This is a genomic window from Halanaerobaculum tunisiense, assembly GCF_054657635.1.
On sequence record NZ_BAAHYI010000001.1, the window covers coordinates 115,343 to 321,716 of the forward strand.

Consider the following 206,374-nt stretch of genomic DNA (forward strand, 5'->3'; position numbering starts at 1 on the left):
AGTAACCTCAGTCTTATCCAATTTTACTTGAGCTGTTTTTAAATTCTTTTTTGCTTGGTTAACTTGAGCCTTTAAAACCTGAATTTTTTCTTCCGTAGCCCCATCTTTAGCTATCTTTAACTTTAATTTAGTTGATTTATAAGTACTCTTAGCACTTATGTATTTACTTTCACTTGCTTCTAATTGTTGCTCAGAAATAACATCCTTTTTAAATAACTTTTGTTGTCGATGATAATCTTTTTTAGCTTGATCATAATTTGCTTTAGCACGTTTTAATTCAGCTTTGATCTGAGAGATCTCATCATCTCTAGTGCCGGCTAAAATTTGATTTAAATTAGCCTTAGCGACTTCCAACCCAGCTTCAGCTTTCTCAAATTGTACTTTAACATCTTCCTGATCAAGCTGTAATAAATCATTGCCTGCTTTTACCTTATCTCCAACTTCAACCCCCACTTTTTCTACTTGAGCTTGCAATTGAGGAGTTACATTAACTGACTTTGCTGGCTTAGCTTCCCCAGTTACAGTAATACTTTTGCTTATTTTTCCTGTATCAGCCTTAGCAACTTCTACTGGAATAGACGGTTTATTGTTTTCCGATTGGTTAGAACTTTGTTGAGAATTTGAAGTAGCTTCGTTTTGAGAACAACCAACAAAGACTCCTAATAATAATCCCAAAACAAGTGTAATAATAACTAACTTTTTATATTTTTTAATCATTGAGTTACCTCCTTACCTAAAATCTTATTTAACTTAGCTAAAGCCATATTATAATCATAAATGGCTTGATAATAATCTGTCTTAATCTGTTCAAGTGTTGTTTCGGCATCTAACATTTGTAAGCTAGTAACCATTCCTTCTTCAAATTTTAATTTGACCTGATCTAAATTTTCTTGCGACTTTTCTAAATTTAATTTATTCAGGTTAATTCTTTCTTTAGCTTCCTGTAAATCTAACACAGTCTGCTTAACTTGAAGTTTAATCTGATCTTTAATCTGTTGCTGATTAGTTTTAAACTTATTTACTTCTTTAGTCAATTCTTTAATTTTAGATTTCTTTTGGCCCCCATCAAATAAATTATAGCTTAACTTTAACATTACATTCCAATCACCATCACTAATAGTAAACTCTTTATCTTGCGCTTCATAATTAGCTGCTAGGTTAAGATTAGGATACTTTTTCTTATTTTCGATTTGTTCTAAATTTAGCTTTAAGTTCTTTTCTTGTAAATCTAATAATTCAAACTGAATTCTATTATCTAAAGCAGTCTTATACGCTTGATCAGTAGTAACTTTTACTGGTTCCCAACTCAACTGATCACTTAATTCTAATCTTACTTCATCTGCTAGATTTAAAGAATTTTTTAAGTCTAGCTTAGCAGTCTCTAGTTTATTCTTAGCCTCTAATAAACTCTGTTGAGCTTGAGTTTGATTTACTTTTGCTTGTAACACATCGGTCTTAGTAGCTACTCCTACCTCTTGGTTAGTCTCAGCTACTTCTAAGTAATGATCAATCCGCTTTAACTGTTGTTGACTAACTTGGATCATCTTCTTCATTTTTAGAACATTATAATATTGTTCTACAACTTGATACTTAACTTCCTGTTTTTTCTCCTGGAACTCCAATTTAGCCACTTGTAACTGATTGCGAGCTTGTTGATAGCCCGACCTTAATTGTCCTCCTAAAAAGATAGGTTGTTGTAGATTTAGCTTAAAAGAAAATTTATCCTTGGATCCATTAGTTTTAGGCGCTTCTCCAAACCTAGTATAATTAGTATTTAAATCTAAGTTAGGATAAAAAGCACTTTCAGCTCCCTCTAATTTAGCTTGAGCTATTTTTATATCTTGACGTAATTTCTGCAATTTCTTACTCTTTTGTAAGCCAAACTCCACTACTTTTTCTTTATCTAAAACTCTTTTTTCTTGCTCTGCTGCATATCCTACTGTTGAGATTGCTACCAAAACCAACACAACTACTACACTCATATATTTCTTCATCTAACCCCTCCTGCATTACTTGACTGAATAGTCAAATGATAGTAAATAAAAAAGTTGACTGTTTAGTCAACAACATTATAACTATTTTTCCTACCTTTGTCAAGTTAACTAACTTTTTAGTTTGATTAATTAGTTCCCCACTCCATTAAGGAATAAATCAACTATCTGTTGAGCCTTCTCACTAACTATAAAATCAGTAGAATGAAAATGGGGATTATGCGTATCAATCATTCCTAACAAAAACTTAGCTGCCTCCTGTTTACTGATCTCTGTAGATAAAACCCCCTCCTGTTGACCTTCAGCAATAACATCAGCAATAAACACTACCATCTCCTGTTTTAATTCCAATAACTGTTCTTTAAACTCCTGATCAATACCTACAGCATTTTCGTAATACATTTTTGATAATTTCTCTCCCTCTTTAAAAAAATCTAAAGATGATTCAGTAATTTTATATAACTTATCTACTGTACTACCTTCTTGAACTATTTGCTTTCTAATTCTTTGATGTAAATTTTTGACCCCCGATAATAAGATGCCAATAAAAAGATGCTTTTTACTATCAAAATACCAATAAACCGTTCCTTTAGCTATATCAGCTTGTTGGGCTATCTGATCTACAGTAGTCTTATGATAGCCTTGCTTAGAGAATAAATCTAAAGCTGCTTCTATTATCTTCTGCTCTTTTTTATTATTAGACATTTCTGCACTCCTTTCTAAAAAGATTAGATTGAGCTGACTTAAAAGTTAAAAGTACCAGAAAGTTTAACATAGTCTTCTGAATCAGCTGCCAAATTGAAATCAACAAAAGGAAGGTTGAAACCAATGCCACCAGTATATACACTATCTTGACTTCCTTGCTGATAAGTCCCCAGTCGTAAAGAAAAACTTCCTATAGTACCTTCAACCCCAAAATGCTTGATATTATCACCAGTTTCCGGTATTTCTAAATCGGCGGCTGCTTTAGCAGAAAAGGCCTCTATAACCGGAAATTTAAAGTTAGCTCCTACTCCTAAAGTAGTAGTTCTATCTAAAAATTTACTAGACATATCTATAGTATTAACTACATTCTTGGTTGTAGCTCCAGCTTTAAGATTGACTATATCAGTATCAGTTAATGTAGCCAAAATACCTATATCAGCTCCAACCCCTTTTTCCTCTTCTTTATCATAATTTGAAACTAACTCATCATCATCATCTAATGTTGTAGTAGCTTCATCTCGCCTAACAGTCACTAACTTTCCAGTAGCTCCTACTGATAAAGCACCTATTATAGGAGGATCAATAAGTTCAGTTCCATAACCTAATACCCCTTGACCTACTAAGGTATTAGTTGCTGTCCCTACTGGCACTTCAACTTCATGGTCACTGCCACTTACTGTTTTATTTTGCCCGGAAAAATTAAATTTATTATTAACAATTCCTCCTATAGCTAATTTACTTAGATTGAAATTAACCATACCACCCAAATCAGCCTTAGCATCAGAAGGTAACTCTATCTCTTTTAAATCTTGTGGTGTAAGTTCTTCCGTATCTTTAACTTTGTCAATAAAATCAGCTACCTTACTGATATCATCATCCACTTGACCTCCTAAACTAGCTTGTGCTCCAGTTAAATTAGTCTGCGTCAAACTAGCTGGATTCCAATAAATTGCACTAGCATCATCAACTACTGCTGTAAAAGCTCCCCCCATACCATGAGCTTTAGCTCCATATTTTTGAGCAGCAAAAACGGGATTAATTATTACTGTTACTAATAAAATAGTAATTAATAGAGAATAAATTAGCTTCATTTTTTTCCACCTTTCTGTAATAAATAAATTGGGTATTTGTTTATAAAACTTCACCAACTTATCACAAATTCCTCTTTTATTTATAATAAATTTTTATGCTTCTCTTTACTGTGTGCTCTAACACATTTATAGCAGTTATTAGCTATCTGTTTTGAGTCATGAGCTATGTGCTAATTCAGAATCTTTAAATTCTAAATCAAAATCCTCATAATTCCTATATTCTAAAGCATTGAATTATATCTATGGTTTGAATTGAAGAATTTGACTTGGCTCACTACAAACAGCTCACGACTGTGTCACCGTAGGTGACACTATGTAATAAACTAAAAACTCCTTTAGTCACAACAGCAACTAAAGGAGTCAATAATTAAACATCAATTATTCCTTTGTTAGTTGGATTAGTTACTAAATATTCAGCCTTAATCCCCTCTTCAGCAAAAGTTGCTACCATCTTCTCGCCTATCTGATCAGCTTGGTCTAAAGTCAAAGCTACTACAGTTGGCCCTGAACCACTTATAACTACTCCTAAAGCAGATTGCTCTAATCTCTTAGTCATCTTAGCAAAACCAGGTAGTAACTCCTGCCGATATGGTTGATGTATCCTATCCTGTAAGGAACGAGCAAGCAATGTATAATCCTTTTTAAGTAACCCAGTAACTAGCAACCCTATTTGACTGATATTAAAAGCAGCATCTTCAAATTGGACTTGATCTGGCAAAACTGCCCGGGAATCAGCTGTTGTTAACTGGTAATCAGGAATACAGACTACAAGTTGTAAATCAGGAGCAAGTATCTTGTCATAAACTACTTGTCCAGCCTCTGAATGAGAGATAACAACTCCTCCCAATAAGGCTGGAGCCACATTATCTGGATGTCCTTCCAATTCAGTAGCTAAATTAATCAATTCAGTATTTACTAGTGGTTCACCTGCTAATAAATTAGCTGCTTTTAAACCAGCTACTATTGCTGCAGCACTGCTACCTAATCCTCTAGCTAGAGGAATTCTATTGGTTAATTTTAAATACAATCCAGTAGGTTGATAATTAACTTCCTGAAACAGTCTAGTCATTGCCTGATAGATTAAATTACTTTTATCAGTTGGTAATTCTTCTGTACCATAACCAACTACTTCAATTTCTAATCCTGTATCTATCTCTTCCACTTCTAAATCATTATATAAACTAAGGGCCAACCCTAGTGTATCAAACCCAGGTCCCAAATTAGCTGTAGTAGCTGGTACCTGTAGTTTAATCATCTTGACCACGTAAATTATCTAAATCAAACTTATCATGAATAACTTGGGTAGCTTCTTCAGCATCTTCCTTACTTAACAAACAAGAAATTTTAATCTCAGAAGTGCTAATCATCTCAATATTAATTTCTCTCTCTGCTAAAGCCTCAAACATCTCAGCTGCTACTCCTGAATTAGTAACCATTCCAGCCCCGACAATAGACACTTTAGCCACATCCTGCTCTATGATCAGTTCTTTATAAACTAAACTCTTTTCTAAATCCTTTAAGATAGTCTTTGTCTGATCTAAATCATCTTCTCCAATAGTAAAAGTAATATCATTTAAATCATCATAACGAAGATTCTGGATAATCATATCTATATTAATTCCTTGGTCACCTAATTCAGTAAATATTTTCGAAGCTACTCCTGGTTCATCAGGGACTCCTACCATTGAAACTTCTACTTCATCCTGATTACAGGTAACCCCACTAACTACATTATTCTTTTCCAATTCAGTTACCTCCTTAATATAAGTTCCAGAACTACAATAAAAACTTGACTTAACCGCTAATTTAACATCATATTCTTTAGCAATTTCTACTGATCTAGGATGCAAGACATCAGCCCCTAAACTAGCAAGCTCTAACATTTCCTCATAAGAAACTTCTGGTAATTTACAAGCCTCAGAAACAATTCTAGGATCAGTAGTATAGACACCATCTACATCAGTATAAATCTCACACAAATCCGCTCCTAAAGCTGTACCTACTGCTACAGCAGTAGTATCTGAACCCCCACGTCCTAACGTAGTAATATCATTATTAACTGTTACGCCTTGGAAGCCAGCTACCACAACAATCTTATCTTCACTGAGTTCCTGTTCTAATCTATCTGATTCAATCTCTAAAATCTGCGCTTTACTATGAAGATTATCAGTAATAATCCCTACCTGAGAACCAGTTAAGGACACAACCTCCTCACCTAATTCATTGATAGCCATAGCTAGCAGAGCCACAGAAACTTGTTCTCCAGTTGATACTAACATATCATACTCTCTTTTCGGAGGCTGGGAAGTGATTTCTTCCGCTAATTCAATTAATTCATCTGTCTCATCTCCCATAGCTGATACTACAGCTACTACTTCATTTCCTGCTTGCTTTCTTTTGACAATTCTGGTTGCTACTCGTTTGATCTTTTCTACATTAGCCACTGAACTTCCACCATATTTCTGGACAACTAATCCCATCTCTCTTTATCCTCCCCGCTATTTAATGAACAATTACATTTATTCCTCTACTCTAATTAAATTAGCTACTTTTCTAACAGCAGTTAGTCCTTTAATCTCCTCTAAAGCATCCTTTAAATCTCCTTCTGTCACTTGATGAGTAACCAAGACTAAAGGTACTGCTTCTTGGGCACTTCTTCCCTTTTGAATCACTGATTCAATACTAACATTATAATCTCCTAATAGACCAGTAATCTTGCCTAAAACTCCTGGTTCATCCCATACATTTAACCGGAGATAAAAACTAGTTTCTACCTCAGATTGTTCTTTAAATTCTTTTTCGGTAAAGCAAGTGCAAGAAATTCTTCCTTGCGCCCCAAAATCAATATTTCGGGCTGCAGTAATAATATCACCTACTACTGCACTACCTGTAGGCATCTGTCCTGCTCCTGGACCATAAAACATTACTTCTCCAATGGCATCCCCTTCTACAAAAACAGCATTAAAGACATCATTAACCGAAGCCAGAGGATGGTCACCAGGAATTAAAGTAGGATGGACTCTTACTTCTACCTCCCCTTCATTCTGTTTACCAATAGCTAATAACTTTATCTTATAGCCTAATTCTTGAGCATAAGAAATATCATCTCTAGTAACTTCTGTAATCCCTTCTATATATACTCGATCCAGATCAACACGTGATTCAAAACCAATAGAAGCTAGGATAGCTAATTTATAAGCAGCATCATAACCTTCTATATCAGAAGTAGGATCTGCTTCAGCATAACCTAATTCTTGAGCTTGATCCAATACTTCACTAAAAGCAGCTTCTTCCTGATCCATTTTAGTTAAAATATAGTTAGTAGTTCCATTTACAATCCCCATTAACTTAGTTATTTGATTACCAGCTAAATCTTCTTTAAGGGGACTAATAATTGGGATTCCGCCCCCTACACTAGCTTCAAAGTAAATATCTACTCCATTCTCCTCAGCTACACCTAATAATTCACTACCATGTTTAGCAATTAACTCCTTATTAGCAGTTACTACACTCCGGCCACTTCGTAAAGACCTTAAAACAAACTCTTTAGCTGGATGAACTCCACCAATCACTTCCACAATAATCTCTAATTCAGAATCATTAATTACTTCCTCAAAATCACTGGTTAATAATTCCTGGTCTACATCTACTGGCTGTTGCTTAGTAGTATCTTTTACTAATACTTTGCCTACTGTTAATTCTGCTCCAGATTTTTGAGCAATACTATTTGCATTCTCCTGTAAAATCTTATAAACTCCAGAACCAACTGTTCCACAACCTAGCAAACCTACTTTAATCTCCTCCATACTAGTCTCCTCCTTTTGTTACACTTATTCTTCTTTAAAAGTCTGGGTAACTATTTCTACTTTTTTTATCCCAGACATAGTTGTTAATTTATTTATTAGTTCTGTAATTGTAATCGCTAAATCATTAACCTCTATAGTTAACGTAATATGAGCAACTTCTGCTAAAGGAATATCTTGATTAATAGTCAAAATATTCCCTTTATACTCGGCTATTTTAGTTAATATCTGAGATAAGATTCCAGCTTTATCAACTACTAATAAAGATAAAGTTATTAGTTCTTGTTTTCTCTCCTCAGTAAAAGAGAAAATAGAATCCCTATATCTATAATAAGCACTACGACTGATTCCTACTTGCTCTACAGCTTCTTTAATCTGCTCTACTTCTCCAGTGGTTAATAATTCCTTCACCTGTACAGTCTTTTTCATAGCTTCTGACAAAGCACTCTCTGCTACAATGTAAAATTGTTCTTCCATATATTTATAACCACCTTTAGCTATCCTGCTCAAATTGAATTTTGTGTGTCGCTATTTAACACATATGTGTTATTAAATTTAACAACTGCTTAAAATTATAACATTATCACCTGTAAGATACAAGAACTTTTTCTACTTATTAGTTACAAAAAAAAGCACAACCATAACTGGCTGCGCTTTAAATAGCTTAATAAATTGGAGTGCCTGTTGTAGTAGCTTCTTGTCTGAATTTATTAATCAATTGTGTTGTATACTCACCTGGCTGACCAGTAGCAATCTCTCTACCATCTATCTCAACTACTGGAATTACCTCAGCAGCAGTACCAGATAAAAAACATTCATCGGCAGTATATAAATCATGACGCGTAAAGACTTCTTCTGCTACTTCTAGATCTAATTCAGGGGCCAACTCCAAGACCACACCACGTTTGATTCCTTTTAAAACTCCTACATGCGTAGGCGGCGTAATCAATTTATCATCTTTAATAATAAAAATATTATCTCCAGTACACTCGGCTACATAACCTTCATTATTAAGCATAATTGCCTCTAAAACTCCAGCTTGATTGGCTTCAATCTTAGCTAAAATATTATTTAAGTAATTTAAAGATTTAATTCTTGGATTTAACGCCTCCGGAATATTCCGCCTAGTAGGTACTGTAACTACCTCTAAACCATTTTCATAAAACTCTTCAGGATACAGAGTAATATCACTAGCAATAATAATTACAGTTGCTTCTTCACATTCTTCCGGATCTAATCCTAAATCTCCTACTCCTCGAGAGACAACTAATCGAATATAAGCATCTTCTAACTCATTAGCCCTAATTGTCTGAAGTACATTCTCCCGCATTTCCTCTTTAGACATAGGAATATCCAACATAATTGCTTTAGCTGATTCATATAACCTATCTAAATGTTCATCTAAACAAAAAACTCGACCATTATAAGCTCGAATCCCTTCAAAAATACCATCACCATATAATAAACCATGATCGAAAACTGATACTTTAGCTTCTGACTTCTCTACTAATTCTCCATTAAAAAATATCTGCTGACTACTCATACTACTCTCCTCCTCCATTTTAATTACTATCTACTATTATAGTCAAAAACTAATTATTTTTCAAATTAATAAAGGCAGGAAGTAGCCCTCCTGCCTCAGAATAGCTCTATTCTATTTAACATTAACTTCTTCTTTAAGTGATTTACCTGCTTTAAAAGCTGGTACAGTACGCGCTGGAATCTCCATTTCTTCACCAGTTTGCGGATTACGACCAGTTCTAGCACTACGATCTCGTACCTCAAAACTGCCAAAACCAATAAATTGGATCTTAGCTCTTTCTTCCGCTGGTTTATTAGCTTCCTCAGTTAAGTTATTAGTAATCGTCTCTAATAGTGCATCAACTGTCTCTTTAGTATCTTTTTTAGTCAATCCTGTCTTATTTGCCACCTGATCTACTAAGTCAGTTTTTGTGATATTATTAGCCATTATTAATTACCTCCTTGATAAAATTATTTAAAACATTGGCCTGTTAATAATTATTATGCCACTGATAGAATTCTTGATATCCTTCCTTTCCCCTTCTTTTTTCAAAAAAAAATAAAAACCGGCCTAATAGACCGGAAATAAATCACAATATAATACAAATCAAACCTCCGCTTCCTTCATTTACAATCTTCTCTAAGGTATCACGTAACTTCTCCTGGGCGTTAACTGGCATCCGGTATAGCTTATTGTTAATACCATCTTTAACTAATTCATGCAGTGAACGGCCTAAAAAGTCTGAATCCCAGACTGCTTGTGGATTCTCATCAAATTCTGTATTAAAGAATTCAATTAACTCTTCACACTGCTTTTCAGTCCCTACCACAGGAGAGACCTCAGTCTCTATATCAGCCCGGACTAAATGGATTGAAGGAGCCGAAGCTCGTAATTTAACACCAAAATGCCCGCCACGATTTATCTTTTCTGGCTCAGCAAAGACCATATCCTCTAAATCAGGGGTTACAATCCCATAGCCTCGCTCTTTAACTTCCTCTAAAGCATCAGCTATCTGGTCATACTCTTCTTTAGCTACACTTAATTCCTTAATCAGACTAAATAATTCTCGATCATCTCCAATCTCTAGACCTGTCGTCTCCTCTAATACTTGATAGAATAAATCACTATCTAATCTGTAATCCAAATCAGCTACTCCACTACCTAAATCAAGATCAGTTACACTTACTTGCTGCGAATGATCAGTTTCCGCTAAAGAATCGGAAAAACCTTCTACATCCCGTAGACTAAAGACATCACTAACTGCTTGGTTAATACTTTCGTCTAGATTTTGGCTTAACCAATGATCACTCTCGAGTTCATCCATCCAGAGAGGTAAATCAATATTAATCTCACGTAATGGGAATTCATATAGTACTTCTTGTAATATATAACTTATATCATCTGCCTTCAAACTAGCACAATCAACTGGAATAACTCGTTTATTATATTTTTCTTCCAACTTAACAGCCAATTCTTTAGTTTCTTTACTCTCAGGATGGGCTGAATTAAGAGTAATAATAAAGGGTTTATCTAATCGTTTCAGTTCTGTTATTACTCTTTCTTCAGCTTCTACATAATTATCTCGTGGTAATTCTGTAATTGAACCATCAGTAGTAACTACCAAACCAATAGTAGAGTGGTCTTTAATCACCTTTGCTGTTCCCACTTCAGCTGCTTTTTCAAAAGGCACTGCTTCTTCATACCAAGGTGTAGTTACCATTCTAGGTCCTTCATCTTCTTCATAGCCTAAAGCTCCATTTACTTTATAACCTACACAATCAACTAATCTAACATTCAAATCAAGGTTATCATCTAACTTAATCTGGATTGCCTGATTAGGTACAAATTTAGGTTCAGTTGTTGTAATCCTTCTTCCTTCACCGCTTTGGGGTAGTTCATCTTGAGTCCTTTCTTGGCTATTTTCATCTTCTATATTAGGTAATACCAACAAGTCCATAAACTTCTTAATAAAAGTCGACTTACCTGTTCTAACTGGTCCTACTACGCCTATATAAATATCACCATTTGTCCTAGTAGCAATATCTTGATAGATATTGAATGATTCCATTTAGTCTCCCTCCCCTATTTCCTAAACTGGTATCACTATATATATATGACCTATAATTTAGAATATTCCTGGAGCAAAGAAATAATAGGGGGCAGACACAAAATAAGATATTTCTGTAAGCAAACTTATCCTCCATAATTTAATGAATATAATCATATCTTAAATTTATATGATCCCAGAGGTGCTTTGCTTCACTAATATTTCATTTGTTACAGCTTTAAAAACAGTACCGTGAATAAAATTTAGATAAAATTGTAAAGTTTCTACACTATTATAATGCTAAAATTCTTAGTTGGATCTATTAAATAAAACATAATTGATATAAAGTGGCACTTTTGTGCCACTTTATATCAGCTATCAGCTGTCTGCAAATGGTTTTTATTACGGAAGGTCTGTTTTCTAGACCTGTAGGGTGTGTCGTGAGCAGATCTTCACGGAGAGTCCAAAGGACTCGTAGGAAGTCAAATTCTTCAATTCAAAACCATAGATATAGTTCAGCCCTTTAGAATATAGGAATTATAAGGGTTAGATTTTGAATTTGAATGTTTTGAATTGGCTGACAGCACACAGCACACGACACGCGACTGTGTCACCTGCGGTGACACAATATATCAATAATAAAAAAAGCTAGGAGGAGGCTAAATAGCCTCCTCCTAGCTTCACTCTTAATTTATAGCTAACTTACCAAGCTTTCATTTTAGCTACATCTTCTATTTCATGCTTTTTCCCCCGTAACATTAAATCATTAACTGCTTGTTTAGCTTCTTTATCATTAAACAAAATCTCATAAACTTGACTTACAATCGGCATCTCAATCTCATGCTCCTGGGCCAACTGGTAAACTCCCTTAGTGGTTTTAACTCCTTCTACTACCATTTCCATCTCTTCTAAAGCTTCCTCTAAACTTTTACCAGCGCCAAGTTTATGACCTAACCTCCGATTTCTACTATGCTGGCTAGTACAAGTAACTACTAAATCTCCTAGTCCTGTCAACCCAGCAAAAGTCATTGCTTTAGCACCTAAGGCTACTCCTAACCGCTTAATCTCTGTAATACCTCTTGTTACTAGAGCAGCTATAGCATTATCTCCATAACCTAATCCAGCAGCTATTCCAGCAGCAATAGCAATGCTATTCTTTACAGTAGCTCCTAACTCAACACCTACTATATCAGGATTAGTATAAACTCTAAAGTTATGGGACATAAATATATCCTGGACCTGTTCTGCTATTGCTCTCTTTTCATGAGCTACTACTACTGTGCTAGGATGATCCTGAATTACTTCTTCAGCGTGAGTTGGCCCGCTTAAAGCTACAATTCGATTAGTAGCTAACTCCTCTCCTAACACTTCAGTCATTCGTAAATTTGTTTCTGGTTCTAATCCTTTACTAGCGCTAATTACAATCGTATCTTCAGCTAGTAAATCCTTTAACCCTTCTGCTACAGAACGCATAACATGAGAGGGGACAACTACTACCACAAATTTAGCATCAGCTATAGCTTCCTGTAAGCTAACAGTAGCTTCTAGAGTGGTAGGCAATTCCACCTCAGGCAGATAAGAATTCTTATGTTGTTGATTGATCTCAGCCACCTTTTGTTGAGCTATATCTTGAATACAGACTTGATAGCCATTATTATGCAATTGCACAGCTAAAGCAGTTCCCCAACTTCCTCCGCCAATTACTGCTACTTTTTCTGTCATTTTTTCTACCTCCTGAATTTATTTATTCATCATCTACTTGTTGATTAAAACCAACTTTATTCTCAGTTCCTGCTAATAGTCTTTGGATATTAGGGCGATGACTATAAATAACAAAAGCAGCCAACAACAGACTAAAAATAACCAAAGTCATACTCTTAGCAAAGAAATACATTAAAATAGGAATCAAAGCTGCTCCTGTAATAGAAGCCAAAGAAACATACCTACTAAGTAATACAATTATTACCCAAACAGTAAAGACAATAACCATCACCATAGGAGCTAAACTACCTAAGACTCCTACTGAAGTAGCTACTCCCCGACCTCCAGAAAATCCTAAAAAGATAGATAAATTATGACCGACTACTGCCATCAAACCAGCTAATAATAAGATTACTATTGCTTCTCCAAATAAACTTTGGGCCAACTTAACTGCTAGCACTCCTTTACCAATATCCAATATAGCTACCACAGCACCTAACTTCAACCCCATAAGCCTAAAAGCATTAGTAGCACCAATATTACCACTACCATAATTTCTAATATCCTTGCCTGTTACTAACTGAGAAACTAAAAGCCCAAAGGGAATAGAACCTAATAAGTAGCCAGCTAACATAACTAAAATTATCTGCAATATCTCTCGCCTCCTTATATTTTCTACTTTCTTCTTGGATTAATCCAAATTGGTGTTCCCTCAAAGCCAAAGGCCTTCCGAATCTGATTTTTAAGATATCGTTCATAGGAAAAATTCAATAATTCAGGGTCATTAACAAATAACGTAAATTTAGGTGGTTTAATTCCTATCTGCTTAACAGAATAAATCTTTAACCGTCTACCTCGGTTATCCGAAGGAGGTTGGACTGTCTCTTGCGCATCATTAACCACTTCAGTTAATACATTTCTTTTAACTCGTTTAGAATTTTTCTCAACTACATAATCAACTAAATCCAGTAATTCCAACACTCGCTGACCTGTTAAAGCTGAAACAAAAGTTATAGGCGCATAGTTTAAAAATTGGACCTGATATCTAATCTCTTCAATATAATGATCCATAGTATTATTATCCTTCTCAACTAAATCCCATTTATTAACTACTAAGACTACAGCCTTACCTTCTTCATGAGCATAACCTGCTATTCGTTTATCCTGATTAGTAATCCCCTCTTGGGCATCAAGAATAACTAATACTACATCTGAGCGATCAACCGCCCGCAAAGAACGAATTACACTATATCTTTCTACTCCTTGATCTACTTTACTCTTTCTTCTCATCCCAGCAGTATCAATCATTACATACTCTTGGCTAGCACTTCTAAATGGAGTATCAATTGCATCTCGAGTAGTTCCAGCTTCATCATCAACAATCACTCTTTCCTCACCTAACATCGTATTAACTAGTGAAGATTTACCTACATTAGGACGACCCACTAAAGAAAACTTAGTTGTTTGTTGATCTTCATCTTGGTCATCTTGGTCAGGAAAATGACTGATTACTGCATCTAATAAATCTCCAGTCCCTTGACCATGCTCCGCCGAAACTAAATAAATATCAGAAAAACCTAATTCATAAAAATCATACTGAGCCATTCTTGCTTCTTCAATATTTTCACTCTTATTTGCTACCATAATTACTGGCTTATCTGCCTGCCGTAAAAAATTAGCTACTTCCCTATCTTCAGCAGTTAATCCTTCTCTAACATCAACTACAAATAAGATCACTTCCGCTTCCTCTATAGCAATCTCGGCCTGATAACGCATCTGTTCTTCAAGCTCTATCTCTTCTTTAAACTCAATACCTCCTGTATCAACCATTAAAAAAGAATTACCTAACCATTCTGTTTCAGAATAAATTCTATCTCTAGTAATACTTGGTTCATCCTCTACAATCGAAATTCTATGTCCTACTAAACGATTAAAAAGAGTCGATTTTCCTACATTAGGTCGACCTACAACTGCTACAACTGGTTTAGCCATTACTGCCACCTCCTATATCTTTTCCTAACACTTGTTTTACTAAATCTTTAGCTTGATTACTAACTGATAGTATCTGACTAGAAATCTGGTCCTTAAAATCAGACCAAGATAGATCATCTAAAAATAAATTATCATCATTAAGTAATACTTCTGGTAACAAAACTAAATCACCTACCTCAACCTTATCTAAAGCAGCTAATATATCTTGACCAGTTAATAAGCCAGTAACAGTTACCTGAGAACCATAATAACTATTCTCCACCTCTATTACTGTCACCTCTAAATTAGTAATCTGATTTAATCTAACCACTAAGGGGCGTAGTGCTTGACTACCTAAAACACTAGTCACAAGAGATACCTGCCTAGATTCCTCTATACTAGCTGGTAGCTGATCCTCTAACTGGTCAAATTGATCCCAGAGCACCTGGACCATTCCTACCCCATTTTCTAACTGGAGAAACTCATCATACTGATTAGCAGGAGGGATTGGTTCCTCAGCTAAAAAATAAAATTCATCTGCTAAATAAACAAAACTAAATCCTGCTTCAGCTCTAAATTTTTCTTGCCAACTCTGGACTTGGCCGACTACCTCTTTGGCTTCCTGACAGGTAAAAGATCTTACCTCGGCCAATCCTGTTCTAAACTTAGTTAAACCTACTGGGACAATAGCTAAGGACTTAATAGCAGGAGCAAATTGGCCTAAATCTCTAATTGTCTCCTCTAGATACTGCCCATCATTAATGCCAGGACAGAGTACTATCTGAGTATTAAGCTTAATCCCAGCTGCTACTAATTCCTCAATCTGCTCTAGTATATTACCGGCTTGGTCGTTATTTAACATCTTACATCTGACCTTCGGATTAGTACTATGAACTGAAATATTAAGCGGACTTAAATGCAACCGCTTAATTCTATCAAATTCAGCAGCAGATAAATTAGTCAAAGTCACATAACTACCTGATAAGAAAGAAAATCGATAGTCATCATCTTTTAAATATAAAGTCTCCCGCACCTGGGGAGGAGATTGATCAATAAAGCAAAAAATACAATTATTAGCACAAGTCTTTAATTGATCAAAAATGATATCAGAAAATTCAATCCCCAATTTTTGATCATATTCCTTTTCTACCTCTAGCACCCAATATTCTTCTTGGTGAGTAATCACTTCTAGTTCGACATAAGTATCCGTTAACAAAAATTTATAATCTATAAAATCCTTGATAGGTTGTCCATTAATTCTAATTAGTTTATCGCCTGGCTTCAAATCCAATTCATCAGCTATACTACCTGTAGTTACTCCTTCAATTTCTAGATAAGAATTTATTTCTTCAACTTCTTGTTGGCCCACTATTAATCACCTCTATAATTAACTCCCAATATATTATTATCCTATATCAGATAAAATTAGTCAAGCTAAAATTTAGTTAGCTATTATTTTGGAGACTATTTAATCTTTCTTTTACCTCTGTTACTAGATCAACATACTGAAAATAAGCCTTTTGTAAGCTATAAATAGTTAATGGTCTACCTAAGCTAACTAATCCATAACGCCGAGATAATAAACCACCTAGTTTAGTTATCCAATTAACATAAGGTAAAGCTGCTACTAGCATTATTTCTTGACTATCTATATCACATAATTCTAAGAAGTTAAATAAAATTCCTTTAATTAATTTTCGTTGGTTACCCATTCCTAAAATATAAATTTGATTATTACCTTCATCTTGACCGTAATAAAAGGGAGTACCTATCTGATAAGATTTAGTCTTATCATAATGAGGTAATTGTTGGATATTATTCTTAGTAGGCACTGTTTCTAATGGTAGCTTTCCTACATGAATCGCAGCTGCTAAAACAGAAGAATGAGCACTACCATAACAATAATAAATCACCTTCATTCTAGTTGTTTAGTCCTTTCTTTGATTGTAGTGGCTACTTTTTCTATTTCAGACATTTTATATTTAATACCTAACTCCACTACTCTCCAACCTAGTTGTCTCCAACCATACTGGGCCAACTTAGCTCCTGTTTTAATCACCGAATCATTAATAGAAGTAGTATCAATCAGCAAGGTTTCTGTATCTGTTCTTCCTATCCGTTGTAGTCCACGCAGTAACCTACTTACTATTGGCACCTGACCTTGACAACCTACAACTAATACCTCATTGCCTGTCCTATCCTCTCCTAAGGATAAAAATTGGCCCGCTTCCTCTTGATTACTAGCTTTAATAAATAACTGCTGTAAATTATTCTGCTGTTGTCTGTTCCATAACCCCAGATAAAATGATGCAGCTAACAAGGGATCTCCTTGCTGATAATAACCTAAACATAATATTTTCATTTTCCTCTCCTAATGTTTGATTAAAATATAAACTCCATTACCTAAATCATGAACCATTGATTTTGTTAAGCGCGAGATTAACATAGCAATATACTCTAGTTCTTCTTCATCTGCAGCATAAAAAATTGGTGCCGAACCACTTTCTACCTTATCCTGTTCTTCCTTAGTAGTAACAATAGCTAAAATAAAATCAGTTATATCCATACTTAGCACTTAACTCCTCTCTTAATCAGATGCTGCTTGGCCAGCTTCTGATTCTAATGGCCTACGACGAGATCCTTCTAGCACAGGAGTATTTTTAACTGCTTGTTCAACACAGGCTTCATCTTTTTCCATAGGAATAATAATAATATAAACCCGACCAGTATTTAAATTTAATCTAGCTAAAGGAGTATAATCTTGGACTCCTTCGTCTAATTTAACCCCTAATTGATTAACTACATCATGGATAATAGCTTGTCTTTGGCCCTTATTAGCTAAAGTAGCCCGGGAATCATCATCTTTAGGAGCAACTACTATCCCTAAACCAGATTTCTTCCAGTTGGCTAGTGATTCCTCTAATCCTACATTCATAATTACTACATCATTAATAGCAATATTATGGTTATTAGGACCTGTAAACTCCAAATCCACTACTTTAACTTCAGCAATATCACCTATAATTTGCTGGCGCATAACCAAATAAAAAACATAGCCAACTCCTCCCCCTAGTAGAACCCCAAATACCATATGCAGTAGCAAGGAAAAAGGAAATAAATTAGCTAGATAATATCCTAAAGTACTAATAAAAGCTGTTACCATAGCTAAATAATTTCTAGCCTCAAAGACCTTAGCAATATTCTCGATATAGGCAGCTCCTCGAGGTACCAGTTCAGTCTCCTCTATCTCGGATAAAAAGTCACGTTCCATCGTTCTAATCCCTCTAAATTGTTGAGCAGCAGCCCCTAAAAAAGTAACTGCTACATAATTAGCTTCTAATAAAGCAGGAACCACTAAACCACCTAAAGCAGCAGCAATAAATCCAAAAGTTAAATGAACTAGATAACCCCGAGGGTAACCAGGATACTGTCTATAGTCAACTTTTAAAGTCAATAAACGAGCCAATGTCCCTAGACTAACCCCTAATAAAATCATAAATCCATATTGCACTCTTTTCCTCCTAATTACTTATAATTTATTTATAAACCAATTTTATCCTTCCGGATCAGAATCAGTCCAGTTTTTCAGCCGTGATACAACACCAGCTAAACTTCCTTCATTAGCTACTAGAAAAAGACCCACCCCTAGAAAAGTAATTACTAAAATAACTAGAATAGAATTAATTGAACTACTATTTTGTTCTTGTCTGGATGTTTCTGGTAAAGACCCTTGCGCACTTCCATATAATAATTCATTAATTGAATCAGCTACTAAATCAACACTATTAACAGCCAGTTTAGCCGGGATAACATGAGTTCCCATCTCTAATAATAGAGAGCGAGGCGATAAATCCTGATTATACTTTCCTTTAGCATAATAAATCCCTTTTACTAAACCAGGATAATGCTGGTCAGTAACTGCTTTAAACTGCTTAGCAAATTGATCAATAACTTTTACCTGGGGGTTCTGCCGACCGACTACAAGCCTAATTTTAGCAACTTCCCGTCCACTAATACTAGCAGTATATTCTTCAGAATTAGGAACTCCATCACGATGGATATCCAATAAAGCATCGGGACGTTGGCGACTCAATTGAGCAGCTGTTCTTCTTGATCGCTCATAGGAACCACCATCATGAGGGTCATGTTTAGCATCGCTATATCTTACTTGAATCCCCTTTTGCTCTAAAGCTTGAGCTAAAGAAGCCGTTACCTCTTGAATATCCCCGTTACCTGGCTTACTATGTGTACCACTCGTTGGAGTATAAGATTCATCACTATGAGTATGATACAAAGCTATTACTTTTTTATCTTGTTGGGCTACTAAACCTTGAGTCAAAGCAACCTGGTCTTCCTTACTTGCAATCAACTCTACTTTTTTTTCAAATTCTGCTTTAGCTTGTTTACCATTGATTGCAACTACTTTATACTTTTTATTCTCTTCGTTAATATAATAATCTCCTACTGTAACCTGCATTGCTGTCTCAAATATAACTTCTCCCTCTTTATTATCAACTACAGTATAATAATCGTCCTGAGATTCACTTCCAGGAGAAAAAAACAGCAGTATAAGAAATAATATCACTAACACATTAGTCTTCCTGTTCATCCTCCTCCCTCCCTTCTGCCCCATTTTCCAACTTACCAAACTCCATATCCTCCACTAACTCTGTATCAAATAAATTTTCTTCTTCAGTTAACCTTTCTCGTGACTCACCAACTAACTCCGCTAACAAAACAGCTAATAAACCACTAATTACTATTGAATCAAAAATGCCTGCTCCTCCAATTCTAATATCTGCCGGAATGCCTGCCATAGTAACCTGTAGTAGATGAAATAAATCATAAACGACAAAGCCTAACGTTCCAGCTATAAAAGCTACTCTCCGAGACCGGCCTACTAAATAAGCTACTACGCCAGCTACTATAGGAAATAAAAAGTTAGTATCAAGTAGAGTATGTCCTTCTTCAAATTGGTATAATTTTGTTAAGGCAAAAATAGCTCCTCCAGTAGCTAACACTGCAAATAATGCTCTAATTAACTGACTTGAGTTATCTACTCTAGTCAACAAGTAACCTGCTAAAATTAACGGAATAATTGCTCCACCTACATTAATTTCAACTCTAGGCGCATCACTAAGAGGAAGATCAATAAAACTTCCTATTATCATAGCTGCTAAAAATAATAATATAGTCTGTCGGTCAATCCCTAAGTGTTTAAGCATCTCTTCAGCAACTCCAAAATAAATTAATAATTCTAATCCAACAAGAATAACAACGCCTATAGGCATTATTTTCACCCCAAATCCTAAACTTTATTAGCTAGTTTTAGAGGAAAACAGAAAAAATATACAATCTACAAAAAATTAAAAGGCAACCTACATCATGTAGGTTGCCTTTTAATCTATAATTTAATTAAAATTATCTTGACTCTACAATCAGTTTAATAGCCGTTCTTTCCTCACCATCAATCTCAATATCAGTGAAAGCTGGAATACAAAATAAATCCTTTCCACTTGGTGCTACATAACCTCTGGCAATTGCTACCGCCTTTACTGCCTGATTTAGGGCTCCAGCTCCTACAGCTTGTAGTTCAGCCCCCTCTCTTTCTCTTAATACACCAGCTAAAGCTCCTGCTACTGACTTAGGACTTGATTTAGATGATACTTTTAGTACTTCCATGTTTAATTAAATACCTCCTTAAATATTTTAAGTATTTTTTATTAAATATCTTATTCCATATATTTACTTCAATATTTACAAAATAATTCCTTCTTTTTTATGTAAAAAATATTATTATTACTAATTTATAACTTATTTACCTGGTAATATTCTTAAACTATTAGTTATTGTACACAATCACAACTAATTTTATTCTTTATTGGGTAATTAAATATAATTAATTTAATTCCTGGTTTTAATTAAAAAATATTAATCTAATGCTAAAGTTAACTAATAGCAAGTTATGAATTAAATATATAAATTCTCTTTTCTTAAAATAGTAAAGAGCCAACCAGTAATACTGGTTGGCTCTAATTTAATCTATTGGGCATAATCAATTGATCTCGTCTCGCGGACTACAGTAACTTTAATCTGGCCTGGATAATCTAAATTATCTTCTATCTCTTGGGAAACATCATAAGAAATCTTACTGGCTTGAGCATCATCAACTTCATCCGGTTTAACTATCACTCTTACTTCTCTACCAGCTTGAATAGCATACGCATTTTCTACCCCTGTAAAGGAATCAGCTATGGTCTCTAATTCTTCTAACCGTTTAATATAGGATTCTAATGTCTCTCGCCTAGCTCCAGGTCTAGCCGCTGAAACAGCATCAGCAGCAGCAACTAAAACAGCTTCTATAGATTCTGCTTCTACATCACCATGATGAGCCTCAATAGCATGAATTACATCCTCTTGTTCCCCGTACTTACGAGCTAAATCAACACCTATCTTCACATGAGGACCTTCTACTTTATGATCAACTGCTTTTCCTAAATCATGCAGTAAACCTGCTCTTTTAGCTACATCAGCATTAACCCCTAATTCAGCAGCCATTATCTCCGAAAGATGAGCAACTTCTATAGAGTGCTGTAGTACATTTTGACCATAACTTGTCCGATACTTCAATCTACCAAGTAATTTAATGATTTCTTTATTCAAACCATGCACTCCAGTATCAAAAGTAGCCTGTTCTCCTACTTCATAAATCCTATCGTCGATTTCTTCTCTAGCCTTTTCCACCATTTCCTCAATTCGAGCTGGATGAATCCGGCCATCATCTACTAATTTCTCTAAAGCTATCCGAGCTATCTCTCTTCTAATCGGATCAAAACCTGATAATATTACAGCTTCAGGAGTATCATCAATAATTAAATCTATTCCTGTTAAACTTTCTAAGGCCCGAATATTACGTCCTTCTCGACCAATAATTCTACCTTTCATTTCATCATTAGGTAGATTAACTACAGAAACAGTAGTTTCAGCTACATGATCAGCAGCACAACGTTGGATAGCCGAAGAAATAATCTCTCTGGCTTTCTTATTAGCTTCTTCTTTCGCTTGGGCTTCCATATCTTTAATCTTCTTAGCTTTTTGATGCTCTATTTTATCCTCCACGCGACTTAACAACAATTCCTTAGCTTCTTCAGTAGTCAAGCCGGATAATCTTTCTAACTTATCTACTCGCTGTTGATATAGTTTAGCAGCTTCTTCTTCCTTCTGCTTAATATTCTTTTGTTTTTGCTTAAGCTCTTCTTCCTCTTGAGCAATTTGATTTGCTTTTCGTTCTAAATTATCTTCCTTTTTGACTAATCTACTCTCAAACTTTTGTAATTCATTTCTCCGCTCTCGACATTCATTCTCTACTTTTTCCTTCATTTTATGGGCTTCTTCTTTGGCTTCTACCAAGGATTCGCGCTTAATTGACTCCGCTTCTCTTTTGGCATTTTCTATAATCTTTTCTGCTTCACTCTCAGCAGAACCGATCTTACTTTCACCAATATATTTTCTAATGGCAAAGCCAATTAGACCGCCAATTACTAAACTAATTGTTAGCAATAAATATCCCAACTACTACACCTCCATTCGTTATTTAATTGTTAACTAAAAACAATTAATAGATAATGTCTATCACAAACTAATATGCGTATGCTGACCTAGTATACTGTTAATATTTTAACTGTTTAGACTCCTTCTGTCAAGCTAGTCACCTGGCTCTGACCTTCTTTCATTGTTACTTTAAACCCTTGGTCAGCTATTTGGCTAAGGTGCTGTTGGTGAGTAACAACTATAATTTGGCGGTCGAAGCGTTGGTTGACTGTCTTTAGAAACTGAGCTACATTAACAATATAAGCCTCACTAACATGTTTTGCTGGTTCATCTAAAACTAATGGGCCAGCAATCTTAGGGCGTTGTAATGTCTCTAATATTGCTACTCGCAATCCTAATGAAACTACATCAACCACTCCTCCACCTCGAGCATCCTGCGGAATATTCTTGATTTGATAATCTCCTGCTTGGGAAAGAACATAAAATCCAGCTACAAAACTACCACGTTTTTTCTCAATCTCGATTTCAAAACTAAAGCCTGTGCCAAATACTGCTTGTAAAGCTTGCGTTACTAATAATTCGATCTGTTGTCTAGCCTGTTCTCTAGCATACTCTGATACTTCCTGTAATAAAATATTAACTTGATCAAGTAACTCTTTTCTTTCTTGACACTGATTTAACTGAGCTAACTTCTGTTGTTTAGTATTTTTTAGCCTCTTTTGCTCTCCTTTACGTCTATGATATTCTTCCTTTTGTTCTTCAATATTAGCCTCTAATTTATTTATTACTTCTGTTAGTTCTTCCATTCTACTTCTTCCTTGTCTGTTCTAGTACTTCATCATCAGGTAATAAATCCTTAGCTTCAGCTAAAGAATCCTGTAGTTTATTTTCTATCTTAGTTATTTCTTCTTCTAAATCTTCTGGTTTAATTCCATACTTCTCAAGCTGATTTAATAAATCTTCCTCTTGCTCCTTTAAATTCTCCAATCTATCTTCAGCCACTGCTTTTTTGCGATTAGCCTGATCTAATTTATCCTTTAATTGATTAATCTCCTTGCGGTAATCTCCCATTATGATTCCTCCTTATAGTTATTAATAATCTGGTTAATTAATCTCTCATCAACCTGACTAAAACAAGTAGGACATTCACCTTGCTCTTTTAATAAATTACTGTAAGCAAGGATTAATTCCTCTCTTTCTTTACTGATTTTTTCTAACTGATCTTCTTTATCGACTAATTGTTGTCTAACCTGGTGCCACTTAGCTGCTAAATCCTTTAGCTTAGCTAATTGTTCTAAGTTAGCAGTTAGATCAGCTAGTAATTTCTCTTGTTGCTTAGTTGTAGGAAATAAAGCAATTAAGTCCCTTTCTTGTTCTATCTGTTGTTGACAGCTAATCAACTCAGCACTTAACTGTTGTAACTTATCTAGTTTTCCAACTAAAGTAGAAGCTGACTCAACTTGTTCTTTAGCCTGAAAAATACCTGCTAGTTTTTGTAATAACTCTGTATGATAGTTAATTGCTGATACTGTTTGTTGGTAATCAACTTGAACTTCTTTCAAGTTAACAAATTTTGTTACTGTACTTTCTAAATCAGCTACCAGCTCAGTTACTTGATTTAAGTTAGTGAACTCAGCTAAGAATTCTTCCCCTGCTTCTATCCTCTGCTGACAAGTAGCCAATTCTGTTTTAATTTTCTGTAAGTCAGTCAATCTATCTGACTCTTGTTGACAATCAACTAGTAACTCTTTTAACTGCTCTAGGTCATTTAATCCTGCTAATAAATTTTCTAGCCTTTTCTCTTCTTGCTTAATAGACTGCCATTTTTGATTAAAATCAGTTAGCTCATCCAATTTGGTTTTGGTTGTTTTGATCTCTTCCAGTAGATTTTCTTTTTCTTCTATCTCTTTAGCCAATGCTGGTAAATCTTGAAACTCCTTTAGTTCTTTTGTTAACTCCTCTACATCTATACTTAATCTTTTTTCCTCCTGTTGGCAGTGACGAATATCCCGATTAGTCCCTCTACTAGCAGAATCAACTAAATGAATATCTAATAGACGCCCTAGGGCTTTGGCCCGCTGACTTCCCTTACTTTGCTGGCCTAATAAAAAAGGCCCTGCTAACTGATAATCTAAATTCAAAGTAAGTTCGTAATCAACATCAAGGTCAACTTTAGGCATCTGATGTAAATTAGTAACTTCTTGAGGCACCGAACGTCCAATTTTTTCTAATACTTGCTGATTACCTGCTGGATCAACTATAATATATCCGTTCTTACTAGGTGTACGTCGTCGAATAATTTCATATCCTGTATCCAATTCAACTTTTACTCGACAATTCCTCTTACCAGTTTGAATATAATTATCACCTAGTGGTTCATTATACAATACCCATCTTAAAGCTCTTACAATAGCTGATTTCCCTTGGTCAGAAGGACCAGTTATTACATTAAACCCATCGTCTAACTCTATCCTAGTATCTGCATGAGACTGAAAATTCTTAATTTCAATTGCTTTTATTAGCTGCATGAATCTGATTCACTCCTTAACTCCTCTTGCGCTCTAGAGATTCTTTCTAAAGCTTCCTCTTTAACCTGGTTATCAACTTGTTCATTACTGGCTACCTCTTCTAATATCTGTTCTACAGAAAAATACTTAAATTCTCCCGCTGCCTTAATAGCCTGGGTAAAATCAGCTAGTTTCTTTTCCCGAAAAGCCGCCTGCTCTATAGCCGTTCTATCCAACACTTCTGTACCTGGTTGGGCGGAAGTCAGCTGCCTAAAATCAACTTTAATCTCCTCCTCTAAACTAATAATCGCCACTTGTGGTTGCCGATTGATTTCCTCTTTATGGGCACTGATTCTCATTAACGCTCCGGGGTTGACAAATTTAGTTTCTTGGTACTCTATCTGATCAAAACCTAAATGATAATGTCCAGAAACAACAATATCAGCTTCAGTTGCTACATCTTCAATCAAAGTATATTCTTGATCAAAAAATGGCTTCTCTAATAACATACCATGGGCCAAATGCAGAGCATAATCAACTTCCTCGCTTTTAATTACCTGGTAGGCGCTAGCATCAGTATCGACATTATAATCAAAATGCTTACCAGATAACTGTAAACTAACTTCTCCCCTCTCAAGTACCATTTGATCAGCAACTATCTCTAACACTCCTGAATTAACTAGCACCCCTAACATAGTCCGAGATAATGTATCAGGATTATGACCATACAAGTCATGATTACCAGCTACTACATAAATAGGTACAGAAAATTTACGAAAAACTTGCAAAAATTCATTAACTACTGAAGGGGCTGGGTTAGGCCGATCAAAAACATCTCCAGCATGTAAAATAAAATCAACTTCTTCTTTTTTAACTATTTCTCTTATTTCTTGTAATTTATTAAATAGTGCCTCTTTAAAATTATCCACTCGCCGACTAGGTGTAGTCCCTCTAATATGAGTATCAGACATAACTAACAGCTTCATCTTATTCCTCCTCTAGTACATCCTTTAAAACTAAATCAATCACTTCAAAAGAAAATCCTTTTCGCTGTAATACCTGCTTAAGTTTTCCTTTTTGCTTCCACAAAGATAGATTATCATATCGGCCCTTCTTTTTAGCAGCCAATTTAGAAGCTAGTTGATACTCCAAATCAAAATTATATTCTTGTTCTATTTCTTCTTCTATAATCTGAGAGGAAACTCCTTTTTCCTGGAGTTGTTTCCGGATTCTATAAGGGCCAAATCCTCTGGTAATCCGATCCTGAATCCAACTAGCAGCAAAGTCTCGATCATCTATATAATCCAACCGATCTAAAACAGTAACCACTTGTTGAATTACAGAGTTAGCAAACCCCTTTTGGGCCAACCTCTCCTTAAACTCCTGTCGACTCCGTTGCCGATAGGATAACAAGCGAAAAGCTGCCTGTTTAGCTGTAGCTAATTCTTCCTCAGCTAAGAGTTGATCTACTAAGTTTTCTGTCATCCTTTGACCTGTACTTAAATCATACTCCGCAATTAACTTAGCATCTATCCCTAACAAAAATTCACCATCGACAAAGAGAGAACAACGCTGAGCATTATTCTGTTGAGCTTCTATTTTAGTAATCTTTCCTTTATCAGCCACTGTAGCTCACTCCTTACTATGTGCTGTGTGTCGTGTGCTATGTGCTGTGTGTCGTGTGCTATCTGCTGTCTGCTATCTGCTCACAACACATGACTCATGACACATAGCTTCCCACTCACACTCACTAAAAAACCCCCTCCAACTAAGAAGGGGGATCAAATTAAGCAGATTCTTTTTCAGCTTCTTCGACTTCCTCAGCTGTCTCTTCTTCTAACTCCTCTTCATCTATAAATCCTAACTCGAGTTTAATCTTTTGCTCAATTTCTTGTCTGATTTCTGGATTTTCTTCTAAGAACTCCTTAGAATTTTGTCGTCCCTGACCTAGAGTAATATCATCACCATAAGAATACCAAGCTCCAGCTCGAGTAATAATATCATATTCTTCTCCTAAATCTAAGATACAGCCAGTTTGGGAGATTCCTGTTCCATACATAATATCAAATTCAGCTGTTCTAAATGGAGAAGCAACCTTATTTTTAACCACCTTAGCTTTAGTATGATTTCCTTTATATTCATCTCCATCTTTAATCGTCTTTCTCCGTCTGATATCCAATCTAACTGAAGAATAAAACTTCAGTGCTCGACCACCTGGCGTAACTTCTGGATTACCAAAAGTAACGCCTACCTTTTCTCGAATCTGATTAATAAAGACACAAGTACACTTAGAGTTATTGAGCACACCGGATAACTTCCGCATTGCCTGAGACATCAAACGAGCCTGTAAGCCTACGTGAGCATCTCCCATTTCCCCTTCAATCTCTGCTTTAGGTACTAGCGCAGCTACTGAGTCAATTACAATTAAATCAATTGCCCCACTACGAGCCAAAGCTTCACAAATCTCCAATGCGTCCTCACCTGCATCTGGTTGAGAAACAAGTAATTCCTCAGTATCAACACCTAAATTTTTAGCATACTTAGGATCTAAAGCATGTTCAGCATCAATAAAGGCAGCCACTCCATCCTCTTCCTGAACAGCAGCAATCATATGTAGAGCTACTGTTGTTTTACCAGAAGATTCCGGGCCAAAAACCTCAATAATTCTACCTTTAGGAATGCCCCCAACTCCTAAAGCTGCATCTAAAGATAAAGCTCCAGTAGAAATAGTTTCTACATCCATTTTTTGTGCATCGCCTAACTTCATAATAGCACCTTGACCAAACTCTTTTTCAATCTGATTTAAAGTCCGTTCTAATGCTTTCTCTTTTTCTTCTTTTACCATATATTCCACTCCCTACGTGAATAGTTTATAATTTACAATCTACAGTTTACAGTTAAAAATAACAATTATAAGTCGTGTATACAATTATAAAGTAACTGCAGCCAAAACTCAATCAGTAAATTCTGTTATTATTTTAGCTCAAATTCAGCTAAGGACTTATAAATTGGCCCCTTAGGAGTTAACGTACTTTTTATTAAACTAATTTGCTCTATTACTTCTTCTATCTTAATCTGAAACGGAAACTCTTTTAACTTTTGACTCATAATATCTAGATTCTTCTCGGCTCGATTAACTCGTCCTAAAGTAATATGCGGAGTATAATCATGCTCATCTTGTTTAAAACCTAAAGTAATTAATTCCTGTTCTATTGTCTGGTGTAACTTCTCGAGTTTTTGTTGTCCTTTATTTACCCCAGCCCAGATTGTCTTCGGATAATCCAGATTAGGAAAAGCCCCTAGACCTTCTATATTCAGTCTAAAGGAGTCTTGCTTAGCTATAACATCAGCTAAAACATCTGTAACTTCCTTTATATCTCTTTGGGTTATAGCCCCTAAGAACTTAAGAGTGATATGTAAGTTATATTTCTCGACCCACTTAACCTCTAATGAACAATCACGCAATACTTGTTTAACCTTATCCAATTTTTCCCGACTGACTTGTCCTAATTGGATACCGATAAAACATCTCACTTTCTCACTCATTTATTGTCCTCCATTCTGTTCTTGATCGGTTTGAGAGTTCCCAATTAATTTTCGTTCTAACATAAAACCACTATGACGACTATAAAATTTGATAATATCAATTATCTTAACTTGTTTAGCATCCTCCGATTGATCATAGTGTAATAAAGCAACTGAATAAGGTATTTTCTTTTGAGTTTCAAACCCCCTAACTCCAGCTGCTCCGGTAGTTCCTGCATCAACTATAGTACTATCTTTTCTCTTATAGACCTTAAAACTATGATCATGGCCGTGCAAAATAACTGGACTAGCTCCTAATAACTCTTTAGCTATAGTGAAATGATGAGTAGCTATAATATCCGGTTTCTTTTCCAGTCCACTAACTAACTTATCCAATTTATCTTTAGATTCCTGCATTTCTTCTTTATTTAATGGCTTAATCTTATTACCACTAGCAGCTGGATCGGCTACCCCAGCAATAGTCAATCCCTCAACCTCTATCAGGTCAGAAGTTAATACTGTCACATTGGAAAAATCATTCATCTTATCTATAATTTCTGGCGAATCATGATTACCAGCTATAAAAATATAAGGTACATTCAACTTATTTACTCGTTCTAACAACTGTCCTTCTACTGGAGTACCATAATCAGTAATATCTCCGGTATCAACTATGAAATCAACCTGAAAGCTATCTACTATCTGGGCTACATAACTTAAAGCTACTGGATTATTATGGATGTCAGAAATATGTAATACATTTAAGTCTCCAGTAACTTGACTTAAAGGACGTAATGTATCGACTTTATTAAATAATTGGGCCATATTAGAAGTGATCAATTCTACTTCAGAACTTAATTGTTCAATATCATTAATCCCTTCTTGAATTAAATTAATCATCCACGGGGCTGCTTCTAACATGCCGACAAAATTAGGATCAGCAAATGCTTGTAGATTATAACTATAATATGTAGTTACTACCACTAAAATAACCACTACAACTCCTACTGCTAAACCTTGCAGCAGACTAGAGTGGTTAGTCTCAATAATTAGTGCCCCTACCATTCCTCCTAAAGCAGCCAACAACAATAATCGCCAGACAAAAAGTTGGAGAATAGTTTCTGCTTTAGATTGTAATAATTCAATTAATTCTTCTTTAGTCTCTATTTCTTCAATAATTGCCGTTAATTTATCCTTATGAATCGCCTCTAGCATCACCTTAAGGTCCACAGGAGTTAAATGAGTAGCAGCTGTTATCCTACCTACAGGAGGAAAGTTAATAGTTGTTGTCGGTTGCACTGATAAATCGAGATCCAGTTGAATATCAAAAGCGCTCAGTTTATAACTCTTAGCTACAACAAAATTGATTACTAGTAATACTCCTAGCAAAGCCACTACTATTTTTATTGCTAACTCCTGCATTAAATCGCCCCTTTTAAACTAAAATTAATCTAATAACCTTAAACGTAATAAATTAAGTAAAGTCTGAGAAGTTAAATATTTGACTCGATATCTACTACCATTAAAGTTAAATTGGTAACTAGTTACTCCTTGACTATCAGCTAGTGCTAGATAAACTAAACCTACTGGCTTCTCTGATGTGCCACCACCTGGACCAGCAATCCCTGTCGTAGCTAGTCCTAAATCAGTTCCTGCTGCTTCTCTAGCTCTAATAGCCATTTCCTTAGCTGTTTGGCTGCTAACAGCCCCAAACTCCTGTAGTGTTTCTTCTCTAACCTGTAATAGATCCTGTTTAGCTTGATTACTATAACTTATTATTCCCTGTTTGAAATAAGCTGAACTACCAGGAACACTAGTTAATCTATGTCCTATTAATCCTCCAGTACAGGACTCAGCTATAGCCACTGTAAGTTCTTGCTCCCAGAGTAAATCAGCTACTACATCTTCTAAAGTATCATCATTATAACCATAAATATACTTCCCTATTCTTTCGGCAAGATCTTTTTCTTCCTGTTTGATTAATTCTTGAGCTTGTTGCTTACTATCTGCCTTAGCAGTCAATCTTAATTTTACTTCTCCTTGACTAGCTAAAGGAGCAATAGTAGGATTAGTCTGTTCCCGGAGGATATCAGCAATCTTCTCTTCTAAAGTTGATTCACCAATCCCACAAGTTTTAATTACCTTAGAATAAATCTCTTCCTGGTCTAGATGATTTTCTTGTAAATAGGGAATTACCTCTTGTTTCATCATCGCCTTCATTTCTAAAGGTACTCCAGGTAAGGCCACTACTATTTTACCTTCTTTCTCAACTAAAATGCCTGGTGCTGTACCTTGGTTATTCGGAAGAATCTTAGCTCCTTGAGGCAGATAAGCCTGCCTTAAGTTATTAGTAGACATATCTTTATTCGCTGCTGTAAAATAACTCTTAACCTGATCTAAAGCAGCTTCTGACTTAACTAAAGCTAAGCCTAAACTATCAGCTATTGCTTCTCTAGTAATATCATCTTGAGTTGGCCCTAAGCCACCAGTAGTAATTAATAAATCCGACCGTTCTAACCCTTGAGATATTGTCTCCAATAACCGCTCTTTATTATCCCCAACTGTTGCTTTATAATACAGATCAATTCCTATTTCTGCTAATCTTTCTGCCAACCACTGCGAATTAGTATCTACAATCTGCCCTAGTAATAATTCAGTTCCAATAGTAATAATTTCTGCTTGCATAGTTTTTCACCATCCTGTTAATAGTTTCCTTATTATAACTTCATGATATCAAACTATAATTAGATAATCAAAATGTGTCACCTATGGTGACACAGTCGTGTGCTGTGTGCTGTCAGCCAATTCAAAACCTTTAAATTTAAAATCTAATCTTTTAATACTACTATGTTTTAAAGAATTAAACTAGGTTTGTGATTTTGAATTTGACTTGGCTCACGCCCCCCCCTACAGGTCTGGAAAACAGACCTGCCGTAATAAAGAAAGCTGATAGCTGTGGCACGAAAGTGCCACCTTATATCAATAATCAAGATTATAGCACCTATTAATTTAATTAACTAATATAAAAAGCCAGACTGCTAAACCAGCCTGGCTTGATCTTTATTTAACTTGACTAGAAGAGGCACCTAAAAATTCTGCTGAACCTACTAGCTCCTCTGAGCTATAATTCTCCTCTAACTGAGATACTAATTCTGATAATTCAGTATCAGTTTCTAATTCTCTAACTAAATCTACAGAACTAGCTCCTTCTTCTGCTAAACCACCAGATAACAGATAAATTTTTTCTAGTTTTTCTTTAACTGTCATCCATTTTTCATCAAGTACATCACTTACTGTATTACGAGGCATTTCTACTGTATTAGACTCTAGTACAGAATAAAATTCTTGGTCAGTCCCTCTAACTCCTAATTCAACCTTATAATTATGTTCAGGAATTAAATTATTAAGATACCAACTATCATGCTCAAAATCAATAGTAATATCTCTGCTATCTCCTGCAGTTAAATTATAAACTTTTAATAATAAATCAGCCTCTTCTACATCTTGATAGCCAGCCTGCATCACAACTTCTGTAATTCTTTCTTCTTTATACTCCCAGTACAAATGAGCTGTTTGTGGGTTTTTGATCTGTAGTACCAACTTATTATCATTATAATCAGCTGGTAAAGAATAAATATTCATAATATCCTCTGGCGATTCCTCTTCTTCTAATTGATTATGAGCCATATTACTACTAGACATACTACTCGCTGTTTCTTCAATCTCTAATTGTTCTAAATTAGCTTCTTGTAACTCATTAGTAATCTGTCCTTTTAGCCCGGAAAATAACTTCTCCCCAATTCCTGTCACCTCTTTTAAATCCTCTAAACTAGAAAATCCTCCTTCTGCTTCTCGATAAGAAATAATCCTATCAGCTAAAGACTCACCAATACCATTTAAAGTTGTTAATTCAGCAATCCCTGCCGTATTAATATTAATTTGATCAGAATCATTAGTAACTTCTAACATTTTTAGCCTCCTTTTTAACCTAAAACTATCCTTATCATAATAATATTATCAACATTAGAAATAAATTACAATATAAATTTCGATAAATCTTCCTGCAACACATAATAGTTTTATTCTCTAGATTGTATTTTATGCTTCAATTCTACTAAAATTTATAAGAAATTTCTAAACTAGCTTGTAAACCAGAAATATTAAGTTCTTTATCTTCTGTAATTGGAACTAATTTTTCCTTATCATAATCATATTCTTGGTGCAACTTAAATATTTCGATGTCTGATTAATAACTCCTGCCCCCAAATAAAAAAACAGACTAGCTTGGTTACTAGTCTGCTTAAGCAATTTCTTCTGTTTTATTTTGTTGGGCCAACCTAGCTCTAAACTCATCTCCAGTAATACTTTCTGTCTCCAATAACTCATCTGCTATCTCTTGAATGAATTCTTGATTAGCCACTATCTTTTCTGTAACCCGCTCTTCTTGTTCGCTAATAATCTCTGATACTGTTTCGTGAAGTTTATTTTGCGGGAGATTATTCTGACTTACTACCCCTAATTTAGACATACCAGAAAAGACAATTTTCTCGGCTAATTGTGTTGCTTTTTTAAAGTCACTACTAGCCCCTGTACTTCGATTCCCTAATAGTTCATCTTCTACTATAGAACCAGCTATTAGTACAGCAATCTGATTTTTAAGATAATCAATAGTCTGCAAATAATGATCATCTTGGGGATTATGGCGTACATAACCTAAAGCCTTACCGCGAGATGTAATCGTAATATTGGATACAGATTGAGGATTAGCTAACTCGCCCATTAAAGCATGTCCAGTTTCATGGCAAGCAATCCGATGTAATTCATCTTCATTCGGTTTTCGATTTAATTTCTCGCCCATCATTATCTTATCAATAGCTTCTTTAAAATGTTGACTAGTGATTTCTTGAGCTTCTTGACGTAAAGCCATAATTGCTGCCTCATTAGTTAAACTCTCTAATTGAGCCCCAGAAAAACGAAAAGTCTCTCGGGCTAACTGAACTAAATCAACCTCGGCAGCTAGCGGTTTATTCTGCGTATGAATCTCTAAGATACTTTTCCTACCTTCTTTATCCGGTAAATTAACCTTAACTACTCGATCAAACCGCCCTGGACGTAACAGAGCTTTATCCAAAATATCAATTCTATTAGTAGCTCCCACTACCAATACATTAACCTGGTCATCAACAGAAATACCATCTAACTCAGTTAATAACTGGTTTAATGTCTGGTCATGCTCCATGTGACTATTATTTTGACCTCGTTTACTACCTAAGACATCTATCTCATCAATAAAGATAATAGCATTATTCTTATCTGCTTTCTTGGCTTTATCTGTAGCTTCTTTAAATAATTTTCTCACTCGCTTAGCCCCTACTCCAGCGTACATCTCAACAAATTCACTACCAGAAGTAGAAATAAAGACTGAATCAATATAATTAGCAGCTGCTTTAGCTAACAAAGTCTTTCCTGTTCCTGGAGGCCCACTTAATAACAAGCCTTTAAGTGGTCTAATACCTAAATCCTTGATTTGTTGTTTACTCTTTACAAAATCCAAAGCCTCTAGCAACTCTTGCTTAGCTGCTTCCTGACCACCAACATCAGCAAAATCAACTTCAGGAATCATTGTTTTATCTTCTTTGCCAATTGAGAATTTATCCCCTAACCCTTGTTTGCTCAAAGCTTGTAACAAATAATAGCCCACTCCTGCTAATAAAACTACCGGAAACAAATTAATCCCCTGAAAAGCTAAAAAGATAATAGAAGCTACTCCAATACCTAAACCTACTTCTTTCACCATTTACTTCACCCCCGATCAATCACTTGATATATTTCTTGATCATTTTTAGTTAGACGTAAATAAATATGATTTTTATCTATCTGAACTTTAACCTCGTCTAAATCATACTTGTTTTTATAATCAGTCATTCTATCTTCTAATGCTACAAACTCTCCTGTTTCGATTGCTTCATATAAGGCTAAATTAGTTCTAGCAGATAATCGATCCAAATCTGAATCCCCTGAAGAAGTAAAAGTAACCTCATACTCTTTCTCAGTTAAAGACTCTTCAATCCTTTGCTTAATCTGAAGAAAAGTATCCTGTAAATCATCCACTTGTGTTAACTCAATCTGTAACTTATATCCTGACTCCAATTCATCTATTGTTACCTCTGTTACACCATTAATTGCTGTTAAATCAGTTTGCAGAGCCCGATTAATCTGGTAACTATTAATTAAAAAATTACCTAGAAAAAAGGCTCCTAGAGTTATTCCTAAAACTAAAACTACTAACTTGAAATTTATTTCCTTCATTTGAGTAGTCTCCTTTCTAATAAATAACTTTTATAAGTCTCAGGACACAGAGTATTATAACATATTAAGCAACAGTAATCTAATGTAAAAAGAATACAATTTATGGAATCAGAAATAATGATTTATTTGAGCAAATAAATATAGCTACTAATAATAAGCTAGTATTGATATAAAGTTGAAACTGAAAGGCCATCTGAATGTTCAACAACCTCTACTTCAGTTAACTTTACATCATTTACATACAATTCTACCTTACTTCCCTCTTGAACTAATTTAAGATGATTCTTCACACTATTTATGTTTTCAGCATCATGTCTCCAATCTATTGTGTTATACCATGAACCATTATACTTTCTTTTTACAGTATAATAGTACGTAACTGGATTAACTTTAAATACATAATGATCATCATTGCTTACATAATTAAATACAAAACCATAACGACCATTTGCCCCTTCATTCCATATCATATCTGCCTGGAGAGTATATTTAGATCCTAATTTATCTATTGGAGCATAAGCCCAATAATTCCAAGAAGCATTAAAACATTACAAAATTAAAATCATTATAAATAAATAGATCTAAGTATATTCTATTAATAGAATATACTTAGATCATCTAATCAAACTTAACCCAATTTTTTTCAGAAATTAATTACTCAACAGTCTAGCTTATCTTATTGCTGAGACATTTTTTTAGACTTTTCCGTACAGGCCTGCGCTGCTTTAACTATTGCCTGCCTAAAGCCTTCCTCTTCTAGAGTAGCTACTGCTTCAATAGTAGTTCCTCCAGGAGAACAGACCATATCCTTTAACTCGCCAGGATGCATATCGGTCTCTAAAACCATTTTTGCTGCTCCAAATACTGTCTGTGCTGCTAATTTATAAGCTTTATCTCTTGCTAAACCATCAAGTACTGCTCCATCCGCTAATGCCTCAATAAAAAGAAATACATATGCTGGAGCAGAACCACTAGTAGAAGTAACTACATCCATTAGCTCTTCGCTTACTAACTCAGTCTTACCAAAACTTGCAAAGAGATCATTTACTTCTTCTAATTCACTCTCAGTAACTAGATCATTAGTTGCTAAAGCCGACATTCCTGCTCCTACCAAAGCTGGAGTATTAGGCATTATTCTCACTACCTTAACTTCTTTATCAAACATCTCTTCTGTTTTACTAATCTCCACTCCCGCAGCAATAGTTACAATCACTGCTGTATCTTTAATACTATCTTTAATTTCATTAATGACTACAGGATATAATTTAGGTTTAACTGCTAAAACTAATATATCAGCTGTTGCTGCAGCCTGTTGATTATTTGTTGTTACTCTAATACCGTATTCTTCTTTAGCTTCAGCTAGACGATCCTCATCTAAATCAGCAACAATTACCTGATTAGCAGATAGAATATCCGCCTCAATTATACCGCCTATCATAGCTTGACCCATATTTCCACAACCTATAAATCCTAATACTTTATCCATTTATTACTCCCCCTTAAAATTAAGCAGAAGTTCAAGGATCTAAAATTACTTCCCTTAAACTTCTACTATTCAAATAATCGCTTTAATGAAACGATTGTTCTGTTCTAGCAATAATTTCATTCTGGAGTGTCTCATCAAGATTGTTAAAGTAATCACTATAACCAGCAACTCGCACAATAAGATTCTGATACTCCTCAGGATTTTCTTGAGCATCTAATAAAGTTTCTTTATCGATCACATTAAACTGAATATGATGACCATTTAATCTAAAATAACTTCTAACTAAGTGAGCTAAATTATTCAATCCCTTCTCTCCTTCTAAGACTGATGGGGTAAACTTTTGATTTAGTAGAGTCCCCCCTGTTTTGAGATGATCCATTTTAGAAGCTGACTTAATTACTCCTGTCGGTCCATTTCTATCTGCTCCTTTTGAGGGCGATATACCATCAGTAAGTGGGTATTCAGCCTTTCTACCATCAGGTGAGGCTCCCATCACTGAACCGAAGTAAATATGGCAGGTAGTCGGCAACATATTAATTCTAAAGTGCCCACCTTTAACATTAGGTCTCCCAGTTACTTCATCATAATAAGCAGTAAAAATTTCCTGCATAATACTGTCAGGATAATCATTATCATTCCCATATTTAGGAGTTCGCTCTTTAACTAAGTGTAGTATATCTTGATGTCCTTCAAAATCATCTTGGATAGCTTCCATCAATTCCGCCATACTTATATTCTCTTCATCAAAAACCTGATACTTAATAGCTGTCAAGCTATCAGTAATCGTCCCAATACCAACTCCCTGTAGATAAGAAGTATTATATCTAGCTCCTCCAGCATTGTAATCTTTCCCTTCTGTAATACAGTCATCAATTATTACTGATAAGAAAGGAACAGGCATTTCTTTAGCATAAAGTCGCTCAATGATTCTGTTGCCCTTCATCTTGATATCTACAAAGTAATCCAATTGCTTTTTGAAAGCAATAAATAATTCTTCATAACTCGTAAACTCAGTTACTTCACCAGTTTCAAGTCCTAACTGATTACCAGTCATCGGATCAACACCATTGTTAAGTGTTAGTTCCAATATCTTAGGTAGATTAAAATAGCCAGTGAGGATATAGGCTTCCTTACCAAATGCACCGGTCTCTACACAACCGCTATTTCCGCCACATCGAGCATCCTCTAAACTCTTCCCAGCACGTAGCATCTCCTGAATAACAGCATCTGTATTGAACATCGATGGTTGGCCCCAGCCCTCTCGCGCTAATTCACAGGCACGCTTAAGAAATTTCTGTGGTGTCTTCTTGCTGATTTGAACATTAGAACTAGGCTGTAACAGTCTCATTTCATCTATTACATCAAGAATTAAATAACTGACCTCATTAACACCATCTGTCCCATCAGGCTTTAAGCCACCGTTATTAATATTAGCAAAATCAGTGTAAGTACTACTTTCTTTCATTGTAATACCTACTTTAGGAGGTGCAGGCTGATTGTTAAACTTAACCCAGAAACACTGCAGTAATTCTTCGGCCTCCTCACGAGTTAATGATCCTTCTTTCACTGCTTGTTGATAAAAAGGATACAGATGCTGGTCTAATCTTCCTGGATTAAAGGCATCCCAAGGATTTAATTCAGAAATAACACCTAAATGAACAAACCAATACATCTGTAGAGCTTCTCGAAAAGTTCTCGGTGCCCTAGCTGGAACACGGCGACATACTTCTGCTATTTCTAATAATTCCTCTTTTCGAGTAGGATCTTCCTCTACAGCCGCTTTTTCTTGAGCTAATTCTGCATAACGCTCACCCAAAATCATTATTGCATCACAAGCAATACTCATCCCCTTAAGCTGTTCCTTTTTATCTAAAGCTTCATCATCATTATGAAAATCAAGATTGGCTATCGATTCTTCAATCTCCTCTTTGAAATCCAAAAAGCCCTTCTGATAAATCTTGCCATCACAAACAGTATGGCCTGGACCTCGCTGTTCCATAAACTCTGTAAAAATGCCAGCTTCATAACATTCCTTCCACTTATCAGTCATATTCTCCAAAATAGTATGTCGCATCGATCTTTTTTCCCAGTAAGGAATTATTTGCTCTTCTTGAAACTTTTTATCTTCTTCACTTACTTTAAACGAAATTTTATCCCTCTGATCCATAATATCTAAATCTTCAACAGTATGACAGCATAGTTCAGGATAGGTAGGAGTTGCGGCTGGTTCTTCGCCTCGTTCACCTACTATTAACTCCCCTTCATTAATACAAAGTTCCTTTTGAGACATTAACTCCTTCAATACTAACCCTCGCAAAACAGGAGTTGAAACAGTACCCTGATACTCCTTATAGACTTCATCAACTATCTTAGCTCGCTCCATTGAAATACGAGGAACAGCATTCAGACTCTGTTCGCGTAATTTTTTAACTCTTTCTGTCTTCATAATTAGTTAACCCCCTATTTCTACTTTGAAATTGGATTTTACAAACCTACTTTTTATTTCAGATATCCGTTGCTCAGACGGCCGCTCTAACTCTCCACTTTTACATTCCATCCCCAATCTTTTATGTTTATCCTGTCCTAATTCATGATACGGCAAGAGATTAACTTGACTGATATTTAAGTCTGCTAAAAATTCTATACTATCTAATATATTCTGCTGATTATCATTCACTCCAGCTATAAGAGGTATTCGAATAAATATATTACTACCTTCAGCAGATAATCTCTCTAAATTCTTAAGGATCAATTCATTAGAAACACCGATATACTTTTTATGCGCCTCATTATCCATCAACTTAAGATCATAAAGAAAGACATCTACTTTATCCAATATTCGTTCTAAATCCTCCCATGGAGCATAGCCACTGGTATCTACTGCCGTATGAAGCCCCCGGCTTTTACAGGCAGTTAATGATTCAACTAAAAAATCAATCTGCATTAAAGGTTCACCACCAGAAAAAGTAACTCCCCCACCGGACTCCTCATAAAAAATTTCATCCTTTAGCACTTCTTCTACTAATTCAGCCACTGTAATCTCCTTGCCCACATACTCTCGAGCTTGATTATAACAAAAATCAGCACATCTGCCACAGAGAGTACATTCCTCTTGATCGACCACTGGACGATCAGCCTTAATCTCAATTGCATTAACAGAGCACCGCTTAACACAGGTACCACAACCTATGCATTTGTCAGCATAGAACATAATTTCAGGTTCTCGGCTTTGACTTTCAGGATTATGACACCACCAGCAGTTTAGTGGACAGCCTTTAAAGAAAAGAGTAGTTCGAATTCCAGTTCCATCATGAATCGAATACTTTTGCAAATTAATAATTCTGCCCTGTTCCACTAAATCACCTCCTTAATTATGACTTTTGCCACCATAGCCTATTTGAATATCGCCCCCTTAACTTAATCATTCTCTTGAAATACATTAGGAGTATTGATAAATAGCAGTTTAGCTACTTTATTGGTACGGTTAGTCCAGTTATGTGTAGTATTAGAACTATAATAGGCACTATCACCAGGATATAAATCATATTCCTTATCATTTACTATTAAGGTCACTATTCCTTCTAGAACATAGATGAATTCTTCACCTTCATGTTGGTAAGTATTAATCTCTTCCTGTTCTTTTTTGGGTAAAATCTTAATTAATCTAGGTAAAATGTCTTTATTCTTAACATTCTTGGTCAAATGATAATGAACAATCTGATTATTATCCACTTGAAATACTTCATTTTCATAATTGCGCATTACAATCTGGTCATCACTTTCTGCTGATTGAGAATCAAAAAAGTAAGTTAAATTTACATTTAATTCTTGAGCTATATTCTCTAAGACATCAATTGCTACTGTAGTTAGACCTCTTTCCAATTGTGACAAAAATCCAACAGATAGGTCAGTCTTAGCACTTAAATCTTGTAAAGTTAGATTATTATTCTTCCTTAGTTTCTTGATCCTTTTACCAACATCATCAATCATAAGCGGCCTCCTATTTTTTCATTATGAACTTAAATTCATTTTTATGAAATTACAACCAAACTCTAACTAAAGATTCTTTAACTCTGATATTGACACTTTTTTAGATCATTAGTGAATTATATAACAATATCTCAATTGTTATCATACTAAATTTCACCGATAAAATCAACCTTTTCTCTAGAAAAATTTAATTTGGTTTCATAAATATAAAATTATTTTTCATTTAAATTATCACCTTGTTGAATAATTAATTTGTAATAGTAAAAGTAATATCTTTTATTCAATAACCTAGCTAACTTTTTAATAAAAAGTTAGCATTATATCAATATTGAAATAAAAAAAGAGTGCAAAAGGAATTCCCTTTACACTCCTGAATTTAATCTCTAATTTCTTGGATGATTTCTTCACATAACTTATGACTTTTTAAAGCATCTCGAGTAGCTTGTGTAGTGTCCTTATCTCTTCTAACCACTTCTAAAAATTCATCTACAATTTGCATAAAACCTCGCTTATATAATACTGGATCCCAAGAATCCCCTTTGCTTATTTTTTCTTCCTCATTTTGATACTCAATTAATTCTACTAAGTCCTTAACTATCAACTTTTGCTTAGCTCCTATAACCTCAGCTACTTCTTCATTCTTACCACTATCTCGATTCATAATCCCTATTGCTGTAGAAGTTGGCCCATCTAACTTAATCATAATTTGGTGCAATAGATTATTTTTGACGACAGCATCTACAGTAAAATCAGTTATATTTTCCCCAGCTAAAAATCTTAAAGTATCTACTATGTGAATAAAATCATCATAAATTTTGCTCCGCACTTTTCCTGGGTCAGCAAATCTATTTTTCTGTAAAGTAATAATTCTCTCTCCATCTACTTCTCGTAACCTTTGATACAGCGGAACTCGTCTCCGATTAAAACCTATCATTAATTTTAAATTTCTTTCTTCCGCTAATTCCACAATTCTTTTAGATTCTTGGTAATGATTAGATATTGGTTTATCTAGATAAACATGAATATCATTCATTAATAATTTTTTTACAATTTCTACGTGGGCTACAGTAGCTACATGGACAAAAACTGCTTTTACATCAATTTTGATTAACTCTTCAATTGACTGTACCGTCTGCTGTACATTATACTTATTAGCAAAATGATTGAGTCGATCCTGATTACGCGTAGCCAAAACTAACTAAAGATCTTCTCTGGTCCCAATAACTGGCAAATATGCTTTCTCAGCTATATTCCCCAGCCCAATAACTCCTACTTTCATCTTATCCCTCCATTACTATCAATAGCTTTCTTACTAGCCTTAGCTTTTCCTGCTACTAATAAAAAAAGAGTACAACATTACTGCTGTACTCTAAACAAAATGAATAATTATTCTTAATAATATATTAGCCACAATCCCAGCTCCAAGATCATCTAACATAATACCTACTCCACCTCGAAACTCCTGTAATTTATTTAGTGGATAGGGCTTATAAATATCAAAGATCCTAAATAAAATAAAAGCTGGGATTAACATATTCATTCCTAAACCATACATTGCTACTACTAATCCTACAATCTCATCAATCACAATTTGAGGTGCATCTTTTTCTCCATAGATAGCTTCAGCTTGATGAGCAATATAAGTTCCAGGAATCACTAAAATAAATACTAAGGGAAAACCAACTGGATCTACTATTCCTAATTGCATAACTAAAGCTAATAAAATTGCACCTACTACAGTTCCTGCTGTTCCCGGAGCTGTAGGGATTAAACCACTTTTAAATCCTGTCGCCAATAATTTAATCCAGTTATTCATTGCTATCCCCCTTAATCACTTCCTTAGAATTAATTAAATAATCTGCTCCTGAAATTACTGTTAACAAAACAGCAATCCATAATAATATTTGGCCCAGGGATAAACCTAAAGTTAAAGCAATGATAGCAAAAATTTGAGCATTTGTTTTATATTTACCTAAATTACTAGCAGCAATTACAATACCTTCTGAAGCTGCTAATACTCTTAAACCAGTCACCGCAAATTCACGTCCAATAATAATTACTACTGGCCAAGCTGAAATAACCCCTAAATCCACAAAAGCAACTAAAGCTGCTGAAATTAATAATTTATCAGCTAAAGGATCCATGAATTTTCCAAAATTAGTAATCAAATCCCGCTTACGAGCTAAATAACCATCAAGTCCATCCGTTGCAGCAGCAATTACAAACACACCTAAAGCAAAATACTGGCTATAAGGCAGACCAAAATCATGTAATAAAAAAACCATATAAACCGGAATTAAGACTATCCGAAATAAAGTAATCTTATTTGGTAAATTAAAATTCATTCTATCTCCACTCCCATTAAATCATATTCATATGCTGTAGTAATCCTTACTTTAATTAAATCTCCTATCTGAGCAGTAGTATCGTTAATATAGATAACCCCATCAACATCTGAAGCTTCTCTCTGACTTCTGCCCACCATAATTCTAGGCTCTTGAGATTGTACTTCTTCTACTAACACTTCTACTTCTTTACCTACTAATTGTTGGTTACGACGTTGGGAAATATCCTGTTGCAGTTGCATTACCCTATCGTATCGCTCTTCCTTTTTAGACTCTGAAATCTGATTAGGTAACTTTGCTGCCTCAGTTCCTTCTTCTTGAGAATAAGTAAAAGCTCCTAAACGATCGAATTCAGCCTGTTTAATAAACTCCAATAAATTAGCAAACTGATCTGGAGTTTCTCCCGGAAAGCCTACAATCACTGACGTTCTTAAAGCAATATCAGGAATCTGCTGTCGTAATTTATTAATCACTGCTAAAATTTCTTCTTTATCACCATTACGATTCATCTTGCGTCTGATTTCTGCATCAGCATGTTGAACTGGTAAATCAAGATAATTACAAATCTTATCCTCTTGCGCAATCAACTCAATTAATTCATCACTGACACGAGTTGGATAAGCATACAACAATCTCAACCAAGTAACTTTTTCAATAGCAACTAATCTCTTAAGCAATTCCACTAATCTAGCTTCTCCATAACGATCAATGCCATATTGAGTAATATCCTGAGCAATAATATTAATCTCTGTTACTCCTTGCTCCACTAAATCCTCTACTTCAGTCACTATGCTTTCTAGTGACCTACTTCTTAACCTTCCTCGCAATTGAGGAATTACACAATAAGAACAAAAATTATTACATCCTTCAGCAATCTTAACATAGGCTGTATGACCAGAAGTTAAAGTGTTCTTAGGTAATTCTTGGTCATAATCAAAGTCCGGATCACCAACTTTAACTTTTTTAGCCCCTGCTAAAGATTCTTCTATCACCTCTACAATTTCATCAAAATCTCCAGTACCTAATAAAGCATCTATTTCTGGTATTTCTGTAGCTAGCTCCTGATTATAACCTTGAACTAAACAACCTGTTGCTATTAACAAATCACAATTTCCTTCTTCTTTATATTCAGCTAATTGTAAAATACTATTAATTGATTCTTCTTTGGCATCAGCAACAAAGCCACAAGTATTAACGATTAATACATCAGCTGCTTTATAATCCTCTGTAATTTGATAACCTGCTTCTGCTATTAAACCCAGCATGATTTCAGAATCAACTTCATTTTTAGCACAACCTAGCGTTAATAATCCAACTTGTAACATTTTTTTCACCCTTCCACTAATAGCTTGCCTTATTTACTAAAAATTAAAATTAATATTTATTCCATCCTATTTCACTTTATAACATCAACTTATCTTTTTCAATATAAATCACTAAAAATCCTTTTTTAACTACAATTATTACTTCTACCACCTAAGACTATTTTTTCTAACATTATTACAACGTTTTTAACTAATGCTATAAATAAGCCTTTCAATTTAATTAAGGAGGGTATAATATGCTAGATTATACAGACCTAAACGGACTAAAAGAAATTGCAGGAGATCTAGAAAAAATTCAGCAGCAGAAATTCAATGATGTACATTATATCAAAGAAGATGAACTAGAGGGTGTTATTAGCCTCCTTAAAGCTATTATTAACACTAAAGAATTTAACCAAAAAATAAGAAGGTAGCCTATATTTCTGGGCTACCTTAATGATAAAAACTTAATAAAGATAGAGCATTAAAAGCATAAGCAAACTCAAGCAATCCTAAAATAAAATTAATCTTTCGTTTCTGATAGTAACTTTGCCGATTAACCTCTTTAAACTGCTCAAAATCCTCCACTGAATTAATCAATAACTTCTGCCCTAATTTAAATATCCCTACAAAAATTAAAATATAACTAATAACATTCAGTAGTGGATAATTATTAAATAAAACTATATTTGCTACATAATATAAAATTAAGAAAAAATAAAATATAAAACTAGTGAACTTCATCATCAAAAAAGGATTGCTCTGTTGCCCAACTGTCTGTAATTGCTGCTTCATTTCCTTAAATTCCTCTTTATGCCGGCGAAAACTCTTCTTTGCATCCTTTAACTTAATAATGCTAACTATTATATAGATTATAGACAAAAAACCAATATACTTTTTCATAACTGCCCTCCTTTACATTATAACCTCTTAATTACATACTAAAATAATAATTAGTAAAAAAGTTTAACAAAAATGGAAACATTATATATAATGTTTAAAAGTAGCTTACTAACCCTAAAGGAGGAATTTAACTATGAGTCACATAGTAGAGCAAACTTATAATTACTTATATCAAAAGCTAAGAGAGATTCAAGAAATCGATAATTGTTTCATTAGGTTTGAAGCTTTACAAAAGCTACAAGCGGAAATTGAATATTCCTGTCCCCCCCCGTAAAATGAAACAAGATTTATTACTTGAAACGGAAAACAAGATTAAACAAGCAGAAACTAATTATCTGAAATACTAATAATCAAGTGGGCCCTGCTCTACATTATATTCATCAGCTGTATCTTCTTCAAGAATAGTAGTTTCTGGATCAGAATCTTCTTCGTTTTCTTCATCCTCTTCAGACTTTAATTCTTTTAATCGTTGTAACAATTGATCATACTTCTTTTTAAGTTCTTGGAGTTCTTGTTGTTGTTTAGCTATTAAACTAGACTGTTCTTCAATTGTTCGGTCATACTCCTCTAAATTGATTTTATTAGTCAACTGCTTAGTATCTTTTTTATCAACTGATTCATTCTGTTGATTAGTTAATTGATAAGCTTTAGTTACTAACCGCATAATATCTTCTTTCCGGCTCGGATTTACTTGATAAGAAAGTTGTGATAGATAATAAAAATAAGCTGGATAATCTAGATACGCATTATCCACTTGGGGAATATATATCTTCTCTCCTGGATAAAGTTCATCAGGATCTGTTAGCTGATCGTTAGCACTTAATATCATATGAAATGGCACATTATATTGTTTAGCTAATTTATACAAGTTATCTCCTTTGTTGGCTCTAATTACAGAAACATTGCCAAAGCCTTTTAAACCTAATGATAGTTGGAGATAACGATTAATCTGTTTAGATAATAGGTCTTCTTCTAACTTCTCTAAATTATCTTGCTTAGGACTAGTACCCTGCTTGATATCAGTTACTTTAGCTGGATTATAATTACCTACCTGCGAAGGATAATCTAAATTCAGTTCTAAAGGAGGTAAATTAGAAACTAAATAATTAGCTAAACCTATTAAAGTATCTACTTTTCTTTCCGCCTGTAACTGATAGTCTTTAGCCTGCATTTTAAATTGCTGTCTCTTTTCCTCTTGCGAAATAGGAATTTGCTCTCTACCTTGTTTAAAAGTTTCATTTAATTTTAAATCTTTATTAATCTCACTAACTAAGATAATACTCTTTAAATAAATAGACTTAGCTAGATAATTAGATGAAGAAAAATCTTTTAAAATAACTTCATCTAAATAACTCTTAGCCTGATCTAAATTTTTATTCTCAAAAGACTGCACTGCTAATTTATAATTCTCAAAGGGTAATCTATTAGCATTAGCAACAGAAATAAAACCTATTAAACAAACAAATAAAGCACTTACTAGAACAATCTGAGGCCAATTTTTCATCCTGCACCTCCTCATTAAATCTCTATCCTTAATTCCTAACTTTATTTAACTAATTCATTTTGTTTCATTAGTTGAATAGCTTGTTCCGAATCATCAGTTACTACAAATACTTCCTGGACTGAAGAACTATTTTTAGCTAAAATCTTAATTCCGCTAGGAGTATCATACTTTAATTTAAGGTGAGCAGGCATCCCACTACCACCTCGTTGATTGATTCTACCGGGAATAATACTCTGTATTATAGATAATTGAGATAATTTTTGTAATAAAGGTAACACATCTTCAATTATGGTGTGTTCTTGTTTAATTTTATTAGTTCTATACTTATTATCCTTAGCCATAATTTATCTCCTTTCTAATATTAATTTCTCATATTATATTATATAACAAACTACTGAATTATCCAAATCAATCATTGATACACTGGTAATTTATCCTTAATTTAAATTCAATAATAAAAAAAGAACTACAGAATTAAATTCTGTAGTCCACTTCTTAATTTATATTTTCTTGTTCTTGCTTGATCACTTTACAGACTTCTTCTTTAGCTGGACCACCAATTATATCTCGCGCATCAACACAATTTTCAATATCAATTGCTTGGTAAATATCCTCATTAAACACTTCTGAAAATTCCTGCCATTCTTCTAAACTTAAATCCGACAATTTCTGGTCTTGCTCCAGACAGTAATAAACTATCTGTCCTACTATCTCATGGGCTTGTCTAAAGGGAATCTCCTGCTCAACTAAATAATCAGCTACATCAGTAGCATTCACAAATCCTTTTTCTGTTGCTTCTTTCATCTTATCTTTCTTAAATTCAGTATTGGCTAACATCCTACTCATCACTTCTAAACTTAGCTTAAGTGTATCTACTGTATCAAATAGTCCTTCTTTATCCTCTTGCATATCCTTATTATAAGCTAAAGGAAGCCCCTTCATAGTAGTTAATAGCTGAATTAAATTACCATAAACTCGTCCTGTCTTACCGCGAACTAACTCAGGAATATCAGGATTCTTCTTCTGAGGCATAATACTACTTCCGGTACAGAAAGCATCAGCTATCTCAACAAATTCAAACTCTGCTGAAGCCCAGAGGATAAGTTCTTCACTAAAGCGGCTTAAGTGCATCATAGTTGTCGAAGCTGCTGCTAAAAACTCAAGCACAAAATCACGATCACTAACTGCATCTAAACTATTATGACTTACTTGAGAAAAATCTAATTCCTGAGCTACAAATTCGCGATCAATAGCAAATTTAGTCCCTGCTAATGCTCCAGCACCTAATGGTAGAACATCAACTCGTTTATAACAGTCTTCTAACCGCTGTTGGTCACGTTTTAACTTTTGTTGATAAGCTAATAAGTGATGGCTTAATCTAATTGGCTGGGCTCGTTGTAAATGAGTATAACCAGGCATAATTAAATCTATATTTTCTTGGGCTACCTCTAATAAAACTTCTTGGAACTGCATAATTAATTCTTGAATCTGCTCGAGTTGATCTTTGAGATATAATCTAACATCTAACGCTACTTGGTCATTTCTACTCCGGGCTGTATGTAACTTGCCTCCTACTTCTCCTATCTTTTCTGTTAAACGATGTTCAATATTCATATGAATATCTTCTAGTTCAACCTTAAACTCAAACTCGCCCTGTTTTATCTCTTCTGAAATTTCCTGTAACCCAGCTATTATTGTATCCTTCTCTTCTTCGGTTATAATCCCACATTTAGCTAACATTTTTGCATGAGCAATACTACCTTGGATATCATACTGGGCTAATTTATAGTCAAAACCAATTGAGGCATTAAATTCTTCTAATAGTTTATCAGTTTCAGCTGCAAATCGACCATCCCATAACTTCATGTTATCACCCTAACCTTTATAGTTTACAGTTTATAATTGAGAATTGATAGTTTAAAAATCAAATCCAACTCTCAATTCTCCACTCTCTACTCTCAACCCTCAATTCCTTCTTTAATTTTGCTCGTGTATAATCATCATCTTCTCTGATTTTAACTATCTGATAATCTAAACTTTGATAAAACTTAAGCAATTCTTTCTTTCTATAAGCAGAATACAGTATTACCTCTTGGCCACCTTTATCTTTTACTCGCTGCTCCACTGCTTTAATTAACTTGTGGCCTACTTGATGACCTTGGTAGCTATCTAAAACCCCTAGGCGACTTAAACAGTACTCGCCATCATTGATAGGATAAAACCGGACTGAACCAGCAGGTTGGCCCTCTACATAAGCAAGTAATACTTCCTTGCTCTTAATATCCTCTACTACATCCTCTCTACTCTCTTCTAAAGCAGGAACTAGAGAAGAAAAAGCAGGACCCAAATAATCTTGGAAAGCCTGCTTAGTTAAATCAAAAACTAGTTTACTATCTTCTAGCCCTGCCTTTTTAATTTTACATTTCATATTTTTTACCTCGCAGTTATTATTTATTATGCACCTTGCTATTAACTTTAAGAGGTAAACCAAATAACTCAATAAATCCTTCGGCAGACTGATGACTAAAAGTATCAGATTTCTCATAAGTAGCTAAGTTCTCCTGGTATAAAGAATCCTTAGACTCTCTTCCTACTACTGTACAATTTCCTTTATATAATTTAACTTTAACTGTTCCATTGACATACTGTTGTGTCTGGTTAACAAAAGCATCTAGAGCCTTTTTAAGGGGCGAAAACCACTGGCCATAATAAACAATTTCAGAATATTTATCAGCTATTGCTTGTTTATAATGAGCTGTTTCTCTATCTAATGTTAAATCTTCTAATTCACTATGAGCTTGTAATAAAACTGTATAAGCTGGAACTTCATAAATTTCTCGCGACTTAATTCCTACTAATCTGTTTTCCACCATATCAATTCTGCCTACTCCATGCTTAGTTGCTAGTTCATTTAATTGATTTACTAGACTAACTGGATCTAATTCTTCTCCATTTAAAGCAACAGGCTCTCCTTCTTTAAAGGAAAGTTCTACATATTCTGGATCATCTGGAGCCTCTTCTGGAGCTGTAGTAATTTGATAGACTTCTGCTGGTGGTTCACAAGCCGGGTCTTCTAAAACACCACATTCAATACTAACTCCTAACATATTTCTATCTATACTATAAGGACTTTCTTTAGTTGCTCCTACTGGAATTCCTTTTTCCTGGGCATATTCAATCTGCTCAGCTCGAGAATCAAATTCCCATTCTCTTAAAGGAGCTACAATTTCAATCCCTGGGCTTAAAGCCTGAAAAGAGACATCAAATCGTACTTGATCATTTCCTTTTCCTGTACAACCGTGAGCTACTGCATCAGCTCCTTCTTTCTTAGCTACTTCAATCATTTTCTTAGCGATTAATGGTCGTGAATAAGCAGTAGTTAACGGATACTTATCCTCATAAATTGCTCCTGCTTGTAAGCCCTTAAAAGCATACTCAGTTAAAAATTCTTCTTTTAAGTCATCAACATAAGCTGCCACTGCCCCTGTTTCTAAAGCTTTCTCCTTAACTGGAGCTAGAGGTTCATTCTGTCCTACATCAGCTGAATAAGTAACAACCTCTACATCATATTTATCCTGTAACCATTTAATCGCTACTGATGTATCTAAGCCACCCGAATAAGCCATTACTACCTTATTAATATCATCTTTCATTTTTAATTCCCCCTAATATATAATTAACTGAAGCTTCATTTCATCTTTGTTAGTATCATTATACATACCAGTGAATAAAAATACAACATAATTATAAAAGTAACAATTTTCTGAAAATTATAATTACTCCTAATCAGGTTATATTAGATAATAGGAAGTGAAAAAATGGATAAAATAATAATCGGAATCCAAACCATTGGACACCAAAATTATAGTATTCTATATGAGATAATTGTTATTACCGCTTTGTGGTTAAGTTATACGGTTATAGAAATTAAATCAAATCTCCAGCTAGATGATTATACTAAAACAATGGTGTTTTTAACTCTAATAATCCATATTTTAGTAGGCCAATATCTTGATTTTTACAATAAATTTTCAGTTTTTGATATTCTACTACATATCTTGGGTACTTATGCTTTTACTCTTTTCACTTATTTATTATTAAATCAAATAATCAACAAACCAATACTTTCCCAAACTTATAAATTTATATTTATAATATTATTAGGAATTAGTTTAGGAACCAGTTTTGAATTAATAGAATTTTTAATTGATCTAGGATTCAATTTAAATCCTCCTATGCAAAACGGATTAATTGATACAAATTTGGATTTAGTTGCTGATATAATAGGAGGACTAATTGCCGCCTGTCATTTAACTATTACTAACTTTATAAAGAAAGGATGAAATAATGAACTTACCCCCTCAGCTATACCACTGGCTTGTGCGCCCTAAATGGTTAACAAACATATATATTAATAATCTTCTAACAAACAACTTTACTTTTCAGGATAAAGAAATACTAGATTTTGGCTGTGGAATTGGAGCAACTTGTCCTATCTTTAATCCAGATCATTATCTAGGAGTAGATCCAGACCAACAAAGAATTAACTATGCTACTAATCTACATCCTAATTATCAATTTCTCGTTTTAACAGAAAACCACTTAAACTTACCGCCTAATTCAATTGACTATGTTCTTCTTATAGCCGTCTTACATCATATGTCTAGAGCAGAAATAAAGGAAATTTTACCGCAACTACAACGGATATTGACTCCAACAGGAAAGATACTAGCTATTGAACCACATTTCGTTTCCAATAGCCAACTTAATAATCAATTTATGGATCTAATTGATAATGGATCATATATTCGAACAACTAATAAATATTTTACAATATTCCAAAATCATAATTATCAAGTTAATCCTATTAAAAAGTATAGTAAATTATTTTTCTACAATGAAGTATTCTTCTCCGCTACCCCAAGTTAGTTTTCTATTTACAACTTAGAGAAAATAAAAAAGGGGCCAACGCCCCCACTTAAAATCAATCTTAAGCTAAAACTTAACCGATTACTTTACACCAGAGATTCATATCCTCTAATCCCCCAGCAATATTACAATTTTTAATTAAAGTTCCTTTATATTGATAACCAGCCTGACTAAAGATCTTATTAACACCATATATCTGGCCCCGAGCAATAGTATATAGTGATCTATAATCTCTATCCTTAAGCTCTTCCTCTAATCTCTGCAATAAATAACTAGCTAATCCTTGTCCCCGAACCTGAGGTAAAGTAGCAAAATCAGTCATCTCAGCATTCTGATAGGCAAGTATAGTCTCTGCTGCTGCAGCAGCTACTAAATTTGATCCTTGATATACCATACCATAAATAACATCCTGATCCATCATCTTTTTTAAATATTCTTCCTGATCAATAGGATAAGGATAAGAGGAGAAAACTTCAGCATATAACTGGGCCAACTCTGGAATATCTGAGTTTTCAGCTACCTTAAACTGATACTCTTTAGGTAATTCTTGGCTATCTTTAGTAGGTAACTGCTGGACTTCTGTTAATAACTCTTCATTTTGAGCTTTATTTTCTCTAGTTCGGCGTTGATCAGATAAATAATAAGCTATTGTAGCTGCATCAGCAGTGGGGTAAAACTGGTCAATTATGGCTTCCGTCTCAAAACCAACTGCTCTAAAATCATCTTGAGCAGCACAAGGTATCTTGGCCCAGATCTTAGTAAAATCATTCTCCTGGGCTAAAGCAACTAATTTTTCTCTCAAACCGGCTAGATTAAATCCTTGATAATTCTTAATTACTATCCGTTGGTTTAAAGGAGATAAATTAACTTGGGCCTGATAATCCTCTCCAGTAACCTCTAATTTAGAATCATTATTCCTCATTATTTCCATAATCCCGCTCACTACTTTGTAAACTAATAGTATCATTCTCTTCAGAGAATAGCTGTTGTAAACCAACTTCTTCTTGCTTAGCTTTTTCATCCTCTAGTGGATTATCACAGATAGTACAGTCTGGAGGACAATTACACTCCTGATCCTCTGGTTCAGTATAGACAGAAATTGTTCCTTCAAAGTTACGCAAAATAGTCTTTCGATTAGAATTAGACAATAAATAATTGGGACTGACTGGAATCTTACCGCCACCTCCAGGAGCATCAACTACATAACGAGGTACAGCAAAACCAGAAGTATGCCCGATTAAATGCTCCATAATCTCTATTCCTTTAGAAATTGGTGTTCTAAAATGTTCAATTCCCCGGGATAAATCACACTGATACATATAATAAGGCCGAACTCTATTTTCGACTAATTTATGCATTAAATTCTTAATAATTTCAGGACAATCATTAACATCCTTTAGCAAAACTGTTTGATTACCTAACGGGACCCCCGCATTAGCTAACTTAGCTAGTGCTTTTTCTGATTCCGGAGTAATCTCTTTTTCATGATTAAAATGGGTATTAATCCAGACAGAGCCAACTTCCCGATTTAATCTCTCTAACATATCTACTAAAGAATCATTAATCCTCTGCGGTAGCACAACTGGTATTCTACTACCAATTCGGACAATATCCACGTGAGGAATTTCGTATAACTCCTGAATGATTTCCTCTAATAGATCTTCATCTAATAGTAAGGGATCGCCTCCAGATAATAGAACATCTCTTACTTGCGGAGTATTTCTAATATAGTCAATTCCCGCTTCTATTTCTTCGCGATTAACTAACCCCTCATCCTCACCTACTTTTCTTTTTCTAGTACAATGTCGACAGAACATAGAACACTTATTAGTAACTAATAACAAGACTCGATCAGGATAGCGATGAGTTAAACCATCTACAGGAGAATCTTCATCCTCGTGAAGTGGATCCTCCATTTCATAATTAGATTTTTTTAACTCAAATTTATGGGGGACAGCTTGTTGCTTAATAGGACATAACGGATCAGCAAAATCAATCAATGAAGCATAATAAGGAGTAATTGACATCGGAAAAATATCAGCTGCTTCTTTAATCTGACTAGCTTCTGTATCTGAAATAGCAAATTTAGTCTGTAACTCTTCTACTGTAGTAATGCTATTTTCCAGTTGCCACTGCCAATCATTCCATTCTTCTCCAGTACAATCCCAGGTTTGACTGATCTCTGTAAAATCCACTTTAATATCTCCTCCTAATCAGATAATAAAAAAATCTGAACCACTACTTTTCAGCTTAGCGATTCAGATTAATTTACTTCCCTCTGCTTTTATCTTATTTTCCATTAAAATACTAACAATTATTTCCTAGAAAGTCAAACACAAAAATCCGATTAGACTATATTAGCTCCCAAATGCTTAAATAAATAATTTCTAATTGCTTTCTTTGTCATCTTCAGCTGTCTCTACAGCTTCAATAGTTGAAGACAAAATTTCACTTTGGGAATGAAAAATATTTTTCTTTCCTATCTTAGATACAATCCCAAAATTATCTAAAGAATTATATACATCACTTCCTAAACCAGATAATAAAACATCTCCATCATTATTTTGGACCTTTACAATAAATTTATCCAATTCCTTAATAGCAGTTAAATCAATTTTTTCAATATCACGCATTCTAATAATAAAAGTCTGTTCTTCTTTATAAATCTCATCTAATTCGTCTTTAAGATTATCAGCTGCATTAAAATGTAGATTTCCTGCTACATTAACAACTAAATAATTATTATCTTGATCCACTTCCTCTAATTCTTTTTCAGCTAATTTATTATCCGCCTGGTCACTATAATCCATTGGATACAGGTTAACTTTACTACTTTCTCTTAAAACAATTAACAAGGAGATAGAAACTCCTAAATAAATTGCATATTCTAAACTAGGTAACGTAATAACAGCTAAACAAGTAACTACAAAAATTACAGCATCAGATCTAGTAGTATGAAAAACTCTAATTATTTCTTGAATATCAAACATTTGATAGGCAGCTAACATTATTAAACCAGCCAGACTAGCAATTGGTACATAAAATACTACTTTATCAAATACAAACATAAATAACATAATAGCTAAAGCAGTAAAAAATTCTGCCAATCTGCTTTTAGCTCCTACCTGATAATTAACAAAAGAATTAGTAAAAGAACCTGCACTTGCAAAGCAATTAAAAAAGGAAGATATAAAATTAATAATTCCTTGTCCTATAAATTCTTGGTTAACATCTACTTCTTCCTCAGATCTATCCTCTAGCGATTTAACAATAGCTAGCGTTTGGATTAATCCAATAATAGCAACTGATAATGCTTTACTCCATAAATCAAGCCCTAATTCCATATTAAGATCAAATAAATTAAAAGTAGGAATAGCAGATGGTAAACTACCTACAATCTCAACTTGACTCTCTAAATTAAGGAAATAAACAACTATAGTAGGAATAATAATCCCTAGTAGATAAGACGGCAATTTATCATTTATTCTTTTAAATAACAAAATACTAATTATAGTCGTAATTCCTAAAACCAAAGCCCATAAATTAGCAGTTTCTAATTGATTAATAATAGAATAAAATTTTAAAAATAAATTAATTCCTCTAACTTCTGCTAACTCTAATAAATTTTCCACTTGCCCCACAGCAATAATTAAAGCAGTACCAGAAGTTAAACCTACTATTACTGAATGAGAAATGTAATTAACTAAATTGCCTAATCTCAACATCCCAAATAGAAACTGGAAGATTCCTACCAAGCATGTTAACAATAGTATAGCTGATAAATAGTTTTCCTCCGCAACAAAACTTAAATTACTAGCAATAGCCATAGCCATTAAGTTAGTAGGTCCTACAATCATATAATTAGAAGCTCCTACTATACTACCTATTAACATCGAAACTATAGAAGTATACAGCCCATAAATTGGACTAATCCCTATAATTAAAGCATAAGCCATATTTTGGGGTAAAGCAAGAGCTGCTACCGATAACCCAGCCCTTAAATCATCCTTTACATCTTGTAAATTAATATTTGCTAACTTTTCGCTTAATTGACTAATTGTTATCACCTTCTTTACCTTCTACTTCTTCATTTTCAGCCGATTCAACAGCATCAATAGTGGAAGACAAAAATTCATCTTGAGTATAGAAAACATTTTCTTCTCCTACTTGAGAAATAATTCCTAATTCATTTAATATTTCATATTTATCTTCCCCTACTCCAGATAATAATACCTGTTGCTTATCGGCTTGGACTTTAGAAATAAATTTCTCTAATTCTTTAACTGATGTCAAATCAATCCGGTCGATATTTTTAACTCTAATTACAAATCCTTTAGCCTCTAAAGAATTTAATTCTTTTTTTAAATTATCAGCTGCACTAAAATTTAAGTCACCTGCTATATCAAGTACTACATATTCATCTTTAGTTACCTCTTCGGGCTCTTTATAGGATAATTTAGTATCAGAATCTTCATCATAGCTCATCTGTTCCATTTTAACTTTACTACTTTCTTTAACTACTACTACTAAAGAAATTAAAACTCCTAAATAAATTGCATACTCTAAACGAGGTAATAAAATTGTAGCAAATAAGGTAACAATAAAGATTAATGAATCAGCTTTATCAGCCTTTAAATTTAGGATTATTTCTTCTCGATCAATCATCTTAACTGCTACTATCATTATTAAAGCTGCTAAACCAGTAATTGGAATATAGCGGACTACTGGATTAAAGAGAATTAAAAATAAAGCAATAGTAATAGCTGCTACTAACTCAGCTAGTCTAGTTTTAGCTCCGGCTTGATAATTAACAAAAGAATTAGTAAAGGAACCTGCACTCGCAAAACCACTATAAAAAGGAGTACCTAGATTAATTAACCCCTGCCCAATAAACTCTTTATTGATCTCTATTTCCTGTTCAGTTTTACTTTCCAATGACTTAACTACTGCTAAAGTTTGAATCAATCCTACTATTGCAACTGCTAAGGCTTTAGTAGATAATTTAGTTAGCAACTTAAAATTAAATTCTAACATCTGAAATTTAGGTAAAGAAGCTGGGAGGTGACCTACAACTTGCAGACTATCCCCTAAATTAAAAATATATACTACTAAGGTAGCAATACTAATAGCAAACAAATAAGAAGGAAACTTTTCTCCAATCTGCTCCCCAATTAAAATTATAGCTATAGTTAGTAATCCTAAAGATAAAGCCACTAAATCAACCTGACCTAGATTACTAATAATCACTTTTAAAGTATAAAATAAATTAGGAGTCTTACCTACAGTTACTTCTAATAAATTAGGTAATTGGCCTACTCCAATAATAAAGGCAGTTCCCGTAATTAAACCTACTATCACAGAATGAGAAATATAATTTACTAAATTACCAAGCTTAAAAATCCCTAATAATAACTGAAATACTCCTACTAAAAAAGTTAATACTAAGACTGCTTCTAAATAACTTCCTTGTTGGACAAAATTTAAGTTACTGGCAATAGCCATAGCCATTAAGTTAGTCGGGCCAACAATCATATGATTAGAAACTCCAACCACAGTAGCTATGATTTTAGATACTATAGAAGTATACAGACCATAAACAGGATTGACTCCTGCAATTAAAGCATAAGCCATATTCTGTGGCAGAGATAAGGCTGCTACTGAAAGCCCAGCTAATAAATCCGAAGCCAAAAATTTAAATTTATAATTTCTAATGTTCATTCTTTATTGCCCCCTGCTTTCTGTTGGCAAGTAGGACACAAACCATAAAATTTCATTCTATGCTCTGTGATCCTATAACTAGTTTTACTTTTTAACTCCGCTTTATATTCTTCCAAAGGACAGTCTAGAGGAATAATTTCATTACAGTCAACACAGACTAAATGATGATGATGCTTCTCAGTGATTAACTCAAATCTACTTGCCTGAGTAGTAAATTTCAATTTCCGAACAATGTCTTCTCCGACAAAATAATTTAGATTACGATAGATAGTTGATAACCTTAGTTGAGGCTGCTTCTTCTTTATTTGAGTAAATATCTCTTCGGCTGACTTAGGAACATCGCTTTCTACTAGCACTTTTAAGATAGCACAACGTTGTTTAGTACATTTAATGCCCTTAGTCTTTAGTTTTTCTTCCCAAACAGCTAGTTGGCCCATAATTTTCTCCTTTCCCTACCTACTTATATTACAAATCACACCAAATATCAAGACCAAATTTTAAATGGAAGCTGTTGATAAATAAAAACTACTAGTAACCAGGCTACACTAGCTAAGATAATAGTTCCTCCAGGTGCTAAGTCCTGATAAAAAGAAACTACTAGCCCACAATTAACAGCTACCACTCCAGACAATATACTATAGATGATTGTACTCTTAAAACTAGTAGCTAATTGTAAACCAGCAGCTACTGGTAAAGTAAATAACGAGGCTACTAATAAACCACCAATAATCCGCATCGAAATAGAAACAGTAACTGCCACCAGAATAATAAACAAAGTATTTAGCATAGTCGCTGGTACTCCAGCTAACTTAGCTTCTGCTTCACTAAAAGTTAAAAAGAAAAATCCATAGTAAAAATAAATTACTACGCCTATAATTAGCAGTGCTAATGGAATTATAGTCGCCAAATCAATCCAAGAGACTACAGAAATACTACCAAATAGATAACTAAAGATACCTGAACTATTATTGGAGAGACTAATTAATACAGTAGCTGTTCCTAGTCCAGTTGCTAAAACAATTGATAGTGATAGTTCAGCATAATCCTTATAATTCTGGCGTAATTGTTCAATCCCTAGAGCGGCTAAAATAGAGATTAGCAACGCCATATAAACTGGATAAATTCCTAAAATCATTCCTAAAGCTACTCCAGCTAAGGCTACATGGGATAAAGTATTACCAATCAAAGACAATCTTTTCAGCACTAAAAAGACACCCACTAACGGACAGATGATAGCTACAATATTACCTACTATAAAAGCACGCTGCATAAATGAATAAGTAAATATATCCCACATTATTTATTCTTCACCACCTGATGGTCATGTTCAGGTACTAACATCCTACTAGTTCCTTTGAGTTCTTCTAAATAAGTATTATAGTCAAAATCGGTTGTCTGATGAGTAAACACTTGACCATCGCCAAAGCAGACAACTTTATTAGCTTGATTGCTAACTATATGTATATCATGGGAGATCATAAGGATGGTAATCCCTAACTTCTGATTCAAATAGCCCATTAACTGATAAAAATCTTCTTGTACTTTAGCATCCACTCCTACTAATGGTTCATCTAATAAAATAACCTCCGGGTTAGTAATTAATGTCCGAGCAATAAAAGCTCTTTGTTGTTGACCGCCTGATAATTTGCCTAGCTGTTTGTCCTTATGATCTAACATATCTACTAACTCTAAAGTTTCTGCAATTTTATTCTCCAATTTAGCAGTTAGTAACTTGACAAAGCCCATTTCCTGGTATAAGCTAGCTCCCACAACTTCTTTTACAGTAGCGGGGAAACTGCTATTAAAAGATCTTACTTCTTGCGAAATATAGCCTATTTGATCCCAAGCACTAAAGTCAGTTATTGGCTGACCAAATAATTTTATTTCTCCTGTTATAGGCTGTAACTCATTAATGATTAATTTCAATAAAGTACTCTTGCCTGATCCATTAGGGCCAATTAAAGCTACAAAATCTTCCTCTGCAATTTCTAAATCAATATCCTCTAAAATAATATCTTCTTGGTACCCAAAAGATAAATTATTGATCTCAATTATTTTAGTCATTTTTCTCCCCCACTGCCTGCTCTAAATTCTCCAGATTATCCTCTAACAGAGAAAAATAATCTGCTCCATCTTCTTGTTCTTCCTTAGTCAAACCAGCAATTGGATTTAACGTTAGCACCTTTAATCCTGCTTCTTCAGCTAAAACATTAACTAGTTTAGGATTAGCTAATTTTTCTTTAAAAACATAATCTAACTTATATTCTTTAACCTTTTCAATTAAGTCAGCTAAAGTTCCTGGTGAAGGCTCTTGATGCGGAGCCACTCCAGTTATAGATAACTGTTTAAATTCATATCGATCAGCTAAATAACCAAAAGCAGAATGAGAAACTAAAATATAATTCTGACTGGAGTTAGCTAGGGTATCTTTATATTCCTGATCTAATTGTTCAATTTGCTCTTTGAATTGTTGATAATTTGTCTCATAAACTTGCTTATTAGCCGGATCTAAATCACTAAATTTATCTTTCATTAGCTGAGCAATTTGGTTCATATTCATTGGATTTAGCCAAAGATGAGGATCATATTGCTGAGTATTTTCATCTTCGTGCTCATGTTCATGCTCACTATGGTCTGATTTGAATTTGCGTAATTTAGCATATTCACTAAGTTTAATTGTACTAACTGAATTTTCTTTTAAATTAGTAACTACTTTGTTGGCCCAGGGCTCTAACCCTAATCCATTATAGAATAAAATATCTGCTTGTTCTAATTTAGCTATTTGTTGGGGGGAAGGCCGGTAACTATGTATCTCTGCTCCATTAGGAGTTACTAATCTAAGATCTATCTTATCTCCAGCAATCTTAGTTGCTACATCATATAACGGATAAATACTAGTATAAACTACAGGTTGTTTGGTAGATTTCACCTGTTGGTCTATCGTCTGATTAATTACTAAATTACCAGTGAAAACTGTTAAACCAATTATAATAATTATGACTCCAATTAATAATCCCTTCTTTTTATCTAACATTTTACCACTCCCTAATTTATTATACTTGCAAATAATTTGCATTTAGCGGTTAAATAATACTAGAAATCATTACTGAAGTCAAATCATTTTTACGCAATTATTATTTCCAGACCAACTAGTTATATAAGTAACGATTAATAAATACTCGCTGGGCCAATTTAAATTTATTCTGTCTTAACAAAGAGCTAGTCAGGTCACCATAAATCTTCCAGGCTCCCTTACCTGTCTGTTCTAGATCCACTTCCCCTATAAAACCTAATACATCCTGCAAAGGATAACCCAAAAAGATACCAATTTCATGGGGGAACTCTTCCTTTTGTAATCTATTAGTTAGATGATATAAATAACCAGCTAAAGTATAATTTCTGGGATAACCTAGTTGCTGTAAAAAATCCAAATTCTGTTGCTCAGTAAGTTGTTGATTTAAAGCTAATGGGTGATAAAAAAGTACCTGTAATTTATTCTGTAACCTCCTTAATTCCAATACTCTAATCTGACTATAAGTTGAAATATCTTCTTTGCATTCTTGCCATTTATTATCTTGATCCTCAAAAAAGAGAACATTCCTTAATTCAGCTGGTTTAACCCCTAAAATAGTAGATCCAATCTTCTTAAACAAATTAAATTGGTTAAACAATCTATCCCTCCTATTTTTCTTATTAAGTATTATTTAAAATTTACAACTTACTTAAAAATAATAGGGGCAAATAAAAAAAGAGTGGAATTATTCCACTCTTCTAACTTAATCTAAATATTTCATTGGGTTTACTGGTTTACCATTAACCATCATTCTAAAGTCAAGGTGAGGTCCAGTGCTTCGTCCCGTATTACCAGACTTAGCAATAGTTTCACCTTGTTGAACATACTGACCTGGTCTAACTAACAATTCGGAATTGTGAGCATATAGAGTAACTACTCCATTACCATGGTCTACAGTTACTGTTCTACCAAAACCTTTTACCCAACCACTCTTGAGTACTTCACCTGCTTTGGTAGCTTTAACTGAAGTTCCTCTATCTACAGCTACATCTATTCCTTCGTGAAAATCTTTTTTATGTAAAATAGGATGATTTCTCCATCCAAAATCAGAACTGATTCGTCCTTTAACAGGCCACACAAAGTCTTTATCCACTTCTCTAGTATTTTTAGAAGCACCTGATAAATCAATTACTAACTTAGGCATTTTCATCTTTTGCCCGACTCTAATCTGCGGATTATTCATATCATTGACTTTCTTTATTGTTCGTACTGTAGTATGAAATCTTTCAGCAAGATTATCTAAAGTGTCACCCCGTTTAACTTTATAAGAGGTCATCTTGTAGATATCGGTAACTACAGCTCCACCTAAAGCACTTCTGGGAATTACTAACTTTTGGCCTGGCTGGAGCAAGTTCGAATCTAAATTATTAGCTTTTTTAATCACTTTAACTGGAACACCATAATCTTGGGATAAGTCATATAGGGTATCACCTGGCCTTACTTTATACTTATCATAACGAACTGCTTCTAATAATTTAGTCCAAGTTGTGTCTCCTACTACCCCATCGGCTGGTAGATTACTTTTCTTTTGAAACTGCTTAACAGCTTTTTCTGTGGATGGACCAAAAATGCCATCAATAACTATCTTCTCACCTAACATCACTAAATCTTCTTGTAATTCTCGCACATCTCGCCCATCCATCCCGCGTTCTAGTACTCTAGATTTCGCTTCAACTTGTTGGACAGTTAAAGAAAAAACTAACATAGCTAATAAAAACACTACTGCTAATTGATTGCGCTTCACTATTCATGCCTCCCTACTTTAAATAATTACCTCATCCAGGTATAACCCCCTTATGAAGCTTGTACACACCTATAATTATACCAGATATAACACTAATTTAAAATGGTAATATTACCCTCTATTGTCAATAATTTTTATAATTTCTGTTGTTTATAACTCTCAAAATCTATTACTTTAGCTCCATCTGTTTCTTCTTGCTCTGAGGTAACTTCTGATGTAGAAGAAGGTTTCTCTGCTTCTGCATCCAATAACTCCCCAAATAAATTTTCTAACTCAATTTCCTCTAATTCCTCTTGGCTTTCCATTTTCACTATCTCCGGTTCTTGACTAATTTTACGATAGAGCTCAGCCTCCTGGTCAGACAGAGACTGTCTAAACAGTTCCTCCCGCTCTTTCTTTTTAACTAAAATTTGTTCAAATAATGATCTTTGCGCAGGATCTAGTTGTTCTTTAATCTGATCATTAAAAATCTCATTTAAAATAAATTTAGTCTCTACTAATTGGTTTAAACTCCAATCTCCAATGAATAACTGCTCTACTCCTTCTACAGTATCATTATTCCGCAACGAAGCAATTAACTTATCACACTGAATTGTTTCTCCGTTAGGAAATGTGATTTTTACTTTATTAGACACTACTATTCCCCCTTAGGAAAATTATTATCTGAGTTATTTAGGCTTACACTACATTAATTATAATATACACAAGTATAGCTATTTTGATTATAATAATTCTAAAAAATATCTACTTCCTGTATACTATTTCAACAAATCAATCCCAGTTCCTTGTTTCTAATTATAAAAGTTGAGTCATAATTCCTTTTTGGAGGTGTAATCTATTTTCCGCCTGATCAAATACAACTGATTTATTACTATCAATTATTTTAGCAGTTACTTCTTCGCCTCGATGAGCTGGTAAACAATGCATAAAAATAGCTTTAGGAGTAGCCAACTCCATTAATTCCTGGTTCACCTGATAATTTTTAAAAATAACTTTTCTTTCTTCTGCTTCAGCTTCATCTCCCATGCTAGCCCAGACATCAGTATAAACTACATCAGCTTCTATAATTGCTTCCTTAGGATCTGTTAAAATTTCAACTAGGCTCCCACTCTCACTAGCAAATTCTTCAGCCTTAGCAATCACATCTTCTTGTAATCCATAATCCTGGGGAGTAGCTACCGAAATATCCATTCCTACTTTAGTCGCTGCTAATAGTAAAGAATGAGCCATATTATTTCCATCTCCAACATAAGTCATCTTTAATTTATCTAATACTCCTTGTTTTTCCTGGATAGTAAATAAATCTGCTAGCGCCTGACAAGGATGATATTTATCAGTCAATCCATTAATTACTGGAATAGAACTATGCTTAGCTAATTCTTCCACCTCACTATGAGCATAAGTTCTAATCATAATCCCATCTAGATATCCACTTAATACTTTAGCTGTATCAGCCATTGTTTCTCCTCGACCTAACTGAATATCTCTAGAACTTAAAAAGATACCTTGACCTCCTAATTGATAAATCCCTGTTTCAAATGAAACTCTAGTCCGCGTTGAAGACTTAGCAAAAATCATCCCTAGACTCTTCCCGGCTAAATAGTCTTTTCTCTGTCCTTGCTTCTCTTCTGCTTTTAACTTCTCAGTGACAGTCAATAATTCTTGTATATCAGATAACTTCAAATCAGCAATTGTTAATAGATTCTCCATTCTATCTCCTCCTTATAAATAATTATACATAATAGAGAATAATTATTCAATAGTTTTTATTAATCCTCCTGTTAATATGAAACAATATTGATATAAAGTGGCACTTTTGTGCCACTTTATATCAGCTATCAGCTGTCTGCAAATGGTTTTTATTACGGAAGGTCTGTTTTCTAGACCTGTAGGGTGTGTCGTGAGCAGATCTTCACGGAGAGTCCAAAGGACTCGTAGGAAGTCAAATTCTTCAATTCAAAACCATAGATATAGTTCAGCCCTTTAGAATATAGGAATTATAAGGGTTAGATTTTGAATTTGAATGTTTTGAATTGGCTGACAGCACACAGCACACGACACACGACTGTGTCACCTGCGGTGACACAATATATCAATAAACAAGAAAATCAAAAGAACTATATAACAATAAAATAAAAAGGAGGCAATAAATATGGATTGTTGTAATAGGCAGGAAACAGAAACTAACTATCATCCCCATGGTTGTAAAGAAGATAAGTGCGTTTACTTTGGAAATTAAGCATCAGAAAAAAACTTAATCAATTCAAATAAAAAACCCCCGGAGTAAATTAACCGGGGATAAACTCTTAAACTGCATCTCTACCTCGTTCACCAGTTCTAATTCTGACTGTTTCTTCAATATGGTAAATAAATATTTTCCCATCACCAACTTCATCAGTCCGAGTAGCTTCTATGATTACATCAACTAAGTTATCCACCTTACTTTCTTCTACTACTAACTCTATTTTAATCTTCTCTTTCAACTTAACCTCATACTCTACCCCACGATAAACATCTTTTTTTCCTTTTTGCTTGCCGTAACCAGCAATTTGAGTGATATTTAAACCATTAATCCCTAACTCTTCTGCCGCTGTTATTAATTCTTCTAACTTAGTCGGCCGAATAATACACTCTACTTTCTTCATCTTTATCTCCTCCTCAGTAATTAATTCACAATCTTATAAATGATTAATCTTCTCAACTGTACACAGTTGTGAGTCATGTGTCGTGAGCTGTGGGCTAAATCAAAATCTTCAAACTCAAAATCAAAACCAATCTAATTCCTAGATTTTAGGGGGGGGATTAGATTTATAATTTTGAATTGGCTCATAACTCATAGCTCACGACTATTTTTATTTACTTCTGTTCCATTCTCAACTTTAACCCTCTTCCAGTGTAAAGGAACAAAGTCTGGATAAGATACAGAACCATGTTCTGTCCGATCTAATCCTTCTAACTCTTCTTCTCTAGATACTCGTAAACCTATTGTAGCCTTAATTGTTCTAAATAAGATATAAGCTGTGCCAAAAGTCCAAACCGCTACAGCAACTACACCTGTAAGTTGCGTTAGTAATAAAGATGCTCCACTGCCATACAACAAGCCACCATCAGTAGCAAAGAAACCAACTAATATTGTCCCAAAAGCTCCACAAACTCCATGAACTGCTACAGCACCAACTGGATCATCAATGTGTAACTGATCTATAAATTCAACTGCATATACAATCAATACTCCAGATAAAGCTCCAATAGCTACTGCTCCATAGTTGTTTACTGCAGCACAACCAGCTGTAATTCCTACCAAGCCAGCTAAAGCACCATTTAACGTCATACTTACATCTGCTTTACCATATTTAAGCCAACTTGTAATCATTGCTAAGGTAGCGCCTGCTGCTGCAGCTAGATTAGTAGTTACTGCAATAGCCCCAATACTTAAGTTAGTGCCGGCTACTGTACTACCAGGGTTAAATCCAAACCAACCAAACCATAAAATAAAAACACCTAAAGCAGCCATTAATAAGTTATGACCAGGCATTGCGTTAATAGAACCGTCTTCATTATACTTCCCAATCCTTGGCCCTAAAACTATTGCTCCGGCTAAAGCAGCCCAACCACCTACAGAGTGGACAACTGTTGATCCCGCAAAATCAACCATACCTGACAACCAGCCACCACCCCAAATCCAATGCCCTACTACAGGATAAATAATCCCAGTAATTACTACACTATAAGCAATATAGCCACTATATTTAGTCCGTTCAGCCATTGCTCCTGATACAATAGTTGCTGCTGTAGCAGCAAAAACTGCTTGGAAAAGCCAATAAGCTGGTAGTGGAATACTTAAACCTAAATGAGCAAAATCACCACTTAAAAAGAATCCATCAGTTCCTATAAATGAATTACCTGCTCCATACATGAAAGCAAAACCACAGAACCAATAAAGTAAAGACCCTAAAGAAAAGTCCATTAAATTCTTCATAATAATATTTCCTGCGTTCTTGGCCCGAGTAAATCCAGCTTCTACCATTGCAAATCCAGCCTGCATAAAGAAAACTAAAAATGCTGCTAAAAGAGTCCACATTGTATCAATTGCTACTGCATTACTCTCTGCTACTGATTCAGCTGCCCATCCTACTGACGACAAACATAAGACCATTACCATTGTTAAAATAACTACTCTACTTCTCATTTTTATTCCCCTTTCTTATAATAAAATTATATTGTTAATGCTCTGTCGTAAACCAATTTTCAATACTTTCTGAAACAATTCTAGAGGCATCAATTACTTTTACTTCAGGAGTTTCAACTCTGGCTGGATTGACAAATATTTGTCCATTCTTAATACCAACATCACCTTTTTGACTTCCTTTGTTTGTAGTGACATTCCCATTCTTAATAATTAAACACATCATTATCACCCCTGAAAAATTATAATAAACTTATTTTCTTATCCCAACCCCTCTTGTCAATGTCATCTTTATGTTAATTATATGTTAAGTATAAATGAATCGTTACAAAAAGTCAAATTATATTCTCTTTCTTCAGTTTAAAATTCATTTATTTTCCAATAAGTTAACATCATATTTTACATCAGCTACTAATTTAATTAATATTCTCAGCAATTAAAAATAATAGATACAGCTAAAAGAAGTATATTAATAACTAATAATCATTACAATAGATAGTGAAAAAATCAAAGGAGAGGCTAGTTATGAAAATTAATGATTCTATAGCTCTAGGAGTTTATAGTGGCATAGTAGCTAGTATTATCCAAATGATATTAAATGTTATTCTAAAAGAACTAGGGTTAGTTGCTTATTACTTACCACAAATTTCCGGAAGTGTATTTTTACTTGAAAAATTTACTGATGATCCTCTAGGATTTGCTTTAGGACCAGTTGTGTGGCTTTTAACTGGCGGTAGCTTAGGAATTATAATAGTTTATCTTTTTAAAATAACTGGTACAGATCACTGGTGGCTTAAAGGAATTTTAGTTTCTAATGTGTTAATGTATATTGGAATATATGGCATTCTGTTTAACTTAGGTGGCGCTGAAATAGTACCTTACGACATTACAACCAACTTACATGTTTTTATCCAAGATCTCCTATTTGGTTTAACAACAGCTTATTTAATTATTCGCTGGGGAAATAAAGTTCTAGAGAAATAATAAAAATATTAACAAGTATTACTAGCCAATTCCCTTAAGGATGAAAGATTGGAGGCATTTCTAATTTATGTCGGTTTTTCTCTGCTAACTCATTAACTACTTCCTTAACCTCTTTACCCCCTTGACCAGTTAAGATATACTTATCTATTTCTTCGTAACTTACTCCTAATTCAGCTTCATCTGTTTGCCCTTTCCATAAACCTGCAGATGGAGCTTTAGTAATAATTTTATCTGGTACTCCTAATACATTAGCTATTTCTCTAACTTCAGTTTTAACCAGACCGCCTAAGGGCGCTAAATCAATTCCTCCATCACCATACTTAGTAAAATAGCCTAATTTTAATTCACTACGATTATCTGTCCCAATTACTAAACTATTTCTTAAATTAGCATAATAATAAAGAGTAGTCATTCTTAATCTAGGCTTTATATTAGCTACTGCTAAATTATCCCTTGCAGCATCCAATCTAGCAAGTAAATTATTAAAGGTATCAGTTAAATCAATCACCTGATAATCAATACCAAACTTTTCTGCTACTAACTTAGCATCTTCAGCATCCTGAGAATTACTTTCACAAGGCATAATCAAACCCAACACATTATCAGGAAAAGCTTGCTTAGATAAAACAGCAGTCACTGAAGAGTCAATCCCTCCTGATAAACCTACAACTGCTCCTTCACACCCTGCTTCTAGAACTTGCTTTTCAATCCACTTTACTAATTTATCAGTAACCGCCTGATAATCTTTAGTTAACATTATATACTCACCCCTATTAGGTTTAATAAAATATTAATTTAATCACCACTACTCAATTTAGATCTTTCTAAAGGCCGATTTTCTAAAAGATAATATAAATACTAAATCCTGCTATATTATTTTTCAATTCCTCTACCATATTAGCCAATCTTTCTGCTGAAATCATAAGATTTGGCGACATATTTCTAATATCCCCAGTACCTTCCTTTACATTTTCACTTTTAACAGATAAGTTCTGAGCATCAGCAGATGTTTGATCAATATTAACAGAAGTTTCTCCAATATACTGCTCCACTTCACTGAAGGACTTTACTGCCTTCTTAATTACTCTTTTACCTGTTTCCGCTTCAAGAATAGATTTCAAACTAGCTTCAGATTTATTATTTAATTGGTTAATTAAACTAACACTATGTTCAATGGAATTATTAATACCCTCTATTCGATCAATGGCTTCTTCTAAATTATTGCTGCTACTTTCTGTCTGTACCGTAGCCTGATTAGATAAAGCATTGGCTTCCTGGCTACTAGCAGAAATCTGTTGAATACTATCTATCACCCTCAAGAGCTGTCTCAGTAATAGAATCCCCCTCTTGCGCTGAAGCAAATAACTGCTGACTATAACTAGATAAATTTTCAAGCAGTTCAGATAAATCAGAAATTAAAGAACTAATTTGCTCATTAGTCTGGTTGAAAGTTTTAAGTAAACCTCCACCATAAAAGTAGCCTTTTTGAGTTGCAAATAAACCAACTAATAAAGTACCTACAGAGCCTACCCCAAATCCAATGACCTATTACAGAATAAATAAAACCACTAATTATTAAACTATAAATTAAATATCCACTAAACTTAGTTCTACCTGCCATAGCACCAGATACTATTGTAGCTGCTGTACCTGCAAAAACAGCCTAAAAAATCCATTAATTTTTTCATAATAATATTTTCTAAATTTTTAGCTTGGGTAAAACCAGCCTCCACCATTGCAAAACCTGCCTGCATAAAAAAACTAAAAAAGATGCTAAAAGAGTCCACATCGTACAAATTGCTATTGCTTCCTCAGTTCTAGTTCCAGCAGCTTGACTTATTGGAGATAGAGAAAGAAAAACTACTAAAATTAATAATATAACCATGCTCATTTTTGACACCTCTTGCTTTGAATAATCTAATACAATCTTTTATTATTTCTCTTTTTCTTGGGGGATTTTTTAAAATGGCAACACTGATCAGTTAAATAAACATGACAACCTAACTTATTACAGAAAAACCTACTATAAACAAAATAGGCACAATTCATACAGTTCATATTGACCCCTCCTAACTTAATAAAAGTCTAACCAAAGTAGAAACTAACAAGCTTATAACATCTAAAAAAGGAAACTATTAATAGCATAGATATTTAATATGTTAACTTTATGTAAATTATATGTGGTTTAAATAGTTATGTCAAGAATATACTTTAATTTCTTACACTAACTTAACACAAAAAGAGATAAAAATAATTGCTGTCCCCTGATAAATATTTTTAAATAAATTCTCCATCTTCTCTTTATCTACAGAACAGTGGATTAGTTAAAGTGCAACTATCCTGCAATGCTCGCTCAACTATCAAATCAAATTGATCTGTAAATTCTTCTTTAGAAATATCAAGCTTTTTAATACTTAATCGAAGCTGTAAATTTAGGCTCTAAAATAGCTAAATCAAAAATAGCATCCTCTGATCTGATTCCTTAATATTGCATTTCAGGCATTAAAAAAGGCTAAGAGCATTGGCCCTTAGCCTTAACTTATTATTTATCTCTTTCTAAAATCAAACACGAAGTTTATATCAATAGTACGAGTTTAGTCTATTAGTCGCTCTATCTAAATTTAATTTCTAAATTATATTTAGATCATTTCAAAAACTAACCTTCTTTAAACAACACCTTGGGCCAACATTACATTAGCCACCTTTAAGAAACCAGCTATATTAGCACCGGCAACCAAATCTCCTTCTTTACCATACTCTTTAGCTGTATCTCGAGAAGTTCTATAAATATCAACCATAATCTCTTGTAAGGTAGCATCAACCTTTTCAAGGCTCCAAGAATCCCACATGGCATTTTGAGTCATTTCAATAGCAGAAGTAGCCACTCCGCCAGCATTAGCAGCTTTACCTGGAATAAAGAATATATCACTATCTGAAAATACTTCTACTGCTTCTGGAGTAGAAGGCATATTAGCCCCCTCTCCTACAACAATTACATCATTCTCTACAAGAATTTTAGCAGCCTCTTCATCTAATTCATTTTGAGTAGCACAAGGCAGAACTATATCAGCTTCAACTTCCCAAATAGCAGAACTATCTTCTACAAATTGGGCAGAACAATGTTCTTCAGCATAATCTTTAACTCGTTTTCTTTCCACTTCTTTTAGCCTCTTACATGATTTTTTTAGTATATTTACTCACTTAACTTCTCCCCTTTATGTACATTATTAAAAATCAATCTTCTTCCCTTCATAAATATATTCAAATAATTTCTTCATCTCTTCTTCATTAATAGAGCGTGGATTAGTTGAAGTACAACCATCTCCTAAAGCTCGTTCAATTATAATATCTAATTCTGCTTTAAATTCATCTTCAGAAATATCCACTTCTTTAATACTAGCTGGAATCTCCAATTCTTTATTCAACTCTTTGACTGCTACAGCCAAATCATCAACATCTAACTTCTTAGCTAATAGATCATATTTTTCCTTTGCTTCTTCTACTCGATTATTATACTGAACTACATAAGGTAAAATTAATGCATTAGCTAACCCATGCGGTACTCCAAAAATTCCACCCAATTGATGAGCCATACTATGTACTATACCTAAACTAACATTAGAAAAAGCCATTCCAGCTATATTCTGATAGTTAAGCATCTTTTCTCGATATTCTAAATTATCAGGATTAGCAAAAGCTAATGGTAAAAACTCAAAGATCCCCTCTAAAGCACCTGACGCTAAAACATCACTAAAGTCATTAGCTTTTAAAGAAACATATGCTTCTAGAGCATGAGTAAAAGCATCCATTCCAGTAGCCGCTGTCAACCAAGCAGGCATCGAAGCTGTAAATTTAGGCTCTAAAATAGCTAAATCAGGAATAGCATCCTCTGATCTGATTCCTTTCTTTATCTTTTTCTCTTTATCCTTAATAACCATCGCTTTTGTAACTTCACTAGCTGTTCCACTAGTAGTAGGAATAGCTACAAATTTAGCCTTATTTCTAAGTGGCGGAATATCAACCAAATCTAATGTATTAGCAAAATCTAAATCTGGATGTTCATAAAAGATCCACATAGCTTTAGCAGCATCAATTGGTGAGCCCCCTCCAATAGCTACTATATAGTCAGGGGCAAATTCCTCCATAGCAGAAGTACCCTTTCTAACTGTTTCAATACTAGGATCAGGCTCTACCTCCTCAAAAGAAGCAACTTCTAATCCACCAGCTTCTAACTTACTGATGACCTGATCTAAATATCCCATTTTTTTAATTGTTGATCCACCTGTTACAATAAAAGCTTTTTCTCCATCTAAATTAGTTAATACTTCAATGCTTTCTTGACCAAATATTACTTTTTCTCCATGCAATTTAATACTATTCATTAATCACAACTCCCTTAGATAAGATTTTATCAATATAAATTTCATTAATTATTTATTTCTTCTTTCTTATCAAAAATCTCATTAACTTCATCAAATTCTACTAAAACTTCTTCATTCTCCTGTCCTACTACAACATTTACAGCAAAGATAGTAACTGAATTAGCAATAAATCCAGGTACAATTTCATACATTAAACTACCATATCCTAATTCTTTCCATACTATCAAAATAATAGTTCCGGTAATCATTCCTGCCAAAGCAGATTTCCAAGTTGTATTTCGGGAAAATAAAGAAAATAATACCACTGGCCCAAAAGCAGCGCCAAATCCTCCCCAAGCATAAGCGACTAAACCTAAAACTGTACTTGAAGGATTCATAGCTAAGAAAAAAGCAACAATAGAAATCAATAAGACACAGGCCCTTCCAACCCACATCAACTCATTCTCTGAAGCATCTTTTTTAATCACTTTACTATAAAAATCTTCTGTTAAAATAGATGACGATACTAATAATTGAGAATCAATAGTAGACATAACAGCTGAAAGAACAGCTGCTAATAACATTCCTCCTATCCATGGGTTAAATAATTGTCTAATCATTTCAATAAATACTCGTTCACTATCACCTATTTCTGGAAACATAGGAATTGAAATTAATCCTACTATTACTGATCCAATTAAAGAAATGAATACCCAACCAATAGCTATCTTTTGAGCTTTAGAAATATTCTTAACCGAATCAATCCCCATAAATCTAGCTAAAATATGTGGTTGCCCAAAGTAACCTAGTCCCCAAGCCATTGTTGAAATAATCGCCACTAATGAAAAATCTTGTGGAATTAAATTCACTGATATTTCCTTAACTGCCATTGCATCAGAAATTCCAGCTACACCACCAACATTACTATAAGCTAAAAATGGCACAATAGTAATAGCTAAAAACATCAAAATCCCTTGAAATAAATCTGTCCAACAAACTGCCATAAAGCCACCTAAAAAAGTGTATAATACAATTACCAATCCACCAAAACTAACTGCCAACGTATAATCAACATTAAATAAAGTTTCAAATAACTTCCCAGCTGCTACTAACCCCGAAGCTGAATAAATAGTAAAGAAAAACAAAGTAATTACTGCTGCTAAAGTTCGCATTATACCTGTTGGATCTTTAAATCTATCCTCAAAATAAGATGGTAAAGTCATAGAATCAGTTTTTTCTGTATAAGCTCTTAGTCTTCCTGATACAAACTTCCAATTTAAAAATGTTCCAATAAAGAGACCAATTGCAATCTAAGCCTGACTCATTATTACTCTTTTTTAGGCTATTATTTCATTTTAAAGTCTTATATCTATCTAGAATGTGGCTTAATTGATATAAAGTGGCACTTTCGTGCCACTTTATATCAGCTATCAGCTGTCTGCAAATGGTTTTTATTACGGAAGGTCTGTTTTCTAGACCTGTAGGGTGTGTCGTGAGCAGATCTTCACGGAGAGTCCAAAGGACTCGTAGGAAGTCAAATTCTTCAATTCAAAACCATAGATATAGTTCAGCCCTTTAGAATATAGGAATTATAAGGGTTAGGTTTTGAATTTGAATGTTTTGAATTGGCTGACAGCTCATAGCAGATAGCTGACAACTGTGTCACCTGTGGTGACACAATATATCAATATTGTTTCACTTTAAAATCGGATATTTATACTACCCTACCATTTCTTGCGTACTATTTTCCTCTTTTGAACTACCAAATAATAAATACTCACGTTGAATTTCACTAATAGATTTTCTGTTATCATTTGCTAACCAATAAAATCCTGCTCCTAGTAAAATCCAAGCTCCAACTAGTAACCATTCAGAAGGCCAAGCTATTGCACCTGGACTACCAGGAATAACTAATACAGAAGTAAAAATTAAAGAAGTAAAGCAACCAATTAAAGCCATTGTTCTACCACCAAACATCTTATATGGTCGATTCATATCAGGAGCTTCATCTCTTAATTTAACTGCTGCTAAACAGACAGAAAACCAAACTGTCATAAATGCTAATGAGCCTACATTAACTAATGGTAAAATAAGAGCCGAACCAATAAACGGGCCAATAATAGTTAACGCTCCTACAAAAGCTATAGCTACAGCAGGTGTTTCATGCTTAGGATGTACTTTAGCAAATACTTCGGGAATTAATCTAGCCCGACCTAAAGCAAATAAAACTCTAGTCGCTGCCATAAAGAAAGAATTAAAGGTAGTTATAATTCCTGCAATTGCTGAGATTAAAACTACATTAGCTATAAGGTCATACTCTAATACAATTCTAAAAGCATCAGCAGCTGGAAATTCTAAATCAACTAATTGTTGCCATGGAGTTGCCATACTTACAGCAGTAATAGTTAGAATATAAAAAATACCTCCAGCTAAGATGGCTATAGCAATTACTTTACCTAAACTACCGTAATTAATTCCTTCTTCCCCTTCTTCTGCTCCTTGTGGAATTGTCCCAAAACCAGCAAAGAAGAAAGGTGCTATTGCTAACACAGAAATAATTCCAGCTAAACCACCAAAACCTTGCCCCTTCATAGTAAGTAATGGCTTTAAATTAGCACTATCACCTGTAAATAGACCAGTAGCTATAAATGCTAAAGCACAAACCATTAAAAATCTAGTTAAATAACTCTGAAATTTAGCAGCCTTACTAAGCCCAAAATAATTTACAGTAATTATCAACCCTGAAGTTAATAAACTAATTAATAATAAAGGACCATAAATAGTAAATCCATTAACAGTGTATAATGGCATTGACTTTAAAGGAGGAACTAAATCCCCCATTAACTTCCCAATTGCCACTGCCTCCCAAGGGGATAAAATAGTATACGCTAAGGCCATAGCCCAACCAGTAAAAAATGACGGCAAAGTTCCAAAAGACTTATAACTAAATGCCATCTCTCCTCCTGCTACTGGCATAGCAGATGTTAGTTCGCCATATGCTAAACCAATTGGAATCAACATTAAAGCTGCAGCTAAGAAAGCCAAAATTGCTCCTAAAGGACCTCCTGCTGTATCAATCCAACTACCTATTACAATCACCCAACCAACTCCAACCATTGCTCCAAAACCTAAAGTAAAATAATCAAAAATACTCATAACCTTACCTAACTGATTTCTTTCTACCTGCTCAGCCTCTTCTTGTAATAGATCTGTACTCATCTCTTCTCTCCTCCTCTATTAATCTAATTTAAAATAAAACTTTATATCAATTAAATTGTATTCTAATATCTGAAATGAAATATTATAAATTATAGAGAAACTTCAGCAATAGCTTTTTCTAATATATTTAACCCCTCTTCTAATTCTTCTTCACTAATTACTAAGGGGGCTAAAAATCGAATTACATTATTATATATCCCAGCACCAACAACAATCAAACCCTGCTGATAACATTCTTCTATGATTTTATTCCTCTCCTCCGCAGCTGGTTCTTTAGTTTCTCTATCTTGTACTAGTTCAATACCTAACATAAAACCTTTGCCTCTTACATCACCAATAATAGAATAATTATCTTTTAACTCTTCTAATCTATTTCTCATAATTTTTCCCAACTTCTTAGAACGCTCAACTAGATTTTCTTGCTCAATTATTTCTAATACTTTCAATCCAGCTACACAACTTAGCGGATTCCCTCCATAAGTCCCTCCAATCTCACCTTGACCAGGAGCATCCATAATCTCTTGTTTACCTATCACTACACTAAGTGGCATCCCTCCAGCTATAGACTTAGCAGTAGCAATTAAATCTGGTTCAATTTCATAATCTTCTGTAGCAAATAGCTCTCCTGTTCTAGCAAATCCAGTCTGTACTTCATCAGCAATAAGTAAGATATCATTTTCTTCACATATTTTTTTAATACCCTGTATAAATTCCTGAGGTGGAGCAATAAATCCACCTTCTCCTTGAACAGGCTCCATTACAACTGCTGCAATTTCATCAGCTGGAATCTCTTGCTTAAATAGATTTTTAAAATTTGTTATACATTTCATATTACACTCTGGATACTCTAATCCATGAGAACAGCGATAACAATAAGCATAAGGAACCTTATATGTTTCTGGAGCAAAAGGGCCAAAACCATACTTATAAGGCTTTACTTTACTAGTTAGAGACATAGTCATTAAGGTCCGTCCATGAAATCCACAATCAAAAGAAACAACAGCAGATTTTCCTGTATACTTTTTAGCTATCTTAACAGCATTCTCAACAGCTTCTGCTCCACTATTAGCAAACATAGTCTTTTTAGAACTAGAACCTGGAGCAAGTTGTGATAATTTCTTAGCCAACTCAATATAAGATTCATATGGTGCTACATGAAAACAAGTATGAATTAATTCCTCAGCCTGTTCCTTAATCCCCTCAACCACCTGAGGAGCATTATGTCCTACATTAAGAACTCCAATCCCCCCTGCAAAATCTATAAATTGATTACCATCTACATCTTCTAAAGTAACTCCTTTAGCTTTTTGGGCAAAAGTAGATGTTACATTATAAGCTCCCTGAGGAACATACTTATTTCTCTTTTCCATTAATTCTTTCGATTTTGGCCCTGGCAATTCTGTCTTTAAATTAATCATTTTAATCCCTCCTAAAATTTAATTGCATTTATAAAATTTGTGATAAAAATTCATTAGTTCGCTTTTGTTCTGGAGAATTAAAAAATTTCAATGATTTTTCACTTTTACTATCATCTGATCCAAAAAACCAGCACTAGTTACTAATGAAAAAATAACCAAAAGAATCTCACCACAAAAGTTTTTGATTTGAAAATTTTAACTTACTCCTTATAAAATTATCTCATGTGAGCTTATTGTTAAGTTCATGTTAATTATAACCTTATTATCTCTATTTGTCAACTCTTCTGCTGTATTTATTGGGGTTGATTATTACTCAATTAACATATAACTTACATAGATTTATATTAAATAATACTGGATATTAAAAAAAGTCCCCTGAAAAGGGAACTTTTTTAATCAATCTTGACATTATATTCTTGTAACCAAGTATTAATCTGTATTAAATAAGCAAATAATTGAGGTAATCTCATTAACTGGCCAAACCAAGGAATATCAAAATCCTGATCTGCTGCAGTAAATTGACGTACTGTATCCTCATCAATTAAATCATGTAATGGAGCATTAGGATTACTTAAAATATCTAACAACCAATTTTTCGTAGCTTCAAAATAAGCCGGATCAAAGGTCTTAGGATAAGGATTTTTAGGTCTGGTTCTAACACTCTCAGGTAACAGCCCCTTAAGAGCAGCTCGTAAAATACCTTTTCTCATCCCACCATAATTCTTTAGCTCCCAAGGAATATTCCAGACATATTCAACTAAGCGATGGTCACAGAAAGGTACCCTGACTTCCAAACTAGTATACATACTCATTCTATCTTTGCGATCCAATAAAACTGGCATCCACCGAGTTAAATTAAGATACATCATCTCCCGCATCTGAGCATTCTTAGCATCTTCACCTGGTAACCGAGGAACTTCAGCTAATGCTTCTTGATATCTTTGGTCTAAATATTCACCTGGTTTAACTTCTTTTAGAACATCAGAGTCAAAAATCTGTAACCTATCATCTATTCTTCTCGACCACGGAAAAGTATTAGCCTGTAAGGCTTCTTCTCTATAATACCACGGATAACCGCCAAATATTTCATCAGCACACTCACCTGAGACTGCTACTGTAAAATCCTGCTCAATTTCTTGACAGAAGAGATATAAAGAAACATCTATATCAGCCATTCCTGGTAGATCGCGCGCATAAACTCCTTTTTTTAAGCCCTCTACTAATTTAGAATTAGGAAGTATTACATCATGATGTTTGGTAGTAGCATAATCAGACATCAATCCAATCCATTTACTATCAGGGTCTGGTTGGAAATCATTAGCTTCAAAATGTTCTTCATTACCTTCATAATCTACAGAATAGGTATGTAGTTGGCCCTTATCAGCTTCTTGTAAAGCATTACTAGCTACAGATGTAATAGCACTAGAATCAAGTCCGCCAGATAATAAAGCACAAATTGGAACATCAGATACTAATTGCCTTTGGACAGTATCAACAAATAACTCTCTAACTTTACTAATTGTCTCTTCTACATTATCTTCATGAGGCTTGCTTTCTAATTTCCAATATTGCCTTTTACGTAATCCGTCCTGATCATACACTAAATAATAACCTGGCTTTAACTCCTTAATTCCTTTAAAAACACCATGCCCTGGTGTTCTGCCGGGGCCAATAGCCAAAATTTCAGCTAATCCTTCTCGACCAATCTTGGCTTCTATATCAGGATGAGCTAATAAAGACTTCAATTCAGAACCAAAAACAAGACTAGATCCAAATCTAGAATAAAATAAAGGTTTAACTCCAATTCTATCTCGAGCCATATATAATCTTTCTCTTCCCACATCCCAGATGGCAAAAGCATAAATTCCATTTAAATACTGGGCACATTCTAGCCCCCATTCAATATAAGAAGTTAATAATACTTCTGTATCAGAATGACCAGTAAAGGTATAACCACGTTGTTGTAATTTGTTACGTAAATCAGATGTATTATACAATTCTCCATTATAAACCATCACATACTTATTGCCATTTTTACTTTTAACCATTGGCTGCTTGCCACCAGTCGGATCAATTACAATCAATCGCCTATGAACTAAACCCACATTTTGACTAATCCAGTCTCCACTTTCATCTGGCCCTCGTAACTGAAGTGTATCCTCCATCTTCTGTAATACGTTATGTCGATTAGTCAAATCTTGCTCCCAATCTATCCAGCCAGCAATCCCACACATAATAGTCCCCTCCTTTTAATAACTAATCATACTACTCTTATGTTAAAAATATTAAAAACTTAACATAACATTAACGTGTTTAACCATCAGAATGAAACATAATTGATATAAAGTGGCACTTTCGTGCCACAGCTATCAGCTGTCTGCTATGTGTCGTGTGCTAATTCAAATTCAAAACCACAGATCCAGTTCAATTCCTTAAAACATAGTAATCTTAAGGGTTAGATTTTGAATTTAAAGGTTTTGAATTGGCTGATAGCACACAGCACACGACACACGACTGTGTCACCTCTGGTGACACAATATGTCAATATTATTCCACTTTGAATTTATTTGTTATATCTTATGCATGAAAATGATATTTGTTATCAATACATCTAAAAAATAAAAAAGACGCCTGTTAGGCGCCTTTCAAAGAATATTTAGCTTAATCTAAGTAACCTCTCCTATCAGCCCAATCTTTAATCCTATTAGTTACTTGTTGACGTCTGTCATCAATAGCAGAAAAATCCATAGCTTCAACATAGTATCCCTCTAATTCATCATGTAACTTTTTAGCTTTTCGTAACTCCTGCGATGCCTTATTTATTACCTGTTTATAATGCTGTTGAGTATTATCAATCTGTTCCTGATTTAAATCTATCACTTGCGAATCCACACATTCTACCATATCAACCACTTTATCCCTATCTCCAGCTGGATCAATTACATGAGGAGCCGTACCATCAAGTATAGCTACACTTAACTGAGGAATTATAATTGCATCCACACTTTCCGGATCAAAAGAACAATGCAGATATTCTACAGCAAAGCCTCTTTCGCGAGCTGCTTGGGCTACTTTTTTATTCATAGTTGATTTGCCAGTTCCTGGCCGACCTTTAATAATATATCTAGTCTCTAAATCAGAAGTTAGGCTATCAAAATAATTGATCACTCCACTAGGGGTAAACGCACTAGCAAAAAGATGTCTTTCTTGCCCTAAACTAGATGTTAACTCTTTATCACCTACAATCTCCTTAATCAACTGTTGTGTTTTTAAATTAGCCTGTTGAAAGTCCATACCTTCTAAATAATATTCTTCCCACCGATCATGAATCAACTTTGCCTCTTTCAAGTAAGCATAACTTTTCTCAAATACCTTCCAAATTACATCATTAAGAGTTACGATTTGATCTTTATAGCCCTCTAAAATAATTCTATCCCAGTACCGCCCTAAATTAATAATTTCTTCTACTGCTCCAGGGTACTCTGGATCAATTAAATGTGGGGCCGTACCATCCAACATAGCTACTTTCAAACTAGGAATGACTAAACCATCTAGAGATTCACTATCTGAGGAACACCAGTGGAATTCAATATCATATCCCTCAGCTACAAACTCCCGACCTATCTGTTTCATAAAGGTAGACTTGCCTGTTCCTGGCCCACCTTTAATTACAAAAATTAATTCTGCTCCTTGAGGTAAGTACTCATAGAAAGAATAAAAACCTTGGCAAGTATTACCTCCTGGGAAATAATTTTTAATCTGTCCTTCAGACATTGTAGTTCCCTCCCTTTGAATTCTACTATAATGATTATGCTACCAATTCATCTCTTATAACGTAATTGATATAAGGCTTCACTTTTTAATAAAAAGTAATTAACAAAAAATTACCAAAAATTTCATTTGAACAAAAATCTGTTGCTATCTTATTAGTTTTATTCAATCTAGGTATCCAGGATATTCATGTTAGCCCTAGTATCCCTGAGTTTTTATCAAAAAAATTGGAAACTCACAAGAAGATTTAGAAAAAATGTTAAGCTAATCCCTTAATTTAATATGAAAAAAGCCTCCTGCTAAAAGTTCAGGAGGCTTTTTTCATGCAATATAGATTTCCACTTTTGTATCAGATTGCTGGTCATAATAGTCGACTAATCTTTTATTCTCTATATTATCTTTCATAGAACTAATAATTTCTCTTAAATCTATATCATAATCTCTTCTTAGTTGGGCAATTATATCTTCGGCTAATAAGCTACTACTTAACTTAGCTAAATCAAGCGGTATGTTAAAATTAAATCTTAGTTCTTCTGAGTCCCAAATTTTAATCCAAAGATGATTCGTTTTATTTACATGTGTCTCTTCTACTTTCTGGGGCTGAGAAACCTCTTCTATATTGCTTAATAACTTCATTGCTTCTTCAGCAGTCAGCTGATCTTGCTCTAACATTTTAAGTATTTTCTTTTTTTCCTGCTCCACTTTATCCCTCCTTAATTATCTTTTTCAGATACTATATCGCTAGCAAAACATCCACTATTAAAATAATAAACCAGAGGGGATTCCCCCCTGGAACTATATCTTAATAGTCACCGCCTAATAGCAATAAGATTAAAATCAGGAATACAATAAATACATAGTTGTCATCATATCCCATGATTTCCCTCCTCTCTTATTAGGTTCAATATATAATATGAAATCCGCTTAGAAATGTGCGAAATTTATACCCCAAAAATAAAAAGAAGCTGGTATAAACCCAGCTTCTTAAAACTAAAACTACAATGCTTTTTCTACTATTTTCATGGCACAGAAAGATCCACACATTGTACAGGCATCTTCCTCCTGCAAATTTTGATTATGGTCTTTTCTTGCTTCCTTAGCTGTATCAGAATCAATAGCTAATTCAATCTGTTGCTCCCAATCTAAATTTTTTCTTGCTTGAGCCATTTTTAAATCTCTGTCTTTAGCCTGTGGTAATCCTTTAGCCACATCGGCTGCATGAGCAGCAATTTTAGTAGCAACAACTCCCTCTTTGACATCTTCAATACTTGGTAAACCAATATGTTCAGCTGGCGTTACATAACATAAAAAATCAGCTCCACAACTAGCAGCTAGTGTACCTCCAATCGCAGCATTAATATGGTCATAACCTACCGCAATATCTGTAACTAAAGGGCCTAGCACATAAAAAGGAGCATCTTTACATAATTCTTTTTGCAGCTGTATATTAGTCTCTATCTGATCATAAGGTACGTGTCCTGGCCCTTCTACCATTACCTGTACTTCGGCTTCTCTAGCTCGATCAACTAATTCCCCTAGAATCAATAGCTCATGAATCTGAGATCGATCAGTAGCATCAGCTAAAGAACCTGGGCGCAACCCATCTCCTAAGCTTAAGGTCACATCATACTCATAAGCTATCTCTAGTAATCGATCATAATACTCATAAAGTGGATTTTCTTCTTCATTATGTAGCATCCAACCAGCCATAAAGGATCCCCCACGACTGACTATATCAGTCACTCGTCCTTCTTCTCTTAAATGACGTAATGTTTCTAACGTTAAACCACAATGGACAGTAATAAAGTCAACTCCTTGCTCAGCCTGATCTTCAATTACAGCAAATATATCCTCTACTGTTAGATCAACAATAGCTTGATCATCTCTTAAAACTTCTACAGTAGCTTGATATAAAGGAACTGTACCCAAAGGAACTTCACTCATAGCCAAGATTTCTTGGCGAGTCTGCTTAATATCACCACCAGTTGATAAATCCATCACTGCATCAGCTCCTGATTTAACAGCTACTTTTAGTTTTTGCAATTCTTTATCCAGATTAGGGTAATCTTCTGAAGTCCCAAAATTAGCATTAACTTTAGTTGTAAGCCCTTTTCCAAAGCCATTAGGATCTAAATGTTGATGATTCTTATTAGCTGGAATAACAATAGTTCCCTCCGCTACACTCTGTCTTACAAACTCTACTTCTACTTCTTCTTTAGCTGCTACTTGTTTCATTTCTGGAGTAATTTCTCCTGCTCTTGCCTTAGTAACTTGAGTCATTATTAATCCCTCCTAATTTATTTAATTTACAATTAACAATTGATATAATGCTTCACTTTTTAATAAAAAGTTAGCAATAAAGATTCAACAGCTAGTTCGGAAAAGCTTCAAGGTAGCTTTTTTCCGAGTAACTTTTATTGAACTATAAAAGTTACCAAAAGATTTCCAGGGTAGAACAATCAATGCTTCCTACGGTTAAAAAGTTACTTAAGTTATTAAAAAATAGTAGTTCATATATTACTTGTTTATTTTAATCACAAGTCGCAGATTGTTCTACTTAAATTAAACCAAAGCAACTTTTTGCAGAATATTAAATTAGGTTAGCCTTATTTTTAAGCAGCGAGCTGTAGATGAGTTTGAAAAAATTCCGGAAGTGAGAAAACTCTTGCCTAGTAAACCACATTTTATATCAATTAAGCTCTACTATTTTCTGATTAGCTTCTAAGTCCTGATCACTCATCTCGCTAACATTATCTAATAAAGCTACCTTATAACTCGCTGGCCGACTAACTTCTTGACTAGCTTTTTCTCCGGCAATCCCATAAGCTGCTACAGCCTGTAAGGAAGCTTCTAAATAATCATCACCACCTCCACAAAAGACGCCTAAAGTGCTTCCCAACATGCAACCTGTTCCCACAACTTGGCCCATTAAAGAGTGACCATTTTTTACTTTATAGACTTGTTGGCCCTTAGTTACAATGTCCTCAGTACCTGAGACTACTACTACTGTATCTTGCGCTTGAGCCAACTCTCGAGCACTATCTACAATTCCATCATAAGCTCCTACAGATTCTACTCCTTTAACTTCAGCTTGGCCCCCAGCTAACACAGTAATCTCTCCTTTATTCCCTTTAATTGCTGCAAATTCAATCTTTTCTAATAAATCTAAAGCTACATTAGTTCTCAGTTCAGTAGCCCCCACTCCTACAGGATCAAAAATTACTGGAATCCCTAATTTATTTGCTTTCTTTCCAGCTCTCAACATAGCAGTCACTTGATCATCATCTAGCACACCGATATTCAATACCACAGCAGCTGCTGCTTTTGCCATTTCTGCTACTTCTTTTTTGTAGTGAGCCATTACTGGTAACCCACCCCAATAAAGAGTAATATTAGCCGAATCATTAGTAGTTACATAGTTAGTAATGTGGTGAATAAGTGGTTTTTCTTCTTTAATCTTAGCAATAATATTTTTCATCTTCGCTTCCTCCTTGTTTCTATTGATCTAAAGTAATACATATTTATCAGCATAAACATAATCAAATTTCCTTCTATAATTAAAAATCTCTAACAAATATATTCTTCAAATTACTAACTCGCTCTTTAATATCTTCAGCCTGAGTTATAGCACTAATCATGGCTATTGTATCTGCTCCTGCTTGGACTACCTCAATAATATTTTCTTGCTTAATCCCTCCAATAGCTACCAGGGGAACATCAACCTGACTACTTACTTGTTTTAATCTCTCTAATCCAATTCTTCGACGATTCTCTTTTAATTTTTTAGAAGCTGTACTATAAATAGCACCAAAACCTATATAATCCACTCCAGCTTTTTCAGCTGCTAAAACCTCTTCTAAATTGGAAGTTGATAATCCAATTATCTTTTCCGGTCCTAATAAATCTCTAGCTACTTTAACTGGCAGATCATCAGCATACCCCCTCCTTTTAATTACCAAGTGCTACAAAATGGTCAATAGGATTATTACCTTCTCCTACCTGACAACCTGACTTAATAGCTTTAGTAATATATTCTTTACTTCTTCTAACTGCCTTTTCTACACTATACCCTAAAGCTAAATTGCTAACTATAGCTGAAGATAAAGTACATCCTGTACCATGAGTATCTGTAGTATCAACTCTATCAGCTGTAACTTCAATAAATTTTGTTCCACCATATAATAAATCTCGAGCTACATCTCCTTCTTGATGACCTCCTTTAATTAATATATAATCTGCTCCTAATTGAAATAATTCAGTAGCTAACTCTTCTAAACTAACATTCTCTCTAAGATTTCTATTTGTTAATACTTTAGCTTCATTTAAATTAGGAGTGATTACGCTAGCTAACGGAATTAACTTTTTCTTTAAAACACTTACTGCTTCATCAGCCAATAATAAATCACCACTAGTCGCTACCATAACTGGATCAACCACCAGATTACTAACTTGATACTCTTTTATCTTAGCAGTAATAGATTCAATAATCTCACTAGTAGCCAACATACCAGTTTTAACAGCAGCAAAATCTAAATCACTGCATACTGAATCTAATTGTTCTCCTACAAAATCACCACTTAAGGCCTGAAAATTCTGAACCCCTAACGTATTTTGAGCAGTCACAGCTGTAATTACTGAAGCTCCATAAACACCAAAAGCAGTCATTGTCTTTAAGTCAGCCTGGATCCCTGCCCCACCTCCAGAATCAGAACCAGCAATTGTTAATACTTGCTTCATATTAATACCTCCTTCTTATTTTGCTAACTATCTCATTTGTTTCTAAAACCTGTATAATTAAATAACCAAGCAAACTACCTCCTACTGTACTGACTAAAAAAGGAACCACAAAGAAGAATACTGCAACTTCCTGCCCCATTAAAAATCTAGCAATAGGATAAGCTAGAGTTCCTCCTAGGATACCTGTCCCAAATACTTCACCACCTAAAGCATAAATCTTATTTTTAGTTAAATTATATAAAATACCAGCTAACAAAGCACCTAGCATACTACCCGGAAAAGCTAATAAAGATCCCACCCCTAAAATATTTCTCAATACTGAAATAGCAAAAGCATTTAACAAGGCAGTTCCCGGGCCAAATATAATTGCCGACAAAATATTAATAGCATGTTGAACAGGAAAACACTTAGCAATTCCTACAGGGATATAAATCAAATGTCCTGTAATAGTTCCAATTGCCACTAACAAGGCAGATAAAGCAAGTTTTTTTGTCTGCAAAAAATCCCCCTTCCCAAAAACAAAAAAGGCACAGCTCCGTAAGGAACTGTGCCTTTGATTTAATAATTAAAATACTACATCAGTAGTATACTCCAACCAAAAGCCCACTTCCCTACGCTAGTATTATCTAGGTCAGGTTCAAGGGACTAGAATTTAACCTCTATCTCAGCCCAATATGAGCGCCCCTAGTGGTCAATCAATATTTAATTGTTGTATGTTAATAGTATAATACATTCAAATCATTTTGACAATCAATTAATCAAATTTTTATTCTAGCGAAAAATTCCTGCCTAATTAATAAAAATTATTATTAAATCAGAAAATAAAATTATTATCCAAACTTAATTTGGATATTATAATAATTAAGAATAATTGATATATTGTGTCACCGCAGGTGACACAGTCGTCAGCTGTGTGTCGTGTGCTATCAGCTAATTCAAAACACTTAAATTCTAAATCTAAACCCTTATAATTCCTATATTCTAAAGGTTTGAACTATATCTATGGTTTTGAATTGAAGAATTTGACTTCCTACGAGTCCTTTGGACTCTCCGTGAAGATCTGCTCACGACACACCCTACAGGTCTGGAAAACAGACCTTTCGTAATAAAAACCATTTGCAGACAGCTGATAGCTGATATAAAGTGTATTGGAGGAACCTATCTTGAACCCAACTAAAAAAACTTTTATATGCTCACTATTTCTATTTATTATTTTATTCAATCTAAACGCCTGTCAAAATAAGCCCAATAAAAATGAAACTCCGAATCCAAAACCGAAAACAACTCAAGATATCATCAAACCAAAATCCAATTATACTTATAGTAACCTACAAAAACAAATAAATAAATTACAAAAAAACTATGACCAACTAACAATATCTACAATTGGCCAATCTATAGCTGGAAGACAACTTCACCTATTAAAACTAGGCACTGGTGAACAAAAAATTGCAGTAGTTGGTGGAGTCCATGGAAGAGAAAATATGACTTCCTTACTTCTTCTTAAATTAATAGAAGATTATGTTCAACAAACAAAGAAAAATAACAAAATCAAAAACTATGACCTGAATAAAATATTAGACCACGTTACCTTTTATTTTATTCCTATGTTAAATCCAGATGGTATAGAGATAGCTATCAATGGTCTCACTAATCTAGAAAATAAAGTAAACTCACAAAAATTCTATCAAAGAGCAAATGAAAGAAATACTGACTTTAAACACTGGAAAGCAAATGCTAGAGGAGTTGATTTAAATAAACAATTTCCAGCTGACTGGAAAAAAATAGAATCAGAAGATAAAGCTCATTTTGCTCATTATAAAGGGCCAACTCCTGAGAGTGAGCCAGAAAGTAAAGCTCTAGCTGACTTAACAAGACAAGAGGATTTTGCTACTATAATAGCCTTTCATAGCAGCGGCCAGGTTATCTACTGGTACTATAACCAAACTGGTCAACAGTACAAACGAGATCAACAACTAGCTAATAAACTAAGTACGCAAAATAACTATCAACTTGTTTCGCCAGAAGAAAGCGACATTCCAGCAGCTGGTTACAAAGATTGGTTTATTACTAAGTTTAACCGACCAGGTTTTACTATTGAAATTGGAGAGAAAGATAAAGATAAGCCCTTGCCAGCCCATAATCTAGATGATTACTTTAACAAGAATAGAACAGTTCTATTAGAGTTGGCCCGGAATCTCTAATAATATAGACAAGACTGATTAAGAATAACAACGTGAGGTGAAAAAATGGAAGAAACAATTGTAGTAATTACTAGAGGAATTATCAGCTTCTTTACTCTATTAATCTTTACTCGAATCTTAGGTAAACACCAGATTAGTCAACTTACTTATTTTGATTATATAGCAGGTATTACCATTGGCTCTATTGCTGGTTCGCTAACTACCCAACTAAATACTAATGCTTGGCCTCACTGGGTAGGATTAGCAACTTGGACAGGACTTAGTCTAATTGTGGAATATATTTCCATCAAGTGGCGACAAGCCTCTAAATATCTCAATGGCGAACCTACCATAGTAATTATGAATGGAAAAATAATGGAAGAAGCTATGAAAAAAATGAGATACAGAGTTACTGACCTTATGAGTCAACTGCGTACAAAAGGAGTGTTTAATCTTTCTCAAGTTGAATTTGCCATTTTAGAAACAAATGGTAAACTATCAGTACTAAAAAAATCCCAACACCAGACTCTAACTCCTAAAGATATGAATCTAACTACCGATTATAGCGGGTTAAGTATTGAATTAATCCATGACGGCGTTATAATGGAACAAAATCTCAAACAAGTTAACCTTGATAGACCTTGGTTACAAGCCCAACTAAGAAAACTGAATATTACTGATATTTCAGAGGTTGTTTTAGCTACCTTAAATACTACAGGCAGTCTATATGTTGATACTAAAAAGGATCAAACTGAAATACCAATTGACATCAGTGATTATCCCGGGGCCAATTAAAGGAGGCAAGTAATGAATAAGTTCACTAGTTATTTAATTCCTATTATTACATTAATAATTTTTGTAGTGGTTTTAAATCTCGGAACCTTATTAACCAAAGAAACACAACAAGTAAAAAAAGAGATCACTACTATCGAACAAAATATTTCTCAACAAAAGTGGCACCAAGCTAAGAGAAACACAAAGAAATTAAAACAATCTTGGCAGCAAGTGCAGGCCAAAATCCAGTTGGGAGTAGGAAAAAATAAACTCAATCAATTAAATAACAAATTAACCCAGTTAAAAGGAGCTATTAAAGCTACAGATAAATCTCAATCTCTAATCTTAATAACTGAAATTTCTGATCTATGGAGTGAATTAGGGGAGTGACTACTAATTCTTAGCTTAAAAAAACCCGGGCCAACTTTATAAGGCCCGAGCAATTCAAAATTATTATTTTAGTATTGATCTAAACTAAGAGCTTTAAAGTCATCAATATCCTGATCTAAAATCTGTAATAAAGCTTCCATCGTTCCTAAGGAAGTTAGACACGGAATATTATACTCTACCGTCTTTCTTCTTAACTGAAAGCCAAAACGCCCTGGTATCTTACCTCGAGTTGGAGTATTAAGCACTAGATCAATTTCTCCACTAGTGATCACATCTAAAGTAGCCTCGTTAGCAACTGCGGAAACTTCTATTCCCTCCTGTTGTAAATAATCAGCCGTATTAGCAGTAGCTACTAAATTAAATCCTAATTCTGTTAGTCTATTAGCTATATCTACTGCCTCAGATTTATCTCTATCTGCAATTGATAATAGCACAGTCCCTGCTTTAGGAATCTCAAAACCAGCTGCTAACATAGACTTATAAAGAGCTTGGGGATAAGTTTCAGCAGTACCCATTACCTCTCCTGTTGATTTCATCTCTGGCCCTAAGAAAATATCGACATCAGGTAGCTTAGAAAAGGAGAAAACAGGAGATTTAACAGTTACTAAGTCCGATTCAGGAACGACTCCTGTCTGATAACCTAACTTAGATAAATCCTCGCCTAACATAGCCTTAGTAGCTAATTTAACCATTGGTACTTTAGTAACCTTGCTTAAAATTGGAATCGTTCTACTAGCTCGAGGATTAACCTCTAACACATAAGGAGTTCCTGTTTCATCAATTACATACTGAATATTGACTAGTCCTTGCGCCTCTAAAGCTCTAGCCAACTTAACAGAATAGTCTGCAATCTTTTCTTTTGTTTTTTCTGCTAAGTTTTGGGCTGGATAAACTGCCATACTATCTCCTGAATGAACTCCTGCCTTTTCTATATGTTCCATTAGCCCAGGAATCACAACTGTCTCGCCATCAGCTATAGCATCAACTTCTGCTTCAGTACCGACAATATATTTATCAATTAAGACAGGATGGTCTGGAGAGACCTTAACAGCTCGTTCCATATACTCTACTAACTCATCTTGGTTATAAACAACCTCCATTGCTTGACCACCTAACACATAAGATGGTCTAACTAAGACTGGATACTCTAATTTATTAGCTACGGCAATAGCTTCTTGTTCTGTAGTAGCACTAGCCCCCGGCGGAGAAGAAATTCCTAACTCTGCTAATAAATTTAAGAATTTATCTCTATCTTCAGCTAAATCCATACTAGCCTGGGAAGTTCCTAAAATAGAGACTCCCTCCTGAGCCAATCTATCAGCTAAATTAATAGAAGTCTGCCCTCCAAACTGCAAAATTACTCCATCTACCTCTTCATTCTTAACTATATTCAATATATGTTCTTCATTAATAGGCTCAAAATAAAGTTTATCAGAAGTATCAAAATCAGTACTTACAGTCTCGGGATTATTATTAGCAATAATAGCTTCTACTCCTGCTTCCTGGAGTGCTTGGACACAATGAACACTACAGTAATCAAATTCAATCCCCTGGCCAATTCTAATTGGCCCTGCCCCCACTACTAATACTTTTTGCTCATCAGTAATCAGACTCTCATCCTCTAATTCATAAGTCGAATAATAATAAGGAGTTTCTGCCTCAAATTCTGCTGCACAGGTATCAACCATCTTATAAGCTGGAGCTAAATCTAATGTTTTCCGCATCATAGCAATCCGTTGGGGACTACTATCTACTAAATTAGCTAAATAACTATCACTCAGCCCCATCTTTTTAGCTTCTTCTAATAAATCAACACTTAAACTACCTGCTTCCTCTATCCTATGTTTAAGATCGATTATTTTAGCTAATTTATGCAAGAAAAAGATATCAATGCCAGTTAGTTCAGTTAATTTCTGAATAGTAATTCCTCTATCTAAAGCCTCCACAAGTAAAAATAATCTTTCATCTGTTTGTTCTTTTATCTGCTCTAACAATTCTTCATCAGATAGATAGCTAAAATCAGCACTTGTTAAGTCAATATCACTATCTAAAGAATCTATTGCTTTTAGTAATGATTCTTCAAAATTACGTCCGATAGCCATTACTTCTCCTGTAGCCTTCATCTGAGTAGTTAAATTTCTATCAGCTTTAGTAAATTTATCAAAAGGCCACCGCGGAATCTTACTGACTACATAATCAAGAGCTGGTTCAAAGCAAGCTGTCGTTTCTCCAGTAATTGCATTCTCAATCTGGTCTAAGGTCTGTCTAATAGCAATCTTAGCTGCCACCTTAGCAATTGGATAACCTGTTGCTTTAGAAGCTAAAGCACTAGAGCGACTAACCCGAGGATTAACTTCAATTACAGAATATTCCATACTATCTGGATTGAGCGCAAACTGAATATTACAGCCCCCTTCAATCCCTAAAGCACGAATGATCTTCAAAGAAGCTGACCTTAGCATCTGATATTCTTTATCCCGTAAAGTCTGACTCGGAGCTACTACAATACTATCACCAGTATGAATACCTACTGGATCAAAATTCTCCATATTACAGACTATGATGCAATTATTATTGCTATCTCGAATAACTTCATACTCGATTTCTTTCCAACCAGCAATACTTCGCTCTAGTAATACTTGACTGACAGGACTATTTTTTAGCCCTCTACTCACAACTGCTTCTAGCTCTTCTTGGTTAGTAACAATTCCGCCACCTTCACCCCCCATAGTATAAGCCGGACGAATAATTAACGGATATCCTTTCCGCCCAGCAAATTCAGAAGCTGTATCAATATCTTCAACAATATTACTTTCATTAATTGGTTCGTCAATCTCCTTCATTAATTGTTTAAACTGCTCTCTATCTTCCCCTTGTTGGATAACCTCTAAAGGAGTTCCTAAAAATTCAACCTCTCTATCGGCCAAAAAGCCATCTTCCGCTAACTCAACTGCTAAATTAAGTCCTGTCTGCCCACCTAAGGTAGGTAGAATGCCATCGGGGTCTTCTTGTTCAATTACTTTTTTAACAAACTCCAAAGTTAAGGGTTCAACATATACTTGATCGGCAATATTTTGATCAGTCATAATTGTTGCTGGATTACTATTAATTAAGACTACTTCTTTTCCTTCTTCTTGGAGTGCTTTACAGGCTTGCGTACCTGAATAATCAAATTCTGCTGCTTGACCAATTATAATTGGCCCGGAACCAATAACTAATACTTTACTTATATTCTTATTCTCCATACTCGACTCCTCCCACAATATTAATTTACAATTTACAATTGATAATTGACAATTAAAAACCATAAAAATCAAAACAAAACTAAGTCTAAGTTTTAGTTTGAGTCTAAGCAGTCATTTTTCAGCAACCTCATATTAATATTATTTATTCTTTTATTTTGAACTTGATTTTAACTGTAAATTGTCCATTGTTAATTGTTAATTACTTTTTACGCTGCTTCTTCCTGATTCATCACTTCTAAGAATTCAGCAAAAATATATTCAGAATCCGTTGGCCCTGGTGCTGCCTCAGGGTGATACTGAACTGAAAAGATAGGCAGATTTTGATGCTTAAGTCCTTCTACTGTATCATCATTTAAATTTCTATGGGTAACTATAATATCTTGTGGTAAACTATCCTCTTCAAGAGCAAATCCGTGATTTTGCGAAGTAATATAGACTCGCTCCGTCTGTAAGTCTTTAACAGGTTGATTACTACCCCGATGACCAAATTTTAACTTATAAGTAGCTCCACCTAAAGCTAATCCCAATACCTGATGTCCTAGGCAAATACCACAGATTGGTAATGAACCTATTAAATCTCCTACTGTCTCTACTATTTGTGGTATATCTTGGGGATCTCCTGGCCCATTAGAGAGTAAGACTCCATCTGGTTGGAAAGCTTTGATCATATCAGCTCTACTAGTAGCCGGTAAGACTGTTACTTTACACCCTTCACTTACTAACGACTCTAAAATGCTTTCCTTAACCCCTAAATCCAATACAACTAAATGATACTTAGGCTGAGCTGGATCCAGAGTATAAGCTTTAGTGGTTGTTACTTGTTCAACTAAATTAGTAGACATACTACTTTCTTTAGCCTTCTGAACCAGACTATCAGGATTACAATCTACAGTAGAAATTACTCCTTGCATAGCTCCTTTTGTTCTAATATGTTTAGTCACCGCTCGCGTATCAATATCTTTAATCCCAATAATATTTTGCTCTTGTAAATACTCTTCACTTTCCCCTTTCATCTTCCAATTATTAGGTTGTTGACATCCTTCACGCACAATAAATCCCGATACTTGTACTTCTTCTGCTTCCTCATCAGCATCATTAACTCCATAATTACCAATCAACGGATAAGTCATTGTCACTAACTGTTCTTTATAAGAAGGATCTGTCATTACCTCCTGGTAGCCTGTCATACTAGTATTAAAGACAACTTCACCAGTTACTTCCCCAGTAGCTCCAAAAGATTCACCAACAAAATAGCGACCATCTTCTAAAGCTAAAATAGCCTTCATCTATATCTACCTCCTGGATTTCCTTGTTGTTTTATAATTATACATAATAATGCATCTTTATTCAAGGGTTGATTCTCTTTTTCCAATATTCAGTAAACTGTAATATTTTATAACTACTAACATAAGACTCTAGAAAAAGGAGGAATGAAAGTGAACTATAGAATATCCCGAGAACGATTAAATCTTGCCTTCTGGATGGAAACATTTAAAGAGCATACCATCTTTATTCAACAGGGATTAGCTTGTGGTCAAAAAGAATTAATCAATAAAGCTCAAGAGTTTAAAGAAGAATTTACTATACTCCAAAATGAAGCAGAAGCAACTATTCGTAATCCATTTGAAACAGATAGTAATTTATTAGAAGACAGTAGGCAAGCTAGTAGAGATTTACTAGATTTTAAAAGAAAATTACTAAGAAAAGTAATCCAGTGTAATCAAATTATCAGTCTTTATCCTTTAACACTCGACCACACTGTCAGAGAAGTGGAGGAGTTTTTATGTTTAACTACTATCTATAAAGAAAATAATCTCCGGTTCACTCAAGCAATTCTAGCTGAAGAAACTTTTTGGCTTAGAATAATGAAAGAACACACTCAATTTTTACGCCACTTTTTAGATCCTTCTGAACAAACTTTCATCTCTAAAACACATAAATTTACTCAAAAATTTAGTCAACTTCATCAGCAAGCTTCAGATTTAGAATCAATGCTCCAAGCCAATCCTAAAGATTTTCCTACAGTAAAACGCTTTACTAAAAAAGTAGTAGCTCAAACTAAAAAGCTTCAGCAATTTAAAGAAGAAAGCAAAGAATTACTAGCAGAGTGTAAACTATTAGCTATTACTACTCCTTTATTTGCTGAACACTTAGCCCATGAAGCTGAACATTTTTTAAAGGTCATTAAACAGATCAAACGATATTTTGATCATAATTGATATATTGTGTCACCGCAGGTGACACAGTCGTGTGTCGTGTGCTGTGTGCTATCAGCTAATTCAAAACCTTTAAATTCAAAATCTAAACCCTTATAATTCCTATATTCTAAAGGGTTGAACTATATCTATGGTTTTGAATTGAAGAATTTGACTTGGCTCACGACACATAGCAGACAGCTGATAGCTGATATAAAGTGGCACTTTCGTGCCACTTTATATCAATATTAAAAATCTAAACTAAAAAAGCAAAAAAGTGCACCTTTCTCTCCGCTAATAACTTCGTAAATCAACTTGTTGATCATTACTAGTCTCATTTTGACTTTCAATTTTAACTGGCATACTAACAATCATTTCATGTAAAATCATCTTATAAAAATCATAAATAAGGACAATTTATATATAAGGAGGGAAAAGATGAAGAAAAAAACTATAATTATTACTATCTTAATGTTATTATTATTTACTACTTCTATTTCTGCCCAACAACCAGGTAAAATTTTAAAACAGAATAATCAACTCTTATATACTATTAAACAAGGAGATACTTTTTATCAATTAAGTAGAAAATTTAAGACATCTGTAGAGGGGTTACAAAAATTAAATCCTAATCAAAATCCTTATCAATTACAAATTGGAGATAGAATCAAAATAAAAGTTAGCTCAGATTTGAAATCATATACTGTTCAGCCAGGAGATACTCTCTGGCAGATTAGTAGAAAAAATTCTATTCCTCTTAACTTATTAACTAAATTTAATCCTTCATCAAACCCTGATTTTATTACACCTGGAGAAATTATCTTAGTTCCTACTAAAGTTAAAAGTAAACTTTATTTTATTCAATTCACTCAACAAGATGCCCATTTAGTAACTGAAAAAAAAGAAATTTCTCTCCAAAATAATGTATATAAAAATACCCTTCAAGAGTTAATTAACGGGCCAACATCCACTCCTAATGCCCAAATGCCAATTTTAAAAGATACAAAAGTATTAGGAGTAACTATTAATAATGGGATTGCCCACATCAATTTTGACGAAAAAATTCTGCAAGCTAACGTTGGTTCAGCTAGTGAACATTTATTATTACTAGCTCTAGCTAATACACTAACTGAATTTAAAAAAATTAAAGCAATTAAAATCTTAGTTAATGGTCAACAAGTAGAAACAATTGGTGGACATGTTGTCTTGAACAAACCAATTTATCGTAGCTTAAATTTAGTTAAATAAAATTTTAGAAATAAAAAAAGCGGAAAGAAAGTCTTCCTTTCTCTCCGCTAATAAGTTCTTAAATCAACTTGTTGGTCGTTGCTATTCTCTTTTTGACTTTCAATTTTAACTGTCAACTTAACTGGCATACTAACAATCATTTCATGAGGTTGACTGATCCAGCCCATTTCAGCATGGATTGGCAAAGGAGAAATATCTTTGCTTAAACGCTCTAATTGGACTTGGCCTTCTTTCATCTGCAAAACCCCTTGGTAGTTATCCCCTTCAGCAGTAAAATTAAATGGTATCTTTTTCAGATCTTGGTTATCAGTCAACTCATAACGAGCAATTTCCTGTTGGTCTAAGGTAACAACAACTTCTTTTTCCCCACTAGTTTCTCCTGCTATAATCCTAGGAGTTAAAAAGATCAATAATATACTAATTAATAGTACTGCTAAAACTAACATTTTATCAGCTAGAGTCATCAATTGATTCAACCTACTTAAAACTAATTTATTCTTCATCTAACCACCACTTTAGTAGATATTAAAATCAGTTTTACTTCCATTACAGTTAATTCTATCAATTATTTTGTAAAAACACAAGTATCCTGTCCTGCAACTTATTCTGTTCGGGGCCAATAGTACAAACATGGCCTGATTCTTCTAACCATAATATTTCTTTTTCCTTACTGGCTACACCTTCATAAATCATTTGTGCGCTAACTGGTTTCACCGTCTGATCTTGATTAGATTGAATTACTAATAAAGGAGATTCTATTTGGTCTAAACTATTATTAGCCAATTTCATTAACTTTAATAAATCCTGAATAGATTTTACAGGCATTCCGGAATATCCGATATCATATTTAGGTTTATCATCAGCTTCTTCTACCTTTTCAAAGCGCTTAAAATACTTCAAAATCGGAGCTAAATAAGCCTTTTTATCCCAGATCTTGATAGGAGCTGCAATAGGAATAATCTTATCTACATCATATTCCTGAGCTAATAACAAAGTCAGTACTCCACCCATTGACAACCCCATAACATAAACTTTATCATATTCTTGAGTTAATTGTTCATACTCTTCTTTAGCTGCCTGCAACCAATCCTGCCAATCAGTCTGCTCCATTTCTTCTAGAGAAGTACCATGTCCTGGTAATAACATTCCTTTTACAGTATAAGCACCTTCCTGATGTAGAAATTCACCTAACTGTCTCATATGAGCTGGAGTACCAGTAAACCCATGAATGATTAAACAAGCTTCCGCACTGTTTTCCCAAAAGAAAGGTTTGGCTAATTCATCTAAATAATCCATCCTTTTTCCTCCTTGTCCCTTCCAGCATTCTATTGAATAATTAAATTATAATATAAATAGTAATATATTTCAAAAACACCACTCACTTGCTACTTACTAGCATCATGTTAATAATATCAGTACTAAAAGATCATATCTATTTTCGGTTATTAGTGCTTCATATCAGAGAATAAGTCATCAAAATAATGTAGATAAATATTAGCTAATAAAAGAGAAGGGACACCTCAAGGAGGTGTCCCTTCTCTAGTCTCTGCCCTTCCTTCTTCGGTCATAAATTCAGCTGTTAGCCACGATCTAATTAAGTCTAATATCCATCCATCACTTATATACTCTGCTATAAAGTCTATTAATAAATTATGATCTATAGTATCAAAATAAGATTTTATATCTGCATCTACTACCCAATTGTAACCTTTGGGTTGACCTGTTAGGTCTGAATCCAAAAGAACATTCACAAAATATTCGTTCTAATTGTTTTTTCATTAACTAGCCCTTTCATTCTTACCTCCTATAAAATTTCTCTTGATAACCATGTCTTTTATATCTTAATTATAATACTATTTTCTTTATTTGTTAAAAATTAATTCCAAAAAATAATAGAGCCCGACTAAATGTCGGACTCTAGTCTCTTACTCATCAATAATATTACTTATTTCCTCTGCTATTTCAGCCACATCTCTATCCATCTGCTCCTCTATTTCCTCTTTATCTCTAGTATAATCTCCCATATTAGCCATAATCTCTTCTGCCATTTCTTCACTATAGTCTACAGCATTAATCGTTTTAGCCACTATATCATCAGCCGGACTATAATCTGCTACTCCTAAATCATCAGCAATCTCAGCCACTATTTCTTCATCACCAGGAACATAACTTCTCCTATCAATAATATCATTTACTCCAGCTGATATTTCTTCATTATTAGCCATATATCTATCTTGGCCAATAATATCTTCTACTTCTTCTTCATCAATTTCTAATAGCCTATCTTCTGGAATATATCTATCTCTAGTCATTTCTATTCTCCCTCCTCAAGACTAGCTTTTACCCTACGATAAAAAAGATGTCTAGACTTTCTTGTTAATCAAACTAGTATTTTTCCATTGTTCAATATTTAGTTAATTAAAACTTATTGATATATTGTGTCACCGCAGGTGACACAGTCGTGTGTCGTGTGCTGTGTGCGGATGCTTTTTATCACGAAAAGTTTCTGTGAAACTTGTAGGATCTGCTAATTCAAAACCTTTAAATTCAAAATCTAAACCCTTATAATTCCTATATTCTAAAGGGTTGAACTATATCTATGGTTTTGAATTGAAGAATTTGACTTCCTACGAGTCCTTTGGACTCTCCGTGAAGATCTGCTCACGACACACCCTACAGGTCTAGAAAACAGACCTTTCATAATAAAAACCATTTGCAGACAGCTGATAGCTGATATAATGTGGCACTTTCGTGCCACATTATATCAATTAATCATCAAAAAAAGAAAAGTCACTTACCTTTTGGAAATAAAATTCCAAAAAGTTAAGTGACTAAATTACTAGTTATTTAGTATCTTGATTATTATAATCTGGATCGATATCATCATCCATCTCTTCTGTTATATCTCTATCAACGACTTCATAACCTGGCACATCAATATCTACATCCATTTTCTCCGCTAGATCAATATCTTTAGCCGCTTTAGCTTCTCTAGTATCATCTTCAGCTATTACGTCATCAAGAGGCATATTATAATCTCCCATATCAACACCAGGTATTACTTCTGAAGCAAATTCATTATTACCTGGAGTATAGTCTCCTCTTCCAGTTCCAGGAACTGGAGAGATATCTTCAGCCAATTCTTCCTCAGTTTTATCCTGTTCATCTACCATTTTAATCCCTCCTCAAGTTTAATTTGTACTGCAAGGGAAATAAAATGTCTAGGATTTTTTGCTAATTTACTTTTTTACCTTCTCTCCTTCAAGCAATACTAGCTCTACTTCTGAACTAATATCTAGCGGATCACCGCTAAAGACTACTAGATCTGCATCTTTACCTACTTTTATACTACCTACTTGATCAGCAATATCTAAAATTTGCGCTGGATTAATAGTCACTGCCTTTAAAGCCTCTTTTCTATCCATACCTGACTTAACAGCTAAAGCAGCCGAGACTAATAAGCTATCAATAGGACTAGCTGGATGGTCACTCATAATAGCTACTGGTATTCCAGCCGCCGAAAGAATGCCTGGCGTAGCAAAAGTCTTATCTTTTAGTTCTACTTTAACTTTTCCGATTAAAGTTGGGCCAACAACTACTGAAGTATCAGTCTCTGCTAACTGATCTACTATTTGATGACCAGCAGTACAATGCTCTAAAGTTATATCAATATCAAATTCCTGAGCTATTCTTAACGCCGTCATAATATCATCAGCTTGATGAGCATGTACTTTAAGTGGTACTTCTCCAGTAATTACCTTAGCTAAATTCTCCAGCTTGAGATCACGCTGCAAGATTTCCTTCTTTTTTTTAGCTTTTTTCTTATGAGCTATATAATCTTCTGTCTCCATTAAAGTTTGGCGTAATAAAGCAGCTACTGCCATTCTAGTACTAGGAGCTTCATCTTGCTTATTATAAACACGTTTCGGATTTTCTCCTAGTGCTGCCTTAAGCCCCGCATTTTGTTTAACTAACATTTCCTCTACTGTAGCACCTATTGTCTTCACAACTGCACATTCTCCACCTACTACATTAGCACTTCCAGGCGCTACCATAGCAGTAGTAATCCCACTTTGGACTGCATCAACAAATCCTTGATCAGCAGGATTAATCCCATCAAGTGCTCGCAGTTGAGAAGTAACAGGATCTGTCATTTCATTATAATCTTGGCCTTCCGAACCAACACCTTCTTCTGCTACTCCTAAATGTGTATGTGCATCAATCATTCCCGGCATAACTACTTGTCCTGCTAAATCAATTGTTTCTGCTTGTTCAGGAATAGTTATATCAGTTCCTACAGCTTGAATTTTACCTTCAGCAATTAATATATGACCTGGCTCAATCACTTCTTCTTCCATAGTTAATATCTTACCATTCAATAAGGCTAACATGTAATTACCTCCTTAATTATCTAGCAAAATTATATCATTAATCTAGTAGCAAATAAAATAAACTCCTTGCTTCAAAGCAAGGAGCAGGAAAATAAATTTATTCTTAGATGTTATCTCTGATATCTGCTTTAACAGAATTATTCCAGAGAGTATAAGTTAACACAACAAAAGTTACTAAGCCAACTATATTAGCTAAACCACCTAACCAACTAGATCCTATTTGAATCATTTCATGCCAGCCTTGCAGAGCCAAACCAGCTAATAAGATACCTATTAAAGCATCTCCAGCTACTAAACCAGAAGCAAATAAAATTCCACTTTCATCTTTATCTTTTTTGATTTCTAGAGAAACAATTTCTTTCTTTTCTAATGCTAACTTAATTAAGCCACCAAGCATAATTGGAGTACTTAAATGAATTGGTAAATACAACCCCACAGCAAATGGCAATGAACCAATACCAAACATCTCAATCACTAAAGAAGAAAAGACGCCAGTTAATACAAAAGCCCAAGGTAGATTTCCTTTCATCACACCTTTAACTACCATTGACATTAGATTAGCTTGAGGAGCAGGTAATTGTTTAGAAGCAATACCATAAGCCTCATGTAACATTAATACTATCCCACCTACAAAGATAGATGATACTAATATACCAATTAGCTCACCTAATTGTTGTTTTTTAGGAGTAGCACCAACTAAAAATCCAGTCTTTAAGTCCTGAGAAGTATCACCTGCTACTGCAATAGCAATACAAACAATAGCCCCTACACTTAAAGCAGCTATCATTCCACTTTGGTCAGTCCAGCCTAGATGCTTCATAATTAGACTAGTAGCTAATAAGGTAGCAATCGTCATTCCTGAAGCCGGATTAGAAGAACTACCAACAATCCCAACTATTCGCGAAGAAACTGTTACGAAAAAGAAGCCAAAGATAGTTACAAATATTGCTCCTAAAATCCCTACTGGCAACTGAGGCAAAAACGCAATAGCTAAAATAACTATCAGTGACCCAATAATTACAAACTTCAATGGTAAATCTAAATTAGTTCTAACTTGTTTTAGATCCTTCTTAACTCCTGTAGTTAACTCTCTAAGCGCTGCTTTAAAAGATTGAATGATTGTAGGTAATGCCTTAAGTAAGCTGATAATTCCACCCATAGCTACTCCGCCAGCACCTACATAACGAATATAATTATCCCAAACCCCCCAATAACCTAATTCAGCAATCGTCTTACTAGCTGGAAATAAAGGTTGGGATAATCCAGCCCCTATATTAGTAATTAAAGGCATTAATACAAGCCAACCTAATGTCCCACCAGCCAACATCCGAGCAGCAATCTGCGGGCCAATAATATAACCAACACCTAATAAAGATGGATATAAATTAAGACCAATAGCTGCCCCAGAATAACCAGGAATAGCCCACTCTACAGTCTCCGGCCAAATCTTCATCCCACCAGATAAAAATTTATAAACTGCCCCAATACCTAAGCCAGTAAATACATCTTTAGATTTAGCTCCTCCTTCTTCACCAGCTATCAAAACCTCTGCACAAGCTGTTCCTTCTGGGTAAGGGAGATTAGCATGTTCCTCTACAATTAAGTACTTTCTTAGCGGAATCATAAATAAAACACCTAAAGTACCACCTAACAGAGAAATTAAGAACATCTTAATTAAGCTAGGATCAATCCCCCATAATATTAGAGCTGGAATAGTAAAGATTACTCCAGCCGCCAAAGAAGTCCCCGCTGAAGTAATAGTCTGCACAGTATTATTCTCTAAAATAGTCCCTCGATCCAGAACTCCTCTTAAAATCCCCATTGAGATAACTGCTCCCGGGATAGAAGCACTAACTGTCATACCTACTTTCAATCCTAAATAAGCATTCGCAGCAGCAAAGACAACAGTCATAAGAGTACCTAAAATTATAGGTAACAACGTAAACTCAGGCATCTTTTGCTCAGCCGCTACATAAGGCTCTACCTCTGCTCCCTGCTCAGCTTCTTCTGACATAATATACCTCCTATTCTAAATAATTCTACTATTATACTTATGAAACTAACAGTTCTTTATTACTCCTAGGAGGTATTTATTGATTTTATCCTTACCCTCGACCTCAACCTTGTCCTTGTCACTCGTCACTTGTCACTAAATACTCCCTACCAACTCTACTAAGCTCCACCTTAACTTCTGTCGGTGGAATCTCTGCTCTTATCTCCTCTAGCTGATAACTAGAACCCAAATGAGTTAAGAGCAATTTTTGTACTTGAGCTTGCTCTCCTAACTTTACTGCTTCTTTAACTGTCATATGCCCGGCTTGTCTTTTATCTTTGTCCTGGTCTAATAAACTTGCCTCTGCTAACAACAAATCACTATCACTAAAAAAGGAAGTTAAATCCTCTTGCCAAGCAGTATCTGCTGTATAACCTACTACTTTATCTCTCTGACTAACTTTAATTCCATAACATTCTTTAGCATGATCTGTCTGCTTAAAATCAAATTGTAGATCACCTAATTGTAAACTAGTACTAGCTTTAATCTGTTGTAAGTGATATTCCTTTCCTACTTTATTTCTAATATAACTTAACTCTTGTCCTGCTGTAAAAGGTAAATAAACTGCTAAAGCTTCTTGTCTCCTTCCAGATTGTTGGCCTAACATTAAAGCGTAGTGTAAAGGCAATAAATCTATAAAATGGTCCTCATGTAGGTGAGAAATAATAATAGCATCTAACTCCTGATAATCAATTATCTTATTTAACTCAGGCAAAACTCCAGAACCAATATCCAGTAAAATAGTTTGCTTATCTGTCTGTAATAAATAACCTGAACAGCCCGCCTGAGCAACTGGATAAGGAGAACGATTTCCTAGTACAGTTAACTTCATCTTATCACTCCCTATAAACATTAACTTATAGTTGACTTAATTTAAATTGACTCTCTTCTTCACCTACTAATCCAGCTAATAAATATAATCCTGTTTTAGGATCAAATTCTAAATCTTTTAATCTAAAACCTGTTATTTGGCCCGTACTATCAACATGAATCCTAGGACCTGTACAAGTATAAATACTATCTCCTACTTTAATATGTTGTTCATCATGAGACTTAACTATAACATCTTGAGCAATATAATCCTGTACTTTCTTTTCTACTTGGGAAATATCAACCTCTAACTTATTTTTAAAATGTAGCACAAAACCACTTTTTATATCACTATGATAATCGGGCTCAGGATTTTCTACATTCATCTCCTGGAGTACATGTGTAGTTAAATCCTCAGCAGTATGAGCCATCCACCGATTCACAATAGAATTAAAAACAATTTTAGCTATTTCTTCTGGTTGCGGGCCAAATATCCCCGGCCTTGTAACTAATATTTCCTCTCCAATTCCAAGCAATAAGTCCGCCTTAAGCTCTAAATGATCAGCTAATAACTCAAAATGTTCAATTACTACTCTACATCCTTGTTCAATTGCCTCAATAATAGCTTCAGCTAACTTCCATGGTTGAGTAAAAGCAGACTCAAAGCGAGCATCAACATGATAAGTATGACTGACAAACTCTCCCTCTTCCGCCTGATCTAAAATTGGTAAGGGGCGAATATTAATTCCTGTATCATCATTAGTCAAAGTAAGTCCCGGAAACATCCCCCGAATCAATAGTGATTTCCCAGCTCCAGCATCCCCAATTACTCCAATCAAACTATCCTCAGGCACTAAATATCTCTGCGAGATTCGATCACCTAATCTTGTCAATCGTTTCTTACCTCGCGGAGCAAAATAAACTGCTTGGGCAAAACTAGAAATTATAATTCCTCCTCTCCAGTTAGTCATGAGTTATCAGCTATGTGTTGTATGCAAGTTCAAATTCAAAATCTTTAAACAAAATCTAAAATATTTAAAAACCTATATTCAATATATTATATCATACTATCTAACTCATAATTACAATTTTTTATGTTATTTTAAATAATATCAACAAAAAAATTAATAGCCCCGGAATTGGCCCGGGGTTAAAAAATTTATTATTAAACTGAATCTGCTTCTAGATCATCAACTAAATCTAAAGCAGCATTAATTTCAGCAGACTGAATATCTAACTCTTCTGTTTCTAATAAATCAAAAACATCTTCTTGTTTATTATCCACTATCATTTTTAATACATAAATAGACATAAAGTTTCCCCCTTTTGAACGATAAATTCCCAACTAATTATTTACATCATTTTTACTATCTTAGCTCGATTATAACTTCTACATGTCATACTTTCAAGCATTAATTAATATTCTTAATATTTAGTCTCCGATTAAATGATAAAAGAGCAATACCTAACAGGCATTGCTCTAAAAAATTATCCAGATAATTTTTTATTAATAACACTAGCTACTCCATTTAAATCTGTAATTAAATTAGAAAAATCTTTAAAAGTTAACGATTGTTGTCCATCACATAAAGCCTCCTCAGGATTTGGATGCATTTCAACCATAATTCCGTCGGCTCCAGCACTAATTCCTGCTCTAGCCAACGGATTAACTAAACTTCTTTTACCAGTACCGTGACTTGGATCAATTATAATCGGTAAATTTGCTTGTTCTTTAATTAAGGCAATAGCATTTAAATCTAAGGTATATCTTGTAGCAGTTTCAAATGTTCTAATTCCTCTCTCACACAAAATAACATTAGGATTGCCATGACTAATAACATATTCAGCTGCTAATAACCATTCTTTAATTGTAGCAGCATAACCTCTCTTTAACATTACTGGAGTATCTAGCTCTCCTAACTTCTTTAACAAACTATAATTTTGCATATTCCGCGAACCAATCTGTAAAATATCAGCATACTTATCCACTAATTCTAAATCTTCAGGGTCCATCAGCTCAGTAACAATCTGTAATCCAGTTTCAGCTTTAGCTTCTGCTAATAATTTTAACCCTTTTTCTCCTAAACCTTGAAAACTATGTGGTGACGTTCTAGGCTTAAAAGCTCCTCCGCGTAAAACTTGACCTCCTTGTTTCTTTACTTCTCGTGCTGCTGTTAATAACTGCTCTCTACTCTCTACTGCGCAAGGACCAGCCATTACTGTCAATTGATCACTCCCAACTTTAACATCTCCTACTTCAATAATCTCTTTATGCTCGGTCAATTCTAAATCATCTAACATACTACTCCCTCCTCAATAATACTTATTAATTTACAATTAAAATCAACTTTTATAGTTCAAAAAACTAAAAAACCCACTTTTTCCGTCGCTTAGGACGAAACAAAGTAGGTTAGTTCCGTGGTACCACCCTAAATAGATTATAAATCCCTGCTAAACAGATTTATAATCCACTAGTTAGAAATAACGGTTCCACTGCCGGTATGATTTACTTCTCTTTCCATCATACAGCTCCAGAGCGAAACTTCAAGTAAAGATCTTTAGAGATGCTTACAGCCGATGACATCTCCTCTCTACAAAGAACAACTTTACTCTACTCAACTCCTTCTTTGCTTTTTTCCCTTATGCAGATGTTAAACATATTGTAACAGACAAAATAATTATTGTCAATAACTAAACTAGTATAAATAAGCTATTATTTTACATACTAAATAATAACCAATTAAGAGACTACTAGAGGTGATCTAAAATGTCTTATCTAGAACACATCACAGAAAAAGAAACAACAGGCTATTCCTTTCAAATTAAACACAAAAATCTAGAACTACCTCGAGATTTATACCTTAATAACCTTGACCACTATGAAGATCCCTTTTCTGAAGAAGCAGCCCAACATTTAATCGAAGAGTATCTCGATTGGATAGATGAACAAGGACTATTAGGAATGGTTCGGCTCCAAGATAATCCTGAAGAAAATAAAGTAGAATTAGATGCTGCAATCAGATATCTTATTCCAGAAGATTAAAAGATTTCAGGTAATTTTCTCTCTAGTTTTTGCATTGTTTCATAACTCTGCCATTGATTAAAAGAAGGATGGGGAATATCAGTAATTATTTCTGTCTCCTCTATAAGATTAACTTGCTCCTTAACCAGGTCCAAATAACTAGCAGCAAATCTACCGCAAGGAACTAAGTATTTCAATTGTTGAGTTGCTTCTAAAGCAGAAACTAAACGAGTCTTAAAATTAGCTAGAATAATTTGTTTTACCAAATTCCAACTTTCCTTGCGATGCTTCTTAGCTTGATAATTAACCCGTAATTTTTCTAAAACTTCTACTACTTCCTGATCTAATCTAGTTAACTCTTGATCTGCCAAAGCTTGCTGTTGCATCGGAGCTGGGCTGACATTTAACAAACCAAACTTTTCTATACTATTATAGCTAGCTTGATATTTATCTTTATTAGCTACTAATTTCCCAAAAGCATCATCACGGTCTGCTCCATAAATAAATTTAGTCATTTCTACTCCTGAACTACCTGCTACAGGATAACCATGCTTTATCTCCTGCGTATGAGGTGATTCCAAAATAAATAGTAACTCTGTTGCTTCATAATATACATCATCTACATTATATGTCTGCAAATAATCATTAACTGCTAAAGATAAATCCTCCATTATGTCACTCCTAATCCTCTAGTAATTTATCCAATTCTTTTCTAAAAGTTTGAATATCTTTAAATTGCCGATAAACAGAAGCAAATCGCACATAAGCCACTTCATCTATCTTACGCAAAAAGTCTATTACTAATTCCCCAATCACTGTACTAGGTACTTCATTCTCCATTTGATTTTTAACCTTTTGTTCTACAGAATTAACTACTCCTTCTAATTGTTCTCTAGAAATTGGCCGTTTCTCACATGATCTTAATAGACCATTAAGAATTTTATTACGATCAAATCGTTCTCGACTACCATCTCTTTTAATCACCATCACTGGTAAGTCATCAATCCGCTCATAAGTTGTAAATCGTTCCCCACATTCTAAACACTCACGCCTTCTGCGAATAGTTGTATTATCCTCTGTAGCTCGAGAGTCAATCACTTTACTTGCTTCATTAGTACAGTATGGACACTTCATAATTAGTTAGCTATCTGTGCAGATAACTAATTTTCCCTCCCTAGCAAATTATTTTGATTATTGTTTTTAATTATAATACACTAGTTAATTTTATTCAATCTTAATTCTAAAAGACTTCTTATTTATTCTGGAATTTCTGCACTTAACTCTTCATTGGGTTGGATTAAGATAACATCATCTCCTATTTTATGTATTTCAGACCACGAAATATAGATCTCCTCACCAGCCCCAAAAAAACTAAACATCTTATTCTCCTTAGGAACTACTAAGCCCTTAATCTGTCCTCCAGATAAGTTCACATCAACATCCATCACCACTCCTAACCGTTGGCCTGTATTAATGTTGATTATTTCCTTAGCTTCTAATTCTGAAGTGCGCATTCTAACTCCCCCTCTCAAAAGTAGTAGCTTTATAATAAGTATATGTATCAAACATAAGTTTGTTACAAAAGAAACTAAAAAGAGTCCAGAAGATTATACTGGACTCTTATTTAGCCTTGGAATTCGATTCATTAGAAAATATTATTTTACTCAAGCCAGGAAAAGAAGTCTCTAAAATATGGGCCAACTTCAACTTGGACTTTACAAACTCCGGATTATTTTCGATCACTTCCACTAATTTAAACTTAAACTCCACTGGTAATTCTTCTTTATCTTCAATAGCTAATTGATTAACCTCCTCCTCTGAAACTTGATCAATTGAGTCAACAAAACAAAGTGGAGGGAAGAGAACACACCACCAATTTTCTCCTTGACCTGACCCTAACACAACTCGTAAAGCTTGATACTTGCCAGCAGGTAAAGTCAAACCACTATAACTGCGAGTAGGGAATTGGTACCGACCTAATTTAAGTTCAACTCCATAATCAATCTCCTGCTCTCTTAATTCAGCTTTAATAATCTCCTTTAACTGAGGGAAATGTTCCTTGATTATCTTTTGTGGAGTAGACTCTCCTTCTGGGGAAGTATTATATAACTTAGTTGTCTCTTGGATTATTCTATCTCTAATATCTCTTTTAATTCGCTGATCCTGTAAAGAATTACTATTAGCTATTACATGTAAGCGGACTAAACTCTCAGCATTAGTTACCTTATTAACTTGTTCTGCTTTTAAAGCCAGACCACTTCTTAATCCTACTATAAGTAATAAACTAATTACCACAACCGTGGTAATTATAATTACAATTCTCCTACTAGCACTCATTATCATTCCTTCTCCTTAACATACTTCTTTAGATCCTGTAAAGCAGATTTTTCTAAGCGAGAAACCTGGGCTTGAGAGATTCCTATCTTACCAGCTACCTCCATTTGAGTTTTACCTTCATAAAAACGTAAGGTTAAGATCATTTTTTCTCTATCCTCAAGTTGGCGCAAGGCTTGTCTAACAGCAATTGCTTCTAACCAATCCTCGTCATCTGTACTATCATCACAGACTTGGTCCATGACATAAATAGGATCTCCCCCATCATGATATACAGGTTCAAAAAGAGATATTGGATCTTGAATAGCATCAAGGGCGTGGACTATTTCCGCCCGCGGAATACCTAGTTCCTGAGCTACCTCAGTTAAATTAGGCTCTTCTGATTTCTTATTCTCTAAATTCTCCTTCATCTGTAAAGCCTTATAGGCTGTATCTCGCAGAGAACGACTAACTCTAATAGGATTATTATCTCTTAAGTGGCGCTTGATCTCACCAATAATCATCGGTACAGCATAAGTAGAAAATTTTACATTCTTGCTTAAATCAAAGTTATCTATTGCTTTAATCAATCCCATACAGCCAACCTGAAATAGATCATCAATAGGTTCTCCCCGGTTATTGAATCTCTGGAGCACACTCAAAACTAACCGGAGATTTCCTCCAATAATTCTATTCCGGGCTGCTACATCTCCTTCATGCATTCTTTTAAATAGATCTCTCATCTCTTCATTAGATAAAACAGGTAACTCAGAAGTATTGACACCAGAAATTTCTACTTTTTTTCCCATAGACTCCCCCCTAATCCTATCAAATTAGGATACAGCGAACTTATCATATCTCTAACTAGATACACTTTTATTATCATTAACAGTATTAGTTGTAATCAAGTTAGATATACATTTAATTCTTTTTTTATCTGCTGTAACAAATCAGTGATCAACTACATAATCTATATTAGCAACTACTAAAAGGAGGCTAACAATGACTAATAGTCTAGAATTAGCTAATAAATTATTACAGCAAGAAAAAGAAAATCAACCTCTGTATAGTCAACTAAAGACCGAACTGGATGATCCTCGCTATGAAAGAATAACTCAAGCCTTACGCAATCTTCAAGCACGACAAATCAATATCTTAAATACCATCATTGAAGAACTCGAAAAAGAACCGCCTACGCCCCCTAGCAGACGCTACTATATCCAGCATATCCTGCAACCTGGCGAATCGCTACAGACGTTGGCCCGAGAATATAACACAACTGTTTCCCAAATCAGAGAGGTTAATCCTAACCTCTCAGACGAACCCCAATCCAGTCAACTAATTAACTTACCAATTGAAATTCCTGAACCACCTACCGACCATATTAAGTATTATGTACGAAGCAAAGATACCTTATACAATATTGCTCGCCGCTATAATATAGATATAGACACTTTAGTCAGACTAAATAATATTGCTGATCCAAATGTACTATTCCCAGGTAGAATCTTAATTATTCCAGGCGACTAATAGTAAGTTCGATATCAACTAATATTACTTAGCAAAAAAATAAAACCCGCTGGGAATATTCCCAGCGGGTTCACTAGTTAATCTAAATGAGCTGTACAATTAAACGATTCTAAAATTACCTCTTCCTCATAAAACTGAATTCGACTGATTGCTGTATTAGACTGTGCTAAACGCCAACATTTACTCAGTGGCATCTCTAAAAAAGTAGCCACTAAGACTCTAATCACTCCCCCATGAGCCACTACTAAAATTCTATCTTGCTCTTGAGAATTTAAAATATCTTTAATTCGAGTCACTACCCTTGTTTGAACTTCTCCTAAATTTTCCCCCTTAGGAGGCCCATTGTCAACTGGATTCTCCTTCCAAGCTGCAAAAGCAGCCTGATAATCTTCTTCCAGATCAACAAAAGTTAAACCTTCCCAGTCTCCAAAATCTATTTCTTGGAAAGCTGTTTTTTTCTCTATAGCTAGTCCTTGTTTTTTAGCTATAATTTCTGCTGTCCGAGAAGCACGACTTAAGTCACTAGTATATATAGTATCAAAAGTAGTCCCCTCTAATCTTTGAGCTAACTTCCTTGCCTGAGCTAAACCTGTATCATTTAAAGGAATATCCTTATTGCCTTGAAACTTACCAGCTTGATTCCAGTCTGTTTCGCCATGACGCACCAATATTACTTCAGTTCCCATATAGCTCCTCCTATCTATAGATTGAATAATTCACTACTGAAAATAATTAATTAGTTCCTTACTATTTATTAGTTCTCTTAAGAAACAACAATTCCTGGTAATAGAAATCAGTAATACTATTATAAGAGGCCAACTCTTAATTGAATAAGAACTGGCCTTACTACAAATTTATCCTCTTCTATTCGGTAGTTCTTTACAACAGAAATACCAATCTACACAGTTCTCTCCTCCAGCTCTCTGCTCTGCTTCCTTAGTAGTTTTAGGAGGAGACAAGATAGCTTTATCTCCTGGTTCCCAATTAGCAGGAGTAGCCACATTATATTTATCTCCTGTCTGTAAGGCATCAATCAACCGCAAGATTTCATCTACGTTGCGTCCTACCTGTGGGGGATAATATAAGATAGACCTTACAATTTGATCGGGGTCAATAATAAAGACAGCTCTTACTGTACTAGTATCACTAACCCCTGGTTGAATCATTCCGTATTTATTAGCTACTTCCATTCCTAAATCAGCTATAATAGGAAAAGGAATCTCCACATCAAAATTTTCTTCAATATTTCTAATCCACCCGATATGAGCATAGACACTATCAATACTTAAGCCTAATAACTTAACATTTCTTATTTTAAATTTATCATAATTTTGGGCAAAAGAGATAAATTCAGTCGTACAGACAGGGGTGAAATCAGAAGGATGAGAAAATAACATCAGCCACTTACCCCGATAATCAGAGAGACTAACTTCTCCTGCAGTAGTCACAGCAGTAAACTCCGGAGCAGGATCTCCTATTATTGGTAAACTAACTTCTTTACTAGAACTCATCTAGCTATCAGCTCCTTTAGTAGTTCTAGTAAATACTATTCAATAATAGAGAAAATATGTATACTATGTTTTAGAATTCGTTTCTATCCTTCAACCCCTCAGGTTTGCTTGCCATACAGACTGTTCTGACCTTTACTATTATAGTGTTTACTTCTTAATAATTCCTGTAATTTATTAAGCAACTGCCGATTATCCTCTCTACTCTTAACCGCTAACCGAATAAAATCTTCTCCTAAACCAGAATAAGTATTACAATTACGAATCAAAATACCTTGTTGGCCCAACTTCTCCTCCAACCTAGTTGCAGTCCACTCATTGTCAGCTAGATTGACAAAAATATAATTAGCATAAGGGTAATACACCTTAAGCTGAGAAAAATCAGCTAATCGCTGATACAAAAATTTCTTCTCCCGAGAAATAGCCTCTCTAGTCTGAGCAATATATTCTTTATCCCTTAAAGCCTCTCTTCCTGCTAACTGGGCCAAATAGTTCACATTCCAGGGATCTTTACCAGCTCTTAACTGCTTAATCAACTCTTGATTAGTTACTCCATAACCTAATCTTAAGCCAGGAATAGCAAAAAATTTAGTTAAAGAACGTAATACAAATAAATTATCATAATCATTAACTACATCAATTACTGATATATCTTCTTCTAAAAAATCTACAAATGCTTCATCCACTACCACAAAAGTACCTTGACTGGCAGCATAATTGATTATCTTAATTACCTCTTCTCTCGTTAAAAACTTTCCAGTAGGATTATTAGGATTACATAAAAAGAAGATATCAACTCCAGCTAATCTAGGTAATAAATCATCTACATTAAGAGTAAATTCTTCTTCTCGCTGTAGTTGGAATTCTTCTACAGTTCCTCCTGTACTCTCTACTGCTGATCTATACTCTGAAAAAGTAGGAGCCAATACCAAAGCATCTGTAGGCTGTAATACTTTAGTCAATAAATAAATTAACTCTACTGCCCCATTACCGATTATTAAATTATCCTTTTCTATATATACTTGATCAGCTATTACTGACTTTAGTTGACTATATTCTAGATCAGGATAGTTCTTTATCCCTATTAAATTATTCTTAATTACTTTAGTTACTGATCTAGGAGGCCCTAAAAAATTTATATTAGCACTAAAATCAATTATCTCGGCTGGATCTAAACCATACTCTCGAGCTGCTACCCTAATATTTCCTCCATGATCTTGTTGCAAGCTATCACTCCTTTATCTGATAACCACCATTAATCAATCTAGTCTCAGTAATATATTCTAAACTAGGCAATTTATTTCTGATTTTAGCCAAAACAGACTCTGATTTTTCTTGTGAAGCTAAAATAACACCTACTAAAGTTCCACTATGTGCTATATTAACTCCTAAAATATCTTCTTCATACCTAGCTAACTTAATTAATCCTTCTAATTGAGGCTTATATAACAGAGACTGATTCGCTAAACTACTTATAGTAGCCCCTTGTCCAACTAATCTCATATCTCCTGTTTTAAGTCCTCTACTAATTAATTGATAAGCCTGTCTGACCTTCTTTTCTTTCTGTAACTTTAATTTAGTTAGATCCTCTCTAGCATTAAACTCAAGTGTATCCACCTCACCCCCAATATCAAAGATTAAAAGAGGAAGAGGCTTTATCTGACCTAAATTAGATAGATGCTGAGCCTGCAAATGATTAAAAGCTACTATTCCTGATAAAAAACAACTATCAGTTGGTTCTATAGATATAGCTATCTCTTTAACTAACTCAATATCTACTTCTTGGCCTAAAATTATCATCGTAGCAATAATACTAGCTGTAATATCTGCAGTGCTACTAGCCATTCCTTTACCTAATAATAAGTCAGACTGCAAGTTGACTTGCAAACCAATATGTTGATGATTAAAATATTCTAGTGTCTTCTCAATAGCAAGCACTGTCTTTTCAGCTTGTTGATTAATTCTAATATCAGATAAGGAATTATCTTTCATAACTGTTACGTAACTATATAAATCAACTGGACAACTAATCAGCAGATTAACTCCAGCAATTATTCCCTGCATCAACTCCCCACAAGTTCCCGGAACTTTAACTGTTACTTTTTTTGTCATCTTCAGGACTCCTCAAAATTACATTATAATTGACAATTAAGACAATCTTTAGACTATTGTTAAAGTGAAGTAATATTGATATATTGTGTCACCGCAGGTGACACAGTCGTCAGCTGTGTGTCGTGTGCTATCAGCTAATTCAAAACACTTAAATTCTAAATCTAAACCCTTATAATTCCTATATTCTAAAGGTTTGAACTATATCTATGGTTTTGAATTGAAGAATTTGACTTGGCTCACGACACATAGCAGACAGCTGATAGCTGATATAATGTGGCACGAAAGTGCCACATTATATCAATTTATTCTCTATAGAATAATAATTAGAACTAATAATGAAACTACCTCAATTAATTCATTAACAGCACCATAATTATCCCCTGTTAATCCATCAATTTTGCCCATAATTATTTTAGCCAATATTACTGTAACTAGCCAGTTAGCTAGTAAAATTAATATCCCTTGTATTCCAAATAAGAAAAATCCCCCCAACAATGTCCAACCAGTAGCTAACAAAAAATGTTTCAACTCTAAATGTTCCTGGTACGCTTTTCCCAGTCCTTCTTGGCGAGGGTAGGGATAAAAAAAGGCTACATAAACCATAGCCCACCGACTAATAGTAAGAGAATAGACTAAAATTAATCCTTTATACTGCATTGGAATCTCTACTAACAAACTAAACTTTAATAACAATAATAACACTAGCCCAATTACTCCAAAGGCTCCTACTCTGCTATCCCTCATTATATCTAATATTCTTTCTTTACCTCGACCACTAAAGATACCATCACAAGTATCCATCAATCCATCTAAATGAAGCCCCCCAGTTAAGACTACCATCCCAATTATTAATAAGGCATCGGTCACTAATGGAGGAAAATATACTACTCCCAACTGATTAACTAAACTTAAAATTGCTCCTAACAAAGTTCCAATCACAGGATAATAGACCATTGAAGTACCAATTGATCTATCATCATAGTTTAAATCTAAATTAATCGGAATTCGAGTAATAAACTGTAAAGCTAATAAAAACTTATTCATTAATATTCTATCCCTCGTCTACTTTTAATCCCTTGTTCCTGAAAAGGATGTTTAACTGCCTTCATCTCTGTTACTAAGTCAGCTTTCTCCAAAATCTCTTCTGGCATCCCCCGCCCAGTTAAGATCAGTTCTGTCTCTTCCTTTTTTAAATCAATTAAATCTAATACCTCAGTAACTGTTAATAGATCATATCGTAAAGCATTATTAATCTCATCTAAAATAACAACATCTGTAGTAGCATCTTGCAGTACTTGAGTTGTATACTCATAAGCCCAGTCAACAAACTGTTGGTGAATCTCTTGGTCTTCATCTTGACTAACAAAACAATCTCCACAACCTTGACAATCCAGCAATCCTTCTTTAATTCCTGCTGCATAAGAACAACTCTTGCCAAATTGCTTAATATTAAAATTAGGTAATCTTTCCGTAGAAAATAGTTCTCCTGTATAACTACTTCCTTTCAAATACTGAATCATCTCTACTTTAAATCCATGTCCTACAGCTCTTAATCCTAAACCTAAAGCAGCAGTAGTCTTGCCCTTCCCCTTACCAGTATAAACTTGAACTAAGCCTTGCTTTAATTCTGTATCCATCTTAATCCCTCCCTTTATATTCTTGACAATTCTCTAAAAATCTATCTATTAATCTAGGTTGACTCCCAAAATGTAAATGCACATAACTAGCCAATAAATTATCACTTATAACTCCTTCAGATCTACCATCCTTACCTTTTCCCCCATACAAATAATAACTATAGTTATTATTATCTGCTAAATTAATTAATTTAGAATAGTGAAATTCATGCCCTCTAACTTCTGCCCCTTGTTGCAATAAAATATTATCTGTAATTGCTTTAGCTTCTACATAACCCATTGCCTGTAAATTATCTGTCATCTTAATTTGAGCAGGAACTACTCCTACCATAGGAAAGCTTTTATCTTCATTATCTATAATTTCTTTAGTTAAATACATTAAACCTCCACATTCAGCATAAGTAGGTAAGCCATCTTTAATCTGTTGGTAAATATCTTGTTTCATACTTTGGTTGCTAGCTAGTTGCTGTAAAAAACTCTCTGGAAAGCCTCCTCCAATATAGAGTCCATCAACCTCAGGCAGTTTATTATCTTCTAAAGGGCTAAAATATTTTAGTTTAACTCCTCTACTAGTTAATAAATCAAGATTATCTTGATAATAAAAATTAAAAGCCTGATCATAAGCTACACCTAAAGTCAGATTATAATCTTTAGTAGCTCCAAACATCTTCTTTTCTTTAACTTCAAGAACTGACCCATCTTGAGAGATAGAAACTAACTGCTCTAAATCAATATATTCTGTTATTAATTCTACTAATTGGCCCACAAAATCATCTAACTCTTTAGTTTCAGCTGTCGGAACTAACCCCAGATGTCGCTCAGGCAATTCTAAATCTTTTTGATAAGGTAAATATCCTAGTACTTCAACTCCAACTTCCTCTTCTAATGGTTTCTTTATCATCTCATAATGTCCTTTACTCCCTACATTATTAAGAATCACTCCTGCTATATTTAAATCAGGATCAAAATTCTGATAACCATAAGCTAAAGCCCCAGCACTTCTAGCCATTTTCTTAACATCCATAACTAAAATTACTGGTGCTTGTAAAATCTTAGCTATATGAGCTGTACTTCCTGCTTCATCTGTTCCCTTTTTCCCATCAAATAAGCCCATAACTCCTTCAATGATTGAAATATCACTTTGATCTGCAGCATTTAGAAAAGACTCTTTAACTCCTTCTGCCCCTAAGAAAAAACTATCTAAATTCCGTGATTGATTCCCTGTTACTAAAGTATGAAAACCTGGATCTATATAATCAGGGCCAACTTTATAAGGCTGTACATCATAGCCTTGCTTATCTAAAGCAGCCATCAAACCAATCGTCAAAGTAGTCTTTCCTACTCCACTCTGGGTTCCAGCAATTACTACGCGAGGATTCACTTTATTCCCTCCTAACATTTTATACGAATATTTTACTTTTAAATGATACAGTATTGATATAAAGTGGAACTTAAGTTCCACTTTATATCAGTTGTTAGCTATGAGCTGTGAGTTGTGAGCTAGTTCAAAATCAAAACAATAAATCTAGTTCAAGTTCTCAAAACATAAGGTTGATAGTAGTTTTGATTTTGAATTTAAAGGTTTTGAATTCCTGTGAGTCCTATGGACTCTTCGTGAAAATCTGCTGATAGCTCATAGCAGATAGCTGACAACTGTGTCACCTGCGGTGACACACTATATCAATTGAACTTAAATTATCATTTGTATAGAATAGTAACATATGATAAAAGCCCCAACATTCCAGTACATCAGTTGTATTGTCTGTCTAATCTGCTGTGGTTGAAATCCAGCCTTAGCATCACCTAAATAAGCTCTAAAACTTTCCCTTCCTTGATAGTAATTAATTCCTCCTAAGCGAACCTCTAAAGCTCCAGCAACAGCCGCTTCAGGGAAGCCAGCATTAGGACTAGGATGTTTACTAGCATCCCTAATCATAATATCTATAACACCTCTCCAGTTATCACCTGTAAATAAAGAAGCAACCATAAATAATAACCCTGTTATCCGTGCCGGAAACCAGTTAACTAGATCATCAATTTGGGCTGCGGCCCAACCAAAATACTGATACTCCTTATTTTTATAACCCAGCATAGAATCAAGAGTGTTAATTGCTTTATAAACCATTGCTACAGGAGCTCCACCAATAATTCCATAAAAGAGAGGAGCAATTATTCCATCACTAGTATTTTCAGCTATTGTTTCTATAGTTCCTCTAGTAACTTCTTCTGTAGTTAATTTGTCAGCATCTCGACCTACAATCCAATCTAATTTTCTTCTAGCTAAATCTAAATTATCATTAATTAATGGTTGATAGATTGATTTCCCAGCCTGGGACAACCCTTTAATTGCTATTGTAGTAGCCAAGATCCAGACTTCACTTACCAATCCTAAGTAATAATTAATATAATAAGCTAAATCAATCAACTTTTGAGTGATTAAATAAGTACTGATAATTATAATTATGGCTAATATAATTCCTGCTATTCTTTCTAATTCTTTATCAAATAACTTCCTTAAAAATTGCTCTAACCATTTAATCCCCCAACCAATAATTACTACTGGGTGAGGATACCACCTAGGATCACCAATTATTAAATCAACTATTATTGCTAGTAATACTATATACTTATCCATCTTCTCACCTTCCATCAAATTCAATTTACAATTGACAATTAAGAATTGACAATTAAAATTATTTTTTATCTTTTATAAACAGTTCTATTGTTTAAATAGCTTTTGAATTTAAATTGGCTCACGACTCATAGCTCATGACTCACAACTCATAATCCGATACAACAACTCCATATCCAAACTATCTCTAACCACATCTGCCAGTTGATTATAAGCTTTTTCTCTATCCTGCTTAACTGAAAAACTATTATTATCTATGGGGGATAATCCTTTTTTTACCCTTAACTGATTAATAAAACTCCTTCTAAATTGATCATTATCAAATAAACCATGGATATATGTTCCCCAGACTAGATTGGACTGGTTATAGGCCCCATCTAAAATCTGGACTTCTTTTCTAGAACGCTCTGTAATTTCAAAAAGTGGATCAGCAGTTGGCCCTAGTTCGGTCTCTCCTACATGTATCTCATAACCTGTTACAACTTCTTGTTGAAATTTAAATATATTATTTTCTTTAACTCTAGCTTCTATCTGGTTAGTAACCTTATCTGTTAATAAAGTAGTCTCTATATCTAACAGACCTAATCCTGCAACTTCTCTGTGGTCTGTTTCTACTCCCGATGGATCATAGATAACATTACCTAACATCTGATACCCACCACAGATCCCTACAATTGGTACTTTTTCTGCTACCTGGTTCATAATTTTTTCTGGGCAACCAGTCTGATATAAGTACTCTAAATCTTCAATTGTATTCTTACTCCCGGGCAAAATAATCAGATCCGGACTTCCTAATTCCTCTTTAGGATCAACATATCTTACTCTAGTCTGCACCTCCTGTGCTAGAGCATCAAAATCAGTAAAGTTAGATATATGAGGTAGTTTAATTACTACAATATCTAATTGATAATCTTCACTACCCTGCTTATAACTGGGGATTGAATCCTCTTCTGGAACTTTGCAATCACTTATATAAGGTACTACCCCTAAGATAGGCACTCCTGTCTCCTCTTCAATATAATCTATACCAAATTCTAACCGTTTTACATCGCCACGAAATTTATTAATAATTATCCCTTTAATTCGATCTCTTTCCTCTTCAGTAAGCAACTCTAAAGTTCCAATAATACTAGCAAAAACTCCCCCTCGATCAATATCAGCTACCAGAATAACAGGAGCTTGAGCCAACTTAGCTATCTTCATATTAACCAAATCATAGTCTCGTAAATTTACTTCAGCTGGACTTCCTGCTCCTTCTAAAACAACTGCCTGATACTCACTCTCTAATCTAGCTAAAGACTCTTTGATTGCTTGTAAACCAATTTGTTGCTTACTAAAATACTCTTTAGAAGTCATATTTCTCCTCGGTTGACCATGAATAATTACTTGTGAAGTAGTATCTTCCTTAGGTTTTAGTAAAATTGGATTCATATCTACTGTTGCTTCTACTTGAGCAGCTTCAGCTTGCACAGCTTGAGCCCGACCAATTTCTCCCCCTTTTTTCGTTACATATGAATTCAAAGCCATATTTTGCGACTTAAAAGGCGCTACATGATAACCATCTTGGGCTAAAATCCGACTTACAGCAGCTGTTAGAATACTTTTACCTACATCTGAACCTGTTCCTTGGATCATAATTTTTTTGGTCATTCAAATTCACCTCCTTTTAATATTTCATAAAATAACTCTAAATCAAGATTATCTCGGACTACTTCAGCTAATCGATCATAATTCTGTATTAACTCTTCTCTACTAGAAGAATAATCTTCATCTAATCTAGCCAATCCTTTTTGCATCCGTAAGCTATTGATAAATTCTCTTCTAAATCGATCATTAGCAAAAATACCATGTAAGTAGGTACCCCAGACTGTTCCTTGTTGATTGCAGGCTCCATCATATAATTCTACCTGCTGATCAGACCGATAATTGATCTTAAAAATAGATTCAGCTTGATCTCCTAGGCTAGTTTGGCCCATATGAATTTCATAACCTGTCACTTGTTGGCCCGCTAAATCAGAAAAGAAGCTTTCCTCACTTTTTACTTCAGCCTTAACTTGATAAGTTGATTTGTCAGGACTAAAAGTAGTTTCTATATCTAATAACCCTAAACCTTTACTAGCCTTTTTATCCCCTTCAGTTAAATCAGAATCTAATAATTTATTACCTAACATCTGATACCCACCACAAATACCAACGATTGACACCTCTGCTTCTGCTAGTTCAATTATCTCTTCAGCTAAACCTGTTTCTTTTAAATATTCCAAATCGGTAGTTGTATTCTTAGTCCCCGGAATAATTATTACATCATAATTAGACAATTGGTTATCTGCACCTAAATACTTAACTTCTACTTTAGGTTCTAAAGCTAAAACATCAAAATCAGTAAAATTAGAAATATGAGGTAACTCAATAACTCCTATTTTAACTTCAGCTTCTTGCTTAGTAAAATTAGATAAAGAAACAGCATCTTCATTAGGCAATCTGAAATCCCTTAAATAAGGTATTACTCCTACTACTGGTTTACCTGTCTTCTCCTCTAACATCTCAATTCCTGGTTTTAGTAAATCAAAGTCACCTCTAAATTTATTTAGTATAATCCCTTGTACTAACTCTCTTTCTTCCGGTTCTAACAACTGCAAAGTACCTACTACTGAAGCTAATGCTCCACCACGATCAATATCAGCAACTAATAATACAGGAGTCTGATTTAATTTAGCTACCTTCATATTAGCTAAATCATGATCTTTAATATTTATTTCTGCTGGACTGCCTGCTCCTTCTAAAACAACTACTTCATACTTTCGGGCCAATTCCTGTAATGAATCATCTATTATCTCTAAAGCCCAATTGATATACTTTGAATTCTTTCTCTCTAATCCAAAATCACCATAAGGTTCTCCTCTAACTATTACTTGTGATTCTCCTTGGCCCTTAGGCTTAACTAGTAATGGTTGCATCTTAACGGTAGAATCAATTCCTGCTGCATCAGCTTGAATTGCTTGAGCCCGGCCAATCTCTCCTCCATTAGGGGTAACAAAAGAGTTTAAAGCCATATTCCAACCTTTAAAGGGAGCTGTTTGATATCCATCTTGAGCTAACATCCGACATAATGCAGTAGCTAAAATACTCTTTCCTACATTAGAAGCTGTCCCCTGAAGCATAATTGATTTAGTCATTTTTAATCACCATTCCCAACCAGTTATAGATAAACTTCATTTTGAAGTTGACTAACCAGAAATTAATTTCCCAACTACATTAATAGGCTTATCAATTTCTTCTAATCCTTCCAAATTATCTTCCGTACAAGTCACTAACAAAACACTAGATGGTCCAGCTGATTTTTTCAAATCTAAATTTCTATCTTCTAATACTAAATTTAAATTATTACTATCAGCTAATACCTTAGCTTCATATAAAATCCCTTTAGAACCAACAGGTAATATCTCATGAATATAATCCATTTCTAAAAGCTGTAACATTAAATCTAGATCAGCTAGCTGATTTTCAGCTTCCAATACCTCATTCCCCACTTTAGGAAATCCTAAGGCTACAACTACATCTTCTAGTTGAGAAGTTGCTAACCTTAAACTATTATCTTCTACCATTCCTATTACAGTTACTCCTAATCCTGTCTGTACAGTAGGAATATTTTCTTCAGTACTTCCATTTAATATTTTCTTTACTCCTATCTTTTCTAACTCCTCTTTAATTCCAGATATAATTTCTTGTCCGGTAGGCTCTAATTCTACTGTTAAAGTATCAATTACTGAAATTGGCTTTGCTCCACTAGCCAAAACTTCCATCAATGCTACTCGTACAATAAACTGACCTAATAGCTTATTAGAAATTTTCACTTTATCCGCTGGTTTACTCCCGATCCCACCTGCCGAATCACAACTAATTACTAAATTCTTTTCCTTATCTAACTTTATAATAGATATATCTCTAACCAATTTACTCTCCATCTTTAATTACTCCTTGCTATAAACTGGTTTACTAAAACTGCTAATAAAATATTAGCCCCAGAAGCTAATAATAGCATAGGCACTAACCCCATAAAAAAGCCCTTCCCCATAACAGGAATCAAAAGTCCTGGAACTAAAATCCCATTACAAATAACAGTTATAATAACAGCTAATATTATATTCTTCTTGGCTAAATACCCAAAGACTAAACCACATCCAGCCATCCCAACAGCAATTATTAGATGCATTATCCCTAAAGGAAAACCTGCTGTTAATGCAGATACCATATGTCCTATTGCTAAAATAATACTTCCTGGTTTGATTCCTAATAATAGTACTCCCACATATCCTGGCAAAGAATCTAAAGCAATACTACCTACCGGACTCGGAAATTTAAGATAAGCTCCTACTCCAGATAAAGCAATAAACAAACCAATCCTTACCAAACTTAATGTCTTATTTTTTTCTAAGATACCTTCCATAAAAGATCCTCCTTTTTATTTGAATCCTTGTTGAAAATTAGCTTTCTTCTCAGTAAAACTTTGTATCTTTAAATTATTAACACATTCCTTATTACTACTAGCAATACTTATTAATTAAATTGTTGTCTTGTTTTTTCTCCTAACTTTTTAATTTCAACAGGCAAACCAGCATAAGTTATATAAACTTGATCAGCTTTATCAGCTACTAATTGGTTAGCTCTACCAACAATATCCCGATAAACTCTACCTGATTTATAAGGAGGCACTAAACCTTGGCCCACTTCATTAGACACTACTACTAAAGTTAAATCCCTTTCGGCTACTTGACTAATTATGTTATCTACCTCTAATAAGATAGACTCTTCTCTTTCTTGTCCATTAAAATCATATTCTTCCTCATCTAATTCTTCATCATCTAGTAATAAATTAGAAATTAATACCGTTAAACAATCTATCAAAACAACTGAATTTCTTTTTATTTTTCCTAAAACACTACTTACTTCCTTATCTTCTTCAATAGTAGTCCACTCTTGAGGACGAGATTTTTGATGCTGTTCTATCCTTTTTTTCATTTCTTTATCTCTAGGTTGAGAAGTAGCAATATAAGTTACATCTAACCCGCCTAAATCAGAAACAATTTCTTCTGCAAAACTGCTCTTACCACTTCTGGCTCCACCTAGTACTAAAATCAACCTACCCATTTTTATCCCTCTTTTCTTTGCCTTCTTAATCAGTGTACAGTTTACGATTGACAATTTATAGTTAAAACCATAAAATCAACACCCTTTAATATAAGGGATTATAAAGAGCTTGAATTTAACTGTCAACTGTACATTGTCAACTATTAAGATAAAGCATATGCTTTATCTTAATATAGATAGCATAATTTCCTCTCAAACCACAAATCATAATAATAAAGTTGGAGGTGGTTACCTTGACTGTTGAAGAATATGATTTTGCCGACTTAACTGCTGAACAAGTAAAAATGATTAAAGAAACTGAAGCTAGAATAAATAAAAATAGACAAAATAATGACATTATGCTCTGGGCTCTTAAAGAAGAGTAAATAATACCTCTGGGATTTAGGTCTTTGACCTTTCCCAGATATTGTTTTTATAGTTGCTCTAGTAATTCAGAATAACTACCAACCATCTGAGGATAAGATAATTCAGGTCTAGTAATTAATAACACTGGTATCTCTAACTCTAAAGCAGCTTCCAATTTAGTATCTAATCCCCCTGTCTTTCCACTTGCTTTCGTTACTAACAAATCAATATTATAATCCTTTAATAAAATCTTATTTAATTCCTTACTAAAGGGACCTTGAATAGCAATTAAATTTTGGGGAGTAAAACCTATCTCTTGTACCTGCTTAATAAACTTACCATTAGGTAATACTCTAGCTACTAATCGCTCCTGCCAATTATCTATTTCCTCAATAAAACAATCTAGGTTTTTACTACCAATAGTCAATAATATTCTCTCAAACTCTCTTGCCTTCTGAGCTGCTTTTTGATATCCAGCTACTTCAATTACTAATTCATCATCTGGTACTTTTATTTCTTTTCGTTCGAATCTAATATATCTTTTATCTAGCTTGCTACTAACCTCTAGTGCATTATAAGAGACTTGCTGAGCAAAAGGATGAGTAGCATCAATAATAATCTCAACTCCATACTCTTTAATCAACTGCTCCATCTCTTTTAAACCTAGCTTCCCCTTAATCACTTTAGCACCTACATCACTTAATAATTGGTGGGCATAATCAGTTACTACTGATGCAATAATTGGATAGTCTATCTGCTGTAATCTTTTAATTATCTCTCGACTATCCTTAGTCCCCGCCAATACTAAAATCATACTTGATAACCTCGCGGAGTAATCATTAAATCTTCAGCTGTAAATGTTTCTGAGTTACCAATAATTACAGTAGTTAACATATCAATTTTATGATTCAACATATCTTCTAAAGTTGTCCTAGTTACTTCTTCGGCCCCACGTTTAGCCTTACGAACAATTCCTACCGGAGTATCAGCAGATCTATGGTCTAAAAATATATCTCTAGCTACCTTAATCTGCTCAACTCGTTGCTTACTTTTAGGATTATACAAGGCTACAATAAAGTCACCTTGAGCAGCTTTAACTAATCTCTCTTTAATTATTTGCCAAGGAGTCAACAAATCACTCAAACTAATCACAGCATAATCATGCATTAAAGGAGCTCCTAAAGAAGACGCAGCTGCATTAGCAGCTGTAATCCCTGGTACTACCTCTACTGAAATATCCAATTTCTCTGTAGCTACTAACTCTAAAATCAAACCTGCCATTCCATAGACTCCTGCGTCACCGCTACTAACCATTGCTACTTTTTGGCCCTGAGCAGCTAACTTAATTGCCTTTTTACTTCGCTCAACCTCTGTTCCCATACCAGTACTAACTGTCTCTTGTTCCTCAGATAGTACTTCACTCAAAAAATTAATATAAGTCTTATAACCAACTACCACATCTACCTCCTGTAGCAGTCGATATGCCTTCAGACTCATCTGTTCAATATCTCCAGGGCCAACTCCTATTACATAAAGTTCTCCTGCATTACTGCTACTGTTACTTGATTCTGGCTTGTCTTTGATAATAATAATTCCCCCCTTTGTACACTTAACTGAGCTGCTGGTTCACACACTCCACCAACTCCTATCTGTTCTTTAACAAATTCTGATCTGGTATAATTTAAATCAGCCTCTTTAATCTCTTCTCTAGTAATAATTTCAACTGGTATATCTAGCTCTTTGGCCGTCTCTATAATACCAGCTTCATCTTCTTTTAAATCTATAGTAGATAATTTCTTAGTACTTGCCTGATGTAAATCTAACTTCTGTAAAGCAAAAAAAATAGCTTCTTTAATTTGACTAGCACTAACCCCTCTACGACATCCAATCCCTACAACTATATTCTGAGGAACTAACTGTAAATAAGGTTCTGTTATCTTAATATTTTGATTAGAAATAACTATTGGAAATCCCTTTACTCTCCCCAACTGTTTTAGAGAATACAAACCAACCTCTTCTGCTAAATTTAAATCTAATTTTAAATCTGTAAAAATATTAACCTGCTCTCCATTAACTAAAGCTGCATTGGCTAACTTTAAATTTTTCCAAGGCACAAGTTCACAATTGAGCTCCTTAGCTAGTAGATCAAAAGCCAATTTTTCTTGACAATCAGTTGCAGTTGTAATTACTGGATTAGCATCAATTAAACTAGCAACCTTATTAGTTAACTCGTTGGCCCCTCCTACATGGCCTGATAAAGTACTAATTACATTGTGAGCTGTTTCATCAATTGTAATTATAGCTGGATCCTGTCTTTTATCTTCAAGATAAGGAGCTATTACTCTAACAACAATTCCTAAAGCCATAATAAAAATAAGTCCATCATATTGAGTAAATAACTTACTAACCAATTTCTTTAGTGAAGAATCAAAGGTGTTTACATCTTCTCTAGGCTTAACCTTAGCTGATAAATATAAATCAACATCTATTAACTTCTCTAATCTATAAGCTAACTCTTTTCCTGCTTCAGTTAAAGCAATCACAGCTAATTTCATTCTTGTTTAGCCTTTCTAAAACCATGGCTAAAGTTCTTATCATATAACTTAGAGTAACTATAATCTGTATCTAAAAAATCCCCTACTAGAATCATAGCTGTTCTATCAATTCCAACAGCTTGAACTTTATCAACTATATTAAATAACTTCCCTTGAACTACCCTTTCATCATTCCAAGATGCTTTTTGCACCACAGCAATTGGAGTATCCGTAGAATATTCTTCTTTTAATTCTTCAACTACTCCATCAATCATATGAATACTCAAGAAAATAGCTAATGAAGTATTATGTTTAGCTAACTTATGTAACCTCTCCTTATCAGGTACAGCAGTTCTGCCCTCTAGTCTAGTAATAATTACAGTTTGTGATACATCAGGTAGTGTAAACTCTCGTTCAACAGCCGCAGCAGCAGCTAAAAAGGAACTAACTCCAGGAATTATTTCATAATCAATTTCAGCTTGTTTTAAATAATCAATCTGTTCTTGTAAAGCCCCATAAATACTTGGATCACCAGTATGTACTCTTGCTACTGTATTGCCTACTTCGTTAGCCTCTTCTATCTTAGTCAAAACTTCTTCTAGTGTCATCTCTGCACTATTATAAATTTCAGCTTGTGGAGCATACTCTAAAATTTCTGGATTAACTAACGAACCAGCATAAATAACTACTTTAGCTTCTTCTAAAGCCTTTTTTCCTTTAATCGTTAATAATTCTGGATCACCAGGTCCTGCTCCAATAAAGTATACTTTCATTGATTAGCCTCCTTGTTTAATTTCAAACTTAATTGACAATTAACAGTTAAAAACCTAAAATCAAAATCTTATAAACCAATAATATATAAGTAAATATAGAGGGTTTGACTTTTTTCTTGACCTTAACTGTCAACTGTAAATTATACACTGTCAACTATCGATATAAAATAATACTTTATATTGATACCTTTACTCACACTGATTCCTCACACTCACTACTAACTTTTGACAATAATCATTGATAAATAATCTATCTTTTCTCCTACTAAAGAATCCAAATCTGAAGTAATAAATTCTATATCTTGACCACAGCGACTAATAAAAGTAGCTTTAGCTTTTAAATCTAGTTTAGTCAGTAACTCAACAATAAATTTATAATTTTTACTCACTTTCATTAGTACTACATTAGAAAATTTGGATAATATACATTCCAGTTCTTCTAAACTAGAAGTAGCAGGAACAATAGCTACCTTTTCTTCACCTTCCGTTAACGGTAAATTAAGCCGCGAACTAGCTGCATTAACTGACGTAATTCCGGGAATTGTTTTTACATCTAACTGAGGATGCTTAGTCTTAATCTTCTTTAAAATATAAATATAAGTACTATACAATAAGGGATCTCCTAGAGTAATAAAAGCTATATCTTTACCCTGCTGCAGTAAGTTAACTATTTCTTGACTAGCTTCTTGCCAAGCAGTTTCTAACTTATCTTGGTCAGAAGTCATAGGAAAATATAATTCATTGACTCGCTCTTGACAATCAACTACCTCTTTTACAATCTCTAATGCTAAACTATCTTTCTGACGCTTAGATTGAGGGGTGCAGATTAGATCAACTTCCTCTAAAATTCGCTTACTCTTTAAAGTTATTAATTCTGGATCCCCTGGGCCAACTCCCAATCCATATAGTTTTCCTGCCATCTTATCACTCCTTAATCCCACTAATAATATATACTGGATTCATTCCTTGTAACATCTGATACTGTCCTACTTCCTTAGTTCTAGTAACTGCTAGATTACAAATCTCTAATTTATAACCTAGTCTTTCTAACTCTTTTCTAGCAGTAGTTAAAGTATCTAAAGTAATAGCATTGATTACTACTCTACCATTACTAGCTAGCTTGTGATCAACTACTTCTAATATCTTATTAAGTTGACCACCACTGCCTCCAATAATTACTCGATCAACTGCTGGTAAATCTTTCAGTGCTTCAGGAGCTTCTTGGGCAATCACCTCTATATTATCTAATCCAAACTTATCCAAATTATCCTTGATCAGCTTAACCCCTGCAACTTCTCTTTCTATGGCATATACTCTCCCATTTTTAGCTTGTAAAGCAGCTTCTACTGTTAAAGACCCTGTTCCGGCTCCTATATCATAAACAATACTATCTTTTTTTAACCTTAGTTTAGAGATAGTAACGGCCCTAACTTCTTCTTTAGTCATTGGCACCTGACCTCTAATAAATTCAGCATCAGGAATTCCTGGAGTTTGGTAGGACCAGTTACTCATTATAGATCACCATTACTGATAATCCGCCAAATTCTTCTTTACTCAACTCAGTTAGACTTCCTTTGATTACTCGCTCTGAAGAATAAGATAAGTTCTCAGCTACTAGTCCCTGTTTAGTAGTCACTCCTTGCTCTAATAAAAACTTGGCAATCTCTTGAGGGGGAAACTGCTGGTCAGTAAAGAAACCAACTTTATCTTCTTCTTCAACTAACTTTACTAACTTATGGCGATTATCACTACCATGTAAACTAGTAATTTTAGCATCTTGCCAAACCATCTTACCTTTAGCAAATCCCAACTGTAAAGCACTAACTCCAGGAATAACTTCTAATTTATCTTCAGCAAAATACCTTTTTAGATAGCTTAACATACTATATAAACCAGGATCTCCAGATACTAAGACAACTATCTGTTGTTGCTTATAATTTTCTGTAATATAATCTTTAATCTGCTCTAGATTAGCAGTAATTTCTATCTTCTCTTTATCATATTCTGCAAACAAATCTAAAGCTCTTTGGCCCCCGATTAAAACATCTGATTCACTAACAATTCTCTTAGTAATTGGTAATAGATAATCTTCAGTTCCCGGGCCAATTCCTGCAATATAGATTTTACTCATAGAGACAAATCCTTTCTATTTCACTTTTAAATTAGGTGTTCATAATTTAACTTAATTGATATATTGTGTCACCATAGGTGACACAGTCGTGAGCTGTGTGTCGTGTGCTATCAGCCAATTCAAAACCTTTAAATTCAAAATCTAACCCTTTAAGATTACTATGTTTAAAGGGATTGAATTGGGCTATAGTCTTGAATTTGAATTAGCACATGGCACATCCTACAGGTCTAGAAAACAGACCTTCCGTAATAAAAACCATTTGCAGATAGCTGATAGCTGTGGCACGAAAGTGCCACTTTATATCACTCAACTGTCTATATCTCAGCCTTTCTAACTATTAACTGTAAACTGTACACTGTCAACTGCACTTTCCAATAATCCCTTCTTCCATTGAAAATAATAGACTATTTACTTCCAGAGCATTATCAATATAACCTTGAGCTCTAATCGTTACTCTTTTAGCTAATAAATCAAAAACTTGCTCTAAACTTGCTTCCTGAATGATGCCTACTGTCTCCTCAGCCGTATTAGCAGCTAAAATTTGCTTGATTAACTCTTGGCTGCCCCCTAAGGAAGCAGTATGAGCAGCTATTGTCTCCAATCTAGCATCTGCTAGTTGACTGTGCGTATTAAAGATACCTGCTGCTACCTTAACTAATTTTCCTATATGACCAATGATAGTTACTTTCTCTACCTGCTGTTTAACACAATGCTCTAGCATAAATCCGACAAAATTACTCATCCTAATAATTGCCTCATCTTTAAAACCTGATTTTTTGGCCCTTCGTTTTCCATAATTACCAAAGACCAAAACTAATTTTTTAATCCCACTAGCTACTGCTTGGTCAACACTTATAGCTAAGGAATCTTTATAAGCTTGTTCAGACATAGGTTCTACAATTCCAGTCGTACCTAAAATAGAGATGCCTCCTGTAATCCCTAATTTAGGGTTTAATGTCTTTTGCGCTGTTTCTACTCCTTTAGGCACCTCAATAGTTATCCTTACGCCCTCATCTATAGGTAAAACTTTATTGATTTCCTGACTTATCATCTGACGGGGAACTGGATTAATAGCAGCCTGACCTTGATCTATCGGTAAACCTGGTTTAGTAACTCTGCCTACTCCTACCCCTCCTCTAAGTTGAATTCCACCCTTAGTTTTTTCTACTTTAGCCCTAATCTCTAAACCATCTGTTACATCAGGGTCATCACCACCATCTTTAATAATAGTTGCTTGAGCATAACCAGATTCTAGTTTAGTATTTACCACCTTTAATTCAAGCTCAACTCCAGCTGGAGTATCGATTCGTATCTGATCAACTTGTTGACTGCTAAATAACATCTTAGTTGCTGCTTTAGCTGCTGAAGTAGCAGCACTACCAGTTGTATAACCTCGTCTTAGTTTCTTACCATTTTTAATAACGTAACTTTCAAAAGCCATTGAATTACTCCTCATTCATGATTTCTGATCAAAAATTATTACGACTAAAAATTAGTCGTTACTAAAACTAATTAACTATCTCCTTAAGTTAGCCTTTTCAATTATCTCTTCTGGAGCATTCCACCTAGTAAAGATTAGTTCTATTGAATAAATTCCTTACCTCTTCTGCTCTACTTCCGTAGTCTATAAAACTACAACTCCTTTCTTCACCCTCATCAGCTCCTTATTTTAATCTATTTTGATTTATGCAAAGCAAAGTTTAAATTATTCACCTGAATCTTTTTGGCAATATCCATTACCTGAATTACCTTCTGAAAAGCTACTTCTTTATCAGCAAAAACTGTTAAGGTTTTAACTGAATCATCATCCACCTTATTCCGCAGTCTCTTCTCTAATTCAGCAAGCTTGACTCTTTCCTTTCCTAGATATACTTCTTCTTCTTCAGTAACTGAAATATTGATTTCAGTCTCATTTTTCTCTTCAACCACTTCTGTATCAGGCAGCTGAATATTAGACTTTACTTCTCTTAAGTTCAGTGTAGAGGCTACTATAAAGAAGATAAGCAAGAGAAAGACTACATCGATCATAGGAGCTAAATTAATTTCTAGATCATCCCGTTTGAAATTATACTTCATCGCTAGCCCCTACCTCTTTAATATAATTAATCAATTCCTTCTCCCGCTTTTCGGTATGTAAAACAATCTGCTGTAGTTTATTTGTAAAGTAATAATAAGCACCTAAAGCTGGAATCGAAATAACTAATCCTGTTGCTGTAGTAGTCAAGGCCTCAGAAATCCCCTGAGCTAACTGTTCCGGTTTACCACTCATAGATAGAACATGGAATGTCTTTATCATCCCCGTTACCGTTCCTAAAAGTCCCAAGGAAGGACTTATCTTACCGATAAAGTTTAAAAATCCTAAATGCTTCTCTAATTTGGGAAACTCCTCTAGCTCAACTTCAGCCATCTGTTCCTCTATCTCCTCAGGTTCTTTATCTAAATGAAGAATCCCCTGCTTTAAGACCTTACCAATAGGTCCTTTAATCTCTTTACAAAGCTTAACTGCTTTATCAACTTTATTAGAACTGATCCTATCTTTAATCTGATTCATTAAGTTATTGGATAATTCCTTAGATATTCTGGAAAATTGGTATAAACGTTCTAAAACTAAGGTTACTACTATTATTGAACAGATTAATAGCGGATAAATAATCATTCCACCTTTAGCTAATAGATACTGCATTTCATGCCACCTCTCTATGCTTCTAATCTAAATCTAATCGGTACTAAGATCCAGCTGCCGATCTTTTGATGCTCCTTGCGAGCAGGATTAAACCGCCACTCTTTAGCTGCTTTCTTGGCTGCTAAGTCAAGCTGCTTATAGCCAGATGACTTTCTAACCTTAATCTCATCTACCTGACCATCATAATCAATCAATACCTTCAACACAACCTTGCCTTCAATCTCCCGCTCCTTCATTCGTTCAGGATATTCCGGCTGTTTATAATCAATCAACGACGGTTCCTTAACTCCAGGCTTACTGCCGTTAGTTAGGTCTACCTGCTTTGTCTCTTGACTGGACTGACCGGATGCTTCATCTTTCGTCTTCTTCTCAGAGCTTGATTTCTGCTCTTTTGGTTCAGATTCTTTATCCTGTTTCTCTTCTTTTTTGGGTTCTTTAGCTTCTTCTTCTGATTCATGCTGCTTTTCAGTCTCTGCTTTCTTTTTAGTTTCTTTCTGCTCTTCAGGTTCTTCTTTATGCTTCTCTTGCGGATCTTCTTTCTTTTCTTCTTCAGATTCCGATTTTTCCTCTTCTTCATCCTCTTTCTGCTCTTTGGGTTCAGGTTCCTTCTTTTCTTCTTCCTTCGGTTCCTTTCTCTCTGTTTCTCTATCTATCTCTTCTTCTTGTTCTTCAGTTTCTTCTGGTTTATCCTTCTCTTTAATCTCTTCTTCTTTCTGTTCAGGCTCCTTCTGCTCCTTGGGTTCCTCTTTCTTTACTTCTTTTTCAGTTTCTTTCTTTTCTTCAAGTACTTCCTCTTTTTCTTCTTTAGGCTCTGATTCTTCTTCAACCTCTTTTTTCTCCTCAACCTTATCCACAGGCTCTTCTTGTTCTTCCTGCTTTTCCTCTTGAGTTTCTTTCTGCTCCTTAACTTCTTTCTCTTCCTGTTTATCAGTAGAAGAAGATGAAGGGTTGGCCTCCGCACTGGCAGCAGCCATCTTGAATCTCACCTTTTGGCTGAAGTTCCCCTGAGAATGGGCCAGATTATCCATTTTAACTATAGATGACCCAAAGTTAAAGAGAGCCAGATGAAGTCCTACTGCTATGATGAAGGCTACTTTAAGCGGAGTTATACTCTTTTTCAGCAGTCTCATTATGCATCCCTCCCTCTTCTTAGTTAGTTAGGGTTAAAATTCTTTGCTTAAGCTTAGCATAACATTACGTCCTGGCATTGGATAATCAGCTCTAACTTCATAATTTCTATCCAATAAATTATTAATTTTCAATGAAACATCAGCATTTTCAGTTAACATCTTACTTAATTTCAAATCTGCTACAAAGTAACTTGGTAAATCTTCTCCATTAGCATATCTTCCACTAACTAACTTTCCATCTAAATTAAGATTAATATCTCCTTGATTATAATTCAAACCTAAATTAGCAGTATGATAAGGCTTGTAATTTAACTGTTCATCAGTTTTTTCATCTTTAGCATCTAAATAAGTATAATTAAAATCTGCAGAAAATTGAGAAGTCAATTCTTTATTTAAAATCAATTCAATCCCTGATATTTTAGCTGAATTAATATTTTTGGGTTTAGTTATCTCTTTATATACTGGATCATCATCTATATATTCAGTTTCCCAATCAATTAAATTATCCATATCTTTTCTAAATAAATTTAATTCCCCTTTTATATCTTGATCTAAATACCTTACACCTACTTCATAAGCTTTAGAAGATTCAGGTTCTAAATTTGGATTCCCTTTCATAATTGCCCAATAATCTTCTGTTACACTAGAATAAAAATCAGAATCAATAAAAGATTTACTATAGGGCCAATATAAATCATTAAATGTAGGAGTTCTATAAGCCTCTCCTGCTGAAAAATGCAAATTTAAATTAGAATCTACTTCATAAACTGTACCTATCCGAGGACTAAATTCCGAACCAAACTTTTCATGGTCGTCATACCGACCACCAAAATTAATCTTTAAAGGATCAATTACTTGCCATTCATCATGAATGAAATATGCTTTATTTAAATAATCATGAATTTCATTTTCGGTACTATCAATTTCATTTTTCTTAACTTCTAAACCATAAGTCATAGTATGAGCTTGATAATAATCAGTTTGATCAAAAGAAATCCCTTTTCTTTCGGTATTATGTTCACTCGGCCCATCATATTTCCGTTCATCAGGGTTATCATAAATATTTTCATGCTGATTATAATAAACATTTAAATTTTGATCTCTATTCCCAATCTGTCTTCCCCATTGTAAATCCAAATTAGTATCTTCATCATCCTGTTCAGCATTAGGCGTCCTCCAACCAGGTTTATCTTTACCTGGAGTTCCTTTTTCAGAATCATTATATTTTAATGATAAACTTAAATCAGAATGATCATTAAGTCTATAATCAAACTTTGTAAAAACTTGCTCCTGGTTTAAATCATCATTGTCAGGATTTTCTCGAAAACCATCAGAATCTTTTTTCAATACAGACACATTATAACCTAATTTATCTGTACTTCCGCGATGAGTCAAAGTATATTCTTGTGTCCTGAAAGAACCAAAAGTGGCTTCTACATTAGTAACCGGCTGTTGACTACCACTTTTAGTAGTAATATTAACCACGCCTCCTAAAGCGTTAGCACCATAAAGACTAGAAGCGGGGCCTTTTAATACCTCAATTTTTTCAATTTGATCAATAGGTAATCGTCCTAAATCCACTTGTCCATTCTGACGGCTATTAATTGGCTGACTATCAATTAAAACTAAAACCTGTGAAGAACTTGAACCGCGAATACTAATTGTCTTTTGTCCAGCAGGACCACCATGATCACCAATATTCACACTAGAGACATCTCGCAACAAATCAGCTACATTGTGTGCACTCTTCTTCTCAATATCCTCTTCATCTATCACTTCCACACTCACCGGGGATTCTGACAACTTCTCTGGATGCTTCGATGCAATTACTACTAACTCATCCAGCGTATAAGTTTCTTCCTCCTCATTCTGCTCTGCCTCCTCAGCCATTACAGCTGGTGCTGCTACTAAACTCACTACTAAAATTAGAACTAATGCAACTGCTAGTTTCTTATTCATATCCCTCGCCCCTTTCATATAACTTATTCCTTTTCTGTAGATGTAACCAATTCATCTAAAACTTCATAATTATCTCCAACCACTGTTACTCTCATATCTAACAGCTTTTCATATAAGTCATTACCTTTTCCTTTGGTATAGTCCCGCTTAGATAGTATCTCTTGATCCATAACTATCACTTCTTTACCCTGCTTTGCTGCCCAAAGAGCAGCCTTTAAATTCAAGAGATTACCAAACCCAAAAGGAATTTCAGTTAAAATCACTGTATCAACATCTTTAATTTTATCTAAATTATCCTTATGACTCTCCTGACTAATCGGAGTAAAAGGCTCTTCGGCTACAATCTCAACATTACAAGATTTAGCTACTTCCCAGTCCGAATCCTGTTCATTCAGTACACCACAACTTACCTGAAAACCCTGCTCTACCAGATTTTCAATCAGCTCTCTGCCGGTTCCACCGCCGCAGATAACATGTACTTGATGATCCAATTGAGTTTCCGGAATATATTGATTATCCAGCATCGTAACATAAGGACGATTGCTAGGATAATGCTTTCTTATGATCACCTTTGAACCATAAACATTTTCTATATTCTCAGCTGTAATTATCTCCTCTGGTGAACCGTGAGCATAAATCTTTCCATCTTGAAGCAGCAATAGCTTGTCACAGTACTCTGAAGCCAGATTCAGATCATGAAGCACTACTATCACCGTCAGCTCATATTCACGGTTAAACTTCTTAAGTAGATTCATAATCTCCAGTTGATAATTGATATCCAGATTAGAAGTCGGCTCATCCAACAACAGCACTTCCGGCTGCTGGGCCAAACTTCTAGCTAAAATCACCCGCTGCCTTTCGCCGCCACTAAGCTGACTGACCGGCCTTTCTGCTAACTCTAAAGTATTAGTCAGCTCCAAAGCCTCTTTTACTATCTCATAATCCTCAATGCTTTCACTTTCAAACCTACCTATATAAGGAGCTCGCCCCATCAGAACAATCTCTTCTACTGTAAAGTCAAAGTTAACATTAGTATTCTGGGGCACAACAGCTAACTTTTTAGCTATCTCCTTCTTGTCCAGATTCTGGAGATCAAAATCATCGAGATAGACCTTACCACCATCAGGATGGAGAATAGAATTCATATTCTTCAACAGCGTTGATTTACCCGATCCATTAGGTCCGATCAAGCCGATGAATCCCCCCTGGGCAACACTGAAGCTAACCTCCTGGAGAACTTCAAAATTGTCGTATTTATAACTTAATTTATCTACTTCAAGCTTTGTACTCATTGGGCATCCTCCTAAAATCCTGTTCCTTTCTTCTTATTTAACAGGTAAATAAAGAACGGTCCGCCGAATAAAGAAGTTATAATTCCTACTGGAATCTCTGTTGGCGCAATCACTGTTCGAGCAAAAGTATCCGTTAGAATCAAGAATATTGCTCCGATTAAAGCAGAACTCGGAATCAAAATTCTATGGTCTGGTCCGACTAATAAACGGACAATATGAGGAATAATCAAGCCTACAAATCCAATAACACCGCTAGCAGCTACAGCAGCCCCGGCCAATAAAGCCCCAGTTATCAATAGAATTTTCTTCATTCGTTCCACTTCTACACCCAGGCTCTGGGCTGAATCTTCTCCAAGCAGCATAATATTTAAATCCTGAGCCAGAAGATGAACAATAACATAACCGACGAGAATATAAATCCAGACCATACTCACATCAGACCAGCTCTTTGAGGCTAGACTCCCCATAATCCAGAAGACTATCTGATGCATATTCTGATCATTAAAAACCATCAGTAAAGATACAACTGCCGATAGAGTAGAACCAACTGCTACCCCAGCCAACAATAAAGTAGTTACTGAAATTCTCTTGCCCACCTTTGCCAGATTATAGACAATAAATGTAGTCAATAAGGCCCCTGCAAAGGCAAACATTGGAATGCTGTTCAGCCCCAATAGATTAACCTGCAGATCATAGATCATGCCCAAGGTTGCTCCCAGAGAAGCGCCAGAAGAGATACCGATTACATAAGGGTCGGCCATAGGATTCTTAAGCAGAGCCTGAAAAACAGTTCCAGAAGTTGCCAAAGCCAATCCTACTAAACCGGCCAGTATCACTCTAGGAAATCTAATCTGTAAGATTATTGTGTCATTAACTCCTGTTTCTTGGCCAAAATCAATCATATCTTTAACAAAAGGAATCTTAACTAATGATACCTTTACTATCTCTTGAAAAGAAATTCTAGTTGCTCCTAAACTTGTTCCCACAACCACTGTTACAGCCAATAAAACCAATAAACCAGCAATAATCCCCCGCCACTTTAATTTATTATTCTTCATCTAATATCAACTCTTTTAGTTAAATAATTCAGGATGAACTGCCTTAGCTATCTTCTCTAAAGCAGTAATAATCCGCGGTGAAGTCCGATTAACAATATCCTGATCTACAATATAGACTCTTTCATTCTTGATAGCTTTAATCTCTTGAAACTTCTTACGCTGTAGAATTGATTCCTTACTCACCTGATGCTTCCAACTGTGCGGGGAAGCAAGATAAACCTCAGGATTCTCAGCCAGCAGAACTTCAAAGCTGTACTGCGGCCACATCCCCTCTGCCTGATGAGCAATATTGATACCGCCGGCTAAGTGAATCAGGTTATCGATAAATGTTTCCGAGCCAGCAGTATACAGCGGCTTTTTCCAGATCTCATAAAAGACCTTAAGACGCTGATCTTCATCTATATTCTTTGCTACAGTTTCAGTAATCTCTTCTACCCTATTTCTCATTTCATCTGTAATTTCATCTGCTTCTTCAACCTGACCGGTTGCTTTACCGATTAACGAGATAGAGTCTATAATTTCAGCTACATCCGTAGGATTTAATCCCACAACATTAATACCTAACTCACTTAATCTAGTTACCACTTCTTTAGGAGTAATCCCGGCTGCCAAAACTAAATCCGGCTGCAGTTGAATTATCTTCTCCACATTAGGTTCTTTAATCGTACCGACCTTATCAATATCCTTAACTGCTTCAGGATAATCAGCATACTCAGTTACCCCTACAGTCCTATCACCAGCTTCCAAAGCAAATAGAGTCTCCGCATGGCTCGGTGCCAGGGAAATTATCCGCTGGGGCTTCTCTTCTATAATAACTTCTCTTCCTAAATCATCAGTAATCTTAACAAAGTAATCCTCAGCATAAATATTCGTTGTCCCTGCTGTACAGCCAATCAAAAGAATAACTGCCAATAGCAGCCCAATAAATAACTGTCTAAACCTCATTCTTCTCCCCTCCCAAATTAAAAAATCCCAATCCTTCGATAAAGGGATTGAGAAGAATTGACCATTAACAAAAAACTCAACCCCGATAGAAAAGATTGAGAATAATTAGCCAACACTAATTACCTACTCTCTTTACCATCGAAGAAATAGCAGGCGAATGGTTAGACAGGTCTCCTGACTCCTAGCTTTAAATGCTAAATTCTACCTTGCCTAAATATTAATATCTCCAAGTAGCATTCTAAGCCTAGCTAACTAGTCACAGTGGCGGGCCCGTTCAGGCTTTGCACCTGATTCCCTATTATCCCTTAGCTATAATCAAGCTAAAGGCACCTAACCATTACATATTTAATTTTTATTTCGCAAAGACCAACTTAGATTAATCTCTTATACATGCACATTCTCTGCTACTAAAAATACTCCTTTATATTTTCCATTTTTTCACTTTTTATCTGCTTCAATTAACTCCTACTCTTTTAAGTTATTCCATATATAATAGTGCATTAACAATAGAAGCCGCTACTGCACTACCACCTTTTCTACCTCGCACAGTAATATAAGAAAGATCTAACTTTTCTAACTCTACTTTAGACTCTTTAGCTCCTACAAAACCAACTGGGGTCCCAACGATCAATGCTGGATTAGCTTCTCCTGCTTTAACCAATTTAATCAACTCAAATAAAGCAGTTGGAGCATTACCAATTACAAAAACTTGATTATCATTATCTTTTATTGCCTGACGCATACACATCATTGATCTAGTAATTCCTGCTTCTTTAGCTTCCTTAGCAATCTTTTGATCACTAATAAAGCATTTAACTTGGCCTCCTAAAGCACTAACTTTACGCTTATTAATACCTGCCCGCAACATATTAACATCTGTTACAATGTTGGCCCCTGCCTCTAAAGCCTGTAAACCTGATTCTATAGCTCCTTGAGATACAATTACTAATTCAGCAAATTCTGGGTCAGCTGTAGCATGAACTACTCTTTTGACTACCTTTTTTTCTTTAGCTGAACAGTCAAGTTCACCCATTTCTTCTTTAATAATTTCCATACTCTTTCGTTCAATTTCTTTAGGATCTTGTATAATTTTCATTCTGCCCCTCCTTTTTTTACCCTACTGCTTTGATTTGATCTACTAAAATTTCTGCAATCTTTTCATCTGGCCCAATATTCTTACCAAATATAAATTCAATTTCCGGATATTCCTCTTCAACTTCTTTAATTAATTCTGGGATATCTTCTTGAATATGTACCCCAGGAAATAAAAACAGAGGAATAATAATTACCTTTTCAACTCCTTGTTTAGCTACTTTAGCCACACTTTGTTCTAAATTTGGCTCTGCTAACTCCATTGATGCCTGTTCAACTACATCATAATCAACCTTATCCCTAATCATCTCTACAATCTGAGTAAAAACTGAATTTGCTTTACTTGCTCTACTACCATGTCCTAAAATAATAACTCCTGTCTTCATATTATCTCCTCCTTTATTTTTCAATCATTCCCAAAAGTTCTTCTTTACTTCTAGGAATAGATTCACCATTTAATAATCCTTTAGTTTCTAATCGGTTATAAACTTCTATTATCCAAGGTTGAATTAAATTAGCTTCTGTTAACAACTGTTGATCTTGAAAAACTTTTTCTGGCTTGCCTTGTCCAACCATCCTTCCTTGCTTCATAATATAAGTGTAGTCAGCCCAAGAATAAGCTAAATTAACATCATGAGTAGCAATAACTACTGTTATTCCTGACTGTTGAAGTTGCCTGAAAAGGGCTATTATTTCTTCTGTAGCTTGGGGATCAAGCCAGACTGTTGGTTCATCAAAAATAATTACTTCTGGCTCCATTACTAATACATCTGCAATTGAAACCTTTTTCTTTTGCCCATAACTTAACTGTTGAACTGGTTTATCCTTCAAATTACTGATGCCCATTGTCTCCATTATCTGATATACCTGTTTTTTTACTTCTTCTTGGGATAAACCTAAATTTAAAGGTCCAAAAGAAATTTCCTGCCTAACATCTGCCGAAAACAACTGTTTATCAGGCTCCTGAAAGACAATACCAACTTTTTTTCTTAACTCTGTCAGCGATTTCTGATCATAATTAACTCTCTCACCTTCAAATAATATCTCACCCTGCTGAGGTTGTAAGATACCATTTAAATGGAGAAATAAAGTAGACTTCCCGGCTCCATTTGGCCCTAAGATAGCTATTCTTTCTCCTTGAGGAATAGTTAAGGATAAATTTTGTAATACTTCAGTACCATCTTGATAGCTAAATTCAACATCTTTAACTTCAATTACTGGTTTAGACAATTAAATCTCCTCCTAATACAGCAACTATAACTAAAATTACTTCTAGTAAAATAATAGCTATTAAGTTTCTACTAGATAGTTTATAATCATAATCTATTACCTTTATCTCTCCCTTATATCCTCTAGCTTCCAGTGCTATCTGTAACTTTCGAGCCCGATAATAAACCTCAATAAACAAATTAGAGAACAACTGACTTACAGAGAATAGAGATTTTTTAAAAGAAGAATATCCTAATCTAGATAATTGAGAAACCCTAATTTGTTCCGCACTTTCTAAAAATATAAATAACAATCGATATATTAAAATCATCAACTCAATTAAAATTTCAGGTAATTTAAATTTTCTTAAAATTGAAATAATTTCTACCATAGGAGTAGTTAAAGATAAAAAATAAAGACAAGATACTGTTGCTAAAGATTTCAAAATCAGATGTGAAGTAAAAATAATATTATTATTACTAATACCTAAGTTAATCCCCCATAAATTTAAATACCATAAAAATTGATTATTCTCCCTACTAATAGAAATTATAATAGGAATTATACTAATAAATAAAAAAGAACTAGATATCATAAACAATCTAATAACTATCTGACTAGAAATCTTAGCTCCTAAAATAATTCCTCCCACCATCAGTAAAATAACAAAGAAAGAAGTAAACATAGAATTCATAACTAAACATATTACCATCGTTAAAATAGAAAATAATAACTTTTCCCCGGGATGAACTGCACGTAATTGATTTGAATAAGCATACTGATCAATATCTAACATCTCTATTCTGCTCCTACTGCTATCTGAGCTTCTGTAAAAGTAGCCATATCACTGATAATCTTAGTTGCAGCTTCTACTAGACTCATACTTAAAACTGCCCCTGTTCCTTCCCCTAGTCTCATATCCAAATCCAATAATGGTTCTAAATCTAATAAATCATAGATTTTAATATGGCCTGGCTCTACTGATTTATGAGACGCAATCATGTAATCTATAACCTGAGGGTTTAATTTCTTAGCAATCAAAGCAGCAGCTCCTGAAATTAAACCATCTACTATAACTGGGACTCGATTAGCAGCGGCTGCTAACATAACTCCAGCCATACCTGCTATCTCTAAACCACCTACTTTAGCCAAAATATCAATTCCATCATCCACTTGAGGTTGATTTGTTGCTAAAGATTGTGTGATTACTTGTTTCTTCTTCTCTAATCCTTTCTTATCAATTCCAGTTCCATAACCAACTATCCTATCTAATGATAAATCAGTAATAGCAGCTAAAATAGCACTACTAGCAGTAGTATTCCCAATTCCCATTTCACCTGTTCCAATTAAATTAGCTCCTTGAGAAATTAGATCTTCTCCAACTTCAATCCCTACTTCTAAAGCCGCCCTAGCTTCTTCGTAAGACATAGCAGGGCCTTGAGCCAAATTAGCAGTACCTCGTCTTACTTTCTTAACAACTAAATCTTTAGCTTCTATTTCATTAGCGACCCCTATATCTACTACTGTCACTTCAGATTCCATCTGTTTAGTTAGAACATTAACAGCAGCTCCGCCATTTAAAAAATTATAAACCATTTGAGTAGTTACTTCTTGCGGAAAAGCACTTACCCCCTCCGCTACTACTCCATGGTCAGCAGCCATTACAAGATGATGCTTCTGATCAACCTTAGGAAATACATTTCCAGTTATTCCAGCTAATTTGACTGCAATCTTTTCTAACTTTCCTAGACTACCTGGGGGTTTAGTTAAATTGTCTAATCTTTCTTGAGCCTGATCCATCTTTTCTTGATTCAACTTGTCAATATTGGCAACTGTCTGTTCTAATAAACCCATTTTTAGCCCTCCTCTATTCTTTAGATTTAAATTCTGCCTGTTTTAAACCAATATAATAACCTATAAGTCCTGCTCCTAAAGCAGCTTGTAAAGCAAAAAGCAGACTTTCAATTTCTCCACTTGGGGGCTCCCAAACAACATCAAACCAAGGTTCATAATTAGGCTTTACTTCTTTGATTATTCCTTGAGCTGCTCCATCAGCTCCTTCAAATTCAGCTTTAGAATTAATTAATAAAGGAAGCATAGTTAAAACAACTATTCCAATTAATAGTACCAAGTTCTTATTAGTTAAACTCATAATCTCCCTCCTGAGAAAGAAATGTAAGTTGTTGCAATTCATTTTTACTATATTTAGTAATCAAATTAAAGACTAACACTGTTACCAACCCTTCAATAATAGCCAAAGGAAGTTGAGTAACTGCAAATACCCCCATGAATTCAGTCAGTGAAACTAAAAAACCTCCGTGCTGAGCAGGAAAAGCGCCAGCTAATTGAGTTGCTGTAGTTACATAGGTCATTAGATTCCCTAAAGTAGCTCCTAAAAATACTGCTACTCCCATAGGTAACTCTAATTTTTTAGTTAATTTATAAGTTCCATAAGCTACGAAAGATCCTATTATTGCCATAGAAAACAAATTAGCTCCTAAAGTGGTTATTCCCCCATGGGCCAACAACACGGCCTGAAAAATAAGTACAATACATCCTAACACAACCATTGGCCAAGGACCAAATAAAATTGCTCCCAATCCTATTCCTGTTGGATGAGAACAGCTACCAGTTAAAGAAGGCAGTTTAAGAGACGATAAAACAAATACAAAAGCTCCTGCTACTGCTAATAACATTTTAACACTTGGTCCTTTTTCCTTAACTAAAATTTTAATCTTTCTAATTCCCAAAACAACAAATGGAAGTGTCACTAACCACCAAAAACTAGCCCATTTAATAGGCAAAAATCCTTCAGGAATATGCATTGCATAAGCTCTTTCAGAAAAATAAAACAGTCCTATGAACAAATAAATTCCTATTAACAAAATACTTTTCTTAGTTTTTTTCATTGATTTAAACCTCCAGTTAAACTTAAAGTAAAATTTTCTTAGTTACCTCTATATTCTCTTAGGAAATTTAATATAAGATCCAACTCCTTCTTTTAAATTCCTTGTTGAATTAAAAAAACCTCAATCTTAGATAACAAGATTGAGGGAAATTAGGTACAGATTTCCTTTATCTTACTTCTCCTGTTACCGAGGATCTAGTAATTAATAATTAGGCAGGTCTCCTGACTTCTAGCTTAACATTAGATTTAAACCTTCCCCAGTTTGAACTGAGTGGTTCTTTAATCTAACTAGCTAGTCACAGTGGCGGACCCGTTCAGGATTTACACCTGATTCCCTATTCTCCTTTAGCCGTAACTAAAGGCACCTAATCATTATCTATTCTTTTGTTAAATCAATTGAATTGCTTTTACATTATTTTCTAAGAAACTTAAAACTCCTTTATATTAAATTATAATGCATTCACTTATTAATTGCAAGTTAAAATGCACGGTTTTTTATACCTGCATATATAAATGTTATCTATACCATTCCTAACTTTTTACCAAAGACTTCAGATAAAGTCTTATAGTCTGTATTTAACAATTCTATCTTCCCATTTTAAGTATTTTCCTTTTCTCATTTTTGTGATATAATTATTTTGACACATATCCAATACCTCCATAATGTTATTTCTGATCATTTAACATTATATATGAGGTATTTGTGCATTTAAGTATGCAATGTTCCTAATGCATTTACTCCAGCTTCAGCAACTTGGATATCTTCTTCTACTGCTCCACCACTTACTCCAACTGCTCCAATAACTTCATCTCCATCATAAAGTGGGATTCCTCCACCAAATGTAACTAAATCATCAACAGAAACCTCAATGCCATATAATTCATTCCCTGGTTGAGCTAACTTTCCTACTTCTTCTGATGTATTTCTCATTACAACTGCAGTGTAAGCTTTTTGCCTTGCTAATCCAATACTAACCTGTAATGCATTATCCATTCTTTCTAATGCTTTTAAGTTCCCTGCATTATCTACAACTGAAATTACCATTGGCACCTCAATATTTTCTGCTTCCTTCTTTGCAGCCTCTATCATTCTTTCAGCATCATTTAAATCAATCTTCATAATTATCTCCTCCTTGATTTTTTGAATTTGATTATTATCTTCTACTTTACCTAACATAAAAAGTAAATCAGATAACCTATTAATATACTGAAGCAAACAATCATTTAACTTATAATCTTCTTCACTAACCTCAATAATTCTTCTTTCTGCTCTTCGAATCACAGTTCTAACAATATCTAAGATACTACCAGTTTCACTACTACCTGAAATACTAAAATTATTACCCAATGATATCTCTTGGTTAAATAAATCTATTTTTTCTTCAAGATAACTAACATCTTCAGCAGTAATCTTATTTCCTGGACTAGTTTTACGAGAAGCCAATTCAGCTCCAACAACAAATAACTTTTGTTGTATTTTGCAAATTATTTCACAAACTTGTTCATCATTCGATTTAGCTCGAGCTAAACCTAACCAAGAGTTAGCTTCATCAATCACCCCATAAGCTTCAACCTGTGTATCATATTTTTTAACTCTTTCTCCACTAAAAAGATCTGTATTACCTTTATCACCATTTCCAGTATAAATGGACATTTAATCACTCCTCAGTAGCAAAACTTTTAAAAGGAAGCCCCTTTACCATTCGCGCTGCATTACTTCCCATCTTTTTAGCTTGGGAGTTTTTATTAATTATCTTATCAAAAACTGGGGAATCTTGCTTTAGTTTTTTCATTTGTAAGATAACTCTCTCGCCCGATCCAACTCCAACGCCAACTCCTAAGGAAGATTTTTGAGCTGCATAATAAGCTAACTTTTCTATATTGTTATCTTGTTGTAAACAAACTCTAAACGGAATTCCTTCTTCTTCTATTCCATAACCTATTTGAGCCACTAATTCACTATCTTTATAACCAGAAGTAGTAAATATACATATGATAGGTTTGTCTGATTTCTCTTTAAGACTAGGCATTTAATTCCACCCCTGCCTATTTAAATAAGAGAGAACTAAACCTGTTGCTACAGCATTTCTTGGCCCCATCGTTCCACGAATATTTCCTCGGCCAGCTACAACACCATAATTAGATAATTCATTTGAAATCAACTCTGGAACTTCAAAATCTAAAGCTGAACCTCCAACCATAACTACAAATCCAATATCACGAATATTTCCAGTTGGGATAGTTCTTTTTAAAGCACGTACTGCATTACGCACAAATACATCCTTTTTAGCATCCCTACGCACCTGGCGAATTTTTTCCATTGAATGATCAGTTGGAATTGATACCAATTCGCCCTCATCTAAACTAACTACTTTAGAAAACAATTTTGGTGGTAAAGGTTCATCATAAAAATCAACTGTTCCCTCCTCATGACGAATATTAAACATACTTTCTACTTTAGCTAAAGGTGTTTTTTTTATTCGTTCTGCTAATTTAAAATCTCCTAAACCCAATTCAGTATCAATCATCATTGAGACCATATTTCCAGCACCAGATAAATGGGCTGTAGAAATATTTCCTTCCTGAGTTAATACTGCAGCATCAGTAGAACCTCCTCCCATATCAAGAATTACCAGTGGCTTATCAGTACCTGGAGTAGTTAAAGCTCCTAAAATAGCCATATTTGCTTCTACGCCAGCAATTTCAACCTCAACTTCTGAGATTTCTTTCATTAAAACATCTGCAATCTGTCGCATAGGCAGTTGACTAGTTTCTACCATAGCAGCTAGACCCACTGCATTCTCTAATGCATGCTCACCTGCTAATCCACCTTTTACTTCTTGAGGTACAAAAGTATCTACAGCTAAAATGTCTTTAATCTTAATGTTACTAAGTTTTTGGCCTGTTACTTTTTTCATCTTACTACGAACTCGCTCTAACATTCCTGAAACATTTGTTCCTGCTTCGCCTTTAATATCATCTATTGGCTGAGCTTTCTCAACAGACTCCATAATCTCCTTAGCACCTTGATCAATAGCAATCTCTTCTTTACTGCGTTCACCAAATACAATTAACTTTCCAGCTGGAATTCGTTTTTCCTCAACATCACCCTGAGGAGTACGAATCACTACAGCAGAATGATTACCAATTAAAGATCTAGCTACAGGAACAATATGCTTTGTTTCATCAGCATCTAGGTCAAAAACAGTAGCAATTCCATAAGGATTAGTTAGTTCTTCAATTGTCCCTCCAGAACTAGCAACTTCAACAGCAGCTTTTCTATTTAAAGGTACTTTATCTATAAATCTAACTTCATCTACAATTGGGATTTGTTTTTCTATTCTATTTGCAATTAAAACTGCATCATCCTTCTGTACAATTGCTCCATTAATTTCAATACCTTCTTTAAGCCCATGATTTATATTTTTAGCTGCAATTGCAAAATCTACTTCCGATGGCACTACTACAATAACCTCATCTCCTAAAGAACAAGAATCCAAGTTATTGATCATGACTGTTTTTCCAACCCCTAAACCAACTCCGCCTGGAGTTGAAGGGTTATGACCTATCATAGTAGACTCTGTAATAACTGTTTCTGTAATAGTTTCCATAGCTACGTCACCAATAACTGGGGTTGCTTCATTAAGTCTAATTAAATCAAGATCGTTAATTTCTAAATCAGTAGAATTAAGAGCTCGTCGTAGAGCTTCCATAATTCCTTCAATATTTTCATCTGTTCCTTTAAGTCCAGTTGTTCTATATTCTCCCTGAGCTATAAAATCGACTTCTTGTTGATCTTTAGTTTTTCCAATTGCAACCTCAGTAGTTGAGTTACCTATATCTACACCTACAATTAATTCCATACTTTCACCTGCCTAGTAACTTTATTCCCTTCTTAGCTTATCTCTTTTTTCATAAACTTCAGCAGCTTCTCGAACTAATTCAGCATTCATTGTGGCATTATATTCTTCTTCTAATTCATCCGCAATTGCTAGCAATTCTTCTTTAGTAGAACGATTTGGTCTTAAAGAATTATAAATTTCAAGAATTTTATCATCAGGAAGATTAGTTAATTCTCCTGCTCGTTGTAGATTTTTACCAAACTGCTCTCTTCCTTTTTGCTTAGCAATTTCAGCTTGATGATCAAGAGTTTCTTCAGTAATACTTAAATCAGCATCTTCAACTTCTCCCTCTAATACTTTTTCTAAAGTAATCTCCTCTAAATCTTTATCTGTTGGTGTTTTCACAAGGTCCGGTCGATTAGTACCTAATGGATAATCTTTATTAGCATCAACTTTGTTAGACATTTAAACCCACCTCCAAGTTTTATAATTATTTCAATTTAACTTCTTCCTCAATACCTGTTCCTATTTCAGAGTCCAAATGTTTTACTTCTTTAATATGCATCACTGCAGCTTTTGCTTGATATTTAGGTCTAGCCATTTGATCATTTCTAGTAGGAACTGGTTTAGGAGTTTCACCTTTAGCATAACGAGCAGCATTTTTTCCAATGGCTCGATATGTTTCTGGATCTAATAATGGTGCTTGGGGAAAAAGCTCTAAATTCTCTAAAGGAGCAAGGTCCTTTTGATGAATAAGGGCCGTTCCTTTTGATTGCAATCCAATTGATATTCCAGAACCACTTAACTGTGCTGCCGCATGTCCTATAAATCCAACATCAGCTGTTTGATACATTCTAACTACTCGTGACTTTAATCCTTCTTCCTCTATACCAGCCATAATTTCTCTTAAAACAGTAGCATGATCAAGATCAATTATAGTCTTCGTCAAGTGTTTACCAAAACCTGGAGCTATTCCAATTACAACCTCATCGCTAGATTTACCTTCTTCACTAACTCCTTTTTCTTTAAATTCTAATTTTTTATCAACATTTATTTCCATACTCACACCTCTTTCTATCTAATAATAAGTTATTCTCCAATATTTCCAGGATCTTTAGCTAATCTAACATTCTTAATCTCTTCCCAACGTTCTTCACTTATTCTATAACCAGTTCCTGGGCCAGCATAGTCATTAGTATCATTTACAGCACTAATACAATTAAAGTCTTCATCGAAAATAGCAGATGTGTGTAGATAATCTCCACAAACTCGTTGTTTAAGAAGATTTAGTAAATTATCTGCTACTCCAGTAAATCCTTTATTAGCTAATGCTTTAACTATATCTAAACCAGTAACTCCTTCATTCATCATTTCTTCAACAGCTTTAAGATCTTGCGTTACATCACGTTCAGGTACATCTTCACTACCATGAGCATAAGTAGCTGCTTCTACTTCTTCATCAGTTATCTCAGGTAAATCTAACTCAGCAAAAACAGCTTGAATAGCTTTAGCCGCTTTATTTCTAACTTCAATAGCTTTTTCTTCTTTTACTGGACGTAAACCACCATCAACCTTTAAATCTCTTTGTAAAATATTATAATCATCATAATCATCGACATCATGTGTTGATCCAGCAAACATATTATCATAATTTGGTACACCACTATACCCAGAGAAAATAAAGTCTGTTCCTGGTAAAAACTGCATTAACATTCTAGCAGTTCTTCTTGTTCGTGAATGAGTAAAGGTCTGGTCATTACCTGAAGCACATTCGAGATCTAATAACATCGCAATTAGATTCTCTGCTAAAACTGATCTAACTCCTGAAGGTACAGAACTTGAAATTCCAATACAACTTACTGCACCATTTTGAATCCCTTGTACTCCAGCTCCCTTAGTAATATATAAACATCGCGTCTCTAAATATAACATTGACTTACCTTCAGCAAATCCCATCTGTGCTTCAGATCCTGAACCAGAAGTGAATCTCATCTTAAGCCCTCGAGAAGCATAAGCCGAAGCTAAAAAAGCTTTAGACCATGGTGTATCATCACCATCAGTAAATACATCTTCAGTACCATATACAGAAACTGTCTCTGCATAAGAAGTTAATCCCCGCATACCTAATTTAAGTTCTACTGCTTCTTCAACTGCACATTGAGTTATAACTCCTCCTCGTCCAGCTTGCGAACCAACTATGAGTCCTAAAGCATTAAAGGGAGCATAACGACCAACTGCTACTGTAGTTTCCTGTTCATCAAAACCTCTTAAAGCAGCTTCTGCAGCATCGGCTGCAATTAAAACTGGGTTATCTTGTAAATTCGTAATATGACATTGATTAGATGGTGTCTTTCGTGGTCTCATTTTTTGAACAGCCATCATCATCTCTACTACATTCATTTGACTAACTACTTCAACAATTTTAGCTGGTGTCATTGCTGTAGTTAGTTCAAGAATTTTTTTCCTAGAAAAGTTAACATCAACAATCTTTTTAGCTAATTCTTTAGAATCCATTTCCATAACTTCTTCTGCTTTATCCACATTCAAGCTATGCTGGCTGATGAAACTATCAACCATATCAAAATCTTCTTTCTTTTTTCCATCTAATTCTACTACTTCTCCATCTTCAATTTTAATACTAGGTTCTGGGTCTTGAGGACCATTCATAGCAACTATTCCTTTTTCAGGCCACTCATTTACTAATCCATCTTTACTGATATCTCTTTCTTCAAGTTTTTCAAATCTTTTAGATCTTTTCACAATTTCCCTCCTTAACTTTATAAAAATCTTCGTGTTTTTTATCTAAGTAACTAGTTCTAGTGGCAAATCCATTCATTATTTGTACCTGATACCCTATTCTCCCTTAGCTGTAATTAAAGGTATCTCAATCACAATAATTTATCATTCTATTGATAAAGGGGATAAATTTCAGTTTTAAGCCGAAATTTGCCCCCCCAGATCACTTACTACACTATATAATGTACCACAGAAATCACTTAGTTATTACATAGCATCTTTAAAAATTTGTTCAACTTGTTCTGCTGTTCCTTTTCTTGGATTAGTTAGCGCATTACCATCTTCTAAGGCTAACTTAGCCATTTGATCAAAGTCTTCTTCCTTAACATCATATTCTGACTCACTTAAAGTAGTTGGAATACCAATATCTTCAGAAAGTTGTTTGATAGCATCTAAAGCAGCTTCAGCAGCTTCTCTTGTAGACATACCATCAGTTTGAACACCAAAGATTTCAGCTATATCTGCAAAACGTTCTTGCTTAGCACCAAGGTTAAATTTCTCAACATATGGAAGTAGAATAGCATTTGCAATTCCGTGTGGCATATCATAAAAACCACCTAATTGGTGAGCCATAGCATGAACATAACCTAAACCTCCATTATTAAAAGCAAAGCCTGCTAATACTGATGCATTAGCCATATTTTCACGTGCTTCAATATCTTCACCATTATATACAGCTTTCCGTAAATTATTAGCTATTAATTTCATTGATTCTAAAGCAGCAGCATCAGTTAATGCATTGGCTCCTGTAGAAACATATGTTTCTAAAGCATGAGTTAAAGCATCCATACCAGTAGCTGCTGTTAAAGCTGGTGGCTTACCTATCATAAGCTCTGGATCGTTAATAGAAACATCAGGTGTATTTCTCCAGCTTACCATAACAAATTTAACATGTGGATCTTGAGAAGTATCAGTAATTACAGCATGTCGTGTAACTTCACTAGCAGTACCAGCAGTAGTATTTACACAAATCAGTGGAGCAGTCTCATTTTCAAGCTGTTCAATCCCTGCATAATCTTCATATAGCTCTCCATCATGAGTAACTGCTACTCCAATTGCTTTACCACAGTCATGAGAACTACCTCCACCTACTGTAATAATCATATCGCAATTTTCTTCTTCATAGATCTCTAATCCATCATAGACATTAGTATCTTTAGGATTAGGCTCTACACCATCATAAATTGCATATTCTAGACCTACTTCTTCAAGATAATCAATTACTTGATCTACAGGACCACTTTCCATATTTCTTAAGAATTCATCAGTAACTATAAGAATCTTTTCTGCTCCTAAAAGTTCACATCTTTCACCAACGACTTCAACACATCCTGCCCCCATAAAATTCACAGTTGGCAACATATAATCATAAAATTCTGACATACAAACATTCCTCCTTTTAATTTTAGTATTGTTTCATAATTAATTATTATGTAAGAACATTGTTGAAAAAATATGAGTTAATATTGCACTTTTATATTTAACATAATTTGATATAAAATTCACTTACATAAATATAAAAAACCCCTATTTAGCTCTAATCAGGTATAGGTATCCCATACCCGATAAAGCTAAATAGGGTTCTCTTTTTTTCCCTAAATCTAACAATTAAAATATTCAATTTTTATAACCTTGTAATATATTTATCAACTGACATTGTAATACTACCACAATTCTTATTATTTTTCAACTAATAGTTTAATTTTTTAAAAAATAGTTTTAAAATTATATAAGTTAGAACTTTTAAATTAAAAAAACTTCAATCATATATTAATTTTATTATTTAATTAAATTATTATAAAAATATAATAAATATTATTTATCATTTGCTAAACTTAACATCTCATCCGATAAACTATTAAGTTCTTGTATACTTGCAGTAATTTCTTGTAGTGTTGCAGATTGTTCCTCTATATTCTCTAACATTTTATTTGCCATCTGACTAGTCTTATTTGTTGAATCTTGAATTTTAGGAACAAGTTCCTTAATTTGTTCTACTCTCTTCTTTGAATCTTGGGATAACTCACGAATCTCTTGGGCTACTACATCAAACCCCCGCCCATGTTTTCCAGCTCTAGCACTTTCTATAGAAGCATTTAAGCCAAGCATATTTGTTTTATCAGCAATTTTTTCTATAAAATCGACAAACTGGTTAATTTCATTTGACAAAGAATTAACATTTTCAATTTTTTCATGTAATAAATTTTGTTTATTATTCATCTCTATAGATGCTGAGGATATTTCATCCATTGCTGAAGCTATTTGCGATAGATTTTCACTAAGAACACCAGCCATTTCTTGTAATTCAATTTCTTGATACCACACTTCACTGATAGTATTTGTTACAATATAAAGCATATTAGCTGCTGATTCAATCTGCATTCTATCTAATGTATATACATCTTCAAGTTTTTTAATAAGTTTATCTGGATCAAGATTTAATTCCTGGGCTATTTTTCTAAATTCATTTTCATTTGGATCTTTAGGCAATACTTGTCCACCTAAAATGCTGCCAATCTGATTACCTTCAATTACAATTGGAACTGCAAAATCACATAATCCTGCATGACATTCATATACAACAGGTTCACCTGATGTATTTGCCTTTTTTCCTCCTTCTCGATCACATTTCTTACAACGTTTTAGTCCTTCTTCACTTGAACGTATATAATTACAAAATTCAGTAAATCCACTAGGAGAGGTAATTGGATCCCCCTTTAAATCTACAGTAATACTAGATATTCCTAAAAATTTAGCAAACTCATCTTGAAATTGTTGAATAAAATCTAAATCTAATAACTTATCTATCTCTATTTCACCATCTTTATTTGATAAATTTACCTCCATTAATTATCCCCTCAATAATTGTAATTAAAAATTTAAAAATATTTCAAAATAATATCAGTTAGATTGTAGCCTTAGAAATAGCTTTTTCCCACTTTCTATATAACTTATTTCGCTCCTCTTCCGTGATTTTAGCTTCAAAACAATAATCGGTTTCCTTATTAGCTAAAATTTCTTCTTTGTCTTTCCAATAACCTACTGCTAAGCCAGCTAAATATCCTACCCCTAAAGCAGCAGTATTAGATGTAGTATATTCTACATTACATCCTAATATATCTGCTTGAAAAGGCATTAAAAATTCCTTACCAAACATACAATCAACTTTTAATTCTTGTAAAGATATTTTTGACTCTTGTTCCATAGCTTCTACTACATCACGAACTCGATAAACTAAACCTTCTAATATTGCTCGAATAATATGATTTTTATTTGTTCCTCTAGTTAATCCTACAACAGTTCCTTTAGCCTCTAAATCCCAGTAAGGTGCTCCTAAACCATCAAAACAAGGAACAAAACAAACTCCATCTGTATCAGTAACTTTAGTTGCAAAATATTCAGCATCAGATATCTCTTCAATTAATTTCATTTCATCTTTTAACCACTTAATTCCTGACTTAGCAGTAAAGATACTTCCTTCTAAAGCATAAGTGATCTCACCATCTACTCCCCAGCCAATAGTTGTTAATAAACCATTTTCTGATTTAATCAATTCAGAACCAGTATTCATTAAAACAAAAGCACCAGTTCCATAACTGCTCTTAGCCATTCCTTTCTCAAAACATCCCTGACCAAACACAGCGGCTTGCCTATCACCTATTATCCCAGCTAATGGAACATTCTTCCCAAAGAAATGTTGTCTTGCAGTTGCTCCATAAACTTCACTACTAGACTTTACTTCTGGTAACATAGCTTTTGGAATATCAAAAATTTCAAGTAATTCATTATCCCAGCACAAATCACGGATATTGTAAATCATACTTCTAGAAGCATTAGTATAATCTGTTATATGTAACTTACCACCACTCAATTTCCAAATCAACCAACTATCTATTGTCCCAAATCTTAATTTTCCTTGTTCAGCTTTTTCTCTAGCACCATCAATATTATCTAAAATCCATTTTATCTTAGGAGCAGAGAAGTAAGTATCAATCATTAATCCAGTTTTTTCTTTAACTTTTCTCTCTAAGTTTTGTTTTTTTAATCGCTTACAAATATCACCAGTTCTTTTATCTTGCCAACTAATAGCGTTATGAATTGGTTTGCCAGTTTCTACATCCCATACTATTGTAGTCTCTCGTTGATTAGTAATTCCTATCCCGGCTACCTGTTCAGGAGAAATATCAACTTTAGCTAAAGCATCAGCTACTACTCCCATAACATTACCCCATAAGTCATCAGGATTACATTCTACCCAATCAGGTTTTCGATTGATAACTTCAACTTTTTTACTAGCACTACTAACTTTTTCTCCAGAATGATTAAATAATATTGCTTTTGAAACACTTGTGCTTTGTTCAATTGCCAAAATAAACTCTTCCATATTTCTTCCCCCCATAATAATAAAAACCATATCTAAGTCCTCAGGAGTAGATAGAACCTCCCCACAGTACTTAAATATGGTTTCTTTATATTCTCTACCAATTTATTTTATTGTGACTGTAGATAGTATAGCATAGCATTAAATTTTATGCAAGATAGCCTCAGTTAAAATAATATTAAATTTATAGTTTGCTGACTTTCTAATTTATCATCCTCTTGAAATTATTTTTTATATTCCTTTACCTCTTGTAAAGCCTTATAATTAGCTTCAATAGTTGCTTCTAAATCATAATCTTGATGAGCCACAGATATAAAATTAGCTTCAAATTGGGATGGGGTCAAATAAATTCCTTCTTCTAACATCCGATTAAAGTAGATAGCAAAAGCATCTGTATCAGCTTTTTTAGCTGTCTGATAATCAACAACTCGCTCCTCAGTAAAGAATAGACTCAACATCGAACCTACTCGAGAGACAGTAGCTGGAATATCTAATTGTTGAATATTTTCTCTAAATCCTTGCTCTAAAAGAGCCCCTTTCTCTTCTAATAAATCATAAACAGATGACTCCTGTAATAACTTCAAGGTCTCGCATCCTGCTCTCATTGCTAGTGGATTCCCCGATAAAGTACCAGCTTGATAGACAGGTCCGGCAGGAGCTACATAATCCATAATTTCTTCTTTACCACCATAGGCCCCAACTGGCAGGCCACCACCGATAATCTTACCTAAAGTAGTCAAGTCAGGTTCGATTTCATATAATTCCTGGGCCCCACCATAAGCTAGTCTGAAGCCAGTCATTACTTCATCAAAGATAAGTAAACTATCATTAGCTGCTGTTAGTTCTCTTAAACTTTCTAAATAACCTGGTTGCGGTTGAATAACTCCCATATTGCCTGTTACTGGCTCCAAAATAACAGCTGCTATTTGCTCCTTATATTCAGTAAATATCTCTTCTACAGCTTCCAGATCATTATAAGGAGCTACAATTGTTTCTGCAGCAATCTCTTCAGGTACTCCTGGACTACCTGAAATACCTAAAGTAGCCATCCCTGATCCGGCTTCTACTAATAGACTATCACCATGCCCATGATAACAACCTTCTAACTTAACGATCTTTTTTCGACCAGTATAGCCCCTAGCCAATCTTAAAGCACTCATTGTTGCTTCTGTTCCTGAGTTAACCATTCTGACTTTATCAATAGTTGGTACAGCATCAATCACTAGTTCAGCCAATTCAGTCTCCACTTCTGTTGGAGCCCCAAAACTAGTCCCCTGCATCAACTGATGCTGTAGCGCTTCTACTACTTGAGGATGATTATAACCTAAAATCATTGGCCCCCAGGAACCAACATAATCAATATATTCTCTACCATCAATATCATAGACTAAAGGACCATCGCCTTCTTCAATAAATAAAGGCTGATTATTTACTGCTGAAAAGGCTCGTGCTGGACTATTGACTCCACCAGGAATAACTTCTTTAGCCTCCTGAAATGCTTCTTCTGATTTAGACATTTTATCCCTCCCGAATACTAATTGACAATTTATAATTTAGAATTTACAGTTAAAAACTATTGATATAAAGTGGCACTTTCGTGCCACTTTATATCAGCTATCAGCTGTCTGCTATGTGTCGTGAGCCAAGTCAAATTCTTCAATTCAAAACCATAGATATAGTTCAGCCCTTTAGAATATAGGAATTATAAGGGTTAGATTTTGAATTTGAATGTTTTGAATTGGCTGACAGCACACAGCACACGACACACGACTGTGTCACCTGCGGTGACACAATATATCAATATAACTTTAATCTTTCATTTGAAACTTATCTCTCAATTCTCAATTGTTAATTATTAATTACTTCTGCTATTTCCTTGGCCCAATAGGTAATAATTATTTCTGCTCCAGCTCGTTTAATACTAACTAATGATTCTAAAGCGGTTTCTTCTTCAGCAAGCCATCCTTTTTCAGCAGCTGCTTTAATCATTGCATACTCACCACTAACGTTATAGGCCGCTAAAGGAGTATTAAACTCATCATTAGCTCGTCTAATAATATCTAAATAAGGTAAAGCCGGTTTAACCATTACAATATCTGCTCCTTCCTCTAAATCCAACTTTATTTCTCGTAAAGCTTCCTCACTATTAGCTGGATCCATCTGATAAGAGCTTCGATCGCCTTCTTGAGGAGCTGAATGGGCTGCATCACGAAAAGGACCATAAAAATTAGAATCATACTTAGCTGAATAGGCCATGATTCCTTTATCTTGGTATCCAGCATCATCAAGTTTATCTCTAATAGCCTTAACCCGACCATCCATCATATCTGAAGGAGCCACCATATCTGCTCCAGCTTCTATATGAGATAAAGCAGTCTTAGCTAAATTCTCTAGAGTAAGATCATTCTGCACATAACCATCTTCTATAACCCCACATTGGCCATGATTTGTATACTGACATAAACAAACATCGGTAATCACTAATAACTCAGGAAACTCTTCTTTGATCTTCTGACAAGCTTGTTGCACAATTTCCTCCTCAGCCCAAGCACCAGAACCTACTTGATCCTTAGTCTCCGGAATCCCAAATAATATAATTCCGCCTAGGCCTAAGTCTGATAATTCTGCAACCTCTTCTAATAATAAATCTAAAGAAAAATGATAATTCCCCGGCATAGAAGGAATCTCTTCTTTAATCTCTGTTCCATGGACTACAAATAAAGGATAAATCAAATCAGAAGCATCTAATTTAGTTTCTCTAACTAAATTTCTGATAGATTCTGATCTTCTCAATCTACGGGGTCTAGTAGTTAAATCCATCTTTAATCCTCCCTTCTTCTTAATGCATTTCTAGCTACCTGACGGTCATCAAAATCCACTACTTGCTTCCCAAATTTCTGCCAAGTTTCGTGCCCGCGACCAGTAATTAAAACAGCATCCTGTGGTTGGGCCAACTCAATAGCCTGCTTAATTGCTTCTCTTCTATCTTTAATGATTTGATAATCTCTACCCTCCACTCCTACTGCAGCAGTGATTCCTGTTTCAATATCAGCAATTATAGCTTCTGATTCTTCACTATGAGGACTATCAGAAGTTATAATCGCTAAATCAGCCAATTCAATGCTTAATTGGCCCATGATAGATCTTTTTTCTTTATCTCTATCGCCTCGTCCGCCAAAAACAATTATTATTTGTCCAGCAGTTAACTCATTAACTGTCTGCAGTAACTTCTCCATACCATCAGGAGTGTGAGCATAATCAACAATCACTCCAAAGTCTTGATTCTCATCTATAAACTCAAATCTCCCTGGAACTCCTGTTACCTGTTCTAATCCAGACTTAACCTCAGTCAAATCAAAGCCTAGACTGAATAAAGTAGCAATTGCTGCCAAGGAATTATAAACATTAAATTTACCAGTTAAATTTAATGCAATAGATAACTGCTCTTGATTGCTAGATAATTTATAATTAGCCCCTCTAAGATTTAGCTTAATATCCTCAGCCTTAAAATCAAGCCCCTCTTGTAACCCATAGCTAATGATTTCCCCTTCGGCCTGCTTTACAATATCTGTTGCATACTGATCATCAAAATTGATAATAGCAGGTTGATCATTCACCTGGAACAATTTGGCTTTAGCTGCTAGATAATCTTCTATGGATTGATGGAAATTAAGATGATCATGAGTTAAGTTAGTAAAAATCTGTCTATCAAAATCAACCCCTAGAACACGATCCAACTTTAAAGCATGAGAGGATACCTCCATTACTACATGGCTGACTCCCTGATTCAACATCTGGGCTAACATCCGCTGTAAATCCAAAGATTCTGGGGTAGTCCGCCTAGCTTTCTTGGTTTCATTACCAAGTTCATTCTCAATAGTCCCAATCAATCCTGTATTAACGCCTATTTTCTTTAAGATTGATCTTATTAAATAGGTAGTTGTAGTCTTTCCGTTAGTACCAGTCACTCCAATTACAGTTAACTCCTCGGCAGGATAACCATAAAATTTAGCACTGACTCGGGCCAACGCTTGTCGAGTATCAGCAACCTTAATAATAGGTATCTTATCTACCACAATATCTTGTTCTACAATAATCGCCTGAGCCCCATTCGCAATTGCTTCAGAAATAAATTGATGTCCATCCTGCTTAAAACCTGAAATAGCTACAAATAAATCACCAGGGCCAACTTCGCGCGAATCATAGGCAAGTCCTGTAATCTCTGTAGTTAAATCTCCGGTAACTGTAACTTGATTTAGATCAGCAATTAATTTCTGGAGCTTAATCATACTTAACCGCCTCTCTATCTAGTCTGTAATAGCTTTATTTTATCTTATTGTTTATTAATTCTAGCTTCAATATCACTTAAATCCTTACCAAATTAAAATAGAGAGTAATTCAAGTGGCACTTTCGTGCCCCAGCTATCAGCTGTCTGCAAATGGTTTTTATTACGGAAGGTCTGTTTTCTAGACCTGTAGGGTGTGTCGTGAGCAGATCTTCACGGAGAGTCCAAAGGACTCGTAGGAAGTCAAATTCTTCAATTCAAAACTATAAACCTAATTCAACCTCTTAAAACATAGTAATTTTAAGGGGTTCGATTTTGAATTTAAAGGTTTTGAATTAGCAGATAGCACACAGCACACCTTTCGGGTCTCACGACCACTTCATGATAAATCTACTGACGACTGTGTCACTTATGGTGACACAATGACACAATTATTTACAGTATTTTTTGATTGCAGCTGTTAATCCTTCAATTGTATATTTATCAGCTATAATATCTACCTCTAAGCCAAACTCTCGAGCAGTACTAGCAGTAATAGGGCCAATACAAGCCAGTTTTACTCCAGCTAATAACTGCTGATAATCCCCCTCTAACAGAGCAACAAAGTTACGTACTGTTGAAGAACTCGTAAAGGTTACTAGATCAACTGTTTCCTTTTTTAATTTCTGGATTAACTCTTCATTTCCTGCTCCTTGGATAGTCCTATAGGCTGTTATATTATCCACCTGAGCCCCTAATTCCTCTAGTCCATCCTGCAAAGCTGGCCGAGCAATGTTGGCCCGCGGTAATAAAAACCTCTGACCAGTTAAATCTTGGTCTGCAAACCCGTCTAGAATTGATTCACTGACATAGTCCTCAGGAATATAATCAACTTTAAGACCATAGGATTCTAATTCAGCTGCTGTTTTAGATCCAATAGCACCTAATTTAATCCCTGCTAAAGCTCGCACGTCTTTACCAAGATCAAATAAGCGCTCTAGCACATATTTAACCCCATTAACACTAGTAAAAATAGCCCAGTCATATTTATTCAACTGCTGTAATTTTTCATCTAGAGGCGCATAATCCTCAGGAGGTACAATTTTAATAGCTGGGGCTTTAACTACCTCGGCTCCTTCTCTAGCTAACTGGTGGCAAAAACCTTGAGCTTGTTTAGCTGGTCTAGTAACTACTATCTGCTGACCAAACAAAGGTTTAGTCTCAAACCAATTTAATTTAGTCCGCAACTCAACTGCGTCACCCACAATAATAATCGCTGGTGGTTTAAACTCGGCTTCTTCGACTTTAGCTACAATATTCTCCAAAGTACCCACTAGTGTTTCTTGGTTTGCTCTAGTCCCCCATCTAATTAAAGCTACTGGAGTCTGCGGGTCACGTCCTGCCGAGATCAACTGCGGTACTATGTTAGGTAAATTGCCTACCCCCATTAGAATTACTAAAGATCCAACTCCTGTAGCCAACTTATTCCAGTTAATAGCATCTTCCTTGTTAGCAGCCTGATGACCTGTAACAAAAGCTACTGAAGAATTAAAATCACGATGAGTTAAGGGGATACCTGCGTAAGCAGGAACTGAAATCGGAGAAGTAATTCCGGGCACAAGCTCAAATTCTACTCCAGATTCAGCCAAAACAGTAGCTTCCTCGCCCCCCCGCCCAAAGACAAAAGGGTCTCCTCCTTTTAATCTAGTAACTATCTTGCCGGCTTGGGCTTTAGAAACTAACAACTGGTTAATCTCCTCTTGACTACAATAGTGACTAGTAGCCTTCTTTCCGACATAAAACAGTTCAGCCTCTTCGCTAGCATAAGCAAGCAACTTATTATTAGCTAATCGGTCATACAAAATCACATCTGCTTCCTTGATTACTCGTTGGCCCTTAACAGTAATTAATTCCTCGTCTCCTGGGCCAGCTCCTACCAAATATACTTTCCCACTCATTATTCTACCCCCTTGACCTGTTCTAAGATCTCTACTGCTCCTTGAGCAGCTAATTTCTTAGCTAACTTGATTCCTAACTGACGGGCTTGACTTCTAGTTCCTGTTAACTCCTCTTGAAGTAACTTAGTCCCTTCTCTATTAGCTACCATACCTTCTAGCACTAATTTCTCCTCCTCAACTTGAGCGTAAGCACCAATAGGGACCTTACAATCTCCATCTAGGTAATCTAGAAAACCTCGCTCAGCTTGGACAGCATCGACACTTGGCTGGTGATTGACTTCAGTTATTAAATCTTTAATTCGCTGATCATCTACTCTAGTCTGTAAAGCCAATGCTCCTTGCCCCGCAGCCGGGATAGAAATCTCTGGTGGTAAATACTGACTGATCTTATCCTCCCAACCCATTCTTTCCAGACCAGCTACTGCTAGAATAATTCCCTCTAAATCTTGGCTGGCTAACTTATCTAACCGAGTATCAATATTACCACGGAGAGGTTCTATCTCTAAATCAGGCCGATAATTCAATAGTTGGGCCTTGCGTCTTAAACTACCTGTACCTAACTTAGCCCCAGCTGGTAACTGGTCGATAGTCCTATCTTGCGAGGTGATTAAGGCATCTAGTGGGTTGGCCCGTTTAGGAATAGCTATAATCTCTAACCCATTATCTTTTTGAGCAGGCATATCTTTAAGACTATGGACTGCTAAATCTATCTCTTCTTGTAATAAAGCCACTTCTATCTCTTTGATAAATAAACCCTTCCCCCCCACTTCTGTCAACTGTTTATCCAAAATTCGATCACCAGTGGTGGTAATCTCCTTTAATTTAAATTCATAATCTGGAAATAACGTAGCTAATTTATCAGCCACTAGCTGAGATTGCAAGATAGCTAATTGACTACTACGCGTTCCAATTATAATTTCTGGCATAATTATCGCTCCTTTATATCAATTTACAGTTTATAGTCGTGAGTCATGTGCTTTGTGTCGTGAGCAAATTCTTTACAGCTCACGACTCATAACTCACAACTAATTTCCTCTCCAACCTGCCGAGGAAGTAATTCTTTAATTCTTGCCAAAGCCTCTGGTTTATCCTCCCCTAACAGACTGATCAATTCCCTATCCGCAAGTTTACGAAAAATCCTCCGTCTTGTTGTTTCCTGCTCTACAATAGCTAAGACTACAGGCCTGATCTGAGCCATTAGATCTAAAAACTCCTGATATTCACTACCAAACTCATTAGCTAATCTGTCTTTTAGTTGTTTAGTCAAAGCAGGTAAGTGGCCTCCAGTAGCTACTGTTAATAATAAATCCCCTTGTCTTACTACCCCTGGCAGAGTAAAGTTAGATAGTTGCGGATTATCAACTATATTAGCCAGAATATCTCTTCTATTAGCTAACTGACCAATCTGGCTATTAACCTGGGGCTTATCTGTAGCAGCAATTACTAAAAGGCAATCAGTTAGATCTTGAGGTTGAAACTTCCGTTGATAATACTCCACCTGATCAATTTCTTCAGTTATTGGAGGAATCACTTGCGGACTAACTAATTTAATCTGGGCTGAAGTAGCTAATAAACGTTGTAACTTCCGATTTGCTACTTGGCCCCCGCCTACTATTAATACTTGCTGCCCACTTAAATTAAGATTAATCGGATAACTAGTCATCTAAATCAAACACCTGCCTGATAACTTCAAGAGCTTGTTCATTGTTTTGGGCCCCTAATTCTTTGATCTTAACTGTTGGAGTATGTAATAATTTATTAGTCAACCGATGGGCCACCTCACCTACCACTTCTTGTTCAGCTGAGGTTAATTTCTTCTTAGCTCGCTTGAGTTCTTCTTGTTTGATTTTTTCCGCCTTCTGCCGCAATTCAGTAATTAGTGGTACACATCGTCGATAACCTAACCACTCTTCAAATTCAGCTATTTCCTGATCTATTATTTCTTCTACTGCTGTAACTTCTTCTTTGCGCTGCGAGATATTCTGATCCACTACTGTCTCTAAATCATCGATATCATAGTGATGAACACCAGGCAAGTGACCGATTTCTGGTTCAATATCTCTAGGAACTGCAATATCAATTAAAAAGAGTGGGCCTCTTCTCTCCGACATTGCTCTCTGGACTAAATCATAATGGAGTACATAGTGGGGAGCAGCTGTAGAAGCAATAATAATATCAACTTCAGTAATCCAGTCTTCTAGCTGATTCCAGCGTATCACTTCTCCTTCAAACTTAGCAGCTAACTTCTTTCCCCGCTGATAGGTTCTATTAGCTACCATAACCCCTTTAACTCCATGATCTACTAGACTTTTAAGCGTCAATTCACTCATCTTCCCTGCTCCTAAGATCAAGACTGTTTCTCCTTCTAAAGTACCAAATATATCTCTAGCTAACTCGACAGCTACATAGCTAATAGAAGCAGCCTTAGCATTTATCTTAGTCTCTCTTCTAGCTCTTTTACCAACTCGAAATGATTCAGTAAATAACTGGTGGAGATAAGTATCTACAACCCCAGCTTCTTGAGCCTGAGCAAAGGCTCTTTTAACCTGACCTAAAATCTGACTCTCACCCACTACTAAAGAATCCAAGCCGCTAACTACTTGATATAAATGGTCTACTACTGCTAACTGAGTCTGATTATAAATATAAGTCTGTAACTCTTGTTGGCCCAAATTAGCTAACCTAGTAAATAGAGCCACTCCAAACTCCTGGGCCAAGCTAGCTTCTTGAGCTACTAAATACAATTCAATCCGATTACAAGTGGATAAAATAACTCCTTCTTCTATCTTAGCAGCTCCAGCAATCTCAGCTAAAACTTGTTGATATTGTTGACTAGTTAAGGACAACTGTTCTCTAACTTCTACTGGAGCAGTCTTATAGCTTAAACCAATAACTGCCAATTCCATCTTTTTCCTCCTAACAAGAATTCAAATAACACTTCTTAGTTACTAATCTATCCACTAACTCCTGTTGATGGGAGACTAGGATATAAGGTTGAGACATTTTTTCTAGAATAGAAATCGTCTGCCTTCTAGCTGTCTTATCTAAACCAGCAAAGGGCTCATCAAACAATAATACCTCTGGCTCCATCGCTAAAACAGCTGCTAGCGCAACTCGTTTCTTTTCTCCTGCTGAAAGTTGATAGGGAACTCTATCTCTATAATCTACTAACCCAACTGTGGCCAACACATCTGTTACAATCTCTTCTACCTCAGCCTTAGTTTTACCTAAATTTAACGGCCCAAAGGCAACTTCATCTGCTACAGTAGGACAGAATAACTGATTATCAGGCTCCTGAAATAAAAAACCTATTCTATCCCTTACTTCCTGAAATTCCTGTTGGTCACTTCTCTCTTTCCCAAAGATAATCACTTCTCCCTGTTGAGGAGTTAATAAGCCCATAATAATCTTGAGAATAGTTGTCTTACCGGAGCCATTAGCTCCTACTAAAGCTAATCTATCACCAGCAGTCAAAGTTAAATCAAAATCAGCTAGCACTTTACTCTCCTGGGGATAACCAAAGGAAACTCCTCTTAACTTTATCATAACCAACACCCTCTATCTATAATAATCAACCAACTGAATAAGACCAAACTAACAATAGCTACTAATAAATCAAAACCAGCAAACTGAAATTCACCTTGAAAATGAAAACGACCTCTAAACCCTCGACATAACATTGCATCATAAACTTCCTGAGCTCGATCATAACTTTTTACCACTAACATTCCAATTAAATAAGCATAACTTTTATACACATGTAACGATAAACTAGGTCTAAAACCACGTAATAGTAAAGAATTATATAACTTATGATATTCTTCCTTGATCACTTGGAGGTAGCGATATAGAAAAAAGAACAGATAAATCAACTTACTAGGTAATCGAAAATATACTAGAGCAGATAACAAAGCTACTATAGAAGTTGTCGATAACAGAGAAATCATAATTAAAAGAATAGAATTAGTCCGCAAAGTAATCCGTAAAGCAGCTATAACTCCTTGCTGCGAAGCTACTAAGGGGCCTAGCCGGAATAACTCAGTTCCAGTAAGACTAAAAGGTAATATAAGCCAAATAGAGAATACAAAAAAGTTAACTATTAGCAATCTCTGCAATAATTCGTTTAAGTTTAAATTGCTACTTACTGCCAAACAGCCAGCTAGCAAAAAAGCTTGTCCTAGCATCACTAATCGGTGCCCACTAGCTAGCAAAAAAGAAGCTAGAACAGCAAGGACTAACTTTAATCTAGGGTCTATCTGCTGCACCCAGCTGTACTTTGTTGTTAGCTCTTTAGTTATCATCTCTTAACCTCTGGTGGGCTTTAAAATATAGAGCAATCCCTGCTAACCCTAAAATATAACCTAAGCCACCTAAAATTTCTGTGACCCCTGGACTTTGCTTTTTAGACTGCAGCTGAGCAATTCTTCTTTTAAGTGGTTTAACTTCTTGGTGAATAATACTCTGTAACTGTTCAGCTGAGATTTGCGTCTGACTAGCAGTCACTTGTTGACTTGTATTTTCTGGGGCCAACTTATAATTGCTGAGTTTATACTCTGCTGTATGTCCTCCATGAGCCACTAAAACTATCCGTACAACAGACCAGTCAGTAAGCTCAAACTTATAATGACCTTGCTCGTCAGTAACTCCTTGCTTAAGTAACTCTCCTTCAGAATCATAAATTTTCACTTCTGCCTCTGCTAAAGGATTGCCGTGAGCTGTAACTCCTTCCACTACTATTTTCCCCTCTAGTTGGTAGGCATAAGTTCTAACTTCATGGTGTCCATGGGCTATAACACTACCTGGTACTGCTATTAGTAGTAATAAAGTTATAAGCACTATTTTCAGCTTCATTTTAATCCTCCTTATAATAATTAACTTGTAGAAATATCTAGCTCTAATAACTCTGGTTTCACCTGCTTAATAAAGCTCATACAAAAACTCGTTATTATTCCTTCTACTAGCAATAACGGAAGCTGGCCTACTACTATCATATTTGCTATAGTAAAAAATTCTTGCCCATTTAAAACTAACGTTAGCGCCATCATAACTGTTGCTAGTAATACTCCTAATGATCCACAAAGGAAAGAAGTCACTCCTAACCAAAATTTACTGTCGCTTAGTTTAAATAGCCCCTTATATAAATAATAACAAATAATAGCAGGTAGGGCCAAATTAATTACATTAACTCCTAAAGTAGTTAACCCTCCAAACTGGAATAAAATACTCTGGAGCAATAAAGCTACCAGAGTTGCTGGAAACACTCGCCAAGACAACAAAATGCCAGCTAATCCATTGAGGAGCAGATGAAGACTAGTTGGCCCGAAGGGAATCCGAATTAAAGAGGCAATAAATAAAGCAGCAGCTACTATAGCAACCTGGGGAATATCCTCTTCTTCCATCTGTCTTAGTCCTATTGTCACTCCTACTCCTGCTAAACCTAGTCCTGTGGTCAAAATAGGAACCGACAGTACACCCTCTGAAATATGCATTAGTACCACCTTCTTAAGTTATTGAAAGATGTGTGTCGTGTGCTGTGAGCTATGAGTCGTGAAGCTAATTTAAATCATTTTCCTCGCCTCTGTTATAAACACGTTTAGTAGGATAAGCTAAATCAATATCAGGCTCCTGAGCAAAACTGACTAAGATTCTTTCGTAGATCCGGTCTTCAACAGTTCTTCTTTGCCGCACCGAAGTTAAATAACGTAAAGTAATCTGGACTCCACTGGATTCAATATCTAAATACGTAATTGGAGTAAAAGCACTATATTTAATCATATAATTCTTACTCATTTCTTTTACTCTCTTTTTGGCCCTATCTTCCACTCCCTCTTCTTTCTCCTGGTTGACTATCTCTAACATTATCTCTCTAGCCTTCTGCCAATCACTTTCAAAGGTAATTAAAATTTCAGTTTCATTCCAAATACAACCAAAACCTCTAGTATAATTAAAGACTGGTTCCTTAAATAAATTGGCATTAGGCATCTGGACCAATCGACCTGTACTCTGTTCAGCAGCAATTCTATTCCCTACTTCTAATAAAGTAGTATAAAACACCCCAATATCAATTACATCCCCTTGGGTTTCGCTCCATTCAATTCTATCACCTAGACTAAAAGGGCGTTTAAAGATAAGTAGTAACCAACCTACAATATTTAATAGAACCTGATGTAATGCTAGTGTTAGGCCAGCCGATAAAAATCCTAAATAAGTTGTTAAAGAAATCTTTTGCTGTAACCAAATGAATAATAAAATTATTATAGTTATCACAGTCATCAGATAATAGGTAGAACGTCGAGCTTGGTGTCTCCGTTTTAAAGTATCAATCTGGCGGTTAATAAACCTGATTATCAATAAAGTTAAAAAATAACTACTAATAATAACTACTAGCGATAAAATTAGTTTATAGCTTAAAAATTCTCTTAGTTTAGCTACTAACTCCACCTTAAACACCTCTAATTCATTTAATAGAATAGAAAATTCCTGACCATTATCTACGCTAGGTCAGGAGTTACTGATATCCTAATTTTAACTTCTCGACTATTAACAAATATCCTGCCTAAGATAGAAATTTAACTAGTCCTTTCTAGAACCTGATCCGCTAACCAGTAGAATAATCTCCGATTATAATCACTAGGTAGAGTATCGATTACTTGCTTAGCCTTAAGCAGATAAGAATTAGAAATATCTAAAGTATAATCTAAAGCCCTAGTAGAAATTATAATTTCTTTAATTTCCTCTTTATTACAAACGGGATTATATAATAATTCCTCTAACTTAGCCTGATAGTCTGTCTCCTGGATCACATATAAAATAGGTAAAGTATAGATTCCTTGCGTAAAATCATTATTATTGGGCTTACCTAGTTCTGAAGTTGGTTTAATAAAGTCCAATACATCATCAGTCAACTGAAAAGCCATCCCTAAATAACGGCCATACTGCCCTAATCGTTTGCTAACCCTCTCGTTTAAACCACCTAAGTTAGCCCCTAGGAGACAACTAGTCTCAAATAATAAAGCAGTCTTATACTTGATTCTTTGTAGATAGTCCTTATAGGAAATAGTAACTTGATACCTATCTTGATACTGTTGAATTTCTCCTTGACACATTTGCTTAATCAACTTACTAACTGGACTAATATACTGTACAAGGTCAGCAGTGGATAAAATATTAAAGGTTAAACTAAATAAATAATCCCCAGTAAAAACAGCTATATCCTTACCATAACGTAGCTGAATAGTAGTCTCCCCTCGTCGCAAACTTGCCTCATCAATAATATCATCATGAACTAAAGTAGCCATATGTAAAATCTCTATAGCAGACGCAACTGACCAAACTAATTGTTGCTCATAATCACCAAAACCTGCTGTAGCCATCACTAATGCCGGTCTTATCCGTTTACCACCTGCTTGAGCTAATTCAGTAATTGTCCCCTCTAATAAATCCGTATTACTAGTTAGTAGTTCCTGGAAATAGACTTCAAACTCCTCTAATTCATCACTGATAGCTAAAGATTGGTCCCAGAACACTATATCACCTACCTATCCCCAACTACATCATTTAATCAGTAGTATAATTATTTTATCCTCTATATTCATATCTATAAGTTTTTTAGGAAAATAGTGTCAGGTTTTCACTCACACTCATTCCTCACACTGATACAATATCTAAATAAAGTAGGACCAGCTTCACAGCTGGGACCCCTTATCAAACTGCACGAACGGTTTTCCCGTATACAGCTTTCGGTTATTGGTGCTCCATATCAGAGAGTAAGTCAGCGACTCTATGTTACCATAGATGTATATTTCACTCTCGATTACAGCACATCAGTAAGCAGTGAATCTAGTCCTTCTTCTCTTAAAAACTTATTCGATAAGCGATAATTCTGATGAATTATCGCTTTCTTTCCTTCTATGAAAGAACGTATTCTCATTCTTATCCATTTATCTAATTTCCTATATAATGTTTTGATATTGCCTATTTTAAAGTAATGTCCCCAGCCTTTTAGTACTAAATTTAACTCATCAATTATTATTTCCAATTTCTGAGGTCTATTTCTTCTAGTTATATCTCTTATTCTATCTTTAAAGTTATTTATTGCTCTATCTCTTGGACTTTTATAATACCAATGATGAAATCTAAATCCTAGAAATTTAAACCCATCATAAAAGTTTGTTATCACTGTCTTCTCAGGATGGAGTTTTAATTTTAATTCATTTTCTATTATCTGACGAGTTACTTGTAATGCTCTTTTGGCTTTATCTTTACTTTTGGTCAATACTACAAAATCATCAGCGAAGCGAACTAGTTTATATCCCCTTCGAGTCATCTTCTTATCAAAGTAATGTAAATAGATATTAGCTAATAAAGGAGAGATCACACCTCCTTGAGGTGTTCCTTCTTTAGTCTCTTTTCTTCCTTCTTCGGTCATGACTCCTGCAGTTAGCCACGATCTAATTAAGTCTAATACCCATCCATCACTTATATATTCTACTATAAAATCCATTAATAAATCATGGTTTATAGTATCAAAATAAGATTTTATATCTGCATCTACTACCCAATCGTAACCTTGCTGTTTATATTCTTCTATTTTCTCTATTGCATCATGGGTTGATCTGTTAGGTCTGAATCCAAAAGAACATTCACAAAACAATCTCTCAAAGTGTATTTCTAAGATTTGTTTGACTGCTTGTTGGGCAATCCTATCTTTAATTACTGGAATCCCTAGTGGTCTCTTTTCTCCATTTTCTTTTGAGATATACGTTCTTAGTACTGGTCGTGGCTCATATCTATCCTCTCTTAACTGCCTATATAATTCTTGCATATTCAGTTTATAGTTATTTCTATATTCATTGATACTTACATTATCAATTCCACCACAACCACCATTAGCCAGCACTTTTTGTCCTGCCTTATGCATTCGCCATTTATCTGTGATTAAATCTTTCAGACTGTATAAGGTTCGAAAATTTTTTTCACCTATCCTAATTTCACTACTTACCAGTTCTTTCTTTCCTGTCTCGATATCTTAACCCTTATCTTCATAGTACTCCTAAGCACGTCTTTAGGCTCTCACCAATCGCACCTCTTAGTTCACTACTACTTAAGTCATGGTATTTCCTAAATTCATCATATTTTCAGTTATTATTTCCTGTCTATATTTCTTTTAGAGCTCACTATCTTTAATAGCGTCTAAACCATTCTTATTAAGATATCATTGACAGTCTATTCTTAACTTCAATAACCTGACTATCCTTCACTGTAATCAACTTTCATTGATTTTTTTCGCTACTATGATAGCTTCTGAACTCTAATATATCCTCACTCTGGCTTTCCCATTTTAGGTTATACCATCATTTATCTCTATAGATTTCTATACAGAACTATATTAGAGACTCCTCTGGTCAATTACGAAAACTATTATAGCCATCCCAACCATAATCACACCTAGTAATTCGACATGGACACTCTCGTTATCTCGCTTTTTATCCAGAGCCACCTGCATCCCCCAAGTCGACATTGGACTTCTTCATTTTTATGGTGAATCGCCACTACTAAATGCCACCGACGGTTCACATATTGTTTTAGGCTGACTATTCACCTCAAACTCTTCAGATTCTATCTCACGATAGACACCCTGTTACTATTGGTTTCACACACCGATACGACGAAAACAGCATGGATAGAATTCTCATCTACTATTTTCATAATCTACAGAGCACACATAAAAAAAGAGCACAAAAACTTGTGCTCTTTCTCTATTTAGATACAGATTGAGCTTCCTCTGTAGTTAATTCTGCAACCCATTCTTCATCTGTTTCATCAAAAATTACCTCAGGGATTAAGTATAATTCACCTTTTAAATCATAAATAGTATAAGTATTATTAGCCCCTTCCTTAGTGCCTAACTTTCTTGCTCCAGCTGACATAAGATAATCATAAATCTTTTGATACCTCATCTGCTCAGTTAAATTACAAATCATCTTCTCTTCCATCCCAAATAAATCTGCCATTAACTCAGTTGTAGTCTTAATTTCATCATTAGTTAGCTTCATGCTTAGCCCCCCTATAATACTTCCTTTACTTCATCTGCTTAACTTTATTTTTTAACTTCTCAATTATTCGCTTCTCTAACCTAGAAATATAGGACTGGGAAATACCTAAAATATCAGCTACTTCCTTTTGAGTTAATTCTTTATTCTTATTATTAAGCCCAAAACGCAAAATCATAATCTTCCTTTCTCTTTCTGATAAATACTCCATAGCTTCCACTAATAATTCTCTATCAACTTCCTCTTCAATATATTTATAGATCAGGTCCATATCTGTACCTAACACATCTGATAATTTAAGTTCATTACCATCCCAATCTATATTTAAAGGTTCATCAAAGGAAACTTCAGATTTTTTCTTATTATTCTTTCTTAAATACATCAGTATTTCATTTTCAATACACCGGGAAGCATAAGTAGCTAACTTGATATTCTTACTAACATCAAAAGTATTCACTGCTTTGATTAAACCAATGGTACCAATTGAGACTAGATCTTCAATATCAATTCCTGTATTATCATATTTGCGAGCAATATAAACTACCAACCTTAAATTCCGCTCAATCAAAACACTTTTTACAGTCTTATCTCCATCAGCTAATTTGGCTAGTAAAAATTCTTCTTCTTGATTAGATAAAGGAGGTGGTAAAGCCTTACTACTACCTACATAAAATATATTTTTTGCCTTATAGATGCCTAAAATCTGTAATAACCTAATCACACCTAGCCGCATTTTCCACTTCAGCTGCAAAAATAGTCTTCCCATTTTATCCCTCCTTATGAGTGCCCTCTCGAAAAAGTTTAGGATTCAACAGTGCCTGATAATTATTTTCAGGATCCAAAGAATTAGTTTGTAAGGCAATAATCACTTTATGAGTCGTAAATACCTTATCCTCTGTACAAATAGTTACCTCATCTGGTCTAAATCCAATTAACATACCATCCTCCTTCCCAATTGAAGAAAAAGGAATTAATCTAAATCTGTCCGACCAAGAGGTATCAACCATCTCATCCAGTAATTGATTGCTATTGTAATTATATTTACTAAAGGCTTCTTTTATTCTTGTTGGCAGTATCTCCAATAAAGCTTCTACTTCAACTATAATAACTGGAGTTTTAGTTAAAGGATCTTCTAATTGATTACCTGTATCAACTAAAGCATTTACCTGCTGTGATTGTTCGGCAAAGGAAATAATCAAAGGTACACAAAATATATTAGGAAATAACTTTTGTTGAATTAGCTTCCAACCAAACTTACCTATAATAATAATTATTAAAAATCCAACAATAATTAACCAACCACTATCCGGAGGAGTATTTAAAGTTAGAGGATAACCTCCTGTCAAATTATAAAGAGCTAAAATTGCACCAGCAGTAATAAAAGTAATTAAGTAAAAGTAACTAAGTGCTTTAAAGAAACGCTGCCGACTTATAGGCGCAAAAGAAATTAAGATCATTATTACTGAGACTAAAAAATGAATCCAAATTCGATTTAAAAATCTAAACTGAGGTAAAATAATTAAAATTGTATAAGCTGTTCCTAAAATAGAAGTTAATAATAACCGCCAGATCTTATAATTTAAATCTAATAGTTTAGCTGTAGCCCATAATAATAAATAATTCATTATTAAATTGATTCCAGATAACAGATCTAGATAAACAATCAGTTTCATGAGCCAAGTATCCACTCCCCCTACTTATATACATTGTATTTATACTAACCTATAAGTATAACTTAAAAATCAAGTAAATTTATGCCTAAATTATGTTATTTGGTGCTGAAAATATCTATCGATGTTATTCTGTGTCGAATAAAAAAATCTCGATACCTTAAAAGGCACCGAGACTTCTTTACACATCTTCATTTTTTCGTAAAAAGGCTGGAATATCCAAATCATTTTCTTCGAAAGGTTGAATATCAAAATCATCTTTTCGCTGTTTCTCTGGTTTTTGTTCAGTCTCTTCCTCTTGGTTAGGAGTCTGGTCTGCTTTGACAGAAGTTGTATTCTCCCTATCAAAACCAGTAGCAATCACTGTTACTTTAACTTCATTTTCAATATCTTCATCTACAACTGAACCTAAAATGATATTTGCTTCTGGATCAGCCACTTCAGAGATAGCCTTTGCTGCTTCATTAGCCTCATGGAGACCTAAATCAGCTCCCCCAGTAATATTAAGTAATACTCCCTGAGCTCCATCAATAGAAGCTTCTAATAATGGAGAAGCAATAGCAGCTTTAGCAGCATCAACTGCTCGTTCATCACCAGTAGCTCTACCAATCCCCATTAAAGCTGAACCAGCATCAGTCATAATTGTCTTGACATCAGCAAAGTCAAGATTAATCAAACCAGTAATAGTTATCAGATCAGAGATACCCTGGACACCTTGTCTTAAAACATCATCAGCTGTTTTAAAGGCATCTACCAAGCTAGTCTGTTTTTCCACTACATCCAATAACCTATCATTAGGAATAATTATTAAAGTATCTACTTTTTCTTTTAACATTTCAATCCCATTTTGTGCTTTGGACATTCGCTGCCGTCCTTCAACAGTAAAGGGTTTAGTCACAACTCCTACTGTTAAAGCATCAACTTCTTTTTTAGCAATCTCTGCTATTACTGGAGCCGCACCAGTTCCAGTACCACCACCCATACCTGCTGTAATAAATACCATATCAGATCCTTCTAAAGCATCAGCAATCATTTCTTCACTTTCTTCAGCAGCTTGGGCACCTACTTCTGGGTCAGCACCAGCTCCTAAGCCATCTGTTAATTCTTCTCCTATCTGTAAAGTAACTTCTGCTCGTGAAGAGACTAAAGCTTGACAATCTGTATTGACGGCAATAAATTCTACTCCACTTAAGCCTGAATCAATCATCCGGTTGACAGCATTATTACCACCACCACCTACTCCAACTACTTTTATATTAGCACTCTGTGCCTCTTCTGACCCAAATTCAAACATCAAATCCCCCCTAAATCCTACAAAATATTTTTAAACCAATCACTAATTTTATTGAATAAATCTTCTACAATTTGTTCTTCATCTTTATTAGTTTTTTGATTAGTCTTATCATTTATATTTTCAGCACCATAATACCCGAGACCAACTCCTGTAGAAAAAATAGCAGAGTTTTCTCCAGAAAAATCACTATATTCTTCTTCAAAATCATAAATAGAACCATCAACACACTCAAGCAAAGTATCAATATTATCTGGAGCTCCAATTCTAACAGGCATGTCTAATTTATCAGCAGCTAACTCAGGAACCCCTTCTAATAAAGAACCTCCACCAGTTACAACTGCTCCTGCTGGCACTATTCCCTGATAACCAGCTTTTTTGATATCTTCTTTTACTAAACTAAAGATCTCATCAATCCTTGGTTCAATAATATTACATAATACTCTACGAGAGATAGTCTTTTTTTGTTGACCACTAGTATCTAAAATATCAATCTGTTCATTACTATCTATCAAATCAGCCTTAGCACAACCATGTTTAATCTTAATTTTTTCAGCTATATTACGAGGAGTTCGTATCCCTACAGCAATATCATTTGTAACATTATCACCACCTACAGGCAAGATAGAAGTATACCAAATACTCCCTTCCTTAAAGATAGCTATATCTGTAGTTCCGCCTCCCATATCAACTAATAAGACTCCTAAATCTCTCTCGCTAGCAGATAATACTGATTTACTGGCAGCTAAAGGCTGTAAAACAACCCCTTCTACTCCAACTCCTACTTGCTTAACACTTTTAACTAAGTTTTGAATGGAAGTTACAGAACCAGTCACAATATGAGCTTCTGCCTCTAATCTAACTCCTGACATTCCTAAAGGATATTTAATATCCTTACAACTATCAACAATAAATTCACGTGGAATAACATGAATAATCTGACGTTCAGGAGGCATAGAAATAATCTTAGTAGCTTCAATAACACGATCGATATCATGTTTAGTAATCTCTTTGTTTTCACCAGTCACTGCTACTACCCCATGCCGATTAGTAGAAGAAATATGTGATCCAGCAATCCCTACAAAAACAGATTCTAATTCTACCCCTGCCATTCTTTCAGCTTTAACAACTGATTTTTCTATAGAACCAACAGTATCATCTATATCAATAACCATACCTTTTTTCAAACCAATAGAAGGGCTAGTACCGATTCCTATTATTTCTAGGGAGCCATTATTATTGACCTCAGCAATAATCGTACATACTTTGGTTGTACCTATATCGATTCCAGCAACTATATTTCTTTGTGTCACTAAATGCCCTCCTTTCCAAAAAATAAAAAATAGCCCTTATTTTAGTCCTTCCTAGTGATAATTTCAATAGTAATACCTGAGTTCCTTTTTTTATTTGTAAATTTTCTTAAAAATCAATCTAATTTAAGGAAACTATTCTCCTTGTATCTTAAATCAATATATTCAATATCCAAATCTTTTTGTTGGAGATCCTGATAGATAGAAGTAAAGACTTGTGCTTTACGTTTAATATCAAAATCAGAACCTAATTTTACTGTAGCATCTTGGTGTAAAAAAAGCCTTATCTTCTGTTGGTCAGTAAGGTGTACTTCACTTATGCCCGCTAGTACATTTTTAGGTAACTTACTTAAGTAATTAATAGCCACTTCTAATTCTGCTGTTAACTGATTTTTTTCTTCTTGATTATCTATAGCAAAACCAGTTAACAATGGTAACTGCCAACTAGATAAGTTATTAGTCACTTGCAAAATCCAACCCGCAGCATCGATTACTTGATAAGAAGATTGAAAAGGAATCACAGCTAAAGGCATTCTTTCTTTAATCTGGACAACTACTTGATTAGGAAAATCTCTTCTGACAGTAGCTGACTTGATTTGAGACAATTCAGTTATTTTTTCTTCTATCTTTTCTTGATCAATAGCAAATAGGTTATCTTTTTGATTTAGTTTGCTAAAATTAAGTAAATACTTATCTGTTAATAGCTCATTTCCTTGGATTTTAACCTCCTCAATCTGAAAATAACTGGAATAAACAATATTAACCACTCCTAAAACAAACAACAAAGCAATACCAATTAAGATAGTCTGCTTGTCCATAATATCTCCTCCACTACTCTCTAAAACCTTACTTAATAATAAGGCTAAGGTTAAGAACTTCTTAACCTTAGCCTTAGCTGATTAATTACATGCTAATTCCAGAAGCCTAACTACTAGCTGACTAAAATTGATATCAGCAGCAGCTGCTGCCTGAGGTAACAAACTAGTTTCAGTCATACCAGGAATAGTATTCACTTCTAAAACATAAGGCTGACCATCAGGACTAACTCGTAAATCAACTCTGGACATTCCCCTACATTTTAAAACCTGATGTGCCTCTAGAGCCATCTTTTGCGTCTGATTATAAACTGAATCTGCTAGATCAGCTGGAATATCAAATTCAGTCAGCCCCTTAGTATATTTAGCTTCAAAATCATAAACTCCATCTTGCGGTTTGATCTCTATAATTGGTAATACTTGCGGATTATGATCACCTAATAAACCAACTGTAATCTCCCGCCCAGGAATATATTCTTCAATTAATACTTGTTTATCATAACCAAAAGCTTCCTCCAGACTGGAAAGGATCTTGGTTTCATCATCTACAATAGATAAGCCTATACTTGATCCTTCTAAGGCTGGCTTAATTACCACTGGTAAAGCAAACTGTTGCTTTATCTGAGTTAAAATATCTTCCTTATTTTCTGTAAAATCCGCTTTAGTTAACAAGGAAAAATCTGGAGTGAGTACTCCTCGCTCTTTAAACAATCGTTTAGAAGTTACTTTATCCATTGCTACAGAACTAGCTAGCACCCCAGAACCTGTATAAGGAATCTCCATTAATTCTAATAACCCCTGGATAGTACCATCTTCGCCGTAACGACCATGTAACGCAATAAATGCTACATCTACTCCAGCTTCCTTTAATATTAATGGGAAATCATCTTCGGCTGGATCAATATCTACTGTCTTATATCCTTGGTCTTTTAAACTATCCAATATAGCCTGGCCTGTTTTGAGAGAAACTTCTCGCTCCTGCGACTTACCTCCTCTAATAACAGCAATGGTTTTATCTTCTAGCATCTCTAACTCCTCCTTACTCTTTTCGACTGATTTTAGCTCCTAGTTTTGTTAACTTATCCTCTAACCCTGCATAACCGCGATCAATATGATGAACATCTTCTACTACAGTCTGCCCTGTAGCTGATAAACCAGCCAGTACTAAAGCAGCCCCTGCTCTTAGATCAGTAGCTTTAACTTTGCTACCTTGTAAGCTCTTAACTCCTTTAATAGTTGCTGTATTATCTGTTACTTCAATGTTGGCCCCCATCTTATTTAATTGGACTGTATGTTGGAGCCGATTATCAAATATTGTTTCTGTAATTGAACTAGAACCTTCTGCTTGGGCCAACAACGTCATAAACTGAGGTTGCATATCAGTAGGAAATCCAGGGTAAGGTAAAGTTTTTAGTTGGACTCCTTGCCAAGAATCAACTCCTGTCACTCGCACTTGATCTTCAGTAGTCTCCACCTTAACTCCAGTTTCAGCTAATTTAGACAAAATTGCTTCAATATGTACCGGAATTAAGTCATTAGCTACTATTTCTCCACTAGTAACAGCTGCTGCTACCAGAAAAGTTCCTGCCTCGATCCGATCAGGAATCACCCTATATTCTACTGGCTGAAAATCTTTAGCTTCTGTTATTTTAATCTTATCTGTACCAGCTCCTCTAACCTGAGCCCCTAATTGATTTAAAAAATTCTGGAGATCAACTACTTCTGGCTCTTGAGCTGCATTATGAATAACCGTCTTACCTTGGGCCTTAACAGCAGCCATCATAATATTTTCAGTAGCCCCTACACTAGGAAAATCAAGCTGAATCTCTGCCCCCTCTAACTGATCAGCTTTACCATGTAAGTAACAATCTTCTTCTTTAAATTCTACCCCCAAAGCACGTAACCCCTTCAGATGTAAATCAATTAGTCGAGTCCCAATACTACAGCCACCTGGTTGAGAAATCTTAATCTCTCCAAATCGAGCTAGCAACGGCCCCATCAAAAAGATACTTGCTCGCATCTTTTTCATTAAATCTTGGGGAATCATACAACTATCGATTTCTGTTGTATCCACAGCTAAATAATCATCCTCTGCTGTTACCTTAGCTCCTAAAGAAGTTAACACCTCTTTCATAACTCGTACATCACGTAAATTAGGAACCCGATCAATTACAGATTGGCCTGCTCCTAGTATAGTACTAGCTAAAATAGGTAATACTGCATTCTTAGCTCCATTGATCTCTACTTCACCGGTCAAAGGTCGCCCTCCGTCTATCACAAACTGAGACATACTTGTCACCCCCCCTTGATTTAATACTATGTAGGTACTGATAAGGGGTGATAAACTCTACATTAGATAGCCCTTATCTCTCATATGATATGTGACTTCTTCTAAATACGTTACTATAGAGTTTGTCCTAAATTGATAATTAATAGCAATCAATAGTCTTACTTACCGACATTGATTATAAGTCTTAAAAAGCAAATCAACTAGTTTATCAGCTGCTTGAGGTTGACCTAACTCCTTACTAGCTTGGGACATTTTCTTTAAACAAGTTTTATCCTGGAGTAGCTTATCAATTAGATTAAGCAATTTAGCACCTGTTACTTCCTGATCTAAAACTACCTTAGCTGCTCCTGCTTCTTCTAAAGAGCGAGCGTTATATTCTTGGTGGTTTTCAGCAGCATGAGGATAAGGAACTAAAATAGCTGGTATACCACATGCAGTAATCTCAGCTAATCCTGTTGCCCCTGCTCTAGAAATAATTAAATCTGTTATAGCTAAAGCCGCCTCCATATTATATAGATAAGGTTTAATTATAATATTTCCTGTTTCTAAATCCTTTATTCCTGCTTCTTTAGCCTGCTGAGCCACTTGCGAGAAATCACGCTGACCAGTAATATGTAACACTTGTAAATTAGACTCTTGTAACTGAGGATAAATAGCAACTAAAGCCTGATTAATACTTCTAGCCCCTCGGCTACCACCTAGTACTAATAATGTATCTTGGTTAGGTGCTAGCCCTAATTCTTGATAGGCTTCTTCTTGCTCTTTAGTTAAAATTTCTGGTCTGATAGGATTACCAGTCAGTACTGTCTTCTCTGGAGTAGCCAAATACTCTTTAGCATCTCGATTACTTAAAGCTATTTGATCCACTACTCTAGCTAAAATGCGATTAGTTAACCCAGGATAAGCATTTTGTTCGTGAATCAAAGTAGGAATTCCACTTAAAGCAGCAGCCAAGACAGTTGGCCCGCAGACATATCCTCCTGTCCCTACTACTATATCCGGGCCAAAGTCTTGAATAATCTGTCTTGCTTGCCACAATCCCCAGCCTGTTTTAGCTAAAGCTGTAACTAACTTAAAAGATAACTTCCGGGGCAAACCTTCCACAGCAATAGTTTCTAACGGATAACCTTCCTGGGGAATTATATCTGCTTCCAAACCATCTTGCGTTCCCACAAACAAAATTTCTATATTATCAAGCTCAGTTTCTAATCGCTGAGCAATAGCTAAACTAGGATAAATATGTCCTCCTGTTCCTCCACCAGAAAATAATACTTTCATTTTTTCCACTCCTACTTCTTACAGAATCGAGATATATTTAGTAAAATACCTATACTAGCAGACATTACCACTAGTGACGTACCTCCGTAACTAATAAAAGGGAGAGTGATTCCAGTTACCGGCATAGAACCTGTTACTACCCCAATATTAATTATAGCCTGGAGTACGATCCAACTTGTAATTCCAACTGCCAACATAGCCCCAAATAAATCCGGAGCCTTCAGAGCAATCTGCATCCCTCTTAAAGCAAGCAAAAAGTACAGAAATAAAACAATTAAGCTACCAACAAACCCTAGTTCTTCTCCTAAAACTGCAAAGATAAAATCGGTTCCTGGTTCAGGCAAATAGAAGAATTTCTGTCTACTACGACCTAGACCAACTCCAAATAAGCCACCTGATCCTAAAGCATATAAAGACTGAATAATATGAAATCCAGTTCCTTTAGGGTCCTGCCAAGGATTTAAAAAAGCAAAGATTCTCTTTCGCCGATAAGGTTCAACCATTAAAACATACACTAAAGCCGGTAAACCTGAAGCAAATAAACCACCTAAGTGTAATAATCTAGCCCCAGCAGACAGTAACATAATCACTACTGTTAAAGCTATTGTACCTGCTGTTCCTAAATCAGGTTCTAATAAGATCAACCCAAAAACAAACACCAAAATTCCTAATACTGGAATTAACCCCCGCCAAAATTCTTTAATTTGACTACCAGCTAAATGGATATACCGCGCAACGAAGATAATCATAGTTAATTTAACCAGTTCAGAAGGTTGGACCCTAACTCCAATATTAATCCACCGCCGCGAGCCATTGATCTCAGGGCCAATAAACAACACAAGTACCAAACCTACAATACTAATAGCTAATAGATAATAAGCCCAATTTAAATAACGATGATAATCAATATTAGATACTAGCATCATGACTAAAATACCTAACAGCAACCAAGTTAACTGTCGCTTCAAAAAATGAAAACTATCGCCAAATTGAGCATAAGCAGAAATAGAAGTAGCACTAAAAACCATAGTGACACTAATTCCTAATAGGAAAATAATCACTGCTAAGATAATATAATCAGGGGCGTACTTCACATTAACCCCTCCTTAATCGTTGTACCGCCTCTTTAAAAAGATTCCCTCGCTCTTTATAACTACTAAACATATCCCAACTAGCACAAGCAGGTGATAATAAAACAATATCTCCTGTAGTTACTAACTCATCAGATTGCCTAACAGCCTCTTGAATACTATCCACCTGATAAATACTATTAAACCCTAACTTAGTTAATTCCGCTTCAATCTGCTTAGCTGTCTCACCTAACAACACAACAGCTTTTACTTTATCAACTGCAGCCTGAGCAAACTCAGTAAAATCAGATCCCTTATCCATACCACCAGCAATCAAGACAATTGGAGCACTAAAAGTCTCTAAAGCCTTAATAGCAGCAACAGGATTAGTTCCCTTAGAATCATTAATATACTTCACCCCATCAACTTTAGCCACCTGTTCGATTCTATGTTCTACTCCACTAAACTGGCGTAATCCTGTAGCTAATACCTCCTGATCAACCTCCATTAATAAAGACATAGCTACTACTCCTAAGGCATTTTCCAAATTATGAGGTCCTTGGAGCGCTAATTCATCCACAGCAATAATTTCCTCTTTATTACCCGATAAATTACTAACAATCTTATCCTCTGCTACAAAAACTCCCCGGTCTAAACTAACCTGTTGACTAAAGAAGATAACTTCTGCCTCTGTAGCACTAGCAAATTCTCTTACTTGGGGATCATCATAGTTCAAGACAGCATAATCATCAGCCTTTTGCCTAGCAACTAATTTCCTTTTAGCAGCTACATAATTAGCAAAGCTACCGTGGCGCTTGATATGGTCAGGAGTTAAGTTAAGTACCAAACTAATATCAGGTTGAAACTGCTTAACTCCTTCTAATTGAAAAGAGCTGATCTCAGCAATAGCTACATCTCCACAATTAAGATATGGTAAATCCCTAATTAAAGTCCGCCCAATATTACCTCCTACAATAGAATTAAACTCAGATCTGTTAAATACTTCCCCAGCTAAACTAGTAGTTGTTGTCTTCCCGTTAGTTCCAGTAATAGCTAACAGCTGAGCTTTACCAAACCGATAAGCTAATTCTACCTCACTGATGACTTCTATTCCCTTAGCTCTTGCTCTTTCTAGAATTGGAATATCAACTGGCACCCCAGGACTAATCACAATTAAATCAGACTCTAAAATTAATTCTGGAGTATGACCTCCTAAATCCAAAGTAACATCTTCACTACCTAAGAACTCTAGTTCAGCAGCTAATTCAGTTTGCGACTTAGTATCACTAGCTATTACATTAGCCCCTTGCTGGAGTAAAAACTTGATTGTAGCTACTCCTGTTCTTTTACTCAATCCTAGCACAGTTACTGATTTATCTGTTAGTTTCATAATATCCCCTTTCTTAGCCTAACTGAAATAGCCCTAATAAACCTAGCAATGATAAAATAATAGCTAAAATCCAAAATCTAATTACTACTTTGGCCTCCTGCCAACCCTCTAATTCAAAATGATGGTGTAAAGGACTCATCTTAAAAATACGTTGTCCTTGGGTTAATTTATAATAACCTACCTGTAATATAACTGATACTGCCTCAATAACATAGACTCCACCAATAATTAATAAAAATAATTCTGTTCTAGTCAAAACTGAAATAACAGCTAATGCCCCTCCTAAAGCCAAAGATCCTGTATCTCCCATAAATACTTGAGCAGGATGGCTATTAAACCAGGAAAACCCTAAACAAGCTCCGGCTATAGAAGTAGCAAAGATAGCTAAATCTTGATTACCAAATTTAAAAGCCATGTAAGCATAAGTAATTGTTACAATAATTGTGACTCCTGCTGCTAAACCATCCAAGCCATCAGTTAAATTGACTGCATTAGAAGTTCCTACAATCACCATAATTACAAAAGGAATAAATAACTGTCCTAAGTCTATATTAATTAATAAATAAGGAACTAAAATTTCGGTGCCTAAATCCAACTTAGTCACAGCTACTAGTCCTACTGCTAAAGCAGCTAAAATTTGGCCTAGTATCTTCTGCCAGGCTCTTAAACCTAAAGATCTCTCAGCTAATATCTTAATAACATCATCTAATAAACCTAATAACCCATAACTTAAAGTTACAAATAAAGCCAATACAATCTCTATTGTTGGTTCTGCAAAAGCTAAAGTAGATAATAAGACAGCAAATATAATGATTACTCCACCCATAGTAGGGATTCCAGCTTTATCTAAATGTCTCTCCGGGCCAACTTTTCTAACATTTTGCCCAAACTCTAACTTTCTAAACCAACTGATTACAAAGGGGCCAATTACTATACTAATTAGAAAAGATACTACCGCAGCATATATTAAATCAATCACTACCATCACTCCTTATCTTCTAGCATATCAATAATTCCCTCTAATTTCATCCCCCGAGAAGCCTTAATTAAAATTGTATCTTGTGACTGAACTACCTGATTTAATTTAGTTTGCGCCTCTTCTTTAGTCGGGTAACTAAAAACCTGCTCTTGTGTCATCCCTGCTTCTAAAGCCCCTTGAGCTATTTGAGCAGCTAACTCACCAATGGTAAATAAATAATCTAGCTCTATATTAGCTACTACAGTACCTATCTTTTGGTGGTGCTTAGCAGCTAGTGTACCTAACTCTAGCATATCACCTAAAATAGCAATCTTTCTGCCCCCTGTAATCTCTGCCAAGTTATAAAGAGCTGCTTTCATTGAAATAGGATTAGCATTATAAGCATCATTGATAATCTGTAAACCACTATCTGTAGTTATTAATTGATTACGCATTGCAGTTAGCTCTAGATTAGCCAGTCCTCTTTTAATCTCTTCTATCTCCAAGCCTAGTTCTTGGCCCACTGCTATAGCCGCTAGGGCATTGTAAACATTATACTTACCAGGAATCGGTAACTGAAACGGATAACTAGCTGCCTGTGAATTACATCTAACTGTAAACTCAACCCCTGAATTACCTAAACTTTCGATCTCAGTTGCTTGGAGTTGATTATTATCTTCTAGCCCATAATTAATAACTGCTCCTGGAGTTAAATGGTGCATAGATTCTACAAACTGGTCATCACCATTGAGGACAGCTACATCATCACTAGTTAATGAAGCAATCAATTCTCCTTTAGCCTGAGCTATCTTGCTTTGACTGCCTAATAACTCAATATGAGCCAAGCCTACATTAGTAACTACCCCATAATCAGGTTCAGCAATACTAGCTAACTCTTTAATTTCTCCTAAAGACCTCATCCCTAACTCCACCACTAGTGCTTCGTGATTAGGCTCTAATTCGAGCAGAGTCAAAGGAAGACCAATTTCATTATTGTAATTCCCTTGGGTCTTTAGCGTCTGATACTTTTGCTTTAATACAGCAGCAATCATATCCTTAGTAGTAGTCTTACCAGTACTCCCTGTCACAGCTACTACTGGTAAAGAAAACTGGCGCCGGTAGTAGGCAGCTAAATCCTGTAAAGCCTGAGTTGTATCTTCAACTACAAGCAAAGGCCCTTCAACTTCTACTTCCTGGGAGACAATAGCCAATTTAGCTCCTTTAGCAAAGGCTTCAGCTACAAAATCATGGCCATCAAAATTAGAGCCTACCAGAGCAATAAATACATCTCCAGCTTGTAACGTCCGGGTATCAGTTGAAATACTATCTATTTTACCTGCAACATCAGCAGTCAACTCTCCTGCAACAGCTGTTGTAACTTCTAGAATGGATAATGGCTTCATTAGTCTTCCTCCCACTAAATCAATTTACAATTTACAATTGAGAATTATTGATATATTGTGTCACCAGAGGTGACACAGTCGTCAGCTATCTGCTATGAGCTGTCAGCTGATTCAAAACCTTTAAATTCAAAATCTAACCCTTTAAGATTACTATGTTTTAAGGAATTGAACTGGATCTGTGGTTTTGAATTTGATTTGGCTCACGACACATAGCAGACGACAGATAGCTGATATAATGTGGCACAAAAGTGCCACATTATATCAATTCTCAATTATTAAGAGCTTCTCTAGCTACTGCTCTATCATCAAAATCAATCACTCTTCCCCCAATCTCTTGATAAGTTTCGTGGCCTTTACCAATAATTAATACTATATCCTCTGCTGTAGCTAGTTTAATTCCTTGCTTAATTGCTTCCGCTCGATCTTCAATAATGACATAATCCTCACCTTCTGTCTTATCCAACTGGTCAATACCTGACTTGATATCTTGAATAATATCCAGGGGATGTTCACTGCGCGGATTATCAGAAGTTACCAGAGCAAAATCAGCTAGTCTGACACCAAGTTGGCCCATAGTCGGTCGTTTTTTACTATCTCTATCTCCTCCACAGCCGAAGACAACAATAACTCGCCCAGTCGTAAGTTCCTTAGCTGTCTGGAGTACATTTTTCATTCCATCAGGAGTATGAGCATAATCAACGATCACCCCAAAATTTTGGCCCTCATCTAGCAATTGAAATCTACCTGGCACTCCTGTAACCTCCTCTAACCCAGCTTTAACATCTTCTAAAGCAAAACCTAGACTAGCCACAGTAGCAATAGCAGCTAAAGAATTATACACATTAAACCTACCAGCTAAATCAATTTCAATTGGTAGTGTCTGTTGATCAGTATGTAAGCAATAACTAACTCCTTTAATCCCCACCTCAATATCCTGGGCTTTGAAATCAACTTCTTCTTCTAAACCATAACTTATAACCTCACCTCGAGCTTCCTGACAAATTTCTCCAGCCTGCTCATCATCAAAGTTAATAATACTTGGTTGCTCATTCATACTAAATAATTGAGCTTTAGCCTGTAAATAATCCGTTAATGACTGGTGAAAATCAAGGTGGTCCTGACTTAAATTAGTAAATACTTGGCGATCAAAATCAATCTCGAGTACTCGTTGTAACTTCAAAGCATGAGAAGAAACTTCCATTACTACATGCGTAACTCCCTCCTCTAACATATTAGCTAGATAGCGTTGTAAATCCAGGGACTCAGGAGTAGTTCGACTAGCATCTTCCTCAACTAAACCTATCTTATTCTTAATAGTTCCTATCAACCCTGTTTTAAAGCCTAAATTCTGTAAAATAGAATCTAAAAGATAGGTAGTCGTTGTCTTACCATTTGTACCAGTAACTCCAATCACAGTCAAATCATCAGCAGGATAGTCATAAAATCGAGCACTAACCTTAGCCAAAGCTTCTCTAGTATCAGCTACTTTAATTACTGGCACTCCTACAGATGTAACATCGTCTTCTACTAATACTGCTTGAGCACCATTAGCAATAGCATCCTCTATGAACTGATGGCCGTTCTTTTCAAAACCAGTAATTGCTACAAATAAATAACCGTCTTTAACTTCGCGGGAATCATAAGCAATACCAGTGATTTCTTGATCTAAATTACCAGTTATATCTTCAGTCTCTAATACTGTAACTAATTCCTGTAAATAACTCATAATTAACCTCCTTATATAATTTAATTTTATTAATCCGATAACCAAACCTTTATATACTCTCCTGAATCAACTGTTAATCCAGGAGCAGGATCCTGTTCTTCTATCGCACCTGTCCCAGACCATTTAAGTTTCAATCCTAATTCTCCTACTAAATTAGCAGCTTCTTTGACTCTCATTCCTTCCAAATTAGGTACTGTAACCTGATACTTTTCCTGTTGCTCTGTAGCTCCATCAAAAAATAAAATCACTGTACTGTTTTTATTAACTACTACCCCAGATTCAGGAACTTGGTGGACTACTTGTTGCCCTCTACCTTCTAGTTTAACTTCTAAGCCGCGCTGTAATAACTTATCCTCAGCCTCGGATAAAGGTAGATTTTCAACATTAGGTACCTTAACCTGTTTCACGCTCTCTTCTTCTTCAGTTGGTTGATTATTCTCCGGGGGAATCTCCAAATAACGCAAAGCATCTTTAACTATATTATGAAAAATAGGAGCTGCTACTTGCGAACCATAGTAAGGATAACTTTCTACCCCATATAAAACAACTAAAGTAACTAGTTGGGGATCATCAACCGGAACCATTCCTACAAAAGAAGAATCATAGAGCCGCTTCCCATAGTGCTTAGCTGTTCCTGTCTTACCTCCAATCTCGTAGCCTTCTATACCAGCTTTCCGGCCTGAACCGCCTGCTACTACCCCTTCTAATAAGTTCCTCAATGTTTGAGAAGTTTCTTGAGAAATAATCTTTCTGATTGGTTCAGGACTAATCTTATTAATTAATTCTCCATTAGGTTTTCTTATCTCTTTAACTAATTGCGGCTTTAGCATCTGTCCATCATTGGCTACTGCTGATACAGCTGTAGTTAATTGGACAGGAGTAACACTAATTCCGTGGCCAAAAGATGTCGTAGCTAATTCAACAGGGCCAACATCATCCAAATCATAAACTAATCCCTCTGCTTCTCCTGGTAGCTTAATTCTTGTCTGTTCCCCAAACCCGAAAGCATCAATATATTCATAAAATTTTTCTTCTCCTATTCGCTGGCCTACTTGAACAAAACCAGGATTACAAGAATTCTGGACTACTTCAGCAAAAGTCTGCTTACCATGTCCACCACCCTTCCAACAATCAATCTTCTGCCCAGAGACCTTAATATAACCAGGATCATAAAATTTATCCTTCGGATGAACAACCCCTTCTTCTAAACCAGCAGCAGCTGTTACAATCTTGAAGGTTGAACCTGGTTCATATGTATCTGATACAGCTCTGTTTCTCCATAATCGCGGTTGATAATCAGCAAACTGATTAGGATTATAAGTAGGTTGGTTAGCTAAAGATAAGATATCACCTGTTTCGGGATCCATCATTACAATTGTACCTGCTTGAGCTTGATGTTCAGTCATAGCCTGCTTTAATTCTCGTTCTGCTATATACTGCAATACATGATCTATTGTTAAATAAATATTATTCCCATCTTCAGGGGCAATATAATCCTTGATTCCTTGGGGGATTTCTCGGCCAACTGCGTCACTTTCCATTGAAATCCGGCCAGGTTGGCCTCGTAACTGCTGATCATAAGATAGTTCTATCCCTTGTAGACCTTGACTATCAACCCCAGCAAAGCCTAACACATGAGCTGCTAAATTATCTTTAGGATAAAATCGTTTACTTTCTTGAGTAAAATAAATACCAGGCAAATCTAATTTACGAATCTGCTCTGCTTTTTCATCTGCCACTTTTCGAGCTATATAGACTGAACCTAATTGCTTAGTTAGCTGTTGGTAAATTTCTTCTTGCTCCAGCTCTAATATATCAGCTAGTTTACCAGCTGTCTTCTCAGGTTGCTCAACATCTTGAGGAGCAGCTACTACCGTATCTGCACTAGCACTAACAGCAAGTTCAGTTCCTGTTCTATCATAAATAATTCCTCGCTTAGGTTCTACTTTAACCTTTTTTAACCTTTGTTGTAAAGCCATTTGCTGGTAGTCATCATTTTTAGATAACTGAATCCAGCCCACTCTTAAAATCAATAACAATATAACCACAGCAGCAAGAACAAAAAGTAACACAATTCTTGCTCGCACTTGTTGACTAACCTGATTCACTTATTAACTCACCTTCCTTAACTTAGGAAGTTAATTTTGTAACGTATCTGCTTGGACATTAGTAACACTATGAAACCAAGCCATAATTTGTTCTGTAATCCCCGGCTTAGCTTGCGATTTATCCTGAGATTCCTCGGTAACAGATTCCAGATTATCATCTTGGGAGCTAGCAACCTTAACATACTGTATCTGTTGTGGTTCCTTCATTCCTAATTCCTGTTTAGCCCTTTTTTCGATCCGGTCTAAAGACATTAAATTAGAAATTTTCAGCTGTAAATGAGCCTTCTCAGATTTAAGTTGGTTTTTCTTTTCTTTTAGTTGTTCTAATTGTACATTCTTCCTTGATAACTGAACATACTGGTTGATATGGATTAAAATTAGAAATACAATAATACCAACTATTAAAATAAATCCTATAACTTGTTTGCCAGTCATCGATTTAGCCGGAGTTGATGAAGTTTCTTGTGGTTCAAAATGCTGATTCCTGTTATCTCTTACTCCCAATCTTATTCACCTACCTTTTACTTTAGAACTTGCAGAATCTCTAACCTAAATAATAACTCAAATTATTTTTTCTCAGCTACTCTTAATTTAGCACTTCTTGCTCTAGAATTACGATCAATTTCTTCTTCAGTAGGCGAAACTGAACTCTGAGTTATAATCTCCACTTCCGCTTGCCGGTCACAACCACAAACTGGAAGTTTGGGAGGACAAATACAATCCAGGGCCAACTCCTTAAAGTTCTGTTTAACAATTTTATCCTCTAGGGAATGAAAACTAATGACACAAATTCGGCCGCCAGGCTTTAATCTTGCTACAGCATCTTCTAAGGTATTCTCCACTACTTCTAATTCATTATTAACTGCTATTCTTAACGCTTGAAAAGTCCTTTTAGCAGGATGAGGACCTGTCCGGCGGGCTGGAGCAGGGATAGCATCTTTAATTACCTCTACTAGTTGGGTAGTGGTCTCCAACCTATCTTGCTTTCTGCGATCAACAATAAACTGAGCAATTCTACTAGCCCATTTTTCTCCTCCATATTTCCGAATGATTTCTGTTAATTGATCTGCAGAATAATCATTAACTATATCCGCAGCAGTTTGAGATTTTCTCTGATCCATTCTCATATCTAAATGAGCTTCATATCTATAACTAAAGCCTCGCTCTGGATTATCCAACTGATAAGAAGAAACACCTAAATCAAATAAAATACCATCCACTAAATCTATTCCTAATTCATCTAAAATATAAGTTAAATTTTCGTAGTTATCTCTGATTAAATCAGTCTGGACATCATACTGGCTCAATCTTGCAGTAGCTTCTGCAATAGCCGCTTGATCCTGATCAATCCCCACTAACCGACCTTGCTCAAGCTGCTGAATAATTGCTTCTGCATGACCTCCCCCACCCAAAGTACAATCAACATAGGTGCCATCTGATTGGCAATCAAGATAAGTTATTACTTCGTCTAATAAAACAGGTATATGATTAAATTCCATAATTATCCCCCACTTATTTTTAAGTATTTAGTTGCTAAAGACATTACATATTTTATTATATCCAGCTTGATTTCTCAATACAATTTGGTATTAAAAGTAAAAAGATATTTTTAATACCTGTTGTAGCTAGTAAAATAGAAAAATTGTAACTTTTTCTATTCCCACACATAAATATAAAATAAGGGAACAGTCCAAATTAAGCTATTCTCAGAAGGGAGGTCACACTATGAAGATTGACTTCTTATTTGCTTGGTCTAAAGATGAAGACAATTTAAAATCTGTAGGTGGGGGCTTTAACGTACCCGCTCCTTTTAAATGGATATTCTCCATCTTCAAAAAATAAATTTTATAATTTAATTAATAGCGGAACCAAAATAGGAACTAAAGCAGATAAAACAGCACCACTAATAAAAGAAATAACTACTATTTCTGGATCATCAATAGCCTCAGAAATCAAAGGCAAAGTAGTATCCATTGTAGTGGCTCCACCAGGAGCAATAACTACTAAATCAGCTCCTAACTTAGCTATCATAGGAATTAAAATAATAGCTAGAACTTCTCTAAATACATTAGTCAAAAAAGCTAAAGCACCCAATTGAGCACTATACATCTCAGCTAATAAAACCCCAGATAAACTATACCAACCAAAGCCAGCTCCTACAGCACTAGTTTCATTCAGCGGTAAACCTAATAAGCTACCACTTATTATGGCTCCTACTATACTTCCTATAGCAATCAATAGAGGAATTAACAAGACTTTAACTCCTAACTTTTTTAATTTATGTAATAAGTCTTGGTTACTTCCAATATCTATTCCTACCCCTAATAATAAGATAGCTAATAATAAATTGGATATCTCTGCTAGAGAACTAATCCACAGGCTAGGGAGCCAAAAATAACCTAATAAGATTCCAAGAATAATTACAATAATAATAGCCAATAACATACTCTAATGCCCCCTATTACTTACAATTTTAAAAAGTAATATTACTAATATACTACCTACCACAGCACCACTAGCTAAAATAAAAGCCTGTAGGCCTAAGTGGTTAAGATTAGTTACTATTTGTTGATCAGCTCCAATCTGTAAGCCCATTGTAAATAATAATAAAAATAAGCCCCCTAATACTAGCTGATCAGTTAACTTTAATACAGCCTGAGGTAACAACTCAAAATAACCTATTAATAGACCAGCACCTAAAGCTAAAATAATCACTTCCATATTTCTGCCCCCTATAATCTATCCCTTATAATTATAACATAGTTATTAGGATTTTGCAGAAATAAACTAAGTCTGATAATTAAAGGCTTTCTAATCGATTAGAAAGCCTTTAATTGTTTTTATCAAAATCCTCCACTCTATCTGTTGGCTTTACTTTTGTTGGTAACACAAGCTGCAGTCCAGTTATTGTTTCTAACTTTTCTAGATTATTCATCTTTATAACTTGTTGTCTAGTAATATCATACTCTGTAACAATTTGCTCTATAGTATCTCCAGCCTGGACTCGATAATAATGATCCTTTGGTACTGGAATCTTAATCACCTGGCCTGGTTTTAAATCAGGCAGTGTTTTAAAATCATTAAACTTTATAAGTTCAGCAAAAGAAAGGTTAAATAACTCACTAAGATTCCAGAGTGTATCTCCAGCCTGAACTTCATAATCATAAGTGACTATCTGTTTATTATCTTGCACCTTAGTATTAGTTTTAGCTGCTTTATCTTCTATGATCTTAGGCGTAATAAAAATAACTAACTCTTTTTTTGTTTCTTCAGTACTACTACTTTGAAATAACTTCCCTAAAATCGGTAGATCGCCTAAAAAAGGAACTTTAGACAAGTTTTTTAATTCTTTTTCTTTAATCAAGCCTCCAATAGCAATTGTCTGACCATCTTCCACTCTAACATTAGTTTGAGCTTGTCTAGTACTAATAATTGGATATTTAGCAGTTTTAAGTTCCTTATAACGACTAACAATGCTCACTTCAGGATTAACCTTAATAAACACTTTATTTGGACTAGTAATCCGAGGTGTAATCTTTAGACTAATTCCTACATCTTTAAACTCAACTCTAGTTTCACCATCAGAGTTAGTCTGCGGGATTGGGACCTGATCTCCAATATTAATCCTAGCTTCCTTTCCGGTCACTGTAGTTATCTGCGGATTAGCTAATACAGAAGCATGCCCGCGATCTTCTAACAGACGCAAAAACTTTTTGTAGTTTACTCCGATACCTGTATTTCCAATCTCTACAGTTTCTTCATCACTAGCACTAAATTTAAAAGAACTAAAATTACCAATATCCCAGTTCAAACCTAATTCTTCTAACCTATCCCGAGACATTTCTTCTATTCTAGCTTGTAAAACAACCTGTCTTTTAGCTTGATCTAACTGCTTGATTACTCGTTTAATCATCGGGATCTGACTTTGATAAGCAGTCACTACTAAACTTTTAGTCCTGTCATCTACTTTAATTAGCCCCTCTTTTATTAAAGAATCTAAACTTTTTTTTACTTCTTGTGGTTCAGAATTTTGTAACTTAAAAACATCAGTTATTTTTTCTCCAAATCCTTGTCTAAGCTTCTCAGGAGCTGCTACTAGTACAGTATTATTAACAACCTTATAATCTAAGCCATTTGTTTTAGCTAACAATTCTACTGCTGCCAAAAAAGTAATCTCCTCTAAATGAACTGTTACTTTACCTTGCACCGAACTATCAGTAATTACATTTTTATCAGCTACATCTGCTAAGGCTCTAAAAGCATCTTTCAAATCGATTTCTTTAAAATTAAGATTAATACCAGTCTGCTGGCTGTCTTTGGCCCCCACTTGGCCGGTAGTAATTATAAGTAACAATAATAGTATAATAGCAATTTTTTTCTTAATCTTTTGCACCTCCTAAATGGTAGATCAAATACTCTCCACTCCTTTTCACCCTCACTCTATCCTCCAGTATGTTATCAATTTCTAAGCCATTAATTTTATCTCCTACTTGTAATATATAACTATTTCCGTCTCCAGTAGCAACAATTACTTTTTGCTTAGCTTGATTGTTAATAACTCCTACAAACTTAATTTTAGGCTGAGTTATATTTTCTTTTCCTTCTGGTTTATTTTTAGTTGTTTTATTAGCTTTTTTATTATCTTTCTGCTTAGTTAAAATAGATTTAAATGGATTAGTTTTAGTATCATATTGCTCGAGAGTAACTGATTTATCAGCAGCTGAAATATTTATTTCTGCTTCTAAATCAACTTCCTGTTGCTTAGAAACCATTTCTTCCATCTCCGCTTTGAAACCAGTCAAATCTTGACTTTGATTTAAATCTAAGGCTTGAAAAGCTGTTAGTCCACTTAAAATAACTATTAATAAAGCTAAACTAGTAATTAACAACCAGTTACTTTCCATATTAAATTACTCCCTTTTAGCTGAACTTAAAATATAAGCTACTAATTCCATTTCAACTGTCACTTCATCACTTTGAGTCAGAGGAGCTGAAATATTTAGTTCTTCCACTCTAACTAAATAATTTAATTGTTTAATCTTTTTAAGAGATCTTAAAAAATCTTCATACTTCGCTTTTAATTTTAATTTAATAGGAAATTTAAGATATTTATCTTCTTCTATCATAGACTGAGGCGTTATTGTTATTAAATCAATATCCGTGGCAACCACAAGTTCATTAACATCCACAATTAATTTCGCTTTAGCTCCTGATTTCAAAAAGTCTGTTTGGTCATCATTTAATTTCTTCAATGATTTGTATTTTGTAGTTAACATCTCCTTGTTATTCACTTTCTTACTTTTGATCTTTAAGTGATTGACTTTCCTGTCTAATTTTTGATTTAATCTCTTTAATTTATTAACTTGTGGCTGATAGAAATAAAAATAAAATCCGACCCCTAAAACTAAAACTAATCCTAGAACAATTATTAACCTTTCTCTCCGGCTTAACTTGGCCCCTAGCATCAATCTCCTCCTTATTTACTATCAGCTATCTTTCCTACAACTCGATAATAAACTAGCTGCTTAACATTATAATTTTCATTGACTAACTTTTTTTCTTCTATAGCTACTATAGATATCTCTTTAAAGAAAACACTACTTTGTAATCCATTAACAAGTAAACTTAGTTTCCTGCGTTCCCGAGTATAACCAGCTAGTTGAAACTGATTAGAATCAGCAATAGTAAATTCTGAAATCCAACTTTTTTGGGGAACTATCTTGCCTAACTTATATAACAGAAGATCCCAAGTTATTTGAGTATCAACTAGATCCTGTTTTTCTTTAATAGCAGTTTTTAGTTTAGTAATCTTTGTTTCTAACTCATTAACTTCTTTAAACTGAGGATTGAGTTCATTTAATTTATTAGTTACTAAGTTCAACTTAGCTTGCTTTCTTTTGATTTTAAACAATAGATTTAAGTAAGTTACTATTAATCCTAATATTATAACAATAAACAAAATTATAAATAATATCTGTTTAACATTTAATTTTTTAGCTTTATACTTTGGGGGTAATAAATTAATCATCCTTTTCTAACCCCCTAATAGCTAATCCAATTGCTACTCCTAATAGTTGAGCTATATCCTCTGTAAAATCTTGGTCTGCAATTGTAATCCAGTTAAATCCATTTAAAACTTCTATTTCAATTCCAAACTCATCTGTCAAATGACCAACTAATCCACTTAACTTACTTCCGCCCCCAGCTAAAATTAATTTACTTAACTCATAATCTTTATATTCAACTTGAAAATAATCTAAAGAACGATAAATCGCTGTCACCCAACTTCTAATTACAGGACTTAACTCAGGATCCTGGAAAATATTATTATTGAGTTTGTAATCTCTAGCCGCTGCTAAATCTAATTGGTAGGAATCTGCTATTTCTTCTGTGAAATATCTCCCAGCTGATTTTATAGTTCGAGTAAATAACAATTTCCCCTGGCGATAAATAGATACATCTGTAGTCTGAGACCCAATATCTACTAAGCCAATAACTTGGTTAGGATGTGAATGTTGGAGTACTTTAGCCATTGCCGTTGGTTCAATCCCAATTACCAAAGGCTTTAAATCTAATAACTCAAATAATTCCAAATAGCTATTGATTATCTTTTCATCAACTGCCACTACTACTAATTCATAATCTCCAGTTTCTTTTTGCTTCAGAATTTCATAATCTAACATCGCTTCATCTACTGGTAAAGGTAATTGTTCTTTAGCTTCCCACTTAACAGCCTCATCTAGTTCTTCTAGGGGCATTTTAGGAATTTCTATAGTTCTAATAATCACCTGTTCTCCACTAATAGCTGCTACTACTTTATTAGCAGTAAACTTATTTTCTGTAAATAAAAAATTAATTTCCTCTGCTAATAAATCAATTCTAGTTAATTGGCCCTCTGTAACTGCACCTTGAGGAGTTACTGCTGTACCATAACTAGTTATGGTTAATTCATTTGCTTGATTAGCGACTTCTACTACCTTAATTAAATCACTCCCAATATCAAGCCCAATCACTTTATTATTAAATAAATTCCAGAGTTTATCTAATAATCTCATTTTCACACCCCACTCTACTTCTCTTGCCAGTTGATCAATTTCAAATCAATTACTTTAGTATCTTCTTTATCTATTCCGTTCTCTCTCTCAGCTGAGGGTATCTCAATTCCATTAGCAGTAAAAGTATCCAAATAGGAATCAGCAAAACTAAAGTTTAAATTATTACCTAGTGCTATAGATCTGTTTGCTATTATGCTTCCTCTAATGTTAGCATTGTTCCCTACTGTAATACTTTCTTTAGAATATACCAAACCTTGCAGATTAAAATTATTACCTATCATAACATCACCAGTTACTATTATTAAAAAATAATCACTAGTATCTTTATTGATCTCTACCTGATTACCAATTGTTAAGTTACCTTTAACTACTAATATTCCCTTCCCCTTAATCTGGAGATTATTTCTAAGATTAAGGTCTCCTGTAACATAAGTAATCTCTTTTCCATTAATAATATCACTATTTCTTTGCTGCTGGCTATTACTATTGATTATTGTAGTAGCTTCTTCTTCCAACTCAGTGATATTTAGAGCTGGAAATAGAGAGTTAAAATTACTTTCACCTTGATTAGACTTTATACTAAGATCCATTGTATTATTGCCTAAACTTACTGGTCCTGCTGCATAAAGACCGCCTCCACTCACTAAAACATTATTACCTACAGCAATAGTTTTCCCCACAACAGGGTAGTTAAAAGCTGGACTATAATCAGGCGAGGCTTGACTATAAGAATAAGTAGCAGCTACAACCTTAGTTGCATCTTGATAACTTCCTTTACTACTAATAGTTAGCTTATCAGCAGTTAGCTCTTTTTTAATTGACTCAAGATCTCCCTTCATCGAATCAGATAGCTGACTTAGAGAGTTAGATTTTACTTTGAAATTATTATCTTCTTTTTGCCCCCAAACACTATTATCATTAATCCGAGCCGTAGCATACTCTAGGCCTGCTTCAGCTAAATAAAAAGCTTTAACTTTCTTTTCTCGCTGCGAAGTCATCCTTAATTCATTATTCAATAACTGTCCCATACTAGTTACTAACATCATTAATACAATTATGACTACTAAAGCTAAATAAATAATTGAACCTTCATTATTTGCCGCCATCTTATTTTATCCCTTCTTCTGCCTGTCTAAGATGGATCTTATGGTTCCTTAATTGATAATTCTGACTTTGCTTGGTCAAAATTAAACTTATAGTTACTACTTTATCTTCTTCATTATAGCTAAACTCAAAAGCATCCACTACTCCAGATATAATAGATTCACCTTTTATCCTCTCCCAATCTTCTCTAGTAGGCCAGTCCTCAATCCCGGAAATGATTTTATAATAAACTCTATTATCTGCAGCAGAAAAACAATATTTTTTATATTTGTCATTTGCTAGTTTAATTACTACTTCAGAGCTAGTCTTAGTTTGGACCATCTTTGCTTGTCTGAGTTCCTGCTCTAATTTAAGACTAATTATTCTTGCTTGTTGTTGTAAATCAATTTGTTGGTGGTTAAACTGCCAACTCTGCCAACCAGTTAAAAAAATATTATACAGTCCAGTACTTACTAGACTAAAAATAACTAGGCCAATCATCATTTCAACTAAGGTAAACCCTTCCGCATCTCCTAATTGCTTCATCTCATCACCTGCTTGCAAGCAAAGTCTGTAACTGTAAACTTTTAGTTTGGCCCCAAGAAATAGTTATCGTTATTTTTTTAAGGTCCTCAGCTGCTTGATAATCATCTAGCACAACCTGTCTATCAAATGGAGATATTGACTCTGTCTTCTCTGCTGCCTTAGTTTCTAATCTATTAAATTCAGTAGCCTTAATTTCTTCCATTGCTTGTTGGGCCAACTGTAAAGCCTCCGATCTTAGCCCACTTTCATAAGTCAGTCTAGTCTGATTAATAAAGAATCCCATGATAGGCAATAAAGCAGTAGTCAAAATAGTTATTCCAATCATTACTTCTATTAAAGTCATTCCCGCTTCTGTTACTAAATATTTCTTTAATTTTATACTAATCACCTGCTTCTAAAATGGCATAAAATTGATATATTGTGTCGTGTGCTGTGTGCGGATGCTTTTTATCACGGAAAGTTTCTGTGAAACTTGTAGGATCTGCTAATTCAAAACACTTAAATTCTAAATCTAAACCTTTATAATTCTTATGTTCTAAGGGGTCAGGGGTTAACTGTTTCTATGGTTTTGAATTTGATTCGGCTCACGACACATAGCAGACGACAGATAGCTGTGGCACAAAAGTGCCACTTTATATCAATACAATTGCAGATAGAAATTAATTATTTCCTCGCTCCATAATAAAACCACTATAGTCCCCAGAGCAATAAAAGGGCCAAAAGGCACCTTGCTTGTCCCCCTTTTATTTCCTAATCCAATTAGGATTAATCCTATAATTGAACCTACTACAGAGCCACAAAAGATGACTAATAGTGTATCTCTAACTCCTAGAAAAGTTCCAATCATTGCTACTAATTTAACATCCCCTAATCCCATTTTACCTAATAAAGCAATCACTAATAATAAACCAGCTGGAATTAACAAACCTAATAAAGATTCTATAATAGAGATATAATTCCCATAAATACTACTTACCAACCCTAATATAAGTCCCCCATAAGTAATTTGATTAGGAATAATCATCTCTTGGAGATCAATAATACTAATTGGAATTAATAAAGATACTAACACAAGATAAGTTCCTAATTGAAAGCTAACTTGATATTCTCCTAATAAAAATAAAAAAAGAAAAGCTGTTAATAATTCTACTAGAGGATACTGATAAGATATTTTAGTTTGACAATAACGACATCTACCTTTGGTAGCTAAAAAACTAATTACAGGAATCAAATCTAAAGGAGCTAATCTAGTTTTACACTCTGGACAATGGGAGCCAGGATAGATAATTGATTCTCCTGCAGGCAAGCGATAAACTACTACATTTAAGAAACTACCGATGATTAATCCCAAACTAAAGATTAAAATTTCAATCACTACTCTCACCTATTTCTAAATCTTTAATTTTCAAATTAGTACTGATCCCTATTCCTAATAAAACCCAAAAAACAGGAGCTACTCCAATCACGCTATCATTAAATAAGCCAGCTATTGCATAAGCAAAACAAGCAACAAAAACTGCAGCGCCAACTTTACTATAAAAATCATCTAATCTGCTAGTCCAATATAACTGAATACTGGATAAAAAATACCCCCCTAAAATAGTTACTAGTGCTAATAAAGAAATCACTCCTGTATTAATTGCTACCTGTAAATACAGATTATGAGGCTTATCTACTATTACTTTAGTACTATTAAAAGTAATTAACTTACCTACATTATCATACTGGGGAAAATAGAGAGCATAAGTATCCGGACCATAACCAGTTAAAATAGTATCTTTTATCAGTGGCAAAGACCTAGACCAAATATAACCCCGACCTGAGCCTAATCTTTCTAATCCTGCAAACCCCCACTTTTCAACCGGGTCTGTCTTATATACTTGATTAGCAAAACCAATAATCCCTAATTCCTTGTTAGGACTAGTTATAATTTTAAAGTTAACTTCTTTGGCTCCATAAGTGAAATGTAATATATTTTTAGGCTTTATTTTAAATTGATAATCTTGGTATCTATTATCCTGTAGCTTAATTACTCCCGTTTCTTCAGTTAAGTTATACCTGATTTTCTCTCCACTACTATCTGTAAATAAAAATTTATTATTCTCTAATAATTTCAGCTGTAACTTAGTCTCGTTAGTAATGATTGTTAACTGGTCTTGGTCAATTATTATATCTTTAATAGTCTCGGCTTGCTTCCCCGTAACAATTTGGGCCTCCTGCTGGAAAGAAAATACTTCTTGAACTAATCGATTATTACCAACATAATTCATCATTATAAATACAAGACTAAAACCAATCCCTAAGATAAGTATTGACTTCCACTTGTCAATTAACTTCTGGCCTACTAATAAACACAACAAACTAATAGCACCTACTCCACCAACTAGACCAGCTCGAGACAGACAACCAAACCAATTAGAAAAGATTAGCAGATTCAAAATACCTAGAACCATCTTGGTTCGCTTATCTGTAACTAAGATATATAAAGCAGTTCCTAGAGCTAATAACATTCCTGTATAACTTCCTACATAGTTGGGATTATAAAGAGTAGCAAAAATAGAATCAAAGTTAATATTTATTTTATCAATTATATTATATAATTCAGTAGGTAGAATAAACTTTTTTCCGAAAACTGTAGTAAACAAATCAAAACCAAAATATTGAGTCAGACCTACTAATGATATGATGATTGCTGAAAGGAATAAAGAAGTAAATAAAAACTTAATATCTTTTTCATAGTCTACTAAATTTATCGTTATAAATAAGACTAACAGATAACCTACTAATACCAAAGCACCTTCATACCGCTCTGGAAAGCCCCAAATAGCTACCTCAGGTACTGCTGAATAGTAGGTGGATAGCATAATACAAATTAGATACACTTCTATTGCTAGATAGTAATAAGTCTGTTTTATTTTTTTAGTCCGATAAAGATAGATTAAAAATAATCCGATAGCTATTGCACTAGCAAATAAAAAAGCAATCATTTTATAATAAGCAAAGAAATCTATCTCTTTCGACCAGTAATCAACTACTACTCCATCTAGCTTAATCTGTTTAGCAAAGACTATTAAAGGTACAACCCCAATAATAAAACTAAGTGGTAACAAATAAATAATGTTAGATTGCTTATCTTCCATTTAACCTCACCACCTACAACCCTTAAAGAATAGAGGACTCAGCACCATAAATAGTGCTGAGCTTAACAATTATTAATTAGTCATTTGAACTTACACTTATACCACCAGAAGTAAGGGTAACTGTTGTACCATCAACATCTTTAGTTACTTTATAATCGGAATCAGAATCACTATCATCATCAATAGTATAATCACCTTCAACTTCAACATACTCTTCAATATCAGTAATATCATCAGGATACTCTCCATTTTCTGCATTGTACATCACTAACCCTGATTTAATACTTCTTAGAGTACTCTTTACTGAGGCAATCTCTGCTTTATCTCTTACTCCTCCAAACTTAGGAATAGCAATTCCGGCTAACGTACCAATTACAGCAATCACAATCATCAATTCAATTAAAGTAAAACCTGTTTCCTGGCGCCCTATTCTAGCTAGCTTTTCTTTTAATTTGCTTAACATTCTTCCACTTCCTTTCTATAATTTCAGTAATGAGGATGGTCACTCGTCACTGATCACTATACGCCTTGAATCATATTAAATAACGGTAGCATTACTGCAGTAACAATTCCCCCTACTACTAATCCCAAGATTAACAACATTGCTGGCTCAATAAAAGATACTACTCGCTCTAACGTATGTTCTATTTCTTGGTCATAAAAGTTAGCTACTCGTTCCAACATTTGATCTAAAGTTCCTGTCTCTTCTCCTATTTTAATCATTTGCACAAACATTTGAGGAAATAAATTACTTTTCTCTAACGGTAGAATTATACTCTGACCTTGACTGATACTCTGCCGAGCTTCTAAAATTTTATCTGTAATTACCTGGTTACTAACTAGTTTGCTTATCACCTCCAAACCTTCTAAGATAGAAACCCCACTAGCCAATAAAACTCCTAATGTTCTACTAAATCTACCAATCGAAAGTTTTATAATAACATCACCAATAATAGGTACTTTTAATAGCAATCCATCGATTTTTCTTCTTCCTTGTCCGGTTTGGTAGTAATATTTAATTAATAAAACCAATATAACTATTAAAGCTAAAACTAAATACCAATAATTATTCATAAATTGACTGAGTTTTAACAAAACCCTAGTAGTTAGTGGTAGCTTAATACTAAAGTCTTTAAACATCTCGACAAAAGTAGGTAAAATAAAGGTTACTAAAAAGAAGACAACATTAATTGATAACAAACTAATTACTGCTGGATAAACCAAAGCCGAAGTTACCTTTTGTTGAATTTCTCGTTCCCGCTCAAAATGATCAGCCATTTCTTCTAATGTATTATCCAATATACCGCCAGCTTCTCCTGCCTTTACCATACTAATAAATAACCGAGGAAAAATATCATCATATTCCTCTAAAGCCTCTGATAAGCTTTTTCCTTTTTCTACTTCTTCTCGGATTGAACTGATTGCTGATTGTAATTTAGAATTAGAGGTCTGTTCTTCTAAAATACTCAATGACCTAACTAATGATAAGCCCGAATTAATCATAGTTGCAAACTGACGACAAAAAATATTTAAATCTCTTAAGCCGACTCTTCTCCATTTATTTAATAACTCTTGGAGCTTTATTCCTTGCGATTGTTGCTTAATCTTGGTTAAATAATAGCCTCTATCTTTTAATTGATCTACTGCACTATTTTTAGTTCTAGCCTCTATAGTACCCTCTACAAAAGTCCCCGTCTGGTCTCTAGCTTTATAATCAAAAACAGGAGAAATAAGGACACCTCCCTGTAACCTAAATTAAGTTCTGTAATGTCTGCTTATCTCCAGCACTTTCTAAAGCAGCTTCTCTACTGATTTTACGTTGGGTATATAAATCACGTAAAGAATAATCCATAGTATGCATTCCTTCTTCTTTCCCCGTCTGCATTATTGATTCTAGTTGATGGTTTTTTCCTTCTCTAATTAGATTCCGGACTGCTGAATTAGCTACTAGTAATTCAGTTGCTGCCACTCTATCTAATCCATCAATAGTAGGAAGTAATTGTTGGGCTAAAATTCCTTGTAGATTCATAGATAATTGAATTCTAATCTGTTCCTGCTGGTGGGGAGGGAAAACATTAATAATCCGATCAATAGTCTCCGCAGCACTATTAGTATGTAAGGTAGCTAAAACTAAATGACCTGTTTCGGCAGCAGTAATAGCAGTAGATATAGTCTCTAAATCTCTCATCTCACCAACTAAAATAATATCAGGATCTTGGCGTAAAGCAGCTCTTAAACCAGTAGCAAATTCTTGCGTATCCCTTCCAACTTGTCGTTGATTAACTATACTCTGTTTATGCTGATGGACATATTCTACTGGATCTTCTAAAGTAATAATATGTTTACTAGATTGCTCATTAACTAAATCAATCATTGCAGCTAAGGTAGTTGACTTCCCGCTGCCAGTTGGCCCGGTTACCAAAAATAATCCTCTTTGTTGTAGAGCCATTTCTGTTAATTTATCTGGTAATCCCAATTGACTCAAACTTAAAATTTGATTAGGAATGATTCGTAAAACTGCTGCAGGATGATTTTGTTGATAAAAAACATTAACTCTAAATCTATAATCATTCCACTGGTAGGCAAAATCCAATTCTCCTTCTTGCACCAATCTTTCTTCTCTATCTGCTAGCAAATCAGCCACCAATTCTTCAATTTTATCAGCGGTTAAGACTTGCTGATTCATACTTCGTAAATCACCATTAATCCTAGCCATAGGTTCAATTCCTACTGTTAAATGAATATCAGAAGCACCTAGTTTAATCCCTTCCTGTAATAAATTCGCCAACTTCATTCCTAACTCCTCCTAATTGACTATAATTTTGTAACTCGCATTGCTTCTTCTAAGGTAGTTAACCCTTGCTTTACCTTTTGGAAAGCAGAATCCGTAAGAGTCTTCATTCCTTTTTCTTTTGCTATGTCTTCGATTTCAGCTGCTGATGCTTTTTCAATTATCAACTTTTTAATTTCAGAATCAATATCTAATATTTCAAAAATAGCAGTTCTGCCTCGATATCCAGTCTCATTACAATTTCTACAACCTGAACCGTAATAATCAATAAACTCATTCTGTTCTTGTAAATATTCTGCTAAGACTGAATCAATAACTTCATCCTCATTTTCTCTCTTACAATCAGGACAAATTTTTCTTACTAATCTTTGGGCTACAACTCCCATCACTGAAGAAGCTACTAGATAAGGTTCTACTCCCATATTAATTAATCTAGTCAATGCCCCAGCTGATTGATTAGTATGTAGAGTGCTTAATACTAAATGGCCAGTCATAGCAGCATGAATAGCAATTTCTGCTGTTTCTTTATCTCTAATCTCTCCAATCATTATTATATCAGGATCCTGTCGAAGTATAGAACGTAATCCATTAGCAAACTCAAGTCCTGCTTGCGGATTAACTTGAACTTGATTAATCCCCTCTAATCTATATTCTACTGGATCTTCAACGGTAATAATATTTTTATCAGCATCATTTATAGAACTCAAAGCTGAATAAAGAGTAGTAGTTTTTCCACTACCAGTTGGCCCAGTGATCAATAGCATTCCATGAGGTTGACTAATCATCTTTTTAAAAATTGGTTTATGTTCAGGTGAAAAACCTAATTCATCAATTCCCAACATTAAACTTTCTTCATCTAAAATCCTGATAACAACTTTTTCTCCTTCAACTGTAGGTAGAGTAGAAACTCTTAAATCAATTTTTGTCTGGGATAATTTCATTTGAATCCTACCATCTTGAGGAATTCTGCGTTCCGCTATATCCATTTCAGCCATAATTTTAATTCTAGAAACTAAAGCAGAAAGAGTCTGTTTAGGAATTTGCATTTCAGTATGGAGTATACCATCTATTCTATATCGAATTCTTACTTGATCTTCTTCCGGTTCTATATGTATATCACTGGCTCTAGCTTTAACTGCTCTAGAAATAATATTATTGACTAATCTGACTACTGGTGCATCCTGTACCATTTGACGCAGATTACTAGTATTTAAATTACTATCTTCTATTTCTTCCATTGTAGAATCAATATCTGCTATAAATTCTTCTACAATATCATCATCTCCAAAGTATTGATTGATAGCATTTTCTATTTCCTCTTTACTAGAAATAACTGGCGAAACCTCATATCCTGTCTTAATTCTAATATCATCAATTGCTAATACATCTAAAGGGTCTGTCATTGCTACTGTTAAGGTATTATCCTCTTTTTTAACTGGGATTGCTTGATGTCTTTCTGCTAAAGACTTGGAAATCAAATTAATTATTTCTGGATCAATTATTATCTGGTTTAAATCTAACCGAGGAATCCCCAGTTGATATTCCAAAGCTTCCATAACACTTTCTTCAGTTACTAATCCCAGCTCCTCTAAAACAATTCCTAATCTTTTATCAGTCTCTTGTTGCTTTTCTAATGCTTGGCTTAATTCTGCTTCAGTAAGAAATCCAGCTTCAACTAGTATATCTCCCAATCTCTTCTTTTTAATCACTCTGCTCCTCCTTTTTAAACTATTTCTAGTAAACATTATAATAACCATTATATTACATAATATTATTTCCTCTTAATTTTTTTCCTGCTCAACCCTCCAAAAAAATAAAAATTCTTCACCATATGGTGAAGATAATTGGGGTGGATGATGGGAGTTGAACCCACGGCCTCAGGAGCCACAATCCTGCGCTCTAACCAACTGAGCTACATCCACCATGATATTTAATTGATTTTAGCTTTTAATTGTCAATTCTCAATTGTACATTGTAAATTGATTGATGTGGCGTGCTTGGGAGGATTCGAACCCCCGGCCCACGGCTTAGAAGGCCGTTGCTCTATCCAACTGAGCTACAAGCACATAACTTGGAGCGGGAAACCGGACTCGAACCGGCGACACCCAGCTTGGAAGGCTGGTGCTCTAGCCAACTGAGCTACTCCCGCACTAAATTGGTGGCAAGACCCGGATTCGAACCGGGGACACGAGGATTTTCAATCCACTGCTCTACCAACTGAGCTATCTCGCCCTAATAAACTTAACTAATAACTTTTTTATTTGGTTGCGGGGACTGGATTCGAACCAGTGGCCTCCGGGTTATGAGCCCGACGAGCTACCAACTGCTCTACCCCGCGTTATTGGTGAGCCATGGAGGAGTCGAACCTCCGACACCCAGATTAAAAGTCTAGTGCTCTACCAGCTGAGCTAATGGCCCAAATAACTTCTATTGTAGAGATAACCGAGATCGAACCGGTGACCTCTTGTCTGCCGGACAATTATCCTGTCCGACACTTATATACTATACCATTATACTCTTTATTTTTCAAGGGTAAATTTAAAAAATATTATATTACGTGGTATATTGTTGTTGTGAGTTTGTTGCGTAATTATTGTAATTTTAAAATCACATCTTATCCTTTAATCTGGTTTCAACAAATTAAAAAACTGATCTGTTATTTATACTTCTCCTTAAATATGTTTAACGCAAATCAAATTTATTTTCTAGAAGTATCCAATGTACCATTACTATATTATTAATTATTATATCTGAATTTATATTGGCTTAAACCCTGCCATACTGCTTAACAACCCAACCGCTAACTAATCCAAATATAATATGAAGGAGAAATCCTAAGAAATTTGGTATAAGTAATCCTTTATAAATCTCATAATCATTGCCCGTTGATCGAACAATGTATACAAGTAATACTCCTAATAAAGCAGCAAACGTAAAATTAACAGAATAACCCATAATTAAAGATATAGGAATGTTGCCCGCTATTCACGCAATTGAACCAAGTAATATTGGATCCGAAAACAATTCTGATTTTTCCATTATCCTACCTCCTGATCAATTTGTTCTTTAGCCCAAGCACTTCCAGTAAACCACGTAACATAGATAAAGAATGGAATTATTATCTCACTAAAATTCCACCTAAAAATATCAAAGTTAGCTAAAATATTAGAAAATAAAACAGAATAAGCAGCTGCTGATACTATATAAACATATCTTAATACCTTGTGATCAGGCATAAAGTAAAAATACATTATAAACCAAATTGCCCAAGCTAATAGTGGGAAAAATGGTATATCTCTAAAACCAAATGGGCCATAATTAATGTAACCTCCCCATTCTAAAAGATGAGTTACAATAAAAACAGCTAAGAAATCCCCAATAGCACCAAAAATAATACCATAAATTATTAGTTCTCTAATCATCTTTCTGGGTACAAGTGTAACAAGCACTAAAGCTAAAATACCAGTATATATTGCAAAGGTAAAATGAATTGACATTATATCACCTATTCCCATTAAAAGTTACTATTATTTTTTTATAATTAATTTATTATTATACAGAAAGAAGACAATAATTTTAAACCCATATTCGCAAATGAAGAGAAAATGCACGAGTTAGAACATGAAGTTGCTAGCGGTAGTTATGTAGAATTATCTGAAACGAAATCACGTTATAGATTTTATCGACAGAAAACCAGATGGACTTGCCCTCTGGCTGAATGCCGATCTATTCCCGAAGAATGGAAAAATGAACTTGAAAATTTAGTAAGAATCTACTCTGTGGAAGAAGAAACAACATTGACTTATTTAGACCTAATGCGTAGAGCTATACAAGAAAAATATGGGTTGGATAGCAATGAGTAATGACTATAAAAGTTTAAGTCATTGTAAATATTTAATACAATATCATCTTGTATGATGTCTTAAATTTAGATTTGAAGTAATAAAAGGCGATATAAAACAATCATTAAAAAATATTATTGCTAATATATGCGATAAATACCAATATGAAATTTTAGAATTAGAAGTAATGCCAGATCATATACACATCTTTCTATCAACTAAACCAACAATAGCACCTACTGATATAGTTAGAAATTTAGAATTTATCCTAATCACGAACAGCAAGAATTAATAGATAAGATAATAGGTTGTTCTAGATTCATTTACAATGATTTTTTAGCAAAAGCTAAAGAAAGTGAGTATCAATCATATACTAAATATTCTAGACAGCTACCTCAATTAAAAAAAGAATATGAGTGGTTAAAAGAAGTTGATAGCATTGCATTGCAACAATCACTTAAAGATTTAGATAAAGCATTCAAAAACTTCTTTGAGGGTAGAAGTAATTTTCCTAAATTTAAATCTAAAAAGAAATCTAGATTATCATATAGAACACAAAAATTCATTAAACCTAGTGGTTAAACCAATATTGAGATTAAAAATAATAAAATTAAATTACCTAAACTATCTTGGGTTAAATTTGCTAAATCTAAAGAGGTTAAAGGTAAAATTAATAATGTTACAGTTTCTAAATCTAGAACAGGTAAATACTATATTTCAATTAATGTTAGGCAGGTTCTAAAAACTGTTGTTAATAATAATCAAGGGGAGTTAGGATTAGATTTAGGTAACTACTTCTGATGGAGAACATATATTAAACCCTAGACATCTTTCTGAATATGAAGATAAATTAGCCAAACTTCAAAAGAGATTAGCTCGTAAAGAAGAAGGTAGCAATAATTGACATAAACTTAAAAAGAAAATTGCTAAAGTTCATATTGAAATTAAGAATGTTCGTAAAGACTTTTTGCATAAACTGTCCACTAGGCTAACAAAGGAGAACCAACTTTTAGTCATAGAGGACCTGAATATAAAAGGTATGCTTAAAAATTCAAAACTAGCCAAACATATCTCTGATTGTGCTTGGAATATGTTTATTACTATGCTGGAATATAAAAGCAAATGGTATGATTACACATTACACAAAGTAGATAGATTTTTTGCTAGTAGTCAAACTTGTAATGAGTGTGGTGTTAAAAACCAAAAAGTCAAAAACCTATCAGTTCGTACTTGGACTTGTAAGTGTGGAGCAACCAACAATAGAGATATAAATGCTAGTAAGAATTTGCTTAATCAAGGCAAATTAGAATTAGGTATAAATTAGTTTCATTAGGGTAGGGCTTACCCGAATTTACGCCTTTGGAGAGAAAGTAAGACCTACTCAATCTACCATTCGGTATGCTTTAAGTAGGCAATTCTCTATGAATAAGGAATCCTCGGTGGCTTGCCCCGGGGAGGGTCAATTTAAACTCTTTGTTGTGAAATTATTGCGAGGTCCACAAAAAATACAAAAATAGCCCGTATTAAAACAGGCTATTACTTCTATAATATCAGTAATTGTAGATGGTGGAGATAACCGGGTTCGAACCGGTGACCTCTTGTCTGCCAGACAAGCGCTCTCCCAGCTGAGCTATATCCCCTCCAGCAATATTTTAATGGTGGGCGAAAC

The 206,374-nt window shown here is 34.7% G+C and carries 204 protein-coding genes, 7 tRNA genes, 4 pseudogenes, 3 riboswitches and 1 other annotated feature (1 of these 219 only partly in view); of the genes and pseudogenes, 16 read left to right on the plus strand and 199 right to left on the minus strand.

Annotated features, from left to right (window positions below; all coding sequences use genetic code 11):
* The 44 genes from ACYQ3D_RS00545 to rimO form a co-directional block, all read right to left on the minus strand.
* Positions 1-717 carry the 5' portion of an efflux RND transporter periplasmic adaptor subunit gene (locus ACYQ3D_RS00545; protein WP_459834981.1) on the minus strand. Its footprint begins 561 nt before the window's first position, so only the first 717 of its 1,278 coding nucleotides appear in the window; it begins with the start codon at positions 715-717; its stop codon lies beyond the left edge, outside the window.
* On the minus strand, positions 714-1,994 hold the full coding sequence (locus ACYQ3D_RS00550) for a TolC family protein (RefSeq protein WP_459834983.1): 1,281 nt from the start codon (positions 1,992-1,994) through the stop codon (positions 714-716). The genes ACYQ3D_RS00545 and ACYQ3D_RS00550 overlap by 4 nt, the downstream gene beginning before the upstream one ends.
* A gap of 129 nt (positions 1,995-2,123) precedes the next feature.
* Entirely contained in the window at positions 2,124-2,696 is a 573-nt protein-coding gene (locus ACYQ3D_RS00555) for a TetR/AcrR family transcriptional regulator (RefSeq protein ID WP_459834985.1), read from the minus strand.
* A gap of 38 nt (positions 2,697-2,734) precedes the next feature.
* Positions 2,735-3,787, minus strand: a complete 1,053-nt coding sequence (locus tag ACYQ3D_RS00560; RefSeq protein ID WP_459834987.1) for a hypothetical protein — start codon at positions 3,785-3,787, stop codon at positions 2,735-2,737.
* A gap of 367 nt (positions 3,788-4,154) precedes the next feature.
* Positions 4,155-5,042 (minus strand): homoserine kinase, encoded by an 888-nt coding sequence (gene thrB, locus ACYQ3D_RS00565; protein WP_459834989.1) that lies wholly within the window; start codon positions 5,040-5,042, stop codon positions 4,155-4,157.
* Positions 5,035-6,267 (minus strand): aspartate kinase, encoded by a 1,233-nt coding sequence (locus tag ACYQ3D_RS00570; RefSeq protein WP_459834990.1) that lies wholly within the window; start codon positions 6,265-6,267, stop codon positions 5,035-5,037. Before ACYQ3D_RS00570 ends, thrB begins: the two co-directional genes overlap by 8 nt.
* 39 nt (positions 6,268-6,306) lie before the next feature.
* Positions 6,307-7,593 (minus strand): homoserine dehydrogenase, encoded by a 1,287-nt coding sequence (locus ACYQ3D_RS00575; RefSeq protein ID WP_459834993.1) that lies wholly within the window; start codon positions 7,591-7,593, stop codon positions 6,307-6,309.
* 24 nt (positions 7,594-7,617) lie between these two features.
* On the minus strand, positions 7,618-8,067 hold the full coding sequence (locus ACYQ3D_RS00580; protein ID WP_459834996.1) for an ACT domain-containing protein: 450 nt from the start codon (positions 8,065-8,067) through the stop codon (positions 7,618-7,620).
* 187 nt (positions 8,068-8,254) lie between these two features.
* Positions 8,255-9,133: a branched-chain-amino-acid transaminase gene (gene ilvE / locus ACYQ3D_RS00585; protein WP_459834998.1), complete on the minus strand. Its 879-nt coding sequence runs from the start codon at positions 9,131-9,133 to the stop codon at positions 8,255-8,257.
* A 111-nt stretch (positions 9,134-9,244) separates the two neighbouring features.
* Positions 9,245-9,547: an HU family DNA-binding protein gene (locus tag ACYQ3D_RS00590; protein ID WP_459835456.1), complete on the minus strand. Its 303-nt coding sequence runs from the start codon at positions 9,545-9,547 to the stop codon at positions 9,245-9,247.
* A 154-nt stretch (positions 9,548-9,701) separates the two neighbouring features.
* Entirely contained in the window at positions 9,702-11,180 is a 1,479-nt protein-coding gene (gene spoIVA / locus ACYQ3D_RS00595) for a stage IV sporulation protein A (protein ID WP_459835000.1), read from the minus strand.
* A gap of 681 nt (positions 11,181-11,861) precedes the next feature.
* Positions 11,862-12,881, minus strand: a complete 1,020-nt coding sequence (locus tag ACYQ3D_RS00600; protein ID WP_459835002.1) for an NAD(P)H-dependent glycerol-3-phosphate dehydrogenase — start codon at positions 12,879-12,881, stop codon at positions 11,862-11,864.
* Positions 12,882-12,903: 22 nt separating this feature from the next.
* A complete protein-coding gene (plsY, locus tag ACYQ3D_RS00605; protein ID WP_459835005.1) occupies positions 12,904-13,512 on the minus strand; it encodes a glycerol-3-phosphate 1-O-acyltransferase PlsY in 609 nt (202 codons plus the stop codon).
* A 23-nt stretch (positions 13,513-13,535) separates the two neighbouring features.
* Positions 13,536-14,852, minus strand: a complete 1,317-nt coding sequence (der, locus tag ACYQ3D_RS00610; protein WP_459835008.1) for a ribosome biogenesis GTPase Der — start codon at positions 14,850-14,852, stop codon at positions 13,536-13,538.
* On the minus strand, positions 14,845-16,200 hold the full coding sequence (locus tag ACYQ3D_RS00615) for a DUF512 domain-containing protein (RefSeq protein WP_459835010.1): 1,356 nt from the start codon (positions 16,198-16,200) through the stop codon (positions 14,845-14,847). The genes der and ACYQ3D_RS00615 overlap by 8 nt, the downstream gene beginning before the upstream one ends.
* Positions 16,201-16,276: 76 nt before the next feature.
* Positions 16,277-16,750 carry a DUF3189 family protein gene (locus ACYQ3D_RS00620; protein WP_459835012.1) on the minus strand — a complete coding sequence of 158 codons (474 nt, stop codon included), beginning with the start codon at positions 16,748-16,750 and terminating at the stop codon, positions 16,277-16,279.
* Positions 16,747-17,193, minus strand: coding sequence for a DUF3189 family protein (locus ACYQ3D_RS00625; protein WP_459835015.1), 447 nt, complete (start codon positions 17,191-17,193; stop codon positions 16,747-16,749). The genes ACYQ3D_RS00620 and ACYQ3D_RS00625 overlap by 4 nt, the downstream gene beginning before the upstream one ends.
* Before the next feature lie 9 nt (positions 17,194-17,202).
* Positions 17,203-17,397: a capping complex subunit for YIEGIA gene (locus ACYQ3D_RS00630; RefSeq protein ID WP_459835018.1), complete on the minus strand. Its 195-nt coding sequence runs from the start codon at positions 17,395-17,397 to the stop codon at positions 17,203-17,205.
* 21 nt (positions 17,398-17,418) lie between these two features.
* A complete protein-coding gene (locus ACYQ3D_RS00635) occupies positions 17,419-18,342 on the minus strand; it encodes a YIEGIA family protein (protein ID WP_459835021.1) in 924 nt (307 codons plus the stop codon).
* A 42-nt stretch (positions 18,343-18,384) separates the two neighbouring features.
* Entirely contained in the window at positions 18,385-19,440 is a 1,056-nt protein-coding gene (gene spoIIP / locus ACYQ3D_RS00640) for a stage II sporulation protein P (protein ID WP_459835023.1), read from the minus strand.
* Positions 19,424-20,122, minus strand: a complete 699-nt coding sequence (locus tag ACYQ3D_RS00645) for a DUF1614 domain-containing protein (RefSeq protein WP_459835026.1) — start codon at positions 20,120-20,122, stop codon at positions 19,424-19,426. The genes spoIIP and ACYQ3D_RS00645 overlap by 17 nt, the downstream gene beginning before the upstream one ends.
* Positions 20,123-20,252: 130 nt before the next feature.
* Entirely contained in the window at positions 20,253-20,513 is a 261-nt protein-coding gene (locus tag ACYQ3D_RS00650) for a stage V sporulation protein S (RefSeq protein WP_459835029.1), read from the minus strand.
* Positions 20,514-20,873: 360 nt separating this feature from the next.
* Positions 20,874-22,403, minus strand: coding sequence for a ribonuclease Y (gene rny, locus ACYQ3D_RS00655; RefSeq protein ID WP_459835031.1), 1,530 nt, complete (start codon positions 22,401-22,403; stop codon positions 20,874-20,876).
* A gap of 113 nt (positions 22,404-22,516) precedes the next feature.
* A complete protein-coding gene (locus ACYQ3D_RS00660; protein WP_459835034.1) occupies positions 22,517-23,188 on the minus strand; it encodes an ATP-binding protein in 672 nt (223 codons plus the stop codon).
* 1 nt (position 23,189) lies between these two features.
* Positions 23,190-23,453 (minus strand): hypothetical protein, encoded by a 264-nt coding sequence (locus ACYQ3D_RS00665; protein ID WP_459835036.1) that lies wholly within the window; start codon positions 23,451-23,453, stop codon positions 23,190-23,192.
* Positions 23,453-24,910 (minus strand): AAA family ATPase, encoded by a 1,458-nt coding sequence (locus ACYQ3D_RS00670; RefSeq protein ID WP_459835039.1) that lies wholly within the window; start codon positions 24,908-24,910, stop codon positions 23,453-23,455. Before ACYQ3D_RS00670 ends, ACYQ3D_RS00665 begins: the two co-directional genes overlap by 1 nt.
* Positions 24,901-25,875 carry a metallophosphoesterase family protein gene (locus ACYQ3D_RS00675; RefSeq protein WP_459835041.1) on the minus strand — a complete coding sequence of 325 codons (975 nt, stop codon included), beginning with the start codon at positions 25,873-25,875 and terminating at the stop codon, positions 24,901-24,903. The genes ACYQ3D_RS00670 and ACYQ3D_RS00675 overlap by 10 nt, the downstream gene beginning before the upstream one ends.
* A 1-nt stretch (position 25,876) precedes the next feature.
* On the minus strand, positions 25,877-26,515 hold the full coding sequence (locus ACYQ3D_RS00680; protein ID WP_459835044.1) for a RecX family transcriptional regulator: 639 nt from the start codon (positions 26,513-26,515) through the stop codon (positions 25,877-25,879).
* A 160-nt stretch (positions 26,516-26,675) separates the two neighbouring features.
* Positions 26,676-27,734, minus strand: a complete 1,059-nt coding sequence (recA, locus tag ACYQ3D_RS00685; protein ID WP_459835046.1) for a recombinase RecA — start codon at positions 27,732-27,734, stop codon at positions 26,676-26,678.
* A gap of 128 nt (positions 27,735-27,862) precedes the next feature.
* A complete protein-coding gene (gene thpR / locus ACYQ3D_RS00690) occupies positions 27,863-28,435 on the minus strand; it encodes an RNA 2',3'-cyclic phosphodiesterase (protein ID WP_459835048.1) in 573 nt (190 codons plus the stop codon).
* Positions 28,436-29,836: a metallophosphoesterase family protein gene (locus ACYQ3D_RS00695; RefSeq protein WP_459835051.1), complete on the minus strand. Its 1,401-nt coding sequence runs from the start codon at positions 29,834-29,836 to the stop codon at positions 28,436-28,438. It abuts the gene before it with no gap.
* A 24-nt stretch (positions 29,837-29,860) separates the two neighbouring features.
* Positions 29,861-31,099 carry a competence/damage-inducible protein A gene (locus ACYQ3D_RS00700; protein WP_459835053.1) on the minus strand — a complete coding sequence of 413 codons (1,239 nt, stop codon included), beginning with the start codon at positions 31,097-31,099 and terminating at the stop codon, positions 29,861-29,863.
* Between the two features lie 375 nt (positions 31,100-31,474).
* A complete protein-coding gene (locus ACYQ3D_RS00705) occupies positions 31,475-32,383 on the minus strand; it encodes a DUF4912 domain-containing protein (protein ID WP_459835055.1) in 909 nt (302 codons plus the stop codon).
* Between the two features lie 331 nt (positions 32,384-32,714).
* The gene (locus ACYQ3D_RS00710) at positions 32,715-34,211 is read right to left on the minus strand and encodes an AAA family ATPase (RefSeq protein ID WP_459835058.1); all 1,497 of its coding nucleotides are present in this window, start codon (positions 34,209-34,211) and stop codon (positions 32,715-32,717) included.
* 5 nt (positions 34,212-34,216) lie between these two features.
* Positions 34,217-34,723 (minus strand): hypothetical protein, encoded by a 507-nt coding sequence (locus ACYQ3D_RS00715; protein WP_459835060.1) that lies wholly within the window; start codon positions 34,721-34,723, stop codon positions 34,217-34,219.
* A gap of 158 nt (positions 34,724-34,881) precedes the next feature.
* The gene (locus tag ACYQ3D_RS00720) at positions 34,882-35,193 is read right to left on the minus strand and encodes a hypothetical protein (protein WP_459835063.1); all 312 of its coding nucleotides are present in this window, start codon (positions 35,191-35,193) and stop codon (positions 34,882-34,884) included.
* A gap of 206 nt (positions 35,194-35,399) precedes the next feature.
* Positions 35,400-36,209 carry a pyrroline-5-carboxylate reductase gene (gene proC / locus ACYQ3D_RS00725; protein WP_459835065.1) on the minus strand — a complete coding sequence of 270 codons (810 nt, stop codon included), beginning with the start codon at positions 36,207-36,209 and terminating at the stop codon, positions 35,400-35,402.
* A gap of 82 nt (positions 36,210-36,291) precedes the next feature.
* The gene (gene hypD, locus ACYQ3D_RS00730) at positions 36,292-38,655 is read right to left on the minus strand and encodes a trans-4-hydroxy-L-proline dehydratase (protein ID WP_459835068.1); all 2,364 of its coding nucleotides are present in this window, start codon (positions 38,653-38,655) and stop codon (positions 36,292-36,294) included.
* Between the two features lie 6 nt (positions 38,656-38,661).
* Positions 38,662-39,564 carry a trans-4-hydroxy-L-proline dehydratase activase gene (locus ACYQ3D_RS00735; protein WP_459835070.1) on the minus strand — a complete coding sequence of 301 codons (903 nt, stop codon included), beginning with the start codon at positions 39,562-39,564 and terminating at the stop codon, positions 38,662-38,664.
* Between the two features lie 62 nt (positions 39,565-39,626).
* Positions 39,627-40,199 (minus strand): helix-turn-helix domain-containing protein, encoded by a 573-nt coding sequence (locus tag ACYQ3D_RS00740; RefSeq protein WP_459835073.1) that lies wholly within the window; start codon positions 40,197-40,199, stop codon positions 39,627-39,629.
* A gap of 376 nt (positions 40,200-40,575) precedes the next feature.
* Positions 40,576-41,391: a Gfo/Idh/MocA family protein gene (locus tag ACYQ3D_RS00745; protein WP_459835076.1), complete on the minus strand. Its 816-nt coding sequence runs from the start codon at positions 41,389-41,391 to the stop codon at positions 40,576-40,578.
* 177 nt (positions 41,392-41,568) lie between these two features.
* Positions 41,569-42,015 carry a phosphatidylglycerophosphatase A family protein gene (locus ACYQ3D_RS00750; RefSeq protein ID WP_459835078.1) on the minus strand — a complete coding sequence of 149 codons (447 nt, stop codon included), beginning with the start codon at positions 42,013-42,015 and terminating at the stop codon, positions 41,569-41,571.
* On the minus strand, positions 42,008-42,544 hold the full coding sequence (gene pgsA, locus ACYQ3D_RS00755) for a CDP-diacylglycerol--glycerol-3-phosphate 3-phosphatidyltransferase (RefSeq protein WP_459835080.1): 537 nt from the start codon (positions 42,542-42,544) through the stop codon (positions 42,008-42,010). The genes ACYQ3D_RS00750 and pgsA overlap by 8 nt, the downstream gene beginning before the upstream one ends.
* Positions 42,541-43,869 (minus strand): 30S ribosomal protein S12 methylthiotransferase RimO, encoded by a 1,329-nt coding sequence (gene rimO, locus ACYQ3D_RS00760; RefSeq protein WP_459835083.1) that lies wholly within the window; start codon positions 43,867-43,869, stop codon positions 42,541-42,543. The genes pgsA and rimO overlap by 4 nt, the downstream gene beginning before the upstream one ends.
* Before the next feature lie 236 nt (positions 43,870-44,105).
* Here rimO and ACYQ3D_RS00765 point away from each other — a divergent pair, with 236 nt between their 5' ends.
* Positions 44,106-44,282 (plus strand): hypothetical protein, encoded by a 177-nt coding sequence (locus ACYQ3D_RS00765; protein WP_459835085.1) that lies wholly within the window; start codon positions 44,106-44,108, stop codon positions 44,280-44,282.
* Between the two features lie 19 nt (positions 44,283-44,301).
* Here the strand turns inward: ACYQ3D_RS00765 and ACYQ3D_RS00770 are convergent, their stop codons facing one another.
* A complete protein-coding gene (locus tag ACYQ3D_RS00770; RefSeq protein WP_459835087.1) occupies positions 44,302-44,751 on the minus strand; it encodes a hypothetical protein in 450 nt (149 codons plus the stop codon).
* Positions 44,752-44,884: 133 nt separating this feature from the next.
* Between ACYQ3D_RS00770 and ACYQ3D_RS00775 the strand changes: the two genes are divergently transcribed.
* Positions 44,885-45,025 (plus strand): hypothetical protein, encoded by a 141-nt coding sequence (locus ACYQ3D_RS00775; RefSeq protein WP_459835089.1) that lies wholly within the window; start codon positions 44,885-44,887, stop codon positions 45,023-45,025.
* Positions 45,026-45,094: 69 nt separating this feature from the next.
* Here ACYQ3D_RS00775 and ACYQ3D_RS00780 read toward each other — a convergent pair whose 3' ends face one another.
* From ACYQ3D_RS00780 to ACYQ3D_RS00800, 5 genes are all read right to left on the minus strand, one after another.
* Positions 45,095-46,255, minus strand: coding sequence for a LysM peptidoglycan-binding domain-containing protein (locus tag ACYQ3D_RS00780; RefSeq protein WP_459835091.1), 1,161 nt, complete (start codon positions 46,253-46,255; stop codon positions 45,095-45,097).
* Positions 46,256-46,296: 41 nt separating this feature from the next.
* A complete protein-coding gene (locus tag ACYQ3D_RS00785; protein ID WP_459835094.1) occupies positions 46,297-46,596 on the minus strand; it encodes a DUF2103 domain-containing protein in 300 nt (99 codons plus the stop codon).
* A 154-nt stretch (positions 46,597-46,750) separates the two neighbouring features.
* Positions 46,751-48,121: an argininosuccinate lyase gene (gene argH, locus ACYQ3D_RS00790; protein WP_459835096.1), complete on the minus strand. Its 1,371-nt coding sequence runs from the start codon at positions 48,119-48,121 to the stop codon at positions 46,751-46,753.
* Positions 48,122-48,179: 58 nt separating this feature from the next.
* Positions 48,180-48,683: a GNAT family N-acetyltransferase gene (locus ACYQ3D_RS00795; protein WP_459835098.1), complete on the minus strand. Its 504-nt coding sequence runs from the start codon at positions 48,681-48,683 to the stop codon at positions 48,180-48,182.
* Positions 48,684-48,702: 19 nt separating this feature from the next.
* A complete protein-coding gene (locus ACYQ3D_RS00800) occupies positions 48,703-49,908 on the minus strand; it encodes an argininosuccinate synthase (protein ID WP_459835101.1) in 1,206 nt (401 codons plus the stop codon).
* Between the two features lie 165 nt (positions 49,909-50,073).
* Here ACYQ3D_RS00800 and ACYQ3D_RS00805 point away from each other — a divergent pair, with 165 nt between their 5' ends.
* Positions 50,074-50,598 carry a DUF2238 domain-containing protein gene (locus tag ACYQ3D_RS00805; protein ID WP_459835103.1) on the plus strand — a complete coding sequence of 175 codons (525 nt, stop codon included), beginning with the start codon at positions 50,074-50,076 and terminating at the stop codon, positions 50,596-50,598.
* Positions 50,599-50,602: 4 nt separating this feature from the next.
* Entirely contained in the window at positions 50,603-51,184 is a 582-nt protein-coding gene (locus ACYQ3D_RS00810; RefSeq protein ID WP_459835105.1) for a class I SAM-dependent methyltransferase, read from the plus strand.
* 73 nt (positions 51,185-51,257) lie between these two features.
* Here ACYQ3D_RS00810 and ablB read toward each other — a convergent pair whose 3' ends face one another.
* The 15 genes from ablB to ACYQ3D_RS00885 form a co-directional block, all read right to left on the minus strand.
* A complete protein-coding gene (gene ablB / locus ACYQ3D_RS00815) occupies positions 51,258-52,115 on the minus strand; it encodes a putative beta-lysine N-acetyltransferase (protein ID WP_459835108.1) in 858 nt (285 codons plus the stop codon).
* Positions 52,096-53,379, minus strand: coding sequence for a lysine 2,3-aminomutase (gene kamA / locus ACYQ3D_RS00820; protein WP_459835110.1), 1,284 nt, complete (start codon positions 53,377-53,379; stop codon positions 52,096-52,098). Before kamA ends, ablB begins: the two co-directional genes overlap by 20 nt.
* Positions 53,380-53,571: 192 nt before the next feature.
* Positions 53,572-55,251, minus strand: coding sequence for a SulP family inorganic anion transporter (locus ACYQ3D_RS00825; RefSeq protein ID WP_459835112.1), 1,680 nt, complete (start codon positions 55,249-55,251; stop codon positions 53,572-53,574).
* A complete protein-coding gene (locus tag ACYQ3D_RS00830; protein ID WP_459835115.1) occupies positions 55,238-56,902 on the minus strand; it encodes a SulP family inorganic anion transporter in 1,665 nt (554 codons plus the stop codon). The genes ACYQ3D_RS00825 and ACYQ3D_RS00830 overlap by 14 nt, the downstream gene beginning before the upstream one ends.
* On the minus strand, positions 56,899-57,339 hold the full coding sequence (locus tag ACYQ3D_RS00835) for a Fur family transcriptional regulator (RefSeq protein ID WP_459835117.1): 441 nt from the start codon (positions 57,337-57,339) through the stop codon (positions 56,899-56,901). The genes ACYQ3D_RS00830 and ACYQ3D_RS00835 overlap by 4 nt, the downstream gene beginning before the upstream one ends.
* 47 nt (positions 57,340-57,386) lie before the next feature.
* Positions 57,387-58,199: a metal ABC transporter permease gene (locus ACYQ3D_RS00840; protein WP_459835119.1), complete on the minus strand. Its 813-nt coding sequence runs from the start codon at positions 58,197-58,199 to the stop codon at positions 57,387-57,389.
* Positions 58,199-58,966 (minus strand): metal ABC transporter ATP-binding protein, encoded by a 768-nt coding sequence (locus tag ACYQ3D_RS00845; protein ID WP_459835121.1) that lies wholly within the window; start codon positions 58,964-58,966, stop codon positions 58,199-58,201. Before ACYQ3D_RS00845 ends, ACYQ3D_RS00840 begins: the two co-directional genes overlap by 1 nt.
* Positions 58,959-59,936, minus strand: coding sequence for a metal ABC transporter solute-binding protein, Zn/Mn family (locus tag ACYQ3D_RS00850; RefSeq protein WP_459835124.1), 978 nt, complete (start codon positions 59,934-59,936; stop codon positions 58,959-58,961). Before ACYQ3D_RS00850 ends, ACYQ3D_RS00845 begins: the two co-directional genes overlap by 8 nt.
* Positions 59,937-60,051: 115 nt before the next feature.
* On the minus strand, positions 60,052-60,573 hold the full coding sequence (locus ACYQ3D_RS00855; protein WP_459835126.1) for a DUF3793 family protein: 522 nt from the start codon (positions 60,571-60,573) through the stop codon (positions 60,052-60,054).
* Positions 60,574-60,678: 105 nt separating this feature from the next.
* A complete protein-coding gene (locus ACYQ3D_RS00860; protein ID WP_459835129.1) occupies positions 60,679-61,719 on the minus strand; it encodes a peptidoglycan DD-metalloendopeptidase family protein in 1,041 nt (346 codons plus the stop codon).
* Positions 61,720-61,853: 134 nt separating this feature from the next.
* Positions 61,854-62,354 carry a hypothetical protein gene (locus ACYQ3D_RS00865; RefSeq protein ID WP_459835132.1) on the minus strand — a complete coding sequence of 167 codons (501 nt, stop codon included), beginning with the start codon at positions 62,352-62,354 and terminating at the stop codon, positions 61,854-61,856.
* A 160-nt stretch (positions 62,355-62,514) separates the two neighbouring features.
* Complete coding sequence (argF, locus tag ACYQ3D_RS00870) at positions 62,515-63,429, minus strand: ornithine carbamoyltransferase (RefSeq protein WP_459835135.1); 915 nt, start codon at positions 63,427-63,429, stop codon at positions 62,515-62,517.
* Positions 63,430-64,025: 596 nt separating this feature from the next.
* Positions 64,026-64,364 (minus strand): P-II family nitrogen regulator, encoded by a 339-nt coding sequence (locus tag ACYQ3D_RS00875; RefSeq protein WP_459835137.1) that lies wholly within the window; start codon positions 64,362-64,364, stop codon positions 64,026-64,028.
* A gap of 188 nt (positions 64,365-64,552) precedes the next feature.
* Positions 64,553-65,908, minus strand: coding sequence for an ammonium transporter (locus tag ACYQ3D_RS00880; RefSeq protein ID WP_459835140.1), 1,356 nt, complete (start codon positions 65,906-65,908; stop codon positions 64,553-64,555).
* Between the two features lie 34 nt (positions 65,909-65,942).
* Positions 65,943-66,128 carry a hypothetical protein gene (locus ACYQ3D_RS00885; RefSeq protein ID WP_459835142.1) on the minus strand — a complete coding sequence of 62 codons (186 nt, stop codon included), beginning with the start codon at positions 66,126-66,128 and terminating at the stop codon, positions 65,943-65,945.
* Positions 66,129-66,430: 302 nt separating this feature from the next.
* Between ACYQ3D_RS00885 and ACYQ3D_RS00890 the strand changes: the two genes are divergently transcribed.
* Entirely contained in the window at positions 66,431-66,889 is a 459-nt protein-coding gene (locus ACYQ3D_RS00890) for a hypothetical protein (protein ID WP_459835144.1), read from the plus strand.
* 34 nt (positions 66,890-66,923) lie between these two features.
* On the opposite strand, the gene ACYQ3D_RS00895 is transcribed toward ACYQ3D_RS00890, so the two are convergent.
* From ACYQ3D_RS00895 to thiW, 17 genes and pseudogenes are all read right to left on the minus strand, one after another.
* A complete protein-coding gene (locus ACYQ3D_RS00895; RefSeq protein ID WP_459835146.1) occupies positions 66,924-67,646 on the minus strand; it encodes an NAD+ synthase in 723 nt (240 codons plus the stop codon).
* A gap of 82 nt (positions 67,647-67,728) precedes the next feature.
* A complete protein-coding gene (locus ACYQ3D_RS00900) occupies positions 67,729-68,202 on the minus strand; it encodes a hypothetical protein (protein WP_459835148.1) in 474 nt (157 codons plus the stop codon).
* 215 nt (positions 68,203-68,417) lie between these two features.
* Positions 68,418-68,774: pseudogene (locus ACYQ3D_RS00905) on the minus strand (ammonium transporter); the annotation flags it as partial.
* Between the two features lie 32 nt (positions 68,775-68,806).
* Positions 68,807-68,947 (minus strand): hypothetical protein, encoded by a 141-nt coding sequence (locus ACYQ3D_RS00910; protein WP_459835150.1) that lies wholly within the window; start codon positions 68,945-68,947, stop codon positions 68,807-68,809.
* Between the two features lie 608 nt (positions 68,948-69,555).
* A pseudogene (locus ACYQ3D_RS00915) lies at positions 69,556-70,062 on the minus strand (dehydrogenase family protein); the annotation flags it as partial.
* A 54-nt stretch (positions 70,063-70,116) separates the two neighbouring features.
* The gene (locus tag ACYQ3D_RS00920) at positions 70,117-71,271 is read right to left on the minus strand and encodes an iron-containing alcohol dehydrogenase (RefSeq protein ID WP_459835152.1); all 1,155 of its coding nucleotides are present in this window, start codon (positions 71,269-71,271) and stop codon (positions 70,117-70,119) included.
* Between the two features lie 44 nt (positions 71,272-71,315).
* The gene (gene putP / locus ACYQ3D_RS00925; protein WP_459835459.1) at positions 71,316-72,560 is read right to left on the minus strand and encodes a sodium/proline symporter PutP; all 1,245 of its coding nucleotides are present in this window, start codon (positions 72,558-72,560) and stop codon (positions 71,316-71,318) included.
* 409 nt (positions 72,561-72,969) lie between these two features.
* The gene (locus tag ACYQ3D_RS00930) at positions 72,970-74,469 is read right to left on the minus strand and encodes an APC family permease (protein ID WP_459835154.1); all 1,500 of its coding nucleotides are present in this window, start codon (positions 74,467-74,469) and stop codon (positions 72,970-72,972) included.
* Positions 74,470-74,558: 89 nt separating this feature from the next.
* Positions 74,559-75,887 carry a 4-aminobutyrate--2-oxoglutarate transaminase gene (gabT, locus tag ACYQ3D_RS00935; protein WP_459835156.1) on the minus strand — a complete coding sequence of 443 codons (1,329 nt, stop codon included), beginning with the start codon at positions 75,885-75,887 and terminating at the stop codon, positions 74,559-74,561.
* Between the two features lie 392 nt (positions 75,888-76,279).
* On the minus strand, positions 76,280-78,121 hold the full coding sequence (gene asnB / locus ACYQ3D_RS00940) for an asparagine synthase (glutamine-hydrolyzing) (protein WP_459835159.1): 1,842 nt from the start codon (positions 78,119-78,121) through the stop codon (positions 76,280-76,282).
* A gap of 427 nt (positions 78,122-78,548) precedes the next feature.
* Positions 78,549-79,661, minus strand: a complete 1,113-nt coding sequence (locus tag ACYQ3D_RS00945; protein ID WP_459835161.1) for a PRK06851 family protein — start codon at positions 79,659-79,661, stop codon at positions 78,549-78,551.
* A gap of 318 nt (positions 79,662-79,979) precedes the next feature.
* A complete protein-coding gene (locus ACYQ3D_RS00950) occupies positions 79,980-80,360 on the minus strand; it encodes an SHOCT-like domain-containing protein (protein ID WP_459835163.1) in 381 nt (126 codons plus the stop codon).
* Between the two features lie 294 nt (positions 80,361-80,654).
* A complete protein-coding gene (gene thiC, locus ACYQ3D_RS00955) occupies positions 80,655-81,938 on the minus strand; it encodes a phosphomethylpyrimidine synthase ThiC (protein WP_459835165.1) in 1,284 nt (427 codons plus the stop codon).
* Between the two features lie 409 nt (positions 81,939-82,347).
* Positions 82,348-83,136: a hydroxyethylthiazole kinase gene (gene thiM, locus ACYQ3D_RS00960; protein ID WP_459835168.1), complete on the minus strand. Its 789-nt coding sequence runs from the start codon at positions 83,134-83,136 to the stop codon at positions 82,348-82,350.
* 79 nt (positions 83,137-83,215) lie between these two features.
* Positions 83,216-83,617, minus strand: a complete 402-nt coding sequence (locus ACYQ3D_RS00965; protein WP_459835170.1) for a thiamine phosphate synthase — start codon at positions 83,615-83,617, stop codon at positions 83,216-83,218.
* Positions 83,607-84,395 carry a bifunctional hydroxymethylpyrimidine kinase/phosphomethylpyrimidine kinase gene (thiD, locus tag ACYQ3D_RS00970; protein ID WP_459835172.1) on the minus strand — a complete coding sequence of 263 codons (789 nt, stop codon included), beginning with the start codon at positions 84,393-84,395 and terminating at the stop codon, positions 83,607-83,609. The genes ACYQ3D_RS00965 and thiD overlap by 11 nt, the downstream gene beginning before the upstream one ends.
* A 1-nt stretch (position 84,396) precedes the next feature.
* A complete protein-coding gene (gene thiW, locus ACYQ3D_RS00975; RefSeq protein ID WP_459835174.1) occupies positions 84,397-84,894 on the minus strand; it encodes an energy coupling factor transporter S component ThiW in 498 nt (165 codons plus the stop codon).
* 92 nt (positions 84,895-84,986) lie between these two features.
* Positions 84,987-85,091: riboswitch (TPP riboswitch) on the minus strand.
* Between the two features lie 467 nt (positions 85,092-85,558).
* Here thiW and ACYQ3D_RS00980 point away from each other — a divergent pair.
* The 3 genes from ACYQ3D_RS00980 to ACYQ3D_RS00990 are packed head-to-tail and all read left to right on the plus strand — an operon-like array spanning position 85,559 to position 87,742.
* Positions 85,559-86,599: a M14 family metallopeptidase gene (locus ACYQ3D_RS00980; protein ID WP_459835176.1), complete on the plus strand. Its 1,041-nt coding sequence runs from the start codon at positions 85,559-85,561 to the stop codon at positions 86,597-86,599.
* A gap of 45 nt (positions 86,600-86,644) precedes the next feature.
* The gene (locus ACYQ3D_RS00985; protein WP_459835178.1) at positions 86,645-87,373 is read left to right on the plus strand and encodes a YetF domain-containing protein; all 729 of its coding nucleotides are present in this window, start codon (positions 86,645-86,647) and stop codon (positions 87,371-87,373) included.
* A 12-nt stretch (positions 87,374-87,385) separates the two neighbouring features.
* Positions 87,386-87,742, plus strand: a complete 357-nt coding sequence (locus tag ACYQ3D_RS00990; protein ID WP_459835180.1) for a DUF4363 family protein — start codon at positions 87,386-87,388, stop codon at positions 87,740-87,742.
* A 68-nt stretch (positions 87,743-87,810) separates the two neighbouring features.
* Here the strand turns inward: ACYQ3D_RS00990 and carB are convergent, their stop codons facing one another.
* Entirely contained in the window at positions 87,811-90,987 is a 3,177-nt protein-coding gene (gene carB / locus ACYQ3D_RS00995; RefSeq protein ID WP_459835182.1) for a carbamoyl-phosphate synthase large subunit, read from the minus strand.
* A gap of 206 nt (positions 90,988-91,193) precedes the next feature.
* Positions 91,194-92,273 (minus strand): glutamine-hydrolyzing carbamoyl-phosphate synthase small subunit, encoded by a 1,080-nt coding sequence (gene carA, locus ACYQ3D_RS01000; RefSeq protein WP_459835185.1) that lies wholly within the window; start codon positions 92,271-92,273, stop codon positions 91,194-91,196.
* Positions 92,274-92,423: 150 nt separating this feature from the next.
* Here carA and ACYQ3D_RS01005 point away from each other — a divergent pair, with 150 nt between their 5' ends.
* Both ACYQ3D_RS01005 and ACYQ3D_RS01010 read left to right on the plus strand, forming a co-directional pair.
* A complete protein-coding gene (locus ACYQ3D_RS01005) occupies positions 92,424-93,206 on the plus strand; it encodes a DUF2935 domain-containing protein (RefSeq protein ID WP_459835187.1) in 783 nt (260 codons plus the stop codon).
* Between the two features lie 414 nt (positions 93,207-93,620).
* Positions 93,621-94,430 (plus strand): LysM peptidoglycan-binding domain-containing protein, encoded by an 810-nt coding sequence (locus ACYQ3D_RS01010; protein WP_459835189.1) that lies wholly within the window; start codon positions 93,621-93,623, stop codon positions 94,428-94,430.
* A gap of 47 nt (positions 94,431-94,477) precedes the next feature.
* Here the strand turns inward: ACYQ3D_RS01010 and ACYQ3D_RS01015 are convergent, their stop codons facing one another.
* From ACYQ3D_RS01015 to aroF, 11 genes and pseudogenes are all read right to left on the minus strand, one after another.
* The gene (locus tag ACYQ3D_RS01015) at positions 94,478-94,933 is read right to left on the minus strand and encodes a NusG domain II-containing protein (protein ID WP_459835191.1); all 456 of its coding nucleotides are present in this window, start codon (positions 94,931-94,933) and stop codon (positions 94,478-94,480) included.
* A gap of 58 nt (positions 94,934-94,991) precedes the next feature.
* Complete coding sequence (locus ACYQ3D_RS01020) at positions 94,992-95,726, minus strand: alpha/beta hydrolase (RefSeq protein ID WP_459835194.1); 735 nt, start codon at positions 95,724-95,726, stop codon at positions 94,992-94,994.
* Positions 95,727-95,953: 227 nt separating this feature from the next.
* Positions 95,954-96,194, minus strand: a pseudogene (locus ACYQ3D_RS01025) (reverse transcriptase domain-containing protein); the annotation flags it as partial.
* A 161-nt stretch (positions 96,195-96,355) separates the two neighbouring features.
* Positions 96,356-96,742 (minus strand): hypothetical protein, encoded by a 387-nt coding sequence (locus tag ACYQ3D_RS01030; RefSeq protein ID WP_459835196.1) that lies wholly within the window; start codon positions 96,740-96,742, stop codon positions 96,356-96,358.
* Between the two features lie 531 nt (positions 96,743-97,273).
* Positions 97,274-97,603, minus strand: coding sequence for a hypothetical protein (locus tag ACYQ3D_RS01035; RefSeq protein ID WP_459835198.1), 330 nt, complete (start codon positions 97,601-97,603; stop codon positions 97,274-97,276).
* 66 nt (positions 97,604-97,669) lie between these two features.
* Positions 97,670-98,821 (minus strand): amidohydrolase, encoded by a 1,152-nt coding sequence (locus ACYQ3D_RS01040; RefSeq protein ID WP_459835200.1) that lies wholly within the window; start codon positions 98,819-98,821, stop codon positions 97,670-97,672.
* Between the two features lie 103 nt (positions 98,822-98,924).
* Positions 98,925-100,835 (minus strand): OPT family oligopeptide transporter, encoded by a 1,911-nt coding sequence (locus ACYQ3D_RS01045; protein ID WP_459835202.1) that lies wholly within the window; start codon positions 100,833-100,835, stop codon positions 98,925-98,927.
* A gap of 118 nt (positions 100,836-100,953) precedes the next feature.
* Positions 100,954-101,706 (minus strand): MBL fold metallo-hydrolase, encoded by a 753-nt coding sequence (locus ACYQ3D_RS01050; protein ID WP_459835204.1) that lies wholly within the window; start codon positions 101,704-101,706, stop codon positions 100,954-100,956.
* A 25-nt stretch (positions 101,707-101,731) separates the two neighbouring features.
* Complete coding sequence (locus ACYQ3D_RS01055; protein WP_459835206.1) at positions 101,732-102,655, minus strand: alanine-tRNA synthetase second additional domain-containing protein; 924 nt, start codon at positions 102,653-102,655, stop codon at positions 101,732-101,734.
* A 194-nt stretch (positions 102,656-102,849) separates the two neighbouring features.
* Complete coding sequence (locus ACYQ3D_RS01060; protein WP_459835208.1) at positions 102,850-102,996, minus strand: hypothetical protein; 147 nt, start codon at positions 102,994-102,996, stop codon at positions 102,850-102,852.
* A 176-nt stretch (positions 102,997-103,172) separates the two neighbouring features.
* Entirely contained in the window at positions 103,173-103,985 is an 813-nt protein-coding gene (gene aroF / locus ACYQ3D_RS01065; RefSeq protein WP_459835210.1) for a 3-deoxy-7-phosphoheptulonate synthase, read from the minus strand.
* 87 nt (positions 103,986-104,072) lie between these two features.
* Positions 104,073-104,321 (minus strand) — a binding site (T-box leader).
* Positions 104,322-104,451: 130 nt separating this feature from the next.
* Here aroF and ACYQ3D_RS01070 point away from each other — a divergent pair.
* On the plus strand, positions 104,452-104,727 hold the full coding sequence (locus ACYQ3D_RS01070) for a hypothetical protein (protein ID WP_459835212.1): 276 nt from the start codon (positions 104,452-104,454) through the stop codon (positions 104,725-104,727).
* On the opposite strand, the gene ACYQ3D_RS01075 is transcribed toward ACYQ3D_RS01070, so the two are convergent.
* The 5 genes from ACYQ3D_RS01075 to sigG all read right to left on the minus strand — a co-directional run bounded on the left by ACYQ3D_RS01075 (position 104,724) and on the right by sigG (position 107,828).
* Positions 104,724-105,377 carry a hypothetical protein gene (locus tag ACYQ3D_RS01075; RefSeq protein ID WP_459835214.1) on the minus strand — a complete coding sequence of 218 codons (654 nt, stop codon included), beginning with the start codon at positions 105,375-105,377 and terminating at the stop codon, positions 104,724-104,726. The two genes, ACYQ3D_RS01070 and ACYQ3D_RS01075, sit on opposite strands and share 4 nt — an antisense overlap.
* A 10-nt stretch (positions 105,378-105,387) precedes the next feature.
* Entirely contained in the window at positions 105,388-105,840 is a 453-nt protein-coding gene (nrdR, locus tag ACYQ3D_RS01080; protein ID WP_459835216.1) for a transcriptional regulator NrdR, read from the minus strand.
* Between the two features lie 122 nt (positions 105,841-105,962).
* Positions 105,963-106,220: a YlmC/YmxH family sporulation protein gene (locus tag ACYQ3D_RS01085; RefSeq protein WP_459835218.1), complete on the minus strand. Its 258-nt coding sequence runs from the start codon at positions 106,218-106,220 to the stop codon at positions 105,963-105,965.
* A 106-nt stretch (positions 106,221-106,326) separates the two neighbouring features.
* Positions 106,327-107,043 (minus strand): stage II sporulation protein R, encoded by a 717-nt coding sequence (spoIIR, locus tag ACYQ3D_RS01090; RefSeq protein WP_459835220.1) that lies wholly within the window; start codon positions 107,041-107,043, stop codon positions 106,327-106,329.
* A gap of 2 nt (positions 107,044-107,045) precedes the next feature.
* Positions 107,046-107,828: an RNA polymerase sporulation sigma factor SigG gene (sigG, locus tag ACYQ3D_RS01095; protein ID WP_459835223.1), complete on the minus strand. Its 783-nt coding sequence runs from the start codon at positions 107,826-107,828 to the stop codon at positions 107,046-107,048.
* Positions 107,829-108,021: 193 nt separating this feature from the next.
* On the opposite strand from sigG, the gene ACYQ3D_RS01100 reads away from it, so the two are divergent.
* Positions 108,022-108,549: a LysM peptidoglycan-binding domain-containing protein gene (locus ACYQ3D_RS01100; RefSeq protein WP_459835226.1), complete on the plus strand. Its 528-nt coding sequence runs from the start codon at positions 108,022-108,024 to the stop codon at positions 108,547-108,549.
* Positions 108,550-108,626: 77 nt separating this feature from the next.
* Here the strand turns inward: ACYQ3D_RS01100 and cobC are convergent, their stop codons facing one another.
* The 13 genes from cobC to cobU all read right to left on the minus strand — a co-directional run bounded on the left by cobC (position 108,627) and on the right by cobU (position 121,586).
* Positions 108,627-109,235 (minus strand): alpha-ribazole phosphatase, encoded by a 609-nt coding sequence (cobC, locus tag ACYQ3D_RS01105; protein ID WP_459835229.1) that lies wholly within the window; start codon positions 109,233-109,235, stop codon positions 108,627-108,629.
* A gap of 168 nt (positions 109,236-109,403) precedes the next feature.
* Positions 109,404-110,060 (minus strand): peroxiredoxin, encoded by a 657-nt coding sequence (locus ACYQ3D_RS01110; RefSeq protein WP_459835232.1) that lies wholly within the window; start codon positions 110,058-110,060, stop codon positions 109,404-109,406.
* A 98-nt stretch (positions 110,061-110,158) separates the two neighbouring features.
* Complete coding sequence (gene cobD / locus ACYQ3D_RS01115; protein ID WP_459835235.1) at positions 110,159-111,283, minus strand: threonine-phosphate decarboxylase CobD; 1,125 nt, start codon at positions 111,281-111,283, stop codon at positions 110,159-110,161.
* A gap of 4 nt (positions 111,284-111,287) precedes the next feature.
* Positions 111,288-112,169, minus strand: a complete 882-nt coding sequence (locus ACYQ3D_RS01120; protein WP_459835237.1) for a GHMP family kinase ATP-binding protein — start codon at positions 112,167-112,169, stop codon at positions 111,288-111,290.
* Between the two features lie 309 nt (positions 112,170-112,478).
* Complete coding sequence (gene cobS / locus ACYQ3D_RS01125) at positions 112,479-113,213, minus strand: adenosylcobinamide-GDP ribazoletransferase (RefSeq protein ID WP_459835239.1); 735 nt, start codon at positions 113,211-113,213, stop codon at positions 112,479-112,481.
* Entirely contained in the window at positions 113,213-113,806 is a 594-nt protein-coding gene (locus ACYQ3D_RS01130; protein WP_459835241.1) for a cob(I)yrinic acid a,c-diamide adenosyltransferase, read from the minus strand. Before ACYQ3D_RS01130 ends, cobS begins: the two co-directional genes overlap by 1 nt.
* A gap of 1 nt (position 113,807) precedes the next feature.
* Positions 113,808-115,187, minus strand: coding sequence for a cobyrinic acid a,c-diamide synthase CobB (locus ACYQ3D_RS01135; RefSeq protein WP_459835243.1), 1,380 nt, complete (start codon positions 115,185-115,187; stop codon positions 113,808-113,810).
* A gap of 309 nt (positions 115,188-115,496) precedes the next feature.
* Positions 115,497-116,441, minus strand: coding sequence for an adenosylcobinamide-phosphate synthase CbiB (gene cbiB, locus ACYQ3D_RS01140; protein ID WP_459835246.1), 945 nt, complete (start codon positions 116,439-116,441; stop codon positions 115,497-115,499).
* A gap of 132 nt (positions 116,442-116,573) precedes the next feature.
* Entirely contained in the window at positions 116,574-118,088 is a 1,515-nt protein-coding gene (locus tag ACYQ3D_RS01145; RefSeq protein WP_459835249.1) for a cobyric acid synthase, read from the minus strand.
* Entirely contained in the window at positions 118,085-119,614 is a 1,530-nt protein-coding gene (locus ACYQ3D_RS01150) for a cobyric acid synthase (RefSeq protein WP_459835251.1), read from the minus strand. The genes ACYQ3D_RS01145 and ACYQ3D_RS01150 overlap by 4 nt, the downstream gene beginning before the upstream one ends.
* Before the next feature lie 51 nt (positions 119,615-119,665).
* Positions 119,666-120,403, minus strand: coding sequence for an AIR synthase related protein (locus tag ACYQ3D_RS01155; protein ID WP_459835254.1), 738 nt, complete (start codon positions 120,401-120,403; stop codon positions 119,666-119,668).
* 2 nt (positions 120,404-120,405) lie between these two features.
* Entirely contained in the window at positions 120,406-120,885 is a 480-nt protein-coding gene (locus ACYQ3D_RS01160; RefSeq protein ID WP_459835256.1) for an ECF transporter S component, read from the minus strand.
* A 110-nt stretch (positions 120,886-120,995) separates the two neighbouring features.
* Positions 120,996-121,586 carry a bifunctional adenosylcobinamide kinase/adenosylcobinamide-phosphate guanylyltransferase gene (cobU, locus tag ACYQ3D_RS01165; protein ID WP_459835258.1) on the minus strand — a complete coding sequence of 197 codons (591 nt, stop codon included), beginning with the start codon at positions 121,584-121,586 and terminating at the stop codon, positions 120,996-120,998.
* Between the two features lie 233 nt (positions 121,587-121,819).
* On the opposite strand from cobU, the gene ACYQ3D_RS01170 reads away from it, so the two are divergent.
* A complete protein-coding gene (locus ACYQ3D_RS01170) occupies positions 121,820-121,951 on the plus strand; it encodes a hypothetical protein (protein ID WP_459835261.1) in 132 nt (43 codons plus the stop codon).
* 47 nt (positions 121,952-121,998) lie between these two features.
* Here ACYQ3D_RS01170 and cobK read toward each other — a convergent pair whose 3' ends face one another.
* The 85 genes from cobK to ACYQ3D_RS01595 form a co-directional block, all read right to left on the minus strand.
* On the minus strand, positions 121,999-122,745 hold the full coding sequence (gene cobK, locus ACYQ3D_RS01175) for a precorrin-6A reductase (protein WP_459835264.1): 747 nt from the start codon (positions 122,743-122,745) through the stop codon (positions 121,999-122,001).
* On the minus strand, positions 122,742-123,428 hold the full coding sequence (gene cobJ, locus ACYQ3D_RS01180; RefSeq protein WP_459835266.1) for a precorrin-3B C(17)-methyltransferase: 687 nt from the start codon (positions 123,426-123,428) through the stop codon (positions 122,742-122,744). The genes cobK and cobJ overlap by 4 nt, the downstream gene beginning before the upstream one ends.
* Positions 123,429-123,457: 29 nt before the next feature.
* Positions 123,458-124,486 (minus strand): cobalt-precorrin 5A hydrolase, encoded by a 1,029-nt coding sequence (gene cbiG / locus ACYQ3D_RS01185; protein ID WP_459835268.1) that lies wholly within the window; start codon positions 124,484-124,486, stop codon positions 123,458-123,460.
* On the minus strand, positions 124,483-125,238 hold the full coding sequence (gene cobM / locus ACYQ3D_RS01190) for a precorrin-4 C(11)-methyltransferase (protein ID WP_459835270.1): 756 nt from the start codon (positions 125,236-125,238) through the stop codon (positions 124,483-124,485). Before cobM ends, cbiG begins: the two co-directional genes overlap by 4 nt.
* 218 nt (positions 125,239-125,456) lie before the next feature.
* Positions 125,457-126,158, minus strand: coding sequence for a precorrin-2 C(20)-methyltransferase (gene cobI / locus ACYQ3D_RS01195; protein WP_459835272.1), 702 nt, complete (start codon positions 126,156-126,158; stop codon positions 125,457-125,459).
* Positions 126,159-126,162: 4 nt separating this feature from the next.
* Complete coding sequence (gene cbiT / locus ACYQ3D_RS01200) at positions 126,163-126,750, minus strand: precorrin-6Y C5,15-methyltransferase (decarboxylating) subunit CbiT (protein ID WP_459835274.1); 588 nt, start codon at positions 126,748-126,750, stop codon at positions 126,163-126,165.
* Entirely contained in the window at positions 126,743-127,369 is a 627-nt protein-coding gene (cbiE, locus tag ACYQ3D_RS01205) for a precorrin-6y C5,15-methyltransferase (decarboxylating) subunit CbiE (RefSeq protein ID WP_459835277.1), read from the minus strand. The genes cbiT and cbiE overlap by 8 nt, the downstream gene beginning before the upstream one ends.
* Positions 127,370-127,727: 358 nt before the next feature.
* Complete coding sequence (cbiD, locus tag ACYQ3D_RS01210) at positions 127,728-128,810, minus strand: cobalt-precorrin-5B (C(1))-methyltransferase CbiD (protein WP_459835279.1); 1,083 nt, start codon at positions 128,808-128,810, stop codon at positions 127,728-127,730.
* Between the two features lie 233 nt (positions 128,811-129,043).
* The gene (locus tag ACYQ3D_RS01215) at positions 129,044-129,445 is read right to left on the minus strand and encodes an ExbD/TolR family protein (protein ID WP_459835281.1); all 402 of its coding nucleotides are present in this window, start codon (positions 129,443-129,445) and stop codon (positions 129,044-129,046) included.
* Entirely contained in the window at positions 129,435-130,052 is a 618-nt protein-coding gene (locus tag ACYQ3D_RS01220) for a MotA/TolQ/ExbB proton channel family protein (protein ID WP_459835283.1), read from the minus strand. The genes ACYQ3D_RS01215 and ACYQ3D_RS01220 overlap by 11 nt, the downstream gene beginning before the upstream one ends.
* A gap of 14 nt (positions 130,053-130,066) precedes the next feature.
* On the minus strand, positions 130,067-131,182 hold the full coding sequence (locus ACYQ3D_RS01225) for an energy transducer TonB (protein WP_459835285.1): 1,116 nt from the start codon (positions 131,180-131,182) through the stop codon (positions 130,067-130,069).
* Between the two features lie 33 nt (positions 131,183-131,215).
* The gene (locus ACYQ3D_RS01230; protein WP_459835287.1) at positions 131,216-133,141 is read right to left on the minus strand and encodes a TonB-dependent receptor plug domain-containing protein; all 1,926 of its coding nucleotides are present in this window, start codon (positions 133,139-133,141) and stop codon (positions 131,216-131,218) included.
* Between the two features lie 23 nt (positions 133,142-133,164).
* Positions 133,165-134,433, minus strand: a complete 1,269-nt coding sequence (locus ACYQ3D_RS01235) for a heme ABC transporter ATP-binding protein (RefSeq protein WP_459835289.1) — start codon at positions 134,431-134,433, stop codon at positions 133,165-133,167.
* 11 nt (positions 134,434-134,444) lie between these two features.
* Positions 134,445-135,491: a FecCD family ABC transporter permease gene (locus ACYQ3D_RS01240; RefSeq protein WP_459835291.1), complete on the minus strand. Its 1,047-nt coding sequence runs from the start codon at positions 135,489-135,491 to the stop codon at positions 134,445-134,447.
* A gap of 15 nt (positions 135,492-135,506) precedes the next feature.
* On the minus strand, positions 135,507-136,436 hold the full coding sequence (locus ACYQ3D_RS01245) for an ABC transporter substrate-binding protein (RefSeq protein WP_459835293.1): 930 nt from the start codon (positions 136,434-136,436) through the stop codon (positions 135,507-135,509).
* A gap of 147 nt (positions 136,437-136,583) precedes the next feature.
* Positions 136,584-136,785, minus strand: a riboswitch (cobalamin riboswitch).
* A gap of 129 nt (positions 136,786-136,914) precedes the next feature.
* Positions 136,915-137,532, minus strand: coding sequence for a precorrin-8X methylmutase (locus tag ACYQ3D_RS01250; RefSeq protein WP_459835295.1), 618 nt, complete (start codon positions 137,530-137,532; stop codon positions 136,915-136,917).
* A 16-nt stretch (positions 137,533-137,548) separates the two neighbouring features.
* The gene (locus tag ACYQ3D_RS01255; RefSeq protein WP_459835297.1) at positions 137,549-137,914 is read right to left on the minus strand and encodes a sirohydrochlorin chelatase; all 366 of its coding nucleotides are present in this window, start codon (positions 137,912-137,914) and stop codon (positions 137,549-137,551) included.
* Between the two features lie 13 nt (positions 137,915-137,927).
* A complete protein-coding gene (locus ACYQ3D_RS01260; RefSeq protein WP_459835299.1) occupies positions 137,928-138,758 on the minus strand; it encodes an energy-coupling factor ABC transporter ATP-binding protein in 831 nt (276 codons plus the stop codon).
* Positions 138,751-139,533 (minus strand): cobalt ECF transporter T component CbiQ, encoded by a 783-nt coding sequence (cbiQ, locus tag ACYQ3D_RS01265; protein ID WP_459835301.1) that lies wholly within the window; start codon positions 139,531-139,533, stop codon positions 138,751-138,753. Before cbiQ (ACYQ3D_RS01265) ends, ACYQ3D_RS01260 begins: the two co-directional genes overlap by 8 nt.
* A 2-nt stretch (positions 139,534-139,535) precedes the next feature.
* The gene (cobT, locus tag ACYQ3D_RS01270) at positions 139,536-140,591 is read right to left on the minus strand and encodes a nicotinate-nucleotide--dimethylbenzimidazole phosphoribosyltransferase (protein ID WP_459835304.1); all 1,056 of its coding nucleotides are present in this window, start codon (positions 140,589-140,591) and stop codon (positions 139,536-139,538) included.
* A gap of 13 nt (positions 140,592-140,604) precedes the next feature.
* Entirely contained in the window at positions 140,605-140,889 is a 285-nt protein-coding gene (locus ACYQ3D_RS01275; protein WP_459835306.1) for an energy-coupling factor ABC transporter substrate-binding protein, read from the minus strand.
* Positions 140,876-141,646, minus strand: a complete 771-nt coding sequence (locus ACYQ3D_RS01280) for an energy-coupling factor ABC transporter permease (RefSeq protein ID WP_459835308.1) — start codon at positions 141,644-141,646, stop codon at positions 140,876-140,878. Before ACYQ3D_RS01280 ends, ACYQ3D_RS01275 begins: the two co-directional genes overlap by 14 nt.
* 194 nt (positions 141,647-141,840) lie before the next feature.
* Positions 141,841-142,029, minus strand: a riboswitch (cobalamin riboswitch).
* A 325-nt stretch (positions 142,030-142,354) separates the two neighbouring features.
* Positions 142,355-143,299 carry a cob(I)yrinic acid a,c-diamide adenosyltransferase gene (locus tag ACYQ3D_RS01285; RefSeq protein ID WP_459835310.1) on the minus strand — a complete coding sequence of 315 codons (945 nt, stop codon included), beginning with the start codon at positions 143,297-143,299 and terminating at the stop codon, positions 142,355-142,357.
* Positions 143,300-143,303: 4 nt separating this feature from the next.
* On the minus strand, positions 143,304-143,675 hold the full coding sequence (locus tag ACYQ3D_RS01290; RefSeq protein ID WP_459835312.1) for a glycerol dehydratase reactivase beta/small subunit family protein: 372 nt from the start codon (positions 143,673-143,675) through the stop codon (positions 143,304-143,306).
* On the minus strand, positions 143,676-145,508 hold the full coding sequence (locus ACYQ3D_RS01295; RefSeq protein ID WP_459835314.1) for a diol dehydratase reactivase subunit alpha: 1,833 nt from the start codon (positions 145,506-145,508) through the stop codon (positions 143,676-143,678).
* Positions 145,509-145,529: 21 nt separating this feature from the next.
* Positions 145,530-145,952 carry a diol dehydratase small subunit gene (locus ACYQ3D_RS01300; RefSeq protein ID WP_459835317.1) on the minus strand — a complete coding sequence of 141 codons (423 nt, stop codon included), beginning with the start codon at positions 145,950-145,952 and terminating at the stop codon, positions 145,530-145,532.
* Positions 145,953-145,977: 25 nt separating this feature from the next.
* Positions 145,978-146,547 (minus strand): propanediol/glycerol family dehydratase medium subunit, encoded by a 570-nt coding sequence (locus tag ACYQ3D_RS01305; protein WP_459835320.1) that lies wholly within the window; start codon positions 146,545-146,547, stop codon positions 145,978-145,980.
* Between the two features lie 29 nt (positions 146,548-146,576).
* Positions 146,577-148,247: a propanediol/glycerol family dehydratase large subunit gene (locus tag ACYQ3D_RS01310; protein ID WP_459835322.1), complete on the minus strand. Its 1,671-nt coding sequence runs from the start codon at positions 148,245-148,247 to the stop codon at positions 146,577-146,579.
* A gap of 243 nt (positions 148,248-148,490) precedes the next feature.
* Positions 148,491-149,666 carry an iron-containing alcohol dehydrogenase gene (locus ACYQ3D_RS01315; protein ID WP_459835324.1) on the minus strand — a complete coding sequence of 392 codons (1,176 nt, stop codon included), beginning with the start codon at positions 149,664-149,666 and terminating at the stop codon, positions 148,491-148,493.
* A gap of 432 nt (positions 149,667-150,098) precedes the next feature.
* Complete coding sequence (locus ACYQ3D_RS01320) at positions 150,099-151,130, minus strand: PocR ligand-binding domain-containing protein (protein WP_459835327.1); 1,032 nt, start codon at positions 151,128-151,130, stop codon at positions 150,099-150,101.
* Between the two features lie 58 nt (positions 151,131-151,188).
* A complete protein-coding gene (gene glpK / locus ACYQ3D_RS01325; protein WP_459835329.1) occupies positions 151,189-152,667 on the minus strand; it encodes a glycerol kinase GlpK in 1,479 nt (492 codons plus the stop codon).
* Between the two features lie 221 nt (positions 152,668-152,888).
* Positions 152,889-154,181, minus strand: coding sequence for a glutamate-1-semialdehyde 2,1-aminomutase (gene hemL, locus ACYQ3D_RS01330; protein ID WP_459835331.1), 1,293 nt, complete (start codon positions 154,179-154,181; stop codon positions 152,889-152,891).
* Between the two features lie 331 nt (positions 154,182-154,512).
* Positions 154,513-155,484 carry a porphobilinogen synthase gene (hemB, locus tag ACYQ3D_RS01335; RefSeq protein WP_459835333.1) on the minus strand — a complete coding sequence of 324 codons (972 nt, stop codon included), beginning with the start codon at positions 155,482-155,484 and terminating at the stop codon, positions 154,513-154,515.
* A gap of 2 nt (positions 155,485-155,486) precedes the next feature.
* Entirely contained in the window at positions 155,487-156,953 is a 1,467-nt protein-coding gene (locus tag ACYQ3D_RS01340) for a UDP-N-acetylmuramoyl-L-alanyl-D-glutamate--2,6-diaminopimelate ligase (RefSeq protein ID WP_459835335.1), read from the minus strand.
* 428 nt (positions 156,954-157,381) lie between these two features.
* Positions 157,382-158,887, minus strand: a complete 1,506-nt coding sequence (gene cobA, locus ACYQ3D_RS01345) for a uroporphyrinogen-III C-methyltransferase (RefSeq protein WP_459835337.1) — start codon at positions 158,885-158,887, stop codon at positions 157,382-157,384.
* On the minus strand, positions 158,887-159,813 hold the full coding sequence (gene hemC / locus ACYQ3D_RS01350) for a hydroxymethylbilane synthase (protein WP_459835340.1): 927 nt from the start codon (positions 159,811-159,813) through the stop codon (positions 158,887-158,889). Before hemC ends, cobA begins: the two co-directional genes overlap by 1 nt.
* An 86-nt stretch (positions 159,814-159,899) precedes the next feature.
* Positions 159,900-160,550 carry a precorrin-2 dehydrogenase/sirohydrochlorin ferrochelatase family protein gene (locus ACYQ3D_RS01355; protein ID WP_459835342.1) on the minus strand — a complete coding sequence of 217 codons (651 nt, stop codon included), beginning with the start codon at positions 160,548-160,550 and terminating at the stop codon, positions 159,900-159,902.
* The gene (gene hemA, locus ACYQ3D_RS01360; RefSeq protein WP_459835345.1) at positions 160,543-161,793 is read right to left on the minus strand and encodes a glutamyl-tRNA reductase; all 1,251 of its coding nucleotides are present in this window, start codon (positions 161,791-161,793) and stop codon (positions 160,543-160,545) included. The genes ACYQ3D_RS01355 and hemA overlap by 8 nt, the downstream gene beginning before the upstream one ends.
* A gap of 10 nt (positions 161,794-161,803) precedes the next feature.
* On the minus strand, positions 161,804-162,433 hold the full coding sequence (locus ACYQ3D_RS01365; protein WP_459835346.1) for an energy-coupling factor ABC transporter ATP-binding protein: 630 nt from the start codon (positions 162,431-162,433) through the stop codon (positions 161,804-161,806).
* Positions 162,430-163,188, minus strand: a complete 759-nt coding sequence (gene cbiQ, locus ACYQ3D_RS01370; protein WP_459835349.1) for a cobalt ECF transporter T component CbiQ — start codon at positions 163,186-163,188, stop codon at positions 162,430-162,432. The genes ACYQ3D_RS01365 and cbiQ (ACYQ3D_RS01370) overlap by 4 nt, the downstream gene beginning before the upstream one ends.
* Complete coding sequence (locus ACYQ3D_RS01375) at positions 163,178-163,738, minus strand: hypothetical protein (protein WP_459835351.1); 561 nt, start codon at positions 163,736-163,738, stop codon at positions 163,178-163,180. Before ACYQ3D_RS01375 ends, cbiQ (ACYQ3D_RS01370) begins: the two co-directional genes overlap by 11 nt.
* Before the next feature lie 20 nt (positions 163,739-163,758).
* Positions 163,759-164,376: a cobalt transporter CbiM gene (gene cbiM / locus ACYQ3D_RS01380; RefSeq protein WP_459835354.1), complete on the minus strand. Its 618-nt coding sequence runs from the start codon at positions 164,374-164,376 to the stop codon at positions 163,759-163,761.
* A gap of 64 nt (positions 164,377-164,440) precedes the next feature.
* Positions 164,441-165,328: a mechanosensitive ion channel family protein gene (locus ACYQ3D_RS01385; RefSeq protein WP_459835357.1), complete on the minus strand. Its 888-nt coding sequence runs from the start codon at positions 165,326-165,328 to the stop codon at positions 164,441-164,443.
* Between the two features lie 128 nt (positions 165,329-165,456).
* Positions 165,457-166,413, minus strand: a complete 957-nt coding sequence (locus ACYQ3D_RS01390; protein WP_459835359.1) for a polyprenyl synthetase family protein — start codon at positions 166,411-166,413, stop codon at positions 165,457-165,459.
* Between the two features lie 287 nt (positions 166,414-166,700).
* The gene (gene ltrA / locus ACYQ3D_RS01395; RefSeq protein WP_459835361.1) at positions 166,701-167,807 is read right to left on the minus strand and encodes a group II intron reverse transcriptase/maturase; all 1,107 of its coding nucleotides are present in this window, start codon (positions 167,805-167,807) and stop codon (positions 166,701-166,703) included.
* A gap of 838 nt (positions 167,808-168,645) precedes the next feature.
* The gene (locus tag ACYQ3D_RS01400; protein ID WP_459835362.1) at positions 168,646-168,942 is read right to left on the minus strand and encodes a hypothetical protein; all 297 of its coding nucleotides are present in this window, start codon (positions 168,940-168,942) and stop codon (positions 168,646-168,648) included.
* A 25-nt stretch (positions 168,943-168,967) separates the two neighbouring features.
* Entirely contained in the window at positions 168,968-169,705 is a 738-nt protein-coding gene (sigE, locus tag ACYQ3D_RS01405; protein ID WP_459835364.1) for an RNA polymerase sporulation sigma factor SigE, read from the minus strand.
* Between the two features lies 1 nt (position 169,706).
* Positions 169,707-170,627 (minus strand): sigma-E processing peptidase SpoIIGA, encoded by a 921-nt coding sequence (spoIIGA, locus tag ACYQ3D_RS01410; protein ID WP_459835366.1) that lies wholly within the window; start codon positions 170,625-170,627, stop codon positions 169,707-169,709.
* A gap of 163 nt (positions 170,628-170,790) precedes the next feature.
* The gene (ftsZ, locus tag ACYQ3D_RS01415) at positions 170,791-171,903 is read right to left on the minus strand and encodes a cell division protein FtsZ (RefSeq protein ID WP_459835368.1); all 1,113 of its coding nucleotides are present in this window, start codon (positions 171,901-171,903) and stop codon (positions 170,791-170,793) included.
* A gap of 17 nt (positions 171,904-171,920) precedes the next feature.
* On the minus strand, positions 171,921-173,213 hold the full coding sequence (ftsA, locus tag ACYQ3D_RS01420; RefSeq protein WP_459835370.1) for a cell division protein FtsA: 1,293 nt from the start codon (positions 173,211-173,213) through the stop codon (positions 171,921-171,923).
* Between the two features lie 113 nt (positions 173,214-173,326).
* A complete protein-coding gene (locus ACYQ3D_RS01425; protein ID WP_459835373.1) occupies positions 173,327-174,028 on the minus strand; it encodes a cell division protein FtsQ/DivIB in 702 nt (233 codons plus the stop codon).
* Between the two features lie 81 nt (positions 174,029-174,109).
* A complete protein-coding gene (locus ACYQ3D_RS01430; RefSeq protein WP_459835376.1) occupies positions 174,110-175,051 on the minus strand; it encodes a D-alanine--D-alanine ligase in 942 nt (313 codons plus the stop codon).
* Between the two features lie 13 nt (positions 175,052-175,064).
* Complete coding sequence (murA, locus tag ACYQ3D_RS01435; protein ID WP_459835378.1) at positions 175,065-176,315, minus strand: UDP-N-acetylglucosamine 1-carboxyvinyltransferase; 1,251 nt, start codon at positions 176,313-176,315, stop codon at positions 175,065-175,067.
* Between the two features lie 162 nt (positions 176,316-176,477).
* Positions 176,478-177,593, minus strand: a complete 1,116-nt coding sequence (murG, locus tag ACYQ3D_RS01440; RefSeq protein ID WP_459835381.1) for an undecaprenyldiphospho-muramoylpentapeptide beta-N-acetylglucosaminyltransferase — start codon at positions 177,591-177,593, stop codon at positions 176,478-176,480.
* Positions 177,594-177,604: 11 nt separating this feature from the next.
* A complete protein-coding gene (gene spoVE / locus ACYQ3D_RS01445; protein WP_459835383.1) occupies positions 177,605-178,687 on the minus strand; it encodes a stage V sporulation protein E in 1,083 nt (360 codons plus the stop codon).
* A gap of 1 nt (position 178,688) precedes the next feature.
* Positions 178,689-180,053: a UDP-N-acetylmuramoyl-L-alanine--D-glutamate ligase gene (gene murD / locus ACYQ3D_RS01450; RefSeq protein WP_459835386.1), complete on the minus strand. Its 1,365-nt coding sequence runs from the start codon at positions 180,051-180,053 to the stop codon at positions 178,689-178,691.
* Between the two features lie 13 nt (positions 180,054-180,066).
* Positions 180,067-181,032, minus strand: a complete 966-nt coding sequence (gene mraY / locus ACYQ3D_RS01455) for a phospho-N-acetylmuramoyl-pentapeptide-transferase (RefSeq protein WP_459835388.1) — start codon at positions 181,030-181,032, stop codon at positions 180,067-180,069.
* 5 nt (positions 181,033-181,037) lie between these two features.
* Positions 181,038-182,414 (minus strand): UDP-N-acetylmuramoyl-tripeptide--D-alanyl-D-alanine ligase, encoded by a 1,377-nt coding sequence (locus ACYQ3D_RS01460; protein WP_459835390.1) that lies wholly within the window; start codon positions 182,412-182,414, stop codon positions 181,038-181,040.
* Positions 182,415-182,682: 268 nt separating this feature from the next.
* Positions 182,683-184,140, minus strand: coding sequence for a UDP-N-acetylmuramoyl-L-alanyl-D-glutamate--2,6-diaminopimelate ligase (locus tag ACYQ3D_RS01465; RefSeq protein ID WP_459835392.1), 1,458 nt, complete (start codon positions 184,138-184,140; stop codon positions 182,683-182,685).
* A 29-nt stretch (positions 184,141-184,169) separates the two neighbouring features.
* Positions 184,170-186,248 (minus strand): stage V sporulation protein D, encoded by a 2,079-nt coding sequence (locus ACYQ3D_RS01470; RefSeq protein ID WP_459835395.1) that lies wholly within the window; start codon positions 186,246-186,248, stop codon positions 184,170-184,172.
* A gap of 30 nt (positions 186,249-186,278) precedes the next feature.
* Positions 186,279-186,752: a cell division protein FtsL gene (gene ftsL, locus ACYQ3D_RS01475; protein WP_459835398.1), complete on the minus strand. Its 474-nt coding sequence runs from the start codon at positions 186,750-186,752 to the stop codon at positions 186,279-186,281.
* Between the two features lie 62 nt (positions 186,753-186,814).
* Complete coding sequence (rsmH, locus tag ACYQ3D_RS01480; RefSeq protein ID WP_459835401.1) at positions 186,815-187,747, minus strand: 16S rRNA (cytosine(1402)-N(4))-methyltransferase RsmH; 933 nt, start codon at positions 187,745-187,747, stop codon at positions 186,815-186,817.
* Positions 187,748-188,093: 346 nt separating this feature from the next.
* On the minus strand, positions 188,094-188,693 hold the full coding sequence (locus tag ACYQ3D_RS01485) for a LysO family transporter (protein ID WP_459835403.1): 600 nt from the start codon (positions 188,691-188,693) through the stop codon (positions 188,094-188,096).
* Between the two features lie 3 nt (positions 188,694-188,696).
* Positions 188,697-188,969, minus strand: a complete 273-nt coding sequence (locus tag ACYQ3D_RS01490; protein WP_459835404.1) for a LysO family transporter — start codon at positions 188,967-188,969, stop codon at positions 188,697-188,699.
* Between the two features lie 109 nt (positions 188,970-189,078).
* Entirely contained in the window at positions 189,079-190,641 is a 1,563-nt protein-coding gene (locus ACYQ3D_RS01495) for a LysM peptidoglycan-binding domain-containing protein (RefSeq protein ID WP_459835407.1), read from the minus strand.
* Entirely contained in the window at positions 190,628-191,152 is a 525-nt protein-coding gene (locus ACYQ3D_RS01500) for a hypothetical protein (protein ID WP_459835410.1), read from the minus strand. The genes ACYQ3D_RS01495 and ACYQ3D_RS01500 overlap by 14 nt, the downstream gene beginning before the upstream one ends.
* Positions 191,153-191,158: 6 nt before the next feature.
* Positions 191,159-191,713 (minus strand): type IV pilus inner membrane component PilO, encoded by a 555-nt coding sequence (locus tag ACYQ3D_RS01505; RefSeq protein ID WP_459835413.1) that lies wholly within the window; start codon positions 191,711-191,713, stop codon positions 191,159-191,161.
* An 11-nt stretch (positions 191,714-191,724) separates the two neighbouring features.
* Positions 191,725-192,276: a PilN domain-containing protein gene (locus ACYQ3D_RS01510; RefSeq protein WP_459835415.1), complete on the minus strand. Its 552-nt coding sequence runs from the start codon at positions 192,274-192,276 to the stop codon at positions 191,725-191,727.
* Positions 192,269-193,303 (minus strand): type IV pilus assembly protein PilM, encoded by a 1,035-nt coding sequence (gene pilM / locus ACYQ3D_RS01515; protein ID WP_459835417.1) that lies wholly within the window; start codon positions 193,301-193,303, stop codon positions 192,269-192,271. Before pilM ends, ACYQ3D_RS01510 begins: the two co-directional genes overlap by 8 nt.
* Before the next feature lie 14 nt (positions 193,304-193,317).
* On the minus strand, positions 193,318-194,409 hold the full coding sequence (locus ACYQ3D_RS01520) for a hypothetical protein (RefSeq protein WP_459835419.1): 1,092 nt from the start codon (positions 194,407-194,409) through the stop codon (positions 193,318-193,320).
* Position 194,410: 1 nt separating this feature from the next.
* Complete coding sequence (locus tag ACYQ3D_RS01525) at positions 194,411-194,932, minus strand: PilW family protein (RefSeq protein WP_459835422.1); 522 nt, start codon at positions 194,930-194,932, stop codon at positions 194,411-194,413.
* A 4-nt stretch (positions 194,933-194,936) separates the two neighbouring features.
* Positions 194,937-195,275, minus strand: a complete 339-nt coding sequence (locus ACYQ3D_RS01530) for a type IV pilus modification PilV family protein (protein WP_459835425.1) — start codon at positions 195,273-195,275, stop codon at positions 194,937-194,939.
* 294 nt (positions 195,276-195,569) lie between these two features.
* Positions 195,570-196,307 carry a prepilin peptidase gene (locus tag ACYQ3D_RS01535; protein ID WP_459835429.1) on the minus strand — a complete coding sequence of 246 codons (738 nt, stop codon included), beginning with the start codon at positions 196,305-196,307 and terminating at the stop codon, positions 195,570-195,572.
* A complete protein-coding gene (locus ACYQ3D_RS01540) occupies positions 196,300-198,072 on the minus strand; it encodes an O-antigen ligase family protein (protein WP_459835432.1) in 1,773 nt (590 codons plus the stop codon). Before ACYQ3D_RS01540 ends, ACYQ3D_RS01535 begins: the two co-directional genes overlap by 8 nt.
* Before the next feature lie 76 nt (positions 198,073-198,148).
* Entirely contained in the window at positions 198,149-198,535 is a 387-nt protein-coding gene (locus ACYQ3D_RS01545; protein ID WP_459835434.1) for a type IV pilin protein, read from the minus strand.
* Between the two features lie 56 nt (positions 198,536-198,591).
* Entirely contained in the window at positions 198,592-199,803 is a 1,212-nt protein-coding gene (locus ACYQ3D_RS01550) for a type II secretion system F family protein (protein ID WP_459835461.1), read from the minus strand.
* 19 nt (positions 199,804-199,822) lie between these two features.
* Complete coding sequence (locus tag ACYQ3D_RS01555; protein WP_459835437.1) at positions 199,823-200,866, minus strand: type IV pilus twitching motility protein PilT; 1,044 nt, start codon at positions 200,864-200,866, stop codon at positions 199,823-199,825.
* A 20-nt stretch (positions 200,867-200,886) separates the two neighbouring features.
* Positions 200,887-202,572 (minus strand): type IV-A pilus assembly ATPase PilB, encoded by a 1,686-nt coding sequence (gene pilB, locus ACYQ3D_RS01560; RefSeq protein WP_459835439.1) that lies wholly within the window; start codon positions 202,570-202,572, stop codon positions 200,887-200,889.
* Positions 202,573-202,708: 136 nt separating this feature from the next.
* Positions 202,709-202,785, minus strand: a tRNA-His gene (locus ACYQ3D_RS01565).
* A gap of 67 nt (positions 202,786-202,852) precedes the next feature.
* Positions 202,853-202,929 (minus strand) — tRNA-Arg (locus tag ACYQ3D_RS01570).
* A gap of 6 nt (positions 202,930-202,935) precedes the next feature.
* Positions 202,936-203,012: transfer RNA gene (locus tag ACYQ3D_RS01575), tRNA-Gly, on the minus strand.
* 7 nt (positions 203,013-203,019) lie between these two features.
* Positions 203,020-203,095 (minus strand) — tRNA-Phe (locus ACYQ3D_RS01580).
* 30 nt (positions 203,096-203,125) lie between these two features.
* Positions 203,126-203,201, minus strand: a tRNA-Met gene (locus ACYQ3D_RS01585).
* A 4-nt stretch (positions 203,202-203,205) separates the two neighbouring features.
* Positions 203,206-203,281 (minus strand) — tRNA-Lys (locus ACYQ3D_RS01590).
* A 620-nt stretch (positions 203,282-203,901) separates the two neighbouring features.
* Entirely contained in the window at positions 203,902-204,360 is a 459-nt protein-coding gene (locus tag ACYQ3D_RS01595) for a hypothetical protein (RefSeq protein ID WP_459835442.1), read from the minus strand.
* Between the two features lie 108 nt (positions 204,361-204,468).
* Here ACYQ3D_RS01595 and ACYQ3D_RS01600 point away from each other — a divergent pair, with 108 nt between their 5' ends.
* The 3 genes and pseudogenes from ACYQ3D_RS01600 (at position 204,469) to tnpB (ending at position 206,029) form a co-directional block, all read left to right on the plus strand.
* Positions 204,469-204,726, plus strand: a complete 258-nt coding sequence (locus ACYQ3D_RS01600; protein WP_459835445.1) for a hypothetical protein — start codon at positions 204,469-204,471, stop codon at positions 204,724-204,726.
* Positions 204,727-204,841: 115 nt separating this feature from the next.
* Entirely contained in the window at positions 204,842-204,997 is a 156-nt protein-coding gene (locus tag ACYQ3D_RS01605; RefSeq protein ID WP_459835464.1) for a transposase, read from the plus strand.
* A pseudogene (gene tnpB, locus ACYQ3D_RS01610) lies at positions 204,967-206,029 on the plus strand (IS200/IS605 family element RNA-guided endonuclease TnpB). Before ACYQ3D_RS01605 ends, tnpB begins: the two are co-directional and overlap by 31 nt.
* Positions 206,030-206,269: 240 nt before the next feature.
* Here the strand turns inward: tnpB and ACYQ3D_RS01615 are convergent.
* A tRNA-Ala gene (locus ACYQ3D_RS01615) sits at positions 206,270-206,345 on the minus strand.
* Between the last annotated feature and the right edge of the window lie 29 nt (positions 206,346-206,374).

Coding starts and splice junctions, on each gene's coding strand:
- ACYQ3D_RS01545 (WP_459835434.1), bottom strand. CDS start 198,535: ATGTTAAGCAAATTAAAAGAAAAGCTAGCTAGAATAGGGCGCCAGGAA.
- ACYQ3D_RS00785 (WP_459835094.1), bottom strand. CDS start 46,596: ATGGCTAAGGATAATAAGTATAGAACTAATAAAATTAAACAAGAACAC.
- cobK (WP_459835264.1), bottom strand. CDS start 122,745: ATGATTTTAGTATTGGCGGGGACTAAGGATAGTCGAGAGATAATTAAA.
- ACYQ3D_RS00695 (WP_459835051.1), bottom strand. CDS start 29,836: ATGCAGGAGTTAGCAATAAAAATAGTAGTGGCTTTGCTAGGAGTATTA.
- murG (WP_459835381.1), bottom strand. CDS start 177,593: ATGAAAGTATTATTTTCTGGTGGAGGAACAGGAGGACATATTTATCCT.
- ACYQ3D_RS00880 (WP_459835140.1), bottom strand. CDS start 65,908: ATGAGAAGTAGAGTAGTTATTTTAACAATGGTAATGGTCTTATGTTTG.
- ACYQ3D_RS01425 (WP_459835373.1), bottom strand. CDS start 174,028: ATGGACAAGCAGACTATCTTAATTGGTATTGCTTTGTTGTTTGTTTTA.
- ACYQ3D_RS01285 (WP_459835310.1), bottom strand. CDS start 143,299: ATGTCCATTTATACTGGAAATGGTGATAAAGGTAATACAGATCTTTTT.
- ACYQ3D_RS01225 (WP_459835285.1), bottom strand. CDS start 131,182: ATGAGACTGCTGAAAAAGAGTATAACTCCGCTTAAAGTAGCCTTCATC.
- ACYQ3D_RS00720 (WP_459835063.1), bottom strand. CDS start 35,193: ATGATATGGAATGAAGGGGCAAATGGTCGTTATGGTTTTGTATTTAAT.
- ACYQ3D_RS01010 (WP_459835189.1), top strand. CDS start 93,621: ATGAAGAAAAAAACTATAATTATTACTATCTTAATGTTATTATTATTT.
- cobM (WP_459835270.1), bottom strand. CDS start 125,238: ATGAAAGTATACTTTATTGGAGCAGGACCTGGTGATCCAGAATTATTA.
- ACYQ3D_RS00775 (WP_459835089.1), top strand. CDS start 44,885: ATGAGTCACATAGTAGAGCAAACTTATAATTACTTATATCAAAAGCTA.
- ACYQ3D_RS01520 (WP_459835419.1), bottom strand. CDS start 194,409: ATGGCGGCAAATAATGAAGGTTCAATTATTTATTTAGCTTTAGTAGTC.
- ACYQ3D_RS00770 (WP_459835087.1), bottom strand. CDS start 44,751: ATGAAAAAGTATATTGGTTTTTTGTCTATAATCTATATAATAGTTAGC.
- thrB (WP_459834989.1), bottom strand. CDS start 5,042: ATGATTAAACTACAGGTACCAGCTACTACAGCTAATTTGGGACCTGGG.
- cobI (WP_459835272.1), bottom strand. CDS start 126,158: ATGGCAGGAAAACTATATGGATTGGGAGTTGGCCCAGGGGATCCAGAA.
- gabT (WP_459835156.1), bottom strand. CDS start 75,887: ATGATTAATTTAAAGACAGAATTGCCAGGGCCAAAATCGAAAGAATTA.
- thiC (WP_459835165.1), bottom strand. CDS start 81,938: ATGACTCAAGTTACTAAGGCAAGAGCAGGAGAAATTACTCCAGAAATG.
- ACYQ3D_RS00645 (WP_459835026.1), bottom strand. CDS start 20,122: ATGCCTATAGGCGTTGTTATTCTTGTTGGATTAGAATTATTAATTTAT.
- pgsA (WP_459835080.1), bottom strand. CDS start 42,544: ATGAATTTTAATTTACCAAATAAGATTACTTTATTTCGGATAGTCTTA.
- ACYQ3D_RS00580 (WP_459834996.1), bottom strand. CDS start 8,067: ATGGAAGAACAATTTTACATTGTAGCAGAGAGTGCTTTGTCAGAAGCT.
- ACYQ3D_RS00835 (WP_459835117.1), bottom strand. CDS start 57,339: ATGGGCCAACTAGCTGTTTGGGAAGAAAAACTAAAGACTAAGGGCATT.
- cbiM (WP_459835354.1), bottom strand. CDS start 164,376: ATGCATATTTCAGAGGGTGTACTGTCGGTTCCTATTTTGACCACAGGA.
- ACYQ3D_RS00555 (WP_459834985.1), bottom strand. CDS start 2,696: ATGTCTAATAATAAAAAAGAGCAGAAGATAATAGAAGCAGCTTTAGAT.
- der (WP_459835008.1), bottom strand. CDS start 14,852: ATGGCTAAACCAGTTGTAGCAGTTGTAGGTCGACCTAATGTAGGAAAA.
- proC (WP_459835065.1), bottom strand. CDS start 36,209: ATGGATAAAGTATTAGGATTTATAGGTTGTGGAAATATGGGTCAAGCT.
- hemL (WP_459835331.1), bottom strand. CDS start 154,181: ATGTCTAAATCAGAAGAAGCATTTCAGGAGGCTAAAGAAGTTATTCCT.
- ACYQ3D_RS00670 (WP_459835039.1), bottom strand. CDS start 24,910: ATGCAGCTAATAAAAGCAATTGAAATTAAGAATTTTCAGTCTCATGCA.
- cbiQ (WP_459835301.1), bottom strand. CDS start 139,533: ATGTTAGATATTGATCAGTATGCTTATTCAAATCAATTACGTGCAGTT.
- ACYQ3D_RS00910 (WP_459835150.1), bottom strand. CDS start 68,947: ATGAACTGTATGAATTGTGCCTATTTTGTTTATAGTAGGTTTTTCTGT.
- ACYQ3D_RS00945 (WP_459835161.1), bottom strand. CDS start 79,661: ATGTCTGAAGGACAGATTAAAAATTATTTCCCAGGAGGTAATACTTGC.
- argH (WP_459835096.1), bottom strand. CDS start 48,121: ATGAAGTTATGGGATGGTCGATTTGCAGCTGAAACTGATAAACTATTA.
- hypD (WP_459835068.1), bottom strand. CDS start 38,655: ATGAAGACAGAAAGAGTTAAAAAATTACGCGAACAGAGTCTGAATGCT.
- ACYQ3D_RS00620 (WP_459835012.1), bottom strand. CDS start 16,750: ATGAAGGTGATTTATTATTGTTATGGTAGTGCTCATTCTTCTGTTTTA.
- ACYQ3D_RS00660 (WP_459835034.1), bottom strand. CDS start 23,188: ATGGAAGAACTAACAGAAGTAATAAATAAATTAGAGGCTAATATTGAA.
- ACYQ3D_RS00985 (WP_459835178.1), top strand. CDS start 86,645: ATGGAAGAAACAATTGTAGTAATTACTAGAGGAATTATCAGCTTCTTT.
- ACYQ3D_RS00560 (WP_459834987.1), bottom strand. CDS start 3,787: ATGAAGCTAATTTATTCTCTATTAATTACTATTTTATTAGTAACAGTA.
- rsmH (WP_459835401.1), bottom strand. CDS start 187,747: ATGGAATTTAATCATATACCTGTTTTATTAGACGAAGTAATAACTTAT.
- ACYQ3D_RS01555 (WP_459835437.1), bottom strand. CDS start 200,866: ATGAAGTTGGCGAATTTATTACAGGAAGGGATTAAACTAGGTGCTTCT.
- cbiQ (WP_459835349.1), bottom strand. CDS start 163,188: ATGATAACTAAAGAGCTAACAACAAAGTACAGCTGGGTGCAGCAGATA.
- ftsZ (WP_459835368.1), bottom strand. CDS start 171,903: ATGTTTGAATTTGGGTCAGAAGAGGCACAGAGTGCTAATATAAAAGTA.
- ACYQ3D_RS00715 (WP_459835060.1), bottom strand. CDS start 34,723: ATGAAGGAAATAAATTTCAAGTTAGTAGTTTTAGTTTTAGGAATAACT.
- hemA (WP_459835345.1), bottom strand. CDS start 161,793: ATGGAATTGGCAGTTATTGGTTTAAGCTATAAGACTGCTCCAGTAGAA.
- ACYQ3D_RS01035 (WP_459835198.1), bottom strand. CDS start 97,603: ATGGTAGATGAACAGGATAAAACTGAGGAAGAATTGGCTGAAGATATC.
- ACYQ3D_RS01460 (WP_459835390.1), bottom strand. CDS start 182,414: ATGAAGCCATTATCCATTCTAGAAGTTACAACAGCTGTTGCAGGAGAG.
- ACYQ3D_RS01070 (WP_459835212.1), top strand. CDS start 104,452: ATGTCTTATCTAGAACACATCACAGAAAAAGAAACAACAGGCTATTCC.
- rimO (WP_459835083.1), bottom strand. CDS start 43,869: ATGTTACAAGTTGGATTATTAACGCTAGGTTGTGCTAAAAATGAAGTT.
- ACYQ3D_RS01245 (WP_459835293.1), bottom strand. CDS start 136,436: ATGAGGTTTAGACAGTTATTTATTGGGCTGCTATTGGCAGTTATTCTT.
- ACYQ3D_RS01275 (WP_459835306.1), bottom strand. CDS start 140,889: ATGAGTTTAACTAATAAGAACTTGGTACTATTAATTGGAATAGTTGTT.
- ACYQ3D_RS01240 (WP_459835291.1), bottom strand. CDS start 135,491: ATGAAGAATAATAAATTAAAGTGGCGGGGGATTATTGCTGGTTTATTG.
- ACYQ3D_RS00805 (WP_459835103.1), top strand. CDS start 50,074: ATGGATAAAATAATAATCGGAATCCAAACCATTGGACACCAAAATTAT.
- murA (WP_459835378.1), bottom strand. CDS start 176,315: ATGTCTCAGTTTGTGATAGACGGAGGGCGACCTTTGACCGGTGAAGTA.
- ACYQ3D_RS01485 (WP_459835403.1), bottom strand. CDS start 188,693: ATGTTATTGGCTATTATTATTGTAATTATTCTTGGAATCTTATTAGGT.
- sigG (WP_459835223.1), bottom strand. CDS start 107,828: ATGGGAAAAAAAGTAGAAATTTCTGGTGTCAATACTTCTGAGTTACCT.
- ACYQ3D_RS00850 (WP_459835124.1), bottom strand. CDS start 59,936: ATGTTAGATAAAAAGAAGGGATTATTAATTGGAGTCATAATTATTATA.
- ACYQ3D_RS00810 (WP_459835105.1), top strand. CDS start 50,603: ATGAACTTACCCCCTCAGCTATACCACTGGCTTGTGCGCCCTAAATGG.
- ACYQ3D_RS00830 (WP_459835115.1), bottom strand. CDS start 56,902: ATGAACATTAGAAATTATAAATTTAAATTTTTGGCTTCGGATTTATTA.
- carA (WP_459835185.1), bottom strand. CDS start 92,273: ATGAAGGCTATTTTAGCTTTAGAAGATGGTCGCTATTTTGTTGGTGAA.
- ilvE (WP_459834998.1), bottom strand. CDS start 9,133: ATGAGTAGTCAGCAGATATTTTTTAATGGAGAATTAGTAGAGAAGTCA.
- ACYQ3D_RS01500 (WP_459835410.1), bottom strand. CDS start 191,152: ATGGAAAGTAACTGGTTGTTAATTACTAGTTTAGCTTTATTAATAGTT.
- ACYQ3D_RS01255 (WP_459835297.1), bottom strand. CDS start 137,914: ATGAAGACAGGAGTTATTATTTTAGGACATGGTAGTAGAGCAAGTAAA.
- ACYQ3D_RS01400 (WP_459835362.1), bottom strand. CDS start 168,942: ATGAAGCTAACTAATGATGAAATTAAGACTACAACTGAGTTAATGGCA.
- ACYQ3D_RS00700 (WP_459835053.1), bottom strand. CDS start 31,099: ATGCAAGCAGAAATTATTACTATTGGAACTGAATTATTACTAGGGCAG.
- cobJ (WP_459835266.1), bottom strand. CDS start 123,428: ATGAGTCTGAAGGCATATCGACTGCTACAGGAGGTAGATGTGGTAGTT.
- ACYQ3D_RS01525 (WP_459835422.1), bottom strand. CDS start 194,932: ATGAAGCAATTAGGAGATGCGGAAGGGTTTACCTTAGTTGAAATGATG.
- ACYQ3D_RS00895 (WP_459835146.1), bottom strand. CDS start 67,646: ATGTTAACTAAAGATTATCAGGCGGTTACTGATAAATTAGTAAAGTGG.
- cbiE (WP_459835277.1), bottom strand. CDS start 127,369: ATGAGTAAAATCTATATTGCAGGAATTGGCCCGGGAACTGAAGATTAT.
- ACYQ3D_RS01355 (WP_459835342.1), bottom strand. CDS start 160,550: ATGACTAGTTATCCGATTAATCTTAATTTAAGTGGGCAGCAAGTATTA.
- murD (WP_459835386.1), bottom strand. CDS start 180,053: ATGAAACTAACAGATAAATCAGTAACTGTGCTAGGATTGAGTAAAAGA.
- ACYQ3D_RS00740 (WP_459835073.1), bottom strand. CDS start 40,199: ATGATTGATGATGTTGGTAAAAGGATCAAGAAACTAAGGAAGAATAAT.
- ACYQ3D_RS01100 (WP_459835226.1), top strand. CDS start 108,022: ATGACTAATAGTCTAGAATTAGCTAATAAATTATTACAGCAAGAAAAA.
- ACYQ3D_RS00840 (WP_459835119.1), bottom strand. CDS start 58,199: ATGTGGGATATATTTACTTATTCATTTATGCAGCGTGCTTTTATAGTA.
- argF (WP_459835135.1), bottom strand. CDS start 63,429: ATGGAGAATCTATTAACAATTGCTGATTTGAAGTTATCTGATATACAA.
- carB (WP_459835182.1), bottom strand. CDS start 90,987: ATGGAGAATAAGAATATAAGTAAAGTATTAGTTATTGGTTCCGGGCCA.
- recA (WP_459835046.1), bottom strand. CDS start 27,734: ATGGTAAAAGAAGAAAAAGAGAAAGCATTAGAACGGACTTTAAATCAG.
- ACYQ3D_RS01145 (WP_459835249.1), bottom strand. CDS start 118,088: ATGACCAAAAAAATTATGATCCAAGGAACAGGTTCAGATGTAGGTAAA.
- ACYQ3D_RS01505 (WP_459835413.1), bottom strand. CDS start 191,713: ATGCTAGGGGCCAAGTTAAGCCGGAGAGAAAGGTTAATAATTGTTCTA.
- ACYQ3D_RS01020 (WP_459835194.1), bottom strand. CDS start 95,726: ATGGATTATTTAGATGAATTAGCCAAACCTTTCTTTTGGGAAAACAGT.
- cobU (WP_459835258.1), bottom strand. CDS start 121,586: ATGGGTAGGTTGATTTTAGTACTAGGTGGAGCCAGAAGTGGTAAGAGC.
- ACYQ3D_RS01030 (WP_459835196.1), bottom strand. CDS start 96,742: ATGACTAGAGATAGATATATTCCAGAAGATAGGCTATTAGAAATTGAT.
- ACYQ3D_RS01430 (WP_459835376.1), bottom strand. CDS start 175,051: ATGCTAGAAGATAAAACCATTGCTGTTATTAGAGGAGGTAAGTCGCAG.
- ACYQ3D_RS01315 (WP_459835324.1), bottom strand. CDS start 149,666: ATGTCAGAATTTTATGATTATATGTTGCCAACTGTGAATTTTATGGGG.
- ACYQ3D_RS01290 (WP_459835312.1), bottom strand. CDS start 143,675: ATGCCTAGTCTTAAAGAGAAATCAGACAAACCTATCATATGTATATTT.
- ACYQ3D_RS01075 (WP_459835214.1), bottom strand. CDS start 105,377: ATGGAGGATTTATCTTTAGCAGTTAATGATTATTTGCAGACATATAAT.
- ACYQ3D_RS01045 (WP_459835202.1), bottom strand. CDS start 100,835: ATGTCAGAAGAAGCTGAGCAGGGAGCAGAGGTAGAGCCTTATGTAGCG.
- cbiG (WP_459835268.1), bottom strand. CDS start 124,486: ATGAAATTAGCTGTGATTGCTTTAACTGAAGCAGGAAAAGAGTTAGCT.
- ACYQ3D_RS01155 (WP_459835254.1), bottom strand. CDS start 120,403: ATGGAGAGTAAATTGGTTAGAGATATATCTATTATAAAGTTAGATAAG.
- ACYQ3D_RS01015 (WP_459835191.1), bottom strand. CDS start 94,933: ATGAAGAATAAATTAGTTTTAAGTAGGTTGAATCAATTGATGACTCTA.
- asnB (WP_459835159.1), bottom strand. CDS start 78,121: ATGTGTGGGATTGCTGGCTGGATAGATTGGGAGCAAGATTTGACTAAT.
- ACYQ3D_RS00650 (WP_459835029.1), bottom strand. CDS start 20,513: ATGGAAGTACTAAAAGTATCATCTAAATCAAGTCCTAAGTCAGTAGCA.
- spoIVA (WP_459835000.1), bottom strand. CDS start 11,180: ATGGAATCATTCAATATCTATCAAGATATTGCTACTAGGACAAATGGT.
- ACYQ3D_RS00630 (WP_459835018.1), bottom strand. CDS start 17,397: ATGGATATAACTGATTTTATTTTAGCTATTGTTACTACTAAGGAAGAA.
- thiM (WP_459835168.1), bottom strand. CDS start 83,136: ATGAAAAATATTATTGCTAAGATTAAAGAAGAAAAACCACTTATTCAC.
- ACYQ3D_RS00875 (WP_459835137.1), bottom strand. CDS start 64,364: ATGAAGAAAGTAGAGTGTATTATTCGGCCGACTAAGTTAGAAGAATTA.
- ACYQ3D_RS01055 (WP_459835206.1), bottom strand. CDS start 102,655: ATGACTAACTGGAGAGGAGGAATTATAATTTCTAGTTTTGCCCAAGCA.
- ACYQ3D_RS01595 (WP_459835442.1), bottom strand. CDS start 204,360: ATGTCAATTCATTTTACCTTTGCAATATATACTGGTATTTTAGCTTTA.
- ablB (WP_459835108.1), bottom strand. CDS start 52,115: ATGGAAATAATGAGGAATAATGATTCTAAATTAGAGGTTACTGGAGAG.
- ACYQ3D_RS01510 (WP_459835415.1), bottom strand. CDS start 192,276: ATGATTAATTTATTACCCCCAAAGTATAAAGCTAAAAAATTAAATGTT.
- ACYQ3D_RS00625 (WP_459835015.1), bottom strand. CDS start 17,193: ATGAAAATATTATGTTTAGGTTATTATCAGCAAGGAGATCCCTTGTTA.
- ACYQ3D_RS00710 (WP_459835058.1), bottom strand. CDS start 34,211: ATGGTGAAAGAAGTAGGTTTAGGTATTGGAGTAGCTTCTATTATCTTT.
- ACYQ3D_RS01365 (WP_459835346.1), bottom strand. CDS start 162,433: ATGATAAAGTTAAGAGGAGTTTCCTTTGGTTATCCCCAGGAGAGTAAA.
- cobT (WP_459835304.1), bottom strand. CDS start 140,591: ATGGGTTTATTAGAACAGACAGTTGCCAATATTGACAAGTTGAATCAA.
- ACYQ3D_RS01530 (WP_459835425.1), bottom strand. CDS start 195,275: ATGACTTTAATAGAAGTAATGATTGGAATAACTATTTTGACTACTGCT.
- ltrA (WP_459835361.1), bottom strand. CDS start 167,807: ATGCATAAGGCAGGACAAAAAGTGCTGGCTAATGGTGGTTGTGGTGGA.
- ACYQ3D_RS01465 (WP_459835392.1), bottom strand. CDS start 184,140: ATGAGTTATTTACAGGAATTAGTTACAGTATTAGAGACTGAAGATATA.
- thpR (WP_459835048.1), bottom strand. CDS start 28,435: ATGAGTGAGAAAGTGAGATGTTTTATCGGTATCCAATTAGGACAAGTC.
- spoIIP (WP_459835023.1), bottom strand. CDS start 19,440: ATGAACAGGAAGACTAATGTGTTAGTGATATTATTTCTTATACTGCTG.
- cobA (WP_459835337.1), bottom strand. CDS start 158,887: ATGAGTGGGAAAGTATATTTGGTAGGAGCTGGCCCAGGAGACGAGGAA.
- pilM (WP_459835417.1), bottom strand. CDS start 193,303: ATGAGATTATTAGATAAACTCTGGAATTTATTTAATAATAAAGTGATT.
- ACYQ3D_RS01230 (WP_459835287.1), bottom strand. CDS start 133,141: ATGAATAAGAAACTAGCAGTTGCATTAGTTCTAATTTTAGTAGTGAGT.
- ACYQ3D_RS00750 (WP_459835078.1), bottom strand. CDS start 42,015: ATGAATAACTGGATTAAATTATTGGCGACAGGATTTAAAAGTGGTTTA.
- cobC (WP_459835229.1), bottom strand. CDS start 109,235: ATGGGAACTGAAGTAATATTGGTGCGTCATGGCGAAACAGACTGGAAT.
- cobS (WP_459835239.1), bottom strand. CDS start 113,213: ATGAATAAGTTTTTATTAGCTTTACAGTTTATTACTCGAATTCCGATT.
- glpK (WP_459835329.1), bottom strand. CDS start 152,667: ATGGAAGAGTTTATTTTGGCAATTGAACAAAGCACAAGTGTTTCAAAA.
- ACYQ3D_RS01110 (WP_459835232.1), bottom strand. CDS start 110,060: ATGAGTTCTAGTAAAGAAGTTAGTTTACCAATAATAGGAGATCCTGCT.
- ACYQ3D_RS01215 (WP_459835281.1), bottom strand. CDS start 129,445: ATGAAGTATAATTTCAAACGGGATGATCTAGAAATTAATTTAGCTCCT.
- ACYQ3D_RS00600 (WP_459835002.1), bottom strand. CDS start 12,881: ATGACAGAAAAAGTAGCAGTAATTGGCGGAGGAAGTTGGGGAACTGCT.
- ACYQ3D_RS00845 (WP_459835121.1), bottom strand. CDS start 58,966: ATGACTAAAATAATTGAGATCAATAATTTATCTTTTGGGTACCAAGAA.
- ACYQ3D_RS01340 (WP_459835335.1), bottom strand. CDS start 156,953: ATGATTAAGCTCCAGAAATTAATTGCTGATCTAAATCAAGTTACAGTT.
- ACYQ3D_RS01490 (WP_459835404.1), bottom strand. CDS start 188,969: ATGGAAGTGATTATTTTAGCTTTAGGTGCTGGTCTATTAATAGGTTAT.
- ACYQ3D_RS00780 (WP_459835091.1), bottom strand. CDS start 46,255: ATGAAAAATTGGCCTCAGATTGTTCTAGTAAGTGCTTTATTTGTTTGT.
- cbiB (WP_459835246.1), bottom strand. CDS start 116,441: ATGGATAAGTATATAGTATTACTAGCAATAATAGTTGATTTAATAATT.
- thiD (WP_459835172.1), bottom strand. CDS start 84,395: ATGAAGCAAGTATTAACAATTGCTGGTTCTGATTCTGGAGGTGGGGCA.
- ACYQ3D_RS01220 (WP_459835283.1), bottom strand. CDS start 130,052: ATGCAGTATCTATTAGCTAAAGGTGGAATGATTATTTATCCGCTATTA.
- ACYQ3D_RS00795 (WP_459835098.1), bottom strand. CDS start 48,683: ATGAAATGTAAAATTAAAAAGGCAGGGCTAGAAGATAGTAAACTAGTT.
- ACYQ3D_RS00990 (WP_459835180.1), top strand. CDS start 87,386: ATGAATAAGTTCACTAGTTATTTAATTCCTATTATTACATTAATAATT.
- ACYQ3D_RS00885 (WP_459835142.1), bottom strand. CDS start 66,128: ATGTGTTTAATTATTAAGAATGGGAATGTCACTACAAACAAAGGAAGT.
- ACYQ3D_RS00920 (WP_459835152.1), bottom strand. CDS start 71,271: ATGAATAGTATTAAATTGCATGGAGAAAAAGTAATATTTGGTCAAGAA.
- ACYQ3D_RS01150 (WP_459835251.1), bottom strand. CDS start 119,614: ATGACTAAATCAATTATGCTTCAGGGGACAGCTTCTAATGTAGGAAAG.
- ACYQ3D_RS01250 (WP_459835295.1), bottom strand. CDS start 137,532: ATGAAAATTATACAAGATCCTAAAGAAATTGAACGAAAGAGTATGGAA.
- sigE (WP_459835364.1), bottom strand. CDS start 169,705: ATGGGAAGACTATTTTTGCAGCTGAAGTGGAAAATGCGGCTAGGTGTG.
- ACYQ3D_RS01085 (WP_459835218.1), bottom strand. CDS start 106,220: ATGCGCACTTCAGAATTAGAAGCTAAGGAAATAATCAACATTAATACA.
- hemC (WP_459835340.1), bottom strand. CDS start 159,813: ATGCCAGAAATTATAATTGGAACGCGTAGTAGTCAATTAGCTATCTTG.
- ACYQ3D_RS01160 (WP_459835256.1), bottom strand. CDS start 120,885: ATGGAAGGTATCTTAGAAAAAAATAAGACATTAAGTTTGGTAAGGATT.
- cbiT (WP_459835274.1), bottom strand. CDS start 126,750: ATGAGTAACTGGTCCTACCAAACTCCAGGAATTCCTGATGCTGAATTT.
- ACYQ3D_RS00930 (WP_459835154.1), bottom strand. CDS start 74,469: ATGAGTACAGATCTATTACAAGAAGAGGCTGAGCAGGTAGAAAGAAAT.
- ACYQ3D_RS01305 (WP_459835320.1), bottom strand. CDS start 146,547: ATGGAAATAAATGTTGATAAAAAATTAGAATTTAAAGAAAAAGGAGTT.
- aroF (WP_459835210.1), bottom strand. CDS start 103,985: ATGTTAGATGATTTAGAATTGACCGAGCATAAAGAGATTATTGAAGTA.
- ACYQ3D_RS00570 (WP_459834990.1), bottom strand. CDS start 6,267: ATGGGATTAGTTGTCCAGAAATATGGTGGAAGTTCAGTGGCTAATGTA.
- ACYQ3D_RS01300 (WP_459835317.1), bottom strand. CDS start 145,952: ATGTCTAACAAAGTTGATGCTAATAAAGATTATCCATTAGGTACTAAT.
- ACYQ3D_RS00665 (WP_459835036.1), bottom strand. CDS start 23,453: ATGGGAGATTACCGCAAGGAGATTAATCAATTAAAGGATAAATTAGAT.
- ACYQ3D_RS01130 (WP_459835241.1), bottom strand. CDS start 113,806: ATGGATACAGAATTAAAGCAAGGCTTAGTTCAAGTTTATACTGGTAAG.
- ACYQ3D_RS01040 (WP_459835200.1), bottom strand. CDS start 98,821: ATGTTAGCCTTATTGAATGGTAAGATATTAACTATGGAAGAAGAAGTG.
- ACYQ3D_RS00765 (WP_459835085.1), top strand. CDS start 44,106: ATGCTAGATTATACAGACCTAAACGGACTAAAAGAAATTGCAGGAGAT.
- ACYQ3D_RS01320 (WP_459835327.1), bottom strand. CDS start 151,130: ATGGAGGTAAATTTATCAAATAAAGATGGTGAAATAGAGATAGATAAG.
- ACYQ3D_RS00675 (WP_459835041.1), bottom strand. CDS start 25,875: ATGAAGCTGTTAGTTATGTCTGATACTCATATTAGAGGGACTACACCT.
- ACYQ3D_RS00550 (WP_459834983.1), bottom strand. CDS start 1,994: ATGAAGAAATATATGAGTGTAGTAGTTGTGTTGGTTTTGGTAGCAATC.
- ACYQ3D_RS01060 (WP_459835208.1), bottom strand. CDS start 102,996: ATGTCTATTTATGTATTAAAAATGATAGTGGATAATAAACAAGAAGAT.
- hemB (WP_459835333.1), bottom strand. CDS start 155,484: ATGGATTTAACTACTAGACCCCGTAGATTGAGAAGATCAGAATCTATC.
- ACYQ3D_RS01235 (WP_459835289.1), bottom strand. CDS start 134,433: ATGAGTACAAAGCTTGAAGTAGATAAATTAAGTTATAAATACGACAAT.
- ACYQ3D_RS01050 (WP_459835204.1), bottom strand. CDS start 101,706: ATGAAGTTAACTGTACTAGGAAATCGTTCTCCTTATCCAGTTGCTCAG.
- ACYQ3D_RS01120 (WP_459835237.1), bottom strand. CDS start 112,169: ATGACAAAAAAAGTAACAGTTAAAGTTCCGGGAACTTGTGGGGAGTTG.
- ACYQ3D_RS01280 (WP_459835308.1), bottom strand. CDS start 141,646: ATGAAAAAAACTAAGAAAAGTATTTTGTTAATAGGAATTTATTTGTTC.
- ACYQ3D_RS00890 (WP_459835144.1), top strand. CDS start 66,431: ATGAAAATTAATGATTCTATAGCTCTAGGAGTTTATAGTGGCATAGTA.
- ACYQ3D_RS01375 (WP_459835351.1), bottom strand. CDS start 163,738: ATGAAGCTGAAAATAGTGCTTATAACTTTATTACTACTAATAGCAGTA.
- ACYQ3D_RS01600 (WP_459835445.1), top strand. CDS start 204,469: ATGCACGAGTTAGAACATGAAGTTGCTAGCGGTAGTTATGTAGAATTA.
- ACYQ3D_RS00575 (WP_459834993.1), bottom strand. CDS start 7,593: ATGGAGGAGATTAAAGTAGGTTTGCTAGGTTGTGGAACAGTTGGTTCT.
- ACYQ3D_RS00705 (WP_459835055.1), bottom strand. CDS start 32,383: ATGTTAGAAGTTACTAATGATTCTGATCAAATTAATATTAATACGGCA.
- nrdR (WP_459835216.1), bottom strand. CDS start 105,840: ATGAAGTGTCCATACTGTACTAATGAAGCAAGTAAAGTGATTGACTCT.
- ACYQ3D_RS01295 (WP_459835314.1), bottom strand. CDS start 145,508: ATGGAATTAATTGTAGGTGTAGATATAGGTAACTCAACTACTGAGGTT.
- ACYQ3D_RS00800 (WP_459835101.1), bottom strand. CDS start 49,908: ATGAAAGATGATATTAATAAGGTAGTAATGGCTTATTCGGGTGGCTTA.
- cbiD (WP_459835279.1), bottom strand. CDS start 128,810: ATGGCTTTTGAAAGTTACGTTATTAAAAATGGTAAGAAACTAAGACGA.
- spoIIR (WP_459835220.1), bottom strand. CDS start 107,043: ATGAGTGCTAGTAGGAGAATTGTAATTATAATTACCACGGTTGTGGTA.
- ACYQ3D_RS01540 (WP_459835432.1), bottom strand. CDS start 198,072: ATGGAAGATAAGCAATCTAACATTATTTATTTGTTACCACTTAGTTTT.